The organism is Pedobacter sp. FW305-3-2-15-E-R2A2 (assembly GCF_038446955.1).
In the GTDB taxonomy this organism is placed as follows: domain Bacteria; phylum Bacteroidota; class Bacteroidia; order Sphingobacteriales; family Sphingobacteriaceae; genus Pedobacter.
This window is the reverse complement of sequence record NZ_CP151803.1, coordinates 5,708,704-5,939,389: the sequence shown is the minus strand read 5'-3', so window position 1 is coordinate 5,939,389 and position 230,686 is coordinate 5,708,704. Positions and strand designations below refer to the sequence as shown.

192 protein-coding genes and 2 tRNA genes (2 of these 194 running past the window's edge) are annotated in these 230,686 nt (G+C 41.6%); 84 read left to right on the top strand and 110 right to left on the bottom strand.

The window, feature by feature from the left end; translation table 11 throughout:
• From AAFF35_RS24005 to pyrR, 11 genes are all read right to left on the bottom strand, one after another.
• Positions 1 to 2,031, bottom strand: partial view of a methylmalonyl-CoA mutase family protein gene (locus AAFF35_RS24005; RefSeq protein WP_342329093.1) — the 5' portion only. 1,362 nt of this gene lie to the left of the window's left edge; the window shows 2,031 of its 3,393 coding nt (coding positions 1-2,031); the start codon lies at positions 2,029 to 2,031; its stop codon lies beyond the left edge, outside the window.
• Between the two features lie 148 nt (positions 2,032 to 2,179).
• The gene (gene pafA / locus AAFF35_RS24000; RefSeq protein WP_342329092.1) at positions 2,180 to 3,847 is read right to left on the bottom strand and encodes an alkaline phosphatase PafA; all 1,668 of its coding nucleotides are present in this window, start codon (positions 3,845 to 3,847) and stop codon (positions 2,180 to 2,182) included.
• 74 nt (positions 3,848 to 3,921) lie between these two features.
• Complete coding sequence (locus AAFF35_RS23995; protein WP_342329091.1) at positions 3,922 to 5,208, bottom strand: folylpolyglutamate synthase/dihydrofolate synthase family protein; 1,287 nt, start codon at positions 5,206 to 5,208, stop codon at positions 3,922 to 3,924.
• A gap of 22 nt (positions 5,209 to 5,230) precedes the next feature.
• A complete protein-coding gene (locus tag AAFF35_RS23990; RefSeq protein ID WP_074606850.1) occupies positions 5,231 to 6,046 on the bottom strand; it encodes an energy transducer TonB in 816 nt (271 codons plus the stop codon).
• Entirely contained in the window at positions 6,046 to 6,447 is a 402-nt protein-coding gene (locus tag AAFF35_RS23985) for a biopolymer transporter ExbD (protein ID WP_069378162.1), read from the bottom strand. Before AAFF35_RS23985 ends, AAFF35_RS23990 begins: the two co-directional genes overlap by 1 nt.
• Positions 6,447 to 7,157: a MotA/TolQ/ExbB proton channel family protein gene (locus AAFF35_RS23980; RefSeq protein ID WP_342329090.1), complete on the bottom strand. Its 711-nt coding sequence runs from the start codon at positions 7,155 to 7,157 to the stop codon at positions 6,447 to 6,449. Before AAFF35_RS23980 ends, AAFF35_RS23985 begins: the two co-directional genes overlap by 1 nt.
• A gap of 3 nt (positions 7,158 to 7,160) precedes the next feature.
• Positions 7,161 to 8,843: an SPOR domain-containing protein gene (locus AAFF35_RS23975; protein WP_342329089.1), complete on the bottom strand. Its 1,683-nt coding sequence runs from the start codon at positions 8,841 to 8,843 to the stop codon at positions 7,161 to 7,163.
• 54 nt (positions 8,844 to 8,897) lie between these two features.
• The gene (locus tag AAFF35_RS23970) at positions 8,898 to 10,601 is read right to left on the bottom strand and encodes a TonB-dependent receptor (protein ID WP_342329088.1); all 1,704 of its coding nucleotides are present in this window, start codon (positions 10,599 to 10,601) and stop codon (positions 8,898 to 8,900) included.
• Between the two features lie 10 nt (positions 10,602 to 10,611).
• The gene (locus AAFF35_RS23965) at positions 10,612 to 13,629 is read right to left on the bottom strand and encodes a tetratricopeptide repeat protein (protein ID WP_342329087.1); all 3,018 of its coding nucleotides are present in this window, start codon (positions 13,627 to 13,629) and stop codon (positions 10,612 to 10,614) included.
• A 132-nt stretch (positions 13,630 to 13,761) separates the two neighbouring features.
• Positions 13,762 to 14,694, bottom strand: coding sequence for an aspartate carbamoyltransferase catalytic subunit (locus AAFF35_RS23960; RefSeq protein WP_074606842.1), 933 nt, complete (start codon positions 14,692 to 14,694; stop codon positions 13,762 to 13,764).
• 1 nt (position 14,695) lies between these two features.
• Positions 14,696 to 15,244, bottom strand: coding sequence for a bifunctional pyr operon transcriptional regulator/uracil phosphoribosyltransferase PyrR (gene pyrR / locus AAFF35_RS23955; protein WP_069378157.1), 549 nt, complete (start codon positions 15,242 to 15,244; stop codon positions 14,696 to 14,698).
• A gap of 211 nt (positions 15,245 to 15,455) precedes the next feature.
• Here pyrR and AAFF35_RS23950 point away from each other — a divergent pair, with 211 nt between their 5' ends.
• Positions 15,456 to 15,863 carry a DCC1-like thiol-disulfide oxidoreductase family protein gene (locus AAFF35_RS23950; RefSeq protein WP_342329086.1) on the top strand — a complete coding sequence of 136 codons (408 nt, stop codon included), beginning with the start codon at positions 15,456 to 15,458 and terminating at the stop codon, positions 15,861 to 15,863.
• A 93-nt stretch (positions 15,864 to 15,956) separates the two neighbouring features.
• Here AAFF35_RS23950 and AAFF35_RS23945 read toward each other — a convergent pair whose 3' ends face one another.
• Positions 15,957 to 17,567, bottom strand: a complete 1,611-nt coding sequence (locus AAFF35_RS23945) for a beta-N-acetylhexosaminidase (RefSeq protein ID WP_342329085.1) — start codon at positions 17,565 to 17,567, stop codon at positions 15,957 to 15,959.
• A 90-nt stretch (positions 17,568 to 17,657) separates the two neighbouring features.
• Positions 17,658 to 19,592, bottom strand: coding sequence for a 30S ribosomal protein S1 (gene rpsA, locus AAFF35_RS23940; protein WP_073233816.1), 1,935 nt, complete (start codon positions 19,590 to 19,592; stop codon positions 17,658 to 17,660).
• A 319-nt stretch (positions 19,593 to 19,911) separates the two neighbouring features.
• Between rpsA and AAFF35_RS23935 the strand changes: the two genes are divergently transcribed.
• The gene (locus AAFF35_RS23935; RefSeq protein WP_342329084.1) at positions 19,912 to 21,228 is read left to right on the top strand and encodes a PepSY-associated TM helix domain-containing protein; all 1,317 of its coding nucleotides are present in this window, start codon (positions 19,912 to 19,914) and stop codon (positions 21,226 to 21,228) included.
• Here the strand turns inward: AAFF35_RS23935 and AAFF35_RS23930 are convergent.
• From AAFF35_RS23930 to AAFF35_RS23920, 3 genes are all read right to left on the bottom strand, one after another.
• A complete protein-coding gene (locus AAFF35_RS23930; RefSeq protein ID WP_342329083.1) occupies positions 21,209 to 22,183 on the bottom strand; it encodes a helix-turn-helix domain-containing protein in 975 nt (324 codons plus the stop codon). The two genes, AAFF35_RS23935 and AAFF35_RS23930, sit on opposite strands and share 20 nt — an antisense overlap.
• Positions 22,184 to 22,282: 99 nt before the next feature.
• Positions 22,283 to 23,431, bottom strand: coding sequence for a PepSY-associated TM helix domain-containing protein (locus tag AAFF35_RS23925; protein ID WP_342329082.1), 1,149 nt, complete (start codon positions 23,429 to 23,431; stop codon positions 22,283 to 22,285).
• 184 nt (positions 23,432 to 23,615) lie between these two features.
• Complete coding sequence (locus tag AAFF35_RS23920) at positions 23,616 to 24,077, bottom strand: Lrp/AsnC family transcriptional regulator (RefSeq protein WP_069378149.1); 462 nt, start codon at positions 24,075 to 24,077, stop codon at positions 23,616 to 23,618.
• A 304-nt stretch (positions 24,078 to 24,381) separates the two neighbouring features.
• Between AAFF35_RS23920 and serC the strand changes: the two genes are divergently transcribed.
• Both serC and AAFF35_RS23910 read left to right on the top strand, forming a co-directional pair.
• Positions 24,382 to 25,491 (top strand): 3-phosphoserine/phosphohydroxythreonine transaminase, encoded by a 1,110-nt coding sequence (gene serC, locus AAFF35_RS23915; RefSeq protein WP_342329081.1) that lies wholly within the window; start codon positions 24,382 to 24,384, stop codon positions 25,489 to 25,491.
• Positions 25,488 to 26,348: an RNA polymerase sigma factor RpoD/SigA gene (locus tag AAFF35_RS23910; RefSeq protein WP_074606821.1), complete on the top strand. Its 861-nt coding sequence runs from the start codon at positions 25,488 to 25,490 to the stop codon at positions 26,346 to 26,348. Before serC ends, AAFF35_RS23910 begins: the two co-directional genes overlap by 4 nt.
• A gap of 4 nt (positions 26,349 to 26,352) precedes the next feature.
• Here AAFF35_RS23910 and AAFF35_RS23905 read toward each other — a convergent pair whose 3' ends face one another.
• The 9 genes from AAFF35_RS23905 to cmk form a co-directional block, all read right to left on the bottom strand.
• Positions 26,353 to 27,183: a DUF1080 domain-containing protein gene (locus AAFF35_RS23905; protein ID WP_342329080.1), complete on the bottom strand. Its 831-nt coding sequence runs from the start codon at positions 27,181 to 27,183 to the stop codon at positions 26,353 to 26,355.
• A gap of 102 nt (positions 27,184 to 27,285) precedes the next feature.
• Entirely contained in the window at positions 27,286 to 27,492 is a 207-nt protein-coding gene (locus tag AAFF35_RS23900; protein ID WP_342329079.1) for a hypothetical protein, read from the bottom strand.
• Between the two features lie 76 nt (positions 27,493 to 27,568).
• Positions 27,569 to 28,894 carry a HAMP domain-containing sensor histidine kinase gene (locus AAFF35_RS23895; RefSeq protein WP_342329078.1) on the bottom strand — a complete coding sequence of 442 codons (1,326 nt, stop codon included), beginning with the start codon at positions 28,892 to 28,894 and terminating at the stop codon, positions 27,569 to 27,571.
• Positions 28,895 to 28,900: 6 nt separating this feature from the next.
• On the bottom strand, positions 28,901 to 29,584 hold the full coding sequence (locus AAFF35_RS23890; protein ID WP_342329077.1) for a response regulator transcription factor: 684 nt from the start codon (positions 29,582 to 29,584) through the stop codon (positions 28,901 to 28,903).
• Between the two features lie 108 nt (positions 29,585 to 29,692).
• The gene (locus AAFF35_RS23885; RefSeq protein ID WP_342329076.1) at positions 29,693 to 31,099 is read right to left on the bottom strand and encodes an efflux transporter outer membrane subunit; all 1,407 of its coding nucleotides are present in this window, start codon (positions 31,097 to 31,099) and stop codon (positions 29,693 to 29,695) included.
• Between the two features lie 22 nt (positions 31,100 to 31,121).
• The gene (locus AAFF35_RS23880) at positions 31,122 to 34,298 is read right to left on the bottom strand and encodes an efflux RND transporter permease subunit (protein ID WP_342329075.1); all 3,177 of its coding nucleotides are present in this window, start codon (positions 34,296 to 34,298) and stop codon (positions 31,122 to 31,124) included.
• Between the two features lie 9 nt (positions 34,299 to 34,307).
• Entirely contained in the window at positions 34,308 to 35,468 is a 1,161-nt protein-coding gene (locus AAFF35_RS23875) for an efflux RND transporter periplasmic adaptor subunit (RefSeq protein ID WP_342329074.1), read from the bottom strand.
• A gap of 29 nt (positions 35,469 to 35,497) precedes the next feature.
• Positions 35,498 to 36,085, bottom strand: a complete 588-nt coding sequence (locus AAFF35_RS23870) for a TetR/AcrR family transcriptional regulator (protein WP_342329073.1) — start codon at positions 36,083 to 36,085, stop codon at positions 35,498 to 35,500.
• Between the two features lie 275 nt (positions 36,086 to 36,360).
• Complete coding sequence (gene cmk / locus AAFF35_RS23865) at positions 36,361 to 37,041, bottom strand: (d)CMP kinase (protein WP_342329072.1); 681 nt, start codon at positions 37,039 to 37,041, stop codon at positions 36,361 to 36,363.
• A gap of 81 nt (positions 37,042 to 37,122) precedes the next feature.
• Here cmk and arfB point away from each other — a divergent pair, with 81 nt between their 5' ends.
• A complete protein-coding gene (gene arfB, locus AAFF35_RS23860) occupies positions 37,123 to 37,533 on the top strand; it encodes an alternative ribosome rescue aminoacyl-tRNA hydrolase ArfB (RefSeq protein ID WP_342329071.1) in 411 nt (136 codons plus the stop codon).
• Between the two features lie 12 nt (positions 37,534 to 37,545).
• Here the strand turns inward: arfB and AAFF35_RS23855 are convergent, their stop codons facing one another.
• The 3 genes from AAFF35_RS23855 to lon all read right to left on the bottom strand — a co-directional run bounded on the left by AAFF35_RS23855 (position 37,546) and on the right by lon (position 41,592).
• Entirely contained in the window at positions 37,546 to 38,508 is a 963-nt protein-coding gene (locus tag AAFF35_RS23855; protein WP_342329070.1) for a lipid A deacylase LpxR family protein, read from the bottom strand.
• A 63-nt stretch (positions 38,509 to 38,571) separates the two neighbouring features.
• Entirely contained in the window at positions 38,572 to 39,081 is a 510-nt protein-coding gene (locus AAFF35_RS23850) for a hypothetical protein (protein ID WP_342329069.1), read from the bottom strand.
• A 39-nt stretch (positions 39,082 to 39,120) separates the two neighbouring features.
• Positions 39,121 to 41,592, bottom strand: coding sequence for an endopeptidase La (gene lon / locus AAFF35_RS23845; RefSeq protein WP_342329068.1), 2,472 nt, complete (start codon positions 41,590 to 41,592; stop codon positions 39,121 to 39,123).
• 379 nt (positions 41,593 to 41,971) lie between these two features.
• On the opposite strand from lon, the gene AAFF35_RS23840 reads away from it, so the two are divergent.
• Positions 41,972 to 42,598 carry a tetratricopeptide repeat protein gene (locus AAFF35_RS23840; RefSeq protein WP_342329067.1) on the top strand — a complete coding sequence of 209 codons (627 nt, stop codon included), beginning with the start codon at positions 41,972 to 41,974 and terminating at the stop codon, positions 42,596 to 42,598.
• 61 nt (positions 42,599 to 42,659) lie between these two features.
• Here the strand turns inward: AAFF35_RS23840 and AAFF35_RS23835 are convergent, their stop codons facing one another.
• The 4 genes from AAFF35_RS23835 to gpmI form a co-directional block, all read right to left on the bottom strand.
• Positions 42,660 to 43,049: a response regulator gene (locus AAFF35_RS23835; RefSeq protein WP_342329066.1), complete on the bottom strand. Its 390-nt coding sequence runs from the start codon at positions 43,047 to 43,049 to the stop codon at positions 42,660 to 42,662.
• Between the two features lie 65 nt (positions 43,050 to 43,114).
• Positions 43,115 to 44,335, bottom strand: coding sequence for a PAS domain S-box protein (locus AAFF35_RS23830; protein WP_342329065.1), 1,221 nt, complete (start codon positions 44,333 to 44,335; stop codon positions 43,115 to 43,117).
• A gap of 311 nt (positions 44,336 to 44,646) precedes the next feature.
• The gene (locus AAFF35_RS23825) at positions 44,647 to 45,180 is read right to left on the bottom strand and encodes a hypothetical protein (protein WP_342329064.1); all 534 of its coding nucleotides are present in this window, start codon (positions 45,178 to 45,180) and stop codon (positions 44,647 to 44,649) included.
• Positions 45,180 to 46,700, bottom strand: coding sequence for a 2,3-bisphosphoglycerate-independent phosphoglycerate mutase (gene gpmI / locus AAFF35_RS23820; RefSeq protein WP_342329063.1), 1,521 nt, complete (start codon positions 46,698 to 46,700; stop codon positions 45,180 to 45,182). Before gpmI ends, AAFF35_RS23825 begins: the two co-directional genes overlap by 1 nt.
• A 151-nt stretch (positions 46,701 to 46,851) precedes the next feature.
• Between gpmI and AAFF35_RS23815 the strand changes: the two genes are divergently transcribed.
• Genes AAFF35_RS23815 through AAFF35_RS23800 form a run of 4 tightly spaced genes read left to right on the top strand, consistent with a single transcriptional unit; the run spans position 46,852 to position 49,666 of the window.
• A complete protein-coding gene (locus AAFF35_RS23815; RefSeq protein WP_124584747.1) occupies positions 46,852 to 47,244 on the top strand; it encodes a DUF4783 domain-containing protein in 393 nt (130 codons plus the stop codon).
• A 36-nt stretch (positions 47,245 to 47,280) separates the two neighbouring features.
• Positions 47,281 to 48,123, top strand: coding sequence for a carboxylating nicotinate-nucleotide diphosphorylase (nadC, locus tag AAFF35_RS23810; protein WP_342329062.1), 843 nt, complete (start codon positions 47,281 to 47,283; stop codon positions 48,121 to 48,123).
• 52 nt (positions 48,124 to 48,175) lie between these two features.
• A complete protein-coding gene (gene plsY / locus AAFF35_RS23805) occupies positions 48,176 to 48,823 on the top strand; it encodes a glycerol-3-phosphate 1-O-acyltransferase PlsY (protein WP_342329061.1) in 648 nt (215 codons plus the stop codon).
• A gap of 12 nt (positions 48,824 to 48,835) precedes the next feature.
• On the top strand, positions 48,836 to 49,666 hold the full coding sequence (locus AAFF35_RS23800; RefSeq protein ID WP_342329060.1) for a M48 family metallopeptidase: 831 nt from the start codon (positions 48,836 to 48,838) through the stop codon (positions 49,664 to 49,666).
• Positions 49,667 to 49,712: 46 nt separating this feature from the next.
• Here AAFF35_RS23800 and AAFF35_RS23795 read toward each other — a convergent pair whose 3' ends face one another.
• The 4 genes from AAFF35_RS23795 to AAFF35_RS23780 form a co-directional block, all read right to left on the bottom strand.
• Positions 49,713 to 50,966, bottom strand: coding sequence for an anthranilate synthase component I family protein (locus AAFF35_RS23795; protein ID WP_342329059.1), 1,254 nt, complete (start codon positions 50,964 to 50,966; stop codon positions 49,713 to 49,715).
• 95 nt (positions 50,967 to 51,061) lie between these two features.
• Complete coding sequence (locus AAFF35_RS23790; protein WP_074606778.1) at positions 51,062 to 52,339, bottom strand: adenylosuccinate synthase; 1,278 nt, start codon at positions 52,337 to 52,339, stop codon at positions 51,062 to 51,064.
• 40 nt (positions 52,340 to 52,379) lie between these two features.
• A complete protein-coding gene (locus AAFF35_RS23785) occupies positions 52,380 to 52,871 on the bottom strand; it encodes a transcriptional repressor (protein WP_073233751.1) in 492 nt (163 codons plus the stop codon).
• Positions 52,872 to 52,934: 63 nt separating this feature from the next.
• Positions 52,935 to 55,145: a bifunctional (p)ppGpp synthetase/guanosine-3',5'-bis(diphosphate) 3'-pyrophosphohydrolase gene (locus AAFF35_RS23780; RefSeq protein WP_342329058.1), complete on the bottom strand. Its 2,211-nt coding sequence runs from the start codon at positions 55,143 to 55,145 to the stop codon at positions 52,935 to 52,937.
• 347 nt (positions 55,146 to 55,492) lie between these two features.
• On the opposite strand from AAFF35_RS23780, the gene AAFF35_RS23775 reads away from it, so the two are divergent.
• The 4 genes from AAFF35_RS23775 (at position 55,493) to AAFF35_RS23760 (ending at position 58,792) form a co-directional block, all read left to right on the top strand.
• Positions 55,493 to 56,113, top strand: a complete 621-nt coding sequence (locus AAFF35_RS23775; protein ID WP_342329057.1) for a DUF4294 domain-containing protein — start codon at positions 55,493 to 55,495, stop codon at positions 56,111 to 56,113.
• Positions 56,114 to 56,116: 3 nt separating this feature from the next.
• Positions 56,117 to 56,614, top strand: a complete 498-nt coding sequence (locus AAFF35_RS23770; RefSeq protein ID WP_342329056.1) for a glutathione peroxidase — start codon at positions 56,117 to 56,119, stop codon at positions 56,612 to 56,614.
• 24 nt (positions 56,615 to 56,638) lie between these two features.
• The gene (gene bshB1 / locus AAFF35_RS23765) at positions 56,639 to 57,355 is read left to right on the top strand and encodes a bacillithiol biosynthesis deacetylase BshB1 (protein ID WP_342333375.1); all 717 of its coding nucleotides are present in this window, start codon (positions 56,639 to 56,641) and stop codon (positions 57,353 to 57,355) included.
• Positions 57,356 to 57,430: 75 nt separating this feature from the next.
• Entirely contained in the window at positions 57,431 to 58,792 is a 1,362-nt protein-coding gene (locus AAFF35_RS23760) for an acyl-CoA dehydrogenase family protein (protein WP_342329055.1), read from the top strand.
• Position 58,793: 1 nt separating this feature from the next.
• Here the strand turns inward: AAFF35_RS23760 and AAFF35_RS23755 are convergent, their stop codons facing one another.
• From AAFF35_RS23755 to AAFF35_RS23740, 4 genes are all read right to left on the bottom strand, one after another.
• Positions 58,794 to 59,198 carry a hypothetical protein gene (locus AAFF35_RS23755; protein ID WP_342329054.1) on the bottom strand — a complete coding sequence of 135 codons (405 nt, stop codon included), beginning with the start codon at positions 59,196 to 59,198 and terminating at the stop codon, positions 58,794 to 58,796.
• Positions 59,198 to 60,529: an L-lysine 6-transaminase gene (lat, locus tag AAFF35_RS23750; protein WP_342329053.1), complete on the bottom strand. Its 1,332-nt coding sequence runs from the start codon at positions 60,527 to 60,529 to the stop codon at positions 59,198 to 59,200. Before lat ends, AAFF35_RS23755 begins: the two co-directional genes overlap by 1 nt.
• Positions 60,530 to 60,956: 427 nt before the next feature.
• Positions 60,957 to 61,367 (bottom strand): hypothetical protein, encoded by a 411-nt coding sequence (locus tag AAFF35_RS23745; protein WP_342329052.1) that lies wholly within the window; start codon positions 61,365 to 61,367, stop codon positions 60,957 to 60,959.
• A gap of 102 nt (positions 61,368 to 61,469) precedes the next feature.
• Positions 61,470 to 61,640, bottom strand: coding sequence for a hypothetical protein (locus AAFF35_RS23740; RefSeq protein WP_342329051.1), 171 nt, complete (start codon positions 61,638 to 61,640; stop codon positions 61,470 to 61,472).
• A 462-nt stretch (positions 61,641 to 62,102) separates the two neighbouring features.
• Here AAFF35_RS23740 and AAFF35_RS23735 point away from each other — a divergent pair, with 462 nt between their 5' ends.
• The 3 genes from AAFF35_RS23735 (at position 62,103) to AAFF35_RS23725 (ending at position 65,653) form a co-directional block, all read left to right on the top strand.
• Positions 62,103 to 62,633: a hypothetical protein gene (locus AAFF35_RS23735; protein WP_342329050.1), complete on the top strand. Its 531-nt coding sequence runs from the start codon at positions 62,103 to 62,105 to the stop codon at positions 62,631 to 62,633.
• A gap of 1 nt (position 62,634) precedes the next feature.
• The gene (locus tag AAFF35_RS23730) at positions 62,635 to 64,671 is read left to right on the top strand and encodes a hypothetical protein (protein ID WP_342329049.1); all 2,037 of its coding nucleotides are present in this window, start codon (positions 62,635 to 62,637) and stop codon (positions 64,669 to 64,671) included.
• Between the two features lie 706 nt (positions 64,672 to 65,377).
• Positions 65,378 to 65,653, top strand: a complete 276-nt coding sequence (locus AAFF35_RS23725; RefSeq protein WP_342329048.1) for a hypothetical protein — start codon at positions 65,378 to 65,380, stop codon at positions 65,651 to 65,653.
• On the opposite strand, the gene AAFF35_RS23720 is transcribed toward AAFF35_RS23725, so the two are convergent.
• From AAFF35_RS23720 to AAFF35_RS23690, 7 genes are all read right to left on the bottom strand, one after another.
• Positions 65,648 to 66,397, bottom strand: coding sequence for a hypothetical protein (locus tag AAFF35_RS23720; protein WP_342329047.1), 750 nt, complete (start codon positions 66,395 to 66,397; stop codon positions 65,648 to 65,650). The two genes, AAFF35_RS23725 and AAFF35_RS23720, sit on opposite strands and share 6 nt — an antisense overlap.
• Before the next feature lie 98 nt (positions 66,398 to 66,495).
• Entirely contained in the window at positions 66,496 to 67,482 is a 987-nt protein-coding gene (locus AAFF35_RS23715; protein ID WP_342329046.1) for a hypothetical protein, read from the bottom strand.
• Between the two features lie 71 nt (positions 67,483 to 67,553).
• A complete protein-coding gene (locus AAFF35_RS23710; RefSeq protein WP_342329045.1) occupies positions 67,554 to 68,303 on the bottom strand; it encodes a Cthe_2314 family HEPN domain-containing protein in 750 nt (249 codons plus the stop codon).
• A gap of 19 nt (positions 68,304 to 68,322) precedes the next feature.
• The gene (locus AAFF35_RS23705) at positions 68,323 to 69,126 is read right to left on the bottom strand and encodes a hypothetical protein (RefSeq protein WP_342329044.1); all 804 of its coding nucleotides are present in this window, start codon (positions 69,124 to 69,126) and stop codon (positions 68,323 to 68,325) included.
• 185 nt (positions 69,127 to 69,311) lie between these two features.
• Positions 69,312 to 71,057: a hypothetical protein gene (locus AAFF35_RS23700; protein ID WP_342329043.1), complete on the bottom strand. Its 1,746-nt coding sequence runs from the start codon at positions 71,055 to 71,057 to the stop codon at positions 69,312 to 69,314.
• Positions 71,058 to 71,129: 72 nt separating this feature from the next.
• A complete protein-coding gene (locus tag AAFF35_RS23695; RefSeq protein ID WP_342329042.1) occupies positions 71,130 to 72,869 on the bottom strand; it encodes a DUF4209 domain-containing protein in 1,740 nt (579 codons plus the stop codon).
• A 682-nt stretch (positions 72,870 to 73,551) separates the two neighbouring features.
• Positions 73,552 to 74,193, bottom strand: coding sequence for a phosphatase PAP2 family protein (locus AAFF35_RS23690; protein WP_342329041.1), 642 nt, complete (start codon positions 74,191 to 74,193; stop codon positions 73,552 to 73,554).
• A 146-nt stretch (positions 74,194 to 74,339) separates the two neighbouring features.
• Between AAFF35_RS23690 and AAFF35_RS23685 the strand changes: the two genes are divergently transcribed.
• The 14 genes from AAFF35_RS23685 to AAFF35_RS23620 all read left to right on the top strand — a co-directional run bounded on the left by AAFF35_RS23685 (position 74,340) and on the right by AAFF35_RS23620 (position 96,654).
• Positions 74,340 to 76,019: a PNGase F N-terminal domain-containing protein gene (locus AAFF35_RS23685; RefSeq protein WP_342329040.1), complete on the top strand. Its 1,680-nt coding sequence runs from the start codon at positions 74,340 to 74,342 to the stop codon at positions 76,017 to 76,019.
• Positions 76,020 to 76,080: 61 nt separating this feature from the next.
• A complete protein-coding gene (locus tag AAFF35_RS23680) occupies positions 76,081 to 77,883 on the top strand; it encodes a serine hydrolase (RefSeq protein ID WP_342329039.1) in 1,803 nt (600 codons plus the stop codon).
• Positions 77,884 to 78,596: 713 nt separating this feature from the next.
• A complete protein-coding gene (locus AAFF35_RS23675) occupies positions 78,597 to 79,592 on the top strand; it encodes a c-type cytochrome (RefSeq protein WP_342329038.1) in 996 nt (331 codons plus the stop codon).
• Positions 79,593 to 79,628: 36 nt separating this feature from the next.
• A complete protein-coding gene (locus AAFF35_RS23670; protein WP_342329037.1) occupies positions 79,629 to 82,649 on the top strand; it encodes a TonB-dependent receptor in 3,021 nt (1,006 codons plus the stop codon).
• A gap of 18 nt (positions 82,650 to 82,667) precedes the next feature.
• The gene (locus tag AAFF35_RS23665; protein ID WP_342329036.1) at positions 82,668 to 84,185 is read left to right on the top strand and encodes a RagB/SusD family nutrient uptake outer membrane protein; all 1,518 of its coding nucleotides are present in this window, start codon (positions 82,668 to 82,670) and stop codon (positions 84,183 to 84,185) included.
• A gap of 59 nt (positions 84,186 to 84,244) precedes the next feature.
• Positions 84,245 to 85,648 carry an aryl-sulfate sulfotransferase gene (locus AAFF35_RS23660; protein ID WP_342329035.1) on the top strand — a complete coding sequence of 468 codons (1,404 nt, stop codon included), beginning with the start codon at positions 84,245 to 84,247 and terminating at the stop codon, positions 85,646 to 85,648.
• 191 nt (positions 85,649 to 85,839) lie between these two features.
• Positions 85,840 to 86,850 (top strand): NAD(P)/FAD-dependent oxidoreductase, encoded by a 1,011-nt coding sequence (locus AAFF35_RS23655; RefSeq protein WP_342329034.1) that lies wholly within the window; start codon positions 85,840 to 85,842, stop codon positions 86,848 to 86,850.
• Between the two features lie 405 nt (positions 86,851 to 87,255).
• Positions 87,256 to 88,227, top strand: a complete 972-nt coding sequence (locus AAFF35_RS23650) for a polyprenyl synthetase family protein (protein WP_342329033.1) — start codon at positions 87,256 to 87,258, stop codon at positions 88,225 to 88,227.
• 26 nt (positions 88,228 to 88,253) lie between these two features.
• Complete coding sequence (gene ispG, locus AAFF35_RS23645) at positions 88,254 to 90,197, top strand: (E)-4-hydroxy-3-methylbut-2-enyl-diphosphate synthase (RefSeq protein ID WP_342329032.1); 1,944 nt, start codon at positions 88,254 to 88,256, stop codon at positions 90,195 to 90,197.
• A gap of 56 nt (positions 90,198 to 90,253) precedes the next feature.
• Positions 90,254 to 92,200, top strand: a complete 1,947-nt coding sequence (dxs, locus tag AAFF35_RS23640) for a 1-deoxy-D-xylulose-5-phosphate synthase (protein ID WP_342329031.1) — start codon at positions 90,254 to 90,256, stop codon at positions 92,198 to 92,200.
• Positions 92,187 to 93,392: a 4-hydroxy-3-methylbut-2-enyl diphosphate reductase gene (locus AAFF35_RS23635; RefSeq protein ID WP_342329030.1), complete on the top strand. Its 1,206-nt coding sequence runs from the start codon at positions 92,187 to 92,189 to the stop codon at positions 93,390 to 93,392. The genes dxs and AAFF35_RS23635 overlap by 14 nt, the downstream gene beginning before the upstream one ends.
• Positions 93,393 to 93,406: 14 nt before the next feature.
• The gene (locus AAFF35_RS23630) at positions 93,407 to 94,594 is read left to right on the top strand and encodes a 1-deoxy-D-xylulose-5-phosphate reductoisomerase (protein WP_342329029.1); all 1,188 of its coding nucleotides are present in this window, start codon (positions 93,407 to 93,409) and stop codon (positions 94,592 to 94,594) included.
• A gap of 17 nt (positions 94,595 to 94,611) precedes the next feature.
• On the top strand, positions 94,612 to 95,604 hold the full coding sequence (locus tag AAFF35_RS23625; RefSeq protein WP_342329028.1) for a hypothetical protein: 993 nt from the start codon (positions 94,612 to 94,614) through the stop codon (positions 95,602 to 95,604).
• A gap of 27 nt (positions 95,605 to 95,631) precedes the next feature.
• The gene (locus tag AAFF35_RS23620; protein ID WP_342329027.1) at positions 95,632 to 96,654 is read left to right on the top strand and encodes a terpene synthase family protein; all 1,023 of its coding nucleotides are present in this window, start codon (positions 95,632 to 95,634) and stop codon (positions 96,652 to 96,654) included.
• Between the two features lie 63 nt (positions 96,655 to 96,717).
• On the opposite strand, the gene AAFF35_RS23615 is transcribed toward AAFF35_RS23620, so the two are convergent.
• A complete protein-coding gene (locus AAFF35_RS23615; protein ID WP_342329026.1) occupies positions 96,718 to 96,864 on the bottom strand; it encodes a hypothetical protein in 147 nt (48 codons plus the stop codon).
• A gap of 107 nt (positions 96,865 to 96,971) precedes the next feature.
• On the opposite strand from AAFF35_RS23615, the gene AAFF35_RS23610 reads away from it, so the two are divergent.
• A complete protein-coding gene (locus AAFF35_RS23610; protein WP_342329025.1) occupies positions 96,972 to 97,478 on the top strand; it encodes a PD-(D/E)XK nuclease family transposase in 507 nt (168 codons plus the stop codon).
• A 225-nt stretch (positions 97,479 to 97,703) separates the two neighbouring features.
• Positions 97,704 to 98,345: a DUF4272 domain-containing protein gene (locus tag AAFF35_RS23605; protein WP_342329024.1), complete on the top strand. Its 642-nt coding sequence runs from the start codon at positions 97,704 to 97,706 to the stop codon at positions 98,343 to 98,345.
• 122 nt (positions 98,346 to 98,467) lie between these two features.
• Here the strand turns inward: AAFF35_RS23605 and AAFF35_RS23600 are convergent, their stop codons facing one another.
• Complete coding sequence (locus AAFF35_RS23600) at positions 98,468 to 99,703, bottom strand: IS256 family transposase (RefSeq protein ID WP_342329023.1); 1,236 nt, start codon at positions 99,701 to 99,703, stop codon at positions 98,468 to 98,470.
• 384 nt (positions 99,704 to 100,087) lie between these two features.
• On the opposite strand from AAFF35_RS23600, the gene AAFF35_RS23595 reads away from it, so the two are divergent.
• The 11 genes from AAFF35_RS23595 (at position 100,088) to AAFF35_RS23545 (ending at position 115,353) form a co-directional block, all read left to right on the top strand.
• Positions 100,088 to 100,651, top strand: a complete 564-nt coding sequence (locus tag AAFF35_RS23595) for an RNA polymerase sigma-70 factor (protein WP_342329022.1) — start codon at positions 100,088 to 100,090, stop codon at positions 100,649 to 100,651.
• Positions 100,652 to 100,719: 68 nt separating this feature from the next.
• Positions 100,720 to 101,874 carry a FecR family protein gene (locus AAFF35_RS23590; RefSeq protein ID WP_342329021.1) on the top strand — a complete coding sequence of 385 codons (1,155 nt, stop codon included), beginning with the start codon at positions 100,720 to 100,722 and terminating at the stop codon, positions 101,872 to 101,874.
• Between the two features lie 202 nt (positions 101,875 to 102,076).
• Positions 102,077 to 105,571, top strand: coding sequence for a TonB-dependent receptor (locus AAFF35_RS23585; RefSeq protein WP_342329020.1), 3,495 nt, complete (start codon positions 102,077 to 102,079; stop codon positions 105,569 to 105,571).
• Between the two features lie 29 nt (positions 105,572 to 105,600).
• Entirely contained in the window at positions 105,601 to 107,361 is a 1,761-nt protein-coding gene (locus tag AAFF35_RS23580; protein ID WP_342329019.1) for a RagB/SusD family nutrient uptake outer membrane protein, read from the top strand.
• A gap of 108 nt (positions 107,362 to 107,469) precedes the next feature.
• A complete protein-coding gene (locus AAFF35_RS23575; RefSeq protein ID WP_342329018.1) occupies positions 107,470 to 108,384 on the top strand; it encodes an AraC family transcriptional regulator in 915 nt (304 codons plus the stop codon).
• An 89-nt stretch (positions 108,385 to 108,473) separates the two neighbouring features.
• Entirely contained in the window at positions 108,474 to 109,376 is a 903-nt protein-coding gene (locus tag AAFF35_RS23570) for an alpha/beta hydrolase (protein ID WP_342329017.1), read from the top strand.
• Between the two features lie 216 nt (positions 109,377 to 109,592).
• Positions 109,593 to 110,510, top strand: coding sequence for a dihydrodipicolinate synthase family protein (locus AAFF35_RS23565; protein ID WP_342329016.1), 918 nt, complete (start codon positions 109,593 to 109,595; stop codon positions 110,508 to 110,510).
• Between the two features lie 11 nt (positions 110,511 to 110,521).
• Entirely contained in the window at positions 110,522 to 112,060 is a 1,539-nt protein-coding gene (locus AAFF35_RS23560; RefSeq protein WP_342329015.1) for an aldehyde dehydrogenase (NADP(+)), read from the top strand.
• A complete protein-coding gene (locus AAFF35_RS23555; protein WP_342329014.1) occupies positions 112,060 to 113,061 on the top strand; it encodes a 4-hydroxyproline epimerase in 1,002 nt (333 codons plus the stop codon). Before AAFF35_RS23560 ends, AAFF35_RS23555 begins: the two co-directional genes overlap by 1 nt.
• 33 nt (positions 113,062 to 113,094) lie before the next feature.
• Positions 113,095 to 114,339: an FAD-dependent oxidoreductase gene (locus tag AAFF35_RS23550; RefSeq protein WP_342329013.1), complete on the top strand. Its 1,245-nt coding sequence runs from the start codon at positions 113,095 to 113,097 to the stop codon at positions 114,337 to 114,339.
• 108 nt (positions 114,340 to 114,447) lie between these two features.
• On the top strand, positions 114,448 to 115,353 hold the full coding sequence (locus tag AAFF35_RS23545; protein WP_342329012.1) for an AraC family transcriptional regulator: 906 nt from the start codon (positions 114,448 to 114,450) through the stop codon (positions 115,351 to 115,353).
• A 34-nt stretch (positions 115,354 to 115,387) separates the two neighbouring features.
• On the opposite strand, the gene AAFF35_RS23540 is transcribed toward AAFF35_RS23545, so the two are convergent.
• The 9 genes from AAFF35_RS23540 to AAFF35_RS23500 all read right to left on the bottom strand — a co-directional run bounded on the left by AAFF35_RS23540 (position 115,388) and on the right by AAFF35_RS23500 (position 126,112).
• The gene (locus AAFF35_RS23540) at positions 115,388 to 115,888 is read right to left on the bottom strand and encodes a GNAT family N-acetyltransferase (protein WP_342329011.1); all 501 of its coding nucleotides are present in this window, start codon (positions 115,886 to 115,888) and stop codon (positions 115,388 to 115,390) included.
• On the bottom strand, positions 115,888 to 117,264 hold the full coding sequence (locus AAFF35_RS23535) for an aspartate kinase (RefSeq protein WP_342329010.1): 1,377 nt from the start codon (positions 117,262 to 117,264) through the stop codon (positions 115,888 to 115,890). The genes AAFF35_RS23540 and AAFF35_RS23535 overlap by 1 nt, the downstream gene beginning before the upstream one ends.
• 17 nt (positions 117,265 to 117,281) lie before the next feature.
• The gene (locus AAFF35_RS23530) at positions 117,282 to 118,184 is read right to left on the bottom strand and encodes a prohibitin family protein (protein WP_342329009.1); all 903 of its coding nucleotides are present in this window, start codon (positions 118,182 to 118,184) and stop codon (positions 117,282 to 117,284) included.
• Between the two features lie 274 nt (positions 118,185 to 118,458).
• Positions 118,459 to 118,767: a hypothetical protein gene (locus AAFF35_RS23525; protein ID WP_342329008.1), complete on the bottom strand. Its 309-nt coding sequence runs from the start codon at positions 118,765 to 118,767 to the stop codon at positions 118,459 to 118,461.
• 14 nt (positions 118,768 to 118,781) lie between these two features.
• The gene (locus AAFF35_RS23520; RefSeq protein WP_342329007.1) at positions 118,782 to 118,967 is read right to left on the bottom strand and encodes a hypothetical protein; all 186 of its coding nucleotides are present in this window, start codon (positions 118,965 to 118,967) and stop codon (positions 118,782 to 118,784) included.
• Positions 118,968 to 119,011: 44 nt separating this feature from the next.
• A complete protein-coding gene (locus AAFF35_RS23515) occupies positions 119,012 to 120,247 on the bottom strand; it encodes a hypothetical protein (protein ID WP_342329006.1) in 1,236 nt (411 codons plus the stop codon).
• Positions 120,248 to 120,283: 36 nt separating this feature from the next.
• The gene (locus tag AAFF35_RS23510) at positions 120,284 to 123,127 is read right to left on the bottom strand and encodes a TonB-dependent receptor (protein WP_342329005.1); all 2,844 of its coding nucleotides are present in this window, start codon (positions 123,125 to 123,127) and stop codon (positions 120,284 to 120,286) included.
• Positions 123,128 to 123,344: 217 nt separating this feature from the next.
• The gene (locus AAFF35_RS23505) at positions 123,345 to 125,003 is read right to left on the bottom strand and encodes an RICIN domain-containing protein (RefSeq protein WP_342329004.1); all 1,659 of its coding nucleotides are present in this window, start codon (positions 125,001 to 125,003) and stop codon (positions 123,345 to 123,347) included.
• 317 nt (positions 125,004 to 125,320) lie between these two features.
• A complete protein-coding gene (locus tag AAFF35_RS23500; protein ID WP_342329003.1) occupies positions 125,321 to 126,112 on the bottom strand; it encodes a class I SAM-dependent methyltransferase in 792 nt (263 codons plus the stop codon).
• A 96-nt stretch (positions 126,113 to 126,208) separates the two neighbouring features.
• Between AAFF35_RS23500 and AAFF35_RS23495 the strand changes: the two genes are divergently transcribed.
• Positions 126,209 to 126,598: a VOC family protein gene (locus AAFF35_RS23495; RefSeq protein ID WP_342329002.1), complete on the top strand. Its 390-nt coding sequence runs from the start codon at positions 126,209 to 126,211 to the stop codon at positions 126,596 to 126,598.
• Here the strand turns inward: AAFF35_RS23495 and AAFF35_RS23490 are convergent.
• Entirely contained in the window at positions 126,591 to 127,463 is an 873-nt protein-coding gene (locus tag AAFF35_RS23490) for a pyridoxal-phosphate dependent enzyme (RefSeq protein ID WP_342329001.1), read from the bottom strand. The two genes, AAFF35_RS23495 and AAFF35_RS23490, sit on opposite strands and share 8 nt — an antisense overlap.
• A 352-nt stretch (positions 127,464 to 127,815) precedes the next feature.
• Here AAFF35_RS23490 and AAFF35_RS23485 point away from each other — a divergent pair, with 352 nt between their 5' ends.
• Together AAFF35_RS23485 and AAFF35_RS23480 are read left to right on the top strand one after the other, a co-directional pair.
• On the top strand, positions 127,816 to 128,847 hold the full coding sequence (locus AAFF35_RS23485; RefSeq protein ID WP_342329000.1) for an RluA family pseudouridine synthase: 1,032 nt from the start codon (positions 127,816 to 127,818) through the stop codon (positions 128,845 to 128,847).
• On the top strand, positions 128,848 to 129,693 hold the full coding sequence (locus AAFF35_RS23480; RefSeq protein ID WP_342328999.1) for an aminotransferase class IV: 846 nt from the start codon (positions 128,848 to 128,850) through the stop codon (positions 129,691 to 129,693).
• On the opposite strand, the gene fmt is transcribed toward AAFF35_RS23480, so the two are convergent.
• Positions 129,661 to 130,581 (bottom strand): methionyl-tRNA formyltransferase, encoded by a 921-nt coding sequence (gene fmt, locus AAFF35_RS23475; protein ID WP_342333374.1) that lies wholly within the window; start codon positions 130,579 to 130,581, stop codon positions 129,661 to 129,663. The genes AAFF35_RS23480 and fmt overlap by 33 nt on opposite strands.
• 60 nt (positions 130,582 to 130,641) lie before the next feature.
• On the opposite strand from fmt, the gene AAFF35_RS23470 reads away from it, so the two are divergent.
• Positions 130,642 to 131,703 (top strand): DNA topoisomerase IB, encoded by a 1,062-nt coding sequence (locus AAFF35_RS23470; protein WP_342328998.1) that lies wholly within the window; start codon positions 130,642 to 130,644, stop codon positions 131,701 to 131,703.
• Between the two features lie 28 nt (positions 131,704 to 131,731).
• On the opposite strand, the gene AAFF35_RS23465 is transcribed toward AAFF35_RS23470, so the two are convergent.
• Together AAFF35_RS23465 and AAFF35_RS23460 are read right to left on the bottom strand one after the other, a co-directional pair.
• Complete coding sequence (locus AAFF35_RS23465) at positions 131,732 to 131,944, bottom strand: hypothetical protein (RefSeq protein WP_342328997.1); 213 nt, start codon at positions 131,942 to 131,944, stop codon at positions 131,732 to 131,734.
• 12 nt (positions 131,945 to 131,956) lie between these two features.
• Entirely contained in the window at positions 131,957 to 133,228 is a 1,272-nt protein-coding gene (locus AAFF35_RS23460; RefSeq protein ID WP_342328996.1) for a DUF1343 domain-containing protein, read from the bottom strand.
• A gap of 81 nt (positions 133,229 to 133,309) precedes the next feature.
• Between AAFF35_RS23460 and AAFF35_RS23455 the strand changes: the two genes are divergently transcribed.
• From AAFF35_RS23455 to AAFF35_RS23445, 3 genes are read left to right on the top strand one after another with little or no spacing between them, the layout of a single operon-like run.
• Positions 133,310 to 134,530, top strand: coding sequence for an FtsX-like permease family protein (locus tag AAFF35_RS23455; RefSeq protein ID WP_342328995.1), 1,221 nt, complete (start codon positions 133,310 to 133,312; stop codon positions 134,528 to 134,530).
• Between the two features lie 24 nt (positions 134,531 to 134,554).
• Positions 134,555 to 136,285 (top strand): ABC transporter ATP-binding protein, encoded by a 1,731-nt coding sequence (locus tag AAFF35_RS23450; RefSeq protein WP_342328994.1) that lies wholly within the window; start codon positions 134,555 to 134,557, stop codon positions 136,283 to 136,285.
• Positions 136,275 to 138,032, top strand: coding sequence for an ABC transporter ATP-binding protein (locus AAFF35_RS23445; protein ID WP_342328993.1), 1,758 nt, complete (start codon positions 136,275 to 136,277; stop codon positions 138,030 to 138,032). Before AAFF35_RS23450 ends, AAFF35_RS23445 begins: the two co-directional genes overlap by 11 nt.
• On the opposite strand, the gene AAFF35_RS23440 is transcribed toward AAFF35_RS23445, so the two are convergent.
• Genes AAFF35_RS23440 through AAFF35_RS23430 form a run of 3 tightly spaced genes read right to left on the bottom strand, consistent with a single transcriptional unit; the run spans position 138,029 to position 139,784 of the window.
• Positions 138,029 to 138,475 carry a DUF2059 domain-containing protein gene (locus AAFF35_RS23440; RefSeq protein ID WP_342328992.1) on the bottom strand — a complete coding sequence of 149 codons (447 nt, stop codon included), beginning with the start codon at positions 138,473 to 138,475 and terminating at the stop codon, positions 138,029 to 138,031. The genes AAFF35_RS23445 and AAFF35_RS23440 overlap by 4 nt on opposite strands.
• A 1-nt stretch (position 138,476) precedes the next feature.
• The gene (locus tag AAFF35_RS23435) at positions 138,477 to 139,019 is read right to left on the bottom strand and encodes a YfiT family bacillithiol transferase (RefSeq protein WP_342328991.1); all 543 of its coding nucleotides are present in this window, start codon (positions 139,017 to 139,019) and stop codon (positions 138,477 to 138,479) included.
• Between the two features lie 6 nt (positions 139,020 to 139,025).
• Positions 139,026 to 139,784, bottom strand: coding sequence for a DUF2071 domain-containing protein (locus AAFF35_RS23430; RefSeq protein WP_342328990.1), 759 nt, complete (start codon positions 139,782 to 139,784; stop codon positions 139,026 to 139,028).
• Between the two features lie 102 nt (positions 139,785 to 139,886).
• On the opposite strand from AAFF35_RS23430, the gene AAFF35_RS23425 reads away from it, so the two are divergent.
• Positions 139,887 to 141,188 carry a DEAD/DEAH box helicase gene (locus AAFF35_RS23425; RefSeq protein ID WP_342328989.1) on the top strand — a complete coding sequence of 434 codons (1,302 nt, stop codon included), beginning with the start codon at positions 139,887 to 139,889 and terminating at the stop codon, positions 141,186 to 141,188.
• Between the two features lie 58 nt (positions 141,189 to 141,246).
• Here AAFF35_RS23425 and mazG read toward each other — a convergent pair whose 3' ends face one another.
• From mazG to mnmD, 5 genes are all read right to left on the bottom strand, one after another.
• Positions 141,247 to 142,053: a nucleoside triphosphate pyrophosphohydrolase gene (mazG, locus tag AAFF35_RS23420; protein ID WP_342328988.1), complete on the bottom strand. Its 807-nt coding sequence runs from the start codon at positions 142,051 to 142,053 to the stop codon at positions 141,247 to 141,249.
• 9 nt (positions 142,054 to 142,062) lie between these two features.
• Positions 142,063 to 142,275, bottom strand: a complete 213-nt coding sequence (locus AAFF35_RS23415; protein WP_342328987.1) for a hypothetical protein — start codon at positions 142,273 to 142,275, stop codon at positions 142,063 to 142,065.
• 88 nt (positions 142,276 to 142,363) lie between these two features.
• A complete protein-coding gene (locus AAFF35_RS23410; protein WP_342328986.1) occupies positions 142,364 to 143,479 on the bottom strand; it encodes an AI-2E family transporter in 1,116 nt (371 codons plus the stop codon).
• Positions 143,480 to 143,600: 121 nt separating this feature from the next.
• Positions 143,601 to 144,551 (bottom strand): aldo/keto reductase, encoded by a 951-nt coding sequence (locus AAFF35_RS23405; protein WP_342328985.1) that lies wholly within the window; start codon positions 144,549 to 144,551, stop codon positions 143,601 to 143,603.
• 161 nt (positions 144,552 to 144,712) lie between these two features.
• Positions 144,713 to 145,375, bottom strand: a complete 663-nt coding sequence (mnmD, locus tag AAFF35_RS23400) for a tRNA (5-methylaminomethyl-2-thiouridine)(34)-methyltransferase MnmD (protein WP_342328984.1) — start codon at positions 145,373 to 145,375, stop codon at positions 144,713 to 144,715.
• A gap of 101 nt (positions 145,376 to 145,476) precedes the next feature.
• Between mnmD and AAFF35_RS23395 the strand changes: the two genes are divergently transcribed.
• Entirely contained in the window at positions 145,477 to 145,812 is a 336-nt protein-coding gene (locus tag AAFF35_RS23395) for an MmcQ/YjbR family DNA-binding protein (protein ID WP_342328983.1), read from the top strand.
• A gap of 67 nt (positions 145,813 to 145,879) precedes the next feature.
• Here the strand turns inward: AAFF35_RS23395 and AAFF35_RS23390 are convergent, their stop codons facing one another.
• Together AAFF35_RS23390 and AAFF35_RS23385 are read right to left on the bottom strand one after the other, a co-directional pair.
• Entirely contained in the window at positions 145,880 to 147,913 is a 2,034-nt protein-coding gene (locus tag AAFF35_RS23390) for a M13 family metallopeptidase (protein WP_342328982.1), read from the bottom strand.
• 247 nt (positions 147,914 to 148,160) lie between these two features.
• Complete coding sequence (locus tag AAFF35_RS23385) at positions 148,161 to 149,057, bottom strand: DMT family transporter (protein WP_342328981.1); 897 nt, start codon at positions 149,055 to 149,057, stop codon at positions 148,161 to 148,163.
• A gap of 198 nt (positions 149,058 to 149,255) precedes the next feature.
• Here AAFF35_RS23385 and AAFF35_RS23380 point away from each other — a divergent pair, with 198 nt between their 5' ends.
• The 8 genes from AAFF35_RS23380 (at position 149,256) to AAFF35_RS23345 (ending at position 164,276) form a co-directional block, all read left to right on the top strand.
• Positions 149,256 to 149,798, top strand: a complete 543-nt coding sequence (locus AAFF35_RS23380) for an RNA polymerase sigma-70 factor (protein WP_342328980.1) — start codon at positions 149,256 to 149,258, stop codon at positions 149,796 to 149,798.
• 149 nt (positions 149,799 to 149,947) lie between these two features.
• Entirely contained in the window at positions 149,948 to 151,492 is a 1,545-nt protein-coding gene (locus AAFF35_RS23375) for a glycoside hydrolase (RefSeq protein ID WP_342328979.1), read from the top strand.
• 146 nt (positions 151,493 to 151,638) lie between these two features.
• Entirely contained in the window at positions 151,639 to 152,547 is a 909-nt protein-coding gene (locus AAFF35_RS23370; protein ID WP_342328978.1) for a FecR domain-containing protein, read from the top strand.
• A gap of 174 nt (positions 152,548 to 152,721) precedes the next feature.
• The gene (locus tag AAFF35_RS23365) at positions 152,722 to 156,144 is read left to right on the top strand and encodes a TonB-dependent receptor (RefSeq protein ID WP_342328977.1); all 3,423 of its coding nucleotides are present in this window, start codon (positions 152,722 to 152,724) and stop codon (positions 156,142 to 156,144) included.
• Between the two features lie 16 nt (positions 156,145 to 156,160).
• On the top strand, positions 156,161 to 157,960 hold the full coding sequence (locus tag AAFF35_RS23360; RefSeq protein WP_342328976.1) for a RagB/SusD family nutrient uptake outer membrane protein: 1,800 nt from the start codon (positions 156,161 to 156,163) through the stop codon (positions 157,958 to 157,960).
• Between the two features lie 90 nt (positions 157,961 to 158,050).
• Positions 158,051 to 160,459 carry a PQQ-binding-like beta-propeller repeat protein gene (locus AAFF35_RS23355; protein WP_342328975.1) on the top strand — a complete coding sequence of 803 codons (2,409 nt, stop codon included), beginning with the start codon at positions 158,051 to 158,053 and terminating at the stop codon, positions 160,457 to 160,459.
• 61 nt (positions 160,460 to 160,520) lie between these two features.
• Positions 160,521 to 162,020 carry an RNA-binding domain-containing protein gene (locus tag AAFF35_RS23350; protein ID WP_342328974.1) on the top strand — a complete coding sequence of 500 codons (1,500 nt, stop codon included), beginning with the start codon at positions 160,521 to 160,523 and terminating at the stop codon, positions 162,018 to 162,020.
• 102 nt (positions 162,021 to 162,122) lie between these two features.
• Positions 162,123 to 164,276, top strand: coding sequence for a DPP IV N-terminal domain-containing protein (locus AAFF35_RS23345; RefSeq protein WP_342328973.1), 2,154 nt, complete (start codon positions 162,123 to 162,125; stop codon positions 164,274 to 164,276).
• A 199-nt stretch (positions 164,277 to 164,475) separates the two neighbouring features.
• On the opposite strand, the gene AAFF35_RS23340 is transcribed toward AAFF35_RS23345, so the two are convergent.
• Positions 164,476 to 164,925, bottom strand: a complete 450-nt coding sequence (locus AAFF35_RS23340; RefSeq protein WP_342328972.1) for a putative immunity protein — start codon at positions 164,923 to 164,925, stop codon at positions 164,476 to 164,478.
• Positions 164,926 to 164,996: 71 nt separating this feature from the next.
• Positions 164,997 to 165,230 carry a hypothetical protein gene (locus AAFF35_RS23335; protein ID WP_342328971.1) on the bottom strand — a complete coding sequence of 78 codons (234 nt, stop codon included), beginning with the start codon at positions 165,228 to 165,230 and terminating at the stop codon, positions 164,997 to 164,999.
• Positions 165,231 to 165,337: 107 nt separating this feature from the next.
• On the opposite strand from AAFF35_RS23335, the gene AAFF35_RS23330 reads away from it, so the two are divergent.
• Positions 165,338 to 168,007, top strand: a complete 2,670-nt coding sequence (locus AAFF35_RS23330) for a valine--tRNA ligase (protein WP_342328970.1) — start codon at positions 165,338 to 165,340, stop codon at positions 168,005 to 168,007.
• Between the two features lie 111 nt (positions 168,008 to 168,118).
• On the opposite strand, the gene AAFF35_RS23325 is transcribed toward AAFF35_RS23330, so the two are convergent.
• Together AAFF35_RS23325 and AAFF35_RS23320 are read right to left on the bottom strand one after the other, a co-directional pair.
• Positions 168,119 to 168,340, bottom strand: a complete 222-nt coding sequence (locus AAFF35_RS23325; protein WP_342328969.1) for a hypothetical protein — start codon at positions 168,338 to 168,340, stop codon at positions 168,119 to 168,121.
• 76 nt (positions 168,341 to 168,416) lie between these two features.
• Positions 168,417 to 168,878, bottom strand: a complete 462-nt coding sequence (locus AAFF35_RS23320; protein WP_074606593.1) for a type I restriction enzyme HsdR N-terminal domain-containing protein — start codon at positions 168,876 to 168,878, stop codon at positions 168,417 to 168,419.
• Between the two features lie 56 nt (positions 168,879 to 168,934).
• Here AAFF35_RS23320 and holA point away from each other — a divergent pair, with 56 nt between their 5' ends.
• A complete protein-coding gene (gene holA / locus AAFF35_RS23315; RefSeq protein ID WP_342328968.1) occupies positions 168,935 to 169,960 on the top strand; it encodes a DNA polymerase III subunit delta in 1,026 nt (341 codons plus the stop codon).
• A gap of 114 nt (positions 169,961 to 170,074) precedes the next feature.
• On the opposite strand, the gene AAFF35_RS23310 is transcribed toward holA, so the two are convergent.
• The 3 genes from AAFF35_RS23310 to AAFF35_RS23300 all read right to left on the bottom strand — a co-directional run bounded on the left by AAFF35_RS23310 (position 170,075) and on the right by AAFF35_RS23300 (position 171,269).
• Entirely contained in the window at positions 170,075 to 170,404 is a 330-nt protein-coding gene (locus AAFF35_RS23310; protein ID WP_342328967.1) for a multidrug efflux SMR transporter, read from the bottom strand.
• A gap of 113 nt (positions 170,405 to 170,517) precedes the next feature.
• Positions 170,518 to 171,084 (bottom strand): Crp/Fnr family transcriptional regulator, encoded by a 567-nt coding sequence (locus AAFF35_RS23305; RefSeq protein ID WP_342328966.1) that lies wholly within the window; start codon positions 171,082 to 171,084, stop codon positions 170,518 to 170,520.
• 35 nt (positions 171,085 to 171,119) lie between these two features.
• Complete coding sequence (locus AAFF35_RS23300; RefSeq protein WP_342333373.1) at positions 171,120 to 171,269, bottom strand: helix-turn-helix domain-containing protein; 150 nt, start codon at positions 171,267 to 171,269, stop codon at positions 171,120 to 171,122.
• A 231-nt stretch (positions 171,270 to 171,500) separates the two neighbouring features.
• On the opposite strand from AAFF35_RS23300, the gene AAFF35_RS23295 reads away from it, so the two are divergent.
• Positions 171,501 to 172,412 carry a DUF6266 family protein gene (locus AAFF35_RS23295; protein ID WP_342328965.1) on the top strand — a complete coding sequence of 304 codons (912 nt, stop codon included), beginning with the start codon at positions 171,501 to 171,503 and terminating at the stop codon, positions 172,410 to 172,412.
• Here the strand turns inward: AAFF35_RS23295 and AAFF35_RS23290 are convergent.
• Positions 172,322 to 172,690, bottom strand: coding sequence for a hypothetical protein (locus AAFF35_RS23290; RefSeq protein ID WP_342328964.1), 369 nt, complete (start codon positions 172,688 to 172,690; stop codon positions 172,322 to 172,324). The genes AAFF35_RS23295 and AAFF35_RS23290 overlap by 91 nt on opposite strands.
• Positions 172,691 to 172,952: 262 nt before the next feature.
• Here AAFF35_RS23290 and AAFF35_RS23285 point away from each other — a divergent pair, with 262 nt between their 5' ends.
• Entirely contained in the window at positions 172,953 to 173,459 is a 507-nt protein-coding gene (locus AAFF35_RS23285) for a hypothetical protein (protein WP_342328963.1), read from the top strand.
• A gap of 71 nt (positions 173,460 to 173,530) precedes the next feature.
• On the top strand, positions 173,531 to 173,938 hold the full coding sequence (locus AAFF35_RS23280; RefSeq protein WP_074606568.1) for an EVE domain-containing protein: 408 nt from the start codon (positions 173,531 to 173,533) through the stop codon (positions 173,936 to 173,938).
• Here the strand turns inward: AAFF35_RS23280 and AAFF35_RS23275 are convergent.
• From AAFF35_RS23275 to AAFF35_RS23265, 3 genes are all read right to left on the bottom strand, one after another.
• Entirely contained in the window at positions 173,935 to 175,125 is a 1,191-nt protein-coding gene (locus AAFF35_RS23275) for a sodium:proton antiporter (RefSeq protein ID WP_342328962.1), read from the bottom strand. The genes AAFF35_RS23280 and AAFF35_RS23275 overlap by 4 nt on opposite strands.
• A 41-nt stretch (positions 175,126 to 175,166) precedes the next feature.
• Entirely contained in the window at positions 175,167 to 175,688 is a 522-nt protein-coding gene (locus AAFF35_RS23270; protein WP_124584550.1) for an acyl-CoA thioesterase, read from the bottom strand.
• A gap of 63 nt (positions 175,689 to 175,751) precedes the next feature.
• Positions 175,752 to 177,140 carry a phosphatase PAP2 family protein gene (locus AAFF35_RS23265; protein WP_342328961.1) on the bottom strand — a complete coding sequence of 463 codons (1,389 nt, stop codon included), beginning with the start codon at positions 177,138 to 177,140 and terminating at the stop codon, positions 175,752 to 175,754.
• Between the two features lie 139 nt (positions 177,141 to 177,279).
• On the opposite strand from AAFF35_RS23265, the gene AAFF35_RS23260 reads away from it, so the two are divergent.
• Positions 177,280 to 178,770, top strand: coding sequence for an alpha-amylase (locus AAFF35_RS23260; RefSeq protein WP_342328960.1), 1,491 nt, complete (start codon positions 177,280 to 177,282; stop codon positions 178,768 to 178,770).
• 2 nt (positions 178,771 to 178,772) lie between these two features.
• On the opposite strand, the gene AAFF35_RS23255 is transcribed toward AAFF35_RS23260, so the two are convergent.
• On the bottom strand, positions 178,773 to 180,044 hold the full coding sequence (locus tag AAFF35_RS23255; RefSeq protein WP_342328959.1) for a DUF5103 domain-containing protein: 1,272 nt from the start codon (positions 180,042 to 180,044) through the stop codon (positions 178,773 to 178,775).
• Positions 180,044 to 181,960 (bottom strand): ABC-F family ATP-binding cassette domain-containing protein, encoded by a 1,917-nt coding sequence (locus AAFF35_RS23250; protein ID WP_342328958.1) that lies wholly within the window; start codon positions 181,958 to 181,960, stop codon positions 180,044 to 180,046. Before AAFF35_RS23250 ends, AAFF35_RS23255 begins: the two co-directional genes overlap by 1 nt.
• Before the next feature lie 241 nt (positions 181,961 to 182,201).
• Between AAFF35_RS23250 and AAFF35_RS23245 the strand changes: the two genes are divergently transcribed.
• Positions 182,202 to 183,230, top strand: a complete 1,029-nt coding sequence (locus AAFF35_RS23245) for a quinone-dependent dihydroorotate dehydrogenase (protein ID WP_342328957.1) — start codon at positions 182,202 to 182,204, stop codon at positions 183,228 to 183,230.
• A gap of 101 nt (positions 183,231 to 183,331) precedes the next feature.
• On the opposite strand, the gene AAFF35_RS23240 is transcribed toward AAFF35_RS23245, so the two are convergent.
• The 3 genes from AAFF35_RS23240 to AAFF35_RS23230 form a co-directional block, all read right to left on the bottom strand.
• The gene (locus tag AAFF35_RS23240) at positions 183,332 to 183,508 is read right to left on the bottom strand and encodes a spore protein (RefSeq protein WP_069377966.1); all 177 of its coding nucleotides are present in this window, start codon (positions 183,506 to 183,508) and stop codon (positions 183,332 to 183,334) included.
• Positions 183,509 to 183,546: 38 nt separating this feature from the next.
• A tRNA-Cys gene (locus tag AAFF35_RS23235) sits at positions 183,547 to 183,617 on the bottom strand.
• A gap of 48 nt (positions 183,618 to 183,665) precedes the next feature.
• The gene (locus tag AAFF35_RS23230) at positions 183,666 to 184,415 is read right to left on the bottom strand and encodes an RNA methyltransferase (protein WP_342328956.1); all 750 of its coding nucleotides are present in this window, start codon (positions 184,413 to 184,415) and stop codon (positions 183,666 to 183,668) included.
• Between AAFF35_RS23230 and AAFF35_RS23225 the strand changes: the two genes are divergently transcribed.
• Positions 184,406 to 186,823 (top strand): BamA/TamA family outer membrane protein, encoded by a 2,418-nt coding sequence (locus tag AAFF35_RS23225; RefSeq protein ID WP_342328955.1) that lies wholly within the window; start codon positions 184,406 to 184,408, stop codon positions 186,821 to 186,823. The genes AAFF35_RS23230 and AAFF35_RS23225 overlap by 10 nt on opposite strands.
• Here the strand turns inward: AAFF35_RS23225 and AAFF35_RS23220 are convergent.
• Both AAFF35_RS23220 and AAFF35_RS23215 read right to left on the bottom strand, forming a co-directional pair.
• On the bottom strand, positions 186,820 to 187,350 hold the full coding sequence (locus tag AAFF35_RS23220; protein WP_124584534.1) for a hypothetical protein: 531 nt from the start codon (positions 187,348 to 187,350) through the stop codon (positions 186,820 to 186,822). The genes AAFF35_RS23225 and AAFF35_RS23220 overlap by 4 nt on opposite strands.
• 80 nt (positions 187,351 to 187,430) lie before the next feature.
• Positions 187,431 to 187,907 (bottom strand): TspO/MBR family protein, encoded by a 477-nt coding sequence (locus AAFF35_RS23215; protein ID WP_342328954.1) that lies wholly within the window; start codon positions 187,905 to 187,907, stop codon positions 187,431 to 187,433.
• Positions 187,908 to 188,055: 148 nt separating this feature from the next.
• Between AAFF35_RS23215 and AAFF35_RS23210 the strand changes: the two genes are divergently transcribed.
• From AAFF35_RS23210 to AAFF35_RS23200, 3 genes are read left to right on the top strand one after another with little or no spacing between them, the layout of a single operon-like run.
• Positions 188,056 to 188,736: an HAD hydrolase-like protein gene (locus AAFF35_RS23210; RefSeq protein ID WP_342328953.1), complete on the top strand. Its 681-nt coding sequence runs from the start codon at positions 188,056 to 188,058 to the stop codon at positions 188,734 to 188,736.
• Positions 188,737 to 188,743: 7 nt separating this feature from the next.
• Entirely contained in the window at positions 188,744 to 190,081 is a 1,338-nt protein-coding gene (locus AAFF35_RS23205) for a DUF5690 family protein (protein ID WP_342328952.1), read from the top strand.
• 21 nt (positions 190,082 to 190,102) lie between these two features.
• Positions 190,103 to 191,266, top strand: a complete 1,164-nt coding sequence (locus AAFF35_RS23200) for a TIGR03364 family FAD-dependent oxidoreductase (protein WP_342328951.1) — start codon at positions 190,103 to 190,105, stop codon at positions 191,264 to 191,266.
• Here AAFF35_RS23200 and AAFF35_RS23195 read toward each other — a convergent pair whose 3' ends face one another.
• Positions 191,267 to 191,689, bottom strand: coding sequence for an SRPBCC domain-containing protein (locus AAFF35_RS23195; RefSeq protein WP_342328950.1), 423 nt, complete (start codon positions 191,687 to 191,689; stop codon positions 191,267 to 191,269). It abuts the gene before it with no gap.
• A 404-nt stretch (positions 191,690 to 192,093) separates the two neighbouring features.
• On the opposite strand from AAFF35_RS23195, the gene AAFF35_RS23190 reads away from it, so the two are divergent.
• The 3 genes from AAFF35_RS23190 to AAFF35_RS23180 all read left to right on the top strand — a co-directional run bounded on the left by AAFF35_RS23190 (position 192,094) and on the right by AAFF35_RS23180 (position 195,279).
• Positions 192,094 to 193,344, top strand: coding sequence for a PepSY-associated TM helix domain-containing protein (locus AAFF35_RS23190; RefSeq protein WP_342328949.1), 1,251 nt, complete (start codon positions 192,094 to 192,096; stop codon positions 193,342 to 193,344).
• Positions 193,345 to 193,359: 15 nt separating this feature from the next.
• Positions 193,360 to 194,067, top strand: a complete 708-nt coding sequence (locus AAFF35_RS23185; RefSeq protein ID WP_342328948.1) for a DUF4198 domain-containing protein — start codon at positions 193,360 to 193,362, stop codon at positions 194,065 to 194,067.
• 138 nt (positions 194,068 to 194,205) lie between these two features.
• Positions 194,206 to 195,279, top strand: a complete 1,074-nt coding sequence (locus AAFF35_RS23180; protein ID WP_342328946.1) for an META domain-containing protein — start codon at positions 194,206 to 194,208, stop codon at positions 195,277 to 195,279.
• 76 nt (positions 195,280 to 195,355) lie between these two features.
• On the opposite strand, the gene AAFF35_RS23175 is transcribed toward AAFF35_RS23180, so the two are convergent.
• The 3 genes from AAFF35_RS23175 to AAFF35_RS23165 form a co-directional block, all read right to left on the bottom strand.
• Complete coding sequence (locus AAFF35_RS23175; RefSeq protein WP_342328945.1) at positions 195,356 to 196,309, bottom strand: nitrilase family protein; 954 nt, start codon at positions 196,307 to 196,309, stop codon at positions 195,356 to 195,358.
• 120 nt (positions 196,310 to 196,429) lie between these two features.
• The gene (locus tag AAFF35_RS23170) at positions 196,430 to 197,218 is read right to left on the bottom strand and encodes a helix-turn-helix transcriptional regulator (protein WP_342328944.1); all 789 of its coding nucleotides are present in this window, start codon (positions 197,216 to 197,218) and stop codon (positions 196,430 to 196,432) included.
• Positions 197,219 to 197,229: 11 nt separating this feature from the next.
• On the bottom strand, positions 197,230 to 198,210 hold the full coding sequence (locus AAFF35_RS23165; protein WP_342328943.1) for a helix-turn-helix domain-containing protein: 981 nt from the start codon (positions 198,208 to 198,210) through the stop codon (positions 197,230 to 197,232).
• Between the two features lie 128 nt (positions 198,211 to 198,338).
• Between AAFF35_RS23165 and AAFF35_RS23160 the strand changes: the two genes are divergently transcribed.
• Positions 198,339 to 198,758: a VOC family protein gene (locus AAFF35_RS23160; RefSeq protein ID WP_342328941.1), complete on the top strand. Its 420-nt coding sequence runs from the start codon at positions 198,339 to 198,341 to the stop codon at positions 198,756 to 198,758.
• A gap of 73 nt (positions 198,759 to 198,831) precedes the next feature.
• Here the strand turns inward: AAFF35_RS23160 and AAFF35_RS23155 are convergent, their stop codons facing one another.
• From AAFF35_RS23155 to AAFF35_RS23145, 3 genes are all read right to left on the bottom strand, one after another.
• Positions 198,832 to 200,460 carry a dihydroxyacetone kinase subunit DhaK gene (locus AAFF35_RS23155; RefSeq protein ID WP_342328940.1) on the bottom strand — a complete coding sequence of 543 codons (1,629 nt, stop codon included), beginning with the start codon at positions 200,458 to 200,460 and terminating at the stop codon, positions 198,832 to 198,834.
• 119 nt (positions 200,461 to 200,579) lie between these two features.
• Positions 200,580 to 202,955: an ABC transporter permease gene (locus tag AAFF35_RS23150; protein WP_342328939.1), complete on the bottom strand. Its 2,376-nt coding sequence runs from the start codon at positions 202,953 to 202,955 to the stop codon at positions 200,580 to 200,582.
• A gap of 157 nt (positions 202,956 to 203,112) precedes the next feature.
• Positions 203,113 to 205,584 (bottom strand): YfhO family protein, encoded by a 2,472-nt coding sequence (locus AAFF35_RS23145; RefSeq protein WP_342328938.1) that lies wholly within the window; start codon positions 205,582 to 205,584, stop codon positions 203,113 to 203,115.
• 149 nt (positions 205,585 to 205,733) lie between these two features.
• Between AAFF35_RS23145 and AAFF35_RS23140 the strand changes: the two genes are divergently transcribed.
• The 3 genes from AAFF35_RS23140 to AAFF35_RS23130 all read left to right on the top strand — a co-directional run bounded on the left by AAFF35_RS23140 (position 205,734) and on the right by AAFF35_RS23130 (position 207,763).
• Positions 205,734 to 206,297: a Crp/Fnr family transcriptional regulator gene (locus tag AAFF35_RS23140; protein WP_342328937.1), complete on the top strand. Its 564-nt coding sequence runs from the start codon at positions 205,734 to 205,736 to the stop codon at positions 206,295 to 206,297.
• A gap of 114 nt (positions 206,298 to 206,411) precedes the next feature.
• Complete coding sequence (locus tag AAFF35_RS23135; protein ID WP_342328936.1) at positions 206,412 to 206,849, top strand: SRPBCC domain-containing protein; 438 nt, start codon at positions 206,412 to 206,414, stop codon at positions 206,847 to 206,849.
• A 416-nt stretch (positions 206,850 to 207,265) separates the two neighbouring features.
• On the top strand, positions 207,266 to 207,763 hold the full coding sequence (locus AAFF35_RS23130; protein ID WP_342328935.1) for an anthrone oxygenase family protein: 498 nt from the start codon (positions 207,266 to 207,268) through the stop codon (positions 207,761 to 207,763).
• A gap of 41 nt (positions 207,764 to 207,804) precedes the next feature.
• On the opposite strand, the gene ccsA is transcribed toward AAFF35_RS23130, so the two are convergent.
• The 4 genes from ccsA to AAFF35_RS23110 form a co-directional block, all read right to left on the bottom strand.
• Entirely contained in the window at positions 207,805 to 211,152 is a 3,348-nt protein-coding gene (ccsA, locus tag AAFF35_RS23125; RefSeq protein WP_342328933.1) for a cytochrome c biogenesis protein CcsA, read from the bottom strand.
• Between the two features lie 174 nt (positions 211,153 to 211,326).
• Positions 211,327 to 211,974: a nucleotidyl transferase AbiEii/AbiGii toxin family protein gene (locus tag AAFF35_RS23120; protein WP_342328932.1), complete on the bottom strand. Its 648-nt coding sequence runs from the start codon at positions 211,972 to 211,974 to the stop codon at positions 211,327 to 211,329.
• A 7-nt stretch (positions 211,975 to 211,981) separates the two neighbouring features.
• Positions 211,982 to 212,479 carry a plasmid maintenance system antidote protein gene (locus tag AAFF35_RS23115; RefSeq protein WP_342328930.1) on the bottom strand — a complete coding sequence of 166 codons (498 nt, stop codon included), beginning with the start codon at positions 212,477 to 212,479 and terminating at the stop codon, positions 211,982 to 211,984.
• A 100-nt stretch (positions 212,480 to 212,579) separates the two neighbouring features.
• Positions 212,580 to 212,651, bottom strand: a tRNA-Arg gene (locus tag AAFF35_RS23110).
• 254 nt (positions 212,652 to 212,905) lie between these two features.
• Here AAFF35_RS23110 and mgtE point away from each other — a divergent pair.
• Entirely contained in the window at positions 212,906 to 214,279 is a 1,374-nt protein-coding gene (gene mgtE, locus AAFF35_RS23105; RefSeq protein ID WP_342328929.1) for a magnesium transporter, read from the top strand.
• Between the two features lie 65 nt (positions 214,280 to 214,344).
• Here the strand turns inward: mgtE and ychF are convergent, their stop codons facing one another.
• Entirely contained in the window at positions 214,345 to 215,439 is a 1,095-nt protein-coding gene (ychF, locus tag AAFF35_RS23100; protein ID WP_342328928.1) for a redox-regulated ATPase YchF, read from the bottom strand.
• A gap of 101 nt (positions 215,440 to 215,540) precedes the next feature.
• On the opposite strand from ychF, the gene AAFF35_RS23095 reads away from it, so the two are divergent.
• On the top strand, positions 215,541 to 216,011 hold the full coding sequence (locus AAFF35_RS23095) for a hypothetical protein (RefSeq protein WP_342328927.1): 471 nt from the start codon (positions 215,541 to 215,543) through the stop codon (positions 216,009 to 216,011).
• A gap of 75 nt (positions 216,012 to 216,086) precedes the next feature.
• Here AAFF35_RS23095 and AAFF35_RS23090 read toward each other — a convergent pair whose 3' ends face one another.
• Positions 216,087 to 218,504 carry an outer membrane beta-barrel family protein gene (locus AAFF35_RS23090; protein ID WP_342328926.1) on the bottom strand — a complete coding sequence of 806 codons (2,418 nt, stop codon included), beginning with the start codon at positions 218,502 to 218,504 and terminating at the stop codon, positions 216,087 to 216,089.
• A gap of 200 nt (positions 218,505 to 218,704) precedes the next feature.
• On the opposite strand from AAFF35_RS23090, the gene AAFF35_RS23085 reads away from it, so the two are divergent.
• Positions 218,705 to 219,718: a sensor histidine kinase gene (locus AAFF35_RS23085; RefSeq protein ID WP_342328924.1), complete on the top strand. Its 1,014-nt coding sequence runs from the start codon at positions 218,705 to 218,707 to the stop codon at positions 219,716 to 219,718.
• 48 nt (positions 219,719 to 219,766) lie between these two features.
• Entirely contained in the window at positions 219,767 to 220,501 is a 735-nt protein-coding gene (locus tag AAFF35_RS23080) for a LytTR family DNA-binding domain-containing protein (protein ID WP_342328923.1), read from the top strand.
• A gap of 6 nt (positions 220,502 to 220,507) precedes the next feature.
• Here the strand turns inward: AAFF35_RS23080 and AAFF35_RS23075 are convergent, their stop codons facing one another.
• Complete coding sequence (locus AAFF35_RS23075; protein ID WP_342328922.1) at positions 220,508 to 221,197, bottom strand: SRPBCC family protein; 690 nt, start codon at positions 221,195 to 221,197, stop codon at positions 220,508 to 220,510.
• Positions 221,194 to 221,439 carry a hypothetical protein gene (locus AAFF35_RS23070; protein WP_342328921.1) on the bottom strand — a complete coding sequence of 82 codons (246 nt, stop codon included), beginning with the start codon at positions 221,437 to 221,439 and terminating at the stop codon, positions 221,194 to 221,196. The genes AAFF35_RS23075 and AAFF35_RS23070 overlap by 4 nt, the downstream gene beginning before the upstream one ends.
• 173 nt (positions 221,440 to 221,612) lie before the next feature.
• On the opposite strand from AAFF35_RS23070, the gene AAFF35_RS23065 reads away from it, so the two are divergent.
• The gene (locus tag AAFF35_RS23065; protein ID WP_342328920.1) at positions 221,613 to 223,034 is read left to right on the top strand and encodes an alpha-L-fucosidase; all 1,422 of its coding nucleotides are present in this window, start codon (positions 221,613 to 221,615) and stop codon (positions 223,032 to 223,034) included.
• A gap of 60 nt (positions 223,035 to 223,094) precedes the next feature.
• Here the strand turns inward: AAFF35_RS23065 and AAFF35_RS23060 are convergent, their stop codons facing one another.
• The 5 genes in view from AAFF35_RS23060 to AAFF35_RS23040 are tightly spaced (at most 58 nt apart) and all read right to left on the bottom strand, a layout consistent with a single transcriptional unit that may run on beyond the window.
• Positions 223,095 to 226,229, bottom strand: coding sequence for a CusA/CzcA family heavy metal efflux RND transporter (locus AAFF35_RS23060; RefSeq protein WP_342328918.1), 3,135 nt, complete (start codon positions 226,227 to 226,229; stop codon positions 223,095 to 223,097).
• A gap of 27 nt (positions 226,230 to 226,256) precedes the next feature.
• Positions 226,257 to 227,351: an efflux RND transporter periplasmic adaptor subunit gene (locus tag AAFF35_RS23055; RefSeq protein WP_342328917.1), complete on the bottom strand. Its 1,095-nt coding sequence runs from the start codon at positions 227,349 to 227,351 to the stop codon at positions 226,257 to 226,259.
• A 5-nt stretch (positions 227,352 to 227,356) separates the two neighbouring features.
• Entirely contained in the window at positions 227,357 to 228,625 is a 1,269-nt protein-coding gene (locus tag AAFF35_RS23050; protein ID WP_342328916.1) for a TolC family protein, read from the bottom strand.
• A 58-nt stretch (positions 228,626 to 228,683) separates the two neighbouring features.
• Positions 228,684 to 230,042: an ATP-binding protein gene (locus tag AAFF35_RS23045; RefSeq protein WP_342328914.1), complete on the bottom strand. Its 1,359-nt coding sequence runs from the start codon at positions 230,040 to 230,042 to the stop codon at positions 228,684 to 228,686.
• A 20-nt stretch (positions 230,043 to 230,062) separates the two neighbouring features.
• On the bottom strand, positions 230,063 to 230,686 hold the 3' portion of the coding sequence (locus AAFF35_RS23040) for a response regulator transcription factor (protein WP_342328913.1). 60 nt of this gene lie beyond the right edge of the window; 624 of the gene's 684 nt are visible here — the last part of the coding sequence; its start codon lies beyond the right edge, outside the window — the gene reads right to left on this strand; it ends in the stop codon at positions 230,063 to 230,065.

Genomic DNA, 230,686 nt, shown 5'->3' with positions numbered 1-230,686 from the left:
CGCAGGGCCGTTGATGGTCATCGACACTGAAGTAGAAGGCGCACAGAGGTCAAAGCCAGAGTATAATTTCTTGGCGTCGTCTATGGTGGCAATGCTTACTCCTGAGTTTCCTATTTTACCGTAAATATCCGGTCTGATGTGTGGATCTTCACCATATAAGGTGACCGAGTCAAACGCGGTAGATAGACGATGTGCAGGCTGGCCTAAAGACACATAATGAAATCTTTTATTCGTCCTTTCCGGACCACCCTCACCAGCGAACATCCGGGTTGGATCTTCTCCATCACGTTTTAGCGGGAAAACTCCTGCAGCGTAAGGGAATTCTCCAGGAACATTCTCTGTCAATAACCAACGCAGGATATCCCCCCAGTCTTCATAACGGGGAAGGGATACTTTAGGGATTTGAAGTTTGGATAAGGACTCATAGAACAAAGGTTGTTTGATCTCTTTGTCCCTTACCTTATACACAAAAAACTCCTGTTTGTATTTGAGCTTTGTGTCCGGCCATTGGCGCAATAATCTCCTGCATTCTCCGTCCAGTTGTTCTTCCAGGTGCTGATAGATGTCCTGCAATGCGTTTCCGATATTTTCGGTTGCCGGAATGTCCTTAATCAACTTTTGTTCTTTTGACAGCTGGATCACGCCCTGAAGCTGATATAATTTCCTGGCAATGGTGCTTTGTTTTTCTACCCATTCGTTGTAGGTCTGACTCGCTTCGGCAATCTCTGCGAGATACCTTGTCCGGTCTGGCGGAATGATATAGATCTTTTCCGACTGCTCTGAAGTCAGCTCCATTTGCGCATTGAAATCCACCTTGGTTTTCTCTTTGATCTTGTCCATCAGGGCCGTAAAGAGGTTGTTCATGCCAGGGTCGTTGAACTGGGAAGCCATGGTTCCAAAGACAGGAATGGTATCGTCCTTGGCGTCAAAAAGATTGTGGTTGCGTTTGTATTGCTTGCGAACGTCACGTAGCGCATCCAAAGCACCACGTTTGTCAAATTTATTGATGGCTACCAGATCAGCAAAATCAAGCATGTCGATTTTTTCCAACTGTGTTGCCGCTCCAAATTCAGGAGTCATGACATATAGGGAAACATCACAATGTTCGGTGATTTCTGTGTCCGACTGGCCTATTCCGGAAGTTTCCACAATGATCAGGTCGTAACCAGCAGCTTTACAGATGTCAATGCTTTCCTGAACATTTTTAGACAGCGCCAGATTGGCTTGTCTGGTGGCCAGGGAACGCATATAGATCCTTGGGTTATTAATGGCATTCATGCGGATCCTATCGCCCAGTAAAGCACCTCCTGTTTTACGTTTGGAGGGGTCTACAGAGATGATGGCCATGGTTTTATCTTTTACTTCTATCAGGAAGCGTCTTACGAGTTCATCGACCAGGGAAGATTTACCCGAGCCGCCTGTGCCTGTGATTCCAAGTACCGGAGCCTGGCTTTTGAGGGTGAGTTTCTTGAGTTCATCTACAAATGCCTGTGCGCCTTCCGGATCATTTTCTGCCACCGTAATGGCGGAAGCAATGCTCTTTACATTCTTTTGAGGAATGGTTTTAAGCTCTCCGTTAAGCGTGGTTGTCGTGATGTAATCCGTTTGTTCCAGCATGTTATTGATCATGCCTTGTAAACCCATTTTACGTCCGTCATCAGGAGAATAGATTCTGGTGATGCCATATTCCTGTAATTCTGCGATTTCGGAAGGGAGGATCACTCCGCCACCGCCACCAAAGATTTTAATATGGGAAGCACCACGTTCCTGTAACAGGTCGTACATGTATTTAAAATATTCAATATGGCCACCCTGGTAAGAAGTCATGGCAATGCCTTGTACATCTTCCTGAATGGCACAATTTACCACCTCGTCTACAGAACGGTTATGCCCCAGGTGTATCACCTCAGCTCCTGAAGACTGAAGAATCCGACGCATGATATTGATCGTGGCATCGTGTCCGTCAAATAGGGCTGCAGCGGTAACAAAACGTATTTTATGTTTGGGCTTATAGATTTCAATTTTCTCCATAGGATGGTTTTATAATTGGTAGGTAAAGGTAACAAAAACTGAGCGTAGGGTGGTTAAAATAGCCAAATCAATACAATTGCATGATGCATAAAAAAAGCTCCCCTGAATCTTGTTCAGAGGAGCTTTTCTTTCTTTCTTTTGAATTGATTTACTGATGGGTAAGCTCCGTGATCGGCTCTCCGACACAGCCGCTTGGCATCTGTATGTGTAACATCGCCGCTAAAGTGGCTGCGATATCAGTCATATAATGTGTTTTATTGGTCTTTCCTGGTTTTACATTCCATCCCATGAATACACAAGGAATATGGGAATCGTAAGGATTCCATGAACCATGAGTAGTACCTGTTTTGCTGCTGCTATCGAAATAGTTGGGTTGAAGGATAAAATAGATATCTCCGCTTCTTTTGGCATTGTATCCATTGGTGATCCTTGTTTTGATCGGCTCAGGCAGCGTACTTGCACCAACTTTATTCAGGTCTACTGCATTTACAAAACCATTTTGAGTTTTTAGGAATTCAATGCTGAAAGCTTTAACCGCATCAAAATCAAGTTTTGCCTGCTCTATATTTTTATGATTAAAATAGATCTGGTTGTTCATGGATTTGATGATCGCTTGTTTGATGCCAAACTGAGCTTCCAGGCGGGTATTCAGCTCCTTTACCACCGGGCTGTCGTCAATTGTTCCACCAGGTAATTTGTTCTCCGCCATGAATCCCGGTACATGTGCTGCACCATGATCTGCGGATAAAAAGAACAGGTAATTTCCTTTACCTACTTTGCTGTCCAGGTAGTCGAAAAACTCCGCCAGGTCTTTGTCTAATCTAAGGTAAGTATCTTCTGCTTCAATAGAGTTCGGACCATACATATGACCTACGTAATCTGTAGAAGAGCAACTTACTGCAAGAAAATCGGTGATGTTATCCTTACCCAGGTCTTCAGAAAGGATGGCCAGTTTAGCCAGGTCTAAAGTCATGGTATTTCCGTAAGGCGTGCTTTTGATCATCTCAAAATTCTTTCCTGCATATAGTTTTAACGGATGCGGGAAAACAGGGCTTTGTTCGCCTCTTGCTTTTCCTTCATAAGGCTTGTCATCTGCTGTACTTTGAGTATAAGTTTCGATCGGGTAAAGTGTAGGCCAGTTTTTCTCATAAAACTTGTTTACCAGTTTGATTTTATTGTAATCTTCTACCCATGCAGGAAGTTTAGTCATGTAAAAAGTACTCGTGATCCAGTCGCCGGTTTGCCCATCGAACCAGTAAGCCGCATTGGCTGAATGTCCGGCAGGAAGGATAGATCCGCGATCTTTCAGGGAGATTCCGATTACTTTACCCTGGAAATTAGTCGCCAGACGAAGTTCATCCGTAATGGTGGTGGTCAACATGTTTTTTGGCGACATTACACCCGCCATTGTTGTACTTCCCACACTGGTTACCGAAGTATCTTCCGCGCAATATACATTACGGCCTAACTGAGGATCATACCAGTCGTTACCGATAATTCCATTGATAGCCGGAACAGAGCCGGTATAGATACTGGCATGTCCGCAAGCGGTATAAGTAGGGGTATAAGGAATAAAAGTATTTTCGGCAGAGAAGCCTTCATTGATGAGTCTTTTAAAGCCTCCTGAGCCATATCTGCTGTAATAACGGTAAAGGTAATCCCATCTCATTTGATCGATGACCATACCAACTACCAGTTTGGGTCTGTTGATGGAAGCAGGGAAGTCTTTTTTTGCAACGGCAGCTGTCTTTTTTTGTGCCATAGATACACTACAGGTAACAAGTAGTGCAGAAAATAACAGGTAAATTCTTTTCATTGAGTTGTGTGTATTAAGAATTTTTAAAGGTAGTTAATCCATGTAATTAATGAATTGACTCTAATGTAAAGATTTTATAGGACTTCTGCCACGACAAAGGTACTGCCACCTACAAAGACCATGTCATTGGAATCGGCATTGTCTTTTGCGGCATGAAAAGCGAATTGAACCGTTGGAAATACATCTCCAATCAGTCCGTGTTGCTTTGCTTGCTCTGCCAGTTCAGCAGCCGGGAGCGCCCTTTCCAGTTCAGGCTGACAAAAATAATAATGCGCATCCTTTGGAAGTAACTTTAATACGCCACTGATGTCTTTGTCTTTCACCATTCCGATAACGATGTGCAGCTGATCGTGAGGAGTATCGTTGATGTTCTGTACCACTTCCGTGATTCCCCCGATATTATGCCCGGTATCACAGATGATCAATGGGTTTTCTCCCAGCGTTTGCCATCTGCCTTGCAGGCCGGTTAGTCCTTTCACATCTTTTAAAGCAGTGTACAATGCTTCGTTATCGATCTGATAACCCTTTTCTTTTAGCATTTGTATGGACTGAATCACCGTCAGGATATTTTTCCTTTGATAAGATCCGTTTAGGTCCAGTTCCAGATGTTGATATAGAGGAGTGTTTCCGGAGAAGACGTCTGCATTCAGGTATTTCTCCTTTTTAACAAGATTCGTAATGTGCAGTTCCTGATCTGCAAAAGTAATCTGGCTATTGGTTTCCGCTGCTTTTTCAATAAATACTGCTTTGGTCTCTTCCTGTTGTTCTCCGATCACCACCGGAATTCCAGGTTTGATAATCCCTGCTTTTTCCTTCGCAATTTCGGGTAGGGTAGTACCCAGGATATTGGTATGATCCAGGCTGATATTGGTAAGCACCGAAAGCTCTGGTGTAATGATATTCGTAGAATCTAATCTTCCACCCAAACCAACTTCGATGATCGCAATGTCTACCTGCTCTTCCGCAAAATAGGAGAAGGCCATGGCAACAGTTACCTCAAAAAATGAAGGATTGATTTCTTCCATGATGTCTTGTTGCGCTGCGACAAAATCAGTGACGAAATCTTCTGTGATCATTTCTCCATTGATCCGGATGCGTTCTCTGAAATCTTTAAGATGGGGGGAAGTATACAGTCCGGTTTTATACCCTGCCTGCTGCAGGATGGCGGCAAGCATGTGTGAGGTGGAACCTTTACCATTGGTTCCACCGACATGTATGGTTTTGAATTTATGCTGAGGGTTTCCCAGTTTCTCGCACATGGCGATGGTGTTGTGCAGGTCTTTTTTGAAGGCTACGGCTCCAACACGGGTAAACATAGGTAGTTTACCGTACAGATAATCCAGAGTTTGTTTATAGTTCATTTTGGAGTTCCAAAAAGAGGTGTTATTTCACTTTAAAGTTGAATACGACCACTCCGATTTGAACATCAGGGGCAGATTCAGATTGGGTCAGACGTGCACCCATTACGGCTTCTTTACATTTTTGCCATAGCTCTCTGTCGTTCAGGGTAGTCCCTTTAACTCCCGGAGTCGCGTCTATTACAATACCACTTTTATTGATCTTTATCCTTACGGCGATTTTTCCGGTCTTTTGCCCATCATCCTGAGGAGTGACCAGGTTTGTAAACTTTCTCAGTGCAATTGGGGTTTCGCCAAATCCGGAGCCACCTTCGCCATAATTATTGGCCAATGGATCCCCATCTTTGTCGCCCTGATTTCCCGGGGTAGTCCCTGTTCCATCGCCGCCACCTGTCCCCTTATTGGCTTTGCCTTTATACAAAGCATTTTGATTGATGACAGGTTTTGCCGGCTTAGTCTCTGTAGTTGCCGTAGGCGCAGTGTTTTTATTGCTGCTTTTGGTGTTTACACTAACGGCTTCTTCTGTACTTTGGGTAACGATCTCTTTGGTACTGTTCTGATTGGTTGGTGTCTCTTTGGTTGGTTCTTTTGGAACCACCTTATCCGGTGGTTTATTGTTGGCATTCGGATCTGCAGAAGGTTCTTCTATACTGGTATAGTCTGTTCCCATTCCGGTGACCGATGTACCATAATTGACCACAATCCCTCCCATACCTGCCTCTACCGGAGGCTGGAATGTTCCTATCGCGATGAAGAAACTCAAGGCGATGAGGAAAATCATAATACCAGTAGAGATGGCTACTGCTTTAGGATAATTGTTTTCTTCCTTAGGGTACATCATTATTTCTTAGGTTCTACAGCGAGTACAACTTTCAGTTTTAATTTGTTGGCGATATCAAATACAAGCATGGTATTTTCGATGGAAACTCCTCTGGCTACGTAAAGTACGATGGTCAGATCCGGCGATGCTTTCTGATAAGTCTCAATTGCAGCCTGGATATTCTCCAGCGTTGTAGGTTGTTTGTCTACAAAATAATTCAGCTTTTCGTCTATAGATACTGTAACGGTTTTCTGAGCCGAAGATTGTTGTCCTGACTCTGATCTGGGTAACAACAGTTTCACGACTTGCGGATTAACTACAGCAGATGCCAATAGAAAAAACAGCAGGAGGAAGAACATGATGTCGTTCAATGCAGAAGTATGAACCTCTACAGTTCCCTTATTTCTTTTGCGTAGATTCATTATTTACCTGGCTCCTCTAATAGATCAATAAACTCAATAGCATCAGTTTCCATTCTTAGTATGATGCGCTCTACCATCATATTCAAGATATGATATAATACATAAGCGATAATACCGATGATCAGACCTGTAGCGGAAGTGATCATTTTAGTATATAAACCTCCGGATATTGTTCCAATCTCAATAGCACCTTTGATAGACACATCATGGAAAATGGTAATTACCCCAATAATGGTACCAACGAAACCAAGCATGGGTGCAATACCGGCAATAATACCCAGTACACCAATGTTTTTCTCCAGTTTGGATACTTCCAGTTTTCCATTGTTTTCAATTGCAGCTTCAATATCTTTAATCGGACGGCCAATACGTTTTAGCCCTTTTTCCAACATTCTGGCTAAAGGAGAGTTGTTGTTCTTGCATAAAGCAATCGCATTGTCCAACCGGCCGTCATGGATATATTGTTTAATCTGAAGCATCAGGTTAGATTCTGTTTTAGAAGCTTTTCTGATGGTCAGGTACCTTTCAACAAAAATGACTAATCCTAAAAAAGCAAGGAAAGCCAGGGGAAGCATTACCCATCCACCCTTTAACAGCAGGTCGATAAAGTGTAATTCCGGTGGTGCTGCAGCGAGGGCTTGTGTGGCGTTGTTGGCGGTATCAGCAAGTTGTTTCAGGCTATCAGTAGCACCCTGTATTAATGCGATCATAATTTATAATGGTTTATTTGTGTGTATGTATGTGTCTTTAATACCTAACTTCTTTTCCAATTTTGGTCTTTCCTGATGAGCGGTGTTGTAGTCTTTAAACGAGCCAATACTGAGCTTTATTATTTTCCTGCCATTGGTAGGAGGGATGGCTTTCGCGGTAATTCCCAAAGATTTCATATTGGCAATAAAGCGTTCGGCTTCCCTCTGGCTGGTTACCGAAGAACCTATCACCTCGTAGGTTGTTCCGGTTTCTACTGCAGGAGGGGTTGTTGCAATGGGTTTTTGGGTAATGGGTACGGTTGTTTCGGGTTTTGGAACCACTGGTTTTGCAGCAGCCGGTTTTGTGACGTTTGAACTGTCTTTTTTAGTGGTATCCTTTACTGGAAGTGCTTGCGCTGAATTTCTTTTCAGGCTGTCCGCTTTTGCCAGAGAATCTGCTGTTAATTTAGCATCCTGAACGCTTGGGCTCGTTTCTACAGGCAAGACCGTTGAGTTCTGCCCTCTTTTCAGAATGGGATCAAAAAGGTCAGGACGAATGAAGTAAGCAGCAGCAAGTCCGATCAGGATCAGCAACAGTGCAATCAGGATTTTTAAATAAACAGGTGTTTTAGCTTGGTCTGAATATTCTCCATCGGAATTGTAGAATGTTGTTTCTGTGAGCTGTTCTCTTTCTATTGGCTGTTCCTGTACCGGTGCTGGACGGGGCTCATAAACGGCCCTGTTAGCTTGCGCATAAGTATCGTTGATGCTTGTTGGAACAACGGTTTCAATTACAGGTTGATCTACTGGTTTTTTAGGAAGTTCAACTTCTGCGATTTCTTCATAGACAGGTTGTTCATCAGCGACAACTAAAGGTTGAATTTCTTCTTCGACCTCGTATACTTCTGCTACCGGAAGCTCTTCTGTCAGGGTTTCTTCTGCCGGGATTTCTGTTTTAGGCAGGTCTTCAGCCTCTGCTGCATCAACGGGTGTTTCTTCAGGATGCGTTGCAGGCGGGACAGGTTGTTCTTCTTCTTCCTGAGCTGGTATTTCTTCTATTGCAGGAACTTCGGTTGCAGCGGCCTCGTCCACACGCTCAGAAAGCTCTTGTTGTTCTGCAGGATTAAGGGAAGCGATTTCTTCTTCTCTAAGATCTGCATTGCTGTTTTCCAGTTCCAACTGTTCTTCGGTAACCTGATGTACAGCTGGATCCTCCGTAAGGGATTCTTCTTCTGGCTGAAGATCTGCGATCACGGGCGCTGCAGAATAAGGCAGGATTTCTTCTGGTTCTGCCACTACATCGGCGGCTTCTTTGACTGGCGGTAAACCGTAAAAATCAAAACCGAAGTTTTGATCATTTACAGGTTTAAAGCTTAAGGTGTCCGGAGTGCCATATAAAGTACCCAGGGGATAGAAACTGGCCTCTTCATGCTCCTCTAATTGTTTCTTTATTTCGTCCGAAAACTGATCCACATAATACGTGGCTGCATCCGGGGATATATTTCTTTTTTTACAGATATGGTCAATTAACAGTGTTTGCGCTCTTAATTCAGAACTGAAATCCAGTACATAGCTTGGCGGTAGAAACGAATGCGTCTCCGCATCATACCTTCCTGGTGATTTCTTTTTATAGATCGTTCCAAGTCCGGGGATCCCAACCTCTTTACGGGTTTTAATAAGCTCTGTAAGATACGCTAGCATGTCCATTCTGGTAAAATTAAATTTTAATTCTATATCAACCAATTAATAATTGAAAACCGCTTAGAAGGAGTAAGTTAGACCTCCGAAAATATTGGTTCCAATCGTTGGATAATACAGGTACCTGCTGTAAGAGGTATTCAACAGATTGTTTGCTCTTGCAAAAGCAGAGAATTTGTTGTTGATTTTATAGCTGGCACCCACACCAAGGTCTACAAAAGCTTTCACACTTTGTACGGTTTCGATAGAATGATCTGGAATCAGATAGGGACTAGCTGGTGCAGCAGTGTAAACTTTTGCTTTGCTGGCATCCTGAATGGCTACAGATGCATTTAATCCAATCTTATCCGTGATGTTAAATAATAAATCTGAGCTGATTCTCATTTGTGGTTTAAACCAGCTTTCAGTTTCCTGAGCAGGTTTATAGTCTTCAAAGTTCAGTTTTCCAGTCCATTTCAGGGAATTACTTACCTGTACCGAAATCTCACCTTCAAGACCGGTCATTGTTGTTGTTCCGAAATCATAGATCACATCAAAACGGGTAGGGTTTGCAAAGTTGTTTACGAAAAGTGGCATATCAGAAATTTTCTTGTGGTAAACTCTCGCTTTGTAACCAAAGCCCGGACCACCGGTTCCTTTAATACCTGCGCTGAATCCTAATTTCTCTACTGAATTTCTGATTTGAATATTCGAGTTCAGGAAGGGATTTTCATCGGTAAATTGTTTCAAAGAGTTGCGGTTCACATCACCTTTTACTTCAGCAAACAATTGCAGGTAGTCTGGGATTAAGGTCAGGTCTGCAGTAATTGCAGGGAAGATTCTGCTTTTTGAAAAAGCACCGAATTCCTGTACGAAATTAATACCTGCATTGATCTTCACCCCATTAGCCTGCAGCCTGATGTATGGGTTTAATTTTAATACATTATTTCCAACACTTACCAGGGCATCTTTGGTATTTCCAAATTCTGCAGAAGCGGCAAGACCTAAGTTAAAGCTGCTGATTCTTTTGTTCACATATCCGTTCAGAACAATAGAGTTTTCTTTTGCCGCATACTTATCATTCCATAAGTATCCGTTTAATTTTACAGCGTAGCTGAGTGCATCAGGATCGTCTGTATACTTATTTACGATTTCTCCTTCTGCCTCAATAAAGCTTAGTGTTTGTCTGTCCGGATTCAGGTTAAGTTCTGGTTTCGCCGGGTTAAAGCCATAAAAGAACAAACCGTTTCTCTGGTAATTCACGCGGCCACTCATGGTCACCTGATCACCAATGCTTCTTCCAAATACACTCAATTGCTGTTGATTCACTTCTTGTCCGGCAAGTTTTCCTTTTTGTCCGAAATGTTTAAAGAAGGCACCTGCCTGTAAGGCTTCATCTCTGCCCAGGTTGATGTAGGCTTCTCCTAAGATCGTGGTACGGATTCCAAAACCACCTTTCACATAATTGTTGATCAATTCTGTTTCTCTTTCCTTTGCAACTTGTTCTGCCTGTAATTTATTGATATCTGAATTCAATTCCAGCTTCCTGTCGGTCAGGCTATAATTGAATTTTGCTTTATAGGTTTTTACCGTATTCAGATCCGGGCTCCTTCTCAGTTTTACGGCTTCTGCCAAAACTGGTTTATAAGGCCTTACGACTTCAATCTCTTCTGTTACGGCTTTCTCTTCAGTTTTCTTTTCATTAGTCTTGGTATCCTGTGCCAATGTGCTCAGCGTTCCAGCAGTAATAAAAAATAGGGTGGTATATATTAATTTCGTCAATCTCATCGTGCTTGTCTTATTTAATTTTTTGTAATTTTTCCTTAGCAGTCTGGACGATATCGTCCTTGCCATCATAATTGTCTATAAGGCTAAGGAGCGTGCTTTTAGCTTGTAGATTGTCTTTTAATGCAACGTAGTTATCTGCTAACAGAATGAAAGATTTAGCCACCCAATAATCATAAGATGATAAGTTATTGATCAGGTCAAAACAGGTTTTTGTAGAAGTTTTATATTCTCTTTTTGCATATTGAATTGCAGCGATGTTATATTTTGCTTCTGCGGCCGCAAGCGTTTTTGTTTTCTCCACCACCATGTTAAATGACTTCACAGCAAGGGTTGTATCTGCTTTTGCTAAATAGGCCTTTCCTGCATACAGTTCGGAGCTGCTTTTTTCTTCCTGTGAAGATTTGTCAGACTCTTTGATCAATGCCACATATTTAATGACATCATCAGGCATGTTTAAAGCGCTGTAAGCTTTCAACAGGTTATTGATGGCATAAGTATAGTGCACTTTATAATCTGCCGTTGTTTCCAGTCTTTTCAGGTATACGATGGCTTCATTATATTTTTTCTGATCCAGGAATAACTTGGAGATAGAAACTAAGGAACGTTCGGTATAATCACTGGTCCAGTCATTTAAGATGAACTCATAATCAGGAATCGCCTCATCCGGTCTTCCTAATTTCACCAATGACTCTGCTCTGATGAACTTAGCTTCTTTGGTATGAATGGCTTTAGGGAATTTATCAAAATAAGCATTGATGGCTTCGAAAGCTCCTTTGGCATCGCCTTTCAGGTAACGGTTATTTGCAGCGGTAAAGATGATGTTATCTTGTTCAGCCAGAGAGAAATCTCCGATCGGTGTGGTCTTTGCATAGCTGATAAAGCCTTCTGAATCTCCTTTATCTACGTAAATGTTCTTGATGGATTCCAAAGCCTGTTTGGCCTCTTCAGTACTTCCGTAATCGGCAATTACTTTTTTGAAGGTCTCTGCAGCGGCATCATCCTGATCCTGGTTGTATTGAACCAATCCGATCGTCACCAAGGCACGCGGCACATAACTACTGCGTGGATATTGGCTGATCAGGGAAGTCAAATCTGTTTTTGATTTGTCCAGATCTCCTTTATTGAAATAGGTATAGGCAGTTTCAAATCCGGCGTCATCGGCATAGTTAGAGTTGGGGAACTGCTTTAACAAACTCTGCATCGTATTGATCTTTGCATCGTTTTGGTTTTCAAGTCCCTGGATCATCCCACGTTGGAAAAGGGCATAATCTTCTCCGGTAGATTTTGAAGCAATAATTTTGTTATAATTCTCTAAGGCATTGCCATAGCTTTTATTTACAAAATAGGAATCCGCTAACCTGATGGTCGCATCGGTTACCGTTTTCTGATCTTTATCATTTCCTTTCAGGAAGCGTTCAAAATAGGTTGCTGCTTTTCCATAACGCTCATCTTCGAAAGCTGCATAAGCCAAAGCATAATTGGCGAAATTGTAAACTTCGGTTTTATCTGCACCCGGCATGTCGAGGAACAGTTCGAAGTTTTTCACTGCCTCTCCGAATTTTCTCAGTTCATAACTGGCTTCGGCTTTCCAGTAAGTACTTAAAGCATGGATTTCTTTGTCTTCAGGGAATTTTTCTGAGCGTAAGAACATCGATAATGCATTAGGGAAGGCCCTTTCATTATAGAACTCAAGTCCTCTGAAATAGGTTACTTTCTGGTAAGCTTCTTTTGCTTCCGGCGATTTATCAGGAATAGGCTCCAGAATGTCTATTGCTGCCTGGTAGTTTTTACTCGTTAACAGAATTTCCCCCAATAAGGTTTTAGCTTCATTGGCTTTCCTTGATTTCGGGAATTGCTTTAAGAAGTTCTGGGTAGATTCTAAGGCCTGCTGATTGAAATCCAGCTCATAACTTAATCTTGCATAGTTGATCCATGCTTCTTCCTGTATGAATTTATCAAAGTCAAGTCTTGAAGACCTGAAGAAGGCACTGCGTGCTTTTTCTTTGTTTTTCAATTGAATGAAAGAGCGACCCAGCGTATACATCCCGCTTTGCAGGTATACATCATCCGTGTCTAGTTTTTCCAGAATCGCTACAGATTCCTGGTATCTTTTCAAATGAAATAAGGAATATCCATACTGATAGATAAACAGGTTGTTTTTTACCTCTGATTTGTCTTTTGCATAATATTCACTGAAATATTTCTCTGCATTGGTGAAATCAGATTTGGCAAAATAAGAGGCTGCGATTAAGCTCAGCATTTCTGCTTCATACTGTTGCTTCGATGTTTTTAAAATGGGAATAGCGTAGGAAATTACATCATCGTAACGCTCATCTAAGTAATACATCGAAGTGATGTAATAAGGATAACTTGCTTCGTATGTTGGCGAGCCTTTTAATTTTTCAAAATTCGCCAATGCTGTTTTATACTCCTTGTTCAGGTAATTGATGTACGCAAAATAGTAAGTTGCGCTTTCCTGATATTGGGATTTTTCTTTTTTTACGATCTCAAAAAGAGGCTCTGCTTTCTCAGTGTTTTTCAACATGAAATAAGCATAACCTTGTTTGAACTGATATTCTAAACGTTGTTTTCCGGAAAGGGTAGAAGGGTCTGTTTTTTCAAACCAATCCAATGCTTTCTGATAGTTTTCCTGAGCAAAATAGGATTTACCGACATGGAAATAGGCCAGTTTGGTATTTGCATTCAGGGGGTAATCTTTGATAAAGTTCTGGAACAGGCTTTCCGCATCATTATTTCCAAGCTCCAGTGCACAAACGGCAGCATAAAACTTTGCATTTTCTTTAAGAAGGGATAGTTCTGAGTTACTTTCCTGTTGCGCACCCGGCTTTTGTCTGGCTTGTTCTACCAACCTAAATTGTTGTGCTGCTGCGATGTACTTTTCATTGTCCAGTAACTCCAGACCGGTTCGGTAATTCTGATTTAAATTGACTAGTATGCTGGACTGCGCATAACTAGACGTAAAGCTACCTGCTAATAATAGCGGAATAAAAAGGTATTTTTTCTGCATCTGGTTTCAAATATGGTTGGTACTAATATAAAAATAGTATTATGTCTTATTAACATAAGAAATTAACAACTGTTGATAACACTGGTTTAACGAAAAGAAAACGAGATTGGTATAAAAAACTTTTTAGAGATGTTAATCTCTTTGAGAAGCCAATAGGTAAAGCACAGCCATCCTTACAGCTACTCCATTTTCTACCTGTTCAAGGATGATGGATTGTTTGCTGTCGGCAACATCACTGGTGATCTCCACACCACGGTTAATCGGGCCTGGGTGCATTACAATGATCTCCTTATCTAAATTGTCCAGGATTTGCTTGTTTAAGCCGTACATCATGGCGTATTCCCTCAGGGAAGGGAAATATTTGATATCTTGTCTTTCCAGCTGGATGCGCAGCATATTGGCCACATCACACCAGTTTAAAGCTTTAATCAGGTTGTGTTCTACCTTTACACCCAAACTTTCGATGTGTTTAGGAATCAAGGTTGTAGGGCCGCATACCATCACTTCTGCACCCAGTTTTTGCAGGCATAGAATGTTGGATATCGCTACCCTGGAGTGTAAAATATCACCTACAATCACCACTTTTTTACCAGCTACATCACCCAGTTTCTGGCGGATAGAGAAGGCATCTAAAAGGGCTTGTGTGGGGTGTTCATGTGCGCCGTCTCCAGCGTTTACGATCTGTGCATTAATGTGTTTGCTCAGGAACTGACCTGCTCCTGCATAGGGGTGTCTCATGACTACCATATCCACCTTCATGGCGAGGATATTGTTTACCGTGTCAATCAGGGTTTCTCCCTTACTCACTGAAGAGGAAGAAGCTGCAAAATTGATCGTATCTGCAGAAAGTCTCTTTTCTGCCAGCTCAAAAGAAAGCTTGGTACGGGTAGAATTTTCAAAGAAGATATTGGCAATCGTGATGTCTCTCAGGGAAGGCACTTTTTTAATCGGCCTGTTGATCACATCTTTAAAATTATCTGCAGTTTCTAAGATCAATTCGATATCATTTCGGTTAATATCTTTGATACCTAAAAGATGTCGGGTCGATAATTTGTCTGCTGCCATGTTATTTATTGCTTTCTGATATTAAGATTACTTTGTCTTCTCCTTCTGTTTCTTTCCAGCTCACCCTTACCTGTTGTGAGTTTAAGCTGTCTACCTGCTGGCCGATATAATCGGGCTCAATAGGCAGATGTCTTGAAAAACGCCTGTCAATCAAGACCATCAACTCTACTCTTTCCGGGCGTCCGTAAGCCAGTAATGCATCCATCGCGGCGCGTATCGTGCGTCCGGTCCAGAGTACATCATCAATCAGGATTACGTTCTTTCCTTCGATAATAAAATCTATGGTGTTGCTATTTGCAGAAACAATTCCGTCCTTCCTTCTGAAGTCGTCCCGGAAAAAGGTAATGTCTAAATTGCCTTTCTTGATGGTACTTTTCTTAAGGATTTGGGAGAGTTCGGTCTGTACTCTATCGGCAAAGTAGCTGCCTCTTGGCTGAATGCCAATTAAAACAGTATTTGAAAAATCGGTATGGTTCTCAATTAATTGATGACAAAGTCTCTTAATTGTGATCTGGAATTTTTGACCGTCTAGCAGGGTTCTCTTTTGCATTGACTAAAGGATTGGCCAAATATAGGAAAATGTTTCAATTCTGTAAAGTTGAATGTGGATTTATTCCGTCTGATTTCCGAATTACATTGATTTTAAAAGAGATAAAACTTTTAAGTGTCTTATTTATAAAACTATAGATGGAAGCTCTGGATTTAAAAAATTATATTTGTATAAATCCGATATCGGGGACTATTAAGAGGAAAACAATCAAATGAATGAAGATCGGGATCACGCGGTGATTTTTTTTGATGGGGTCTGCAATCTGTGTAATCATTCAGTGCAGTTCATCATTAAGAGAGACCATAAAGATTACTTCCGTTTTGCAGCTTTGCAAAGTGACATCGCAAGGCAAAGGTTGTCGGACTTTGATTTCAATGCGGAAGATTTGAAAACGATCATGCTTTTGGAAGATGGTAAGGTTTACCTTCGTTCTACTGCGGCACTTCGCATTGCGAGAAAGCTGAGTGGAGGCTGGTCTCTTTGGTATGGATTTATCATCATTCCCTCATTTATCAGGGATTTCATCTACAAACTTGTTGCGAATAACAGGTACCGGATATGGGGGAAGACAGAGAGTTGTATGGTTCCTTCTCCCGATCTCAAAGCGAAATTCCTGTAATTATTCAGGGATATAGGTGGAGAGCAGCGCAAAAGGCTATGGCCGAAAGAAGAAAAGTGTATTAAGAAAAACAGTAAAAGATATTGGGAGAACTTAATTCTCCCAATATCTTTTACTGTATTTTATTCCCATTTGGTCATACCTCCTGAGTTGCTGTTTTAATCTCTGCTGAAAACTGCTGTAATTGCGCTTGGCTTTAGGGCTCCATAATACTTCACTCAAAGCATCCAGTCTTGGAAATAACATGTACTCGGCTTTAGCGGGATTGCTGATGTATTCCGACCAAAGGTTGCCTTGTGCTCCCCAGATGTATTTGCCTTCGGCAGGACTCAGCGCTGCAGGTATAGGCTCATAATTATAGACGTTAGCCAGGGGCAGGAACTTCGCTGCAGTGAGGGAATCTTCCTTTAAGAACTGTGCATGATTGAAGTACATGAAATTCTCCGGAGTCATGATGACTTTATGTTTTTGTTTTGCCGCAGCAATACCTCCCTTTTCACCACGCCAGCTCATCACCACCGCGTTAGGAGCAAGGCCACCATCAAGGATCTCATCCCATCCGATAATGGTTTTTCCTTTGCTGTTCACAAACTTTTCTATCCTATGGATAAAATAGCTTTGCAGTCCGATTTCGTTTTTCAATCCTTTCTCTTTAATCAGTTGTTGGGAAAAGGCAGACTGTTTCCACCAGATCTTCGAACATTCATCTCCGCCAATATGGATATAGGAAGAGGGGAAGAGGTTCATCACTTCGGTTAGGACTTCTTCCAGGAAAGTAAAGGTTTGCTCAGAGGGAAGTAATACATTATTGAATTTATTGAAAATTCCCCAGGTTTCGGCGACTTTCTTAGGAAGCTTAGGTGTAGTGCTCAATTCCGGATAAGCGGCGAGGACCGCCATGCTATGTCCAGGCATTTCTATCTCAGGGATGATGGTAATGTATCGCTCTGTGGCATATCGGATCACTTCTTTTACTTCTTCCTGGGTATAGTAGCCGCCATAGCGGATGCCATCGTTCCCTGTTCCAGGATAAAGGCCGATGATGGAGCCATCTCTCCAGGCACCAACCTCAGTTAATCTTGGATGTTTTTTTATTTCTATGCGCCATCCATGATCATCCGTCAGGTGCCAGTGGAAATAATTGAGCTTGTGCATCGCCAGATAATCAATGTATTTTTTGACAAAGCTGACATCAAAAAAATGTCTGCTGACATCCAGGTGCATTCCCCGATACGCAAAACGTGGATAGTCCGTGATCGTTACTGCCTGAACCTGTAAAGGAAATGCTTTGGCACTTGGAGGCAATAGTTGGATCAGGGTTTGTATGCCATAAAATATACCTGCAGGGGAAGAAGAGCGAATGTTGACAGATTTACTGCTTACCGCCAAAGCGTACTGCTCCGGATTTGGATCAGCAACTTTTATGAGGGTTAGATTGATTACATTTTTTCTGTTCAAATCAGTTCCCGTGGTCAGGCTAAGGTCCAGGTTATAGTATTTTTTGATATAGTTAATGAAGAAATCTGCGGCCGGTTTCAGCTTGTTGTCGCTGATAAATAGCTGTGTGCTACGGTGATCGATAGAAAAGTTCTCTGATGTCTTTCCTATCGTCATTTCCACAGGTTGTGGGATAAGTGAAGGGAGTTGCGCGCGACTTACCTGGAACAACAGCAGGGTGCTGATGATACTGATGAAGATTCTCATAAAATGAACGGGGTATTGGTTTTAGGAAACAAAGTAACAAAAAAAAAGGCATCCCGGTTGGGGATGCCTTTAATATATAAGCTTTAAAGATTATTTAGCTTTGTTTTTGCTTTCTTCACCTTCCATCTGCTCTTTTAATTGAGCAAGTACACCTAGATCGCCAAGCGTTGATTTCTCAACTGAATCTTTAACTTTCTTAACTGCACTACTTGATGCTTTAGCTTCTTTTTTCTTAGTAGCTCTTTCTTCAGCAACAGCTTCAGCTTTAGCCTCTTCCCAGATACGGGCATGAGAAACAACGATACGTTTCGCATCTTTGTTAAACTCAATGATTTTGAAATCATTAGTTTCTTCAGCTTTGATAGTAGTTCCGTCTTCTTTAGCCATGTGTTTAGTTGGTACGAAACCTTCTACACCATATGGTAAAGCAATAACAGCACCTTTATCAGTTACTTTAACAACAGTTCCCTGGTGGATTGAATCTAACGTGAAGATAGTTTCAAAAGTATCCCAAGGGTTTTCTTCTAATTGTTTGTGACCTAAGCTTAATTTACGGCTTTCCACATCTAATTCAAGAACAACTACGTCTAATGTATCACCTACTTTAGTGAATTCGTTAGGGTGGTTAACTTTTTTAGACCAAGAAAGATCAGAGATATGGATTAATCCATCAATACCTTCTTCAATTTCTACGAATACACCGAAGTTAGTCATGTTTTTAACTACAGCAGTATGTTTGCTTCCGATAGGATATCTTTCAGCAACATTTTGCCAAGGATCTTGAGTTAATTGCTTAATACCTAAGCTCATTTTGCGTTCGTCTCTGTCTAAAGTTAATACTTCAGCTTCGATTTCATCGCTAACTTTCAAGAATTCTTGTGGGCTGCGTAAGTTTTGTGACCAAGACATTTCTGATACGTGGATTAAACCTTCAACACCAGGAATGATTTCTAAGAAAGCTCCGTAATCAGCAACAGTAACAATTTTACCTTTAACTTTAGATCCAACAGCTAAGTTAGTGTCTAAAGATTCCCAAGGGTGTGGAGTCAATTGTTTTAAACCTAATGCAATACGTTTTTTCTCGTCATCAAAGTCAAGAACTACAACGTTGATTTTCTCATCTAAGCTCAATACTTCTTTTGGATGCTCTATGCGGCCCCAAGAAATATCAGTGATGTGAAGTAAACCGTCAACTCCACCTAAATCGATGAATACACCGAAGTCAGTGATGTTTTTAACTGTTCCTTCTAATACCTGTCCTTTTTCAAGTTTAGATACGATTTCAACTTTTTGGCTTTCTAAATCGTCTTCGATTAAGATTTTATGAGAAACTACTACGTTTTTAAACTCATGGTTGATCTTAACAACTTTGAATTCCATTGTTTTACCCACGTATACATCGTAATCGCGGATAGGTTTGATGTCAATTTGTGAACCAGGTAAGAAAGCTTCAACACCCATGATGTCAACGATAAGACCACCTTTAGTACGGCTTTTAACAAATCCGTTGATGATTCTGTCATTGTCAAGAGCCTCATTGATAGACTCCCATGATCTTTGGGTTTTAGCTCTTTTACGAGATAAAATTAACTGACCATTCGCATCTTCCGGAGCTTCAACGAATACGTCAACTGTATCACCAATTTTCAAGTCAGGTGTATCACGGAACTCAGAAGTAGATACTAATCCGTCAGATTTAAATCCTACGTTTAATACTACATCTTTATTGTTGATAGACACAACAATACCGCTGATGATTTCACCTTGGTTGATTTGATTGAAAGTATCGGTATACATGTCTTCAAACTTTTTACGGTCTTCATCAGAATATTTTCCGAAAACTTTGTCATCTGCATCCCAGTCAAAATCTTGATCAGGGGTAGCTAATGATGATTTGATCTGTTCGATCGACACTGAATCAGCTTCTGACTCAATGGTTTCTTTCTCGGTCAGACGAGCGTCTGCACCTTGCAATTCGGCTTTTTTAGCCTCTAGTTCTTTTTCTGCTACTTGTTTTTTAGCCATTAAAATTTAATCTCCTTTTCCCGTGAGGGACGGCAAAGATAGAAATTAATTATTTTAAAGAAAAGAATTTTGTGATAAATGTTGTTGATTTAGAACAGATTGTAGAGAAAACAGGGGATTATCAGGATATCGGGAATAAAACCAGATTGAATTCCGGGTCAAATATCAGCATCAACATTTGATCTTATTGGGCAGATAGCCAAAGTACTTTTCTTGGTGAGGTTAGTAAGATTAAAATTGGGATAATCGTCCGAGTATTTAGACTAGTTCTTAATACTTGAAGAATTATGCTAAATTTGCAAAAAAACACAAGGCCTAAATGAAACAATCAACACCAAGATCTGCCTGGCAGGTCACACGTAAACTTTTTAATGACATTCATTTATGGCTGGGATTAGCCAGTGGAATTATTGTCATTGTAGTTTGTCTCAGCGGAACACTGTATGTATTTAATACAGAAGTTAAAGAAATGGCAAGTCCGGAGTTATATAAAGCAGGACGTATTGCAGGAGCAGTGGCTTTACCTATCGAAGAACTCATCGGAAAAGTAAAAGCCAATACTGGTGGAAAAGTTGTTTCTATAAGAATTCCTTTAGATCCTAACCGAACTTATCAGTTCATGGTTAAAATGAAAGAGGAGAAAAAAGAAGGAGAAGCAGCGAAGGCGCCGGTTAAAGAAAAAGGAGATAAAGTGAAAGCTGGAAAAGATAAACCTACAGAAGGAAAACGCCCTTCAGCTTTTGCTGTGAATCCATATACCGGAGAAGTAATTGGCAATATTTCAGAAACAAAAACTGCGGCGGCTTCTTTCATGAAGACAATGTTTAGCCTTCACAGGTGGTTGCTGTTAGACAAGATCGAAAAACCTATTTTCGGAGAACTGGAAAACAGAAAATTAGGAAGTTATATTTCTGGTGCGGCAACGATTCTTTTTACACTCGGGGTGATCACCGGAATGATCATCTGGTTCCCACAACGATTGAAATCATGGAAGCAGGGATTAAAGGTCAAATGGACTGGAAGCTGGAAAAGAACGAATCATGACCTGCACAATAGTCTGGGTTTTTATGCCTGTATCTTTTTATTTCTGATGGGCATCACAGGACCTCAATGGTCGTTTCCCTGGTATCGCGAGGCCTTGCGTAAAACATTAGGTACTTATCAGCCGGAAGGCTTTGAACCACCAAAAGACCCTGTTTCAGTGATTAAATCGGGAACAGCCGGGGCTCCTCTTAACATTGCCGATTATATTAAAAAGGCAGATGAAGTTTTACCTTATTCCGGAGATTACAGCATTAGTCTGCCTAAAGATTCTATCTCTGCAATTGCCATCACAAAAAATAAGGTCGGCTTTTTTGCACCTTCAGCTGGAGATAAATTGTTGTTGGATCAATACACTGCTGGTGTACTTAAAATAGAGGTATTTAAGGATAAGCCATTTAATGAGCGAATCTCTGGCTCAATTAAAGCATTACACCTGGGAGATGTGTATGGCATGTTTACAAAAATCATTTATTTCCTTGCCTGTCTGATTGCCACAAGTTTGCCCATTACCGGAACTTTGATCTGGTTGAACAAGATGAAGAAAAAGAATAAAAAAGTAAAACAGAAACCTGCTATGCAGCTTTCGGCTTAAACTTATCCCGATAATCTTTAGGCGTCATTCCGGAGTTTTTCTTAAAAAGCTGCCGGAATGTCTTTAAATCATTATAACCAGAATGAAGCATGATTTCTAAAATGCTGAAATTGGTTTGTTCCAACAGTCTTTTAGCAGCCTCTATTCTTGTTTTCTGTAAATATTCGATCAGCGTACTTCCGGTAGCTTGTTTAAAACGACGCACAATATTACGTCTGCTGGATGGAATCTGCTGTAAAATATCCTCAATAGTGACTGCTTCTTTATAGGCATTTTCAATGCAAAGCTGCGTTTTAACGACCAGATCATCCCCATGATCTTTAGCCGGATGAAAAGTTCCGAAATAGCTCTGCTGCTCCCTGTTCATGTCGATCGCAAAAATCTTTGCAATATGAACGGCCAGATTACGGTTACAGTAATTGTGAATGAGTGTTAGCATCAGATGAAAACTACTGGTTGCGCCTCCACTGGTATAGATTCCTTTATCAATGGTAACCACTTTATCAGGTTTAAAGTAAACATCCGGAAAACTGGACGAGAAAGCCTGACTGGCGTTGACATGAGTTGTGGCGCTTTTTCCATTTAAAAGGCCACTGGCTGCGAGTAAAAATGCTCCTGTACAAAAGCTGGCCAGTTCTGCTCCCTTTTTATATTGCTGTTGCATCCAGGGTAAAAATTCCAGGTTGTTGTGGATAGAAGAGTTAAGGTCCGTGCCATCAAATGCAGGAATTAAAACCAGGTCTTGTTGTCCGGATTCGTTTAAGGAAAGAGACGAATACTTTTCAAAAGAAGCACCTTCAAAAGCCAAGTTTCCGTTACGGATCAGATTGATCTTGAAGAAAGGGGCTTCTCCATTATTTTCATAATGACTATTCACTGTATCGAACACATCTAAGATTGCTGCGACACTAAGTAAACGGTATTTGTTGGTTAATAATAAGCCTACCTGTATCATACCATTATATGTTTATAGGATGCAAATTAAGAAAATTTGTCTCAAATACCCCTCTTTCCTTCGTTTTTAATTAACTGCAAGCCCTTGTTGACCTGCGCACTAGGCTTGTGCTTTTGCTTTTTGTTTCTTTTTTCTGCCCCACCAAATAATAAAGCCGGTGATGGGTAAACTTGCCGCAATCAGACTGGCAAAGAAAGCCATGATCTTGCCCGGTAGTCCGGCGATTGCTCCGATATGGATGTCATAATTCATCCGGGAAATCCGGTCGGCCAGACTTGTATCCGACAGCTTTCCAAAAATGTGATCTACAGGGATCTCCTTCAGTGTATATTGGTCATAGTAGAGGTAATCTGCCTTCCAATAGGTATCTGTATCGGGATTAATGGCTACTTCAATTGCCAATTTATCATTCTCCGGTACATGGACTTCTACTCCTCCGGTATAGCCGGGAAGTCCGGCCATTGTCCTTGCCCATAATAGATCTATTGCCGGCTGTTTGTGGATATTGGGTTTTATCGTTGTCGTATCCGAATAAGTTTCTTTAAAGGGCTTCATGCGGTCTCCACCGGAGGAAATCCAATATACTGAGCCGGCAAACCATTGAAAGCCCATGACCAATCCGGAGATCGCAATAAAAATAAGGATCCAGGTCATGTAAAAGCCGAGTACATTGTGTAAATCATAATTGATTCTTTTCCATTTGGCATTCAGCTTTATAGAAAACCGCTTCTTACTGGCAGCTCTGTTTTTAGGCCACCATAAGATTAAGCCGGAAATCAGGAGGAAGAGGAACATTAGAGTGGCACTGGCCAATACCGGCTGGCCCACATTTGGTGGAAGCCATAAGTAATAATGTCCCATAATGACGATTCTGAAAAAGTCGTCATCCATATTTTTTACTTTTAGAACTTCTCCGGTATAAGGGTTTAAAAATACAATCCAGTAATATTCAGGGTCTGCGGCATAGTAAACAACCTGGGCGGATTTGCCAGCCTGATAACCGATGCTGTGTGCATGTTTTCCCGGGACCTGTTTATCTGCAATCTGTTTTAGCCTGGAAGGGGTTAACAGTGCCGATGTTTGTACTTCCGTAAAGCGATAAGGTTGCGTAATGTTTTCTATCTCACGCTCAAACGCCAATATGCATCCTGTGATGCCTAAGAAACATACAAAAATTCCAGAAATCAATCCCAGCCATAGGTGTACCTGTCCGATCCAGTATTTGAACCTGTTTTTATTTTTATTCAAAGGGGTTGAATTTTCTTGTTTCTATTTGGATTAAATCTAATTAGCTGCAAAGAAAGCAACTCAAATCTGATCCACAAAATAAATTGGAATAATTCTACCGGTCTGAAACGGGATTTTTTCAACACCCCAAGAACAGGGGGGAGAAAGACTGGATTTTTTTTCGATTGGATTGAGGGCTCCGGATCTATATTTTATAAGTCGTATCTCTTTTCTCTTCTGATAAGACTAAAAAGCTCTGTACACTTCCTACATTGGGTAATTTAGACAACTGTCCACGTAGAAAATCATTATAACCTTTCATATCCGGAGATACGATCTTTAGGATGAAATCGAAATTTCCAGTGATGTAATAACACTCTCTGACATCCTCAAAAAGAACAACTTCTCTTTGGAAAGCACTCAAAGCCTCTTCAGAGTGATCGTTCATCTGAATGTGGGTATAAGAAATGATGCTATTGCTGCTCTTTTGTAAATCCACCAATGCTGTATATCCCTTGATATAGCCATTCTGCTCCAGCCATTTTACCCTTTCAAAAATTGGGGAAACGCTTTTTCTTAACCTTCTTGCCAACTCCTTATGAGTCATTCTGGCATCTTCCTGTAACAGGCGTAAAATTCCAAGATGTGTAGGATCTAATTTAGACATTGTGCAGCGAATGAATTTCTGACTTAGTGTATATTTTTTTAACGTTATTCCTGTCAAATATAGTATTATTTATTTTTTATGAAACATTTGGTACCTTCTGCATTAAGGATAGTGTACTTAATACCTTAACTCGCTAAAAAATAGGATAGTAAGGAAATTATATTTTGCTTGATGGATAGATAATAAATGCCTACCAAAAATTGTATGGTTTAAAGTAGTCGAAACAGAAAAATTTGCTGAATGTACTGGAAAAATTAGATATCTGTTTTGGCCTTCCGAACTTTGGAGCAATCAACTGTAACTAATGACAACAATTATCAAACACAATTTCGGAGCCGGGCCTTGTATCTTACCTGCTAAAGTTTTAGATCAGGCAGCAGATGCTGTCAGGAATTTCAATGGCATTGGCCTGAGTATTCTGGAAATTTCACACCGTACTCCGGAGTTCGAAGCGGTGATGAAAGAAACGGAAGATTTAGTGAAGGAACTGCTGGAAGTACCCGATGGTTACAGCATTCTCTTTTTGCAGGGGGGAGCAAGCACTCAGTTTTCGATGCTTGCCATGAACTTTCTTCATCAGGATAAAAAGGCTGCTTACCTGGATTGTGGATATTTCTCTCAAAAGGCAATTAAAGAGGCTTTGTTGTTTGGCGAGGTCGATATTGTAGCCTCTTCAAAAGATAAAGGATATAACTACATTCCTCTTGGATATGAAATCCCGGAAGATGCTGCCTATTTCCACTATACTTCTAACAATACAATTGAGGGAACTGAAATGTTCAGCTTTCCGCCAACGTCTGTTCCGGTCATTTGTGATATGTCATCTGATATTTTCAGCAGAAGGGTAAATGTGGCAGATTTTGACCTGATTTATGCAGGCGCACAAAAAAATATGGGTCCCGCAGGAATGACCTTGGTGGTGGTAAAAGATAGCCTGCTGGAGAAAATACAACGTCAGGTCCCATCCATGTCGGATTATCGCATTTACAGGGACAATGGTTCTCTTTTTAATACACCTCCGGTATTCTCCATCTATGTGGCGATGTTAAACCTAAGGTGGTTAAAAGAAAAAGGAGGTGTAGCACAGATTGAAACCGAGAATATCGCTAAAGCAATATTGCTATATCAGGAAATTGACCGCAACCCATTGTTCTATGGTCTTGCTGATCCGGACCATAGGTCAAGAATGAATGTAACCTTTAAAATGAAGAACCCTGCTCTGGAACAGGAATTCCTTGACTTCGCCGCTGCAAGAGGAGTGGTAGGTGTGAAAGGATACCGTTCAGTGGGTGGCTTCAGAGCATCCTTATATAATGCATTGCCAATTTCCAGTGTGGAGGTTCTGGTGAACTGCATGAACGATTTTGAAAAAGAAAATAAAGAGGTAGAACTAGCAAAAAGTGAATCTGTATGAGACAATTAAAGATCGCGCAATCCATTACCAACAGAGATACCGATTCCATTGATAAATACCTGACAGATATTGGAAGAATAGACCTCCTGAGCATTGATGAGGAGTTGAGTCTGGCTAAAAGGATAAAAAAAGGAGATACTGTGGCATTGGATAAATTGGTGAAAACCAATTTACGTTTCGTAGTTTCAGTCGCAAAAAAATATCAGAACAGAGGTTTGCAGTTGGCGGACCTCATCAGCGAAGGAAACCTCGGGCTCATTAAAGCAGCACACCGTTTTGACGATACCAAAGGTTTCAAGTTCATCTCATTTGCCGTTTGGTGGATCCGCCAAAGCATTATGCAGGCCCTTGCCGATCAGAAAAGAATGATCAGGCTTCCTGGAAATCAGGTGTTGGGAATCATTAAAATTAATAAAGCCGCGGACCTGTTAGAGCAAAAGCTCGAAAGGTTGCCTACTTATGAGGAGCTTTCTGTGGCCACTGAGCTTTCTCAGGAAAAAGTAGCAGATTATTTGTCCAGCGCGCCATTGTCTTACTCTCTGGATATGACCACCAATGAAGAAAGTGGCTTTACCCTGATGGATACCCTGGCTAACGACAATGTACCTAATACCGATGCCTTAATGATGACGGAATCATTGAGCGAAGACCTCAACCGGACATTGGGGGTATTACCGGAACGGGAAAAATGGATCATCACCCTCTTCTTTGGCCTGGATAACCATACTGCATTGACATTGGATGATATGGTGGAAGTATTCAATTTAAGCAAGGAAAGAATCCGACAATTAAAAGACAGGGCTTTGAAAACCCTAAGACAGAATTGCAGAACTCCTTACCTGGCAGAATATTTCTAATAAGTTATCTGCGCTTTGCTTTCTCTTTTAGTGCCGATAAATCTTTTAGCTCCACTTTGCGGAAGTCTATAGGCTGTCCTTCGCTTTGCAGGGCGATATATCCACTGCTGAGTAGCTTGCCATCTATTTTCATTTTTGGATCATAGCCATTTGCCACTCCTCCTCCAATCTGAGGTTTTGAATATTGTAATACCGTATCTCCATTAATGATATGGGTAATGAGAGAATCGCCAAGAACGATCAACTCTGCACGTACCCATTGATCGCCATCATAAGTCTTTGAATTAGAATTAAGACAATGAGCGGCAGCCAGCTTTCCCTGATAAACTACATTTGTTCCGGGTGAACACATATTTCCTGTTGGTCTCGGTTTCCCATCTCCTAAACCACCCAGAAACTGCATCTCCACAGATATCGGCCAGTCTTGTTCTTTAAGCATCGTCCGCGGGTCCTGGGAATGAAACATCACACCGCTATTTCGCAGGGTATAAGAGGGCGCCCCTTTTTGAAGTTCACCTACGAAACGGTATTCCACCACAAGGTGATAATAGGAGTAAGGGACCTTATAATATAAATGGCCGAACTGGTCGTTGAAATCGCCATACTGATCGTACCGTACTTTCACCATGCCATCTTCTACGCGAAAAGTATTGCCAAAATTTTCATCTATTCCATGGTGATGGATTTTTACAAACCAATCTTTAATGTCTTTTTTGTTGAAAAGAGAAATCCATTTGCCTTTATCAGATTGATATTGATCAGCTTGTTTTTTTGTGCTGCCGCAGCCGCAAAGCAGGATGTAGCAGAGAAGAAGCGCTACCGGGGTTGTTTTCATAATTTGGTTCGTTGGTGTGGTTGACCCCAAAATACAAAAAAAAGAGGATATCCATTGCTGGACATCCTCTTAGGCTATAGTTCTTAACGAGGTGTTTAGACCTTATTTATGTTTTGCTGGTGCTTTTGGAGCAGCTGCAGGCGTAGTTTTTACTGCTTCAGCTGGTTTAGCTGCTTCTGTTTTTTTCACTTCAGCTTTTTTGTTTGCTTTTACTTTATGAGCTACAGGTTTTGCAGTAGCAGCAGGAGTTTGTGCGAATGCGCCGAAAGTTGTTGCAACTAATGCTAACGCTAAAATTGTTCTTTTCATGTTTTTAATATTTAATGTGATTTGTTAGATCAAAGTTGCATATCAAACATGAAGATTTCATGAAGATGGAATTGTGCTAATCTTTTCCAGAAAAAATAATAATGACCTGTGTCCCACTCCCTTTTTTCGACTCAATTTCGATCTCAATTCCGTGGAAAGCAGCAATACTGCGGACAATAGAAAGCCCCAGCCCGTGACTGTCTTCCTTTTCCGATTGGAACTTTTCGAATCGCTGGAAAGCATGCTGAACCTCATTGAGGTCCATTCCCTGTCCGGTATCTGCAATGATGAGCTGATAATGGTGGTCAACAATAGCATCGTAAATGGAAACACTTCCGGAAGGAAGGTTGTACTTAATGGCATTATTCACCACATTCATCATTAAGGTATTGAATAAAGACCGGTTGCCTGTAAACACATGATCATGACTTAGGTTAATGTTAAATTTAAGGTCCATCATCATCAGCCGGTGTTCCAGCTCTTCATACACATCATGAACCACTTCTCTGATTGCAATGCTGTCTGGTTTTTGATATTGATTGTTTTCTACTTTTGAGATGAGCAGCAAGCTATTAATGATCGACTTGAGTCTGTTTAAGGTTTTTAAACAGGCAAAGACCTTGTTTTCTCCTTCGGGGCTTAATTTTTCATCATTCAGTAGATTTTCCAGACGGGTATTCAAAATAGAGATGGGGGTGAGCAGCTCATGGGAAACATTGGCAATGAATTCTTTCTCGGTGATGAACAGGTCGGCGATTTTATTCATCAGGATACTAATGCTCTGGTCTAAGATCTTAAAATCTTCAGTTGTCGTTTTTACAGGCTCATAATTGAAGCTGATCGGATCGTTCACCTTATTGAGTTTCTGATCAATGATCTGATAAAAAGGGGCGAGTAAAAATTTACTGAAAGCAAGATCTGTCAGTAAGGTCAGGATTACTGCTGCAAGGAGAATGAGAAAGGTAAATACGGAAATGGTGTGTTCTAACTGGCCTACGGTCGACATTGTTTCTCCCAGCTCCAGCAGATATCTTCTGCCTCCATATTTAAACTCGGCACTCAGGATCTGGTATTCTTCCTGGCTCCCCTCAATCTCTCTGGTCTCCTGACTGAAATAATGTTTCAGTTTTGAAGTATCGCTGTTCTTTACTTCTTTCAGAATGATGTATTCTTCTTTCAGAAGGTTGTAATCTGTAAAGGTCTTTTGCTGAGTTAACAAATCGTTGATCTTTACGCTGGAAAGGTTGGTGATGAGTTTGTTCTTTTTCTGAATCAGTCGCTGGTGGATGTGATTTACAGAAATTCTGTTGATGGAAACCAGGATTAATATGCCCATCATCGTGATGATTGCAACTTTGGTCAGTGTATTGTATAGGGCCAGTTTTAGTTGCAGCTTCATCATCGATCCTTATTTGCCGGAATTTATTCTGTAGCCAATACTCCTGACGGTTTCAAACCATTCGATAGGGGCATGTCCTGAGAGTTTTTTACGTAAGTTTTTAACATGAACATCTACAAAATTGGAGTCGGAATTGATTTCCAGGATATCACCCCAAACATGCTCAGTAAGGTTGATCCTTGAGATCACACGGTCTTTATTCAATACCAGGTAATTGAAAATCTCAAATTCTTTACCAGTCAGGCTTATTTTTTGACCGTCAAAACTCACCTTATGGTTTTTAATGTCCAGAATGAAGTTGTGGATGTTTACTTCATTCATTTCCAGTTTATGTTTTCGCCGGATGATGGCATGCATGCGTGCCAGCAGTTCTGTTAAAGAAAAAGGCTTGGGCAGGTAATCATCAGCGCCGGCTTCCAATCCTTTAATGCGGTCTTCTACATCGCCCCTGGCGGTAAGAATAATCACTGCATCTTCGCGATCTTTAAGTTGTTTGAGCTGATGGAGCAGTTCAAATCCATCTCCTCCGGGTAAGCCAAGATCCAGCAGGATAAAGTCGTAAGTATTGACAAATATTTTCTCTTCGGCTGAGGATTTCTTCCAGGCGTGTTCTATTGTATAGCCTTCTTTACCAAGGAACTCGGCAATCTCCAGTCCTAAGTTTCTTTCATCTTCAACGATCAGAATATTCATGCGTTCAATATTACGTAAAAAATTATTTAATCAGGAGCACCAAAAAACCTGATCCATTAAAAAAGGGGATTCCTGTTAAGAAATCCCCTTAATGTCATTTAGAAAAGACTATTTCCAGCCTCCGCCTAATGCTCTGTAAAGATTCACTACAGATTGTAATTTTTGTAGTTTGTCATTCACTCCACTCAATTGAGCGGCTAAAAGGCTTTGTTCTGAAGTCAATACATCAGTATAGTTTGTAGCAGAGCTATACCTCAGTAATTCCTGAGTATAATTTACTGATTTTTCTAATGCTGCAATTTGCTTTGCCCTCGCTTCTTCCTTTTCAACAGCAGTCTGATAGGTATACAATGCGTTGGATACTTCCTGTCCAGCCATCAGTAAGGTTTTTTGGAAAGTATTTAAAGCCTGTTCCTGTGCAGATTTAGCCGTAACGAGTCTTTGTTTATTTAAGCCTTTGTTAAAGATAGGCTGTGTTAAACCACCAACCAGGTTGTAAAAGATTGATTTGCTAAAGAAATCCTTGATGTCCAGACTTGACAATCCTCCTGCTGCCGTGATGGTGAGCGAAGGGTAGAAGTAAGTACGGGCAAGGTTCGTGTTTTCAAATGCCGCTCTGAAAGCAAATTCGGCACCCTGAACATCAGGTCTGTTTTCCAGCAATTGCGTAGGAATACCAATTTTAACATCAGGGCTCAGGCTTTGATCCGCCAGCTTGCTGCGGTTAATCGGACCCGGTGCTCTTGATAATAAAATGTTAAGTGCGTTTTCCGTTTCTCTGATCGTTCTTTTTAAATCAGGAATGGTTACTTCTGTTGCATACCGACTGGCTTCACTCTGAACCACTGCAGCGCCATTTACTACGGCACCTTCTTTCAGGGTTTTCATGGTTTCTACACCGGCAATCCTGCTTTTTAAAGTCTCCTGAGTAATTTCCAGCTGTCTGTCTAAAGCAAGCAGGTTATAATAATTGTTGGCAATGTCGGCGATCAATTGTGTCTGAATTGCCCTTTTGGCAGCATCCGTTCTGAAATAAGCGGCCAAAGCAGATCTTTTAGTACTGCTCAGCTTGCCCCAGATGTCCGCTTCCCAGCTGGTACTCAGCTGTGCTTTAAACGTATTGGTCAGGGTATTGATGTTAATTCCCGGAGGAAAGTTTAAACCTGCCTCAGATTGCTTTGACCTGGTTACATTGGCATCCAATGTTAGAGATGGAAGAAAAGCAGCCTTACTTTGTTGTAAGGTCGCCTGTGCCTGTACAATATTTTGTAAGGCATTTTTCAAATCCAGGTTCTGGTCAAGACCTTCCTGAATCAATCCTGATAGTAAAGGATCGGCAAAAAGGGTTTTCCATGGCGTATTCGCCATGGTAGTAGTATCTGTAGCTGTCTGCTCACGGAACAACCCGGCTGTTTTCAGCGAGGGGTTCTCGTAAGTCTTGGTCACCTTGCAGGATGCAAATACTGTAGCTGCAATTGCCAGGGTGAAAAGCTGTTTTTTATATGTCTGAATCATTGTCTTTCTCTGATATATGAACTTAAATCACTGGGAGCTTTTTCGCTAAAGCCGGATCGATTGGATTTGGATCATCGTCATCGTGCTTTTTCAAATGCGGAGGACCACTCACTTTTTCCTGTAAAGTCTGGAAGATAATGAACAATACAGGGATCACGAATACCCCTAGGATTGTTCCGATGAGCATCCCGCCCACGGCACCTGTACCAATAGATTTATTACCTACGGCACCTGCTCCGGTAGCGATCATCAATGGGGCCAATCCGAAGATGAAGGCGAAGGAAGTCATTAGAATCGGTCTCAAACGGGCAACGGCTCCTTCTACTGCAGATTGTACAATCGGTAAACCGTGACGTCTTCGCTCTAACGCAAATTCCACAATCAAAATCCCGTTCTTGGCCAATAGACCAATCAGCATGATGAGGGAGATCTGCAGGTAAATACTGTTGTTCAAACCAAATACGATCGAGAAAATATACGCACCTGCTAAACCGAATGGCACAGAAAGCAAGACGGCAAATGGCAGGATATAACTCTCATATTGCGCACTTAACAGGAAGTAAACGAATACCAGACACAAGATAAAGATAAATGCCGTCTGACTACCCGAAGCAAGCTCTTCCCTGGTCAGACCAGAAAAGTCATAGCCATAACCCGCAGGTAAAGACTCCGCTGCAACTTCCTGGATCGCTTTGATGGCATCTCCTGAACTGTAACCTGGATTTGGTGCTCCTGTGATCGCGATGGAACTGAAAAGGTTAAACCTGGTGATCGACTCCGGACCATACACCCTTGTTAAGTGGATAAACTCGGTAATCGGCGCCATTGCACCTTTACTATTCCTGACAAAGATCTTATTTAATCCCTCTGGATTTTTACGATAATTGGCATCTGCCTGGATCATCACACGGTATTGCTTTCCAAACTGGTTAAAGTTTGAAGCATATAATCCGCCGTAATAACCTTGTAAAGTATTCAATACAGAGTTTACGGTAATCCCTGCTTCTTTACATTTTTCCAGGTTAATGTCCAGCATGTATTGCGGGAAATTAGGATTGAAAGAAGTCTGGGCATATTGAATCTCCGGACGTTTTGATAACGCGGCAAGGAAGTCGGTATTTACTTTAAATAATTCCTGAATGCTATGCCCGCCTTTATCCTGAAGCTGGAACTCAAATCCTCCACTCTGTCCGAAACCCTGAATAGTAGGGGGAGCGATAAAGAAGATTTTCGCGTCTCTGATGCCTGCGGTTTTGCCAAAAAGCTCCCCGATCACCTGATCCACACTCCGGTCGCGTTCTGACCAGGTTTTTAATTTCAAAATTACCATACTATAGGCACTACCCTGACCAGCAGTAAAGTTCTGACCTACAATTCTTAAGGTGTTTTTAACCTCAGGAATAGAGTTGGCAAGACTATCTACATATTTGGTCACGACTTCAGATCTTTCCATCGATGCGGATGGAGGTAAGCTGATGTTGGCGAAAATAGTTCCCTGATCTTCCGAAGGAACGAAAGAGGAAGGCGTAGTTTTCATCATATAACCCAATGCAATTCCAAAAAACGCAATTGAGGCAATGATCATCCATTTCTTTACAGAAAAGAACTGAATGGAACGTTTGTATTTGCTGGTTACATTGTCAAATGCCACGTTAAAAGCGGTGTAGAAGCGTTGGATAAAGCTGCTGTGTTTGTGGTCATCTGCATGTGGCTTTAACAAAATCGCACATAAGGCCGGACTTAAAGTCAAGGCATTGATTGCAGATAAAATAATCGCAACAGCAAGGGTAAGTCCGAATTGCTTATAGAATACCCCGGTTGATCCGGTGATAAAAGTTACCGGAATAAATACCGCTGCCATCACCAGGGTAATGGAAATAATCGCACCAGAGATCTCTCCCATAGCATCCACCGTTGCTTTTCTGGCCGATTTATAGCCTTGGTCTAACTTGGCATGGACAGCCTCGACGACCACAATCGCATCATCCACTACGATACCAATCGCGAGGACGAGTGCAAACAGTGTCAGTAAGTTGATGGTAAACCCAAATAAATTCAGGAAGAAGAACGTACCTACAATCGCCACCGGAACTGAAATGGCCGGGATTAAAGTAGAACGGAAATCCTGAAGGAAGATAAATACTACGATAAATACCAAAATAAAGGCCTCTACAAGGGTATGAATTACCTTTTCAATAGAAGCATCTAAGTTCTCGTTCACATCCACCAGGTAAATGTGCTTGATTCCTTTAGGGAAATCTTTGGCCGCAGCATCAAGGATCTTTTTAGACTGATTGATAACATCCCTTGCATTTGATCCGGGAGTCTGACTCACCGCGAAGGCTACTGATGGCAAGCCGTTGGTTACAATGTTGGATGAATACGTCAATGAACCCAGCTCTACACGGGCAACATCTTTAAGTCTCAACAATTGCCCGTTTCCGGCAGATTTAACGATGATATTTTCAAACTCACTGGCTTTTGTCAGCCTTCCTTTAAACTTAATTACATATTGAAAAGATTCGTTTCCGTTCTCTCCGAATTTACCCGGTGCAGCTTCAATGTTCTGTTCCGCTAATGCGGCAGAAATATCAGCAGGGATCAGGCTGTATTGTGCCATCACATCTGGCTTCAACCAGATCCTCATGGAGTAATCTTTTGAACCAAAAACGTTGACGTTACCAACACCCGTTACCCTTTGAATTTGAGGTACAAGGTTGATTTTTATATAATTCTGAAGAAATGTCTGGTCGTAAGCTTTGTTGTCACTGTTTAAGGAAACAATCAAAAGATTGCTACTCTGACTTTTCGTTACCGTAACCCCGGCCTGTGTAACTTCCTGGGGCAGTAAACTTGTTGCTCTGGAAACTCTGTTCTGTACGTTTACTGCAGCTAAATCGGGATCAGTACCGACCTTGAAAAAGATATTGATACTGGCTGATCCTTCATTTGTAGCGGTAGAGGTCATGTAGGTCATGTTCTCTACCCCGTTGATCTGCTCTTCGAGTGGGATAATCACACTTTTTAGTACTACGTCTGCATTCGCTCCGGTATAGGAAGCAGAAACCTGAACCGTAGGAGGCGCAATATCAGGATATTGTGAAATGGGCAACGCAAGTAACCCTAAAAGTCCCAGTATGACGATGATCACGGAGATCACGGTCGACAGCACTGGGCGCTGTATAAATTGCTTAAACATATCTGTTTCTTATTTTAGGTCTGCGTAAACAGTTTCTGCGCTTGCCGCAGTTGCTTTGATTGGTGTGCCATCTTTAAGTGTAGCTACTCCTTCCAGGACAATCCTGTCGCCAGCTTTTAATCCATCCTGGATGACAAAGAAGTTACCGGCAGTGTTTTGTAATACAGTAATGGCCACACCTTTGGTTTTACCATCTTTGTCTACTACCACTGCAAAACGTTTGTCCTGTAATTCGTAAGTCGCACTCTGAGGGATAAGTAAACCTTCTTTGATTTCATTAGGAATCCTTACGGTTGCACTTGCCCCACTGCGGATGAGTCCTTTAGGGTTGGGGAAAGTCGCACGTACATTTGCAGATCCTGTTGCCGTATTGATTTGTCCGGTGATGGTCTGAATGCGTCCTTTCAGCTCATATAAAGTACCGTCAGAAAGTAACAAAGAAACCGGTGGTAACTTTGCCAGCTTCTGCGCCAGGTTGCTACCTTCGCCTTCTTTGGAGAAGTTTAACAATAGTTTTTCATTAAATGCGAAGTAAGCATATACATTCCCAATGCTGGATACGGTCGTTAAAGGCTCTGCATTATTACCGCTCACCAAACTTCCCAAACGGAAAGGAATTGCACCAACAACTCCGTTTACCGGACTCGTTACCGAAGTATAACCAAGATTTGTTCTGGCATTGGAAAGGGCCGCTTTAGCTTGTGCCAATGCAGCGACTTTTGCCTGATAGGTATATTGAGCAGATTCCAGCTCGTATTTGCTAACGATATCTTTCTCTACCAGCGGTTTTACTTTATTTACCGCCATATTCGCGGAACTTACTTCTGCCTCTGCACTTTTAATGCTTGCAGTAGCGGTGCGTACTTCCTGCTCATATTGAGGAGCGTTGATTTTAAAGAGCAGTTGTCCTTTCTTGACTACAGAACCTTCATCGACATAAATCTTCTCTACATACCCATCTACTCTAGGTCTGATTTCTATGTTTTCCTGTCCCTGAACGCTGGCTGGATAATCTGTATTCAATACCGCTACGCGGGGCTGAAGTTCTAATACTTTAAATTCTTTGACCTGATCGCCAGGTGCGCCGCCTTTTTGAGGGGCACCACCTCCGCAGGAACTAAGGATCAGTACTGCTGGAAGTAATAATAGTGATTGAATGGAATGTTTCATTGTTATGGATATTGGAGGGTTTGCTTTATTTATCGGAAAATGGTTTCAAAAATTAATTCTTTTCTTTCTTCCATTAGTTTTGCGTATTCGTCATCATTCATGCCAAAAAGAGCTTGATTCAAGGGAGCAGTAAGCAGGGGATGCGCCATCAGGGAAAAAAGGTTCATAATGAACTGCTTAGGTTCCATTTTCCGGACGTTTCCCTGGTCCATTTCCGCTTGTATTTCAGCTAGAAATAGCTTCACTTCTTTTGCCTTGGATCTCTTGGCATTAATCACGTTATCTCTGTTCATTTCTGTGATAATGAAGAGCTGACGATAAGGGTATTTCGTTGTTTCATTAATAAATACATGAATCAGATTCCTGATTTTTTCCCTGAAAGGCATGCTGGATTTGAATACCGCATCCAATGTACTGGAGAAGCCTTCCTGCGCCTCATCTAAAACCTGGTCGAAAAGAATGTCTCGGGAACGGAAATAGTAGTTCACCAGCGTACGATTTACTCCAGCTGCATCTGCAATTTCTTGTGTGGTGGCGTGTAATTTGCCCTCAGCAAAAAATAGATGTTTGGCTGTATCTTTAATTAATTGTTCTGTACCTGTATCTCGGGTAGACATAGACTTTTGAGTTTGACAAAATTGTTAAACAAAAGTATCAATCGTATTTTTTACTTAAAACATCGAAATGTAATGTTTGGCCGAGCAGTCCTTTTGTAACTGAATATTGACAAAAATACAACGATGAAGGGCTTGTGTAGAAAAAAAGAAATACCAGGAATGGTAGAATTTACCGAATACCTTAAAATGTAATGTATAGACAAGCTTCTCGACCTAAGCGTCTTATGTTGCGTATGGTTTGTGTAGAAAAGGAAACAGTTGTCGGGAAAAAATACTTATTCCGGAAAGTGGAGCTTCACTTGTTCAATTGCAAAATCAAGTTGTTCCTGCTCTGTAATTTCCGTATTGTCTAAGATGACTGCATCTTCTGCTCTGGTTAGCGGACTTTCTACACGGGTCGTATCTAAATAATCACGGTGTGCAATGTTTTCAAAAACATCTTCCATAGTGGTTGTGACATCTCCCTTGCTTTGCAATTCTTTAAAACGACGTTCTGCACGAACCTTTGGATCTGCGGTCATGAAGAATTTAATCTGTGCATCCGGGAATACAGTAGTGCCGATATCACGACCATCCATGACGATATTTTTCGATTTTCCCATGCGTTGTTGTTGTTTCACCATGTCTTTGCGGACAAACTTGTTTGCAGCAACTTCACTTACATTTTCAGAAACCGGCATTTGCCTGATTTCATCCGAAACTTCCTCTCCGTTTAAAGTGATGTGCGACTGGTAATCCCTGGAATGGAAATTCAGTTCAATATGCTGAAGCGCATCTTTGACCGCTTCGGTATCCGTCATGTCTACATGATTGCGAATGAAATAAAGCGTTACTGCGCGGTACATCGCACCGCTGTCTATATAAATGAAACCTAGTTTTTTTGCTAATGCTTTCGCCAATGTACTCTTTCCACAAGATGAATAGCCATCTATAGCTACTACAAGGTTTTTTCTCATATAGGGCAAAGGTAATATTTTATGGAATTGTTTTAAATCATTTTTTATTTGTCCCCGGTTTTCTTTATTACTTTTGCAGCTATGTTACCTGTTAAAGAAGATATCGTTAAAGTAGTGACCTTTAAAACATCACGTAGTGGTGGGAAAGGTGGTCAGAATGTAAACAAGGTTTCCAGTAAAGTGGAGCTGATCCTCCATATCGATTCTGCCGGGATTTTTACGGAAGAAGAGCGCGTACTTTTACATGAACGGCTTGCCCATCGTTTAGATCAGGAAGGAAAACTGCATATCGTGTCGCAGGAAGATAGAAGCCAGCTAATGAATAAAGAGCGTACGATCCTTAAATTGATTGCCCTGCTCAAATCAGCATTGCACGTTCAGAAAAAAAGAAAGCCTACGAAAACCCCTAAATCTGTGATTAGAAAAAGACTGGCAGATAAACAGTCTGTATCCGCAAAAAAGGAATTCCGTAAACGTCCCTCTATTGACTAAATCATGCCCCTATTAATTGAACCGGTAAAACATACTGATCGTACCATACTGGTGGGCTTTGGCGCTACTCTTTACTTCTTTAGTCTTAAACAGCATGCCAAAATCAAAGGTAAAACGCTGACTGCTGTAATTGAACCCTAGCTGTTGTGCAAAAACTACTGGTTTTACCCCAAAGGTTACCGGACTTTTATCATTAAATATACTCCCTTGTATTGTCGCATCGTAAGCCACAAAGTTAAGCTGCGGTTTGGCGTAGAAGAACAGTTCGCTATTCACCAATCCTTTCGTCTTTGAATTATTTCCGATCATCGAATTGGTGTAACTTGAATTAAAAAGCTGGTTAATTCGGCCGGTTCTGAATAAAATGCCGGCACCGGCACCGCTAAAGGTGGTTCCTACATTTGCATAGCCCTCAAAGGAGAAATCTGCGGCCTTGTTGTCAAAACGGTGTAGTAAGCGGGTGTATTTTGCGGAAAGATTAACTTGCATTTCTTCTTTAATCTGATAGTCCCAACCCTCAAGCTTATAGAAGCCAACAGTATTGTGCAGAAGTTCCTGTCCTTTTTCTGCCAGGGATGCCGGACCAGTTACACCAATTTGTACACCAGTTTTTAAGATACTTTCATTCTTATAAAACCAGTTTACGGCTCCTTCAGCGTACAGATATCCTGCAAAAGGGCGGTCTTGCTTTGCCGGGTCCGGTGCCGAACCTGAGTAAGGATTGTACATCTTTTGACCAACAGCAATTTCATAAGTTTTCTTTTCCAGCTTTTCGCTGAGCTTTTGCTGATCTAAAGCATGACGGAAATTAATAAACAAACCATTGGTGTAATATTTATCTGAGCCCTGAAGTAAATAGGAATCGTTATCGCTGCTAAAGCCAAACTCATTCTTAAAGGTTTGTGCATCAGCTGGATTTACAGCAAGCAGATAGGTCAGGGAGAAGGAGAGGAGTACTTTACTTAATGCTTTCATTATTATTTTTCTAAAAAAAAACTCCGGCAGATTTGCCGGAGTTGAATATCGTATTTTTTATTCTTAAAAAGTATAGCCAAGACTTAGACCACCGTAATAAGGTAGAAAGAAGTCTTTGCTGAACACAGGACTTAAACCTATACGGAAAGCGAAACCACTGTCTTCCGGTTGAACCCGGTAGAAGAAACTCATTGTTCCCACTACATTACTCTCATTTTTGTTGAAAAGCACCTCAGCATTGCCACTTGTAGAAATATACGTTGCACCAAGTCCTAATTCAAAGAATTTGTTTCCTTTTCCAAGGAGATAGTTTAAGGAAAGCGGAACAGTAGTCACTTTATCTCCATCAACGGAAAAGTAACCAATACCGGCTCTACCGCCTAAACCATCTCTCTTATTGAAAAAACGGGAGTCATAGTTCGCCGTAAAAGTTAAACCCTGACCACCAAGTTCAATAAAAATGTTTTGTGCCCTTGCAGTAACAGGTGCAGGTGTGGTGCTTTCCTGTGCGAAAAGGGACTGTACACTTAGCCCCACTAACAGCAGACTAAAAACTAATGTTAATTTTCTCATTTTTGTTTGTTTGGTGGCGCAATATTAAGAAAAAACAACTTAGTTTGCAATCGGCTTAATTTTTACACTAAGGTCTTGTGCATTTTTCACTTTTTCCTTTGTTAAGGCCAGTTCAATCACTTCTTTCATTTCAGAAACATAATGGAAGTTTAAATCTTTGATATAGCTTTCCTTGATCTCCAGAATATCCTTTCTATTGGATTTACATAAAATGATGTCTTTAATGTTGGCACGTTTTGCTGCCAGAATTTTCTCCTTAATTCCTCCCACAGGTAGTACTTTCCCCCTTAAAGTGATCTCACCCGTCATTGCCAGGTTCGATTTTACTTTACGCTGGGTAAAAGCGGAAGTTAATGCAGTCAGCATCGTGATCCCCGCAGATGGTCCATCTTTTGGCGTTGCTCCCGCAGGAACGTGCACATGGATATCCCAATTGTCAAACAAGGCATAGTCGATGTTAAACAAGTCTGCATGAGCGCGGAGGTAAGCCAATGCAATAACTGCCGACTCTTTCATCACTTCGCCCAGGTTACCTGTCAGCGTTAACTTTCCTTTACCAGGACTTAAGCTGGCTTCAATGAACAGAATATCACCACCTACCTGTGTCCAGGCAAGTCCTGTAACTACACCGGCAACTTCATTTCCTTCGTAAAGGTCTTTGTCGTAAATCGGTGCACCTAAAATGCGTTCCACATCCTCGATGGTCAGGTTCGGTTCATAGCCTTCTTCCATAGCAATTTTAGTGGCTACACCGCGGACTAAAGAGCCTATCTTTTTCTCTAAACCACGAACACCAGATTCTCTGGTATAGTCTTCAATCACTTTCTCAATTAAAGTGCTTTTCAGATTGATGTCTTTTGTTTTGATCCCATGTTGTTCCTTTTGCTTAGGCAACAGGTATTTCTTTGCGATCTCAATTTTTTCCTCTATCGTATAACCGTTCACTTCAATGATCTCCATACGGTCTAATAATGCCGGCTGGATGCTGCTTAGTGAATTTGCTGTCGCAATAAAAAGTACATTGGAAAGATCATAGTCTGCCTCCACATAATGGTCATTAAAAGCGCTGTTTTGTTCAGGGTCTAAAACTTCCAACAATGCAGAAGAGGGGTCACCTCTAAAATCAGAACCTACTTTGTCAATTTCATCCAGTACAAATACAGGGTTGGCTGCTCCGGCCTTTTTAATGGACTGAATAATACGGCCCGGCATTGCTCCAATATATGTTTTTCTATGGCCGCGAATTTCAGCTTCATCTCTGATACCTCCTAATGCCATCCGTACATATTTACGGTTCAGTGCTTTTGCGATAGATTTTCCCAATGAAGTTTTACCAACTCCCGGAGGGCCTACCAGACAAATGATAGGTGCCTTCATATCGCGTTTCAGCTTCAGCACAGCCAGGTATTCTATAATACGTTGTTTCACTTTCTCTAAGCCAAAATGATCCTTATCTAATACGCGTTGTGCACGTTTCAGGTCAAAATTATCCTTAGTAAAGTCATTCCATGGAAGGTCTAACAAGAGCTCCAGATAGTTGATCTGTACCGAATAATCAGGCGCAGCAGGGTTCATTCTTCCCAGTTTATCCAGTTCTTTATTGAAATGTTCTTTTACCGGATCGGACCATTTTTTCTTCTTGGCACGAATCTGTAAAGCTTCATATTCAAGATCAGATGAATTGCCACCCAGTTCTTCCTGAATGGTTTTTAATTGCTGATTCAGAAAATAATCCCTTTGTTGTTTGTCGAGATCAGTCCGAACTTTAGATTGAATCTGATTCTTTAACTCCAGCATTTGAAGTTCCAAGGTTAACAATTCCATCACCATCATTGCCCGTTCGCGCTGATTGGTCATTTCCAGCATCTTTTGCTTATCAGAAACATCAGCATTCATATTTGAAGAGATGAAATTGATCAGAAATGAAGTGCTTTCAATGTTCTTCAATGCGATTCCCGCTTCACTTGGAATATTTGGTGACAACTGAATGATCTGGGAAGACATCTCCTTAATCGAAGCTACCATCGCCTTAAATTCTTTGTCTGCCTTGTGTTTGCCTTCTTCAAACTTGCTGATGGTCACTTTAATATAAGGTTCAGACTGAACTTCTTCAATTAAGCGGAAACGCTGTTTTCCCTGAATGATCACGGTCGTGTTTCCATCAGGCATCTGCAGCATCTTGATGATGTGGGCCACGGTTCCTACACTGTTCAATTGCTCAAACGTGGGATCTTCGATGGAAACATCGCGCTGAGAAACAACGCCAATGATCTTATCACCTTTGTATGCCTCTTTTATAAGTTTTATGGATTTATCCCTGCCAACAGTAATCGGAATGACTACTCCCGGAAATAGTACGGTATTCCTTAATGGAAGAATCGCTAGTATCTCGGGAGTCTCTTCATTATTCATTTCATCTTCGTCTTGTTGAGACATCAAGGGAAAGAACTCTGTATCTTCATTTATGATGGGTAGTGCATTGCTAAAATCAAAATGATCTTGTTTACTCATTTAAGTAAGTCTTTCTAAAATAAAAACGACAATCTGACAGCATGTCGTTTACGAAATTATTAATTATATTGAACTATCCATATTTTCAACTCTTGTGCCAAAACAGTGATACCTTCTTTTCCCTGTTAAAAAGTCAGGGCTATTTCCTTCACCGCTTAAAAACAGGTCTGATTGTCTGCTGTTTCTTCGGATAAAAAAACAATAATTTCTCCCCTCATCATATTTTCATTTATTTAGCGTTTAAAAGGAATATTTGTAAATGGTATGATAGTTGCCTACAAATATCTTTATCCCAATAACCCTGATAAACACGTTTTGTAGATTTTATTAGGGTATTGAACTAAATCTAAATATATTTATTTTTTTTAAATAAAACTTAATGAACTATTTCAAGCAAACCATCTTATTGTTATTTGTCTTTTCTACTCAGATCAGTGTCGCACAGAATAGCGGTTACGATAAACTGGGCATGCAGGCCATGATGAAAGGCGATTATAAAGGTGCTGTAGGACAATTAGAAAAGGCAGATACAAAAAGCCCTAATAATGCAAACGTGTTGAAGATGTTAGGGTATTCTTATTTTCAGTGTGGGGATTTCGAAAATTCAATCGCGACTTATAGCCGTTTAATTGTTTTGAAACCCTCAGATTATTCTGCCTATTACTACAGGGGTAAGGCCAGACAGAATATCGCTAATGATCCTAAAGAATCCTTAAGTCAAATGAGGGATAATTTCTACCAATCTGCAATTAAGGATTTTACCAAAGCAATTGAATTAAATGGGGAAGAAGATACCCAATTGTTGCAGAACAGGGCACTGGCCTATAAGGATTATGGAATCTATAAATCTTATAAGATCAAGAAATCCACTGAAAAGGCTGCTGTAGTCGCTTTATTCAACAATTCAATTGCCGATTTTCAAAAGGTATTGGTTGTTCAGCCTTTGCGTAAAGACATCATTTCTTTAATCGATTATGTCAAAGCACAGATCTCGAGTTTAAAATAAAGAAATTCTGACATCAGAAAAAAGGGTTGCTTTTGTTTATACAAAAGCAACCCTTTTTTATTTATGCTTCTTCAAAGATTTCTACAAACTTCGAACGGCTTAATGGCTTGGTCAGAAAATCGGTAACCACAGGAATTCCCTGTGAACGTTCCAGTTCTGAAGGAGAAATGGAAGAAGATACGATGTAAATGGCGATCTTTTTGCTCATCAGCGGTGCCAGTTGCTGATATTTATCCAGAAAGCCCCAGCCGTCCAATACCGGCATATTGAGATCCAGAAATATAATGTCAGGTAATAGCCCAGGCTGATTTACGCTCAACTCTAAGTCTAATAAAGCTTTTTGCCCGTCTTCAAAGACGGTGAGGTCGGTACTTAGATTGGCAACCTGTAATGTTTTTCTGGTCAAAAAAACGAATATAGAGTCGTCATCTATCAGATAAAATTTTTTCATTGGAATATATTTATTGGTTCGTTAATCCTTGTGTTTTTTGTTTAATAATTCTTGTTTAGCCCTGTTTATTCCGGCGGGATTTGATTTTCCTCCGCCTGATGAACGATAGACTCAATGGTTTCATTTAATTGCATCGTGGATTCTTTAAGCATGTATAGTAAATCGATATGATCTCCGTGTGGATTTTGAAGCATCATCTCTGTCAGGCTCATGATATTTGTTAACGGGGCGCGTACCTTATGACTTTGAATCCAGGCAATGTTTTTGAAATCCTGATTTTGTTTCTCAATCATACGTACATAATTGACACGTTTAGATACATCTGTTGCCAACACTAACCTTGCGTCAACACCATCTAAACTGACAATATTGGTATCTATTTCTACCGGAAAAGACTTTCCATCCTTACTCATGTGCGTCAATATGCCGGAATAGGTGCGGGTTTTAATCGTACTAAAGATGTCCATCAGTTTGCTGATTTCTGAAGTCGGCCTGATGTTCGTGATGTTCATCGATAGAAATTCCTCCTTAGTATATCCGTACTTTTTAACCGCGGCATCATTTACCTTTAAGAAATTGCCCGTATTTAGTTCAAAAATGTACATAGGGACTGGGTTGGAATCAAAAACATTCCGGTAATACCGTTCGGAGGCGTCCAGTTTTTTTAACAACATCACTTCCTTTATTCTGGTCTTCTCAAATCCATTCAGGATACTGCTGATCATAAGGACGCTTACAAAACTGACGAAAATCAGGTTTACAGAATACGCAATCCACAAGGTAAGGTCATAGGTGTCTGAGAGTGGGGTGGGGAAGATATCAAATTTAATAACCAGGCCAATTCCAATACAGATCAAGGTATTAATGACCAATGGAATATAGGTTGCTTTTGGTGGAAAAATCATCGCCGTAAAAAAGGTGATGATCAATAAATAAAGCGCCCCGGGGCCATCAGAACCTACAAAAATCAGGTAAATTAAGGCAATAAGATAAAGGAGAATGACCACAATGACCATTCTATAATCCAGTTCAATTTTTCTATTTATTACAAAGCCCATAAGCAATATCACAACAATAACCATAAATACAGGGAGAAATATCTTCCCCGTCATGAATTCACGGATCAGAAAAAGAACCAGTCCAATCAGGCTTACAGGAAGACAATATGTAATTGTATTCCTGAATAAAACGACCCGCCAGGAGCTAATCCGGAAGAGTGTAAACTGATTTTCCACCGGAATAACATGTTCAATTGCTTTCCTATATTTTTTCCAGTATAATTTCACTCCTCCCATTTTTTTGAGATCTATTTCAATGACTTTAATATATACCGCTGATATGAATCCATTAAATGAGGAATATATTTCCCGATATCTGTTTAAACAGATATCGGGAAATTGTTAAACCAGTTCGTTGTAAATCATAAAAGACACGTTCTCAGGCTTGCCAGGCATTTGAACGCTAAGAAAAGCGATATCTATCTCTGATAATAGGCCTATTATCATGCCATACCTGCCTTTTATTCAGTTAGCTACTGAACTGGATAAAAGGAGGTTGCAATAAATAAGGTCTAGCTGGAAGCCGGAAGAATTCCGGCCTATTTAAATTTTCCGGTGATCCGGTAATTCTTGGTGGAAAGGAGCCTGATGTTCTGAGTTTTCTTTACCTCATATAAACTGTCAGGATAGTAGCTGAGCGTATCAGCTGAGGTATACAGTGTATTGGAATTTCGGATGAATATCTGAAGGCCATACAGCTGACCATTTCGTCGGATGATGACCACTTCCTTCACTGGCACCTTTTTATGGTCAGAAGTATATACTTCCTGCTCCCCGGATTTTTTTACCTGGAACAAACCTTTCCATGCAGCCCTGTTCATGTCTGCATCAGAAAAGACCGATAACTCTTTCTTCCAGTCCTGGATTTTGATCTCCTTACTTTCTGAAGAATCATTAACCATTACAGTCTTTTGAACAGTGGGATTTGAGCGGCCTAACCTGCCGCTCTCCTGTTCAATATACCCTTTAAGGTTAAAATAAGTATGGGCATTCTTTTGCCCGGCTACTGTGGGGTCCCCACAGCTATAGCACAGTAACAAAAGAAAGCCACATAATAAATGATTGTATCTCATTATACCAGGCAATTACCAGTCATAATAGCCGGTGTCGGAATGCCTAATATCTTTAAAATAGTAGGAGCAATATCGCCAAGTTTTCCGTCGGCTACAGTTTTATAGTCATTGTCTATCAAAATGCAGGGAACCAGGTTCGTGGTATGCGCAGTATTTACAGAGCCATCCGCATTCAGCATGTATTCTGAATTTCCGTGATCCGCAAGAATGATAAAAGAATATCCGTTTTCAATCCCTTTGTTGACCACAATTTCCGCGCAGCTATCCGCAGTCTCTACCGCTTTAACTACAGCTTCGAAAACACCGGTATGGCCTACCATATCGGGATTTGCAAAATTCAGACAAACGAAATCTGCCCAGCCGCTTTCCAGTTCTTTACTGATCGCTTCGGTGATTCCTGCAGCACTCATTTCCGGTTGCAGGTCGTACGTGGCCACCTTTGGTGAAGGGATCAGAATCCTTTTCTCATTTTCAAACACTGCTTCCCTTCCTCCAGAGAAGAAGAAAGTAACGTGTGGATATTTTTCGGTCTCCGCAATACGGATCTGATTTTTATGGTTTTTCTCTAAGACTTCACCCAGTGTTTCAGAAAGGTCATCCTTAGTGAAGATTACCTTTACATTTTCGAAGTTCTCATCATAAGTCGTCATTGTCACATAATACAATGGCAACTTGTGCATCTGGAAATCTGGATAATCATGCTGACTAAGTACAGCCGTAATCTCCCGGCCTCTGTCTGTTCTGTAATTGAAACAGATCACCACGTCATCCGGTTGGATCGTTGCTACCGGACTGCCATCCGCCTGAGTTAAAACAATTGGTTTGATAAACTCATCTGTAATGCCTTCACTATAGGACTGCTCAATCGCCATTGCTGCATTGCTTGTCGCCTGCCCAATACCTTTAGTTAAAAGATCATAAGCCAGTTTTACCCTTTCCCAACGTGAATCCCTGTCCATCGCGTAGTAACGGCCGATTAAACTGGCAATCTTTGCATTACTGCTTTCCAGATGATGATCAAGGTCTTTGATGAAATTTAATCCTGAATTCGGATCTGTATCTCTGCCATCAAGGAAAGCATGAACAAATACATCTTTTAAGCCCTGTTCAGTAGCCGCATCACATAAGGCTTTCAGGTGACTGATATGGGCATGTACCCCTCCATCAGAAACCAATCCAATGAAATGAACTGCCTTATTATTTTGTTTAGCGTAATTGAAAGCATCCAGCAACACTTCATTCTGATGAAGCGTCCTATCTGTAATCGCTTTATTAATCCTGCCTAATTCCTGGTAAACTACCCTTCCTGCACCTAAATTCATATGGCCAACTTCTGAATTGCCCATTTGTCCTGCAGGCAAACCCACTGCTTCACCGGAAGCCTCCAGTTTGGAGTTCGGGTAGTTTTTAATTAAAGAGTCAAAGAAAGGAGTATTGGCGGCATATGCAGCATCGGAACTGTCTTGTTTTCCATATCCCCAGCCATCAAGGATAAGTAGGACTAATTTTTTGTGATTCATCAGTGAATTGCTTTTTAATATCTAACAAATATAAACCTATTGTGTGTGTTTTTTGAGTCAAATTGTAATTCCTCTGTAGTATCTTTGTTTTTTTTAGGCACCATTAATGGCATAATTTATGTGCAGGTGATACATTAGCCATATAGAGAATATGAAGCCCTTACTTTTTTTGACGATCCTGTTTACCTCCCTTTCCTCTTCTATTGCTACGCAAAGCGATATTATCGATAACTTATCGACTTACTTTAAGAGCGGAAGTTCTAAAGATGTTGCGGGATATTTCTCTTCTTCTGTCGAATTAATCATAATTGATGAAGAGGATGTCTACTCTAAAGCACAGGCTGAACAAATTTTAAGGAATTTTTTCACCAAATACCCACCCGTAAAATCTTCGGTTATTCACCTCATTAATGCAAATCCTAATTTTAGGTTTGGCATCCTTTCTTTACACACCAAGAACGGAAAATTCAGGGTTTCTATAACGATGAAAAAGTCTAACAATGCTTTTTTTATTACAGAATTAAGAATAGAGCCGGATAAATAATAGTAAAAATGCTATTTTTGGGTTTAATTATAAGTTTTGGATAAGCAAATCATAGATCAATTTATAAAGAACGCTGTTGCCGAAGATTTAGGCGATGGAGATCATACTTCACTTTCAACCATTCCAGCCAATGCACAAGGCAAAGCAAAGTTGCTGATTAAAGAGGATGGGATCATTGCAGGTGTAGAGCTTGCGGTGGAAATTTTCAATTATATAGATGCGAAACTGGTAACAGAAGTGATGATCACTGATGGTTCGGAAGTTAAATATGGCGACATAGCACTGACGGTTTCCGGAAGCACACATTCCATTTTATTAGCAGAGCGTCTGGTTTTAAACTGTATGCAGCGGATGAGTGGGATTGCCACAAAAACAAACCGCATCGTTGGCCTGCTTACTGCTTACCCTACTAAATTATTAGATACACGTAAAACTACGCCGGGTCTGAGATACCTGGAGAAATGGGCCGTTCGTATTGGTGGTGGGGTAAACCACCGCATTGGTTTATATGATATGATCCTCATCAAAGATAACCACGTAGATTATGCCGGTGGGATCTCTAATGCGATTGAGGCAGCAAACCAATACCTGGCAGATAAAGGAAAAGAGCTGCAGATAGAAATCGAAGTGAGAAACCTTTCAGAGCTAAACGATGTTTTAACTACCAGAGGTGTCGACAGAATCATGCTCGATAACTTTAGCTTCGCTGATTTGAAAGCAGCTGTAGCCCTCATTGATGGCAGATTTGTGACAGAAGCTTCCGGTGGAATCACTGAAGAAAATGTAGTCGAATATGCAGCATGTGGAGTAGATTTTATATCTATGGGTGCTTTAACCCATTCTGTCAAAAGTTTAGACATGAGCTTAAAGGCATGCTAAAAACCATAATTCATCAGAATTTGATTCTGTTTTTTTACTATAATTGTAGTTAATGATTTCGGTCTATTCTATATCAGCAGTAATTTTAGCATATCTATTTGGGTCTATACCGACAGCGGTATGGCTAGGACAAGCATTTTATGGTGTCGACGTCAGGGAATACGGAAGTGGAAATGCAGGAGCAACGAACACTTTCAGGGTCCTTGGAAAACGTGCAGGCCTCGCCGTAATGATCATAGATATTGCCAAAGGTTACACTGCAACCAAACTTGCCTACTTTATAGGTCTATCCGTTACCGGTCCTCAGAACTCTTCTCAGTTTATTAATTACGAGCTTGCATTGGGAGTTACCGCTGTGATGGGGCATTTATTCCCTATATTCGCCGGATTTCGAGGCGGAAAGGGGGTCGCTACACTTTTTGGAATGATTTTGGCAGTTAACTTTCCTGCAGCGATGCTTTGCGTTCTTGTCTTTGTAGTCGTCCTATTGGCCACTAAATACGTTTCCCTTGGCTCTATATGTGCAGGTTTTACCTTCCCATTGAGCATAGTATTCCTATTTCATTCTTCGGTAAAATCGGAGGTTTTATACGGAATGTGCGTATGTATCCTTATCCTGGTAACTCACCAGAAAAATCTGGAGCGACTCCTCAAAGGCAAAGAATCTAAAGTTTATCTGTTTAAGAAGAAAAACAACTAAAACGAAAAATTCATGAAAGCTTTAAATTTAATGGTCATTGCTGCGGCAGCGATGTTTTCGATATCCTCCTGCTCCACAGTTCCTTTAACCGGGCGTAGCAGGCTGAGTTTAATCAGTGAAAGTGAAATGAGGGGTGCAGCCTCACTGGAATACAGCAAAATGCTGAGAGATCCGGGAACTAAAGTCCTTAATAATGCAGATGCCCAAAGGGTAAAGCGTGTAGGTCAGAAAATTCAGGCCGCAATCACAAAATACATGAATGCAAATGGTTATGCAAGTCAGATTCAGGGCTTCGCCTGGGAATTTAACCTGATCGATAGCAAAGAAGTAAATGCCTGGTGCATGCCGGGTGGTAAGGTAGCGGTTTATACCGGACTTTTGCCGGTGGCAAAAGACGATGCCGGATTGGCAACTGTAATGGGACACGAAATTGCCCATGCGATTGCACAGCACTCTTCAGAACGCGCTTCGCAAGCTGCCTTGGCACAAGCGGGCAGTGGGATCATAGGTGTAGCTACCGCCGGTAAATCAAGCGGTACTCAGGAGATGATTAGTCAGGCTTATGGATTAGGTGCGCAAGGTTTTGTATTGTTGCCCAATTCGAGAAAGCAAGAGCTGGAAGCAGATAATTTAGGACTTACCTTTATGGCCATTGCCGGATATGATCCTGCAACAGCAGTTACTTTTTGGCAACGCATGGCGAATGCCAGTAAAGGATCTCAAAAACCACCTGAATTTTTGAGTACACACCCTGCAGATGCAACACGTATAGCGCAGATTCAAAGACTTTTACCACAGGCACAAAGATATTATAACTCTACAACGGGGAAACCAATCAGGTAGTTTAAAATCAATTCAGAAGAAGGCCGTTAGCAAATAGCGGCCTTTTTTATTGGGCTAATGTCTGGATAATTGCGGAAGCTTTGACCATGCATTCTTCATATTCCCCCTCAGGACTTGAGGCATAGGTGATGGCACCTCCAACCTGGAAGGATAAATATTTTTCTGTTTCCTGGTACAGGATGCTGCGGATGATGACGTTAAAATCAAACTCGGCTTCCGGACTGATGTATCCAATGGAGCCTGAATAAGCCCCACGTTTACTCAATTCATGAGATTCAATCAATTCCATAGCCCTGATTTTAGGCGCACCGGTCATGGAGCCCATTGGGAAGGTGTTTTTGATGGCATCAATGAAATGTAATTCAGGCTTCAACTCACAGCTGATGGTTGAGATCATCTGATGGACTTGAGGGAAACTATAAATGCCGAATAACTCTTCCACTTTTACACTGCCCTTTATGGCACTCTTAGTCAGGTCATTTCTAACGAGGTCTACGATCATTACATTTTCTGCCTGTTCCTTTCCATTTTTGCTCAGCTCCTGTCTGACCTGTTCATCGGCAATGGCGTCCGGATGTCTTCTGGCTGTGCCCTTGACGGGCTGGGAGATGAGTTTGCCTTCGCGCTTGCATAGGAAACGCTCCGGGCTGGCAGAAAGGATATATTGATCCTGAAATTTAAAATATCCCGCAAATGGGGTGGGTGAAAGCGTATTGAGCTGGTTAAATATGGCTAAAGGATCTATTTCTGCATGTTCTGCAAAGAACTCCTGACAATAAGTAACTTCATAAATATCACCCCTGTTGATGTGCCGCTGTAACTCCGATATTTTTTTTAAGTAGGCTGCTTTATCGAGCTTGTGTTGAATGTTCAGTGCTTTTGCAGGCACTGGAATAACCAGTTCCGTTTGAATGATTTCTTTAAGTACGTCCCCGTCCCCAAGTATTACTGCGATCTGACCATCTTTTATGGTGATTAGGTATTGAGGAACAAAGAAGAAGAGGTCAGGAAAATGGAGGGCATCCGGATTTCTGGAGTACAATTGCTCTTCTTCATTTTTCAGATCATAACTGAATAATCCGAACATCCAGGTTTTATGCAAGTTATAGAAGGATCGCAGCGCGTCAAAAGCCTGTCCTATCGGTGCATTCAAAACTTGTGTCGCTCCGGCAGCAATTACAAAATCAAACTTTCCAAAGGGATCGCTGTAGCTGTTGGAATCCAGGCAACAGCAGATGTCAAAGGAGTTGGCCCATTGAAGTGCCTTGCTTTTAAATAACGATATATCCGGGTGACTCATTTGAGGACAAAGTTAAAAAAATAATGGGCTGAACCCTGGTTTTATAAACCAAAAAAAGGCGGCCATCGGCCACCTTCTATATTAGAAATAACATTCTAGTTCAATTCTAAAGTCTGAACCCTGTCTGGTCCAACTGAAAGATATTTTACAGGTACTGCTAACTCTTTCTCTAAGAAAGCGATATAGTCTGCAAGTTTCGCAGGAATTTCTGCTACTTTATTTACTTTAGTTACATCTGTTTTCCAACCTTCAATCGCTTTTAATACCGGAGTAGGTTTTACTGTAATGATGTCGTATGGCATATAGTCAATGGTTTCACCATTGTGCTCATAATGCGTACAGGCATAGATGGTATCAAAACCGTCCAGTACATCTGCTTTCATCATGATCAGCTCAGTAACGCCGTTTAACATGATCGCATATTTTAATGCAGGTAGATCAATCCATCCGCAACGACGGGCACGACCGGTAGTTGCACCGAACTCATGACCAACCTGACGAAGGTTTTCTCCAACTTCATTGTCCAGTTCAGTAGGGAAAGGTCCACCACCAACACGGGTACAATAAGCTTTAAAAATACCATATACATGGCCGATTCTGTTAGGAGCAATTCCTAAACCTGTACAAGCGCCAGCGGTAGTGGTGTTTGAAGAGGTCACAAATGGATAAGATCCGAAATCTACGTCCAATAGTGTTCCCTGTGCACCTTCTGCCAATACTGTCTTTCCTTCTTTAAGGAATCCATTTACATAATGCTCACTATCTACATGAGGAATGCTTTTCAGGAATTCGATCGCTTCAAAAAATGCAGCTTCTCTTTCTGTCAAATCATATTCAAAATTATAATGAGAAAGCATCTCTTTATGTTTCTCAACCAGTTTGTTGTAACGGTCTTTGAAATCAGGAAGGGTAGTATCACCAACTCTTAATCCGTTACGTCCGGTTTTGTCCATATAAGTCGGGCCAATACCTTTTAACGTAGAGCCGATTTTGTCCTTGCCCATTTTTTGTTCATTTGCCGCATCCAGTAACTGGTGTGTTGGCAGAATTAAATGTGCTTTACGGGCAATCACCAATTTCCCTTTTGCTACAGGATCATGGCCAGCTGCTTTAAGGTTGTCTAACTCTCTTTTTAGAATGATAGGGTCAATAACCACACCATTTCCAATTAAGTTCATTGTTTTTTCATTGAAAATACCTGATGGAATGGTATTTAAAACAAATTTTTTGCCATCAAACTCTAAAGTATGTCCGGCATTCGGACCGCCTTGAAAACGAGCTATCAAATCATATTGCGGACTTAGAACATCAACAATTTTTCCCTTGCCTTCATCGCCCCATTGCAGGCCCAGAAGCACGTCTACTTGCGTCATTATTTAAATTTAAGAATAGAAATATTATAAATTGGATATATTAACTTGCATGTTTAATGTCGGCATTCTGATTGTTCATTGCGTGTTTTGCAGAACAATCGAAACAGCTGCCATAAAGATTAAGAGAGTGATGTTTGATCTCAAACTTTAATAAATCACCAACCATACTCTGTATCTGGTGGATACGTGGATCGCAGAATTCTACTACTTTCCCGCAGTCAATACAAATGATATGGTCGTGCTGATGATAGCCATATGATTTCTCAAATTGGGCCATATTTTTACCAAACTGATGTTTAGTAACCAGATCACAGGAAACCAATAACTCTAAAGTGTTGTATACAGTAGCCCTGCTTACACGATACTTTTGGTTTTTCATGTGGATATAGAGGGTCTCTACATCGAAATGGTCATCTCTGGAATATATTTCTTCTAAGATGGCAAAACGTTCCGGTGTTTTTCTCAGACTTTTATTTTCGAGATAAGCTTCGAATATTTTTCTTACTAACTCGCTGTTGTGGTTTGTAGACATAGTTTTTAAACTCCTTTCAAAGGTACCAATTTTTATATAAATCTGTATGTTTTATTCGTTTTTTTAGGCATCAAAACGGGTAACGCCCGTTACGCCTTTTACTTCCAGCAGATTTTTAATCAGGTTGTCTAAGTGCTCTTTATCATTTACAAAGATCATAATTGATCCGTCAAAAATGCCATTATCTGTGTCTACAGTAATAGAACGCATATTTACCTTGAAATCTCCTGAGATTACTTTAGTGATGTTATTGATCAAACCTACATCATCAATTCCGATAATGTGCAATCCTGTTAAAAACGTGAGTTCTTGCTGACGGTTCCATTTTGCTTTCACTACCCGATAGCCATAATTCGCCATCAGCTGTGCAGCATTCGGACAATTTGTACGGTGGATCTTAATGCCCTCATTAACCGTTACAAATCCAAAAACATCATCTCCTGGAATGGGATTACAACAGGCAGCAAGGGTATAGTCGATCTTTTGAAGGTCTTCACCAATCAATAGAATATCAGATTCAGGACCTTTAACACGACTCAGCAATGCTTCAATCTTTTGATTGTCGCTCTTCTCTGAAGAGCCCCTGTTTTCGATCTCTTTTTCACTCGCCAGGTAATCCTTTAAATCTTTTAATTCAATCTTACCATTGGCGATGTTAATGAACAGTTCCTGTGTAGAAGGCAATTTAAAGAAGTAAGTCAGCTTATTCAGGTTATCCGTATTGTAAGTGATCTTTAAGGATTTAAGCTTACGCTCCAACGTTTCTTTGCCCTGCTCTGCAATTTTTCTTTTCTCTTCTTTTAAAGAAGACTTGATCTTCGATTTGGCTTTTGCAGTAACTACAGTGTTCAGCCAGTCTTCTTTAGGAGTCTGTTTACTGGAGGTAATAATTTCTACCTGATCTCCATTCTGTAGCTTATAAGATAAAGGAACCAGTTTATGGTTCACTTTTGCCCCAATACATTTTGCCCCGACATCGGTATGGATTTCAAAAGCAAAATCTAAAGCAGTAGCACCTAAAGGTAATTGTAACAAAGCCCCTTTAGGGGTAAAGATGAAAATTTCATCCGAGAAGAGGTTCATTTTAAAATCATCCAGGAAGTCTAAAGCATTAGCTTCCGGATTGTTCAACATTTCCCTCACTTTCATGATCCATTGGTCAAGACCATTGTCATTACTCGATTCTTTATATTTCCAGTGGGCAGCAAAACCTTTCTCCGCAATCTCGTTCATTCTTTGGGTACGGATCTGAACTTCAACCCATTGTCCTTTAGGACCCATCACCGTGGTATGCAGCGATTCATATCCATTTCCTTTCGGAGAGGAAACCCAGTCACGCAAGCGGTCAGGATTTGGACGATAAAGATCGGTTACAATAGAATAGGCCTTCCAGCAGTCTGCTTTTTCATTTTCAGGATTGCTATCCAGAATGATCCTAATGGCAAAAAGATCATAGACCTCGTCAAAAGGGATATTTTTACTCTTCATCTTATTCCAGATCGAGTGGATCGATTTCGGACGGCCATATATATCAGCCGTCAGCCCCTGTTCTGCCAGGATCTCATTGATAGGCTCGACAAATCTTTTGATGAATAAGGTTCGCTCTGCTTTTTTCTCGTTCAGCTGAGTGGCAATGTATTTATAGGTGTCTGGCTCCAGATACTTCATCGAGAGATCTTCCAGTTCAGATTTAATCGCATATAGACCCAGACGGTGGGCCAGGGGTGCGTATAGATAAATGGTTTCCGAAGCAATCTTTAACTGCTTTTGCCTCGGCATAAAGTCCATCGTCCGCATATTGTGTAGCCGGTCAGCAAGTTTAATCAGGATCACCCGTACATCGTCTGCTAAAGTCAGCAGCATCTTCCGGAAATTTTCCGCTTGCAAAGAACTGTTATAATCGAAAACACCGGATATCTTGGTCAGACCATCAATGATCTTTGCCGTTTTCTTTCCAAATTCCCGTTCAATATCCTCTAATGTGATGTCGGTATCTTCTACGACATCATGTAATAAAGCACATACAATCGAAGTGGTTCCCAGTCCGATTTCTTCCGCGGCAATCTGTGCAACAGCAATAGGGTGATAAATATAAGGCTCTCCCGATTTCCTTCGCATATTTTTATGACTTTCAAGTGCCATATCAAATGCTTTACGGATCTCTTTCTTATCTCCTCTTTGAAGTGTTGGCTTACAGGCACGCAAAAGCGCACGGTATCGCTTCAATATCTCTTGCTTCTCTGCTTCTAAATCAATCACTAATGTGTTCTTCATCAATATATATGGTGTTTTTTCTTAATCTGCTATTTTGTCGGTTGTTCTTCTTGAAACGGCGCATGAACAGACGAATTTACGCATTTATCAGTCCATTGCCGGATACTTTTGTTAATATAAGCTTTTTGTAAAGATCATGTTAGTATATGCAATAATTCCTCCAATTTTAAGTTTGTCATATTAGGCCAGCCTGGGGTTTGTTCTTACGAGAGACTAGTTTCAAATGATACCGGTTTCAATTGTATTATTTACGTCAGAATGATATCGATTTGTTGTTAAAAGATTATCTTAGACATGAAATAAAACTAATATGTTATTTTAGCCTTAAATGGAAGAGGTATAAATTTATGAAATTTTACAGGTTATTTTTTCTGTCAATTGTCATTATTACAGGTGCTTCTGCCAAAGCGCAGCAGCAGGGTTCTGTGAAAGTGAAATTTCCCGTTTTGGGAAAGAATGACACGATTCGGGTAGCCTCTACCAATGAAGATGGAGAAATGATTCCCTGGATTCCACTCAATGAAGTGGTCATTTATGGTTATAGAATCTTCAAAAGCCCTGAAGAACGTGCTGCCTTCAATCGCTTACGTTACAATGTGATGAAAGTGATGCCTTATGCGCTTTATGCAAAAAGAAGATATGAGCAGCTGGAAAAGGACCTGGCAGTAGCCGAAGATAAAAAGCTGCAAAAGAAGTTGGTTAAACAATGCGATAAAGAAATTAAGGATATGTTTAACCGGGAAATCAAAGAACTTACCATTTCCCAGGGACAGATTTTAACAAAACTGATCGACAGGGAGTTGGGAAGGACCACCTACGAAATCGTTAAGGAAACCAAAGGCGGAATCACCGCATTTTTATATCAATCTGTGGCTAGAGTTGTTGGTCACAATCTCAAAAGTAAATATAACCCATCGGAAGAGCGGGACATCGAATCCATTATTCTTTCTTCCGGGTTTTACCAATAAAATATGTCTGATAACTCAAAAAGTGTACACCAGTTTAAGGTAAAATTGATCAATGGAACAGAAAAGAAACTTTCTGACTATAAAAACAAAAACTTATTAATCGTAAACATTGCTTCTGGATGTGGCTTTGCGCCTCAGTTAAAGGAGTTGCAACAGTTGAGGGAAGAGCTTAAATCTGAGGACTTTGAAGTCCTCGCTTTTCCATCCAATGATTTCGGGCGACAAGAACCGCTTGAAGGAGAAGCGATCCATTCTTTCTGCGAACTGAACTATGGTGTTCAGTTTCCTATCTTTGAAAAAATTATGGTCAGGGGAGAACAGGCGCATCCCTTATTTAAATTTCTTGGTGATAAAAAACTCAACGGAAAACTGACCTCCACCCCAAGGTGGAACTTTCACAAATACCTGGTGAATAAAAAAGGAGAAGTAGTGGACTATTTCTTCCCTTTTACCAAACCCTTATCCACAAAAGTGAAGAAAAAAATACAACGTCTGGGCTAAGCCCAAAACATTTTAAAGCAAATGATGAAGTTAGATATATTAGTCCTTGCCGTTCATCCGGACGATGCAGAGTTAGGATGCTCCGGAACTATTGCCAAACATATCGCAATGGGAAGGAAAGTCGGAATTGTAGATTTTACCAGGGGAGAACTTGGAACCAGGGGGTCCGCAGAGATCAGAGATAGGGAAGCAGCAGATTCTGCAAAGATCTTAGGCCTTCATGCCCGTGAAAATCTGAGATTCAAAGACGGCTTTTTTGTAAACGATGAAGAACATAAACTGGCGGTGATTAGAATGATTCGTAAATACCAGCCGGAAATCATTTTGACAAATGCCCTGCACGATAGGCATCCAGATCACGGAAGGGCCGGAGATCTGGCAAACGACGCCTGCTTCCTATCCGGATTGTCTAAAATTTCTACGAATATAGATGGTCAGGAGCAGGAAGCCTGGAGACCGCGTCTGGTGCTTCAGTATATTCAGGACCGTTACATTGAACCTGATATTATTATAGACATTACGCCTTACATCCAGACCAAAATTGATTCCATTAAAGCATTTAAAACACAGTTCTTCAATCCTGATCATGAAGAAGCTGAAACTTATATTTCCTCCCCCGAATTTTTCGATAGTGTGATCGGCCGTGCCCGTGAATTTGGAAAATCAATAGGGACAACTTACGCAGAAGGTTTTACCTGTCGTAAACTTTTAGGCGTCAATGATCTTTTTAACCTGAGTTAGCACTCTTTAGACGGCGTTTATCTGACTAAGCCAACAAATTGGCTGTTTTTCTGTTTTTAAAGGAAACAGCAAAACATGGCCAATATCTTCTCTTCCCTAAAAAATGCATATACCCTTTTTAAAACCGTTGATTTTCAGAAACTGGAAGCGCTTTCTAAAAAGGTAGACCTGACTAAAATTGTAGACTCTGTATCCAACCTTGATGAAACCCAATTACAGGGGTTAATGAAGATGATTGGTGGACCACACAAGAAAAGAGAACTTCCGCCTATAGAAGGAGATTTTTACCACCTCGGTGATGAAGCGTTGAGTGATGAAGACCGCGCTTTACAATTGAAAGTGCGCGCATTTTTGGAAAAGGAAGTCAAGCCTTTGGTCAATAAGTACTGGCTCAAAGCGGAATTCCCTTTTGAGCTCATTCCCGGAATTGCCGAACTCAATATTTGTGGCCTTACCTACGAAGGTTATGGTTGTCCCAATAAATCAAACCTGATGGAAGGTATGCTGGCGATGGAAATGGCCAGGGTGGATACTTCCATGTCTACCTTTTTTGGGGTCCAGAGTGGGTTGGCCATGGGCTCTATTTACCTGCTTGGATCTGAAGCTCAAAAACAAGAATGGCTGCCCGATATGCAACAACTGAAACTCATTGGTGCATTTGGATTGACAGAGCCGGAAGTGGGCTCAGGTGTTGCTGGAGGATTGACGACTACGGCAAAACGGGTAGGAAGTAAATGGATACTCAACGGACAGAAAAAATGGATCGGTAATTCTACTTTTTCCGATGTGACGATCATTTGGGCAAGGGATCTGGACGATCAGGAGGTAAAGGGCTTTTTGGTAAGAAAAGGGACTAAAGGGTTTGCCGTAGAGAAGATGGAAGACAAAATGGCTTTACGCATTGTACAAAACGGATTGATCACTCTTACCAATTGTGAGGTGGAAGGCCAAGACCGTCTGCAAAACGCGAACTCTTTCAAAGATACTGCAAAAGTATTAAAGATGACCAGGGCTGGAGTGGCATGGCAGGCCGTGGGTTGTGCAAGAGGGGCCTATGAAAGTGCCCTGCATTATACGCGCACCAGAAAACAGTTCGGAAAACCGATTGCTTCCTTCCAGCTGATTCAAAACCATCTTGTGGAAATGCTGTCTAACCTGACGGCCATGCAGACGCTTTGTTTTCGGTTGTCTCAGCTCCAGGATCAAAATCTGTTAACCGACGAACATGCGTCATTGGCAAAGGTATTCTGTTCAATGAAAACCAGGGATGTAGTGAGCAGGGCGAGGGAAGTAATGGGTGGGAACGGGATCCTGTTGGAATATGATGTGGCTCGTTTTGTAGCGGATGCTGAAGCCATCTATTCTTATGAAGGAACGAAAGAAATCAATACACTGATCGTAGGCAGGGCCATCACCGGCTTTTCTGCCTTTGTATAATCTATTTAAAGGGATATCTGGTAATACTTGTATTGCCCATTGCGCTTTTTTCGTAAAGGGCAATACAAGCATTGTTAAATGAAGGATCAAAATTTTGTTTTCCCGGACCTAGCTGATTGGGGACAGGACTACCTTTGATGAAAAAATATACCTTGGTATTTCCACCTTTATGATGGGGCTTGAAATTACCATAAGTTTCCATTTCAGACCAGACCGTATCTTTAACCGTTACCGCAAATACATGCTGTATTGGTCCGGTATTGTTGTCGTTGCGATAATGGGCTACTTCTGTGAATTCCCCTTTCAGGTTCTCCATACCCGGTTGGGTAAAAGTGCCTTTCATCATCCAACCGACCAGTAATACCACCAGTATACCAAGAAAAATATTGACCTTCTTTTTACCCATTATAGTGCAGGTAAGATTTTCTCCATTGCGGTCAGGCCTTCATCAATGTGTTTTTTCTCGATACAAAGTGCCGGTCTGAAACGAATGGTCTGATTTCCACAGCCTAAGAACATGACGTTCTGTTCCATTCCTTTTTGAATAAAGGCATTACGCATGTCTTTATTTGGAAAGTCAAACGCACAAAGCAAACCTTTACCTCTTACATTGCTGATTTTATCATGCTTCTGTGCAAGTTGCTCCAGATTCTCTTTTAAATACTGACCTATGTTTGTTGCATTGTCACATAATTTATCGTCATGAAGGATCTGTAAGATCTGCGTAGAACGAACCATATCTACCAAGTTACCACCCCATGTAGAGTTGATTCTGGAAGGAACCCTGAATACATTGCCTTCTACCTGATCTACCTTATCGCCAACCAGAATTCCACATACCTGCATCTTTTTACCAAAAGCAACGATGTCAGGACGCGCTTTTTCGCTGTAATGCTGGTGACACCAGAATTTACCGGTAAGGCCCACACCAGTTTGAACCTCATCGTAAATTAAAAAGGCATCGTTCTCATCTGCAAGACTTTTTAACTGAATCAAAAACTCTTCACGTAAATGGTTATCACCACCTTCAGACTGAATCGGCTCCACAATGATGGCACAGATTTCATCTTTATTATCCGCAAAAGCTTGTTTGATCTGAGCAATAGAGGCTTCTTCAGTATCAATTGCCTTTTTTAAATTTTCATCCTGTAAAGGGAATTTAATGGTTGGTACGGAAACCCTTGGCCAGTCGAACTTTGCAAACCACTTCGTTTTATCAGGAAGGGTATTGGTTAAACTTAGGGTGTATCCTGTTCTGCCATGAAAAGCTTTTTCAAAATGCAGTACTTTAAATCCTTTTTCTTCTTTAATCCCTTTGGCAAAGTTCTTCTGAACTTTCCAGTCCATCGCTACCTTAATGGCATTTTCAACCGCCAATGCTCCGCCTGCAATAAAAAAAGCATGAGGAAGGTAAGAGGGGATTCCAACTTTAGAGAACGTATCTACAAACTGGGCATATTGTTGTGTATAAACATCAGAATTGGAAGGGTTCGACATGGCCGCCAATAAAAGACTCTTTTTAAAGGCTTCGTCATTGACCATTTTCGGATGGTTGTATCCCAATGGAACAGACGCAAAACAAGTAAAGAAATCCAGTAAGTTCCGCTTATACTTGGAGTCGTAAATATAAGCCCCCTGGCTTTTTTCCATATCATAGGTAAGGTCAAAACCATCGGCTAAAATGTGTTTGCTTAAAGTTTCATTTACCTGATCGGGAGCTACAGTTAGTTGATACATAAAATCTATATTTTGGTGTAACCAAATGTAACAAAAAGTGCCAAATTAACAAATGTGGGCACTATTTGGACTTGAAAAGTTAAAAAGTAGGTTTAAACTGTTTAGCCCCACTTTTATAAGAAGAAATGGTGTTATGGAATGGAAATGTGGAAAACTTTTCGTCTTTTGTTTCGAGAAGTGGGTTTAAACGTCACTGATGCTGATTTCAGGTTAAAAAAATGTTTAAAATTAATATTTTTTTAATTTGTTTTCGAAAAATAGGTTTAAATATCACTTTAATGACTGCGCCATTTTACAAATTTGATGCTGTGTAATTATCAGTTTTAACACTTTTTGAATCTTTTGAAATTTAATATGGGAACGCAAATTTACAAATATGGTTTTTGATAAAGTTATTCCCGAACTGTGATCAAAAGCATCGGAAGTTTCAGTTGCTATTCTTTCCCTTATTCTGAATTTTTCGAATATCCCCCTTTATGCCTTTTCTATGAAAAGTTGTTCTCCCCCCAAAAAGTAATATATTTTTTATTTTACTAATTCTTTCCTCTTTTGAAAGTCGATTTTTTGTTTTATTCTTTTCTTCCCGCACACCAATTATGGAGTGAAGATTGTAATTTATTGTGTTAATGAGGTCACTCATATTCTCCAATATTTCTGCTATTAACTTGATCGACTCAGTTTGCTCACGATAATTTTTGATAATCTCAGTCATCCTGGTAGAGTTGGGATTAACTTTATCCGAACAAATTAGTGCATTTTTTTTCTCAGACTTTAAAGGATCGTTAATTATTCCCGTTTTTGTTACTGAGTTTTTGATCGATTTTAGTTTTGAATCCATGACAATGAAGTTCAATTATTGAGTTATTAACTATACGAATTCTATATCCCAATCCAGATCTCGATATTTTCTATAAGAAGTGCTTTAGCATCATTCCAATCCTCAAACTTTTTGTTTAGATTTTTTGTCTTTTGCGAAGTTATCTAGATAAGCTTCAATTTTATCCTGTTCTTCAGTAGTTGTATCGTTTGAGTTTCTCTGCCCTAAGCCTTCAAATTTTCTGATTAAGGATTTTAAACCATAATAATCATACTTCTCTAGTCTCAACTTCATTTATTAATTCGGTACACTCATTGCGTATTTTAATGAAAGTGGGGAAGAACCACATTTACTGAAATGCACAGATCCAATAGCAGCCTATCGAAAAAGGGACTTGGAGGATTATGAGAATAAACTGTCATTGCTTAATAATGAGGTATGGCAGCTAACCAAGCGTGTGTTAGATCAAGAAGAGATCATTCGACTTTTGAAAGAAAAGGAACATTTCTTAAATCTTTCAAAATAATTTCATTTTAATTTTCTAAGGTTTCCTGTCGATATTGGCGGACGGCAAAACAAAGTTAATGATTGTTTTGCTAAAAATAATAGTAAAATAATCATTAACTTTGTTTTCCTGCTACTAAAACGCATGCTGAAATTCTTAAACTTTAATATTTTCAGAGTGTTGGTAACTTAGCTGCCGGAATTATGGTTTAATTTGGAAACATTCTATCTTTACTTAAACAACCTTAACTGATGAGTAAACTGACAGCCTTTGATTATTTTGTGAATCAAATTGTTAATTGGTATGTTGAGCAGGGCGGTGATTTGGAAAACAATGACCTTTCAAAGCTAAAGCTCACTAAACTATTGTTTTTTACCTGCGCTGCATCTACAGGTCCGGACAATCCTGCCCTTCTGGAAACTTTTGATAATTTTTATGCTTTGCCTTACGGTCACGTAGAAAGTGACATTCAGGATCAAATAGAAAACTCATTTTTTTTCAACATCACCAAAACCAGGTTATATTCAAAACCTGACACTGGTGTATATCAGGTACAGGATGTAACGCAGGCAGTACAGGATCAAATCAGAGGTGCGGTAGCCATATTGAAATTTGTAAACTCGCATTTGGTTAGATTACCCGCGTTTGAATTGGTAGATTTGAGCCACCGCTGGCAATCCTGGAAGAGTGTTTTTTCTCTGGCACAGCAGTACGGCAAATATTCTATGAAAATACCGAGGGAAATGATCATGAATGAGCCTAAAATCTTCTTGCTGAACTGACATGCAGCATCTGGACAAGGCGCTCTCTCAGTTGCAATCTGACTTCCATGCAGGTTGGGCTATACCCTTAACTGTCGCAATCGCGATAGATGACATCAACATTGATCAAAACAAGTTAGATGCTCAACTTGCAATTTTAAATATTTTGAATGCAGCGTCCAATAAGTTTTATAAGGAACTCAATTTCTCAGTAATCACAGGCGAATATCTCGAAGATTTAACCATTGCGGCATCTAAAATAGATTCGATTGATAATTTTATTGTCAATCTAATGGGATTTGATGTCCCGGGATTTCCAAATATGCTCGTTCTGTACCAGCAAGTTTTTAGCGAGGGATTTTTTCAACTGATAAGAAACAGCTTTCAGCAATACAAGTCCCTGCTCAAGCATGTCGAAAGACATATTACTCACCAACCGGGATCGAGTATGATCTTTCACGAGCTGAACGAAAACAGATCAAGTACAAGCCGAATGGTCAGTGTAGCCATAACCTTGGCTGAATTGTTCCAGATCAATGTGACTATTTCTGAGATTGATCACCGGTTGAGTTATGATAAAAACACCTTCAAAAGTCTACTTTTAAGCCGGCATCAACTTAAAAAACCTGTGTTCGCAGGACCTGATCTGGAAATTATCAAAGCTAAATGTGAATTTCTGCTATACAAACTATCGTTCAGGCTACACCAGTCAAAAAAGAAGTTTGATTATGTTATTGATTTCAACTATTCCACGGTGAAGCTGAAGGAAGTTTCTCACTTCTCAAAATATAATGAAATCATTAAAGGTCATTATGGAGAAAATGTGACAGTTCCAGCATTCAATTCTAGGTCGGCGGCAGCAAAAATTAAACACGGCTCTTCACCGGGGACATTGAACCTAGACGAATATCACGCCCTGACTAAAAGATACAAAGATGTGGAGCCCGACATTCCGGCTTTATCAGATCTAAAATCAAAGTACAGTTTGCGTTACGACCAATTGATGGCTCAGCCTTTGAGCAGTTTTGATAAGAGGGCCTATGATATTGCTTTCTGCTATATCGAAAACAACCTGTTTTCGCTTGAACTTAAACAAAAGAAAATTGACCTGAGCAACTGGGAGGCAAAACTAAAATCGTACACCAGTCGTGCAAATTCTCTGAACAACAGTAATTTTTTTCCCTACTATAAAATTCTCAGGGAATTTTTGGACCCTGAAATCGAACGTCAGTTCAAGCAAAACGATGAAAAGAGTTTGTTAATAGTTAAAGATTTGAAAGGAAAATACAAGGAAAATCTGGACCTTCTAATCCTGAATACAGAAATCTGTGAGGAAACAGAATACCTTGCTTTTCAAGCCGACTACCAAACTTCATTAACAGACATCACAGACAGTTTGGGAACAACCTACAAGTGCTTCGTTTCATCAGCTTTTGTGCTTCCTTTAGAATATACAGAGTACAAGGATGAAGTGGAAACCTTTAAATCAAAGCTGACCAAATACAATGCAATGTATGACGTCCAGGAGTTACTTCAAAACGATCACAGGGATATTCAGGTTGTTAAAGAAGAAATTGAAAAGACAGATAAACGGCACATAGAGATACTTTCTATTTTTGCAGCTTTAGTGATGTTCGTTTCCGGTGAAATACAGATTTTTTCGAAGCTGGTCGACATGCGTGAAGCGGTAACATTTACCCTGTTTTTCGCTTACGGTCTTGGTCTCTTTGTATTGATGATCTGGTTCATTACCCGGCCTAAGGGACTTAAACGTGCGTCGCTTTCATCAATGCACTATTTTATTGTTGCTGTTTTTTTAATTGGAATGATTTCTGGAATTGTTTACGTAAATAAAAGCGATCATCCAAAAACCGAATCAGAAATGAAGATAGATTCATTAAACAGTACGATTGAAATACTCCGAAAACAAGTGACGATCGATTCTCTGAACTCTCGAAAGACAAAGCCTGAGGATCCAAAAGCCCAATCGGTTAGTAAAGATTCAACAGAAGATAAGAATACCCGACCAAAAGCTAAACCGGGAAAATCTCAAACTTGAGTACTACCGGGATAGCATTTGAAACTGACTGGGGTACCTATTGACTCTAACTATTAAAAATCTGCAACCTTCCAAGTGCGACATTTTTGTCCTGTATGTATATCCAAGTATCGTATATTAGATTATTATCTTTCTCATTTTTAACTTAATATTTTTTAGTAAAAGCTCAACAATGATAAAGTCTCGGTATGCTAATCCGTTTGCAATCTTCATTACATCTTTTGGAACTTCAGGTGGGTATTTCATCGAACATGGCCGCTCATTCCGCAATTAAGCTGACCCCTGTTTCCGTTTCAAACTGGTTCTTCGCCACTTTTGGTGGTAGCTTCACAGACTCCTGTGATTATTTATATTATATATGCCTTAAAGTGAGTTTAGATTATCATTTTGAAAAAAGATTATAACTAAAGTCTGGCTTACCACCAAAAGTGGGGAAGAACCAGTTTTGCCGAAACTCCCAAATAAATAAGGTCTCTGTAAAAAAGGGGAGGCAATTGGCAATAATCACGCTAAATAGTAGGAAGAAGAACTCAAACGAAAATATCAGTAAATAGCAAGGTTGATGTTGATGATTAGTACGGAAATTTAGCTGTTTTTTTGTGAAAATCACCGGCAGTTGCGGTGTTTGCGTGTATTTATTGTTTGATAAAAATCGCAATGAGGGATACCTTTGTGTAGATCAAATTTTAAATTAATTGAATCAACTATGGAAACTATATTACTAAATGCAATCTCAGTCGATGAATTTATGGACAAGTTACGTGTAATGATTAAGGAAGAGTTGAAAATTGCCTTACAGCAAGATCAGCTCCTGACCAAGGAAGGAGCATTGAAAATGATAGGAGCGAGCAGTGTAGTATTTTTGAAGGCCATTAATGATGGTATTGTAAAGCCTCAGTTGGTTAAAGGACGCAAGAAAGCGATGTATCTTGAGTCAGAAGTTTTAAAGATCGATGTTCGAAGGCGTAGAATTAGCTCATAACTGGATCATATCGTCTTCTTTGACCGGGATAAAGATTGTTCTTTTCTGGCTAAGTAGTTCCAATGCGTTGTTGGCATAATTAAAATTTTCACACCACTTCTTGCAACGTTGCTTAATGTCATTGCTAATATATTTTTTAAGGGAATAATCATATTTTACCATAGCATAGTTTCCTTTATAGATGTCGATGTAATCTTCAAGCTTGTATTTAAAGAATTCTTCTTCGAGATTTTTGAGGTCTTCTTTAATGATTTCAACGGAAGGTTTGGGGTAATCTGAAATGTTGATGTCCTGAACGTCATCAGGTATCTCATAGGATTTTTTTTTCCTAGTGACTTTTTTGTTCAAAACGGCCGAGGCAATTCGTTTTTTTAAATTGTCCTCTTCTTCCTTTAACTGCATATACCTAGCCAGTTTGACGTTCCTTTCCTTAAGTTCTTTAGCTAGTTCAAGAATATCTGCTTTGTTGTAATAATGTGACCTACCTTGTTTGAAATAATTGGAAAAGCCGAATTGTTCCCGGATAAATTTACCGGTACCATAATGGGCATCCTTAAAATACTTGTACAGATCGTGTTCGGAGAGCCACTGGTCACTTGTTTTTTTTAGTTTCTGAAACTCCTTTGCAGCTTTATCAAGCGTAGGAGCAGATAATTGCTCAGATTTAGGCAAGTTTGAGGTTCCGGCGAGTTGCGCCATTGCAGCTTTTAATTGCTTTAACTCCTCAAGTATTTGTTTTTCCATGATATAAGTAACTAGAATTCAAATTTGGTAATATCGAAATTACGAAATATCTGTAATTGAACTATTCTCATCTTTAAAATGATATTTTAAAAGTTTAACTAGGCTTCTCCTGTCTTGAGAGGGCTTTCTAACTTTATCCTTTCGGTAACTTTAGTTGGCTGCATATCAAGGATTAAGCCTGCATACATCTCAACGTCAGTTTTTATATTATCTGGATGCACATCAAAACGCGGATCCGGTTCTCTTGTTTCATAAAGATAAATCTCAGTCATTGTATCTAAGAGCAAGAATAACCGGTTACAATTCTCCCAGGTTGCAAAGTGATTATCATTAAGTAAATGAGCAGCCAGATGTCTATTGAAATTCGAATGTGAATCACCACTTTGTGTCGGTTTAAACAAGTGATCATTTAATATTTTGTCACAGACCTTATTGAATACATTATGAAAAAGAACATTACTTGGACATGGTTGACGTATGTGAGAGCGTTTGAAGAATTTACGGTGGTCATCAAATTCTGGTTTATTGCCTGTGCCGGAATATCCCGCCCATCGCAGTAAAACTCCTTCAATTACTGGTGCTAATGTCAAATAGGCACTAATATAATTTTGCCTGTAAAAACAGATAAGGGCTGCATCAATGATTTGAACAAATGGCTTAAATGGTAGTAAAGTTTCGAATCTGCCCTTTTTTTGCCTTGCCCTAAAACCTGGATGCATAGATTTTTTACTTAACGATTCTATTATTTTCATCTCGGATTCGGGTAGGGCCTCGGATAAGCTACTTAAATATTCGACATCTGCCATCGTTGCCAGGCTATATAAAAGGAGGGCATAGTCAGCTAATTTTTTATTGAGGGCTAAAACTTGTTGAATCTCTTGATTTGAAGTAGCGGAAACATTTTGTTTGAGCATATCTTTATCACGCTGTTCTTCAGCATCGGCTAAATAAAGCGCATAAGTTTTGGCACTAATTGCGAACCATCTCTCATTTTTGATTTCAAGCTCGTTTTTGGCTTGCTCTAGAGGTGTTCCATTTTTTAGCTTTTCAATTAGTAACTGAGCGATTTCAGCGGTTGTTGGCATTTAATCAATATTTTGTGATGCTGTGAAGCAATTATTTTTGTTGTTCTTCAATTCTGTCTTTATGTACAATATTAAGTTCTTGAAGTGAACTTTTTTAGGCTATTGATTAAGGGTTGTGTCAAAAAAGTATATATTAACTTTACTATCTGATCAACGTTTTGTATATAAACTTTGATGATATTGGTGATTTTATCAACCATTTTTCGTTGAATATCTCCCATTGCAAAAGAATACTTGTACTGTTCTAAGTGATTCTTATGCTTAAAGTCGTATTTATAATAGATATCCAGTAATGTTAGGTCTTCAAATTGTATGGTGCCATTATGGGCCAGGTGGTTCCGATAAGGTTTTAGTTTGTCAAGTTGTCCTTTTACTTGATTCCATACAGCTGGAAAATATGGGTATTGTGAGGGCAGAATTTTTAATAATTGATTCTCCATGCTTAAACCTTTTTTTAGGTCTAAAAGAAGTACGTCATTTATAAGCAGTAAGAGCAGGTCCTTCACTTTTCCAATTCTTATAAAGAAATTCTCGTAGTGATATCTGATCAGTTTTGCTGAATCTGTTTCACGCTCTAATTTTGAAAAACCTGGATCATGTTCGGTTATTAATGTTCTTATCATTTCCATATCTTCCGCATTTTGAATTATTTCGGCGACCCGATTATGAACTCTCGATATATAATTGCCAAATGGTGTATTTGTAAACTCTTTGTATTTCTGATTATTTTTATAACCAGAGTATTTTACAAATACAGCATTAAGTGCTTCAATAAAAGGCGTATCCCCTGATTTCATCTCGTTAAATTCCTTGTTGACCATATCTGATTTAAAATTATTTCTAGGATAATTGCATTTGTGTGTTTCCTTTTATAGCCTCAACGATATCAGGTCTAAATTTTTTTAGTACGCCATCAAAAATGTCTTGAACAAAAGGGGCTACCCAATATTCTGAATCTCTTTCGGGCTTTTCACCCATGTCCAAACTATCTATATAGTCACTGGACATCATATAATTGTCAGAGAAAAAAAACAGATAACCTATATGCAGAATAAAAATTTCTCTTAGGTCCGCTCTAAATTTATTCAATAGATCAATTCGTTCTTCGATATAAACTTCGCTGTTGTTTAAAAGAAGTGTATGGTAATAAAGGTAATGAGTGTGTTCGTTACATCTTTGCCTAATAGATTCAAGTGAACTTTTCTTAAAATCGCCACCATTATATATAAGCTCAGTGATTTCTGCTACTTTTTTAGAGTTGATGATGTATTTGGACATCTTTTCAAATCCTGGTATAGTTTCTTTTCCTTCTATCCAATTATTAATCTTTTCGACAATATAATTGTCAAATCCAAAGTGGTCATCTAGGTATAATTTTGAGTAAAGATTGATGATTGCCGAGTCGTAGTATTTGCGAAGTAGGGTATAGGCATCATTTATCCTTCCTTTTTTTAATATGTCAAAAATGGATTCTAATGTACCTTGGATTGAGTTAAATACATATGTGTCAATGTTCAGTATGTTTTTTACCCCCTGAGTTACCCAGTGCATATTCAGGTCTGCCAAATGATCGTAGAATTTTGAATATGTCGCTAAATCGTTAAATAATGGATGTTCTTGGTAATCTTTTGCTTTGACTTGCATATTCAAATTTATTGAAGTTTAATTGATATGATCAAAATTAACAGGTAACTGCGCAGTCAAGCTGCGTAATTAGAAATATTTATATTATTTGTTGTTTATAAATAGGTTTATAATGGTTTTACTGGTGTATGTAATATCATATGACCCATTTCTAACCCATAGTTTCGGTTGATCAAGAATTCGATCTACAGATGATGCTGAAGTTTTCTTGTAAACAATAAAAAATTATCGGGTATTTCAAGCTTTATCTGTTCAGTTAGGTAGTAAACGATTTTTAGGACGCTCTGATGACTGGTCATAAACTTTTCAATCCTGATTCTGGTGGGTTTTGGTGTTTTCGGAAAGAAATTTATGAAATTTTGCAAGAAAGTGTTTGTGTCTAATAATACTTTTAAATCCTCGTTAACTAGAATAGGGATGCTATTGAAAGCATTTTCTATTAGCTTAAGTTTAGGTTTAATCTCTCTTATGGGGCTATCGAATAAAATAAAATCTGCCTCGTCAATGCCTTGTCTCATAAGCATATGTAAATTTTTGTTGAAATTGACAACGGAGGATAGAAAATCCTTTTCAAGATTGTCAAGCATCTTTTTTACATTGATGTTCTTTAGAATAGCAGTATAAACAAAAAAATCAGCCTGTGATTTTATAACATTATACTTGCCATCTTTTTCGATCACCAGTAAGAGATTCAAAAAATTGGCAAAATCACCAATGTGCTTGAATTGTGTATGCCCTTCTGTAATTATTTTTGATACTTTACTTATCGGTGCGTCTAGATCTAAGCAAATGTCCAGTAAATAATCGATGTCCAGTAATAAATGGTAGCATTGGTGTTTTGGGTTTTCGATTTTACCAGTATGGGAAAAACTATTTCTCAGATCAGCAAGTGTGAACTCATAGTAATCAAACGTGTAATGGGCGAATTCATAGTAATCTCGGATTGTGCTGACCTTTTCAGTTAACGACCCCTTATTGGGTTTCTTTGCGATCATGTTGAGTACCTCGGTAAAAATACCCTCCACCTGTGGCAAGGCAAGTGCAAATAGTGAATACCATTTTTTTTCAACCATTAGGAAGGACATTTCCTCAAAGATTTCTCCTCGTTCTCTTATTACCGGAAGATTGCCTAGCTTCTTTATTATTTCCTGAAAAAATGATAATGGATTTATCCTGCGTTCGAAACCTTCATTTATTGTGGCAGTATAATGCATTGGAATTTTCACTATGTTTTCTAGCCAATTCAGTTTGTTTAGTAATGGGTTGATTCTTCTGTAGTCAAGCTTGTCTAAGTTTAAATGATATTCATAGCCAATGCCAAACTTAAATTCCATATAGGGGAAGTCGCTGGCTTTATCCATTTGTTCTCTAAAGTGCTTGAATCTTTCATCTATTTCGAGAGGCAAACCAGGTGTCGCTTTTTCGTAAGCACGATGCAGTATACCGTTTAAGAGATAGCTGATTATTTCTTCTTTTTTAGCCAGGGTTCTTCTGTAGAAGGTCAAATACTTTCTTTCCTCATTATTTCTTGGTGTGGAAGGCTCTTGATTGTATTTAATGATGAAAGGCAAAGAATTGTAATGTACTAGTAATTCTTCAAGTAGCGCCAGATGTTTTTTTGCCTCTGATTCAAGCTTGTTTTTTATTGTTAGTAATTTTGAGCCTAGATTTAGGTAAATCCGGACAAAATATGTTATTGGTTTATCGGTTTTTCTAAGGAGCCCGGTCACATCCAGTACTTTCTGTGCATACACTTCTACGGACTCTTCTGTCTCTTGTAACTTCCTGAAATTAAAAATCTTTAAAGCTTTATAGGCTAATTGCCATTCAAGTAGTGTGAAGAACTCTTCGATCTTTATTTCTTCTCGCATGCGTTCAGAAATAAAGCTCATAGAAAGATGATCTTCCTTGTAATCTTTAAAATTGATCATAGTTTTTATTGAAAAGAGCTGGATAAATATTGTATTGCTAATTTGGATTCAAAAATCAGAGTTGCATATTTTTTAAGGTTGTTTATACTCTATCAAACGGATCATTCCCAATGTCAATATTGCATGAAATAGCCTTTGGGCTACATGGGTATCTAGCAAGTTAGGGTTTATCATGCCGTGCGAAATCCTATTTCTTAGATTCCATCCCCGGGGATCTGTAAATAGAATTTTGAAGTAGTAGATACTGCTTTCTCCGAAAACCTGTTCAATGATCTTGTCCTCTAATAGCTGGTGAAAAGTTTTTAACTGATAGGCTTTGTTTTTATCAACAAGGATATTACCTCCGTTCATTTCCAGTAAGTTCCGGATAGCCTCCTCGAATTGGGGAACAACCAAATGAGCAAAGATTTGGTAATCCTTTTCAAAGAAAGCCTCTATTCCCCGGCAGATTATAGCAAATCGGTCTTCTTCTATGATACAAGATTTTTTTAGAAAGGCCAAGGTGTTATCTACTGTGAGATATCCGGTTGTTGTCGCCATATCAAACAATATGTGTGTCAGTAGGCTGTGCATATGAAGTTGCATGCCGGTATGTTTTGCTAAATGGCCTTCAAAATCTTTCTCAATAGAGCCAACTTGTGCCACCTGTCTTCCTTTTTCGTCAACTATGGTATTTGTTACTAGATATTGAATTGGATGTTTAGAAGCAGTATTCCTGAGTTCTTTTTTTGTATTATCCAATTTTGGTATCAGTAGCTCAACAATTAATGATAATACTGTCTCAGCGTCCCCGACAAGTATTTTTTTCAAGAGTGCCTTTAGTTCAGTGGTGTCTATTGTTTGCTCTGAAACAATAGATTTCATTTCCTCATTAGATTTTTTTCCTAACTCACGAAGCTGGATCAACACTTTAGTTGCCTCGTCGTGGAGATGATATTTCCTATAAATGTGTAATAATTCGTCAAGTTGACCGATTGCTTGAATAGGTATTTCCGTGGAGGCTTTGTACTGATAGGCATAACCCAAATCAAGTATTACTCGTTTAACTTCTTCAGGCTTTTCTTTTTTTAAATAGTATTGAGCAAGTCTACTGGCTGCTGCTGCACTAGCCCAAGGGTCGATATGCTTGAGGTATTGAAGCCGGGATTCAAGTGTTTTTATTACCTGGTCTTCTTCGTCAGAATTGAGCCAATTCTTTTTTCCATTTAAAAGTAAGTCAAAGGTAAAGCCCCATTTATTTTGTTCTTCTGTTATCGGAATATGTTGTTCCAATCCTATAACTTGGGTTTTTATCCTACTGATTAGTGAAGTGTTGCTGTAGGCAGAGGCTACTTCAAGCGCTTTTCCTAGTTTTTTTATTGCGAATTTTTCAATCAAGTAAAGTTTTTTCTCAACTGTCTCGATTAATGCCGTAATATAATTTTCTGCGATAAGATGACTGACCTTTTTGCCCGTAGTTGTTTGTGTAAATTCATATAGAAGTCCTGAAAACCTTGTTTTAAGTACAGGATGTGTGAGTCTGTCCATTTTTTTATGCCAGAACTCAATTACTTTAATTGTAATTAATTCTGGATTAGGATAAGGTTGGTGTCCGGTATCGGTTTGTAAATATCTCGAGGGCTGATAATGCCCACCCCAAGTTGAAGTTTGGCTGCTATAATTATCTAAAAACTGAAACGCCAGCATATCAGCATATAGTTCTGTTTCAGTCTCCAGGTTTATAGTCTTTAGCTGTTCATGAAGCTTGTGTGCGATATCCGTTTCGTTGATTGCTTCATATGGTTGTTGTTCAAAGGCGTTAAATAGGTTCATTATTTATTGCATAAAAAAGATATCTCTAAAAATGTGACTTATTTACGATAAAGGCAATAAGTGTATTACGTTACTGATTAATCAAATATTATAGAACAAATTTAGACAGTTGCCAAATGGTTAGTTTTGTTTAACGCGTCAATTTTTTGGTATATCTGTAAAAATAATAATAGGTTTTTTACTACCTTGAATAGATATGTGTTGATTCGGTTATAGATAAACTTCGGGATAAAGATCTAGCAATATATCTTAAACATCTTCCTGCACCTGCAGTTCTGGAATATTAGGTTTTTTTCTTAATAGAGTCTTTTGCTAGATTCGTGAATATTTATTTAAACCCTAATAATTATAGAAGATACTAAAATTAATGAAGATGATGTATGATATTGTATCAAAATACTGAAAAATATTCATTTTCTGCCTGATTGAAATCATCTGAAAAAGGGAAAAATTTGGGGAAAAATTGTGGTGTTTTTGATCCTTTTTTAACATTTTCAATAGTATAAAACAGTGTTTAAGTGCTTTTGATAGTGTTTTGTCTGAAATTTCTTTAAAACGTTTAAAGTATGATTTTAGTGAAAAATAAATTTTAAGCTCACAAATGTTAGTAATTTTCGGGACACGATTCAGACAGATTTCTCCGAAATTCCGTTAGAAATACCAGGGTGATTTTGGAATTTCCTTAGATTTCCTGCGCTTTAACCTTGAAATAAAAATAGCTGTTGGCAGACAACAGCAGACTGCCCAGTAAACTTCCTCCAATTACATCCGTAAACCAATGGGCTCCCTGATATACTCTTGATATGGGAATGAGTAAAATCAGCAGTATACAAATAGTAATAACCATTGCTCTCAAAATGAAAGGTATGGTTTTTACATGGTACATCATGACGATTAAAAATCCAAAAAAGACCACATAGAAGTTCACATGGCCACTGGGGAAACTCTGTTGCACTGTCTTTTCAAGAACATGTACTAAAGGTGCGGCAGGTCTGGGGCGGTCTACCAAAATCTTGACAACGGTACTTGCCACACCTGCAAATAAAGCGCTGAGGGTAAAGACCGCTTCCCGCTTTAATTTAAAAAGGAAAAATAGCAGTGCGGTCAGTAATACCATAATGAGGGAATAAGGCATCACACCAATAAAGCTGATAAACTTCATAATAGGGTCAAGGATTGGACCCTGATAGCTTTGGATAGCAATTGAAAAATTCTTGTCCAGGGAAGATAAGGGCATATAGACGATAAAAACGGTTAGCAGGACAAAAGCGAGTAGCCCTGAAATCAACAGACTGATTAAAATAAGTTTTCTTTGTTTATTCATTTTATAGGTAATAGAATCAATTTGATTTCAAAATACATAGAGAACGTTAGATTTAACGATTTAATGCTAAAATAACAGATGATTTTGTAGAAAATATGGATTTACTTATCAATAAATCTTTAGCACAAATGCTAACTTTACCCTCCATGAAAATCTTACTAACCGGATGTGTGTTATTCTTTATGAGCACATCACTATTTGCACAAAAGAACACTGATGTTTCCCAGGCTGTAGTTACGTACAAGTTTCGTAGCAACGGAAAAGAGCTCGGGGGAGAACTGAAATTATTTACAAAAGGAGCACAGGCACGTATCGCCAGGCAAGGTGCACAAACTGAACAGCAGTTTTTGCAGTTTAAGGAAGCGGCGACCTATCAGGTATTAAACAGTAATGGTCTTTCTTATAGCCTTAAAAAATCATTTTCGGACTATGTGAAGGCAGAATTGCTTCCAGGTATAGATACCATCGCTGGCATTCCCTGTAAAAAGGCAAAACTTTTTATCCGTTCCAACACCATCGAGATATGGTATAACACAGATTTAAAGATCAAAGGAACACCTACCATCTCTATTGCTCCTGCGATGGGACTCGTGTTAAAAGTAATTCGTAATGGCAATTCTGAAACCATAGCTACTAACGTCGAATACCGGACGGTGACTCCAGAAGAGCTTAAATGGCCCTCAAAATGGGAAAACCTATTGGATGAACCTGCTTACCAACGACAAATCATCGAAAGCAGGTATCAAACCTTACAAATCTTCAATGATGAACAGATTAATTTTGGCCGTAAAATAGAAAACCCTGCAGGGGAACAGGCAAACCTTACTTATCACTTTTCAGGTGGTACCGTTATCCTTAAAAAGGTGAAACTTCCGGAGACCTCAGCAGGGCAGCATTTGTTTGCAGAACTGGTGCAACATTCCAACGGTGATGCTTATGATCGTACCGGATCTGTATTCATGATCCCGGTCGACAAAAAGATTTCTTTTTTACAGGCACTGCAAAATGGTGTACAGGTCCTTCCGGTATATAACGCAAAGAATGGAAAGAAATACCAGGGCGTAACTGCTACGGATCAATATCTTCCGCCTTTGGAACTGATGCGCTTTTTCACTTCTTTCGGTGTAGGGAAGTTTAATGAGCAAGCTAAAATAAAGGGGTATAACTGGGCGGATTCTGTGGTTTACAAACAAGACATTACTGCTTTGTTGCCTAGCCTGCAAGGCGAGGTATGGATCGGCGTGTTTATTGGTAATTATGACAAGGGTGGTCATAAAGCCAGTCTGTATTTTAAATACTATCCCGGAGATGGGGATGAGGATAAAAATGGTAAGAAAAACTGGATGATGCCCGTATTTAATACGACCAATCTGATGGAAATGTCAGGACAGGAATACGGAACTATGTTCGACAAAGATTCCCTTACCGTTTCAGTGGATGTACCGGCAGGACTTAAAAATCTGCGTCTAAGGTATCTGACTACCGGACATGGTGGTTGGGGTAATGGCGATGAGTTTGTTCCCAAGCAAAATGAAATCTTTGTAGATGGAAAAAGAGTGTATCATTTTATTCCTTGGAGAGAAGATTGTGCAACTTACCGTATGTTAAATCCTGCTTCCGGCAATTTTGGCAATGGTTTGTCTTCTTCTGATCTGAGCCGCTCTAACTGGTGTCCCGGAACCATCACACTTCCTGTAGAAATTCCTTTGCCGGATCTTAAGCCAGGTAAGCATACTTTTAAAGTGGCCATTCCATTAGGTAAACCGGAGGGAACAAGTTTCAGCGCCTGGAATGTATCCGGTGTGCTGATCGGAGAAAGGGAATAATTATTTAAATCCTGTAACTATCTTTCAAATCTTACGTCCCATCAAAAATTAAACATTAGATATGAAAAAAACATTTACTTACCTTTTTCTTTCTTTTCTCAGCTTAACGGTAATTGCTCAGCAAAAGAATGTTAAGCCGGATAGCCGGTTGGCAGATCTGGATGCCGTGCTAAATAAGGTGTTGAAAGATCAAAAAGTTGCTGGTTTTGCGGTTGCAGTGATAGAAGGAGATCAGGTGATTTATAGTAAAGGATTTGGTTACCGTGATGTAGAAAATAAAAAAACGGTTACACCCAATACACTTTTTGCTATTGGCTCAAGCTCGAAAGCCTTTACTTCAGCACTGCTTGGCCTGCTGGAAAAAGAAGGGAAACTATCATTGGATGGCAAAGCAACAACTTATCTGCCACAGCTGAGGTTTTTCAATGAGAACATGAACAATCATATCACGGTTCGTGATATGATGTGTCACCGTACCGGACTTTCCCGCTATGATTATTCCTGGTACCTCTTTAATACCCCTAACAGAGATAGCATCATCCAGCGGGTGAAGTATATGGAGCCTAATGCAGGATTAAGAGAGAAATGGCAGTACAACAATTTCATGTTCCTTGCGCAGGGAATGATTGCTGAGAAGTTAACAGGAAAAACCTGGGAACAGAATATAAAAGAAAAGTTTTTTATCCCTCTGGAGATGACCCGTTCCAATACCAGCATCTATGACATGCAGAAGGATGCTGATGCTTCTTTACCATATACGCTGGAAAAGGACAGCATCATAAAAAAGGTGGACTATTATGATATTTCCGGTATGGGACCAGCGGGATCAATCAATAGCAGTGTTAACGAAATGGCCAATTGGTTGAAGGTTTGGACGAGTGGAGGCTACTATCATAAAAAAGAAATCCTTCCTTCATCCTATATCGGACAGGCTGCATCTGCACAAATGGTGATGGAGGGGGCATTACCTGGAGAATTCAAAGATATTTATTCGGCCAGTTATGGCTTTGGATGGATGATCAGTTCTTACCGTGGCCATTACCTGGTAGAGCATGGTGGAAATATTGACGGCTTTTCTGCAAATGCAGCCTTTTTTCCAGCAGATAAGATTGGAATAGTTGTTTTAACCAACCAGAATGGCTCTGCTGTTCCTGCTTTGGTGCGAAACAGCATTGCCGATAGGGTTTTTAAGCTGGCTAATATAGATTGGAACGGCCGACAAAATAAAAAGAAAGAAGAGGCCATGAAAAAGAAGAAAGCCGAAAAGCCGGAAGTTGAAATGGTGCAGGTGTTAAATACCAGGCCTTCGCATTCCACCAAAAGCTATGTAGGCTTCTATGAAAATCCAATAGCAGGAACAATTGATGTGTCTCAAAGTGCGGACTCCCTGTTTGCAGTATTGGGAAAACAACGGATCTTCCTGAAACACTATCATTATGATGTTTTTGAGGCCAGAGATATTGACAAAAAAGGAGAAATCGATACGGCAAGCAGCAATTTCAGAATCAATTTTAGCTTCGGAACGGATGGAAAAATAACAGGTGTGAGTCTTCCTTTGGATGGAAGGTCTGTTGTATTTACTTTTCGCCCAAAAGAGGTCGCCTTAACTAAAGAAATGCTAGAAACGTATAAAGGTGATTACAATCTGGGTAAAACTGTGGTTAAAGTGTACCTCAAAGATAAGACCTTGTGTGTTTCTCTTCCCGGACAACCGGATTATGAAACGACCTCTATAGGAGGGGATTCCTTTAACATTAATGCTTTAACAGGATATAGTCTGAAATTTGAGCGAAATGGAGATCAGATAGAATCGCTGACTTTCAAACAGCCAAATGGGAATTTTAAAGCAGTCCGTAAGAAATAAATCATAAATTACCAGTTAAATAAGGCTTTCCGGATTTCGGGAAGCCTTATTTAATTATCCTGAACCCGATTGTTAATGTGAGCAATTCCGGAAGTATGATTTTTACAAATCCATATCATTGAATTTTAATCTGCATAAAATTTGTTGTCACCTTAAAAAAGCTTTGTATACGTTCATTATTGATTACACTTAATAATTACTATAACTTTCTGGCTTATTTGTTTTCGCCTCTTCCCTAAATCCGGGGTTCTTCAAGGGATGAGTACAACACAACTGAGATCCGTTGGTTTTTAAAACAGAACAAACGTTTGCATTGATGTTAATGTATTGGTAATCTGATTATTATAAGTTGAGAAGTTTTCTTGCAGTTTGCAATTGATTCTTCGTGATTTGTTAAGAGAGCTACTTCAGCTACGCTGATGTTTATGAACTGAAAAAGGACCGAAATGCCTGATTCATCTATCTTTAAACGTGGGGCTTACGCTTGTTTTTTAAATAAAATTAATTTTTTATTAAGGGGAGATAACTGCTTCAATAATCTTCTCTAATGCGAACGTTTGCGCAGTTTTTTTGCAGGCCTTATTGAGTAAGCGGCTGATTCTTAGTGATATCTTTACTTAAATGTTTTAGTTGAACCATGGTCATATACGTGAGATCTGGATTCCAACTGAAACAGACCTGACCTAACCGACCAAGACTAACCGAAGTACTACATGATATTTAATTTTAATAAGGCTGTTATTACGGCCTCTTTATTCATTACAGCATCTTTTGGTATTGTATTTTTTTCCTGTAATACTGATGAAAAGCAATTGTCAGATGTAGAACCACAGGTCATACAGGTAGACACCACTAAAATTCCGGATAATAAATTTGGGAAGGCCGTGAAATATGGCCGCAGTCTCATGCTCAATACGGCCTATTATATCGGCCCAAAGGGAACTAAAGGAAGATTTCTAGGCAACAAAATGAATTGCAGCAATTGTCATCAGGATGCCGGAACAAAATTATACTCTTTTAACCTGATGAAATCACATGAAGATTATCCTCAATATCGCGCAAGAGAAGGAAAGATCCTGACACTTGCGGAGCGGATAAACAACTGTGTGATGCGTCCGCATAATGGAAAACCACTTCCACTCGATGGCGAGGAGATGGTGGCCCTTTTATCTTATTTTAAATGGATCAATTCCTTTGTGCCTAAAGGAGAGCCCTTTCCAGGACAAAAGAATAAAAGCATCGAACTGCCGGCAACAGCTGCGAACCCGGAACAAGGCCAGGTCCTTTACGATATGCATTGTGTAAGGTGCCATGGGAAAGAAGGGGAAGGTCTGCTACAGAAAGACAAAAGTACGTATCAATATCCACCACTGTGGGGACCTGAAGGCTACCAGCCAGGATCGAGTATGCACCGTAATATCAAGCAGGCCCAATGGTTAAAAGCAAATATGCCTCATGATAAAGCAACCGCTGAAAAACCCTTCCTAACCGATAAAGAGGCCTTGAACATCGCTGCTTTTGTGAATTCAGACAAAATCCATAAAAGACCAAACCCTAAAAATTTTGACTACCCTCACGCTGAGGAAAAAGCGATAGATTATGCACACCAACCATTTGTAGATCCCTTTTCTGAAGAACAGCACCGATTGGGCCCATACCAGCCAATCATTGACTATCTGAACAGTAAAGGCTATACACCAACTTATTAATAACGACCAATATTAATACCACCTAAATCTTTAAATATGAAAACTAAAATTCTACTATTTTCACTCCTTATTTCTTTCATTTTATCGATTGAAAGTTATGCCCAGAATGGGTCTAACATAACAGGTAAAGTAGCCGATGCTAAGGGTATGCCTATTCCTGGTGTCAGCATAAAAGTAAAAGGAACACAAACGGGAACGGTAACTGATGATAAAGGGAGTTTCAGCTTTGCTGCGCTGGAGCCATCCAGTATCTTGCAATTTTCCTTTATAGGATATGATAGTCAGGAACTGAAGCTGGCTGGGAAAACCTTGCTCAACATCGTTTTAAATGAAACAGAAACCAGCCTGAATCAGGTCGTGGTGGTGGGTTACGGTACGGTTAAGAAGAGAGACTTGACCGGTTCTGTCAGCTCCATAGGTAAAGAAAGTCTGAATCTTGGCGGGGTAACTTCCAACGTTGCACAGGCGATTCAGGGCCGTGCTTCGGGGGTTCAGGTGAGTCAGGTGAGTGCTGCGCCGGGCGGATCAACGATTATCCGGATCAGGGGCGGCAACTCTATTAAATCGACCAATGAGCCTTTGTATGTTGTGGATGGTTTCATTTCTGATTACGGAAAAGACATTGCACCAAGTGATGTGGAAGACATTCAGATCCTGAAAGACGCTTCGGCGACCGCGATTTATGGTGCCCGCGGAGCAAACGGAGTGGTGATGATTACAACGAAAAGAGGTAAAGCAGGTCAGTCTGTGGTCGAGTTGGAAGGTTATTACGGAACACAACGCATCAAGACAAAACCAAAACTGATGAATGCAACAGATTTCAAAGCAATCGCCAATGCAAAAGCCCTGGAACAGGGAAACCCGCCAGAATATACCGCGGCAGATCTGAGCAGCAATGTTAATACCGACTGGTTTGATCTAGCGACACGTAATGCTGGTGTACAAAATTATAACCTGAACATCAGAGGCGGTAATGAAGATACTAAAATATCTATTTCAGGAAACTTTTTCTCACAGCTGGGGGCATTGAAAAAGACGGATTTCGACCGTCATTCCGGTCGTTTCAATATAGACCATAAGGTCAGTAAAAGCGTTACTGTTGGTGCCAATATTTATGGCGCACGTGCATTTGCTCAATATAAAACCTATGATGGTAATATTGTACCTTCAAATGTGTTATATGGCATCTTATTCAGCTCTCCTGCTATTCCTGCCTACAATGCAGACGGGACTTACGGACGTAGAAATGGTAGAGACAATCCTCTGGCATGGTTACTGGAGCCGACAAACGACCGTTATAACAATAAGCTCAATGGAAATGTCTTTGTAGACCTCAAAATTACAAACGACCTGACCTGGCATCTGAGCGGTGGAACAGAATTTTCTGCGACGAAGGAAGGAACTTATTTGCCAACAACTCTGGTTTCGGGTGGTAAGGTAGGTGGACAGGCTTCGATTAACGAATTCAATACCACCAGGAATCTGATGGAAACCTATCTGACTTATAAAAAGACTTTCGACGGAATCCATTCAATTACTGCATTGGCCGGTTTCTCTTATCAGCATGATAAATATGAAAAACATTTTACCCAGGTGCAGAAATTTACTTCTGATAAATTTTTGTATAACAAACTGGAGGCAGCTGCGGAAAGAATCGGTGCAACGAGTGTTAAAATACCAGATGCTTTTTATTCTTATTTTGGTCGTATTAACTACGCCCTGAAAGACAGGTATCTGGCTACTTTTACCTTACGTCAGGATGTTTCCTCCAAATTCGGACCGAATAAACGTCAGGGATATTTCCCTTCCGGGTCGATCGCCTGGAGGATCAGCGATGAAGATTTTATGAAAGATAATAAGATCTTTTCCAGCCTGAAAGTGAGGACAGGTTATGGTATCACTGGTAATGACAGGATAGATAGTTATGCTTATTTGTCTACTTTTGGTACGACGAAGGTGACGCTGGATGATGCAGGGAGCGCAGCAGGTGGGGTAGTCGCTACCCGTTTGGCCAATCCGGATTTACAATGGGAAGGCAATGCGCAATTTGATGCAGGACTGGATATGGGCTTTTTCAAAGACCGCCTAAATGTGACCCTTGACTTTTATAGAAAAACAACTCAGGATTTGTTGCTGGATTTGCCGATTGAACAGATTCATGGTTTTAGCAGTCAGTTGGTTAATGAAGGCAGGATGCAAAACCAGGGGCTGGAGCTTTCCATCAACAGCAGAAATGTTTCAAGTGATAACTTAACATGGAATAGCACTTTCAATATTGCTTATAACAAACAAAAAGCTTTGGACTTAAATGGCAGATCAAGTATCATTACCCAAACTGCAAATCCGGATGGTTCCGTCCCGGCAGCGGATTTTACTAAACTTGCAGTTGGCAGAGAGTTGAGTGAGCTCTTTGGCTACGAATATCTTGGTGTCATTAAGACTGGTGAAGTATATGCTGCACAGCCAGGATCAAAAGCAGGGGATCCAAAATATGCGGATCTGGATGGAGATGGATTAATCACCGCCGGAGACCGTAAAGTGTTGGGGCATGCCTTCCCTCGTTTTGTTTTGGGACTGAACAACGATTTTACCTATAAAAACTTTGATCTTGGTGTATTCTTTCAAGGGGCATTGGGTTCCAATCTGTTTAATATGAACAGACTGTTGTTAGAAACTTATACTGGTACGGATGCTTTGAATCGCTGGACTCTACAGAATGAGGATACGGACATTCCAAGAAATGGTTATTTTACCTCTAAATATGGAAACTACATCAACTCCCGCTTCGTAGAGAATTCTTCTTATCTGAAGCTTAAAAGCCTGACTTTTGGTTATAGTTTGCCAACAGCAAAAATCGGCTTCCTGAAAGGAGTCAGTAAAGTGAGATTCTATTTTACCGGACAGGATTTATTTACCATTACTAAATATACAGGTTCAGATCCTGAGGTGAACACAAATGAAAATGGGACGGGTGCGGGTAACTTAAGAGCAGGTTTAGACTTCAACGCTTATCCAGCATTCCGCTCTTACACGTTCGGCTTAAAAGTAACCTTCTAACCTATTAAATTGTTAATTATGAAACGTACAATATTTATATTTTCAGCTTGTTTAATAGGATTTGCCTCCTGTAAAAAGATAGCAGAACCAAAAGTTTATAGCTTTTTAACAGATGTCAATGCCTTTGAGTCAAAGGCAGATGCAATCGCCGCCGTAAATGGTGTTTATGCCCGTCTAAAACAACCAAGTGGGGTGAGTGATTCGTACCAGTATTACGCGGGTTTCCAAATGGCAATTACCGATTTCACAACGGACATCGGCCACTCTTTTCAGTCGGGAGACATCTCTTTGCTTTCTGAGGCACAATGGTCGCCAACCAATAAATACACCAATTTTGCTTATCAGCATCAGTATAAAATGATCTCCGATGCGAACATTGCTTTGTTTTATCTTCCAAAGATCAAAACACTTTCCACCGAAGAGCAAAACCAGTATTATTCTGAAATCCGTTTCTTACGGGCATTGGGATATATGGACTTAACGGACGCTTTCGGACCGGTAATTCTGGTTACGGAGAAAGATGTGGAAAAAGCGGATTATGTCACTAAGCTAGCTCCTTCAAGTGTAGAGGACATCAATAAGTTTATCATTGCTGATCTGGAATTTGCTGCGGCGAATTTACCGGTAAATTATAAGAGCAAAACCATTTATCCGACAAATGATGTAGGCCGTGCAACCAAAGGTGCTGCACTCTCTTTACTGGTAAAATTATATATGCGTGAGCACAAATGGCAGGATGCTTTAACGACGATCCAAAAGATAGAAGCTTTAAATCAATATGGCTTATTTCCTTCTTATAAAGGCTTATTTGCAGAAAGCAATAAATGGTGTGAAGAGTCGATCTTTAGTGCATTGGCAGATGCTTTAAATGATGGTACAGAGTTAATGAACCACTTTGGTCCTCTAAACAATACCGAAGTTTCTGATCGTTGGCAATATTATGCTGTAAGTTGGTCCTTCTGGAATTCTTACGCGCGGAACGATGAACGTCGCGAGATGTTTTACTATGATTATATTGGTTCTGATAAATTACATTATATGCAGGCACCTGCCGGACAAACAAAACCACCAACAGGTTTTTATTACCTGCCGGATGTAGCCAGTAAGAAATATGCAGATCCTTCCGGTTCTACAACTTATTATGATGGTCACGGGATTCCAATTCTTCGTTACGCAGACATCGTGATGTGTCATGCAGAAGCTTTAAATGAATTGAATGGACCTACACAGGCAAGTATTGACCTGATCAATAAAGTGAAAGGACGCGCTAAAGCAACCTTACTTGGCCCTCCATCTGGATATACCAAAGAAACATTGCGCAATGCTATTTTGCAGGAACGTGGATGGGAGTTTTTCTTTGAATGTAAACGCAGACAGGATTTAATCCGTACTGGTATGTATCAGCAAGTAGTGAATACTTACCTGACAGGTATTGGTAAACCTGCTAGCGTGAACATTACCAGAGATAAATATTTTTCTTATCCCCAGACTCAGACGGACTTAAATCCAAACTTGAGCAACGCAGGCAGACAGTAATATTGATATATTTGATCGGGACACCAGTACATGGCGTCCCGATTTTTTATTTATAGCATATGAGATGGATTAAAATCAGCTTCCCTTTTTTGTTTATAGGTTTGTTTACCGCCTGTACAGATCCCTGTACCCAGAAAATCGTAGAGGTTAAGCTGAGTAACCCTGGTAGAAATACGTTAAAGGTGAATGCAGATATCCAGCTCTCTGAGCCCTTAAAGGCAAGGATTGAGTATTGGATAAAAGGAAAGGAAAAACAGGTATTTACAACGCCGCTTTCTGAACAGAAAAAGATCCATCACCTGATGATGACGAACCTGGTGCCTAAGGAATCTTATCAATACCGGGTGATCACAGAGGATGGGACTTGTAAAGCGGAAAGCAAAGTGTATGATTTTGCTACGCAGAACTTTCCCGTTTGGATTCATGATCTTTTTAAAGTAACTGCGCCGGATCAAAAGGTGATCCCTGAGCCGTTTAAAAAAGGTTTTATGCTGATTTACCAGAGAGAATTACCTGGGGTTGTTTTCCTTATCAATGCTAAAGGAGAGATCAAATGGTATCATCAGGTGGTAGGAACCGGATTTAAAACGAGCCACTTTACTCAAAATAAAACCATTCTTTCAATTTTAGGGAACGAAGAATATCCTACCAGTTATGGAAATGAAATACTTGAAATTTCCTTAAACGGGGATACCTTACTGCACCTGAAAAAGGGGCAGAAAGATTTTAAACAAACCATTCACCACGAAGTTTTATTGAATAAAAAAGATCAGGTAGTTACGCTTTGTGTAGAGCAGAAAGTTTTCAACCTGAGCCGATATGGTGGAGGAAGACAGGATACGGTGAAAAGCGATGGCATTATGGTACTGGACAGGTATGGGAAAAAGGTCTGGAGTTGGTCGGTTTTTGATGAACTGGACCCGCTGAAAGATAAAAATGTAGTTAGGGACAGGAAAGATTGGATGCATGCCAATAGCCTGAATTATGATAAAGATGGAAACTACCTGATTTCTTTTTATAACAATGGGCAGGTCTGGAAGATCGATGCGAGATCTGGAAAAGTAATCTGGAAGTTTGGAAAGAACGGAGATTTCAAAATGCCTGAGGGAACAGCCTTTGATCAGGGGCATGCGGTGCATATAAACAGTGATGGCAATCTGATGTTGTTTGATAATGGAACGAGTAAGAAACTGTCCCGAACGCTGATCTTTAAACTCGATGAACAGAACAGAAAAGCAAAGCTGATCACAGAAACAAAACTGCCGGTAGAGATTTATAATGAGCGGATGGGAAGTGCTTACCTGATTGGTCAGAAAGCCATTTTGCAGACGACTTCTAAGCGGCATATCGTGGTGTTGACAAATTTTGCAGGTACTTTCTTATGGATGTTAAATACGAGTATTATGCCTTATCGGGTGGAGTTTCTTCCTGAAGAAAACCTGGCTCCTTTTTTGGAGAATTAAGCAAAATTGAATCAAATTGAGGATATAAAATCAATCCGTTTGAATCTGGTGTTTCGGGCTTTTTGGGTCGAATTATTCTACTTGTCCGTTGTGGTTTATTTGCATTTTCCGGTTAAACAAGATGAATGGAATGAATTGATTGTTCTGGAAATCAATGCGTTAATTTTGTTAATCTTAAAAATTAACGCCCTATGATTTCCACTGATTTAGCCATTATCGGGGCAGGCCCTGTTGGACTGTTTGCGGTTTTTGAAGCAGGTTTGCTCAAAATGCGCTGCCATTTAATTGATTATCTGCCAAAGGCTGGCGGGCAGTTGTCTGAATTGTACCCTAAGAAACCAATCTATGATATTCCGGGTTATCCAAATATTCTTGCTCAGGATCTGGTGGAGAACCTTTTAGAACAGGTAAAACCCTTCCATCCAACCTTTACTATGGGGGAGCGGGTTGAAATTCTGGAAAAACGGGGAGAGCGTGACTTTATCCTAACGACGAACATGGAGACAGTGATCTCAGCTAAGGTTATTGTCATCGCCGGAGGCTTAGGTTGTTTTGAGCCGCGTAAACCTGTATTATCCGGGATTGAACGATTTGAGAACGGGGCTGGTGTAAACTATATGATCCTCAATCCTCAACAGTATAACGGGCAAAAAATGATCATTGCCGGAGGAGGGGATTCAGCCTTAGACTGGACTATTTTTCTGTCTGATATCGTTGAAGAACTAACATTGGTTCATAGGAGCGAAAGCTTTCGCGGAGCTCCTGATTCGGTTAGTAAAGTAATGGAGCTTGCAGAAAGTGGGAAGATAAAACTTGCACTGAACAGTAACCTGCATTCCATCTCCGGATTCGATAAGCTCGAAAATGTGGAACTCATCCACAATGAGAGCAATGAGGTGATCAGTGTAGCTACAGACCATTTGATTCCTCTTTATGGTGTAAGCCCGAAATTAGGTCCGATTGAAGCCTGGAATCTAAATATCAATAAAAGTGCAATTGAGGTCAATACAGAAGATTATTCGACAAATATCCCAGGCATTTATGCAATTGGTGATATTAATACCTATAAGAATAAACTCAAACTGATTCTTTGTGGTTTCCATGAAGCAGCATTGATGAGTCATAGTGCTTATCAATACCTCAACCCCGGCTTAAAATATACGATGAAGTATACGACAGTCAATGGCGTTTCAGAATTCTAGCGGAAAATCTGATTTTTTTTACTTTATTCATTTTCTGTTTGATAAAATATTCATTTTGCAGAATTTGTTCTTTTTTGCTTTTTTTTATTATAAAATGTCTTTAACTGTCTTTTAAGCTGTTTTTTTCTCTGTTCATTAATTCTGAATATAATGAATGAGGTTTTTGAAAATTTTTAACCAAAGAGTAATGATTGATGGTATTTTCGGGTAATGCGTCTTTTTAATTGTTTAACTCATCTATCGGAAAATAGAGTGATAAGGAATAAAATGAATGAGTAGTGTTTGATATGTGGGTATATACATTTGTATGGCAACACCTACTGGTGGTAAACTAATTTAAAACCCTGTTTATGTAGTTCTTGTTGTTGGTAATTCGAATCCCTTTGTTTACTTAATCATAAACATATGCTCTCTTTTTCAGAAATATTTGAGTCTTATCAAGCTCAAACTGATTCCATCACTTTTCCTGCTCAGCCAGAAAATTTATACGAATCAATTGCGTACTTCATGTGTGCTTCAGGCAAGAAAATACGACCCGTTTTGTGCCTTATGAGTAATGAGCTTTTTAATGAAATTCATACGGACGCTTATCTTGTAGCCAACGCGGTCGAATTGTTTCATAACTTTTCGCTCATCCATGACGACATTATGGATCATTCCATTTTACGTAGGGGCCGTCCTACTTTGCACCTGAAATATGGAGAAAATACCGCCATCTTAGCGGGTGATATGTTATTGATTCATGCTTACATGCAGCTGAATAGAATAAATAGCGCTTATCGTGAACAGATTACTCATTTATTTTCGGAAATGGCCTGTCGGATCTGCGAAGGACAACAGATGGATATTGATTTTGAAGATCGGGAAATTGAAACGTTAAAATATGAAGATTATCTCAGGATGATCACCTTCAAGACATCGGTTTTGCTGGGAACTGCCGCACAGATCGGCGCCATTATTGGTTCGGCAAATACACAGCAGCAAAATGATATTTATGATTTCGGTGAAAATATCGGAATTGCTTTTCAGATCCAGGATGATTTTCTGGATGCCTTTGGCGATGTTTCCATCACTGGGAAACAAGTGGGGAGCGATATCCTGGAGAATAAAAAAACAGCAGTCCTGCTAAAGGCATTTGAGCTGGCGGATCCATTTCAGAAAAAGGAATTGAAAGCAGCAATGCAGTTAAGGGGGGAAGATCGGATTCATACTGTGATTGACCTGTATAAAAAGCTGAAAGTAAATGAATGGGCCAGTACTGCCATTTTACATTACACCGAAATTGCTTTCAAAAGCCTTGACCTGATCGATATACCGGTATACAAGAAAGAAAAGCTATCAGAATTAGCTAATTCTTTATTAGTCCGTCAATCTTAAAACTGAATTTTTTATCTGGAATTGATATGAAACCTGAAGTTTTAAGTTTAAACGCCAGGTCATCGGGCAGGCTGACCACCGTTGATGTAAAGGCTGGGCATTTGCTGTTGGGCAGTTCTTTTCCCATTAGGCTCCAAACCATGACCACCACGGATACGATGGACACCAGGGCTACCGTTGATCAGGTGATGAAATGTGTGGATGCAGGGGCCGACTTGGTCCGGATTACAGCGCCAGGTCTTCGTGATGCAGAAAATCTGTTAAATATTCAGCAAAACCTGCGTAAAAGCGGATGCTTTGTTCCTCTTGTTGCAGATATTCATTTTACACCTAACGCAGCGGAAGCCGCAGCCAGGATTGTGGAGAAAGTAAGGATCAATCCTGGTAATTATGCAGATAAGAAGAGATTTGAAACCATTGATTACAATGATGATGCTTATCAATATGAGCTGGACAGAATCCGGAACAGATTGGTTCCATTGATCAAAATCTGCAAAGAATATGGTACTGCAATCCGTATCGGTACGAATCATGGTTCTTTAAGTGACCGGATTATGAGCCGATATGGCGATTCTCCAATTGGAATGGTAGAGAGTGCAATGGAATTTCTCCGCATCGCTGAGGACCTCAATTTTTACAACATCGTATTGAGCATGAAATCCAGTAATCCACTGGTCATGATTGGTGCTTATCGTTTACTTGTTCAGAATATGCAGCAAGAACTCAAACATTGTTACCCATTGCATCTGGGTGTTACTGAAGCGGGAGATATGGAGCAGGGGAGGATTAAATCCGCAATTGGAATCGGAACTTTATTGGAAAGCGGGATCGGGGATACCATTAGGGTGTCACTTACGGAAGCTCCGGAATTTGAATTACCGGTTTGCCGCAGCATTGTGCGACGATATAGTGGGGGATCAGGTTTAAGCGATCATCCTCAGGAAAAACAACTGAACTCCTTTCGTCAGGATCGGGTTCAAACTTCTAAAATTTTAAACATTGGAGCAGATAGTCCGCCAATTGTAGTGGCTGATTTTTCCGGAATGGAGGAGGTTAGCAACACTGATTTTACAGCGATTGGATATGCCTACAATGCGCTTACCGATAAGTGGAATATTGGACATGCCGCTGCGGATTATATCTTTCTTGACCGCCCGTTGTCTTTTTCTCCACCGGGAATGATGGGTATGATTTTACCTTTCCAGGTATGGAGGACGCTCCCGGATAAAGAGACCTATTTTCCTCTTTTTGAATTGGAAGAGTATAAATCCAGCCGGTATACTTCCGGGAAGGCGAATATGATTCTGCTTAATTATTCTGAAGTCGGTTCTTTTGTTACTGAATTTGCGGATCAGGATTTGTCCAAAGTAATCTTAGTGATTGATACCGCCGGCGTGCTCCCGGCAAAGGATTGTTTAGCACGGCTTCATCTCCTGGAAATCAGTAAACTTCAAATTCCCTGTATTTTAAGGGCTCATCCGGACGATAATAGTATGGACGACTTAATTGTTAACTATGCTGCTTATGCCGGTGAACTGATTTTAAATGGATGGAAAGATGGAATCTGGTTAGTCCCGGTACCGGTCACTGCTGAATTCGAAGACTTGCCAATGGTTTTAAACAATATTGCCTTTGGTATCCTCCAGGTTACCCGTACAAGGATTTCGGGGACAGAGTATATTTCCTGTCCATCCTGTGGACGTACATTATTCGATCTGCAAACTACAACGGAGAAAGTAAGGATAGCGACCAGTCACCTTAAAGGGCTAAAAATAGCGATCATGGGTTGTATTGTAAATGGTCCTGGAGAAATGGCCGATGCAGATTTTGGATATGTAGGAAGTGGTCCTGGAAGGATTTCTCTCTATCGTGGAAAGGACATGGTCAGGAGAAATGTAGACACTGAACTGGCTGTCGGTATATTGATAGACCTCATTAAAGAGTACGGAGCATGGGAAGAACCCCCATAACAGAGATACCCCCCACATACAACTGTCGTTTCATCCCTGATTAATCTCATTTTACCATGAAAAACATTGAATTTCCTCTACTGGATCAGATCAATTTTCCTGCCGATTTGCGAAAAATAAATCGATCTGAACTCCCTCAATTATGCGCCGAATTAAGATCATTTATCATTGATACAGTCAGCCTGAACGGGGGACATTTTGGGGCAAGCCTGGGCGTTGTTGAATTGACTGCGGCCTTGCATTATGTAATGAATACCCCTTATGATCAGCTCGTTTGGGATGTAGGTCATCAGGCCTATGGTCACAAAATTCTAACCGGGAGGAAAAATCAGTTCCATACGAACCGAAAGTATAAAGGGCTCAGTGGCTTCCCCAGGAGAAATGAAAGTGATTATGATACCTTCGGAACAGGCCATTCTTCTACTTCTATTTCGGCCGCATTGGGAATGGCTTTGGCTGCAAAACACAAAGGACAACATGACAAGCAACACATCGCTGTGATTGGAGACGGGGCAATCACAGCAGGGCTGGCCTTTGAAGCTCTCAACCATGCGGGGGTTTCCAATACGAATCTGATTGTGATCCTCAACGACAATTGTATGTCTATCGATCAGAATGTAGGGGCCTTAAAAGAATATCTGACCCATTTGACCCTTTCAAAAACATACAATAAAATCCGGCGAAAATTGGGAAAGACCCTGGATAAAATCCCTGTAGTTGGAGAACTTTCCAAAGATATTTTGAACCATGCAAAGGCAGGGCTGAAAAGTGCGATGGCTGAACATGCCAACTTTTTTGAAGCGCTGAATATGCGGTATTTTGGGACGGTTGACGGGCATGATGTATTGAAGCTGGCAGAAATCCTGGAAGACCTGAAAGCTATTCCAGGTCCAAAACTTCTTCATGTTGTGACCACAAAAGGGAAAGGATTTTTGCCTGCTGAAGAAGAGAAAACACTCTGGCATTTTCCTGGTCTTTTTGATAAGGTAACGGGAGAAATACATAAAAAGGTAAGTACAGAACCTCAGCCACCTAAATACCAGGATGTTTTTGGCCATACCATTATTGAGCTGGCTGAACTGAATGAAAAAATAGTAGGAATAACCCCTGCAATGTTGTCTGGTTCTTCCCTCAAGTTTATGATGGAAAAAATGCCCGGCCGGACATTTGATGTGGGGATTTGTGAACAACATGCGGTAACGCTATCTGCGGGGTTTGCTTCGCAGGGCCTGAAAGCATTTTGCAACATTTATTCTTCCTTCATGCAAAGAGGGTATGACCAGATGATCCATGATGTCGTTCTGCAGCGGTTACCGGTTATCTTTTGTCTGGACCGGGGCGGATTGGTGGGCGAAGATGGGGCTACACATCATGGAATTTATGACATCGCTTATTCCCGCTGCTTGCCGGATGTGATCATCAGCTCCCCAATGGACGAGGCCGAGCTAAGAAACCTGATGTATACAGCTCAGCTGGACAAAATGGACCGGCCGTTTATCATTCGCTATCCGAGAGGACAGGGAATGATGCCAGATTGGAAAAGACCCTTTGAAGAAATTGAAATCGGAACCGGTAGAGTGATTCGGGAAGGAAGGGATATCGCCATTTTATCATTCGGACACCCTGGAAATTTTGCGAATGAAGCTTGCGATCAGCTGGAAAAAGAAGGAATCAGTGCCGGGCTCTTTGATATGAGGTTTGTAAAACCCTTAGACGAAAAGCTTTTACACCGTATTTTTCAGAATTATCATCAGCTGATTACGGTGGAAGATGCTTGCCAGGTTGGGGGATTAGGAACTGCAGTAGTAGAGTTTATGGCAGCGCATAAATATCATGCAGAAGTTCATATTCTGGGTGTACCCGACCGCATCATTGAACATGGAAAAGTAGATGAGCTGTATAAGGAATGCGAATACGACAGGGAGGGAATAGTTGCTGCAGCGAGAGCATGTCTTAGAGAAAAGGTATTGACCATAAAACTCATGCGACATGAAAGCTTTTAATATTCCGGAGATCTATAAAAGTGAATTCATTACCTCCATAAAAAAAGACCGGCAGGAGAATGACCGTATGAAAAGGAATCTTATGCCCTCTGTACTTGATTTTGGAAAAGTAAAGATCCACCTTGCCCGTCATTTTGGTTTTTGCTATGGAGTAGAGAATGCCATAGAAATTGCTTATGCGGCGATAAATGAAAATCCTGGCAAAAGAATCTTTTTACTAAGCGAAATTATACACAATTCACATGTCAACTTAGCCCTGGAGGAGAATGGAGTCCGGTTTATCATGGACACTTCCGGTAATCAGCTCATTCCATGGGAAGAAATAAAAGCAGACGATGTAATCATTATTCCTGCATTTGGAACTACACTTGAGATGGAGCGCATTTTAAACGATAAGGGGATAAAGCAAATCTATTATAAAAGTAAATGCCCTTTTGTAGAAAAAGTATGGACCAGGGTTTCTCAGATTGCCGATAATGATTATACGGTTATTGTGCATGGTCAGCCTGATCATGAGGAAACCAGGGCTACTTTCTCGCATAGTAAAAGTGTTGCCCCTTCGCTGATCATTAAGGATATGACGGAAGCTTTATTGCTCGCCGATTTTATGATGAACAGAAGGCCGGCAACTGATTTTTCTGAAGTATTCAGGGACCGGTATTCTGAAGGCTTTGATGCAAATCAGGATCTGAACCGGATAGGGGTCGTGAATCAAACGACCTTACTGGCGAGTGACACCCAGGAGATTGCTGATTTTTTATTGCAAACTGTGAAGGAAAAACATGGTTTAAAGGAGTCAAATACTTCGGAGCATTTTGCGAATATGAAGGATACACTTTGCTATGCCACCAATGATAATCAGAGTGCAGTCATCAACATGTTGTTGCTGGATGCAGATCTGGCCATCGTGGTGGGTGGTTACAACAGTTCCAATTCCTCTCATCTGGTAGAGTTATGTGAAGAAAGATTACCTACTTATTTCATCTCTTCCTGCGATAGTATGGTGTCTGATGAGGAGATCAGCCATTGGGATATTCATGCCAGGAAACTGAAAACAACTTTTTCTTATTTACCAGATAAAGAGCTTGTTGTGGTTCATTTGACCAGTGGTGCATCTTGTCCTGATATCCTTATTGAAAATGTAATCAGGAAGCTGCTCTCTTATTACGATTTGTCTATTGATCTATACTAAATCATCATCCCTATATGAATCATCACGCTGAATTAATAAGAGTTGCCGTTTTTGGATCTACTGGATCCATTGGCATCCAGACTTTAGAGGTCATCAGGCAATATCCCGAACGGTTTAAAATAACTGTTCTTACTGCTTATGAAAATGCGGACCTGCTGATCCGGCAGGCGAAAGAATTTGAACCTGATCTGATCGTGATCGGACGAGAGGAAAAATACCACGAGGTGAAAGATGCCTTGATCAACATGGAAACCATTGTTGCGGCGGGGATCGCTGCATTAGAACACGCGGCTGAAATGGGGGTTTACGACATTATGATTGCTGCGATTGTAGGTTATGCAGGCCTGAGACCAACCATGAAAGCCATTGAGAAAGGAAAGAAAATTGCCCTTGCCAATAAAGAAACCCTGGTGGTTGCAGGGGAACTGATTACAAGAATGGCGAAAATCAGCGGTGCAGAAATATTACCGGTGGATTCTGAACATTCGGCGATTTTCCAATGCCTGGAAGGTGAAAATTTAAACAGAATAGAAAAATTGATCCTCACTGCTTCCGGCGGGCCTTTCAGGGGGAAAAAGAAATACGATCTGGAACGGATTGGTCCTGCTGATGCTTTAAAGCATCCAAATTGGGATATGGGCGTAAAAGTGACCATCGATTCTGCTTCGCTGATGAACAAGGGATTGGAAATGATCGAAGCAAAATGGTTGTTTGGTGTGAAGCCGGACCAGATTGAAGCAGTGGTACACCCTCAGAGTATTATACATAGTATGGTACAGTTCGAAGACGGATGTATTAAAGCCCAAATGGGTATTCCGGATATGAGATTACCGATTCAATATGCGTTGTCTTACCCGGAACGGCTTGCCGGAAAATTACCACGGTTTGATTTTGATTGTTCCAGTCAGCTGAGCTTCGAAAGTATAGATACCGACACTTTTCCCAATTTTTTACTTGCAAAAGATGCACTCTACAAAGGGGGGAATATCCCTTGTATACTGAATGCAGCGAATGAGGTGGCAGTGGCTGCATTCCTTTTGCAGAATATTGGATTTCTTCAGATGAGTGATGTGATCGGGTACACCATGTCAGTAATGCCTTTTATGGAGAATATGAATCTTGATGACTATATAGAATGTGATCAGGAGGCCCGTCAGATAGCTGCTGGCCTCGTTAAAAAAAGAATTACTATCAGTACGTAACCTAAAAATCATGCCCTATGAACGCACACCTGCTTTCCCAATTTCATTACCCTTTTCCCATGCTAAAGAATCCATCTGCCGAAGCCTTGCAAGAGCTCACAGATCATCAATGGATTGATGGGGAGTACCTCTGGTTATATGAGGATGATCCTGATACCAGGTATAAGTATAAAAAAACGAAAACGGCACATATCGCCGCTCAATGGTTCCCTACTGCCAGTCCTGAACGGCTGAAGCCCATTTGCAGATTCATGCTATGGACACTTTATAATGATGATAAGTATGAAGAGGGGACCCCTGAAGAAATCAGGATGGTACATAAACAGTCGCTGGCAGTTCTTGAAGGAGTACTGTCTGTAGAAGATGCCCAAATCCCTCTGGCAGGATTGCTGGCTTCGCTGAGAACTGAATTACTGCAGTTTATATCCGAAGAATCTTTTCTTCATTTTACAACAGCACTCAGCAGGTACTTTAAAGGACTGGAGCGGGAACTTATTTATAAGCATAGAAAAACCTTTCCAAGTGTGGAAGAATGTATTGCCATCCGAGAAGATTCACTATGTCTTTTTCCCTTTCTGGAGCTTGCAGATGTGGAGACGAAATTGCCATTGCCGGCAGAAATTTATGGACATCCGGTAATTCAGCGGTTGAAAGCACTGGCCAGCAGAATGATGGTTTATTACAACGAGGTGCAATCTGTAATCAAGGATGAAGCAACCGATAGCATCTATTACAATGTGGTAAAAGCCATCCAGCATAATCGGAGCATTTCCTTAGAGGAAGCTTGTCTGGAGGATTTGCGGATACATAATGAAGCCCTGGAAGAATTTCTGTACCTGCAAAATTCGCTCCCTGATTTTGGAGAATGGCAGGATGCGGTAATCAACCGCATACATTATATCAGCATGACTTTAAGTGGCTGGAAAAATGTATCTGCTAAAATGGAACGATACAATTCGCTAAATGGCTTCCCTTCTGTAGAGCAGGTGAAATCAGTATTCAACAATTAATGATCACATTTTTTAATACTCAGATTCATGAAAGAAGAACTATTTATCCCTAAATGCTATTATCCGTGGGCAACTGTACATAGTCCGATTGCAACAGCTTTTGATCAGGAAGAAATTGCCTGGTACGACAATGATTATACTTTCATTTCTGAAGAGGGAATAAAAAGATGTAAAACACAGCAGCTTTCTCAGGTGGCTACTTATATGAACCCAACCTGTGTGAATATAGACCATATGCGCCCTTGTGCAAGGCTGATGATTTACATCACACTTTGTGATGATTACTTTGGGCTCACTCCTGTAAAGGAACTAAAGCCTATCGCGGACCGGATTTATGAGGTCATGCTTGGTGATGATCCCCAGCCAGATGAAATTGGTATACTCAGGCAAATGGCGCAGGCAAGAAAGGAATGGGAGGTGTTTATGCCTCGGTTCTGGATAGAGCGGGTCTCTATAAATTTTTATGAATTTATAGTTTATGGAATGCTGGAGGAAGCACCATTTAAACTGGCTGAAAAGAGAACTTATCCTTTGCTGGCTCATTATTTCAGCTTTCGTAAGTATTCTATCGGAATGGGGCCTTACGGCGACCTGATCGACCCATGTACCAATTTTGCATTACCGGTACATATCTATAATCATCCTTTGATTAAGCGTGCAAATGAACTGCTTGCACTGCTTATCGTAATTCAGAATGATTTTGCTTCTCTGAAAAAAGAGCTCGAGATAGAAGGTGAGTTTATGAATATTATATTTATTCTGAGGCATCACTATAAGTTATCTTATCAGGAGGCCTGTATTGAAGGGATGAGAATTCATGATGAATATGCGAGAGAACTGGATGAAATACATGTGTCTTTACCCGATTTTAGTCCATATCAGCAGGAAACATCCAACTATGTTTATCACATCAAACTGCAGGTCAGCGGATGTGCAAATTGGTACTATAATTCGGGGACACAGCGCTACGAAAGCAAAGCGTTTATTCTGCCGCAATACGGAAGGGAGGGGGATGATATCATTATCCCGCATAGTGATTTTGTAAAGTAAACTGACTAAACGCATCCTGATCTTATCAGTTGGGATCAGGATGTATTTTCTAATAAGATAAGGCTATCCTTCCAGTGTTTCTGCTGCTTTTATAACCAAATCAACAATTTCCTGTGGATGAGAAGCCATAGAAGTATGGCTTGATGATAAACTAATCGCTCCTGCTTTCATTCTTTCTGCAAAAAAATGTTGTGTTTCTTGTGGGATCATCCTGTCCAGCTCAGATACCTGATACCAGGTGGGTAGCTGTTTCCAGCCTACATAATCTGGTTTATCTTCAAAGATGTTTTTAAGTGTGTTTGTTTATTGTTGTTTTAATGAACAAAGATACCGGCAAAGTTTTCTACGATAAGTTTAGGTTTAAATTTCTGGAATTACCTAACTTCGACAAAGAGGTAAATGAGCTGTCGTCTGATTTAGATAAGTGGTTTTATATTCTTAAAAATATGAGCAGGATGGAAAAGATACCATTATACCTCAATCAGGGAATCTTTAAGAAATTATTTAAAATCGCAGAGGTGAGTAAACTAACAAAGGAGCAACGAACACTCTATGAGTCGAACTTAAAAGCGAAGTGGGATTATGAACATAGTCTTGCCTGGGCCAGTAAAGAGGCTGGAGAAAAGGCGAAAATCGAAGGTAGGAGGGAAGGAATAGAAGAAGGAATCAAGGAAGGAATAGAAAAGGGAATGGAAAAAGGAATACAGGAAGGTATTTATAAACAAAAATTGATTACAGCCCGGAAACAAAAACAGCAGGGGATGTCTCTTGAGCAGATCGCGGAATTCAACGAACTTTCAATCGAAGAAATTGAGGTGTTGTAATTCTATAGCCTGCTGAATACAAATGTCGGAGCTAAAAGCAAAATAACCCTGGTCTTAACCCGGATCATTTTGTTGATCATCGAAACCGGGTAATTAATAGGTGATCTTAACCAAGATGTTGTTTTGCCGGGATACCTTAGCATGGTTTTTGTGTAGCTGGAAGTCCCTCCGGATTCTTTATTGATCAATCTGGAAAATTACTTTAAATTTTAGCAGTTATCATTTATGACAGACGAACATAAACAGCAAATAAAATTAGAAAACGATCAGATTATTAACGAAAAAGGATTCCGTGTCAACAATTGGCTGCCAGTCTTAGATACACCAAAGTTAAGGACAGTTGAAGAAATAAAAGGACGTATGTCGGTCATGAATGCAATGATCAATATTGCTTTTGAAGCACCTACCTATATTATTGATGAATGGATCAAAGCTCAGAAATTAACGGCGTTTCTTTCAGATTCAGAAAAGGAGATTTTAGCAAAGGAAAATGAAGAATTAACAGAAGAAGAGATCAATTCACTCATGTGGTACCTGGAAGCTCTATGGGCCCTGATGTGGTTAACAAAAATGGTGGATAAGCTGGAGGCCGAAAAACATGTGGGAGATAATATGGCTTCCCTATTGCCAAATCTGGAAGATGGTGATACCAATGAAAAGCTTGATAAGATAAAAGATATCCGACCTGAAGTGGAGATTTACACGACGCTGGATTACTATTATCGCCTTCATTGGTATTGTGTTGACGAAAGGTTAAATGGCCGGGAACCAAAGCTAAACGAAGGACAAGTCTATGAAAGACGAAAAGCTTTAGAGTGGGCTTTCAACAGAGCAAATAATTGGGATGACGTAGAAATGGGAACCTAAAGGAGATAATCCATGCATTCTTTTAAATGTGATGAATCAATAAGGAGAACATATTGTCCCTCAATAAATGAGTGATTTGGGAGTGTAACATGAACTGTGTCAGTTTCAAAAATTAACGCCTCTCAGAATCCTTTATTCTCTTGAAGAATTCTGTCACCAAATTTAATATAAAGTTGTGAAAATGCCGGTCCCCAATTATGGATTGGCATCGTCCATTTCTTACTGATGTTTTTGATGACCAGGTACATGAGTTTCATCAGTGCCTGCTCAGAAGAAAAAGCCCCCTTGGTCTTGGTGATTTTGCGGATTTGGCGGTGTACGCCCTCAATCGGATTGGTGGTGTAAATAATCTTACGGATCCCTTGATCGTATTCAAAGAATGCAGAAAGGTTTACCCAGTTGTCCAGCCAGGACTTACAACTCAGGGGATATTTCGTCCCCCATTTCTCTTCGAACTCCAGCAATTTTTCATATCCCAGCTGTTCATTATTCGCCTGATAGATTGGCTTCATATCGGCCATTACTGCCTTTTTATCTTTCTCAGGAACATAGCGCATAGAACAGCGGATCTGGTGAACAATGCAAAGCTGTACCCTGGTCTTTGGAAAGACAGCCTCTACAGCTTCAGGGAAGCCCTTTAGTCCATCAATGCAGGCGATCAGGATATCTTCAACACCACGCGTTTTTAGATCAGTGAGTACCGAAAGCCAGAATTTGGCGCCTTCGTTTTCAGCCGTATAAAGCCCCAAAACATCTTTTTTGCCTTCAATATCCACACCCAGGATATTGTAGATCGCACGGGTTTCCACTACACCATTTACCCTGACCTTAAAGAACATGCAATCCAGGAAGACAAAGGGGTAAACTGCTTCTAAGGGTCTGTTGCGCCATTCCTGCACGGCTGGTAGTACGCTGTCAGTAATGCGTGAGATCTCAGCTGCAGAAATATCCATGGCGTACATTTCCTGGATATAATCACGCATAGCACGCGTACTCATCCCCATTGCATACATCGAGAGGATGTTGCCTTCCAGTTCTTCTGTAATGATCAGTTGGCGTTTGGGGACAACCTTAGGGTCAAAAGTGCCCAGGCGGTCCCGACCGGTTTCCAATTCAAACTCTCCCGAGCTCAAGCTGCGAACCGTCTTCTTACTTTTCCCGTTCTTACGGTTGGACTGACCGGCTGGCTTACTTTCTGAAATGTGGTGCTCCAGCTCTCCGGTCATCATAGATTCCAGAAAGTGTTTCATCATCGGGGCTAGTACCCCATCCGTGCCAGTCATTTTCTTGCCGGCATATAAGCCAGCTATAGCTTCCTTTTTGAAGCTTTCGAAATCAAAGTCTTCTTGTGTTGCCATAATTATGTCGATAGTTTAAAGTTACACTATTGACACAGTTTGTGAAACACCCTCAGTGATTTACGTAATGTTTTTCATATGTTATTAATATGCGTTTGATCTCAAGTACATTTTCAATGAGAAAAGTTTAAAGAAAAGATATCATGATATCTTGATGCTAATGCATCTGGTATTTATCAAAGAAGATCAGAATTAAGCCCATTTATCTTTCTTGCTTTTAATTTACGCATACGTTTGAAATGTATAATGCAAACGTATGCGCAACTTTTTACCCTATTCCTCAGTTCTTTTTACCTAATTATTTTGTTACAATTGTGAGGGAACAATACAGCAAGGCCAATCTCTATGGTCTTATTCTTTAGAATTTAAGAAAAGGAGTGCATCATGAATAGGTATCGCAGTTTTACTGATTCGGAATTAACTGGCTTATTGCAAGATGGAGACCATACGGCCTTTACAGAGATCTATAACCGATATTGGAAGAAGCTATTTCTCGTTGCAGCACATAAAGTAAAAGACCTGGAAGAGGCAGAAGAAATTGTACAGCATATTTTCGTTTCCCTCTGGAACCGGAGAGAAAGCTTAAAGATTACTTCCAGTTTATCGGCTTACTTGTCTGTATCTGTAAAATATAGGGTCATCAAGGCGCTGGACAAGCAATACCATCAACAAAAATATACCGATAGTCTGGGCATGAAGGGAATCGCCGATGATTCTACTCAGGAATGGTTGGATTTTCTGGAGCTCAAAGACCAGTTAGAGAAACTCGTTTGTGCCTTACCTGAAAAATGTCGCCTGGTATACCGGATGAGTAAGGAGCGGGGCTTGTCTCAAAAAAAGATTGCGGAGGAGTTGGAAATCTCTGAAAAAACCGTTGAAGCGCATTTAGGGAAGGCGATTAAATCTTTGCGTGCAGGGCTAAATCAATTTATGATGACCTTGCTGTAAAATATTTTTCAATGGAGTAAGGGATTCGTCTTTCACAAGAGACCTCTGTTATATAGCCCCTATAACGGATGGACAATTCTAAAGAAAATAAACGATATCAGGAACTGGCCGCTAAATGGCTGGACAAGACAATTACAGCCGAAGAAGAAGTCGAATTTGCCAATTGGTACAATAGAGACCAAGACTTGGAACTGGATATTCCGGAAACGTTTGTCAATAATGAAGATTGGCATAGGAGCAGGATGTTTAAAAAAATCCAGCAGGAGATTCATCCCGAAAGACCTTTTCTAATCCGTTACCGTTTTGCGATCGCAGCAATCCTGCTGATCAGTCTTTCCACTGGACTATTCTTCTACCATTATCCATCAAATCTTCAGAACGTTCCACAGAATTTCGCCAACGGTGATATTTTACCCGGAACAAATAAAGCTTTTCTCACACTTGCAGATGGTACTAAGCTCTCTCTGACCGATAGTAAATCCGGAAAACTTGCAGAGCAGGCTGGTGTGAAAATTACTAAAGGAAAAGATGCCCAATTGATTTATACGGTTTTGCCTTCCGCAGGAAGTAAGTTAGAATACAATACCATCAGTACCCCCAAGGCGGGTCAGTATCAGGTAAACCTGCCGGATGGAACACAAGTCTGGCTAAATGCCGCTTCCTCCCTCAGGTTTCCAACAAATTTCTCGGCCACCAGGGAACGTAAAGTTGAACTCATAGGAGAAGCTTATTTTGAAGTGGCCAAAGACCCGAAGAAAGCATTTAAAGTGAGTTCGTCCGGACAGGAAGTCAGTGTATTTGGAACCCATTTTAACATCAACAGTTATCCTGATGAACAAAATACTTATACGACCCTATTAGAGGGAAGTATAAGCGTAAATGGGACTATGCTCAAGCCTGAACAACAATCCATCCTCAACGGAAAAAATATTAAAGTCATTCCTGCAGATCTGGAAAGTGTGATGGCTTGGAAAATGGGATACTTTAGGTTTGATGATGAGTCTCTGGAAAGCATCATGAAGAAAGTATCAAGATGGTATGATGTGGAGGTCGAATTTCAGGCTGCTGATCTTAAAGAACTGGAATTTGGGGGAATCGTAAGCAGATCAGAAAAAGTATCTAAAGTGTTGAGGATGTTGGAACTCACCACCGCAGTAAGCTTTAAGCTGGAAGGGAACAAGATCATGATTAAACAAAAAAATAACAGAGCAGAAAGAAAATAGATTACTAACCAAACCTAACCAAGTATGAAACATCCAGGAAAAGACCCTTAAATCCGAATAGCTATCAGATTTCAGATAACGAGATCAGGAGCGCTGGAACGCCCCTGACCGAATGTTCTGTGATCACTGAAAACAATTGATTCAACCATTTTCTTAAATCCTTTTCTGATTGCCCGAAACCTTCGAAAGCTGTGGTAATCAGATGAAAAAGAACAACCAAATGTATAAAAATTATACTAAAAGTCTTGGTGTGCCTCCCGGCTATACCCTAAAATTTCTGATGAGTATAAAGCTGACCGTCATCTTTTTAATCGCAACCGCCTTACAGGTAAGTGCAACAGGCTTTGCACAAAAAGTGACTTACTCCAGAAAAAATGCTACCCTCAAACAAGTATTTAATGAAATCAATAAACAAACAGGGTACAACATCATATGGTCGGCAAAAAAAGTAAAAAATACCACCAGTGTAAATGCAAATTTTAACAATGCATCTTTAGAAACGGTATTGGATGTCTGTCTTAAAGACTTGCCTTTAGCGTACATAATTGAAGACAAAATTGTAGTCATCAAAGAGAAAGAAACGATTATTTCTGATAAGCTAAACCAGTTTCTGCGCTTCATGGAAGTAAGGGGAAAGGTAGTGGATGAAAATGGTAATCCTTTGCCGGGCGCTTCTATCAAAGTTAAAGGTGCAAATAAAGGAGCGGTTACCGATGTAAATGGCGCTTTTATCCTTTCTGATGTCGCGGAGAATGCAACTCTCGAAGTTTCCTTTGTTGGTTATATCAGTCAGGAAATCAAGGCTTCTTCTCAAAATGTGGTCATTAAGCTGATGCCAAAACCCAACGAGCTGGAAGATGTAGTTGTGGTGGCTTACGGTAGCCAAAAGAAAACACGCCTTACAGGTGCGGTGGCACAGGTGACCGGAAAAGACCTTGCCGATCGTCCGATCACCAGAGTTACTCAGGCTTTGCAGGGGCAGGTGGCCAATCTGAACATCAGTATCGGAGGTAGTGGCGGATCACCAAATGCGACACAAGGCATTAACATCCGTGGATATACAGGACTTGGAACAAGTGCAGGGCCGTTAATTGTAATTGATGGAGTTCAGGGAGGTGATATTAATAGCCTCAATCCGGATGATATAGAAAACATTTCTGTATTAAAAGATGCAGCATCAGCGGCGATTTATGGATCAAGTGCCCCTTACGGAGTGATCCTGATCAAAACAAAACAAGGTAGTCGTGGAAAGACACCGAGCATCACTTACAACAATAACATTTCGATGAACACCATCTTCAATTTGCCAACCATGGTGAATTCCCTGGATTTTGCAAACATCTATAATGAAGCCTTTGTAAACGCAGGCAGATCTCCATTTTACGATGCTGCAGCTCTTCAGCGGATTAAAGATTATCAGTCGGGCGCACTGACCACAGAGACGATAAAAGATCCCAATCCGGCAAACAATAGCTATTTATCATGGAATGCAGCCAATTCAAATAATGATTGGTTTAAAATTTATTATAAAGACCGCTCTTATAGTCAGCAACACAATGTGAGCATAAATGGAGGTTCGGAATCTTCCAGCTATTTTGTCGGTGCCGGATTTAACGACAGAAGCGGAATGTATAATTATGGGAACGACAAATACAAACGCTATAACCTGAGAACAAATCTAACTACGGATGTAACGAAATGGCTTACTTTTAGTTTCAGGGGAAGTTTTTCCAGAGAGTTGTTTGATACTCCCAACCTGTATGCCGCGCAAACAGGAGGAGGTGAAAGGGCCTATATGCACCAGATTGCCCGTAAATTTCCTACAGTACAGTTGTACAATCCTGATGGACGCATCTCTGCGGAAAGTAATATCCAGTTGCAGAGCGAGGGAGGAAGAGAAATTACAACTAAAGATAAAGGTCTGTTAACCGGAGAGCTGAATCTGAAACTGGCAAAAGGATGGACAGCAACGGCAAACTATACTTTTGACGGAACCTATTTCGATAGAAGTACACACCTGAAAACCTTGTATACCTTTTTGCCGGATGGTTCACAAGCAACGGTGGGAGGAACGACCCCTAACGGATATGCCAGGTATAACGAAAGGATTCAACATGAAGTAGTGAACATCTATTCGCAATATGAAAAACAGCTGGGCGACCATTATTTCAGTGTGATGGGTGGTTTTGTGAGTGATTACAATGCTTTTCAATCTTATGGTGCAAGCAATACAAATTTATACTCAGATAATATTCCTTCACTGTCTACTTCGTACGGAACGACTCCTTCTATCTCCGATGGTGTCAGGAAATTGGCTTCGGAAGGCTTTTTTGGAAGGTTCAATTACAATTATAAAGAAAAATACCTGTTAGAACTGAGTGCCCGTTATGATGGAACTTCCCGTTTTTTATCTGAGGTAAGATGGAAAGCTTATCCGGGAATTTCTGCAGGATGGAATGTCGATAAGGAATCCTTTTTTGAACCGGTGAAAAAATATGTGAACGGTTTGAAATTCCGTGGATCTTATGGTAAACTGGGAGATCAATTGTTTTTACAGGATAGCTATTACCCATTCTATCCGAGTCTGGGGACAAGCAGTCCTACCAGTACATCCTGGCTTTTTGGAGGATCAAGACAAGCTGCGGTAAGTCAGCCTGGCCTGGTAGACAACTCATTGACCTGGGTAAGCACTTCTACCTTAAACTTTGGAACTGATGCAGCCTTTTTAGACAACAGGTTGAACACGACGTTCGACTGGTACATCCGTAAAGCAAACGATGTCATGGGTCCAGCAGCTGCATTACCCGCAATTTTAGGTACATCAGCACCAGGGATTAATAACTCTGCCATTGAAACCAGAGGATGGGAACTATCTATCGGATGGAGAGACAAAATTGGCAATGTGAATTATGGACTTAAAGGAGTATTGAGCGACTATAAGGCTAAAGTAGTACGTTATCCAAACCCTACAGGTGATTTAGGAACCTGGTATCAGGGACAGCAAATGGGAGAGATCTGGGGATATCAAACGATCGGCTTTTTCAAAAGTGCTGAAGAAGTTGCTGCTGCACCTTCCCAATCCAGAATCAATGGCAATCCATGGACCGCAGGGGACATCAGGTATGCAGACCTGAATGGAGATGGTAAAATTGATGCCGGAACAAGTACACTCAGCAATCCCGGCGACCGTAAGGTAATCGGAAACAGTACACCACGCTATAGCTATGGTCTTACTGCCGATGCAAGCTGGAATGGTTTTGATGCAATGATTTTTATTCAGGGTGTAGGAAAACGTGATGCGGCAATAGGAGGTAACTATTTCTGGGGTATCGTAGGTGATGAATGGCAAAGCTCTTTGTTTACGACCCATCTGGACAGATGGACTCCGGAGAACCCGAATGGTTATTATCCTAAATATTACATGAGCGAACAAAACGGTAAAAATACACAGGTACAGAGCAAATATCTTCAAAGTGCGGCGTATATGAGGATTAAGAATGTTCAGTTGGGTTATACCATTAGTAAAGCGCTTCTCGACCGCATAAAAATCAGTAAGCTGAGGTTTTATATCAGCATAGAGAACCTGGCCACCTTTACAAAATTTACAAAGGCACTCGATCCTGAACTGACTTTAAACGAAGGAAAAGTATATCCGCTTCAGCGAAGCTATTCCGCAGGACTAAGTGTGACATTTTAATTCTACAGGCAATGATAAAAAATATGATTATGCGCAATAAACTATATCTGTTGATGCTTATAGGCCTGACCACTCTGGCCGCCTGTAAGAAAGACTTTCTGAATCAGACTCCGGAAACAAGCATTAGTGAAGCTGAATTCTGGAAAACACCCAATGACCTTCAGCTGTATGTCAATAATTTCTATTCTACTTTTCCTTCTACGATCAATGGTTTTGGTACAATAGGTCCATATGGATTGGATGCGGATCAGGGCAGTGACAACATGATCACGATGTCTGTGGACGGACCCTTAAACGGAACAAGAGTAGTGCCTGGATCAGGCGGAGGTTGGGCTGCCGGAGACTGGAGCATGCTGAGGAACATCAATTATTTTATGGTGAATTACAATAAGGTAAATGCAGCATGGGACAATCAAAAAAATTATGTTGGTGAAGCATTGTTCTTCAGGGCCTGGTTTTACTTTAGTAAACTGAGACAATTCGGAGACCTTCCATGGGTAAATAAACCGATGAACCCGGTATTGGATCAGTTAAAGGGGGCACGCTTATCCAGAGCGGTCATTGTAGATTCCATTATGAATGACCTTGACAAGGCGGTAAATTACCTGCCTTCTAAAGATAAAGCTCAACCTTCGAGGGTAAATAAACAAATCGCACAATTGCTTCAGGCAAGAATTGCACTTTTTGAGGGAACCTGGGAGAAATATCATGCGAATACTCCTTTTGGTGTAAGTGGTGCCGATGGTACTAAATTTCTGCAAAAGGCAGCAACGGTAAGTAAAGACCTGATCGATAATCCTGACGGAAACGGATTGGCAGCTACACCCGGAACGGATGGCTATTGGAAATTGTTCAATCAAAGTAATTACAATGGAAATCCGGAAATCATGCTCTGGCGACAATTTGACCTGAATGCAAATGGAGGTCATTACTGGCACCGCTATACAAATACAGGTGCGGGAAGAGGAATCACCAAAAATTTGATCGATTACTATTTATGTACAGATGGAAAACCAATTACCGGAAATCCATTGTATCAGGGAGATGCCAATTTGTTAAATGTGGTCAAAAATAGAGATCCAAGGATGCTGCAAACCCTATATGTGAATGACGGAAACCATATCGTTACGAACAACAGACCAAATGGAGCCGCTGCCGCAATTTTTGAAGTACCCACTTTTACCTCTCCAAATGAACAGAAACCGGCTACCGGTTATCAGGTGTATAAAGGACATAATCCGGATTATACACAACAACAGGACAGGGGAACCACTGGTTACATCATTTTCAGGTTTGCAGAGGCACTCTTAATTTATGCAGAAGCCAAAGCAGAATTGGGAACTTTTAATCAGGCAGATGCCGATTTATCTCTGAACAAACTAAGGAGCCGCGTTGGTATGCCTAACCTGATGGTGGGTGGAATCGTGAATGACCCTAAATGGGAGTTTCCAACGCTGAGCCCGGTGATTAATGAAGTACGTAGAGAAAGAAGGATAGAGCTGGCCTGTGAAGGATACCGCAGGGACGATGTGTATCGCTGGGCTGCCGCCGATGAATTATTGGTGGGCTGGAAACCAAAAGGAGCAATCCTGAGTCAATGGACAGGCTTAGTTCCGGCTGCGAGTCTTGCTACTTATCCGGTTGATGCAAATGGTTATATCGAATTGTTTAAAAACATTCCGGCGATGGCTGCTGGCTATCAGTTTAATGTACTAAGAGATTATCTGGCTCCGATTGCGATCGATCAAATGAGCCTTAATCCTGACATTAAACAGAATCCGGGATGGTAATTTAATAGATATTAACGCGCTCCAGTTAGGTTAATGAAGTTACAGGTACGTTTGGTCACGTACCTGTTTCTTTTTTAAGATCTTAGCGAAAATCATTATCTTGTAGATATGTATTTTACCAGTCTGCCAGATCATACCAAGCCGGGATTCGATGAAGCATTACATTTCAGCAGATTCAAGAAGCACAACATCATTTTTAATGCAGAGAGCAGCGCAAGTCATTGCGAAAATCACGTAGGCTGCCTTTCTTTTAAAACAGTGCTGAGTGGGGAAGAATGGTATGGCATTAATCGCCAGAAACTTGCGGTTAGACCGGGACAATTTCTAATTTTAAACGATGACCAGAACTATTCCTGCAGGAGTGATAATGGCGAAAAGTTAAGGATCCTGTCGGTATTTTTTAAAAAGGAATTCGCTTCTTCTGTATTTCGTGATGCCTTGCATACGGAGTCATTTTTGTTAGAGGAACCCCTCGATAACGGAACACAAACGCTTGAGTTTTTTCAGACGTTAAACCACATCACACCTGAATTGCAATTGCAGTTATCAGGACTGTTGACTGCGCTTGATGAACAGGGTTATGAAGAGAACATGATGGATGAATATCTCGTTTTCTTATTACATCAGCTCATCCGGACGCATAAGTCAGAGTTCAATCGTGTAGGGCAGGTTGCGGCCCTTAAATCAAGTACAAGAACCGAGATTTACAAAAGGCTATGTGTTGCTAAAGATATCCTGCATTCTACTTATATGGAGCATACTGATTTGGCACATATCAGTAGTTTAGCCTGCTTGTCGGTCCCTCAGTTGGTCAAACAGTTTAAAGCTGTTTTTTGCATTACTCCCCACCAATACCTGATCCGTGTCCGCCTGAAACATGCAGCTGATTTATTAAAGCTTACGGATAAACCTATCCATGAAATTACCTGGATGACCGGTTTTGAAAATGTCAGTGCTTTTTGTCGCGCTTTCAAATCGGGTTATGGGATACAGCCTGTGAGCTTCAGGAAAATGAAGGTATAGATTGAGCATTCTTGCATATTTCTCCTCTTGCTGAAAGTATAATTTTGAGCTTAGTTAATCAATTATATCATTCAGTAAACTTGAAAACATTGAAAAAAGCAATCTTCGTTTTAGTGGTGGCCTCATTTTTTAAGCTCTCCTACGGCCAGGAGAAGACCATTCCTTTGTACGAGGGGATGATTCCCAATTCAAAAATAGCTCCGGCAGAGTATGTGGAACATATCGATAGTTCTGGTCTGACCCGTAATTTAAGCAACCCAAGTATCACGCCTTATTTACCGGAAAAAGGAACAGCGACCGGAACTGCCGTAATTATTTGTCCGGGTGGTGGTTATCTGGTTTTGCCAACCATGGAGAACACTTTGGCTACGGTAAAGGCCTTTAATAAAATGGGAGTGACTGTTTTTGTTTTAAGATACCGGATGCCAAATGATAAGGTGATGATCGATAAAACCATTGGGCCATTACAGGATCTGCAAAGGGCGATACTCATCGTTCGTAAAAGGGCAACAGAATGGGGGATAAACCCGAATAAAATTGGTGTTGCGGGATTCTCTGCGGGGGGGCACCTCGCGACTACGCTGGGAACACATCAGGGTTGGACAGTGATAGATAACAAAGAAAATATTAGTCTGAGACCTGATTTTATGGTCCTGGTTTATCCGGTGATTCTTTTTGATCCAAAAATACCAAGTGGGGTGAGGGAACGATTAATCGGGATGACGCCGTCTAAAGAATTGTTAGATCGCTTTAGTAATGAAAAACATGTAAGCCCTGATACGCCACCGACATTCCTGGTTCATACAGCAGACGACGATACGGTACCGGTTAAAAACAGCCTTAATTTTTTTGATGCCTTATTGAAAGCCAAAGTTAAAGCAAGCATGCATATTTTTCAGGCTGGCGAACATGGGTTTGGACTAGACAACCCTGGTAACAAGGATAAATGGATAGACATGTGCCAGCATTGGATGGAGGAAAATGGGTTCTGACAGGAATCGCCGCTGGAATTTAACGAGTTTATCCGAAAAAAATAGAATATGATCAAAATCTATTCATGTTAATCATTTGTTCTGGTGTATTTACAGGGCATATTGGTTAATATCCGGGCATTTGCTGGCCTTCTAAACGCCTAAATTTGATGCTGATCAAGGGCTTTGAAAAATAACGAGTCCCTGTTTTTAATTAAAAAATAAACCAAACAACGTATGAGTATCAATTGGAATGGGGTATTTCCCGCTGTGACGACAAAATTTACAGATCAGGATGAGTTGGATTTTAACATGTTTAACATTAACCTGGAGGCGCAATTGGCCGCAGGTGCGGGTGGAATTATCCTGGGTGGTTCTTTAGGAGAAGCGAGTGTATTGAGTGATGAAGAAAAGTTTGAATTGCTGTCGCATACTTTAAAGGTAGTGAACGGCAGAGTTCCCGTATTGTTGAACATCGCAGAACCGACCACCAAAAAGGCTGTTGCAGCAGCAAAAAAAGCAGAACAACTCGGTGCAAATGGCTTGATGCTGCTTCCTCCAATGCGCTATTATGCCGACCCGGAAGAAACACTGGCCTTTTTTGAAGCGGTTGCCCTGAGCACGCCACTACCGATCATGATTTACAACAACCCGGTGGATTATAAGATCGAAGTTACGCTGGATATGTTCGAGGTTTTATCGAAACATGCGAATATTCAGGCTGTAAAAGAATCAACAAGAGATATTTCCAATGTGACCAGGATGATCAATCGTTTTGGCGACAGGTTTAAGATCTTAACTGGTGTAGATCCTTTAGCGATGGAAAGCCTGGTGATGGGGGCCCATGGATGGGTAGCCGGACTGGTGGATGCCTTCCCAAAAGAGACCGTTGCTATTTTCAGACTGATAAAACAGAACCGTATTCCTGAAGCATTGACGATTTACCGTTGGTTCCTTCCCGTGTTGGAGCTGGATATACACCCTAAGCTGGTTCAGTACATCAAGCTTGCCGAGACAGCCACAGGAATAGGAACGGAAACCGTAAGGGCACCACGTTTGGCGATAAAAGGCACAGAAAGAGAAAGGGTGCTGAAGGTCATTAATGACGCATTGGCCAATCGTCCGCAATTGCCGGAAGGTAGCTGGGGAATCTAAATATGGAAAATATGAATGGAACTTTTTATGCCTTAAATCCGGCTACGGGTAAAGTCCTGGAAGGAGAGTTTTTAAAATCCGGACTAAGGGAGGCCGATGAAGCGCTTCGCGCTGCTGAGCAGGCCTTTCAAAATTATAAAAACATTAATAAGGATGTCAAAGCGGCTTTTTTAAGGTGCATTGCAGATGAGATCGCTGCATTGGGCGATATCCTGATCAACAGGGCGGCTGAAGAAAGTGGTTTGCCGATAGGAAGATTACAGGGAGAGTTGGGCCGTACAACAGGGCAGTTAAGGTTATTCGCTCAGTTGGTGGAAGAGGGATCCTGGGTGGATGCCATCATAGACACCGCGATGCCGGAAAGACAACCACTTCCAAGACCGGATATCCGGCGTATGCTGGTTCCGCTGGGGCCAGTAGTAGTTTTTGGAGCAAGTAATTTTCCACTCGCATTTTCTGTTGCAGGAGGAGATACGGCTTCTGCGCTTGCTTCAGGTTGTCCGGTGATTGTAAAGGCACATCCTGCCCATTTGGGAACAAGCAAATTAGTAGCATCGGCAGTAATAAATGCTATCCGTAAATCCGGACTTCCTGAAGGACTCTTCTCTTTGCTCTATGACGATGGCTATGAAATAGGTGCCTATCTCGTAACGCATCCGAAAACTAAAGCGGTGACCTTTACCGGATCTCTTAAAGGAGGGATGGCACTGGTCAGACTGGCACAACAACGCAAACAACCTATCCCGGTATTTGCAGAAATGGGGAGCATCAATCCGGTGGTTTTATTGCCGGAGGCAATTGCAGAAAAAGCAACTGAGCTTGCCGCAAAATGTGCCGCATCGATTACCCTGGGAGCCGGGCAATTTTGCACCAATCCAGGTCTGTTAATCGCTGTGCAGTCTGAAGAACTGGACCAGTTTAAACAGGAGTTGAACCGCATCATCTCCACAACACCTTCCGCAACGATGCTGACTGAGGGAATCTTCGTCAACTATGAGCAACGGACTCAGCAAGCGTTGAATGCAGCTGAAGTCAGCTTATTGGCAGAATCAGGATTGAAGAACACGGACTTGCAAAATCAGTCTGTCGCTAAAATAGCTCAGGTTAGCGCTGCCGATTTTCTCAAATCGGATAGTCTTCAGGAAGAAATCTTTGGTCCTTATTCTTTACTGGTCATTGCGGAGGATATCCGGCAAATGGAAGAAGTACTGGATGCTTTGGAAGGACAGCTCACTGTAACGCTGTTCTCCGCTGAAAATGAGCTGAGCCAATACCCGGAACTGATCAGTAAGATACAAGATAAAACAGGCCGAATGATCAGGAATGGTATGCCTACAGGAGTAGAAGTCTGCAGCGCCATGCAACATGGCGGACCTTATCCGGCAACGAACGACAGCCGGTTTACCTCAGTAGGGACGACTGCAATTTATCGTTTTGTACGGCCCCTTGCCTGGCAGGATTGGGCACCGGAACTCTTGCCGGACGCATTAAAAGATGGTAATCCCCTGGGGATTTATAGATTGATCAACCAAAAACGAACCAACACATAATGTCAAGTAAAACCTTCTTTTGTGTAGATGCACATACCTGTGGAAATCCGGTAAGATTAGTAGCCGGGGGCGGCCCCCAGCTTAGAGGAGCCAATATGAGTGAAAAGAGACAACATTTTCTACGGGAATACGACTGGATCCGTACGGGTTTAATGTTCGAACCCAGGGGCCATGATATGATGTCGGGAAGTATTCTTTATCCGCCACATGATCCGGAAAATGATGTGGCTGTACTGTTCATCGAAACAAGTGGTTGTTTGCCGATGTGTGGCCATGGAACGATCGGGACGATTACCATTGCCATAGAAGAAGGCTTGATCAGCCCGCGTATTCCAGGGATCGTAAGAATGGAAGCTCCGGCAGGCTTGGTCTTGATTGAATATCAGCAGGAAGGAAAAAAAGTGACCGCCGTAAAACTGCGCAATGTTCCGGCTTACCTTGCTGCATCAGACCTTGAGGTAGAATGTCCGGACCTTGGAAAGCTTAGTTTTGATGTGGCTTACGGAGGTAATTTCTATGCAATTGTGGACCCGCAACGCAACTTTTCGGGAGTACAGGATTATACTGCGTCGCAATTGATCAGCTGGAGTCAGGTGATCCGAAAACGCATTAATGAACAACATACGTTTGTCCACCCGCTGGATGAAACGATCAACGGTTGCAGCCATATCCTTTGGGCCGGAGATCCTTTGGATCCAACATCAACCGCACGCAATGCTGTTTTTTATGGAGACAAGGCGATAGACCGTTCTCCTTGCGGAACGGGAACCTCTGCACGTATGGCCCAATGGCATGCAAAAGGCAAGTTGTTACCCGGACAGCCCTTTATTCACGAAAGTTTTATCGGGAGCAAATTTACCGGTAAGGTGGAGGAGGAGCTGAAGTTGGCAGACTTTGATGCGATTATTCCAAGTGTGGAAGGCTGGGCGAAAGTGTATGGATACAACACCATCAAGATCGATGATGATGATCCATATGCCCATGGATTTCAAGTGATTTAATAGTCTGTTGTTTCAAGAAAAGGAAAAAAATAAATGTCGCATGTTTTAATTATAGGAGCTGGGATTGTCGGATTGAGTTCTGCCTATTACCTCCAAAAGCAAGGTCACCAGGTCACGATTTTAGATAAAGGAGAAGTCACCGATAGCTGTTCTTTTGGAAACGCAGGGATGATTGTACCGAGTCATTTTGTACCCCTTGCTTCGCCGGGGATGGTTCAACAGGGAATCCGCTGGATGTTCAACAGTAAGAGTCCGTTTTATGTACGGCCGTCAGCAGACCTGAGCCTGATCAGTTGGGGACTGAAGTTCCTGAAATCTGCAAATTCCGGGCATGTATCCCGTTCGGCAGTGCCTTTAAGGGATTTATCCCTACTCAGTAAGCAGCTGTTTGAAACGCTCGCGAAGGAGCCAGGCTTTGATTTTGAATTGAAAAACAAAGGGATACTTGCTTTCTATAAAACGGAACAGGTGGCAGAAGAGGAAGCCCATCTTGCCGGAAAAGCAAAAGAGCTGGGACTGGATATGGGGGTGTTAAATGCTGCAGAATGTCAGCTGCTTCAGCCGGAGCTTCAACTGGATGTGCTTGGCGCAGTGCATTATCGCTGCGACGGACATTTGTATCCGCCAAAACTAATGGAGGCTTTGATTCAGTACCTGGAGCAAAATGGGGTCAATATTGTACGAGGTTCGGAAGTGAGCAGAATCGAACAAAACGGAACGAAAATAACAAAAGTATTTACCGGAGAGAAAGCCTGGGAAGCAGATCATTATGTGTTGGCTTCCGGCTCCTGGTCGCCGGCCATTGCAAAAATGATGGACATCCGTGTGCCACTGATGCCGGGAAAAGGTTATTCTTTTATGGAAAAAGAACCTGGACAACGGATGACAATTCCAGCTTTACTTTGTGAAGCAAGAGTAGCGATCACGCCGATGAACGGATCAATCAGGTATAGCGGAACAATGGAGCTGGATAAAATCAACAATCGTGTCAATATGCAAAGAGTAAAAGGGATTGTGGAGGCAGTACCGAAGTATTTCAGTAACCTGCATCCGCAGCTTCCTGCTGCTGAGCAAGTCTGGTTTGGTTTCAGACCTTCGTCACCTGATGGTTTGCCTTATATCGGGCATAGTGCCAGATTGAAAAATTTAGTTATCGCTACAGGACATGGAATGATGGGATTAAGCCTGGGCCCGGCAACAGGTGCCTTGGTTAGCCAACTCATTTCTGGTCAAAAAACAGAGATAGAAATCAGCGCTTTTTCTCCTTCGAGGTTTTAACGCTTGGCAAATATTAACTGGATATAACCGTATTTTAACATGATAATGGTTTTATGTCTTTACTGAATGTTAATATCCGTATATTAACATTCAGTAAACCGACCAGATATGAAAGTATTTCCATTTACATTGTTTGTACCAGACGATAAAAGTGTCATATCGGAACACATTTCCCAGCCTTACTTTTACCAGTACCTTCATCGTCATGATGAATGGCAGATTACCTGGGTTCAGAAAGGGGAGGGAACCTTAATTGCCGGAAATAACATGCATTCCTTTTCTTCAGGAGATGTTTTTCTAATAGGAGCCAACCTGCCTCATCTTTTCAAGTCGAATCCTGAGTACTTTGCTGGTGATGAAAATAAAAGCATTTCCGCCTGTTCCCTTTATTTTAATCCTTCGGGCATCCTGAAAGCCTTATTTGATTTACCAGAGATGAAACTGCTGAATTCCTTTTTTAAGAATAATAAGCATGGTTTTAAAATTCCGCAGAAATGGACTGAGGAGATTTCCACCCAGATCTTTGAAGTTCATCAAGCCTCGGGCACCCATGTCCTGTTTAATCTTGTTCAGCTGCTAAATACGCTTCAGGGAATAAATGAAGAGGTGGAAGTCCTTTGTTCCGAGGTTTATTCCTCAGATATTTCCGAAGACGAGGGGATCAGGTTGAGTAATATTATCAATTTTATTATGCGCAATTATAACCGGCAAATCACGCTGGAAGATATTGCAAATACCGCTTATATGACCCCACCGGCATTTTGCCGCTATTTTAAACAGCATACCGGACATACTTTTGTTTCCTTTTTGAATGAGGTGAGGGTAAATGATGCCTGCAAAAGTTTACTTGCAGGAACAAAGACAGACGGCATTTCCGGAGTCGCCTATAAGGCTGGATTTAATAGCATTACCAATTTTAACCGGGTATTTAAAAGCGTTACGGGACAATCACCCCGCGCTTATATTGATGCCTATCATGGCTTGAGCCGGGCCAATTTAACAGCACGGGTATAATAATAAACTTGCGCTATAAAGGAAGCGACAACAATTAGCCTTTAATTTTCTTTCCCAATATTTCTCCCGGCAGTCCATCCATTTCAGCAACCTGCTCAGATACAAAACCCAGATTGATCAGAATCTTTCTTGAGCCAGCATTCGAGGGATCAATGATTGCGGTAATCTTATGGAGAAAGGGAGTCGATTCCGCAAGCGCCATTAAATGCTCTGCGATTTCAGTTCCATAGCCTTTACCCCAATATTCCGGCAATACTAAATAACCAAGTTCCGCTTCATCAGCTTCGTTATCGTTCAGGTCCATTTTTCCTAAACCTATAAATTGATGGGTAGCCGAGTCGTATATTTTGAAACGTCCGAAATCAGGGTATTTCTCATTCTTTTTGAGGATGGTTTCAAAATCTGCTGTGGCTTCCTCCATGGAAAGCCCCCTTTCTGTAACCATAGCCATTACCTGCTCATTGGAAACGAGCAGGTAATAGTCTGAAAAATCAGTATATGCAGAGAATTTTTTGAGGTATATTCTGTTTGTCATTAGCCCATAGCTTTATTTAATGCAATGATCGCTCTTTTGAAGTGCTCCGTAGCAATTAAGAATTGGATGTTCACTTTTCTTAGCGCAAAGCCTGCACTTTTAATATTGATTCCATCTTCAGTAAGGGCATAGGCACTTTTTGCCAATAAGCCCGGCTGATCCATATTCGTGCCCAGCAAGCAAACCATTGCTACATTTTCTACGGTCACTTTCTCGAAATCCTCTTCCAATTTACTAATGAGTTTTTTATTGAAATCGCGTGCCCAGATGACGATAGAAATGCTATTTGCACTCGTTGATTTAAAGGTATAACTTACGTTATAGTCGAAAAAGGTCTGCATGATCTGGAGGTCACTTCCTACATTTCCTACCATCGAAGGGTCATATACATCGATCATCATCAGTTTATCCGTTCCTGTGATGACTTCCACACGTTTGTGTTCACATATAAACTCACGGGTAATCAATGTTCCCGGATGTGAAGGTTCAAAAGTGTTTTTAATCCTCAGGTGAATGCCACTTACTTCCAGCGGTTTTGAGGCCTTAGGATGGATGGCTTCCATACCTACATCCGCCAGTTGATCGGCGATGTCGTAATTGGTATAGCCTACAGGAATACAGTTTTCTATACCTACCAATGCCGGATCAGCAGTAGAGAGGTGGTATTCCTTATGGATAATCGCTTCCTGAGGCTTTAAGAATTCCGCAATCTTACTGAAAGTAACTTCAGAATAACCACGGTCAAACTCTCTCATGATTCCTTCCGTACCCTTCGCATAACCGGTTGTAATGCAAATGGTCTGTTCAAAATCAATGTTTTTGAAAGCATGTTTGATACGTTGGTCAATCGTAAAAGGACGGTGATCACCAAATCCACTCAGGTCAACCAGGCGGGTATTGATGCCCATGTTCTGCAGGATATTGGTGAAATTGAATGCCGAATGGCTTTCTCCGATCGAAGCAAGAATTTCACGGGCTGCCTGAAGGATGCCCTCTCGGCTCACATAACCTGAGGCTAGGATATTGGCCAGATTTTCCAGGTAGGTCTGCGCTTCTTTAACGTGGTTTTCAATAAAACGATCAGCAACGGCAAGGTCAAGACCTAAGTCTACATATCTTTTATTGATGGTTTTTAACTTAATGATCAGGTCCTTTAAAGGACGATGAAAATCCTGTTGTTTTGCAATACGGTGGTAAACACCCGGAGCCCCGGTTTTCTTGTTCTCCAACAGGAGATCCGTAACCCCTGAGAATGCAGAGACTACGAATATCCTGTTATATAATTGTTCACCGGTACGTTCAAATAATATGATATTTTTTATGACTTCCTGTAAGGCACTCATTGAAGTGCCGCCTATTTTTTCTACTGTTAACATGTAAGGTTTATAACGACTTAGTTTGAGCCTAAAATTACAGGATTTTTTCCGTTCCCCATAATGATGATCTTGGTATTTGGAGATAGGGCGATCTCTTTTTGTGCCTTTATAGATTCGTACTGGAGTTGTTTGTCACTAAGGCCGGTAGACAAGATATGCTGATAATCGGCGATACCCTGGGCTTCTACCCGTTTCCGTTCTGCTTCCTGTTTTTCTTTCTGTAATACAAATTGCATTTTCTGTGCGTCCTGTTCGGCATTGATCTTTGATTCAATCGTTTTACGGACAGATTCAGGTAAGGTGACATTTCTGATCAGCAACTGTTCCAGTTTGAGCCCTCTTTTGGCAAAACTATGGTTGATGGTAGAAAAGATCTTGTTCTGAAATTCCTGGCGTTTGGTAGAGTATAGGGCAACCGCTTCATACGAGACAGCATTGTCTCGTATGGCTGTTCTCGCGATCGGACGGACCACTTTATCCAGGTAATCCCCACCGATTTCTTTTAGAATCTTTGGTGCATCTTTGGGCTGAACACTGAATAAAACGGAAAGATCAATCGTGACTTCCAATCCATCGGAAGTTAAAATCCGGATGGCATCATCGCCCGCCTTGCTGCCTTCATCGTGAATGGCAGACATGGTATAGTTTTGTGTTTTAACGTCAAAAGTAGTGACCTCTACCAGGGGATTAATAATGTTCAGGCCACTGTAAAGCACATCATTATCTACTTTTCCGTATAAAGTTTTTACGCCTACCTGCCCTGCGTCTACCACTTTAAACATAGAAAGTGCGGCACCGAGCAAAGTGAGAACGATACCTGCAATACGAATGAGTTTGCTGAATTTTGCAATCTGTTGATCAGTTTTGGCAATAATGAAGCTGATGGTTGTGATCAGCAATCCTAAAATAATTAGAAACATCGTCTGAGGGTTAATTAAGGTTAAAATCCAGGTTTATATTTACTTTTTTGAGTGGTAATGGTAGCGCAGAATGATACGCCGGATGTTGGAGAAGTTTGTAGTTTTCCATCTTTTTGATTTTTATACGATGAAAGCGGCAAAGGGGATGCCTTAAACTGATTGGAACCAATAAATGCCCCTCATGGCATCTGAAATGTGTTTTTTCTTTTTTATGAAATAATGAAAATTAGCTGTACTCTTTCAAAATGGAGTGGTGTTTTTCATTTTGAACCGGTTATTCCCGCTTTATTTTCGGTCCATATTTTTTCATCACATCCAAAATCTCATTCCTGTTCTCCAGGTATATATTACTGAGAAAGATGAGGCCGATCTCTTTATTGAAAAGCACATTTGAAATTACTCCGGGGTCATCTCCATCATGACCAATAAAACCATCATTGTAAAGATTCCAGAGTACACCTTTGTTTCTGGTTTTCAGGCTAAAGTTGTTGGGTAAGTGAGCTGCTGAAAACCTTGGTTTAAACATCAGCTCAAAACTCTCTTTAGAAAGTAAAGTTGAATTTCCTTCCAGTCCGAGCATCATTTGACCACACTTTTTTAATACGGAATTCCTTTTTTATCAACGATAACGGTGGAAAAACCTGGGAATTCTGATTTGGAATAAATGCTGCTCCGTGCCAGGTCCGGAGAATCCTTATCATGCTGAGCGAAAGCAGGAGTGTTCAGTAAATTGAAAAGAAATAAGAAAAGAAATATGTTTCTGATTTTCAGGATAATATTCATTTGATAATGATAAATATCATCCTGAAAATAAATAATATTAGATTTTAACGGGTTTCAATTTCGGGAACGCTGATCCAGTGCCATTTCCTGTTGGTAAAACCTGGGTTTAGATCACCATCCATATTGAACCTCCTCAGGTCAATTAAGCGGGTCCCCCTCCAGGATAAGAAAATACGGCGGATGGCAATAAGCGTGCTCAGGTCCGACAAAGCAGTTTTGAGGTTAGAGTTACCACTTGCATCATATTTTTGGATCACGGCATTAACCAGATCTGTTGCATTTCCCGGAATCAAGCCGCGAATCACAAGCTCTGCCCTGATCAGCTGCATTTCTTCCTCATCCGTCACCATTAAAGGATCTCTTTCTTTGTAATAAGTTAATGACCAATGGCCTTTAGCAGCTTTTATCACCGGAATCCTGGTCTGTTCTGCCACTGTTTTTAGCTGTGCTACCAGGGTGGGGTCAACCGCAGCATCCCTTACATTGACATTTAATGCGGTAAAGAAGGCATTACTTGTTGTACCTATAGTATTCAGGAAAGAAAAATTCTCTGTTGGCTTAAAGGAAGAATTGATGTGTAATACCGCAAGCGGGAAGTTGCTGGTATGAATTCCAAGTTTAGCCAGCAGGGAGTGCAACAGCCTTTTCTCCTGGTCGTTGGCCAGGGGTAAGGCTTCTTCCCAATAGCGCTGTGCTTTTGCATAAGCATCGGCATGTTTGACCAGCTGATGGTCTGCATAAACGGCCTGATTTGTTTCACTAACGCTAAAATAATCAGCCATTAGCATCCAGGCATAACCCGCATGAAGTTTGGCATGATAAGTAGCGGATTGTTTAATCTTGATCTGATCTGCATCAGCAGGGCTCAGCTGCTCTGCAATTTTGATGGCATCTTCTGCACGGGCCCTGTAGTTTTGTACATTAGACCATACACCAAAAAGAGAGGTATTGTCCGGAGCAAGTTTATCTTCATCCAGTTCCTTGTAGAACGGTGAATTTGGGACTGCAGTAGGTACGATCTCATCCACAATAGCACCAGAGGCTACCAATAGGTCGGAAGCAGAGGAAGCACCTGCACGCCATACTCCGGCGATAACAGGTCCGTATACATAACTTCCTTTTTCAAGGCGTCCCAGCATTTGAATGTTGTTCAGTTGGGATTCATCAACGGTATTGTTGGGCAATTTTGAGTCGTTCACCCACTTGTCGCAGGACGAAAGACTGAAAGCTAGGGCAAACATTGCTGCGGTGCTCAAAAGGCTTTTTGTTTTCTTTAACATAAATTATTTATATCAACAGACTGAGGACAGTCTTTATTAAAATCCAATATTTAAACTAAATGCGTAAGTACGGGGCGCAGGAACGGTGGTCCAGTCGGACGACAGGTAACCAATTCCTCTGGTTCTTTTGCTTCCTCCCTGAGAATCGATCTGAGGTTCAGCACCACCATAATTACTGCTGAGCCAAAGGTTATTTCCAGTCACAGAAACTACGCAACGTTTCAGTATACCATTACTTTGTTTCTTTGCCCATGAACCCAGGTCGTAAGAAAGGGTTAAATTGCTCAACCTCAGGAAATCTGCTTTCTGAATATAATCACCTCTTGTTCCTTCGTATTTAGACAATTGCGTCGCAGTGGCGATATAATCCGGGGTACCTGGAGTTTGCGTGGCCAGTTGTTCTTTCAGACTTTCTTTAGCTTTAAAGTTTGTCCCCTGGCTAGCTACGTTACGGTGTGAAATGTTGTACACTTTAGCGCCTTTTGAATAGGTAAATAACGATTGCAGACGTAGGTTTTCAAATAACTGAAGACCAAATCCGAATGACCCGTTATAAGTAGGGAAGGGCTTACCCAATTCTTTTAAAGCACTTTCCTTAGCACCGCTATATTCCCCTTTTGCATTGAAGAGAGGACCTTCAGAAACATTAGAATAAAAAGCAAAAGCAGGCAATCCTTCACGGATCAGGTTCACCGTATTCAGGATGTCCCTGCCGCCGGAGTTGACCACTTCGTTAGATTGATGGTTGAAGATGGCAAAGATATCAAGGCTATGTTTTTTATTGCTGCTGGTAAATACACGGCCATTATAAGTTACTTCAATTCCTCTTCCCCTGATCTTTCCAATGTTCTCCGGATAATCGCCGCTTAAGCTGGAAGGCCAACCTAGAGAGGGTAATAGCGTGGTATACACGATGGCGTCACGGGTTTGTTGTTCATAATAGGTAAAGCCGAAGCGCTGGCCAAACAGACTGATGTCGGTTCCCATTTCCAATTCTCCCGTTCTTTCCGGTCTGATGTCAGGATTTCCTTTTCTCAAAGGTCTAACCAGGGTGCCAAAAGAAGAGCCTTCCACTAGGTAAGCCGTTTGGGCATCGTTAGGATAAGGCAGGCGACCGGATTCTCCATAAGCTGCCCTGAACTTCCATTCCTCCACTTTACCTTTAAGGAAAGGCATGTCGGCCACATTATAGGCAACACTAACGGTGGGGTACCAGATATTGGCCACATTGGCACCAATCATATTGGATACATCTCTTCTAAGTCCGGCGTTGATGAATAATTTGTTATCGTAATTCAGGAAAGCTTCTCCATATAAACCATGAGTACGTTTTTCATAATCCGTATCTGTTACGGTCAGGATCTCCGCTGCTGAAGCGATGTTGCTGATACCAGGTACCGCAAAGTTCTTTACACTGATTCCGTTCACCCGTTCTGTAGCGCTGGTCAGCTGGGAAAGCACGCTTAAATTTAATTGCCATTTCGGACTGAACACAAAGTTTTTGGATACTTTAAAGTCCCAGTTCATATTCTGATTGCGGCGGGTACTTACTTGTTTCGCTCCCGTGTTGTTGGTGCCTTGCAGGTAACCGTAAGGAAGGTAGTTTAAACCTTCAATGTGGTTTAAGTCCAATCCGACAAGCGTTTCCATCTTGATTTCAAATGGCAGGGTATAACCCAATCTTACACTTCCGGTAAAACGGTCATTGTCGTATTGTTTTTGAATGGCTCTCCAGGTTTCTTCCGAAATAAAAGGCCATGGGGTACGATCTCTCATTAAGTTCCAGATTGCATCATCACGTCCGGAAGCCGATTGAGGAATGCTGAGCTTTCCTTTCACATAACCCGCAGTAACAGACAGTTTAAAACGGTCTTTTACCAGGTCGTAGCCCGTACGGAAAGTCTGCCTGTTGTCCTGGTTCCCCGGAACGATACCTGCATTTTTATTGGTATTTGCAGAGAAGAAAATGCTGTTGCTCTGGTCTAACTGGGCAGTTAAATTGGCATACAATTGTTGCTCCGATCCTTTTCTGAAGAAATCATTCAAAGGATCATTGTTGACAAACTGATCGTACTTTTTAGCCAGTTCACTGAAACCGGCAGTATATTTTACATTTACGGCAATTCCTTTTTGTCCGCTTAATCCGCGTTTGGTCTGAATAATAACCACCCCATTTGCAGCTTCTGCACCATAAGAGGCAGCAGCTGCAGGGCCTTTGATGACATCGATAGAAGCGATATCGTTTAAAGGCAGGTCATTTAATGCACTCATGGCCTCCTGCGAAGAGTTGACATCGGCAGTATTGCTGTTGTTGTAGCGCACACCATCGATAAAGATCAGTGGATCACGTTCCATACTGAAAGTTGCCGCAGAGCGGATGTCAAAGCGGATGGGCATTCCTACTTTACCATTGGTATTGAAAACCTGTGCACCACTGATTCTTCCATTCACGATATCGGCAAGGGAAGAAGGGTTACTTGTTGCGGCAACGGCTGCGGCATCAATATGGTCTACGTTTGTACCTATTGCTTTTTTACTTCTTGAATTTGCTAAACTGGCAGTCACCATAACCTCATTTAAAGCAAGACCGGATTCTAGATAAATGACCAATTGCTGTCCATCTTTGCTCTGGTACTGCTTTTGGAAGGTTTGATAACCGACCATTTTAACGATCATGGTTTCTCCGGATTGAATCTGGATACTGAATTGTCCTTTTTCATCCGCCATCACTCCTTTTCCCGGACGTTCTTTGATGGCAATGCTTGCCCCGATAATGCGCTCGCCTGTATGCTTATCGTATATGGTTCCTTTGATCAGTTGCGCATGTGCAGCAGTGCAAAGGAACATGAAGAATCCTAAAATGGTAAAAAATCTATGCATATGTTTATTCTAATTGTTCGCGGAAACGATGCCGTCCTCAGTAGATTTAGACATCTATTTAGTTTAAGTCTAAATAATATTAATCGGCCGCAAAGGTAAGAATTCTTATAAAAAAGTCAAGAGTGATCTGAAATAGATGGATGTAAATGAAAAAACCACCTTGCAGCTATAAACAAGGTGGTTTTTTGAAGGAATAGCTTCCTTATTTTTTACAATGTTATTGGGGTTCTAATAACCATTGTTGATTTGGAGATCCGGATGCGCCATTAATGGAGTATAATGTGATTTTAGTGCCGGAAGTGCTGCTGCTGCCCGGATTGTCCAGTACATAATGGCTTGACATATTACTTTGAATCACATATTGATTGGCACCCGAGGAAACGAGGTTCCATTGCTGGTTAACCGCATTACTTATTGTGTACTGAATGACGTTTGCACCTATGGTTTGTGTTCCTCCTGAAATGTCAATGGCCTTGTTGCTATTTGCGTTGACGATCACATAAGCTGTTCCCTGTGCGGTAAATTTCCATTTCTGGCCATTTCCGGTACTGCTGGTTGCTTGTACAAGAAAAGCGCTATTGGCAGTACTGTTGTTTTCCAGTGCCAGATAAAGCCCGCTGGAAACGTTCTTTATTTTGTACCAGGTTGTTCCGGAGATGCCTGAAGTTACAGGAATGGTGATTGGGCTTGAGCTTTGGTTAAAGATGTCTGTGATCGTAATTCTTACCGAATAGGTTCCGGTTCCCAATGTGCTGGAAATGCTGGCAGATCTCTTTTGAGGCAGTACTTCGTTAATGGTGCTTACCACGCCGCCTGTAGGATTCAGCAATTCTACTTTTGAAGAGAACTGAGGGCTTTTAGCCGGATTGTTTGTCCAGTTTACAGTAACGGTGTTTCCGCTGCTTGTTGCGGTGGCAGACTGAACTTCTGCGATGGTCAGCAGGGGAGCGGCGCCTTGATTGGTTTGCTCGGGGAGTGTCAGTGTACGTCCGGTTCCAAAGTCGGCACTGGGTTGTACCGTACCGCCATGTTCCATGAAATAGGCATCTTCGGTAGCGTCATATCCGGAATTAAAGGCCCGGTCATAGATGCCGTTTCGACCCTGGTCACCATCATTGGCACTGAAACTTCTGCTGCTGTGTTTTTGCCAGGTATTGGCGGTATTCAGGTTCCAGCAATCTTTAAAGAATGCTTTTCGGATAAAGCGGCCATCATAGGCGGCATTGCTCCCTGTCCAGTTTTCCAGGAAGGCATCATTACCTGATCCGAGGAAAGTAGTCCGTTCCGGAACGGACAATGTGGAGGTATGAAACCAGTTTCCGGTAGTCATGTTCTGAATAAAGGTGCCGATGTACAGTTTCCCGTTCAGTTTCCAGGCCCGGAGGGCAATGTTGTACCAGGTATTGAGTGTCCACTGGTATGGATTGATGGTCTTATAGCCATCTCCCTCCCCACCAAACCTGCTGCTGATGGTTCCTGGTGCGGTGTAAGCGACTTCCGAAAAGATACCTCCCGCAGTATTGGGATCCCATAAAGAGGAGATCAGGATGTTCGGGGTTCCAAAAGAATTGTCTGGCGTTTGCTGCAGACCTGCATAACCACCTGAATAATTGTGCACAGAGAAATATTCCGCATTGGCCGATTGCGTAATTTTTATCTTGTGTAATTTAACAATCGCATCCGAAGGAAAATTAAAGTAGATGTGCTCGGAGGGGGCTGCATTTTCTGTGCCCGCCAGGGCAGCACTTGTAGCACTGAGTTCGGCACGTTGTTTCTCCGGATTTTCGGGAATCAGGGATTTGTGACAAGCGGAAAGTGCCGCGCAGAGCAAGAGCATGGCCATTACAGGCCAGGAAAAAAATCGGGTTGATTTCATGTCTTTGTTGGTTTAAGAGTTTAGGTTATACTGAAGTTCCCTAAAAAGCATGGTAATGTAATGCTCCTCCTTTACGCAAACGATTGTGTAGCTCAAAACAGCTGAATTTATCCACTCAGCAGTTAAATTCATTTTTTTTAAATACCATAAAATGAGTGGTTTATGGCTTTGTCTGGCGGTTGTCTGTTTGGTTTTTACTTCTGCGTTTTAAAAAAGTGGCCTGAGGATAGTTTCTGTGGTTTTTTGTCATCAATTGTCTGTAATGCAAACGTTTGTGTTGAACTTTGGAGCTTTGCCCGTTTTGCTGAGGAAATTTTTTAAACCCCGGCTGTTTTAGATAACACAATAAAAAGATAATCGCCCATGCGGTCGTCAAACCTGTCCCGAACAATATTGATCTTTTGTGATTTGATATCCCGTTCCAGCAATTCCAAGCCGGAAGAAATTTCATCGGCCTGGGCCAGATCTGAGAAAGAAGAGATTCCTTTTCTGATTTCCGGATCAAGGTACATTTCCGGTTTTCGCTTTCCTGAATAGAGGAACAGGTCTTCAAGTTCAGCGGCGACGAAGTATTTCTCCGTTCGGGTGATTTCAAAGCCTGCATCGGTCCCGTATTCCCAGATCTTTGAAAAAGAGGGCATTTGATTCATCGCGCTGCTCATCATCTTTGGAAAATAATGATGTAACCAGTAATTGCGCATCTGCTCGGAAGTGGAAGTAAATATAACGAGGTTTGAGCCTGCTTTGAGGACCCTGTATAACTCTTTTAAAGCTTTAGCCAGATCAAGCCAATGGTGGATGGTTAAAGTGGCTATGGCGCCGTCAAACATCGCATCAGGGAAGTCTATTTTTTCTGCATATCCTTTTTTCCAGATAACGGGACTAACATTTTCTTCTGCAATTTTCAGCATTTGATCAGAAGGATCTGTCCCAAACATCTGTAAACCGGTTGCTGCCAGTTCCAGGGTGTAGTTTCCCGTTCCACAGCCAACATCAAGGATTTTATCATTTTTTTTATTGCCGGTCAGTGCAGAGAGGCGTTCGGTGATCAATGGGTCTGCAGTTCTGGTGGTATTGTAGGTTTGTCCGGTTTGATGGTATAAATCCATAGGTTAAGCTCAGGTTCTTGAAGGCTAATTTAATAAACGTCGGATGTAATTTTCTTATTATATTTAAGGATATTTCATTTATTAAAATTTACGGATATGACTTTTAAAAATGCAGTAAGCTGGTTTGAAATACCGGCAGTTGACCTTAACAGGGCTCAAAAGTTTTATGAAGCGATCTTTGAAATTCAAATGATTCCTATGGATTCTCCCGGTTACGAAATGCGGATGTTTCCCCTTGAAAATATGATGGAAGATATCGGAGGGGCATTGGTGAAATGTGAAGGCTTTCATGTTCCTTCATCAGATAGGGGAACGTTGGTTTATCTGAATGCAAATCCTGATGTACAGCTGGTTTTAGATAGAATCGAAATGGCAGGCGGCAAAATTATCGCTCCTAAAACAGAAATTTCACCGGAGTACGGCTTTATGGGTGTTTTTCTGGATACGGAAGGAAACAGGGTGGCTTTGCATTCTGCACCTATTTAAATTTCTCCTTCATCCCAAGGATGCCGAGTAAGCCGCCGGTATGAAGGGCAACGATTTTATCTTCCTTTTTAAAGTAATTCTTTGCGGAAAGGTCTTCAATTGCATAGAGCATCTTTGCGGTGTATACCGGATCTATTAAAATGCCCTGGCTGCTTACAAAATTTTTAATGAAGTCGATGAGGACGGGTTGGGTCTTTGCATAACCTCCGAAATGGTAATCCGTATGGAGGAGGAGTTGATCGGTATTGCCCAGATATTTAAAAATTTCTTCTTCAATAAAGCTTCCTCCTTTCAGTGCGGGAACCACATGAAGAATTGTTTTTAATCCTTGTTGTTGTATTCCTTTCAATAATCCGGCCGCAGTAGTCCCTGTTCCGGCGGCGCAGAATAGATGGTCAATATCCCCCGGAAGTTCTGCAATGATCTCCGCACAACCTTGCACCGCTTCGGCACTTGCGCCTCCTTCATCGATAAAGAGGGCATTGGGATCATCACCGAAATGTTCTTGAAACAATTGAGTCTTGTCTTTGTAACTTGTCCTGTCGGTAAAGATCAGGTTCATTCCGAAAAGCCTGCAAAGCAGGAGCATTTCATTTTCTACTGTTTCTCCCCGTACAAAAGCGGATGACTTTAATCCTGCTTTGGAAGCAGCTGCAGCAGTGGCGACAAGATGGTTGGAATAAGCACCTCCAAAAGTAACCAGGTGGTGTTTCTGTGTGTTAAAAGCTTTCGATATCAGATATTTAAGCTTACGCCATTTATTTCCAGAGATATAAGGATCAATTAAATCATCCCTTTTCATCCAGAATTGTGGAAGAACAGAATGATTTAATTGTTGAAGCGGGCTATAAATATCTGTAAACATGTTTACAAATATAGAAGCCTTTTCCTAAGGTGGTAAATTAAGGCTTAAAATAGATTTTCCTTAGTAAATAAGGGAAAAAATTTAAGATGATTTTAACGTTTTGAGTAAAGTTTTTCATAATCCTGGAATTAAAATTTAACAATTCTGATTCGTCGAGACCTTTGCTACCCGCTGTATTATAAGCCTAAGCCCTGAAGAATTCACAAAAATTATAATTTGTTAATGGAATACGGGATTAACAAAAAGCAGACCAATTTATTTTTTTTCAATTATGTAATTGTTAAAGATTAGTTTTGCATAATGGAACGGCCCTATAACGGGGCATCCTCAATCATAAACAGAGATGCATTTCATGGAAAATAGCAACAGCGTGCAGGAATTAGAAGAGCAGGATTTATACGAACATTTTAATATTGTTGTTGATAAAGGACAGTCTTTGTTAAGAATAGACAAATTTTTAATGGGACGCATGGAGAATGCTTCCCGCAATCGTATTCAGAATGCTATTGATGCCGGAAATGTGTTGGTTAATCAAGGCACTGTTAAAGCGAGCTATAAGGTAAAACCTGCGGATGAGATCTCTATCGTCTTCCCGCATCCGCCAAGAGATACGGAAGTTTACCCTGAAAATATCCCTTTGGATATTGTATATGAAGATGACGATCTGTTGGTAGTCAATAAACCAGCGGGCATGGTCGTACATCCTGGATTTAACAATTATACGGGGACATTGGTGAACGCGCTGGCCTACCATTTTGAAAAATTACCACAATTACCGGGAAATGAAGGCAGGCCTGGCCTGGTTCACCGGATTGATAAAGATACTTCGGGTTTGTTACTGATCAGTAAGAACGAGATCACAATGACCAAACTGGCGAAACAGTTTTTTGACCATACCATTACCCGTAAATATATTGCCATGGCCTGGGGAGATGTGCTGGAAGACGGTACGGTTACGGGCTATATCGGAAGAAGTGCCAAGAACAGGATTGTGATGGATGTATATGACGACGAAGAAAAAGGTAAGTGGTCGGTAACACATTATTCGGTATTAGAGCGTTTAGGATATGTAACCCTAATCAGTTGTCAGCTGGAAACGGGCCGGACACACCAAATCAGAGCACATATGCAGCATATTGGACACCCTTTATTTAACGATGCCAATTACGGCGGAGATAAAATATTAAAAGGAACAACCTTCAACAAATACAAACAGTTCGTTCAAAACTGTTTTCAAATGTTGCCACGTCAGGCATTACATGCACAGACTTTAGGTTTTATCCACCCGACTACTAAAGAGTATATGGAATTTGAGGCACCTTTACCTGCTGATTTTGATTCGGTATTAAATAAATGGAGAAACTACATCGTTGAGCCGTCGTAAATGCAACAGGAATATATTTTACATAATGATGAGTTTGTAGCGGCAAACCATCCTGTGATCGGGGTGCAGAACCGTGCATTCAGATATGGTGATGGCTTGTTTGAATCCATGCGCATGGACAATGGGAAACTAAAGTTTGCAGAGCAGCACGCCGATCGCCTCAGGGCAGGAATGAAGGCTTTGAAAATGGATGGCAGTAACCTGATGGACGAATATTTTCTGAAGCAGAAAACTGCGGAGCTTAGCAAAAAGAATAAGTTGAAGGACCATATCCGTTTCCGTCTTTCTGTATACAGAGCGGGAGAAGGCCTATATACCCCTGAAAGCAATAAATCAGGGTATGTCCTGGAAGCAACTCCTCTTGCTCAGCCTACCTATGAAATGAATAAGAAAGGGCTGATCGTAGATGTTTACGATGAAATCACGAAACCCGTGAACAAGCTCTCCAACTACAAAACCACCAATTCTTTATTGTATGTGATGGCGGGTTTGTATAAAAAGCAGCACAATCTGGACGAGGCTTTTATTTTAAACCAGCATGGCTTTCTATGTGAAAGCATCAGTTCCAATGTCTTTGTAGTTTACGATAAGCAGATTTATACCCCTGCTTTATCCGAAGGTTGTGTTGCGGGGGTGATGCGGAGTGTGGTAATGAATATGGCCAAGAGCAATGACATCCCGCTTATTGAAGCGCAGATAAATCCTGAAGTGCTTAAAGAAGCAGAAGAGGTTTTTATCACGAATGCAACAGGCGGGATCAGATGGGTGATGGGCTATGGAAGGAAACGTTATTTTAACGAGATCTCCAAAGACCTAAGCGCCAGACTCAATGCGATAACCTCTTAGGAACTCCTCCGTCGACATGCGTTTTTTACCTTCGTACTGAAGGTCTGTCAGCTTAATGAAACCGTCTTTTGCAGCGAATTTAAGAAAGGTTTTTCCATCCGACAGGAACCCTCCAGGGGAGATGCCGGTTTCTTTTTCTTCCAGCTCTGCGCGGAATACTTTCAGTGTTTTGTCGTTGAGCCTGGTAAAGGCAGTGGGATAAGGACTCAAGCCGCGGATCATATTGTAAATCGTTCTCGCCGGTTGGTTCCAGTCAATCAGACAATTTTCTTTAAATATCTTGGGTGCATGTTTCAGTTCTTCATGCTGAGGCTGTGGCTGCTCTTCATAATTTCCTTCCTCAATTGCTTTTACAGTCTTCACCAATAGTTCCGCACCCACATTCATCAGCTGATCATGGAGCTCACCAGCGGTTTCTGTATCGCCGATAGGCACACTGGCAGAGAAGATCACATCGCCGGTATCTATTTCATGTTTCAGGAAAAAGGTGGTTACTCCGGATTCCTTTTCTCCGTTGATGATGGCATGGTTAATTGGGGCTGCTCCACGATATTGTGGCAATAGAGAGCCATGAAGGTTGATCGTTCCTTTTGCAGGCATATTCCAGACCACTTCCGGTAACATGCGGAAGGCAACGACTACCTGTAAATCAGCATTTAAGGCCTTTAATTCAGTAATAAACTCCGGATCTTTTAGCTTTAGGGGTTGCAATACTTTTATTCCTTTTGCTACAGCATATTGTTTTACGGCACTTTCCTGAAGCTTCTGACCTCTTCCGGCAGGCTTGTCGGCCGCCGTAACGACACCAACCACATCAAATCCAGCTTCCACCAAAGCGCTTAAAGAAGCTACTGCAAAATCGGGAGTACCCATAAAAACTAATCTCATCATCCGTTGTTTTAGATAACAAAATAACTAAAAATTTCACGCATATTTTATGCAAAGTATATGGTGGAGACACTCGAAGAACTCAAATCAAGCGGATTGGTTTATGTAACAGACAGCAAGCCTGGGATATACAGGAAGGGAAAGCCAGGAGATTTTCATTACGAAGATAAAGATGGAAATCCGGTGAAAGACGAAAACGAACTGAACAGGATAGCAGCACTGGTACTTCCTCCGGCATGGACAAAGGTCTGGATCTCTCCCAGGAAGAATGGTTATCTGCAGGCTACCGGAGTCGATCTCGCAGGAAGGAAACAATACCGTTATCATGCGGAATGGACTTCCAGACGCTCGGACAGCAAATATTTCCGACTGCTGGATTTTGGAAAAGCCTTACCCAAAGCAAGAGCGAGGATTGCAAAGGACCTGAGACGCAAAAAATTTGATGAGTTAAAGGTCCTCGCGATCTGTGTGCAGTTTATGCAGAAAACCTTAATCAGGATTGGCAATGAATCCTACAAACAGTTATACGGAAGTTATGGACTGAGTACGCTGCGGAATAAACATGTGAAGATCAATGGAGATCATTTGCTGCTTAGTTTTGTCGGCAAAAAGGGAGTTCAGCAGGACTTGAGTCTGAACGACAAAACCCTGGCTGCCTTGTTGAGGAAATGTAAGGAAATCCCCGGACAGGACTTGTTTCAATATTATACCGATGGAACAGAACGCAGGGCGATAGATTCGGGGATGATCAACAATTACATCAAAGAGATCACTGGAGGAGATTTTAGTGCTAAGGACTTTCGAACCTGGGGAGGAACATTGGAGGCCTTGCGACAACTGGCGGTCTGTGAAGCAACGGCCATAGAAGAGAAACCAAAGAAAAAGATGATTGTTGAAGTGCTGGATTGTGTAGCGGCAAGACTTGGGAATACCCGTGCGGTATGTAAAAGTTCTTATGTGTATCCGATGTTGCTGGATGCTTTTGAACAGGGGAAACTCACAAAGTACCTGAAGAAAATAGATCCTGGTCAGGCAGATACTTTAGCGGGAATAAAAAACGATGAAAAGGTACTGATGTCGTTTTTGCGCGCGGTACAGAAAAAAGCGGTACAGAAAAAATAGAGGCCCTGAAATTATTTCAGGGCCTTGATTATGCTTTTGGTGCGTTTTTTATCGGATGTACTGGTTGTTCTCCCTGTTCTCTTTCTTTAGCCGGATGCTTAAAATCGGCTTCTTCTTTCCGATAGTCCTTATCTTCCGGTTTCTTTACTGCCTTATCTCCGGCAGGAACCTTATCCTTCGGGATTTCTTCCAGGTAATTGCTACCGGGTTTTCCGCTTTTCTTTTTGGGCTCGCTGTTCATCGGGATCCTTTTTTAAGGATACAACAAATACTGCTGACGCATTGTTTTATACTTCGTTAATCCGGGCTCCCAGCTGGCCCTGATTTCTTTTTCTGATTTCCCGGCAATGATTTGTTGTTTCAGGCTATAATCTCCCGACAGCTTGTCGAAATTTCCCATCTGAGCGCTGAGTTTAAAGTTGAAGAAATCTGCTTTATTGGGATAAGCATTGTACAGTTCAATCAGCCAGTTTAAATTCAGTGCTTTATCTTTTCGGATCTTAGCCACATCATAAGTTCTCAGGTCCATGCCATAACATACTTTGTTTTGATGTAAAGGTGTTTCTGCCATTCCCTTGATGCTTTTAGGGGTAAAGCTGAAATTGTATTTTCCTTTTAATGCAGGAGCGCCTAAAATGGTAAATGGAAATTGGGTACCTCTTCCCTGGCTCAGATAAGTCCCCTCAAAAAGACATAAAGTAGGGTAAAGTAAAATAGATTGCTGGGTATTCAGGTTCGGTGATGGTTTCACCGGAAGGTCATATGGAAGGTCGTGGTTGTAATTTTCTACGGTAATGATCTTGATTTTACATTTTACTTTGTTCTTCAACCAGCCTTCGCCATTGAGCATCTGTGCGTATTCTCCAACGGTTAATCCATGAACAATCGGAATGGCTTGCAGGCCTATTCCGGAAACGAGTTTCGGATCAAGAATGGGCCCATCGATATAGAATCCGTTAGGATTGGGACGGTCAAGGATCAGTACTTCTTTATTTTCTGCCGCGCAAGCTTCCATCACATGTTGCAGGGTATTGATATAGGTGTAAAAACGAACACCCACATCCTGAATGTCAAAGATCATCAGGTCTACATCTGCGAGGTCTTCTTTGGTAGGTGTGGAGTGTTTTCCGTAAAGAGAAACCGCTTTTATGCCTGTTTTTGTATCTATGGCATCGTTCACATGAATTCCCGCACTGGCATTGCCACGGAAACCGTGTTCCGGACCAAAGATCTTTACAATATTTACCCCCAGTTTCAACAGGCTGTCTACTGAAGTTTCATTTCCGATAACAGAAGTTGGATTGACCACCATTCCAATGCGTTTGCCTTTCAGATAGGGAAGGTATCTTTCTGTCTGCTCAGCTCCGGTACGGATAGGGTTTTCCTGCAGTTCCACAGTCTTGGTACTGGCTACCGTAGAATGGGGTACTGTAGGTTTTATTTTAACCGGTGTACTGGAAGCGCAAGCCTGAAGACTAAAAGTAAGAAATGCAGCCTGGAAGATATAGGTAAGTGATTGTCTCATTGGGGAACCTTTTTTTATAATTATAACTTTAAATCAAAATCAATTGAGCATTTTTGCTAAGTTACCATTTATAGCAAAAGATTGAATACAGAATATTTCATAGCAAGGCGGATAGCCATTAAATCTGAGCGTACTTTTTCCAAGCTGATCGTTCGCATTGCGATAGCGGGCGTAATGCTCAGCTTAGCGGTAATGATTTTGTCGGTCGCTATTATTAATGGCTTTAAAACAGAGATTCAGGAAAAGGTGAGGGGCTATATCGGAGATGTGCGCATCTATAAGTTCGACCTGAATAATTCCTTTGAGCTTACACCCTTTGTTCCGGAGGCAGAGACCATTAACAACCTGAAAAAAAATAAGGATATAGTTTACTTTCAGCCTTATGCGACAAAGCCTGCAATTATTTCGGTGAACGACGAAGTAGAGGGCATTAATTTTAAAGGGATCGACAAGAGTTTCAACTGGAAGTATATTTCCGAACATTTGGTGAGCGGAAGGGTAATCAGTTTTACCGATAGCGCATCGGCGATGAAGGAAATTATGATCTCTCAATTTACTGCAAACCGGCTGAAATTGAAGACAGGAGACTCTTTTATCATGAATTTCGTGCAGAACCCACCCCGAAGCAGGAAGTTTAAAATCGTAGGTATATATAGTGTTGGTGTAGAGGAAATTGATAAAGGTTTTGTTTTAGGAGACCTGAATGTGATCCGCAGGTTAAACAACTGGGCGCCAAATGAGATCGGAGGAATAGAAATCCGGATTAAGGATTTTTCGAAACTCAAGCCTGTTTCACTGGACATCTATACCAACCTTGAAGTGAACCTTAAATCAGAATCAGTTTCTGAATTTTTCCCCGCGATTTTTACCTGGTTATCCTTACTGGATGTCAATACCAGGGTGTTGCTCATCTTAATGATGATTGTAGGGGTGATCAATATGATTACTGCCCTGCTGATCATGATTTTAGAACGTACCAATATGATTGGAATGCTGAAGGCATTCGGGATGACAGATTTTAGCGTGATGAAGATTTTTCTTTACAATGCGATTTATCTGGTAGGGATAGGATTGTTGCTGGGGAATATTTTAGGACTTGGTTTAGGCTTCCTGCAGCAATACACACACTTGTTTAAGCTGGATCAGGGATCTTATTATTTATCTTATGTCCCTATAGAAATTCATTTTTCAGAAGTATTAATACTTAATGTCTGTACGGTGGTCATCTGTTTTATGGTATTGATCCTGCCTTCTATGTTGGTTAGTAAAATCTCACCACTCAAAGCGATCAGATTTAAATAGCAGATTATAACAACCCATCAGGATATGAAAACAACCAAAGCAGAGAAGAAGTCGAGTGTTTTTAGTCTGCTAAAGCCTTATCGGGGAATGATCTTTTTGTTGATATTCCTGGCGCTGCTGAGCAATGGTGTGAATCTGCTGCTCCCTAAAATTATAGCGAACAGCATTGACGCGTATACGGCAGGAACCTTTGAGATCCGGGCAGTATTCATTGAATTCGGGATTGCCATTCTTTTTATTTTCCTGTTTACTTACCTTCAGAGTTTGGTACAGACTTATGCTTCAGAACGGGTGGCAAGAGACCTGAGAACCCGGCTTTCCGATCAGATTTCCCGTCAGAGTCATGCTTATATTGAAAAGGCCAATCCTTCAAAGTTACTGACTAACCTGACTACAGATGTTGATGCAATCAAATCTTTTGTCTCACAAGCCATTGTCTCCATCGCCTCTTCTATATTTCTTATTGTTGGTGCCAGTATCCTGTTGCTCAGCCTGAACTGGAAACTTGCTTTGGCAGTCATTGCGATTGTTCCCATCATCGGGACTTCTTTTTACCTCGTCCTCAGTAAAGTGAAGCCATTGTTTAAAAAGAGCAGGGAGGTGATCGACTGGCTCAATAAAGTCATCAGTGAAAGTATCCTTGGCGCGGCATTGATCAGGGTGATCAATTCGCAACAGCTGGAATATGATAAATTCCTGTCGGCGAATACTCAGGCCAGGAACCTGGGCCTGTCTATTCTTAAGTTATTTGCAGGGCTGATCCCACTGATCATCTTTGTGGCCAATATGGCCGGACTGACAATACTTGCCCTTGGTGGTCATTTTGTGATTCAGGGAACGATGAGTCTGGGCGAATTCGCCGCTTTTAACAGTTATCTGAGTTTGCTGATCTTTCCGATTCTGGTGATCGGTTTCATGAGCAACGTAATTGCCCAGGCCACGACTTCTTATCAGCGGATTGAAGGCGTATTGAATATTGCAGAAAGCCCTGCGGATGGCAGCATCAATGTCGCACTAAGAGGGGAACTGGAACTGAAAGATGTTTCGGTCTCTTACGGACAGAAACCTGCACTGAAAAACATTTCCTTTGCTTTAAAAGCAGGATCTAAAACGGCCATTATTGGCCCGACAGCAGCAGGGAAGTCACAATTGCTGTACATCCTCACCGGATTGATCGATCCGGAATCCGGTGAAGTATTGTTTGACGGACATGACATCAACAGTTATAACCAGGAAGCCTTTCACCAGCAGGTAGGCTTCGTTTTTCAGGATAGCATCATCTTTAACATGAGCATCCGGGAAAACATCGCATTTAGCGATACTGTGACCGATCAGTCGCTGGAAAAGGCAATTGAGACGGCTGAGCTGAACGATTTTGTGGCAGGGCTTCCCGATCAGCTGAATACGGTTGTTTCTGAACGTGGTTCGAACCTTTCCGGTGGCCAAAAGCAGCGAATTATGCTGGCAAGGGCTTTGGCCTTAAATCCTAAGGTTTTGCTTTTGGATGATTTTACTTCCCGCGTAGACCACAATACCGAAAAGAGGATCTTAGAAAATGTTCAGCGAAATTATCCGGGCATCACCTTACTTTCTGTAACTCAGAAAATTGTGTCTGTAGCACATTATGATAAAGTTATTGTATTGATGCAGGGCGAGATCGTTGCTCAGGGAACACATACAGAGCTGATGAAAAGCAGTCCTGAATATGTTCAGATTTATTCTTCACAACAGAGCACCAGCAATTATGAATTATAATCTTAATCAGGAAAGTACCACGCAGGAAAAGCGATCTACTTATCAGGCGCTGAAAAAGCTGATACAACTGATCAGTAATGAGCGGAGAAATTTATGGATTGCTTCAGGAACGATCCTTTTAAACTCTGGATTGTTGTTGTTGGGCCCCTTATTAATCGGGCATACGATCGATGCATATGTGCGTACCAAGCAGTATCCCGGTGTATTGAAGTTTTCAGGAATCTTGCTGGTCATGTATATGATCGCTTTCTGCACGGGATACCTGCAAACAAAACTGATGGGGGGAGTAGGGCAGCGAATGCTGTATACCTTGAGAAATGCCATCTTTAATAAGCTGCAGGAATTGCCGGTTGCTTTTTTTAATGAAAACAAAGCTGGTGATCTGATTTCCAGAGTAAATAGTGATACCGATAAAATTAACCAGTTTTTCTCTCAGTCGCTGATGCAGTTTATCGGAAGTATTGTAACGATGACGGGCGCTGGTATTTTTTTATTGCTGATCAATTTTGAGCTTGGGGCAGTTGCGCTGGTACCAGCAGTACTGATTCTGCTTTTTACTGCGGTGGTTTCCCCATGGGTAAAAAGAAGAAATGCAGCCAATTTAAAAAGTGTAGGGGGGATGAGTGCAGAGATTCAGGAAAGCCTGAATAACTTTAAAGTGATCATTGCTTTTAACAGAAGGGATTATTTTAGAAAACGATTTGATGAGGCCAACCAGAATAATTACCGTACCGCAATAGGCGCCGGACTGGCCAACAATATTTTAATGCCGGTGTATGGTTTGCTTTCCAGCATGGCGCAATTGATTGTATTACTGTTTGGAATCTACCTGATTTCTACCGGTAAATTTACGATCGGCTTATTGGTGAGTTACTTATCGTACGCGACTAACTTTTACAATCCATTAAGGCAACTTGCTGCATTATGGGCTAGCTTTCAGGTGGCCATGGCAAGTTGGGACAGGGTCTCACAGATTCTATCCATGGAAAATGATTTGCCTCAGCTGAAAGATACGGTTGAAACCTCCAACTCATTATTGGAATTCCGAAACGTACATTTCTCCTACGCTGAGGGACAGGAAATCCTGCACCATATCAATTTCAGTCTGGAAAAGGGAAAAACATACGCATTGATTGGTCCTACGGGAGGCGGAAAAACAACCACAGCTTCGCTGATTGCCAGGTTGTATGATGCGACGAAAGGAACGGTGTTGCTGAGCGGCAAAGACATTCGCTCCTATACGGATGAAGAGAGAAGTGATAAGATCGGGTTTATTTTGCAGGAACCTTTTCTGTTTAGCGGAACGGTGAAAGACAATATTTTATACGGTAATGCCAAGTATAAGGATTATTCGAATGCGCAATTGGAAGAGGTGATCAAAGCGGCAGATCTGGAAGCCTTACTTGCCATATTTGACGAAGGCCTGGAAACACCCGTTACCTCAGGATCTGATAACATCAGCCTCGGACAAAAGCAATTGATCGCCTTTATGAGGGCGGTATTGCGCAATCCGGAATTGTTAATCCTGGATGAAGCGACGGCAAACATCGATACGATCACAGAACAATTGCTGGGCATGATCTTAAAAAAGTTATCTAAGGATACCACCCTGGTGATCATCGCACACCGCTTAAATACCATAGAGAATGCGGATGAAATCTTTTTTGTGAATTCCGGGGAAGTGATCAGGGCAGGTACGCTTGATCATGCAATGGATATGCTGCTTAAAGGAAAAAGGAAGAGCTAATAGCCCTCCTCCTGTAGGTTTTTTTTGAATTGCTCTGCCAATCTTATGCCCCATTGCTGGCCTACCTGCATGGATTCCTGCATAATGAGTGGTGTTTTTTCTGAAAACCTCTTGCCTGCAGGACTCTGATAGAAAGCGATAACGGCTTTCAGGTCGGGCAGGCTAATGTGTTTCTGATAAATTGGAACTAACATTTCCAATAGTTCTTCCTGGGAAGCATCGAGAAAGGACTTTTCAAACTGTGTCCATACTTCAGCCGGAATCTGAGATTTTTGCTCTTTAAGCATCTTAAAAGTCTGTATAATAACGACTTTATAGCTTTCTGTAGCACCGGAAATGTTCATCATTTCCTGAAGAGCATTTTTGTAAACAGAATTGTCCTGGCCAAAGGAAAATGTTGCAGCGGCTAAGATTAAAGTAATTGTGATGATGATTCTTTTCATATTAAGTCCAGTTATTTCTCTTTTTTAACTCGGTAATGTGTGCCAGGTGATGCTCCCCATGCCAGGCATAGATACTTGTGTTTTCATTTAGCAAGACTTTATTCCCATGTGCCGGATGAATAAAACTGCGTTCCAGGTCGGAAGGAGAAAGGCTGCGGAGCAATTGTTCCCAGCGGGCATGTAATCCTTCAAGCAAAGCCAGGCTGGGAGCTATCTCCATCGTTTTGCTGTCTGCGAGTTCTGCCCATATTTCCTCATGGTAAGGTTTGATTATCGGATTGTCTTCCGTTAAGGCCAATTTAAAACGAATTAAGGCATTCATATGGCTATCTGCACAATGATGTACTACTTGCCTTATAGTCCAGCCATCCGGTCTGTATGGGCTGTCCAGCTGTTCGTCATTCAGGTGGATGACCTCCTTTTTAAGCTTTGCCGGGAAAGCCGCAATCGTTGAGATGTAATGCTCCATCAATTCCGGTGTAATGAATGCTGGCTTTTCATGTTTCCCTATCGGGAATTTAAGTTTTTCAAGTGTTATTGACATCGGGTTTTATCTTTTAATTTCTTGTCGGCCCCAGGCCAGTACTTTTACACCAGGGGAATAACGGATCAGGTCTGGCGCAAGGTCGGTAAAACGGAGACCGTTTATCTGATAGTTTATCGTATTTTTTTTTAATTCCATCTCCGCAATCTGCCATTCCAGGTGATGGATTTCATACCTGTATAGTTTTTGCCCCTGATTAAGGTAAAGGCAATATCTTTCTGAAAGCCATAGATCAAGCTTACTTTTTGACTGGAGAAAAACCTTTACTTCAAATTCGATGTCCAGGTTAAAGCCTTTTATCACATTGCTGGAAAGATAGGTGTTTTTACTGCGCTGCATCGTTGCTTTCTCATAAGGAAGACCCGATAGCTGTTTTGCAATCCATACCGACAAATGTTTTTGTCCTTCTATATTCAGGAAATAGACGCCCGGTTTGCCTTCCGTTACCACATATGTCCTCAGGTTAATTTCATGGAAATCCGAGATGAAAGCTACAGGAGGAAGTCCTGCCGGACTGATCTTTTCCATGGTAAAGGGAACCAGGGAGATCCAGGCCTCATTTTCAAAAAGGTCCAGTTCCAATCCTGCCGGAATCAGAGGCTTTAATAGCGCGGCGGGAACTTTCCAATGAAAGAACAATACCTCATTCCATTCCTGGTAATATTGCCATTTTCCTTCAGGAAGAGGCCAGGGCCGGTGACTGCTTTCCGCTAACAAGGCATTAAGATCGACGGAACGGTAACCGGAAAACCAATTTTTGATCATTTAAACAGCTTTTACATGCAATTAATAAGACAATTTGAAAAGCCTACAGACCTCAATTAAATATTACGTAAATTTGCAGAATTATATACTAATAAGGAAACTGTGTCATTAGAGAAATTAAAACTAAGCAAGCAACTGGTAACAGCGATGACTGATGCCGGATATATATCTGCAAAAGAGATTCAGGCAAAAACAATGTCAAGAATTCTTGGCGGACAGGATATCATAGCTGTTGCTCCTGAAGGGTCGGGAAAAACAACAAATTATGTGCTTGGGGTTCTAATGCGCTTTAAATATACAGCGGATGAAGCTCCGAAAGTTTTGATCCTTGTTCCCAGTAAGGAAAAGGTATTGGAAGTCATCGCAGAATTCGACAAACTGAACAGAAATAAAAACCTGCGCATCATGGGCCTTTATGGAACTGGTGGGACAGAACAGGATGTGCTGGATCTGGTAGACGGCGTAGATATCGTGGTGGCTTTGCCAACACGTGCACGCGCGATTTACCTGAAACTTGGTTTAAATACGAGTAAACTGCAAATGTTTATTGTGGATGATGCAGAAGTGATTGTAAAACAGGGAATGCAACTTCCGGTTGCTGAACTGGCAAGAAGTGCAGGGAAATGTCAACACCTGATTTTTACGACTGTTGTTCATGAAAAACTAAACAATATGATCGATCAGTTCCTGAACTTTCCAACAACATTGGAAGTGGAAGACCTGGGCGATAGCCAGGCCAATACCCATGAACTGCTTTTGTATCCTGTTCCTAATTTTAAAACAAAAATTAACCTGCTGAACCTCCTTTTGAGAGATGATGAGGTCTTTGATAAAGTAGTGGTATTCGTAAATACCCGTCTGACGGCTCAAAAATTGGGTAAAAGCTTACATTCCGCCAGACCTGGTGCCGTTTCCGTATTGAACCCTTTGTTCTTTGACGAGGAAGGCTTTGATCATATCGAAGATTTCAAGGAAACACCTGAAGCAAGGGTGCTGATCGTTGCAAATGAAGGTACTTCTGGTTTAGACCTGTCCGGAATTCCTTTCCTTTTCCATTTCGAAGTTCCGGAGCAAAAGGAAACTTTCCTGAGCAGAATCGTGAAAACTGATGAGGAAGAAGTGGTGGCCATTACTTTCTCTACAGATATGGAACTGGTAGAAGTGAAAAAGATCGAGCAATCTATCGGAAAGAAACTAACTGTAATGGAATTACCTGAAGATCTGGTGATCGATAAAGTAACAAAAGCTAAAGGTGGCATTGATAAAAGCAGGATCGTTAAGGAGAAGAATGTGGCACCTCAGGGTGGCGGAGCTTACCATGATAAGAAAGAAAGCAATAGCAAAGATTATAACTATGGCATTGGCCAGAAGGCCAAAATGACCATGAAGAAAAAACATGGTTAACAAAAAAATGCCTTCCCAACCGGAAGGCATTTTTTTTATGTGCTATTTTGAGAATATCCTATACTTTCTTTGCTTCATTCCAGTAAACGTCCATTTCGGCAAGGGTCATGTCCTGTAAAGCCTTCCCATTTTCCTTTGCCTTAGCTTCCAGATACTGGAAACGCTTGATGAACTTTTTATTGGTTTTTTCCAGCGCATTTTCCGGATTGATGTTGATGAAACGGGCGTAGTTGATCAGGGAAAAAAGAAGGTCTCCAAATTCTCCTTCCGCCTTTTCTACATCGATTGCCGTATGGTCAACGGTATTGAACTCGTTTTTAAATTCCTGAAGTTCTTCTTCCACCTTTTCCCAAACCTGAGTTTTATCATCCCAGTCAAAGCCAACACCTCTGGCTTTTTCCTGAATACGGCTGGCTTTCACCAAAGAAGGCAAACCAGCAGGTACGCCTGCTAAAACAGATTTATTTCCTTCTTTAAGTTTGATCTGTTCCCAGTTGCGTTTTACATCATTTTCATCCTGTACTTCCACATCTCCATAGATGTGCGGGTGACGGTTGATGAGTTTATCGCAAACCCCATTGAGTACATCGACAATGGTAAAGTCGTTGGTTTCTGAAGCGATTCTGGCATAAAACACAAGGTGCATCATCACATCCCCCAGCTCTTTCTTTACTTCTTCGAGGTCACCCTCAAGAATGGCGTCCGACAATTCATAGGTTTCTTCGATGGTTAAATGACGAAGGCTTTCCATGGTTTGTTTTTTATCCCATGGACAATCTGTGCGAAGGGTATCTAAAACGGTTAATAACCTGAGGAAGGCGGCAGAAGGATCGGCAGCAGTTAAAGGGGCGATGTGGTTGGGCATTTTGACGAATTATTTGATGACGTTAAAGGTAATCATCATTGTGGTTAAAAAAAGAACAATCAGACCGGATAAAAAGATGATGTCGGCTATTTTCTCCAACCGGTCGTTACTTCCCTGTTTCCTTCTCATCGAGAGAAAAGAAAGAAGACAGCTGGTCATAAACAGGATGATTGCCATTGCGGTCGTCTCATCGATCAACGTCACATCCTGCATCTTTGACACCTTGATGGAGGTCAGTACAATGAAACATAAACCCAGCAAATTTGCTGAGGTACTTAATATATGGGGCGACCTGTTTTCACGCATAACCTTATTCCTGTTCTTCTAATTTGATGTTCTTGGTAATCCGGTAAATCTTTCGTTTTTTATGTGGTTTATCCTCACCTCCAAGAAGGACTCCCCATGGTTTCAAAGAATCCACCTTGTCAAAAATGATCTTTAACATCGCGAGGTAGGGGATACAGAGAAACATTCCTGAGATTCCCCAGACCATTTCTCCTACCACAATGCCGATGAAAGCAAATAGCGCATTGATTTTAACCTTTGAACCGACCACCAATGGCATAAGGATATTTCCGTCAACCGCATGTACTGCTGCAAAAGCCACGATCACAAGCAATACTTTCGCCGCCCCTGCCGTAGCAAAGGTGATGAGCACACTGATGAGTAAAGCACTGAAAATACCGATGTAAGGGATGATGTTAAAAATCCCTGCAATTAAGCCCAACAATACGGCATATTTTACGCCCAATGCCCAAAGGACAAGCATCATCATGATGGTCACAATGAGCATCTGTAAAAACAGACCGGTAATGTATTTTTTTATAATGTATTGAATGCGTCTTACAATTTCACCTACCTTTTCTGTATGTTCCTCCTCAAATACGGAGGTCAGAAAGCTGAACAAGACCTTGCGGTAATTGAGCAGGAAAAAGGTGAAAAGCAAAAGGAAAAACAAGAACAAAAGGGATGAGGAGAGGGTCAGTAAAGTCGCACCCAGTACGGTAGCACTGGTAGATAGTGCTTTGGAAGCGCCGTCTTTCACATATTCAATTTGCTTCTGTGCATTTACGCCAAAAGTAGAAGAGATCCAATGTTGCAGTTCATGAAAAGAGGTTTCCCCCTGTTTCTTCAACAGTGGCCAATCCTGCCATAGATCGGTCAGCTGGTTCGCCAGAAAGTAAAGGATTCCGGAAATTACGGCAATCATAATCACCACCGACACGATGGAAGCCATACTCCTTTTGAAGCGCCATTTCTGTTCCAGAAAATTAGCCATAGGCAGCAACAGTACCGCAAGTAAAAAGGAAGTCAGCAATGGAGCAAGCAAAGTCTGACCTAAAATGGCCAGGTATCCAACACAGATGATGGAGAACAGCACCATCGCCAGTTTGGTGGTAAAAGGTTGTGTGGAGAGGTTCTTCATAGGGTTTTTCCAGGTTTTAAATTAAAGGTAATTTACACATAAAGACAAATGCCCTGCCAATTATTATTCGGCAGGGCATTAATATTTTAAATATATTCCTTTTTAAGCAAAGAAGAATGGCTTATTTCCAGTCACTTGCCTGATCTAATATGGCAATATCTTCTATGTTTAATTTTAAAGCAGCGGCTCTTTTCAGGTCTTCCAACTGACTTAAGCTAGTTACGCTGGCAATTGGAGCTGTTACCGAAGGACGGGCAATCAGCCAGGCCAGGGCCACACTTGCGGGAGAAGCATTGTATTGCTCCGAAACTTCATCTAAAGCTTTCAGTATTTTAAATCCTCTTGCATTTAAGTACTGGCTCATTCCGCCGCCCCGCTGACTTTTATTTAAGTCAGCCTCAGAACGGTACTTTCCGCTTAAAAAGCCACTGGCAAGTGCGTAATAGTTGATCACGCCTAGCTGGTATTCTGTGGCCACTTGCTCCAGTTCTTTTTCATATCCTTCCCGGGCGTATAAATTGTATTCTGGCTGGAAGGTCTGATATTTCGGAAGACTGAGCTTTTGCGCGGTCTCCAGGGATTCCTTTAAACGCTCCGCCGAATAATTGGAAGCACCGATCCAACGGATTTTGCCTGCTCTGATCAGCTGATCATAAGCTTCCAGTGTTTCCGCAACCGGAGTAGCAGGGTCATCATAATGCGACTGATAAAGGTCGATATAATCGGTTTTTAATCTTTTAAGGGAGGCATCTACAGCCGCGAGGATATTTTGCTTAGACAGGGATTTCCCATGTCCCATATCGGCACCTACTTTAGTGGCAATGATTACCTGGCTGCGGTTTTTTCTTTCCTGCATCCAGTTGCCGATAATGGTTTCTGATTCTCCTCCGGAGTTTCCGGGTTTCCACTTTGAATATACATCTGCGGTATCTATGAAGTTAAAGCCGGCTTCTGTGAAGCCATCTAATATTTCGAATGATTTAGCCTGATCTATTGTCCAGCCAAAAACATTACCACCAAAGGTGATCGGGTATACAAATAAGTCTGAATTTCCTAATTTTCTTTTTTCCATTGCGTAGCTATATTATGATGTGGAGAACGTACAGAGATCAACAACATCTGGGATGATTTTGTTCCACAATATCTAGCTTCTTACTGGAAAATATAAAGAAATGAAGGAATTAAACATTCCACTGACTTTTCTGCCGGCAGTTTTGAACTCCTATGCTAAAACTACAACTTGGTTCCTCTGAGCATTTCCCTTTTACCAGGTGCCCCAGGAAGTTTTTCAATGCTAAAGCCATTGGCTTTAAGCGCACGTTTTAATTTTCCTGTGATGGCATAAGTGACAAAGGTGCCGCCAGGTTTAAGAAAACTACAGGTATGTGCAATGATTTCATCAGACCACATTTCCGGTTGATGCTGCACAGAAAAGGCGTCAAAGTAAATCAGGTCAAATGCTGCGGCGCTTTGAAACTGATCGAGTGTGGTATGGGGAATGAACAACTGTTGCCCGGGTAAAAGTGCTACAGGAGCCTTTAATGCGGAAAGGTAATTTGTTTCCAGGCTGTTCCATATTTCTTCGGGAACGTATTGGTGGTATCCTGTGGATTGCAATTCTGCGGTTTCCAGAGGGAAAGCTTCTATTCCGGTATAGCGGAGCTGAAGGTTTTCTTCCACCGCATGCGCAAGCGTTAACAGAAAATTAAGACCGGTGCCAAAGCCGATTTCCAGAATGGAAATCTCTTTCCGGCTGGCGGCAACGTGTTTCAGGCCAGCATCAATAAATACATGCTTGCTTTCCTGCAACGCACCATGTTTAGAATGGTAATGTTCCCCAATAGTTTCGTTGTATAAGGTATTCGAGCCGTCGGCAGTAATGGTTATTTTATTCATTTTTACAGATGTGCCGCAAGATAATGTTTTTTAAATTGTAGGAAGGAGGGGGGCTTGCATTTATTCAAAAGGTGATTAGCTTTAGGAATTATTTGCAAATTATGGATATTGAAACATTCAGAGAATATTGTCTGACTTTAAACGGAACTACCGAAGGGATGAAATGGGGACACCTTTGCTTCATGATCGAAGAGAAGATGTTTGTGATCATCTCTTTAGAAGAGGGAAGCTTTTCTATTAAATGTGATCCGGAGGATTTCGATGCGCTGGTTGGCAGGGCAGGAATTCAACAGGCATCTCATATGGCCAAGAGGCAATGGGTAAGGGTGGATGGTTTAGAAGTGATGCCGGATGATGAGCTTAAAAGAAGGATTTCCGAATCAAGGGCACTGGTGCTTGCCAAGCTGAGCAAAAAGCTTCAGGAAAAATATAAATAAACATAAAGGCATCATGAAAATGATGCCTTTATATATAGAAGTCAAGATATCTATGTGCCAATGTGTTTTACCACATCCTGATTCTGTCTTCTGGTTTTTTGTATAATTTATCACCTGGCTGTACATCAAATGCTTTGTACCAGGCATCCATATTTACCGGAGCACCAATGGTTCTGTAAGGACCTGGCGAATGCGGATCAGTTTTGATTAACTGCGCTGCGGTTTCATCCAAAACATTTCCTCTCCATACCTGAGCCCAGGATAAGAAGAAACGCTGATCTGGGGTAAAACCATCGATTTTCTCCTCAGACTGACCTTGTTTGGTTAATTTGAATGCGGTATAAGCTGCATTTAATCCACCAAGATCACCGATATTTTCGCCCATGGTCAGTTTACCGATGACATGGATGGTATCCAATACCGTATAGGCATCAAACTGTTCACCCAATGCCTTGGTCTTGGCTTCAAATTTAACTTTATCTTCCGGTGTCCACCAGTTGCGCAGGTTTCCATCTTTATCATATTGGCTACCTGAATCGTCAAATCCGTGCGACATCTCATGTCCGATCACTGCACCAATACCACCATAATTTACAGCGTCATCAGCGTTAGGGTCAAAGAACGGGAACTGAAGAATTCCGGCAGGGAATACAATCTCATTCATCGTCGGACTGTAATAGGCATTTACCGTTGGTGGAGTCATGCCGAAACGGGTCCGGTCTACCGGCTTGCCCAGTTGATCTACCATTTCATTATAGGCCCATGCACCTGAATTGCGCAGGTTTTGTAAATAGGTCGTGCGGCCAATTGTTAGGCCATCATAGGTTTTCCATTTTTCAGGATAACCGATCTTTGGCACAAAAGCATTCAGTTTTTCCAATGCTTTTCCTTTGGTGACGTCGCTCATCCAGTCCAGACCTTTAATCCGGATTTCAAATGCTTTTCTAAGGTTGCTGATCAGTTCCGTCATGCGTACTTTGGCATCAGGCTTGAAGTATTTAGCCACGTAAAGCTGGCCTAAGAGTTCGCCTATCGTTCCGTCTGTAAGCTGAGACATCCTTTGCCATCTTGGTGTTTGTATTTTTTGTCCGCTTTGTGCCTGTGTAAAGGCAAAGTTTGCATTCACAAAAGGAGAACTTAAGTTAGGTGCGGCAGATTTTAAAATATTCCATTCCAGATAGGTTTTCCAGTCTGAAAGAGAGACCGTTTTCAGCATTCCATCCAGGCTCGTGAAGAACTTAGGAGAGGAAACTAAAATGGTATCTTGCCCTTTTACCTTAAATTTAGGAAGCATGGTACTCCAGTCTAATCCCGGAGTGGTTTTGCTGAACTCAGTAACGGTAAACTTATTATAGGTTTTATGCGGATCGCGCATTTCCACCCTTGCCATTTGTGCTGCTGCGAGTTGCTTTTCAATCGCCATTACAGCGGTTGCTTTTTTCTTTGCTTCCGCGGCGTTATTCCCAGTTAAGGTAAAGAGGGTAGTCATATAGGTTTGGTAGGCTTCCCTGATTTTTACACTCCTGCTGTCGTCCTTTAAATAATAGTCACGGTCGGGCAGGGTTGTTCCTCCTTGTCCAAGTTGCGCCAGGTATTTGTTTACATTTTTTCTGTCCTGTCCGACGTAAAAGCTAAACATAGGTGCAGCAAGACCTGAAGTACGCAGATAAGCGGCATGATCGAGAATACCCGGGATGTCTTTAATCAGTTGTATCTTCGCAAGATCTGCTTTGATAGGCGTATAGCCCAGTTTTTCAATGGTAATGCTATCCATTGCTGCGGTATAGAAATCGCCTACACGTCTTTTAACAGAACCTGCAGGAGCAGATTTGTCGGCGGCTGCATCTTCAACCAGCCCTTTAACGGCATTGATATTGAAATCACGAAGGGCATTAAAACTTCCCCAACGGGTTTCTTTTGCAGGAACGGGATTGTTCTTGATCCAGGTACCACTCGCATATTTATAGAAATCGTCTCCAGGTTTTACGGTAAGATCCATATTTGCAGGATCTATAAATTTTGCAGGAGATTGGGCTTGTGCAGAATAGCTCGCAGCAATAATCCCCAAAGCAGCAAAATAGCTTTTCAGTTTTATATTCATAAGTCAATAAGTTAATAGTATGAAGTGTATTAATCCCTCAATGGGATCAATGTAGGAAATACCATTTAACAAATAATGTTCTTAATGAAAATATTACTTATAGAACCAATAATAGATTTTGGTTAACCCGAGTTTTCTGATGATCACCCCCGTAAATAAAACTAATTTTATCGCTTTCATATCTTGGGTATTTATATCTATTTAACATATTTTAACATATATTATTGTGTTCGACGGAAAATATAGGTTATAATGTTTGCTTTTTTTGTCGCTGGCGCTGCCCGATATAAAGGCCCAAAATCACGAGAATAGTGCCGCAAATGGTGTACCAGGTGATGGCTTCGTCCATTAGCCACCAGGCGTAGAAGAAGCCAAACAGCGGACATAGAAAGAGCCATAAGGAAGCTTTTACCGTATCTAGTTTTAGCAGGTAAAACCAGCAGATGAGGCCAATCACAGAGACGGCCAGGCTGAGCCAGAGCACCGAATACCAGAAGGTCCGGTCGGCATGAAAGGATTGAAAATCAGCAAAAGAACAGGTCAGCGGCAAGAGGAATAATCCACCAAGGGTCACTTGCCATCCATTGATCAACAGGTTCGGTAAGGTCCATTTTATCCGGGCATAATAAACACTGGCAAAAGAGACGATCACCATGCTGAGCAGGAGCAGGCTGATGCCTAAAAAACTGGTGCTTTTATCATGCAGTAAAGGATAAGTGGCAAAGGCTATTCCGGACATTCCCAGGAAAATACTCAATATCTCGGCAGAAGTAGGCCTGCGTCGGATGAGCCAGGAAGAGAACAACACAATCAGCAACGGATTGGTAGATACCGCCAGACTCCCGATCCCAGCCGCAGTAAACTTCATGGCATAGACATATAAGCCCAGGTAAAGGGTCGTATTCAACAATCCAAAGATGGCAAGCTGTTTCCATTCAGTTGCGCTGGGAAGACGGTATATTTTGTTTCTGCTCCATCCATAGCAATACCCCAATAAGACCAGACCGGCGAGGAAGAAGCGGATGTTTGCCAGAATTAAAGGAGGAGCAGACTGTACCCCAAACTTGGTAGCTACAGATGCCGAAGCCCAAAGCATAGAAAATAATATCCCGGTTCCGATGGTTTTTAGGCTGCCTTTTGTCATTTGTTTTTAAACCTAACAATTTTGGGGATTTATCCGGCCATTTAAAATGAAATGATGATGCCGTCAGGTGGTGAAGAAGGACGAGAACTTAATGAAAACTTAACGGTGCCCATGCCGAAGGTATTTTTCTATTCCTTTACTTTTGCAATTAATTTATATATTGGTATCACCAAATAAACCACCTAAGACCAACCTTTATTGAAATCGCTGACAGACCCGGCATTGCTGGCCTTACTGAAACAAGACAATGATGAAGCATTTAATGAAATTTATGCGCGTTATTGGGATGTGGTATATGCCATTGCCTGTAAGAAGCTCAATAACCGGGAGGAGGCAAAAGACGTGGTTCACGACCTGTTTATGGTGATCTGGCTGAAGCGTCATACCCTCAAAATCACGACTACCTTTATCGGATATATTTACATCATCTTAAAAAATAAGCTTACTGATCTTAACCGTCGTCAAACGCTTCGCATCAAACATGATGATGAGCTGTTGAAAGTGAACAACGAAACTGATCATTCTCTGTTTGAGCAATTCGCCTCTAAGGATACGGCACAACACCTGCAACTGGAAATACAAAATATGCCGGTTGGGATGCGTAAAGTATTTCTAATGAGCAGAGAAGAGGAACTGTCTATCAATGAAATTGCCGGGCGACTTTCCATTTCTTCACAAACCGTGAAAAATCAAATCACCAATGCCTTAAAAAGGCTGAAGTCAAAATATCCCTTCCATTAAGTTTCTGTTAAGTCTGGCAAAATGCCCTTTTTGCAATAGTACTCTTCTCCTTCATGTCCGTTATGTATTTCGTAGCCCCGCAAAAAACTATCGGTTTATGCGTAAAAACCATTTAAAAAAATGGGAAAGCTTGAAATATATTTATGTAAATGAAAACCAGTTACTTAACGAAAATCCCCATGAAGTACAAAAACCTGAAAATTGCCCTTTTTGCGATGGCTACCCTTACCATTACAGAAAGCTGTAAGCAGAAATCTACGGAAGATCTGCTGTCGGATGCAACGCGTCTGAAAACAAAAGAAATGTCAGCAGCTGCTGTTGCCGGAAATGCTGATATTACCGTTAACTGGGATCAAACCTATCAGCGAATCGATGGCTTTGGTGCCTTCGGCGGCAGGATTGTTCCTTTTTTTGAATCGCAGAAAAGGGATAGTATTCTGTCCTATCTCTGGGGTGAGAATGGCTTACACCTGAACATGGTGCGTGGCAAAGTACTGCATACTTATGACTTTAACCAACAAACAGGTGTAGTGACGGTTAAGCCGGCAGGGGTAGACATTGATGTGGATGTAAACAGCAGTGCTTATCAGGCCCTTACAGCCGTTCAGAAAGAACATTTAGGGCAATTGTGGATCTTAAAGAAAATCAAAGAAAGGTATCAGGTACCGATTACCTTTGCCAGTACCTGGACGCCGCCATTGTCTATGAAAACCAATCCAAACAGTGAAAGCGGGAAATGGTTTAACGGCTTGAATTTCAATACGAGCTCGAGTGCTTTTGCACGTTACCTTGCTGGCTTTGCGAAGGCCTATCAAAATGAAGGGATTAACTTCTATGCGATCTCACCTTCTAATGAACCGGAGAACGTCTTTTCCGACTGGGATGCTTCTTATTGGAATTCTGCTCACCTTGGAGAATTCATCACCAATAATTTAAGACCGGCATTAAACCAGCAGGGCTTAAGCTCCACCAAAATATTATCTTCTGAAAATGCAGCATGGGGGACCGCAAACACTTTCCTCGGAGGAATGGATAAGAGCAATGTAGATATTCTTGCAGGACATGGTTATGTGGAAATCGGAGAGCTGATCACCGGAAAAAGAGGCTTAAATCAAAATCCGGTAACCTGGAATTACGCAACGGGAAATAAGCCGGTATGGATGACCGAAACTTCTGATGATGGCGGCACTTACGACAATAGCATCGCCGGCGGATTGAAGCTGGCAACAAGCATGCATAAGTTCATGGCAGAATGTAATGTCAATGCTTTTGTGTATTGGTTGGGAATGCTGGCCATCAGAAACAATGAATCGCTAATCTGCACGAACGGAGACGGTTCCCTTGATTTTCCAAAGACCTACGATGTGATGGGACAATTCTCCCGTTATGTACGTGCCGGATATTTCCGCTTCGGGGCAAGCGTTCAAAACAATTCAGAGCTGAAAGTCTCTGCTTATAAAGATCCGGCAACGGGCAAGTTCAGCCTTGTCGTGATCAATCCCGGAACTCAGCAATTGACGACTACTTTGCATTTACAAGGATTTTCTGCAGGCAGCCTGGTCGGTTATCAGACGACAGGAAATAATGCTGCACATTGGCAGCAAGGCAGTCCCATAAACGTGGCTGCTGATGGCAGTTTTACATTGAGCATTCCAGCTCAAAGTGTAACCACTTTTACGGGTCAGAAAAATTAACTGCTGCGGATTAACAGTACAGATCCTTTGAACTGAAATTTATGAATGAAAAATCTCCCGCAGAAAGTAAATCTCCGGGAGATTTTAAAAAAAAGATTATTTCCGCATAGTACCTCTTTGGTCCTCATTCGTTATGTACTTAGTATATGGACGAAAAAGATAAAAAAGACCTTTATAAAGAGTTCGGTATCGATAACCCTGATGAGTTTTTCGAAGGGGAAAACGACCGGGAAGCCATCCGCCAGGAAATTCTGGGTAGGATACAGGCTACAAAAGAAATTCATAACCAACAACGCAGCAAACCTGGCTTAAAGAGAAACCTTAGCATGGCGGCGGCTATCGGACTGATCCTGCTTTCTGCAGCCCTCATGTTGTATTATCAAAATTCAGGACCCCAAAGCAATTACATTACCGTAGTTGTTCCAAAAGGTGAGACCCGGGAAGTGGTTTTACCGGATGGATCTACGGTCTGGCTAAATGCAGCGAGTACCTTAAAATACCCGAAGAAGTTTGGAAAGAAACGGACGGTTTACCTGTTGGATGGAGAAGGTTTCTTTGACGTGATCCATGATGAACATGTGCCTTTCGTGGTGGATGCTTCGGGCATTAAGACGAATGTTCTGGGAACATCTTTCGTCGTGAAATCCTATAAAAAGCTATCTACCATGAGTGTGTCGGTGGTCACAGGAAAGGTCGCAGTAAGCGATGACCGGAAACAATTGAGCGTATTGGTAAAAGATCAGGAGGTGGTTTACCATAAGGACCACCGGAAACCGAACGTAGTAAAAGTGAAAGCTCAGGAAAAGACAGCCTGGAATAGTGGTAAAGTGATCTTAAATGCAGCCAATTTTGAAGACGTCATTCTGGCGGTGGAAAATGCCTTTCAGGTGAAAATAGATTACGACATAGAAAAGTTTAAAAACTGTAGCACTACAATCAACTTTGATACCAGAAAAAGTTTGACAGATGCAATGGAAACCCTAAAAGACATACAAGGAATAACTTATCAAATCAAAGAAAAGGAGGTGCTTATAGTAGGTAACGGATGTAATTAATTGATCATTAGTATAAAAAAATGATCAGTACCTGTTGGAGCAGATACTGATCTGAATGTACAGCATGCGGGCAACTCTTCGAAAAATTTTCCGGATGGCTGTGCTTTGTTTCAAACAATTTTTAAAACGAATAAAAATATGAAAAAAAACATTACTACACTAATTCTTAAGATAATGAAGGTAGGATTAATAGTGTTTGCGACGTTACTGACCTCTGCGGGGACCTTATTAGCAGAAACGGTCTTCAGCCAGAACCTTAAAGATGTTAAAATTAGTGTCAATCTTAAGGGCGAATCTCTGGAAAGGGCGATAGAAAAAATCAGCAAGACGAGCAAAATGGACTTTTCTTATAACAATAATGAGCTGAGAAAAGTGAAAGGGATTGTGCTCGACGTGAGCCATATGCCATTGAATGAGGTACTGATCCAGCTGTTAAAGGGGACGCCTTTTTCTTATAGAGAAGCGGATAAAAATATAGTGATCTTCCGGAAAAGGGATCAGGATGCCGTTCCGGTTTTATCCTGGATCAACGAAGCAATTTTAATAAAAGGGGTCGTTACCGATGAACAGGGAGCGCCGATTCCAGGCGTTTCTGTCCGCATTATGGGAACTCAAAAAAATGTATCAACAGATGTAAATGGAAACTATCAGATTGAAGCGGGTTCGCCTGCCGATGTGCTGGTCTTCTCTTATGTAGGACTAACAGAGCAGAAGGTCGTGATCGGAACAAGAAAGCTGATCAATGTAGTCCTGAAGGACGACGATAAATTTTTGAACGAAGTCGTGGTGGTAGGTTATGGGGTACAAAAGAAAACAAATCTGAGCGGTGCCGTAGATGGGGTGACCAGTAAAGAAATTGAAAACAGACCCTTTTCAAGTGTCGGAGCAGGTTTACAGGGATTGATTCCTAACCTGAACATTAGCGTGACCAGCGGACAGGTGAATAAAGCACCTTCCTTTAACATCCGTGGTTTTACTTCTGTAAATGGAGGAGGACCCTATATCCTGGTAGATAACGTGCCTTTTACTTCTGATGAGCTGATGGCTTTGAATCCTGCAGATATCGAGAGCGTAACGTCGTTGAAAGATGCAGCATCGGCTGCGATATATGGTGCAAGGGGGGCATTTGGAGTGGTATTAATCACGACAAAAAGCGCGAAAAGTGCAGACCTGAAAGTCGGTGTGAATACCTATTATGCCATAAGAAATCTGGGGAAAGTGCCGGCTGTGGTGACCGACCCGTTAGAGGTAATGGAATATAAACATGATGCGGCTTATCCTTTGTATAACCTCTATCCTGATAATGTAAGGGAATATGCGAGACAGCGTTCTCAGGATCCTTCCTTACCCTCAGTGATTATTTCGCCTTCAGATCCCAATGCCTGGATGTATTATGGCAATACGAACTGGATGGATGAAGTGTATAAACCAAGTGCACCGACCTACAGTGCAAATATGAACATCTCCAAGAAAGATGAGAAGCTGAGCTATTATATGTCGTCAGAATATTTCCGGAATGATGGAATGCTTCGCTATGGTAATGATACCTATGATCGTTATAACCTGCGCGCAAAAGCGGATTACAACCTTTCAAAGTGGCTGACGATTGGGAACAATACGTCTTTCATGTCGAGTACTTATGATGGTTCTTCGTATGGTGGAGAGGGATTTTTTCACAATGTGAACAGACAAAGTTCTTTGGATGTGCCGAAAAATCCCGACGGAAGCTGGACTTCTACTGGCGCAGCATTATTGGGCAGATTGCAAAGCGGTGGCCGTTCGGTAACGAGAAGCAATAACTTCCAGACTACTTTCACCGCAAAAGCGAGCCTGGTGAAAGATATATGGGACCTGAAAGCAGATGCGACGATCAGAAGGATCGATACCGCAGGGAAATCTTACGAAATTCCGGTGCCTTATAAAGCAGGTCCGAATGCAGCAATCAGCTATAGTGGTTCAAATCCGGGCTGGGCGCAAAATGACGACAGACATATCAGACACAACATCTATAACATCTATACTGATTTTCATAAAACATTCGATAGCAAACATTATGTACAGGTACTTGCGGGTTTCAACCAGGAATATAGAAACCGTAATGCCGCTTGGGTCAACCGTAAGGGCTTAATCAGCAGTACACTCCCTTCCGTTAACCTCGCTACAGGCGAATTAACGAGTAAGGAGTATATCGAGGATTGGGCAGTAAGGGGTTGGTTTTACCGTTTGAATTATATTTTCGACGATAAATATATCCTGGAACTGAATGGCCGTTACGATGGGACTTCCCGTTTCCCTACAAATGACCGCTGGGGTTTCTTCCCTTCAGCTTCCGTTGGATGGGTGTTGAGCAAAGAGAACTTCTTTAAGCCGGTAGCAGAAAAGTTAGGAATCGACCTGTTGAAATTCCGTGCTTCTTATGGTGCATTGGGGAACCAGGATGTAGGGGCATATTATTATATTCCTGCAATGGGCTCAGGACAGATCAATCAGATTCTGGATGGTAAAAGACCAACAGAGGTGAGACCTCCGGCAGCAGTGGCCGCAAGCCTGACCTGGGAAAGGGTCTCTACGGTTAACTTCGGTGGAGATGTAAGTCTCTTCAGAAACCGTTTAGACCTTAATTTTGATGCCTATACCCGTTATACAGAGGGAATGCTGACTAAAGGCAGAACACTTCCGGGACCATTTGGAACGGTAGAACCTAAAGTAAATTCAGCGGATTTGAAAACCAAAGGATGGGAGTTCAGAATCGGTTGGAAAGATGGTTTCCTATTGGACAATAGCCAGTTCTATTATAACATTGGCTTCAATATGGGGGATAGCAAGACTTTCATTACCAAGTTCGACAATCCGAATGGCCTGTTATCTGATTATTATGTTGGGCGACAAATCGGAGAGATCTGGGGATTAGAGACCGAAGGTTTCTTCCAGTCCAAAGAGGAACTGGCGAGTCATGCTGATCAAAGTGCAGTAGGTGCGGATGATACCGGATATAAATTTGATGTGGGAGATTTGAAATTCAAAGACCTCAACAATGACGGTAAAATTAACAAAGGTAAAAATACACTTGCCGATCACGGAGATCAGAAGATCATCGGAAATGATGAAGCACGATATCGTTATGGAATTGACCTGGGAGCAGGATGGAAAGGTTTTGACCTTCGCTTGTTCTTCCAGGGGGTAGGAAAAAGAGATTGGTATCCAAATGCCAGCAACCATTACTTCTGGGGCGTATATGCACAACCCTGGACAAATGTTCAGGTACACAACCTGGACCACTGGACTCCGGAAAACCCAAATGCTTATTTCCCAAGGGTGAAGGCTTACATTGCCGAAGATGCAACTGAGCTTGGAAATCCGCAGACAAGATACCTTCAGGATGCTTCTTACCTGCGTCTAAAGAACCTTACGGTAGGTTATACCCTTCCTAAATCTTTAACGAGCAAGATGAAGATGGATAAATTGAGAGTGTACTTCAGTGCTGAAAACGTATTTGATGTGTCGCACATCAAAGCGAGATTAGACCCTGAAGGACTGGATGGAAAAATCTATCCTTTCCAGAAAACATTCTCTTTTGGTTTGAACCTTAATTTTTAACGCAAGAAGCATCATCATGAAACTAAGAACAACATATATCCTTGCTTTAGGATTGATTACTATAGGGATGACTGCCTGCAAGAAAGACTTCCTGCAGAGAGATCCGCAAACAGAAATTACAGAAGGCTCATTCTTCCAGTCGCCGGCCGATTTGGAAACCTATAGCAATGGCTTTTACAGGTATCTTTCTCCAAGCTATTCGGACATCAATTCGGATAATATCGCGAACTATAATGCCGATGGGGAAGTAGACCTGCTGGTAAGAGGTGGCTTATCCTCGGCCAATGCCAGTGGTTGGGGCAAAGCAGATTGGGAAGCATTACGGAGGATTAATTTCATGCTGGATCACATCCCTCAGGTAAAGGGCGATCCTGCACTGATCAGACACTTCGTAGGTATTGCACGCTTCTTCCGCGCCAATTTCTATTTTGAAAAAATAAAGAAATACCACAATGTTCCCTGGTTCAGTAAAACGTTAACGGCGGATGATCCGGCCTTAATGAAGGGCCAGGACCCAAGGGCACTGGTGGCGGACTCGGTATTGAGCGATCTGAACTATGCAGCAGAAAATATCAAACCGGATGGCACCAATACCCGCGTTACAAAATGGGCGGCACTGACCTTATTGTCGCGCTTCGCCTTGCATGAAGGTACTTTCAGAAAATATCATGATGAAATTCAGTTGAGCGGCGATTATCAGCGCTTCCTGGATGCGGCAATTGTTGCCTCGGCAAAAATCATGAAAGATGGTGGATTCAGCATCACGAACACGGGAAAAGGAGGATTGGATTATCGGGACTTGTTCGCCAGTGCCAACCTTACCGCAAATAAAGAAGTGATCATGCTGGCAGATTACAGCAAAGAACTGGGACTGGGAAACAACAGCCATACCGTTCTTGATTATACCTGGTCGCTGAGCAGAAATCTTGCAGATACCTATCTGAAAACTGATGGTACGCCTTTCACGTCCAGCCCCGGATATGATACCAAAGTATACACGGAAGTTTTTGCAGACCGTGATCCGAGAATGATGGAAACCATTATCAATCCGGCATTCAGGGGCGCGAGCACATTGGATGAACCTTACCGGATCAAGCCTACATTAGGAGGCTACAACCAGATCAAGTTTTATCCACGTTCTGCAGACCTGCGACAAGGATGGGAACTGAATTATACCGATTTGCCGATCTTCAGGTATGCAGAAGTATTGTTGATCAATGCGGAAGCGAAAGCTGAATCCGGAACCATCGGTCAGGCCGATCTGGACCAAACGGTTAACCTGCTGCGTGCACGTGTAAAAATGCCTTCAATGAATGTAGGTGTTGCATTGGATCCTGTTTTATCGGCTACTTATCCAAATGCAAACGCTTCAAACCGGGCATTGTTACTGGAAATCCGCAGAGAGAGAAGGGTAGAGCTGGCTTGCGAAGGTCGTCGTTTTGATGATTTGATGCGCTGGAAATCAGGTAAGCTGTTTCAGGATAGTCAGCAGGGGATGTATGTTCCCGCATTGGGTGCAATGGATGTGACCGGCGACGGGCAACCGGACATCGCCATCCTGGCTTCTCCAAATGATGAATCTGCAATTGCAGGTTTGCCAGCAGCTGTCAGAGAAAAACTATCTAAGTATTACCTGAAGGATAAGGATGGAAAAGACCAGAATTTCTACCTGAGCAAGGGAACTTCTGGTTTCATCGCCTTTACCCGCGACAGAGATCAGCCAAGGATTTTTATGGAGCCTAAATATTATTACAGACCAATTCCAATTAGTGAAATGGTCGTAAACCCACAGCTGAAACAGGTGTTCGGCTGGTAATGAACGATGAAGAATTAATGCCTTAGTCCAGCAGCAGGTTGAAAGACCTGCTGCTTTTTTTATATTTTAAAACACACACAAATAGAAATAATGAGGTTAATTTTAATGGTCACAATGGCACTGCTGACTTCGGTTGCAGGGGCACAATACAAAGGCAAGGTCTTTGTAGATAAGAACGGAAATAAAATGGCCGATGGCCTGGAAAAAGGGATGGCAGGAGTGGCGGTTTCTGATGGACAGCATGTGGTCCGCACGGATCAGGATGGGAATTTTAACCTGCCTGGACATGCCAAAACAAGGTTTATATTCGTAACTCTCCCTTCGGGATATAAACTTGCGGATAAACATTATATCAAAACCGACGATAAGTTAAAAGTGTATAATTTCGGGTTGTTGCCAGATCCGACCAGTGCGGGCGCTTCCGTAAAAATGCTGCAAATCACCGATACAGAGACTGATAAATACAACGACTGGATTGGTAACTTAAAGAACTTCTCCAAAAAGCAGGACATCAGTTTCATTGTACATACAGGAGATATCTGTTACGAAAAAGGGCTTAATTTTCATGCCAGTCAGGTGACGGCGGAAACGTTAGGTAAACAGGTGTTCTATTGCATCGGAAACCACGATCTGGTAAAAGGTGCCTATGGGGAAGAATTATTTGAAAACCTGTTCGGCCCTGTATATTATTCCTTCGATGCAGGACCTGCACATTTTATCGTTACGCCAATGCGTTCGGGAGATGTTCAGCCTTCCTACACCGTAGATGAGGTGATCAGCTGGATGAAGAATGACCTTGCTGCAACGGATAAAAACAAACCGGTGATCATCTTCAATCATGACCTTCTGACGTATAATGATCAGTTTGTGCTCAAAGGAAGGAACGATTCCATTCCACTGAATGAGCGCAACCTGAAAGCATGGGTATATGGGCACTGGCATAATAACTTTGTCAGAAAGAGCGATAAAACAGGCATTCAGTACATCTCTTCGGCCTCGCCAGGCATGGGGGGAATAGACAACTCTGCCGGACAATTTCTATCCATTGAGATTGATAAGGATGGGGTAAAAGAGATCAAACCGCATTATACTTACCTGCATAAACATTTGGTGGTCAACAGTCCTTCGGGCAAGGATATGGTATGGGTAAAAGACGGCGCATTGCAGATCAATGCGAATATCTACGATAGTGAGACGATGCTGAAATCTGCAAAAAGTATCATCTATGATGAAAAAGGAAATAGACTCAGCACCACAGTTTTGACTGCAAATACGGATTGGAGCTGGTCCGGACAGGTTCCGGTAGCAAAGCTATCGAAAGGGAAATCCCTGACCATTCAGACGGAACTGAGCTTCAACGACGGACAAGAATATATCCAGAAACAGGAATTCAGTTTGCCACTGGGCAGTAATCCAACAACAACATCAACACCAGGCAAGGCGACTCATTTGTCGTTGAAATGGACGAATAACGTTAAAGGAAGCGTATGGAAAGCCAACCCTTTACTTGCAGAAGGAAAATTGTTTACAGCAACAATAGACGATGCGAATAACCTTTTGTGTGGCGTAACAGCATTGGACGCGAAAACAGGAAAAATCGCCTGGCATTTTAAAACCCGGAATTCTGTGAAACATGCAATTTCTTACGATTCAGGATTGATCTTATGTACGGATATGGAAGGCTTTACTTATGCGCTGAAAGCAAGTAATGGAACATTAATCTGGAAAAAGGACTTGGGAATGAAAAACCTTCCTGGTTATGTGTCTGGCGGAATTGCAGAAAAAGGAATCTATTATACAGGCTCCGGAGCTTATTTCCAGGCGCTGGAAGTGGCAACAGGAAAGACCTTATGGACAAACAAAGAATGGACCGGCGGAGAGGGAACCCCGGAAAAGATGACCATCGCAGGAGAGGTCATCATTACCGGAAGCAACTGGCAGAGCTTATTTGCACATGACCGTAAAACAGGAAAACTATTGTGGAAAAGAAGCGACGAAGGACTCCGCTTCAGAAGCAGTACAGGGATCTATAAAGATGGTAAACTGTACATCACGGGATTAAATACCTTATTTATTCTAGATCCTTTAACAGGCAAAAACCTGGATAAGATCGAAGCAGGTTACGAGTTTAAAGTGATGGCTACACCTCTGATTACGGATAAATATATCGTGATGCCTACGGCAAAAAACGGAGTAGTGGCCTACGACCTGACAACCTTAAAAGAAGTATGGAACAGACCTACGGGAAATGCCCTGGTTTATTCTGCTCCCTATACCGGACCGGAATCAGGAACAGTGGAAAGTACGGTTGTAAAACACGGAAATGAATTGTTGTTCGGTGCTTCTGATGGCCATCTTTATGTGGTTAATGAAGATTCAGGTGCGGTATTACAAAAGCTAAATCTCGGTGCCCCTGTCTTTGCAGATCCGGTATTGCAAGGTAAGGACCTCTTTGTAGTTGATTTTGCCGGAAATGTGTATGCTATGAAAATTAATTAACTTATTATTACGATTTCGCTACCACTGAATAGTCTGTAATGAATAGATTAGACATATGGGTATGCATCGAATCAGAAAAATACTGGAACAGAAGGAGGGACTCCGACTTGAGTTTAAATTGGCATCAACGGAGTTCCTTCCTGATAATTTATTTGAAAGTATTTGTGCAATGCTTAACCGGGAGGGGGGAGATGTATTTCTCGGGGTTAAGGATGATGGAACATTAAACGGGATCAGACCTGAATATGTTGATCGCATTATATCAGATCTTGTCAATTTGTCCAATAATCCCAGTAAACTAGATCCTCCCTTTATCTTGCATCCCAAAGTTTATGAGCTTGAAGGGAAGCTAATTCTTCATATTGCTGTTCCTCAAAGTTCTGAAGTTCATAAGTGTGGGAAATACATCTATGACAGGGGGCATCAGGGTGATTATAAGGTTACTCAACTCTCTCATATTGCGCTACTTTATAATCGGAAACGCAACTATTATTCAGAGGCAATCATTTATCCTGCATTGACCCTGTCAGATTTTAAGTCTGAATTATTTGCTACAGTCAGAAATCTGATCCGGAATAATAATACAAATCATCCATGGCTAGGTCTTGGTGACGAACAATTATTGAAAATTGCTGGTCTATATGGTAAAGATCCCATTTCGAATCTTGAAGGATACAATCTTGCCGCAGTTCTGTTGTTCGGTAAGGACGAAACCATTGTCAATGTTCTATCTCATTTTAAGATTGACGCAATGGTTCGTAAAAATGATTTATTTCGTTACGACGACAGGTCTTATATACAAACTAACTTAATTGAAGCCTACGATCAGCTGAATTCATTCGTTGAAAAACATTTGCCGGATAAATTCTATTTACAGGGGGATCAAAGGATCAGTTTAAGATCCCATATTTTCAGAGAGGTGATTGCCAATCTGATTGTTCATCGTGAATATATTGATGCCCATCCGAGTACTTTTATTATCTATAAGGATTATGTAGAGATTATTAACGCTAATAACCCACATGGTAACGGATTGCTGTTACCTGATCATTTCGTCCCTTTTCCTAAAAACCCCTTGATCGCTAAGTTTTTTATTCAACTAGGAAGGGTCGACGAATTAGGATCTGGGATATTAAATGTCTACCGATATCTAAAGGATTATAGTCCGGGTAGAGAACCTCAATTCATCGAAGATAAGTTGTTCAAAACCATTATTCCGATTGGTGAAATACTTTATGAAACAGATGATACCATAAAGGAGGTAACTGATGATGCTATAAATGATGCTATAAATGATGCTATAAATGGAGATGATGCTATAAATGATGCTATAAATATTCAGGTTCAAAATAGGCTAGTCGATGAAATCAGACTTATTTATGAAAAGAACGGCTTAACACTAAGAAATCTTATGACAGCTTTTGATATCAAGAGAGCAACAGGGCAAAGGGATATGAAAACACTTAAAGAAATGGGATATGTTTTGTTTATTGGTTCAAACAAGAGTGGGAAATATATGCTTACGAGGAAGGGAGAGACATTGTTTGACAAATTTCCATAGGAATCACGATGCCCAAATGATCACAATAGTGTTGCAATATTGTTGCAGCCTAACACTCGTCCGCTGTTAATTGTTACATTTGGCGCATCAATTACAAAAACAATGAAGAAATTTATTTTAGTATGTCAGTTGGTGTCGATTGCTTTTTATGGAATCGCCCAGAATAAAACACTGACCATGCAGGATGCAATGAGTAATGCCCGCACTACCCTTGCCCCTGAAAACCTGTCACAGATCCAGTTCATTTATGGAACTGAAGATTATGTATATGCAAAACGTCTGGCCAATGGCCCGGTATGGATCACTGGTAATTTCAAATCTAAAGAAGAGCAACCTTTCCTTACCCTCAGCCAGTTGAACCAGAAATTAAAAGCGGTACAAAAGGACACTTTAAAGGCAATGCCTTTTATTCAATTCAATCAGGGTGCCGACTGGATCCTGTTCCTGAATGGTGCTAAAGTAGCTTTTAACCCTGCAAAGAACACGTATAAAACGGTGGTTAGTGCAGACCTGGCGGAGAAAACAAATGCTGAAGAAAGTGAAGCCGGTTATGTGGCTTACCTGGACAACTTCAACCTGTTCGTATCCGACGGAAAAGAAGCAAAACAAGTAACTACTGATGGAACCAAAGACATCGTCTATGCTTCTTCTGTTCACAGAGATGAATTTGGAATCTCTAAAGGAACCTTCTGGAGTAACAATGGCAAACAGCTGGCTTTCTACAGAATGGATCAGCAAATGGTTTCGGACTACCCGATCATCGACTGGACCTCACGCCCTGCAAAGAATGTAAATATCAAATATCCAATGGCCGGAGATAAGAGTCATGAGGTAACCGTTGGTGTTTATAACGCAGAAACAAAGACTACAGTATACCTGAAAACCGGTCAGCCGGCAGAGCAATACCTGACTAATATTGCCTGGAGTCCGGACGATAAATTTATATACATTGCGGTCTTAAACCGTGGACAAAATCACATGAAGCTCAATCAATATGATGCAACAACAGGTGATTTTATCAAAACCATCTTCGAGGAAAAAGACGAAAAGTATGTGGAGCCATTGGTGCCGATGTTGTTCCTTAAAACTGATCCTTCGAAATTTATCTGGCAGAGTAACCGCGATGGATGGAATCATTTATACCTGTATGACCTTAAAGGGAAAGTCTTAAAACAACTGACCAAAGGCAACTGGGAAGTGATCGAAGTAAAGGGCTTTAACCCTAAAGGTGATCAGCTTTACTATGTATCTACCGAAGAATCTCCGATCACGAGAAATCTATATGTATTGGACCTCAAATCCGGAAAATCGAAAAGGATTACTCAGGGATCTGCCGTTCATAATGCACAGGTAAGCAGCTCTGGAAATACGGTGATCGACAGCTATAGTAACCAGGATCAGCCAAGGGTGATCCAGCTTGTGGAAACTGCTTCTGCTAAAACTAAAGTTTTACTTACAGCGGCCAATCCACTTGCCGCTTATGCTACAGAAAAGTCTTCGATCTTTACCATCAAAAGTAATACTGGCGATGATATTTATTGCAGTCTGTATAAACCGACCAACTTTGATAATACTAAAAAATATCCTGTCATTGTTTACTGGTATGGTGGTTCTCACGCGCAATTGATTACCAATAGCTGGAATGCCGGAGCCGGCGATTACTGGTTCAGGTATATGGCACAGCAGGGATATGTGGTGCTGACCATTGATACCCGCGGCAGTGATAACAGAGGTAAAGCTTTCGAACAGTCTATGTTCAGAAAAGTTGGTGATGTTCAAATGGAAGACATGATGAAAGCGGTCGATCATTTGAAAGGTTTACCTTATGTAGACAGCAGCAATATGGGCTTATTTGGCTGGAGCTTTGGTGGTTTTAACACCGTTGATTTTATGGTAAATCATCCTGGTGTCTTTAAAGCTGCGGTTGCAGGTGGAGCGGTGATCAATTGGAAATTCTATGAGGTGATGTATACTGAACGTTATATGGATACTCCTCAGGAAAACCCTGAAGGCTTTGCTGCTACAAACTTGTCCGACAAAGCAGGGAACCTGAAAGGGAATTTGCTATTGATTCATGGAATACAGGATCCGGTGGTATTGCAACAGAATACAGTTGATTTTGTAAAACATGCCGTTGATAAAAATGTTCAGGTAGATTATATGATTTATCCGGGACATGAGCATAATGTGACAGGTAAAGACCGTGCACATCTTTATCAAAAGGTAACGGATTATTTTATGCTTCATTTGAAGTAATCCGGCTTTGATGCAAAACTTTATGTTTAGGCTCGCATTAGAGTTTTGCATTAAAGTTTTACGTTAAAAAAAGCCTATGTACTTTTCGGTCTCAAAATCTTTTGAAGGAAAGATTTTACAGGTCCTCAAAGCACATAGGCTTTTTTTTTTATAAAATTAAGTTTCAAGAGCAGGATGATATTGCATGATGCTGACCTGTTTAGCTTTTATACCGGGCCGATAAAAGAAGCACCCTAACTTCCGGCGGCATGTGTTCATCTTGCCATTTTCTTTCTTTCTCAATTGATTTGTTTGCTGCCTTTATTGCTTTCAAGGCATATTCTGCGGCTCTTAACGAGTGGTCAGCCATATGGGCCGTGGCAACTGCATGTCCAACTGACCGTGCAATGGCAATTGAAACCGGATCGGAAGACTCATTGGCAACCGCAATAGCTTGTAAAGATGCATTTCTTGCTTCCCCAACTGAAGCCTGCTCATTCTCCCAGGCCTTTGCAACATCCAGCGCATCATTTAAACGCTCATCGATGCCCCTTGGAAGAAGAGTCAACACATGACAAACACAAGCATGAGCCCATTTTATCAATTGATTATGTTCTTCTCTGCTAAGCGAACCCCCACGGTGAATGGCAACAAATCGTTTATCTCTCATTTTTTTCTCATTAAAGCACTCAAGTTATTCAATATTGTCTCCTAAAACTAAATTAGTGTTTAATCCTCCCTTTAAACCCAATGTTCTTTTCGCTTTAGAGTAAACTTCCGCTGTATGCCCAGTTCCCACCTGTCTCTGTCCCAGGTATTTCCCTCTTCTCTGGTCCTAACTTGTCCTCCTAACTGCCCGCTGATTAAAAAAATCCTTCCAATGCCCTCTTCGCCTAAGCCCAGCTTGCCCGCCTTACCTAACCTCCTTGCTTGTCCGCTCAGCAAAAAATTGGGTACTACGAGCTGGCCTTCCAAATGTTTTGCCCTTCAGCAAAAGATTTGAGCCAGCGAATAGTATCCCTATTTTTTTTACTATTTTTGCACCTCAACTGATACTTTTCTTTTATACTTTTTCTTTTAAAATGAGCATTTCTACAAAATACGACCCGGCGGCGACTGAAGATAAATGGTATAGCTACTGGATGTCAAAGAACTTTTTCCATTCTGAGCCGGATGAGCGCGAGCCTTACACTATTGTAATCCCACCGCCCAATGTGACGGGTGTTTTACACATGGGACACATGTTGAACAATACGATTCAGGATGTCTTGGTCCGCAGGGCGAGGATGCAGGGAAAGAATGCATGTTGGGTACCTGGTACAGACCATGCTTCTATCGCTACAGAGGCGAAGGTTGTGGCGATGTTGAAGGAGCGGGGTATTGAGAAGAAGGACCTGAGCAGGGAAGAGTTTCTGAAATATGCCTGGGAGTGGAAGGAGAAGTACGGAGGCATTATTCTGGAGCAATTGAAAAAGCTGGGTGCTTCCTGTGATTGGGAGCGGACTCGTTTTACGATGGACGAAGGGATGTCTGAGGCGGTGATTGACTGTTTCATTCATTTGCATAAGCAAGGAAGAATTTACCGTGGTATAAGGATGGTGAACTGGGATCCTGCGGGTAAGACTGCCGTTTCCGACGAGGAGGTGATCCGTAAAGAGGTAAATCAGAAATTATACTATATCAAATATACCGTTGCGGGTACGAATGATCAGGAATTCCTGACCATTGCGACAACGCGTCCGGAGACGATCATGGCGGATGCTGCAATTTGTATCAATCCGAATGATGAGCGTTATACCCACCTGAAGGGGAAAAAAGTATTTGTTCCATTGATCAACAGGGAGATTCCTGTGATTGAGGATGAGTACGTGACGATGGACTTTGGAACTGGATGTTTGAAGGTTACTCCTGCGCATGATTTAAACGATTATGAACTTGGGGTTAAGCACAAACTTCCGGTAATTGACATCTTAAATGACGATGGTACTTTAAATGAGCTGGCGGTAATCCTTGTTGGTGAGGACCGTTTCATCGCGAGAAAGAAAATTGCGGTGTTATTGGATGAGGCCGGACATTTGGAAAAAGTCGAAGATTATAAATCTCAGATTGGTTTTTCGGAACGTACGGATGTGGCCATTGAGCCGAAATTGTCTTTACAATGGTTCTGTAAGATGGATGAGATGGCTAAGCCAGCGCTGGAAGATGTGTTAAACGGTGATATAAAGTTGATTCCGGAGAAATTTGGAAATACTTACCGTCATTGGATGGAGAATGTCCGGGATTGGAATATCAGCAGGCAGTTATGGTGGGGACACCAGATTCCGGTATGGTATGACGACCAGGGAAACTGGGTTGTTGCGAAGACTAAAGAAGCGGCTTTAGATGAATTTTTAAAGCTTAAAGATATTGATGGTGTATTTACTGCGACGGAAGCTACGGGCTTTAAGCATCAGCTGGCTCCGTTTGTGAAACAGGATCCTGATGTAATGGATACCTGGTTCTCTGCCTGGTTATGGCCGATCTCGGTTTTTGATGGCATCAGAAATCCGGACAATGCGGAGATCAACTATTACTATCCGACCAATGACCTGGTTACTGCTCCGGAGATTTTATTCTTCTGGGTAGCGAGGATGATCATGGCCGGACATGAGTTCCGTGGAAAGAAACCTTTCAACAATGTATACCTGACTGGTATTGTAAGAGATAAACAAGGACGTAAGATGTCTAAATCTCTGGGCAATTCACCTGATCCGATTGGCCTGATTGAAAAATATGGTGCTGATGGGGTAAGGGTAGGAATGTTGTTGTGTTCTCCTGCGGGGAATGACCTCATGTTTGATGAGAGCTATTGCGAGCAGGGCAGGAACTTTGCCAATAAGATCTGGAATGCTTTCCGTCTGGTTAAAGGATGGGAAGTGGATGAAAACCTGGCTAATCCTAATGCGCAGGCGATCTTATGGTTTGAGAACCGCTTTAATGAAGCATTGGCTGAGATTGAGGATAACTTCAAACAATATCGTTTATCTGAGGCATTGATGGCTTCTTACAAACTGGTGTGGGATGATTTCTGTGCCTGGTATCTGGAAATGGTGAAGCCTGCTTATCAGCATCCTATTGATGCGGAAACATTGAAAGTGACCATTGGTTTCTTTGAGAAGATTTTGACTTTATTACATCCATATATGCCTTTCCTTACGGAAGAATTATGGCATGATGAATTGTTTGGTGAAAAAGGGGAGATGGACTGCTGTATCGTTGCTGCTTATCCGGTTGTAGGAACGGCTGATGCAGCGTTGCTGAAAGAGGTTGAAGTTGTGAAAGGCCTTGTTGCAGAGATCAGAAACGTACGTAATACCAAACAGATCTCACCTAAAGAAGCTTTGCCTTTAAACATTAAGGTCAACTCGGGACTGGATTATGAGAAATGGATGAACATCATTTTCAAACTGGCGAATATCAATGAAGTAGAGTTTGTAAATGATAAGATTGCCGGAGCTGCCAGCTTTATGGTGGGGAACGATGAGTTCTTTATCCAGTTGAACGAAACGATCGATGTAGCAGCAGAAAAGGAACGCTTAAACGTAGAATTAGTTTACCTGCAAGGCTTCCTGAAGTCTGTTGATGCAAAGCTCAGCAATGAACGTTTTGTTCAGAATGCGAAGCCGGAGATCATTCAGAACGAACGGAATAAAAAAGCAGATGCAGAAGCTAAAATCAGCATTATTGTAGGACAGATCGAATCTCTGGGTTAATTGCTCAGGATTCTTTTATCATAAATAAGATCAAATGAAAAAGACAACTTTAGGGTTGTCTTTTTTTATGGGTGTTCTGCTTGTCTTTAAGTTTTCTTTCTGTTCTTCTTTTTATTCTTCGGAGTTTTCCTGTTCCTTTTCTACCATTTCTTTGATTTTTAGGAGCCTGTCGTAGAAACATTCATAGGGCCTGATGTTGCCATAGATTTTCAGTACAGTAAGATGTGTATCTACACATTGTGCCACATCATTGAGTTTTGTTCCCGGATAAAGCTCCAGGGTTTGGGGTAAGTTTATGCCGGAAAAATAATCTTCTAATTCAGGAACTGTCATTTGACAAAGGTAATACTAAAATGAAGCTCCTCCGGATAAATTTATTAAAAAGGAAGGGCTTTTTCCTGGAGGATGCTTAGAGCTGCAGGTATTCCGGTAACTCAGGGCTAAACTGGAATCGCTCTGCAATATGGTCAATCTGGGCATAACAATGTTTCAGCCCGTTGGTCACCACCAGCCATTTGGCTTTATAAACAGAATTGTAGCGGGATGCCTGATCAAATACCGCTTGTGTGATGTTTACCGATGGCGCTTTACATTCAATCACCATCAATCTTTCTCCGGAGGTATTAAAAATAACGATGTCACTTCGTTTTTGCAGCTGGTTCAGGTTCAATCCTCCCTCAATCTGGATCAGTGTTTTGGGGAATTTTTTTTCAAGAATAAGATACTGAATGAAATGTTGCCTCACCCATTCTTCAGGGGTCAGCACGAGGTGCTTTTTACGGATTTCATCAAAGATAAAATGCCTGTTGTCCTTTAGTGTAATTTTAAAAGGATACTCAGGAAGGTTCAATGCGGTAGGGGTAAATGCCATTTGTGCAAAAATAACCTTTAATATTTAGTTTTTAGCCGTTACATTTGGATAAATATATGAGTGCTGCCGACATAATCAAAGACATTAAAGCCAGAAAGTTTAAACCTGTTTACCTGTTACATGGTGAAGAGCCCTATTACATAGACCAGATTATTCATTATATGGAAGAGCATATTTTGAGTGATATGGAAAAAGGGTTCAATCAAACGGTGCTGTATGGTAAGGATACAGATATGGCTGCCGTCATGAATGCGGCTAAACGTTATCCCATGATGTCAGATTACCAACTGATTGTCGTGAAAGAAGCGCAGGACCTGAAATGGGCCAAAGAAACGGAAGGAAGCAGTAAAGAGGCAGAGTTTGTTCAGAGTTATTTTGAAAAACCGATGCCCAGCACCATTCTCGTGCTCGGGTATAAATATGCCAACTTTGATAAGCGGAAGAAGATTTATAAGTCGATCGATAAAAACGGGCTGGTATTTCAGTCGGAACTGGTGCGCGATTATAAGCTTGCCGCATGGATCGACGATTTCGTAAAAGAGAAAGGGTATAAGATTGCCCCCCAAGCTTCCGCCTTAATGGCCGAATACCTGGGCGCCGACCTTTCCAAGATCGCCAATGAGGTAGAAAAGCTAATGCTGAATATCGGTAAGGAAGTGACCATTGATACCGATCTGATTCAAAGAAATATAGGGATCAGTAAAGAATATAATGTTTTTGAATTGCAAAAAGCACTGGCGGTAAAAAACGTTTTGAAGTGCAATCAGATCATCAACTATTTTGCCGACAATCCTAAAGCCAATCCGATGGTGATGGTCATGGCCAATCTGAATGCGTATTTCTCCAAGATTCTCAAATACCATTATTTGCCGAATAAAGGAGATGCAGCAAAAGAACTGGGCGTGAACCCCTATTTTGTGAAAGATTTTGAAACGGCAGCACGCAGTTATAGCCTGCCTAAAACTTTCGATATCATTAGCCTTTTGAGGGAGTATGACTTGAAAAGTAAAGGGGTGGACAGTACCGGAAACATCACCGACGGAGAGCTGTTGAAGGAATTACTCTTTAAAATGATCCATTAAAGGACAGCAATTGTCCGTAAATTGTATAGGCTCTGCCCCTGACAACACCCTGGTCAGGAGCAAAGCCTATACAAATTCAGTGCCTTGCAAATTCAGTCTTATAATCCTAAGATATTAATGAGAAGAAACGGCTTTTAATCCAATGATCGAACAGATCAGTGTCGTAATGAAAACAATACGCCAGAAGGTAGCCGGCTCCTGGAATACAAAGATCCCAACCAGCACTGTTCCTACAGCGCCAATACCTGTCCATACTGCATAAGCAGTTCCAATAGGCAAGGTTTGTGTGGCTTTAATTAATAGCCCCATACTGATGACCAGACAAACCACGAAGCCTGTTCCCCACATGAGAGCGGCGTTTCCTGTTGTTTCTTTCATTTTTCCAAGACAGGAAGCAAAAGCGACTTCGAAAAGGCCTCCTAAAATTAATAATATCCAGCTCATAATATTGGTGTTCTTTGTGTTTATTGGTTTGCAATACAGCATTAATTGCTGCTAAATTCTCCGACAAAGTTCCGCAATTGGGCTGGAAAGCAAACTAAACAAATGATAAGAAATTATCGGATTTCGGCCCTGATCCTGCTTAAAGAAACGGGAGTAATTCCCAGATAAGAAGCGATATAGGTCAACTGAACCCTTTGCAACAGTTCCGGCTGATGGTCCATCAGGTTTTTGTAGCGTTGTGTGGCATTGAGCAATAACCTGGAAATGAGCCTTTCTTCTACCAGAATGATTTCTTTTTCCATCAGTTTTCGTCCCCAGTTGGCGATTTCAATATCGGTCTCATATAAAGCACCAAGGTGCCGATGTTCCAGACGATAGAGGACCGTATCTTCCAGCAGTTCGATGCTTTCATATCCCGGAGTCTGATTGATATAGCTATTGTAGGAAACCACAGCACTACCTTCTGTCCCAAACCAAAAGGTAACATCACTGTCGTCGGTCCGGTAATAGGCCCGGGCAATTCCAGATTTGATGACATAAAGGGTAGGGTCCATTTCATGCTGACGAAACAGGAGATGAGATTTAGGGTAATGAACCTCCTCAAAAAGGTCACACAGCTTTTGGGCTGAGGATTCAGAAATTGCAGCAATATCAGTAATGATCTTTTTGAGGGTTTCCATTCGTATAGGTCGATGTTTCAGCAAATATAAAGATCTTACTTTAACGCTGCTGAAGCTTTAAATTTTTCAGGGCTCAGGCCTGTTTTTTTTTTGAAAAATCCGGAGAAATAGCCAGGATCTTCGAAGTTGAGCTGATAGGCAGTCTCTTTAATGGTATAATTTCGGTGATTATGGTGGGTAACCAAATGAAATGGCAATTCTTATCCAGCTTCAGGAAGGGTTTTGCTTCGTATCTTGCGGCTGACAAGTTTCCCGGTATCAGGTTCTCTATTAGGTGTATACCAGGTCTATACTCGGTGGAGGCACGCTTGCGAACGTGTAAACAGCGGGTAGACAACGTGTAAATAGCCTGCTGCCTGTGATTAAACCCCGAAACAGGTATAGTCTTGGTAAGACATTAATTTAAATAAAGTATTATGGCAAGAATTACAAATGGGATATTGGGTGGTTTCAGTGGAAAAGTAGGCCCTGTGGTCGGTTATACCTTATATGGTATTGACCGGATGAGGAGTTTACCCGAGCGAACTGCTCCTCCCACAGCAAACGAATTGAAAAACAGGAGCCGGTTTAAGCTGGTGCAGGAAGTCTTAAACGCGATTAAAGGATTAGTTAGCGTTGGATTCAAAGATTATTGGACAAAGAGCGGAGGGATGCGTGCTGCCCTTTCCTATAACAGACAGTTTGCCCTTAAAACAGTCGGGGAAGGAGATTACATTGATCCGGCTTCGTTTAAGATCAGCGGAGGGAATCTTGCTGGTTTAACGGGAGCTTCGGTCGTACAGGAAAGTGAGGAGGTCTTGCGCTTTAACTGGGATCCTTCCCTTGTTGAAGGTGGTTCTTCTTATGATCAGGTGATGCTGTTGGCGATAGATATGGAGGGTAGGAAAGCCTGTTGTCAAAGTACAGGTAGTTTCAGGAGTACCGGAACAGAGGTGTTGATGCTTTCAGAAGATTTGATCGGAAGGGAAGTTGATATTTATGTTGGGGTCGTGGCTAGAGACAGGTGTAGCCAGTCGGACAGCCAGTATTTGGGAAGGATGAAATTGCAAGGCCCGGAGCCGATATTAAAAGAGGAGAGGGAAATAACTGAAGTGATTTCGGAATTGGCTGCAGAAGACTTTCAAAATCCCTGTCTTGACGAAGAGAGGAGACTAACAGAGAAGAATGATATCGTTAAGGACATCCGGCCATTTGTAGATCCTTTGTATGACAAGGTCATATCGAAAGGAAGATCCTCTTATTTTAGAACGATGATCGTATATGATTTCGGAGGTTTTGTGTTTTCTTTCGGGAATACCAGCCTCAGTCGCAATTCTTTCTTGACGTAGTCTTTATATACTTCTCCGCCGGGAATTTTACCTGTTCCTGTTTCTTTATAGCCAAGGCTAAGGATGTTTTTTTTGTAGGCGGCAAAGATCTTTTCATCTGTTGTTGAAAGTTCAATCATATTTGAGCTTTTATCCTTCAAATAATCAAATTTTGAAACTTTATTGAGGTAATCAGGACTGTCGTACTCAAATAAACGAAATTCCTCTGTTTCCGTTTTGTCGTAATAGCTGTATTTGTGTACTTCCTTAATTTCCTTTCTAAAACTGGTTAAGTCCATTTCATTAAATTTTCTCAGCTGATCAATACTGAATTGTTGAGAAAAAGCGAAGTTGGAAACACAAAATAGACTAACTATGAGTAATATTTGCCTGTAATTTTTCATAAATGAACTAAATTCTTGTATGATGGTATTGATGTTAAGGCGAATGTACAGTTTTAATTAATAATAGAAATCAATTTGAGTGGTAAATGATTTTTTGGTTCGGAGTAGTTAATTTAAAATGTAATGCGGTATCTTGCCTGTATAAAACGATATATAAATGAGTAATGAGGTTGTTTTTTCAGAAAAGCAAAAGTTTAATCAATGGTGGTTGTGGTTGATTTTGATCGGCTTAAACGGACTGTTTGTTTTTACGGCTTTTAAGGAGATAGTAGCGGGGGAGAAGTTTGGGAATCTGTCATCAACGGATGTTGTACTTTTAGTAGTCACAGGATTTGTTTTCTTGTTGAACATCCTGTTCTTCAACTTCCGACTGGAAACCCGAATTCAAAGGGACGGCATTTATGTGAGATTTTTTCCTTTTCACCGCTCCTTTAGACATTATTCCTGGGACAAGATCGACAAAACTTACCTCAGAAAATATAGCCCGGTTAGAGAATATGGAGGCTGGGGGATCAGGACCGGGCAAAAAGGGGAGGCTTTTAATATTTCAGGAAATCAAGGATTACAGCTGGAATTCAAGGACCATGGAACGTTGCTTATCGGAACGGATAAACCTGAAGAATTGACCGCAGCATTGAATAAAATAAGACAGCTTGCTTCCTAATCCATTCCCTTTTGTTAGTTTTGGTCTATTAAATAATAGTCGCAAAATTGCCCGTTTAAATAAAGAATACCATGAATCATTGGCTCGTAAAAAGTGAACCCTTTAAATACAGTTGGGAAAAGTTTAACCAGGATGGAAGGACCTTCTGGGATGGGGTAAGAAACTACCAGGCACGTAACAACCTGAAATTGATGAAAGAGGGCGACCTTGTTTTATTTTACCATAGCAATGAAGGAAAGAATGTGGTAGGGATTGCCAAAGTCGTAAAAGAGTTCTACCAGGACCCGACCACAGAAGATCCGAATTGGGTAGTGGTTGATTTGGCCCCTCTGGAAGCGTTAAAAACACCGGTTACTTTGGAGCAAATCAAGGCAGAAGAAAGCTTAAAAGACATTTCATTAGTCAGACAAGGCCGCTTATCTGTAATGCAGCTGAAAGCAGAAGAGTTTGATAAAATCCTGGAAATGGGTTCTGTTTAATCTACTGCTGCTGTTTTTGCAGTTTTCTTAGCAGATAACAATCCGATACTCATAATCAGGCTTGATCCCAAGACCACAAGGAACAGGAAAGCCGTACCTACCTCTGGAATCTTTAATTCCGGAGGCAGGTTAAAATACAATAAGATACTGATCAGACCCCTCGGGGCGATAAAAGCTTCTGTGCCACTGTTTTCTTTTCTGAAAACCTTGAGGTAAACAAAACGGATAATGAAGACAGTAGCCAGGATAATCAGTCCGTTTGCAATCACAATACCATCATTCAGCGCATAAATATTCATCGTAAATCCGAAGATCACAAAGAAAAAGGTGCGGATAATAAAGGCACTTTCTGCCGACAACTGATAGAGCTGCGTCAGATCATTCGATAAATTCTTATAGATAAAGATACTCCTGAAATAGGCATGTTTGATCGTATCGGCATTGTTCAGGAACAGGCCAAAGGAAAGGATCAATACCAGTGAAGACAGGTGATAAGATTGTCCGATCGCATATACCATGATCAGGATCGAAATGATCAGGAAGAACTTGATATGGTGTGAAATCCTCCCCATCAGGTACAACAGGGTAATGCAGGAAATCGCCGAAAGAATCAGGATCAGTGTAGTGCTGAGGGCCAATCCTGCAAATGAAGAAACTGAGATGTGCGGATTGGAGATCGCAAAGTTAAAGAGGATAATCCCGAGGATATCGGAAAAAGAAGATTCATAAATGATGAACTCCTTGCTTTTATTGCTTAAAGCAGCTGCGGAAGGAATGGCAATGGCAGAACTGATCACGCTGAAAGGGATGGCATTCGTGAAGCACACGTACAGCTCTTTTCCGGTGATCTGGTAGATGATAAAGGTAATGACCGATACTGTAGTGATCAGAATAAAGAAAGCCGACAGGAAGGCTCCTTTGATGAGCTTATTCTTCTCCCGCTCATATTTGAGCTCCAGTGAGCCCTCAAAAACGATCAGGATCAGTCCAACGGTACCCAATGTAGGCAGAATCGTTAGAAAATTAAACGTATGCAGCTGAAGGTTATCTACCAATACACGTAAGCCGATTCCTAAAAGCAGGAGCAGGAGTACGGAAGGTAATTTGGTTTTACTGGCAACAAGATCAAATAAGTAAGAAAAAATGACGAGTCCGCTTAAGATAATCAGTGTCGTGTATGTCGTCATATTTCCTTTTTATTTAATAACGGATTTCCGCGGTGATGGTTTTAATCTTCAAAGAACAAAGCTTTAAGTTCTTTAGCATCATTGGCTTTCATTTTTCCGCCAAGAATCAGGCGCAGCTGTCTTCTTCTTAAAGCTCCGGCAAATAACTCTATTTCTTCCGGGCTCTCGGGACTAAGCTCAGGAACAGGAATGGTCCTTCCGCTTTGGTCTACCGCAACAAAAGTATAATAGGCCTCATTAGATTTTACCCGGCTTCCTGAAGGAATATTTTCCGCCCATACATCCAGTCTCACCTCTACAGAAGTATTAAATGCGCGGGTTACCTTTGCTTCAATCGTGATCACATCCCCCAGTTTGATCGGTTGTTTAAACGATACATTGTCCACTGATGCGGTAACGACGATCCTGTTGCAATGTTTTTGAGCCGAAATAGCAGCAGCAATGTCCATCCAGTGAAGCAACCTGCCTCCCATTAAATTGTTCAGTGTATTGGTATCATTCGGCAATACCAACTCATTCATGATGGTGAAAGATTCTTTCGGGCTTTTTATTTTTGTGCTCATAGCTGCTGCAAAAGTAAGTAAAAATGAACATACATCATGAAAGGGGAAAGCGATTAAAGGAGCCTACCAGATAAATGCGGTAATCCCCAGGCCAAAGGTGAGGTGGTTAAACCTGGTTTTACTGTAGTCAGGAGGTAGGGGTTCGTAGATGTAATGGCCATCGTCATCGATATCCTGAAGTCCCTTCATGTCAAACTCATGTGCAGAATTAAAGTAAGTCGTATAAGCTTTGATGGCCGTGTTTCTGCCAATTCTTTTTTGAATGCCTACTCCGGCCGACCAGCTGAAGGCTGCCTTTGGCTTATACTTCAGGTAAGGTAATTCTGCTGTTCCGTATTCTTTTTGATATTCCTCTTTAATGTTTAAAATGACGTTTCCGTTGCTGCCTGAAGATAGGCCGGCATTTAGCTTCGCCGTCACAAACCAGTTGTTGGCCAAAGGCAAACTGAAATAAGGACCGATGTTTAAATACCTTACCCCCAGGGCCTGTGTGAACAAGCCATTACTGATTTCATCTAATTCGGGAACCAATTTTACTTTCTCTGAGTTTAAAGGGAAACTGGTAAAGGCAAACTCGCCGCCAATACCGAAGTTTTTGTTTAAAAACCAGGCGCCTTCCAATCCGTAATTGAAGCCGCCTTCGGTGTAAATGCTTTCCGGATCTATTGCTGCCATATCACTGCTGGTAGCCGTGGCATAACCAAGGTGCATTTCAAGGAAGCTTGGCTTCGCCTGAATTGGAACAGGGTTACGTTTTACAGGTTCATTCATACCTCTGTTTTTGAAAATCTGGTCGGTAACCAGGTAGCCCAGTTCTGTTGATATGATCCCGATACCCGCTCCGGCGAGTACATCTGTTACCCAATGTCTGTTGTTTAGTCCGCGGCCTAAAGCGGTTGCAGTAGCCATTGCATAACCGGCAACCCCATATAACGGATGTGCATATTGTCCGTATTCCTTGTCCAGAACTGTCGCATTCATGAAGGCCATCGCGGTATGTCCGGAAGGAAAGGAATTCTTTGAACTGGCATCAGGACGTTCCACCCTTGCCGTATGTTTTACCCCATTTACGACTGTCCCCATGATGCCCATGGAGAAAAGATAAGAGACAAAAGCCCTTTTAGGACTGTGCTTTCCTTTTACACCAGCCATATTCAGCGCCACTACGGCCGCTGCAGGGGCATACTGCATGTAATCGTCAAACTTATACCTGAAGTTAGGAATAAACCTGTTCCTAACTTCCCTGATCTCCTTGCGGTGTGGCCAGGTTAGCGCTGTTGCACCAAACATCAGTAAAGGGACGGTCGATTTTTTGACAAGTGTACTTTTCCAAAAGGTGTTTACAACAGGTTGCTGTAAAGTGCTGTCTGCATATTGTGCTTTTCCCGTAAAAGTAAAAAAGCTAAGGCATCCGCTGAGTAAGAACGGATAAAAATGGGGTCTGAACTGCATCTATAAATTGTGAAAAACTTTAACGGGTTAGTACACCCGAAAATTGCTATCCCTAGCAAATAAAATTAATATCCTTCAAAGATAAGGAATTCTTTAAAGGCTGATAAACAAAATATGAGCCTTGCTGTTATTGTTAAACATGGACAATCAAACGCTGATACAGTACTTTCATTGGTACTATAATGAGGAAGAGAAATTATGGATTAAAGCAAAAAAGGAGGCGGAAACACTTGCAGGGATAGGAATTACTGCCATTTGGTTTCCTCCGGCCTATAAGGCCAATTCCGGAGCAAGCTCTGTGGGCTATGATCCTTACGACCTCTACGATCTCGGCGAATTTGATCAAAAGAATGCCATAGAAACCCGATATGGATCGAAAGCTGCCTACCAGGAAGCGATTCAGGTTTTGCAGGAGAAAGGAATTGCGGTCATCGCCGATGTGGTCTTTAACCACAAAGCAGGAGGGGATGAACTGGAAAAGATGATGGTAAGAACGGTGAATCCCGAAAACAGGGAGGAATTCACTTCCGAAGCTTACGAGATTGAAGCATGGACAAAATTTAACTTTCCAGGAAGGAAAGGGCAATACTCAGAATTTACCTGGAATAAGGATTGCTTTAGCGGGATCGATTGGGCCGAAGACCGGAAAGAAATGGGAATCTATTCCATTCAGAATCAATACGGGGAAGGTTGGGAAGAGGTTCCTTCTACGGAACTCGGGAATTATGATTACCTGATGTACAACGATGTAGAATTTAGAAACCCTGAAGTCAGGGCAGACCTGAAATGTTGGGGAGAGTGGTATGTAAATACCTGCGGGATGAGGGGCTTTAGACTGGATGCAGTGAAACACATTTCTACCGACTTCCTGACCGACTGGCTGGACCATATGAAAAATGCCTTCCCCGAAGGCTTCTTTGTCGTAGCCGAAAACTGGAACATTGAAAGCCTGGAAGCACTTCAGCAATATCTGGAGGTAACTGAAGGAAGGATGCAATTGTTTGATTCCCTGCTTCACCGGAATTTTCATCATGCTGCGGAAGAAAGAGAAAACTACGATCTGACTAAAATATTTGACAATACCCTTGTTCAAACGCATCCATTGCTGACGGTTACTTTTGTGGACAACCACGATTCTCAGCCATTACAGGCATTGGAATCTTATGTGGAATTTTGGTTCCGCCCCCTTGCGTATGCTTTAATCCTGCTGAGGGAACAGGGAATTCCATGTGTTTTCTACCCGGATCTTTATGGGGCAACCTATACCGATGAGAATAAAGAGGGAGAGGAGCTGGAAGTCGTGCTTCCGGTATTGCCTGGCTTAGCGGAAATAACTAAAATCAGAAAGACCCTGGCGTATGGTTTACAACGGGAGTATCTCGACTTTCCCAATTGTATCGGCTGGACGAGAGCAGGAATCGGGGACAAGGAAGATTCAGGCTTAGCGGTACTGATGAGCAATGGAGCAGAGGGCTTTAAAGCCATGGAAATGGGGCTTCAGCATGCGGGTAGGGTTATGGTGGATGCAATCGGCGGCAGGGCGGAAGAAGTGAGCGTAAATGACAATGGATGGGCGGAATTTTTCTGCAATGCGGAAAGCCTCTCGGTATGGGTGTTTAAGCAGGAATAACTTTATCGTTTTGTGGTATTCACATTCGAAAAACCGATGAGTTCCTCCCAACGGGAACCTGGTCTGCGGTAATAAACGAACACCTGATAAGTGTTTTCTGTCTCAAAGAAAGAACCTTCAAAAACAGACTGGTCTGTCTTTCCGCTTTGTTTATCCAGCCATACATATTTATAATCGTATAAGCCTTGCTTTAACTTGATGTTCTTGTAAAAACGACGACGGCCAGGTTCATAACTCAGCTTGCTGGCCTCGTTTAGCACGTAATTGTTAAAACGGCCAACTACATAAGCCTCTCCTCCGCTATTTGGAGGCGTAGCATTTAAGCTAAACTGAACGTTCGCATAGTCGCTATCCGTATTTGGATCCCGACCTTCAGTGTTCCTGATAAAGAAATTGCCGTTCTCATCAAACCTGTTGGTGAATTTTGCAGCATTGCCGTTGATATCGGTAAATAAGGTGACGTTGATGGCAGTATCTTCCCTGACGATTTCGTTTACGTTCTCTGCCTTATAGCGAAAGCTACGGGTATCAAATTTCCGGAATTCGTTTCCTCCTGAAAAATCATTGCTGTTCAGGTCGTTATAAACGAGCGCACCAGGTCTGATAAAGGTGGGATTGGTATTTAAAATGGCGGTTTGAGGAATGCCATTCTGCATCACCACTGCTTTTAAATCAAGAGATGGATTCTGGATTGGTGTGGTATGGGAAATCGTAAAATCAATTTTCTGATTGCTTTGACGTTGGGAAACCTGCTGACTTGCCGTAATGTTAATTCCAACGGTAACCTGGTTGTTGACCACATAAAAGCGCTGGGAAAGCACGGCCTGCTGAGGATTGCCTTCCTCATATACTTTCAATAAGTAATTGCCGGAGATCTTTGGTTTAATCTGAGAGTTGGGCAGGACCAGGGAGTAATTGGTGTACTTCTGCAAAGTGCTGAAAGAATATTTGTACTCCGTAATCCGGTCTTCAGAAAGGCCTTCCAGATAATCCAGCGGCGACAGACGGGAAGGTTTCCAGTCTGAGGTACATTGCTCTATCGTATAGGAATAGATCCTCGCGCCTCCATTCAGATTGTCAAAAGAGAAATAAAGCTGTTCATTGGAATTCAGGGCAATGACCGGCAATGATTGCTCTTTCTTGGTGTTATAACATTGTACCGTCCGTATTTCGGGCAGGTACACTTTATTATCGTATACAAATTGCCGGTCCTGAGCCACAGCAATCTGTATACTTAATAACAGCAGGAAAAAGAATCCGCCTGATTTTATCATTATCCTTCCATTTCCATAATGTCTGATGCCAGCTCTTCCCATTTGTTCTGGGCATTATCCAGCTGGTGCTTGGCACTGATATAGTTTTTGTTGGCTTCTGCTAACTTAGCGGTATTTGAATATACGGCCTCATCTGCAATTTCTGCCTCGATGCTTTTTACATTCTGCTCAAAATCAGCAATCTCTGCTTCAATCTTTTTCAATTGCTCATTCAGCTTTTTTAATTGCTGCTGATTGCTCGGTGCTGGTTTTTCTGTAACTACTGCTTTTGGTTTAACCTCTTTATCAGGTCTTACCGGAACACTGGAAGGTGCAGCAGGTGCTCTTTTGCTGTTCCATTCTTCATATTCTGCATAGGTACCCGGATATTCTTTGATGTCTTTATCTTCGATGAACCAGATCTTATTGGCCACATTATCCAGGAAATACCTATCGTGGGATACCGCGATGAACGTTCCTTCATACTGTGTCAATGCCTGAATCAGAATGTTGACCGATTGGATGTCCAGGTGATTCGTAGGCTCATCCAGAATCAGGAAGTTCGAATCTGTAGTCAATGATTTTGCCAGTGCTACCCTTGATTTCTCTCCTCCGGACAGGACGCGGATCTTTTTGAAAACATCGTCGCCGGTGAAAAGGAAACAACCCAGGATGCCACGCAATTCCGTATCGGTATGCTTAGGCGCAAATGCCTGAAGCTCTTCTAAAATCGTGTTGTCCAGGTGTAAGGACTCCAGCTGATGCTGCGCAAAGAAGGTGGTGGTTACATTATGACCGGTTTCACATTTACCGTCAAAGGCTTCCGCACCTGCGATGATCCGCAACAGTGTCGATTTACCTTTACCATTGGCACCGATGAGCGCGATTTTATCTCCTTTTTCAATTAAACCTTCGGCGTTTTCAAGGATATCTACATTCGGATAGCTTTTATAAGCTTCCTCTACGCGGATCACGTGACGGCCGGATGGTTTAGAGAATTTGAACTGGAAGTTTACCGTTGGATTGTCGTCATCAACATCTTCCACACGCTCCATTTTATCCAGGGCTTTCATCCTTGATTGTGCCATTTTCGCTTTTGAAGCTTTGGCACGGAAACGTTCGATCAACCGTTCTTCCTGTTTGATCTTTGCCTGCTGGTTTTTGAATTCTCCCTTTTGGATCTCTCCGCGAAGGGATTTCTCTTCCAGATAGAAGGTGTAATTTCCTGCATAAGGTGTTAGTTTTCCTTTGCGGGATTCTACAATACGGTTGACCACTTTGTCTAAGAAATACCTATCGTGAGAAACAATCACAATCGCACCTTCAAAGCTCAATAAATAAGTTTCCAGCCATTTGATGGAGGGTAAATCCATGTGGTTGGTAGGCTCATCGAGTAAAAGGATATCCGGCGTTTGCAAAAGAATCTTTGCAAGCATCACCCTCATCCTCCATCCTCCGGAGAAAGTATTCAATGGCCTGTGCTGATCTGCGGTACTGAAACCAAGACCTGCAAGGATCTCATTCGCTCTGTATTCTATGCTGTATCCATCCAGGGCTTCAAACTCCTGTTGTTTATCGCTTAGTTTGTTTAAAACTTCTTCAGAATAATCTGTTTCAATCTTTTTTAAGAGTTCTTCAATTTCATCATGAAGTTGATTTTGGCGCTCAAAGGCCTCCATCGCTACGTGTAAAATGCTATGGTGGGAGTCGTAAGAAAGTAAATCCTGATTCAGGTAGCCTATTTTCAGGTCTTTCGACATGGAAATACTGCCTGAAGAGGGGCCATACTCTCCAACTATTATTTTTAGAAGTGTTGATTTACCGGTTCCGTTGGCTCCGATTAATCCAATTCTTTCGCCTGGTTTAATGTGCCAGTTTGCCTCGTCGTATAAAGCTCTGGAGCCTATCAGGAATGTTAAGTCGTTTATTGAAATCATTTGGCTGCAAAAATACAATTTTGTTTGCTTTTCACTGGTATATTATTCGCTATGCTTTTGTAATTTATTTTCCTTGTTTTATGGCGTTTAAATACCTGTTTTCTGCATGTTTATGCGTTTATCCGGGGAAGGGCCTGAGTTCCCCGCTTCAATGCGGGGGAATTTTATACGCAGTCTTGATGTTTTGTTAACATTACTGCGTATTTTTGCGTTTTGTCTAACCCCTTTCTATATTCGTTAAATGTATCGTCTAATTAAACCTCTTTTTTTTCAGTTTGATCCAGAAAAGGTCCACCATTTTGTGGTGAAACAACTGAATTGGTTCCACAATCATTTCCCATTCGGTAAAACAATTTTACGCAGCAGCTTTGATGTGAACATTAAAGGGCTGGAACGTGAAGTCTTTGGGATTAAATTCAGAAACCCGGTCGGACTTGCTGCGGGTTTTGATAAAAACGGAGAATATATAGAGGCTCTGAGCAATCTGGGCTTCGGATTTATAGAGGTAGGCACGGTTACGCCACTGCCTCAGCCAGGAAATGATCTGCCCCGCATGTTCCGTCTTCCGGAGGATGAAGCACTCATCAATAGAATGGGCTTCAATAACAAAGGAGTAGACACCCTGGCGGAGCGTTTAAGGCTCCTGAAGGATAAAGATAAAACCATTGTGATCGGTGGAAACATCGGAAAGAATAAAAATACACCCAATGAAGAAGCGGTAAATGACTACATCAAGTGTTTTGACCGTCTGTTCGATGTGGTGGATTACTTTGTGGTCAATGTGAGCTCGCCGAATACCCCCGGATTAAGGGAGTTGCAGGAAAAGGAACCGCTGATGCATTTGCTGAATACTTTGCAGCAAAGAAATCAGACGCATGAGGTTTGCAGGCCAATCCTGTTGAAGATTGCTCCTGACCTGACCAATGAGCAACTGGACGATATCGTAGAGATTGTAATGAAGACCGGTATCGCTGGTGTGATTGCAACGAATACGACAATTGACAGATCTGCATTACGTACAACGGATAAGGTGCTCAGTGAAGCCGGAGGACTAAGTGGTAAGCCGCTTACGGTCCGCTCTACAGAGGTGATCAGGTACCTGTCTGAGAAATCAAATAAAGCATTCCCGATTATCGGGGTAGGAGGGATTCACTCTGCGCAGGATGCGAAAGATAAACTGGATGCTGGTGCTTCCTTAGTGCAGCTGTATACCGGCTTCATTTATGAAGGACCGGGTGTAGTGAAAAAAATCTGTAAAGAACTCGTTTAAACGGGTTCTTTACTTTTAAAAATATACCTGGAAAAATAACCGGCATAAAAAAAGACCTTAGGATATCCTAAGGTCTTTTTCTTGTGTTTTAAAACAGAAACTTATGCTTTTGCAGTAAGTTTGTCAAGGACCGCATTGTTTTTAGCCAATTGGTCTTTAGTAGATTGTTTAGAACGGCTACCTAATTCGATGTTCGTAGCTAACTTTAAGTTTTTCACGTCTAATTTAGCGAAAGTCTTATTTCTTCTGTCTTTTCTTTTTAATCTCGTAACTGCCATGGTGTAAACCTTTAATTTTTTAATTTATTATAAATCTGAGGTCGAGAGCGGATTCGAACCGCTGTAGGAGGTTTTGCAGACCTCTGCCTAGCCACTCGGCCACTCGACCTGTTGAAATTCAGGATGCAAAAATAGTAATTATAACTTAGTATGCAATTTATTTTTGAAAATTTCTGCTAATATCTGCGCATAGTATTGCAGCACAAACAGCTACGTTTAAAGATTCTGCTCCTCCAATCCTTGGAATGGTGACCGGATTCGTGATGAGTTCGATGATTTCCGGGGAAATTCCCTGCCCTTCATTGCCCAAAATGACCAATCCTTCTGTTCCCCAATCCATATCGTACATACTTTTGCCATTAAATACTGCCCCGAAGACCGGAATCTTTGTGGCCGACAAAAGCGGAGCAAGGTCCTGATAAAAAATATTTACCCTGCTTAAAGAACCCATTGTTGCCTGTACCGTTTTTGGATTATAGACTTCTACGGTATGGTTGGAACAAATGATCTGTTTAAAGCCAAACCAATCCGCCGTACGGATAATGGTGCCCAGGTTTCCCGGATCCTGTATGTCGTCGAGTACCAGAGAAAAGGTATTTTGGAGTTGTTGAACATCCAGTACCGGATTTTTAGGAATATTGACCAGGGCAAGAATCCCCTGTGGAGTCTGTAACGTACTAATCTTATCCAGTTCAGCGTTGTTTACTTCAAATAACTTTATATTTGCCGGTAAAGCAGGGAGCAACGGCTGATATGGAGCCAGATAATAGATGCTATGAATCTGGTATGAAGATTGAATAAATTCTGCAATAGATTTTATACCTTCAATAATAAATATCCCATTTTCTTTACGGTACTTTTTTTGATGTAACGATTTAATAAAACTTATTTGAGATTTTGAAAGCATACTATATTTATAAAAAGAATGTTCAGTTTCGTGCAATATTACTACTTATTATTGTTTTTGCTGCAGGATGTTCCTCAACAAAATACATTGAAGACTATCAATCCGTCGTTAAAAAAGTAAAAATTGACAGCTTAAATAAGACTTTCGAAGAAGAAGCATACAACTATATTCAAAAAGACATCCGGCCTACTTCAACGATCGGCGTAAATGTTTTTCTGTATAATATATTCAACACCAAAAATGGCCGTTATAAGACAAGCAATATCAAAGCCATCGGAAGTCCGCCTCCGATTCTGGATAGTGCGCTGGTAGAGATCTCCCGCAACCAGATCGAAAAATACCTGGTTTCCAAAGGTTATTTCATGGCTAAAGTGAAATCAGATATTAAGGTGAAGAATCAGAAAGCAGAAGTGCTCTTTACCACGAAAACAGGCCCTGAGTTTTCCATTAGCGATATCAATTATGAGATTCCGGATTCTGTGATTAAAAGCCTGTATCTGTCGAAGAAGGACCTGTTTACACACATCAAAAAAGGAATGCGTTATGATGATGATTCCCTCGGCTATGAAAGAGATCAGATTTATCAATTGATGAAAGAGAATGGATATTATGATTTCGCAAAGCCTTATATCAAATATCTGGTCGACTCTAACAGCAATGCGAGCAAGGCAAAAGTAACCTTGCAGATCGATAATCCCCTGGATAAACCGCATCATGTGAAATACACAATTGGAGAAACGAATCTGCTGATTGCCCCGAATTCAGATGGATATCCGGATACGGTGGTCTTAAACAAGCGGATTTTTAATGGATTGAGGTATACGGATCTTTCCAAAAAATTCAGAAGAAATCCCGTAGTCAGGTATAACTTTTTGCGTCAGGGGGAACAATATGACATTCGGAATGAGACCACCACCTTCGACCGTTTATACGAATTGAATGTCTTCAAGAATGTAAAAATCGAGTATCAGAAAGCGAAAGATAGTTCCAATAAAGTGAATCCTTTTATTCAGTTGATTCCTCAGAAGATCATGAGCAACAGGGTAGAGGGGGAAGTGCCATTTAATGGCGGAACAGTAGGTTTCACCCTGAGTAATACGTACACCAATAACAATCTTTTCAGAGGAGCTGAAAAATTTGAATTTCAGGTAAAAGGAGGTTTACAGTCCAGAATCGGGCAAGGTGCCAGTCTCTTCGGTGATATTTATCAACGCGACTTTTCCGTTAGTGCGAGTTTATCTGTTCCCAGGCTGATGGCGCCATTCTTCTCTAAACTTGTGACCGGGAAGGGGGGAATGCCTCATACGATTTTTTCTACCAGTTACGTATATGCCTTACAGAAAGACCTTTTCGCCAGAAAGGTATATTTGGCCTCCCTGACTTATGAGTTTATTGAAACAAAGTCTAAGTTGCACTCGCTTACGCCTTTAAATTTTGAATATAGGTTTGGAGGACTGCTTTTTAATGCGCAGGATTCAACAGGAAATCCTAAGAATATTGGAGAGCTTTTAATCAATAATTATTATTCCCTAAAACTGTTGAGTAGAAAAGACATCACCCTGGGTATCAAATATACCTATTCCTTAAATGCAGATAAGTTGTTGAGTAATAATAGTTTTGTCTACTTCCGTGGAAATGTGGATCTGGCAGGAAATCTCTTGCAGGGGATTTCAAAACTTACCGGAAGTAAGAGTGATGCTAAGAATGGAAAACCTGCCGAAATTCTGGGACTTCCTTTTAACCAGTACATTCGTCCGGAGGTGGACATCCGATGGTATAAAGGTCTGGGTGGAGAACGTCAGTTGGTGACAAGGTTAAATGCCGGAATAGCTTATGCCTATGGAAACTCCACAGAAATCCCTTTTGAAAAATACTTCTTTGCGGGAGGCTCTTCAGGAGTAAGGGCCTGGCAGGCAAGAACACTCGGACCTGGTAATTATAACAGAGGAAACAGTCTCCCGGATAAGGATTTGCGCAAGGCATTTTATGGCATTGATCAGCTGGGAGAAATGCACCTGGAAGCCAATCTGGAATACCGGTATAAATTATTGGATAAGTTTTTTGGCGGAAAACTAAAAGGTGCGGTGTTTTTGGATTTTGGTAATGTGTGGAACATTTCGGACAGTACCACCAAATTTCAACCGGAAAGCCGCTTCCAACTTAAAAACCTGGGCAAACAGATTGCCATCGGTACGGGTATGGGCTTCCGCTATGATGTACAATACTTCGTGTTCCGTTTTGATGTCGGCCTTAAACTTAAAGATCCACAGTTTAGCGGATCAGACCAGTGGGTGATCAATAAGTTCTTTAGCGGAGCCAGTGCATTCAAGAAGGCGTATGAGCTCAAGAATGATCCGGACAAGTACCGCTTTATACAATATAATTTCGGGATAGGAATGCCTTTCTAGAACATCTTTTTCAGGCCGTCAAAGACCGTCTCAAAGAAGGTCGAGACATTGAGTCCGTTGCTATGGTTAAAGTAAAAGAAAACCAGCAACAGGATCACGGCAATGATGATGAACTTTCTGAAGGCAAAGGCCAGGAATACCAGAATAACAGGAAACAGGATCAGCCACATGCTATTGATGGTATAGGGATTTAGGGTTCCATCCTTTTTATAAACATACAAAAGCTTGCTGTGTGTGCCTTTATCATTCTGATGTTTCAGGTATACAAAAGCAGACCTTTCCAGTTGTAAAGGCAATACTGCAACGCCATCATTAAAGGTAATGGACTGCGTAAATCCACTCACCGTAAAGGTATAAACCCCATTAATTTTTTCTATCGGATGATCCAGGGAATCCGCTGCGATAATGGCCAGCTTGCTGTTTTTAAGCAAGCTTTCTTTAACAATAAAATTATTGATGTCTGCATTTTGTGCAAAAGCAGAAGCATAGGCCAGAAATAGAAAAAACAATAAGGATATACGTTTCATTAGGCTACAAGTCATTTATGATAAAAAAAATCTCCCAAATGTAGCAAAAGCGCTTAGGTTTTCAGGCCTTGCTCAATAAATTATCCATTCAGACTGAAAATGTTGTAAGTCAGCAGGGTTGCAAAACATACCCATAAAAAATAAGGGATAAAAAGCAGGCCTGCCGTCTTGTCTATTTTATAAAATACCCTGGCATTGATCACAATGGCGATCAGTAAAGCGAAGATTTCAAACAAAGCTGCGCCGATAGAATGGGCATAGAAAAACAGGAAAGACCACAAAATATTTAACACGATCTGGATAAAATACACCGCGATGGTTCTTGGAAAATGGGCTACCTGTTCCCTTTTTTGCCATACCAGGTAAGCGGAAAATCCCATCAGGATAAATAAAGAAGTCCATACCGGCGGGAAAAGCCAGTCGGGCGGATTAAAAGAAGGCTTAGCCAAAGTCGGATACCATGTTTTTACGGAGGTCAGGGTGAGTATGCTGCCCAGTGCGCCTGCAGCTAAAGGAATAGCCAGGTTAATAACAAAAGCAATTGGATTAAACTTCATTTGTATATTTCTGATAAGGTGAACAACGCAAAGCTAAGATTTTGATTCCATCCGGGCGATTTAAATAAACCTAACAATTCCTTAACTTAAACTTTGTTTAGTTTTAATAAACAAAGTTTAGTATTGCAGAACAAATAAATGTTCTAAGATGTCTATAAAATTAGTAGTGTTCGACATGGCCGGTACCACCGTAAAAGATAAAAATTACGTAGGTCTGGCTTTCAGGCAAGCGATGAAAGCGCATGGTTATGAAGTAAATATTGAAGTTATAAATCCAATGATGGGGTATGAGAAACCCATTGCTATAGAAATGATCCTTCAAAAGGAAGAAGCAGATCAAACCAAAATTACCCCTGCACTGATTGCGGATATTCATACTGATTTTGTGGCCTTCATGATTGATTTCTACCAGACCTCCGCAGATGTGGTTCCCCTTCCTAACGTAGAAAATACTTTTGTTCAATTGAAAAAAATGGGCATTAAAATAGGTTTGGATACTGGTTTTTCGAGAGATATCGCAGACATCATCATCTCCCGTCTGAAATGGGAAGATACCGTTGATTATATGGTCGCAAGTGACGAAGTGACCAATGGCAGGCCTTATCCGGATATGATCAAAAAGATCATGGCGGAGTTAAACATCACCGATCCAATGGAAGTGGCTAAGGTCGGAGATACGGAAGTGGATGTAAACGAAGGCTTAAATTCGGGTTGCAAATATACCATTGGCATTACCACAGGTGCATTTACCCATGAAGAATTGTTGCCATATCATCCCACACATATCATCGATGATATCGCTGAAGTGTTAGAAATCATTAGTCAATAATACCGGGATGAGCCTCTTACAGCAGTGCCGGAACAAGGTTGCCGGATGGCCGTATGGTCATATCTCTATATTGGCAGGCTTAGCAGCCTTTGGTTGTTATACGAGTATGTATGCTTTTCGTAAAGCATTTACGGCAGGCACCTTTGATGGACATGACTATCTGGGGATCGATTATAAAGTATGGCTGGTCATCGCCCAGGTATTGGGCTATACCTTCAGCAAGTTTTATGGCATTCGCTTTATCGCGGAATCTTCCGGAAAAAACAGAGGACGAAGTATCCTTAAGCTGATCGGAATCTCCTGGTTCGCCTTACTGGGTTTTGCACTTACACCAGCTCCCTGGAACATTGCTTTCCTGTTTATCAATGGGTTCCCCCTGGGAATGATCTGGGGACTGGTGTTTAGCTATCTGGAAGGAAGGCGCAATACGGAGTTCATGGGGGCCATCCTGTCCGTCAGCCTGATCTTTGCTTCGGGATTCATTAAAACGGTAGCAAGGACGATGATGGAGGTGCTACCCGTAAATGAGTATTGGATGCCTTTCTGTACAGGCCTGCTGTTTGTGATTCCATTATTGCTCTTTGTGGGCTTTCTGGAACTTATGCCCCCACCAACGAAAGAAGACCAGCTGTTGAGAACCAAAAGGGCACCAATGGATGCTGCACAGCGTAAAAAGTTTATCCTGAACTTCCTGCCGGGGATCATCCTCACGGTGATCATCTATGTGGTGCTGACCGTTATCCGCGACCTGAGGGATAATTTTGAAGTGGAGATCTGGCATGACCTTGGCGTAACGGATAACCATATCTATACCAAGATAGACGGTTTTATTGCGCTGGTGGTCTTGTTCTTAGTGAGCATGCTGATCCTGGTAAAGAACAACCTGAAGGCCTTTATTATCATTCATGGAATGATCATCGCCGGATGTGCCCTGACGGGAATCGGAACTTTACTCTTTGATGCACATTACATCAGTCCGGTAGTCTGGATGGTGATGGTGGGAATGGGCTTATATATGGCTTACATTCCTTACAATGCGATCTTCTTTGAGCGCATGATCGCTACTTTCCATTACAAAAGCAATATTGGTTTTGTAATGTATGTGGCAGATTCTATCGGATACCTCGGGAGTGTGAGTATTTTGTTGTTCAAAGATTTTGGGGATGCAGAAATCAGCTGGGGTCATTTTTTCCGGGAAAGTGCCGTAATTGCAGCAGTGGTAGGGGTAACCTGCAGCATGTTCTCCCTCCTGTATTTCCGCCAGAAAAGTTTAAAGAATAAGAAAAAAGAAAGTAATATTACCCTCTCCGGATTGAGCCTGGAGGTAAAAAGGGGAGCAGAATAGATCATCATTAAAATTTTAAAAATGAGTACAAAACATTATGACCTGATTGTTATTGGAGGTGGAATATTAGGCACCTTTCATGCTTACCATGCCTTAAAAAACGGAAAGAAGGTTTTGCAACTGGAAAAGGACAACTATCCGGTAGGCGCTACGGTAAGGAATTTTGGTCAGGTGATCCCTTCAGGGATGACCGGAGTCTGGTTTGATTATGGCGTCCGTGGTCTGGAGATCTATCAGGAGATCCAGCAGGAATTTGACATTTCTGTAAGAAAAAACGGAAGTGTATACATTGCCTCTGATTTGGAGGAACAAAACCTGCTTCATGAGCTGAAAGCACATTATGATACCTTAGGTTATACACAGCAATTGCTGGGAAAAGAACAAATTCTGACTAAATACCCTGCCATAAGAAGCAGTTACGCCAAAGAAGCTTTACTTTTTGATCAGGAGATCAGTGTAGACCCGACTGCGATGATTTATCGCCTGCAGGAGTTTATGCGCGGGAAATTTGAAGACTATACGCTGCTCTGCAATTCGCCGGTCGTAGATTGCATTGCCAATGGAAAAGGAGCAGAAGTTCGTTTAAGCAGAGGGGATATTTACAGCGCAGATAAAGCGATACTTTGCAATGGTTATGAATTTAAATTATTGTTTCCTGCTTTATTTGAAAAGAGCGGACAAGTGATCAGTAAGCTTCAGATGATGCGTACTGTTCCCATGCCGAAAGTGGAACTTGAAGGGAATATCCTGACCGGCTTGACCATCAGAAGGTATGAAAGTTTTGAGGAATATTGTCCTTCATTCAAGAATTTAAGCATTCCGGAACATTATCGGGAACTTAAAGAATGGGGAATTCACCTCCTGTTTAAAAAAGCGGAAGATGGCAGCTTTATCATCGGGGATTCTCATGAGTATGCCGATGTAAATCATTTCGATGAACTTGGTTTTAATGTAAAACAACACATCAACGAACTGATGCTCAAAGAAGGAGAACAGATTGTGAACTTCAACCTCCGTGATATGGCAACTACCTGGGCCGGATTTTATCCGCAGCACCCTACCGAACATGTCCTGGAATACGACATCGAAGATTGTATCCACATCCGGACCTGTATCGGTGGCAAAGGCATGACTGCCAGTGCCGGCTATACTGAAGCAAGTTTGAAAAAGATCCTGGGGATTTAATCAGTAGCGCTGCTGATAATTGATGCCCTTTCCGTCTTCACAATAGCGCTGAAGACTATAGAGGAAAAAGGCCCAGTTGTAATTGCAATGCCGGTAAAACTCGGTTACTTCCGCCCAGTCGGTCTGTTTCAGGGTCACATGGGTCTTTCCTCTCTTTTCTTCTAAATCAAAAGACACACTTGTTCCTATCCATTGGGGATCGGAATCTATACAGTACCACAACACCCGTTGGTTGGGAACAAGTGCTTTGATCTCAAAATGATCCGTTTCAGCACCAAAACTGAACTCATTGATAAAGCCGACTTCTGGTTTTACTTTCAATTCGCTGGTCCATACTGCGGCCAGCCCTTCCTGTGTAGTAAGCGCCTCATATACCTTTGCTATAGGAGCCTTTAATACATTGATATGTTCTATGTTCGCCATTTCTTTTTTTCTTAAAGGTAAGCGGAACAGGGCGAGCTGTAAAGGGTAAACCGGAATTGTTTAAGGGGCATTCAAGACAAAACATTTCATCAGTTATTTACAAAGGCAATATAAAAGTTGATGTTTATTTGTAACTATTCTAAATAAGCCTATATTTGCGAACACTAATCAATAAACTAATCATCACACGAGTGGTGCTAAATAAAAAAGCCGTACAGCGCTAACTGTACGGCGGATCACCTGATGGTGAAGAACTCTTAACCTTGAACAATTAAAAGTAATGCAATTTAGAAAAAATTTGTTGAGGGGCATGTCTTGTGCCCGGCTTTTTAAAAGTGATACCCGGGAAATCGTAACAATTCAGGTTAGACAATCGACCGATACACCTTTTAAGCCCTGGCCTCATGACGCCCAAAACCACGCCTCTTAAAAAGAAAAAACATCCACGCTCTTTGTTTTACCGGATCTCTGCCTGGCTTCACCTTTGGCTGGGACTGGTAACAGGAATCATCATGGTTATTGTTTGCATAACGGGTTGCCTTTATGTGTTCATAGATGAAATCAAGTCGGTTTTAAATCCGGAAACCAATATCTCCAGACAAGATAAACCTGTTTTAACGCCCTCACAGTTAGCTGATGTAGCAGCGAAAATTTATCCGGATAAGAAGGTCAGTTATGCCACTTACCAACAAGGTAAAGTGATTACCGTCGGACTGGGAGAAGGAAGACGGGGCAACATTACCCTAATGGTTAATCCTTATACAGGGGAACTCATTAAAAAAGAAATCAAGGAAAAAGGGGAGACCGACTTCTTTAGATTTGTGCTGAATGGACATCGGTTTTTATGGTTACCCTATAAGATCGGAAGACCTATCGTGAATTACAGTACCCTGATCTTTGTTATTACTTTAATTACAGGAATGGTCTTGTGGTGGCCAAAGAAATGGACCAAAAGCACGAGAGAACGGAGCTTCCAGATTAAATGGGGTGCTTCCTTTAAACGGGTAAACTATGATTTTCATAATGTGCTCGGATTTTACTCCCTGCTGGTGGTTCTCGCCATTTGCCTGACAGGAATGGTGTATGGGATTGAATGGTATAGTAAAGGTCTGTATTGGGTGACTTCGGCCGGGCAGAGCCTGCCCGACTATAAGGACCTGAAGTCTGATTCCCTGCAGGCCAATAAGTTCTATACTTCCCGTACGGCAATGGACCTGGCCTGGAAAAAGGTGATCACTAAAACCCCGGAAGCACAAGGGTTTTACTATGGTTATCCGGATACAACGGATGCAAAGTCGACGATTAACATTTATATCTATCCCACGGCCGGAAGGTATTATGACAACATGAGTTTTTCTTTTGACCGCCATACCTTAAAGGAGTTTCCTGCACATCCGGTTTATGATGTAAAGTTCTCAGAAGCCTCTTTTCCGGCGAAAATCCGAAAAATGAATTATGATATCCATGTAGGCTCAATATTGGGGCTGCCGGGTAAAATCCTTGCCTTTTTTGCGGCCTTGATTGGCGCTTCTTTACCCATTACCGGATTTATCATTTGGTGGGGTAAACGAAAAAAGAAACCGAAAAAGCCAGGTGTGGCAGCAGCTAAGCCTATCGCAAAAAAGAGTGCTGTACTCGAAGAAAGTATCACCTAATTACAAAATAAAAAAATGAACAAACTAAAAACACTCGCATTATCGCTGATCCTGATGTTCAGCGTAAATCAATTATTCGCACATGCCTTGTTTATTAAAACGGCGGCGAACGGTAAAAAAGGAACCGCTCAGGAAGTGAAAATTTTCTATGGTGAACCTGGAGAAAGCCAACCTGAGAAATTGGGCGACTGGTGGTCGGATACCAAAGAATTTAGCCTTTGGCTGATCAACCCTCAGGGAGAAAAAGAACAACTGAAAGTGACGCCAAAAGAAGATCATTTTGTAGCCAGCTTTACGCCGGCAGCAGATGGTGTGTATACCTTAAGCATCAGCCATACCGTAAAACAGCTGGCTGGTAAAAAACAATATCAATTTAATGCAGCTGCGTTGGTGAGTGTGGGTAAAGCAAACGTAGGTAATACTGCCCTGGCAAGTAAAGCGGATTTAGGAGTGTTTGTGGATGCATTGGCCAGTCTGAAGACAGGAAAAGCAATCGCTTTAAGCAGCCATTTTAAAGCGCAGCCTGCAGCGGATGTAGAAGTGTCGGTATTCGCTCCGAAAGGATGGACGAAACAGCTGAAAACTGGTGCTGATGGAAAAACTACTTTTACACCGGAATGGCCAGGTACCTATCTCCTGGAAGCGGGTCATCATGAAAAAGTAGCAGGACAGGCATTTGAAAGTATTGAACGCGTAGCGACCCTGAATATCGCGGTAAACTAACTGAACTTTGGCGCTGATGAAAACGGCAGTCACCGGTGGTGGCTGCCGTTTTTGTTTTCAATTTGGTGTGAGAATTGCAAGGATATTAGCGTCCGGTGAAATGGACAAAGGTTAAAACACAATATAAATACACACACAATGTTAAAAAGTATCATTACAAAAAGGGGAATTTTGTCCTTATTAATCGTTCTCGGAAGTATTTCCAGCACAATGGCTGCTGAAGTTATCAGACTGATGGTAAAGGAAGATAGGGCTTCCTGCACGGGAGTTGCTCCAATGAATTGTCTGCAGGTAAAATATAAGAATAGTAAAAACTGGGAGTTGTTTTATAGCGAAATCCAAGGTTTCAAACATCAGGAAGGTTACCGTTATACGCTTTCTGTAATTCGTACTAAAAGAAAGAATGTACCTGCCGATGCTTCTATTTATACCTACAAATTAAAAAAGGTGATCAAAAAGCAGAAAATAGCTGTTAATCCTGCTGGAAAAGATCCGCTTGTGGCAGTAGCAAATCAAAAATGGACTTTGGTGAATATGAATGGAAAAGCGGTAGAAGGGGGTAGAATTCACCTGAGCTTAGATCCTAAAGGAAATAAGTTTTCCGGTTCAGGAGGATGTAACGGCATCTTTGGTGGTTTCAGTTATGACCAGAAAAGTAAGCTGATTACGATGGGAAATGTAGCTTCGACATTAATGGCTTGTCCGGATGAAAAAGTGAACAAACTGGAGCATGAATTTACAGCAACATTAAACACTAAAACTTTCAGAGTAGCTAGTAACGGCAATACCATGATTTTCTATAAAGGCGGGGTAAAAGCTTTAGAATTCAGTAACGGAAAAGGGGAGACAAATAACGGTTCCAATGACATCTGGAAATTTATTGGAAGCAATAAATGGAGATTGATTCAAATGAATGGAGAGACGCAGACGGAATCACCGGTAACCATCAATTTCAACCTTGAGGATAAACGTTTCAATGGGAACTCTGGTTGCAACAATTACGTTGGTACTTACGAAGCTGGAAGCAAGACCATTGCTTTCGGTCCGGCAGCAAGTACCCGTCGTGCCTGCTTAGATCAAAAACTAAGTGCTTTAGAAAATAAGTTCCTGAGCATATTGGGGACTAAAGATTTCAGCTTCGATGTGGCTGATCAGACTTTAAACCTTTATCAGAACAATCACCTGGTATTGATGTTCGGACTGACCAAATAAGCAATTTTGTGATAAAATATACGTAAAAAGGGGCAGGATTTATTCTGCCCCTTTTTGTTTACGGATCAAAGCGGGATCAGGCTTTGGTCATCCAGGTCACTTGCTGGTTCGACTCATGTTCCTGCCCGATGATGTCCCGGTATAAGTCGGGCCTGCGGGCATTTTTATAACGGGATCCACCGGCTTTCTCCAGTTTATCCGGCGTAATTGAGGCGATTGCAATGTCGTTGCCCAGCTCACGGCATTCTGCAATTACATCACCGTAAGGATCAATAATCATGGCACAGCCGTTCTTAAGCTGATCATCGTCCATTCCTATCGGGTTGGAGAAGATGGCGTAAATTGCATTGTCGTAAGCCCTTGCAGGAAGCCATTTCATTAGCCATGCCCTGCCTTTCAGGCCATCAAATTCTGCACGGACTGAAGTGGGATCGTTTGCCCTGTTTTCCCATAATTCAGGTGCGACAAAACCTGCACCCGGACGGGTAGAAGGTGTACACATGGTGACATGAGGCATGAAAATGACCTGCGCACCCATTAAGGTCGTTGCCCTGACATTTTCAATAATGTTGTTGTCATAACAGATCAGTATACTACATTTCCATCCGAAAAGATCAAAGATGACATATTCATTTCCAGGCTTCAGGTGCGGGTTAATAAAGGGATGCAGTTTTCTGTATTTGGCGATGAGTCCATTCTGGTCCACCGCTACATAAGCCTTAAAAAGATCATCATTGCTGTCCTTTTCAAATAATCCTGCCAACACTACAATTTGATGTTCAGCAGCAATTTCTTTTAATTTCTGAATAGAGGGGCCATTGGGGATATATTCTGCCTGTTCCAGCATTTGTGCTTTGCTGAGGTTTCTGGCGAAGGTATATCCGGTAATGCTGCACTCATGAAAAGAGATGACATCCGCTCCGGAGGCTGCTGCACGGGCAGAGAGTTCATTGATGCGTTCCAGGTTATATGCTTTATCGCCGCTGCGGTTTTCAAATTGTGCGGTTGCAATTTTCAGTGTTTTCATCATTTTTATTTTTGTTTTATGCTACCTGTTGTGAGAGCAGCAAAAGATATGAAGACAAACGTATTGGAAAATAAGCAAGGAAAATTGTACAAAGCCGACAAAGGGGCAGAGCTTTGCAAAAGCTTATAAAAGCGGAGGGAGCTGGACGAGATTGACCGCCAGGCGGTTTGTTTTAAAAATATACTGACCAGGGCTCAGGCCTACACTTTTCCGGAACTCCCGGATGAGGTGCGCCTGGTCATAATAGCCACTTTCATAGCCGATTTCTGTCAGGCTTTTTTCCGGGGATTTCGTTCGGAACAGCTTTAAAAAGAACTGTAACCGGATGATATTGGAGAAATTTTTAGGAGAAATTCCGATGTTCTCTTTGAATTTTCTTTCCAGCTGCCTTTCACTGACCTGGAGTCTGTTATTCAGTTCATGGATTGGGGTTAAGCCGTGATGGGTATAAATCAGTTCCAGACTTTGGCGGATCACAGGATCTGCGTCCAGGCAGGTGCTTAATTTTTTGGTCAGAAAGTTTTCCAGGATTTCAATCCGCTTCGAATTATCGGCTGCATTCAGAACCTGATCTTCTAAAACGGAGGCTTCAGCGCCCCAGAAATCGGATAAAGTGCAGATTTCGTCGCTAAGCTCATTGGCGGGAATTCCCAGCAGCAGGTGGCTTCCATGAGGCTGAAAGACGACCACCAGCATTCCGATTTTACCCCCCGATTGCATGCGCCTGAATTTGCTCACCTGCCCGTAGATAAAGCTCCCGGGATGCTGAACAAAGGGATCTCCATAATGAAAAACCATTCCCGAATTGCCATCTGGAAAAAAATGATGCTCCATCAGCTCCCGATGATCACTTTCGATAATGAGAAAATGTTTGATCATATTGGAAAGATGAGGGGAGGGGAAGATCTGCATAGGAGCTGTTGTTAAGCCGTTACCGCTTGTTTGTTATACTTGTTCCTGTACTCTATCGGGGTTAATCCGGTAATCTTTTTAAATACATCCCGGAAGGCTTTTGTGTCTGTATATCCGACATCGAACATCACTTCGGTAATGTTCTTTCTGCTGCTTTCAAAGCTTCTTTTTGCCGCTTCAATTTTCACCCTCTGGATGTATTCCACTACGGTATTGTTGGTGGCTTTGCTGAATCTACGTTCAAAGCTTCTTCTGCCCAGAGCAGACATACCGGCCAGCTGGTCTACCGTAATTTTATCCTGATAATTACTTTCTATAAATTCCTGAACCTTTTTAATCTCGATGTCTTCATGGTCTTTCTGACCCTGGAACATCATAAATGCAGCCTGACTTTCCCTGTCAATATCAATGGCGAAAAACTTGGAAGCCAGAATTGCAGTATCGCGGTCGGTATATTTCTCTACCAGATAGAGCAGTAAATTCCAATAGGAATTGGCGCCGCCACTGGAGTAGATTCGTTGTTCTTCGGTAATGATGCTGCCATCAACGAGGGTGACATCAGGAAACATTTCCCGGAACTCCGTTGCATGAAGCCAATGGGTAGAGCACTGCTTCCCTTTCAGCAAACCTGTGGAAGCGAGCAGGAAAGCACCAATACACAGGGAAGCGACTTCAGCTCCTTTATGATAATGGTCAGTGATCCATGGCAGGAAGTCTTTGTTTAGTTCCAGAGCCGTTTTCATATGTCCACTCAAGGCAGGGATAAAGATCAGGTCCGTTTTTTTTACTTCCGCAATTAATTTATCCGCATGGACAGAAAATAGGCTGTTGTTCAATCTGGTTTCTTTTGATAAGCCCACCAGCTGTACCTGAAATAAGGCAGGTTTTCCCGAAGATTCCAGAAACTCATTCACCATTCTGAAGAGATAGCCGGGATCAGCAATAGATTCGATAACCGCTGTTTCAGGAACCAGGATTGAAATATGTTTCATCTTCGCATTCGATTTGATACCAAATATATTGTGTTTTATTGTCGTAAACAACCCCTTTAATTGTCGCTTTTACACAAGACTTTTTTTTAAGCTTCCTGTTATGTTTGAACCGGTAATTTATTTTAATCATGATGACATCTATCAACTCCTACCTCACTTTTGCCGGCAACTGCAGGGAGGCGATGACTTTCTACCAGTCCTGTCTCGGGGGAGAACTGAGCTTTCAAACCATTGGCGCATCACCGTTATCGGAAAAAATGCCGGAAAAGATGAAAGGGTATATTTTACATGCGACACTGACCAATGGACTGATCAGGATTATGGCTTCGGATATGGTCGGTAGCGAAGGACTGCTGAAGGGGAATGCCGTTTCCCTGATGCTCAATTGCAGTACGGAAGCCGAAGTTCGCAGCTGTTACGAACGTCTGGCAGCAGGGGGGACAGCAACCCATCCTTTGGAAAATAGTTTCTGGGGAGCTTTGTTTGGCGACCTGAAGGATAAATATGGAAACAACTGGTTGTTACATTTCGATAAAAACCAACAATAGCGGGCTTAAAGACCTTTTTTCCTTTTAACCAATAAGGCTTCATCATGATGAGGTAGAGGTTCAGGGTAAGGCACTACTTTCCTGAGGCCATCTTTTCAAAAATCCTGGCGATAACTTCGGCTCCGGGATCCGGGACATTTCTCAATACTTCTTCAGAAAGATAAGAGGAACGGCCGAATTTGGTATTGATGATGGTCTTGGTGTGTTCTGCTCCTTTACGTGCATGTTGGGCAACAAGGTTGATCGTTTCTCCGTTTGCAAGCGATTCAAAAGCAGGTTGTAAGGCGTCTATCATGGTCCGGTCGCCGGTTTGTGCCCCACCATAGTCTTTTACTTTTTGTAATCCTTCCAATAGTGATTTTCCCAGTTCAGGAGATTTGGTGTAAGCAGTTCCTGCAGCTGTAAATAAGATAGACAATAAGACTCCGCTGGAGCCACCGGCTTCTCGTGCCAGAATCCGGCCAATGCTGAGCAGTAATTTCCCGGTATCCTTCAAAGGAAGGCGGTCTATGACTGTTAGTAGTCTTCTTCCAGTCAGGGCAAAGGTCGATCCTGCATCGCCATCTCCAACTTTAGCATCCAGTCCGTTGATTTCCTTTTCGATGGATACGAGTAGTTGCGCCACATCGTTGATCAATTGATAGACCTGATCATTGGAGGATGCTTCGTAAGGAATGGTTTCCGGAAGTTTTGGGCTGATGATTTCGGCAGGTTTTTTAAAGGCTTGTACTTGCCATGCGATAGGCTCCGCCTCAGCAAGTAAGGCTTTTTCTATTTCCGGACTCAGTAATAAGACAGATACAGAGAAACCACTCATATTGATCGAAGACATCAGGGCTGCGGGGCCAATCATGTAATCTATTTTTGCGGCTAATTTTGTTTTGCGGAAGGAGTTGACCAGTAAGCTCATTTCAATAGGGCTTACACTTCCCATATTGTTAAAGATCATGGCATAACGGCCATTTTCATTGGAAAGATTTGCTTCGAGTTTTTCTATAGCCAGGGCCATCAGTTGATCTGCTTTGGCATAAGGGATCACTTCAATCCCTGGTTCGCCATGGATTCCCAATCCAAGTTCTACCTGCTCATCATTTAAGCGGGAGGTGGTTTCCTGTCCTAAGTGTTGGCATTCTGTTAATGAAAGGCCGATTGAGGCGGTCTGGTCAATCACCTGTTGTGCAATGGCGGCGATTTCTTCCAGTGATTTTCCTTCTTCAGCAAGCTGTCCGGCAATCTTATGCACGAACAGTGTTCCTGCCAGGCCTCTTTTTTTTACTTCTTTACCTAAGGCAATATCGTCATCTACAGTAACGGTTTTAACTTCATATCCCAGAGCGCGGGCCTGTTCTGCTGCCAGACCGAAATTCAGGCGGTCGCCGGTATAGTTTTTTATAATTAACAAACAGCCTTTCGGTCCGGTCGCTGCAAGGATCGCCGACAATACCGCATCTACTGTTGGGGAAGCAAAGATATCTCCGCATACGGCTGCGGTCAACATTCCTTTTCCTACAAAGCCTGCATGTGCAGGTTCGTGCCCTGAGCCACCACCAGAGATGATGGCCACTTTTGATTTATCCCAGTCTTTGCGGATGACTACCCTTACTTCAGGGAAGGAGTCAAGTCTGGCTAATTTAGGATTGGTTAATAATCCTTCTATCGCTTCGTTTACAATCTGATCAGTTTCATTAATGAAGAATTTCATGCTTTATTTTTTTCTCAAGATAGCAATTCAAGAGGTGATTCTGATGAAGACTAAAGCATTATCCCATTTTGTGAAAAACAAATGATTTTTATCGCCAGTATATTGTCACTGTATGGTGACTATTCATATTTTAAAGCATCTATCGCATTGGCTTTTGCAACTTTAAAGGTTTGTAAACTCACGGTTAATACCGAAATAAAAAGAGAGATCAGTCCTGCAATGAGGAAGGGCCAAATGGCGATGTCTATTTTGTAATCGTATTTACTGAGCCAGTTTTTTGCAAAGATATAGGCCAGGGGAAAAGCGATCATATTAGAGAAGATCACGAGCTTAATAAAGTCCTTATTCAGCAGGATCAGTATGTTTTTCAAATCTGCACCAAGTACTTTTCTGATGCTGATTTCCTTGTTTCGCTGTTCGGCCATATATAAAGCGAGACCTAACAACCCAAGGCAGGAGATCAGGATGGCAAAGCCACCGAAAATATTAGATAAGGCGCTGAGTAGTTTCTCGTTTCTGAGTTGTTCTTCCATCCCCTGACTAATGAATTTTAGTTCTGCCGGGTATGCCGGGTTCATGCGGTTGCTGATGGCCCTGATGAGCTGTGCAGATTTATTCAGGGGCTGCGAAGGATTCAGTCTCAACAACAATATCCGGCTTTTTGCAGGGTTAAAATAAAATAAGGTTGGCTTTGATTTCCGTCCAATTGCTTCGTTGGAATAATCTTTTACCACGCCAATGATGGTTAGGGGTGGGTTGTCTCCCCAGGTAATCTTTGTGCCAACCGGATTTTTAAGTCCCATTGTCTTTACGGCCTGTTCATTGACCATCACAGAGGTCGAGGTGTCTGCCACAAATTCAGGGCTGAAATCCCTGCCCGCAACGAGCGCGCTGCCTATGGTATTGGTAAATTCGTAACCTGTACTTCTGTAATCGATGACCGAATTGTCGTTCACCGCTTTTCCAGGCCAGCTGATTCCTCCGGTGATGCTTCCCCCCTCCGTAAAAGCAGAGGCGAATTCGGTTGCAGATACAATCGCGCCAGCTTTCTTTAATTCAGCTTTAAAAAGTTCCAGTTTCCCCGGTTTGGACCATTCTCCTTCGATATCCAGTTGTGCGAGGCTATCGCGTTCAAACCCCAGAGGTTTGTTTTTCATGAACTGAATCTGGGTATAAATTACGATTGCACAGATGATCATGCAGACCGAAAGGCTAAATTGTACGATCACAAGGACTTTTCGTATAGACATAGATGATCCACCCTTACCTTTAAAACCCTTCAAAACTTTTGTCGGACTGAAAGAGGATAAATAGAAAGCAGGATAGCTGCCAGCCAGCAGCCCGGTGATCGAAACCATGGCGACCAGTGTGGCCCAGAACAAATAAGAATAGTAATTGATCTGAATCTGTATGTCGAGCAGGTTGTTGAAATAAGGAAGAGAAATTTCTAAAAGTACAAAAGCGAGCAACATCGCTACAAAGGACAACAGCAGGGATTCCAAGATAAATTGTCCCATCAGGTTGAACCTTGAAGAGCCCATCGCTTTGCGGATACCTACTTCCCTGGCGCGTTTTTCAGAACGGGCAGTAGAGAGGTTCATGTAATTGATGCTGGCAATCAGCAAGACGCAAAAGGCAAGAAAAGCGAAGAGCTTAACCTGATCTATTCTTCCGCCGGTTACTTTTCCATTCTCAAATTCATCGTAAAGATGATGTTTGGAATAAGGAAAGAGAAAGGCTTCAAGGTCAGTATCTTTCTCTTTTGAGTAAATCAGCTTTCTTACTGCTGCATCTGCAGCGGCAAAAGTCTGTTTGTCCTTTAGTTTGATAATGGTTATGCAGGTGATGGTTCCCCAGCCATTTTCTTTTTCCGAAGGGTTTTCCTGTTCGAAAAGGGCCCAGGTTTGCAGAATGTCAAACTGAATACTTTGATTTTTTGGAAGGTCTTTTATGACTGCTGCAACTTTTAATGGTTTACGGTTATCCCACATCACGCTTTGTCCGATAGGGTTCTCATTTCCAAAAAGTCTTTTTGCAGTTGAGGAGGTCAGGAGTATGGAATTGGGATCTTTCAAAGCTGAATTGGCATCTCCATAAATGAACTGGTAATCAAATATTTTCAAAAAGGAAGGATCAACGGTAAGCCCTTTCAGTTTGAAATTGTTTTCCTTATGGCTAAAGAGCTTGTCTGGTGTTCCCATTGCAATCCTGGCGGCATTTTCAATGCCAGGGATGGTCTGTAAAGCAGTAGCAGCAAGTTTATTGGGTGTGGCTCTGGTGGTATTGAGTTTTCCGTTGATTTTTAGGTTAAGCCTGGTGAAATAAGTTCTGTCGACATCCGCAAACTGTTTGTCGTAACTCCATTCATAAGCCACATACAACAATAACATCAGGGCGCAGGCCAATCCAACGGCTAGGCCGCCTATATTAATTAAGGTAAATCCTTTACTTCTCCAAAGGTTTCTTAATGCAATTTTTAAGTTTATCCTGAACATGTGGTGTCTTTTTTTTCTGGGTTTTGCGAATTGTATGCCACCTTTGTTTTTTGGTCTAAGCACTTGATTTATGAGTACTTAAGGCAGTTTGCTGCAATTTACCTGTTCGGAAATGGACAGTAAGGGTGTACATAAACGCACATCCTTACTCAATTTTCTAAGCTATTGGTTTTTTCCTGATGATACTAAGTATGAGTGCTGCAATTAACGAGCCGACCAACAGGATGGAGGCAAGCAAGGAAATTCGCTCTCCCCAATAGTAAGATTTTGGTTCGAATTTAAAGACCAGTTCATGCTTTCCTGCAGGCAATACCGCTGCTCTTAAAATATAATTCGCTCTAAAGTAGGGGATTTCCTGCTGGTCCACATAAGCCTTCCAGCCTTTGCTATACCATATTTCAGCAAAGACCGCCATCGCCGCTTTGTTGGAGTGATAACGGTACACCAAATTGTCCGGATGGTAACTGATCAGCTTAATTTCGGATTGTGGATCAAAACCAGGTTTTTGCTGGTCGACCTGCGGTTGAAACTCCTGATGAATAAAAGCATCTTTTTTAGGGTCGAAGCTGCTGATCGCATTCATTTCCTCCTCTGCATTTTTGACGAAATTTACCTGAGGAACAAACCAGGCATTTCCACTGGCAGTGGGCCTTTGGATTGCCTTTTCTGAGATGCCTCTTGCCGTGTCTGGAACAATCAGGTATTTGGTGTTGAGCATATCGAGGATCGGCTCATTTATGGTTTTATTAAATTGCCGGTCCAGCATTTCCTGGTACCGCTGAAGCCTGGCAGAATGACGGCCGGCAATGGATTTATGAAAAATGGAAGGGGTCGCATCGCCAAGCGGATTGCCACGGGAAAGGTCAAATACCCGGTAATCTAAACTCTTATCTGTTTTGATCAGTTTGTCTACCGATCTCGGTTCAAAGTGGGAAGCCATCAGGTCTGCATCGATGAAACTACGGTCGTTCAGGTATCTTTTGTCAATTCCCCAGACATCGATCAGGATGACGAGGGTAAGGACCATAAATCCGATCTGCTGACTGATTTTCTTTTTTAAAATTAACCAGATTAATCCTGCCGCGATCAATATGAAAGCAAGGGACCTGAAAGCATCGGCTCTGGCTACTGAAATGCGGTCTTTGATCAGTGCATTACCTATTTCATCTGCAAAGGCCGGACTTCCCGTAACCTCATTGAGCTTTTGTAAGAGCTGTGGGTGAGCAGAAGAAGTAAAGCTGAAAAACAAGGTAGGGATGAGCAGAAACAATATTAAAAAGCCGGCCACGATATAGATAGATTTCAATAGGTTTTTTTGTGTCTTTTGCAGTTCTTCTTCCCCCTCAGTGGCTTTCTTTAAGGCCAGGAAACCCAGAATAGGGATCAGCAGGCAGGGAATGATCAGGGTAAACTCCACCGATCGGAACTTATTGTAGAGTGGAACGTAGTCGAAGAAAAGATCGGAAATCAGTGGAAAGTGCTTTCCAAAAGATAAAAACATAAACAGGAATGAAGCGGATAAAACCCACCATTTCATTTTATCGTTCAGCATAAACAGACCAAAAACACCTAGAAAGCAAACGATAGCCCCAATGTACCATGGTCCGGAAGTGGTAGATTTCTCTCCCCAATAGCTGGGTAATTGCTTGACAAAATCTTCTGCGCGATCTTGTGGTTGTCCGTTTTTTATCAGGGTGTTGACCACTTCAGATCCTTTAACTGGAATCTGCGTGGAGGTCGAACCCCCGTAAGCATCAGGAATCAGAAAAGTGATCATTTCACCTACACCCTGACTCCAGTAATAGGCATATTCTTTATCAAGGCCATCTTGTATGGGCTGATCGGCTTTGCTGAGGTTGGCTTTTCCACGAATAGATTCTTTTCCGTATTCGTAGGTGGTCCATAAGGTTCCGGCATTTACCCCAATGGCAATAATTGCTGCGGCTGCCAGATAAGAAATGGATTTGAAAAAGCTTTGTGTAGTTTTTGACTGAATGGCATGATAAAGTTCGAAGCCAACCAGGATCAATATGGCAATGAACAGATAGTAAGTCATCTGGATGTGGTTCGCCCTGATTTCTATGGCCAGGAAAAGGGCCGTCAGGGATGCACCAAGCAGGTGTTTCCCTCTTAATGTAAGGATGATTCCGGCAAGGATAGGCGCGAAAAATGCAATGGCGAATGCCTGGTTGGCGTGGCCTGCCTGAATCAAAATAAAGTTAAAAGAGGAGAAGGCAAAGGCAATCGCCGCCCCTGCGGCCAGCCAGGGCCTCAGACCTAAAACACAAAACAGGAGATAAGCACCTGCTAAATATAAAAAAACAGTGTCTACCGGATTTGGAAAAACGGTTTTGAAAAAGTTAACGACATAACTGCTGACATTAGAGGGGTATTGCACCCAGATCTGGAAAGCTGGCATTCCGCCAAACATGGAGTTTGTCCACAATGGTCCTTTACCCGTCTCGGCTTTTACCTCCATAATCTCTTTTGACATCGCTTGTGCTTCTATCACATCTCCCTGATAAAGGACCTTGTCTTGTAGTACAGGGCTGAGGTAGATCAAACTGATGGCGAGAAAAAGGAAAAGGATGAGCAGGTGAAGGTAGTTTCTTTGTAGCCAGTTTTTCATAATGGAGTCCAATTGATTTCTTGTTTATTGCCGCAATAATACAAAAATTAAAAGCTGTGTTTCTATAAGGATAATTGCTTGTCCTTTTTCGTGGGTATATTATTTGTATTTTAGTACTTCCGGATTTAACCCATTGGCAGAAGATAATTATGACAGAGCTTGAACAGTATGTAACCTCTTATTTCGGCATTTTGGAAGCAGAGGAATTAGCCGTGATCAGTTCTTTATTTAAGCCGGAAATATTAAAAAAAGGAGAATATTTTCTAATGACCGGGAAAGCTTCCGACAGGTTAAGTTTTATAGAAACCGGTATTTTAAGGATCTTTCTGGCAACAGAAAATAAAGAAGTCACCCAATGGATTTCTACGAAAGGATATTTTGTCACTGACCTCTCCGGATTCATCTTTGAAAAGCCTGCCCGATGGACAATTCAGGCATTGACAGATACTACGTTGTTTACCATTAAAAGAGAAGATTATAAAAGGATAGGGGTTCTAATGCCCAAATGGCATGAATTGGAAAAATTGTTCATTGCCAGGTGTTTTACCATTTTGGAGGACCGGATTTTTACCCACCTTTCTATGACTGCCGAAGAACGGTATGATCTGTTCTTTGAGCATCGTAAAAGTCTTTTCAATGAGGTTCCATTACAATATATTGCTTCTATGCTGGGAATGACGCCCGAAACACTGAGTCGAATCAGAAAAAAATAAATGTTCTTGATTTTTGTCAAGTAGAACTTACTGCTTCCTTCAGACCTTTGTCTTGTTCGCAGCTCAGGAAATTCAGCTCCTGTCTGCCGTCAGTTTAATAATCAAATCGTAAAGATGACAAAGGAAATTAAAACAGAAATCTTAATCAATGCAAGGCCGGAAAGTGTATGGGCCATATTAACTGCATTTGATCAATATCCGAATTGGAACCCTTTTATCAAGTCAATCAGCGGAGATCAGGCCGTTGGTACTCAGTTAGTGGTGAGAATTGAACCACCGGAAGCAACAGGGATGACTTTTAAACCAAAGGTTCTGGCATTCGAAGCCAATAAAGAATTCCGGTGGATTGGACATTTATTGTTCTCCGGGCTTTTCGATGGAGAGCATAAATTCGAGCTTATTGACCATGGAAATGGGACTACGACGTTCATTCAAAGTGAAAAATTCAAAGGCATTCTGGTTTCACTTTTCGCGAAACAACTGGATAACAATACCAGGCGGGGTTTTATGGAGATGAATGTGAAGTTGAAAGCCCTGGCAGAAAGGAGCTGATGGTTTTCACGATCCGGTCCTGAGCTCCTGTTAAAGTATGTTAAATCAATCCTGTAAATTCTGTTTTTTAGTTCTTCCCGAATATTTTTGGGAAACACACAAAACATGAACCTGATACCGGGTTCCATTTTAAATTAAAAACAGGAAATAAATGAAATGGACTTTTTTGATCATAGGACTAGTCGTTTTTGTATGGTGATTGGTCCTGGTTCCGTCTACGTAAGCACTGATTTTGTTGCTTTAACAGAACACCAGAAGAATAAACAAAAGGATAGTATTTACAGGGCGAGCGGCAGAATGTTCGCTTTCAAGTACGAAAAAGTGAAGGCTAAATAGCAGCCGGTCATCCGCCCTTGTCGGTTTTGTTCTATTTTATCTTCCGGAAGATGATTAACTTCAGCTAAAGATAAAATGAAATGGCTGATTTAATATTCCTCCTGACCGCAACATTAACGGCCCTCATAGCTGGGCTTTTCTATGCTTTTTCCTGCGCAGTAAATCCCGGCTTAGCCAAACTGTCTGATGAAAGGTATTTGGCTGCGATGCAGTCTATCAATAAGGAAATACAAAATCTATTATTCCTGAGCAGCTTTATGGGTACACTACTGTTCTTGCCAGTGAGTACCTGGCTACAGTTCAGGGTAGGAATAACAGATAGCTTTTGGTTATTACTGGCGGCAACATTCGTTTATACGATCGGTGTATTCGGGCTAACGATGTTTGGGAATGTGCCCTTAAATCAGGCCCTTGACCGGTTCAACTTATCATCGGCTGCTGCCAAAGAAATGGCCATACAAAGAGAAAGATTTGAAATTCCCTGGAAGAGATTCCACCGCATTCGTACGGTCGCTTCGGTTTTGACCGTGATGCTGGTGATCGCTGCGTTGGTCTATCGGACCGGAACCTCCGGGTAAAAGAAACGCCTATGCAGGTTTTGCATAGGCGCTTTTTTTATTTATTTGCTGACCTTTTTGGTATTCCTGGCCTGGTATCGTTTATAAGAAACTACCGCTAAAAGGAAGACGACACCCATGGTGATGTATACCCATGATGGGATGGGAACAGGATCACCCTGTGCATAAGAGTGTAAACCCGTCAGGTAATAATTTACGCCGAAATAAGTCATAATGATGGTCGAAAAGCTCAATAATGACAACAGGTTAAATAAATACTTGCTCTTTAGATTTGGAATCAGACGGACGTGCATGACAAAGGCATAAACGATCACCGATATGAAAGCCCATGTTTCTTTAGGGTCCCAGCTCCAGTAACGTCCCCAGCTTTCATTGGCCCATATTCCTCCTAAAAAGGTACCTATCGTCAATAGGAATAAGCCTACTGTTAAAGACATTTCATTTACGATGGTAAGCTCCGTTACCGAGGCTTTTACTTTGGCGCTGATCTTTTTGCTGTCGATGATGTAAAGCACCAGGACGACCATCCCCAACAGGGCGCTGAGGCCAAAGAAGCCATAGCTGGAAGTAATGATGGCGACGTGAATCATCAGCCAGTAAGATTTAAGCACCGGAACCAATGGGGTAATCTGTGGGTTCATCTGTGATCCTCCATGAGCAAATCCCATTAGAATTACCGCAATAAGACAACCTGCTGCGGGAATAAAAGCGTTGCTGTTTCTGTACATCAGTAAACCGGATAAGACGCCGATCCAGCTAATAAACAAGACGGCTTCATAACCGTTACTCCATGGCTCATGTCCGGAAATGTACCAACGTGCACCCAGGCCTACTGCCTGAAGTATGGCGGCAACACTGATCAGGATTAAGGTGAAAGTCACCAGCCTGTCCAGCATTTTAGAAGATTTAAATAGTTTGAAAAATGCCAGCGTCAGGATTACTGTTCCTAACAAAGCATAAGTGATCATGAGGTTCAGGAAGATGTTCCAGGAATTGTAACTCACTTCCCAGTTGATCTTTGACTGAGAAGGGACTACATCTTTCCCGAATTTAAGCTGGATGTCTTTGATGACATTTAACGCGATATTTGCGCCATCCCAGTTTCCGGATAGTGCTGCAGCCTTGATGCTTTTTACATAAGGGTCCAATGCACTGGATACGATCGATTTGTTGGAAGGATCGGAAGGAGGCATGGCAATCCAGGTATTATTGGTGTCGCCGGCAATCGGAAAGATGCGCAGGTACTGGCCATCAACCAATTGCTGCATGGCTTGTAGCTTATCATTAAGATCGATTACATCTTTATCATAGCTCCCCTGTTCAGCTGGTTTCTTTGCAAATGATTTCAGGTACTGTTCTTTTAACACAAATTCTAATGCGCCTTCCGGACTAATGGTCAATAAATTGATCATTGAGGTATAGCCCTCTTCATTGGCTTTCACTGCTTTTAGCAGTTCCGGACCGCCTTTCGAACCAACCTTTATAAAAGGAACATTCATCCATGTGAATGGCGAGCTGGAAACAGAAAGAAAGAACTGATTTGCGCTCAGGTTGTATAAATGGTCTTTGCGGTGTAGTTTTCTCAGGATTTCAAGGGCCATGGTATTGATGGGCTCAATTCGTCCGTCTATATTTTGTACCAGCAGGTATCCGAAGCTATCTGCATGGGCTTTGTCAATTTTAATGGACGCGGCGAACTCCTGCGCATTTGCATTTTTTGCACTTAAAAGCTTTTGTACATCTGCCATGTAATCCTGATCGTGGACATGTTTTGCAGGCTGGTCAGCATTGGCGGGGCCATGGTCATGACCGTCACCTTCAGTATGCACGTGGTCGTGTTCTGCCTGAGGCATCCCGGCAGCCGGCATAGGTGTTTTTCCATCGGTTCCATGCATGTCTATCTTCTGATCGGTCTGCTGACTGAAAGCAGCACCAAGGGGTAAGAACAACAGCAATAAGATCAGGGTCTTGGATTTGGAAATGGTCTTCAATTGCTCATTTAATTTAGAGAAATGTGTTCCCTTCCAGAATAAAGTCACAAACATACCAAGGAAAAGCAGGGTATAACCAATGTAAGTTACGTTGGTACCCCAGTAATCATGGTTCACAGAAAGTACGGTTCCTTTTTCGTCATCGTCGAAACTCGCCTGAAAGAAGCGGTATCCGGAATGGTCTAAAACATGGTTCATAAAGATTTTATAAGGGCGTTCGCCGGTTTCTTCCTGAATCATGACGTCGGAAGAGTAGGCCGCAGGACTGTTACTTCCCGGGTATTTTTCCATTTTAAAGTCGACCAGCTTAAGGGTAAAAGGAGATTTATATATTTTTGATCCGTAGGCTAAAGAGACTCTCAGTCCGCCGATTTCACTTTGATGCTGGAAATTGGTCATCCCTTTTCCTCCATAAAAAGAAACGGTGTCCTTTGCATTTGAAGTGGTGATCTCCAGTTTTACCAGGTCAGGATCATGTTCGTGATTTTTCTTATCTCCTTCAAAATAAGTGATGCGGCCTGGGATCGGGCCTTCGGGAACCACAAATGCCAAAGCACCAATGGTGTACAGACTTCTTAAATTGAACGCTTGTGGAGCGGTATTTCCTTCTACGGTTTTCTTTTCCTGGGTGGCCATCACCATGTAATTTCCCGGATATGGAGAAGTGATTTGCAAGGCGCCATTGGCATCCTCTATGTTAATGGTACCCGGAGTAGGCTTATTGTAGCTCACCAACATGTTCTGCATCAGCTGAACACTTCCTGAAGGAATGTATTTGTTCACTCTTTTGCCGTTTTCCAAGACCACCAGGTGTAGGGTAGGCCTGCCTGATGCTTCACGAACCAGGGAATCCTGAGCCCTTGCATAAAAGTCAATGACCTTCATCTTTACCCGTTCGCCATTGTAGTCGTATTCGGCTTTAAAAGTTTTTTTAAATGGTTTAAGATAGGTCGGAATATTGTTTGAGATCAGAATAGCCGGAACATCATCATAGGCCAATGCCTGATCGTCTTTTCCAATCTGTACTTTGAAAAAAGTAGCATCCGAAATGATTTCATTACTGGCTTCCCCTTCACGGATGTGCATAGATCCTTCAAAACTGATGTACCTGGTAATGTATCCGCCGATAAATATGACGATAAAGGCAAGGTGAAAGACCAATAGTGGCCACTTTTTACGTTGTGTAAGTTGATACCTTCCAATATTTCCGATGAAGTTAAGGACGAGGATCACCATTACGAGCTCAAACCACCAGCAATTATAAACCAATGCTTTGGCTACAGCCGTTCCATAATCGTTCTCCACAAAGGTGGCCATGGCCATGGAAAAAGCATATAACAAGAGCATGGCACCCATCGTACGGGTGGAGAAGAGTATTTTTCCTAAACTTTTAATCATTCTTATTTTTCTTATTCATTTTCAGCGCCTGGCGGAAAGGTAAAATTGCAAGGCGATGGATTTTTCCTAAACTTCGGCAAAGATGGTTTTGATAGGTCAGAAAAATAAGAGGATCTGAATTTATGGCAAAAATAAGACGAAACTACTGCTTTTTTCTTAGCAGAATTTGAGTCCTCAGTTTAGGTGACCAATTGCAAGCGCTATATCTTCCTTAATAAATATCCACTCCTTATTAAGTAAACAAATTGGGTCGAAATCTTCATCAGCAGCCTGAAAGTTTACAAAGTTTTTAAGAATGAGTTTTGGATCATGTGTCCATTCAAATCGTTGTCGATGTAAATCGGTCATAGTTTTAAAATCATACTGTGGCAAGAGCTCATGTAAATCCCAAAAATCTTTTTTCCGTCCACCACGTTGAATAACATCTACTTTCATCGCAATAATTTCTTCCACCGTAGCCAATCTTATTCCATCACATTCAGTTGCATCCTGAAAAAATGGATCCATAGAATAATAAACATCGAGCTTAATTGCCTGATCAGAGCTACTGCCAATCAAATATGATTTTCCCATTCCAGGATTGCCTCCAAAATCACCCGCGACGTATTCAAAACTGGCACGTAAATAATGATCAATTGCATCAAAATCAATTGATCTATAAGTTGCATCGGTAAACAGATCAATATCAACTGAAATTCTATGTCCCAGGTGCAGACTTAGTGCCGTACCCCCAACCAGTCTGAATTCGCGAAATTCACTAGCTTGCATTAATTTAAGTAATATATTTCTTAGTTCATCACTAACCGTGTTCCAGTAAAGCATATCGATATTATTTGTTTTGCCTGAATAAAGCTAATTTACTTGAAACAGACGTGCTTCCGATAACCTCTTTCACTTTCTCCGTGCCATAAAAATCGATAATAGCTTGTTTTTCACCGGAGTCTCCACGTTCAAATATCCTTGTGATGATTGGTTTGTATTGCTTCTCCCAATCAAGTTTATTCATATCTGTATCCCAAAAAAGAGCTTTACGAAAGAGATTCAAATCTGGATGACGATTAATCTGTTCTTTCAGTTGCTCTGCTTTAATCGTATAATAAGCCTGCAGAATGTACATCGTTCCTTCTTCCAGACCAAGGGCGCGGTCTATTTTTAAAGATACTTCGGGAGTAAGGTTACGCCTACCCTTTGTAATATCGTTAATCGTTTGAGTATACTCTGGCAATGAAAGTGCAAACGGGCGCTTCTTAAGTTTTCTTTTCTTAAGCTCACGGTCTAATATCAGGCCGGGATGGATACCTTTATATTTTTCCAATGACATTTCCATATACAAATATAAACAAATTTGTTTATAAACGATTTGCTTGTCGAAAAGCCGGAAATTATGGAAAATAAGAAAGCCTTAGATTTCTCTAAGGCTTTCTTTGTGCACTCGAAGGGATTCGAACCCCCATCATCAGAACCGGAATCTGACATTCTATCCATTGAACTACGAATGCTTGGTTTTTCAAGATTGCAAATCTAGGAAACTATTCCGGATAATAAAATGCTTATCATCATCCTTGTGATAAATCTCTTAAAAGAGATGAAAAATACCCGATTTTAGCAAGGGGAATTATATTCCCTTATTAAGGCAGTTTTTCAAAAATAAAAAAGCACTTTTGCAAAAATGAAACCATGGCAGGAAGATGGCTTCATAAGGGGTAAAGAACAATTGTAATGGTGATGAAAATCATGTAAAGAAAAGGCGTTTATGGAAGAAATGATTGTTGAAGAAATCGTAAAGCTCTTAGAGCAGGAAGACAATGCACAATTGAAGATATATTTGGATGACCTGAATATTTCAGATGTGGAGCATTTAATAGACGAACTTCCCCAACACGCAGTCACATTTATTGATACGTTGTCCATCAAAAGGGCCGTAAATGTTTTCAGAATCCTAGACTTTCCAACTCAGGAAAGAATCATTAAAAAACTTCCCGGAAATAAACTTGCAGAGCTGATTAACCTGCTGCCTCCCGATGACCGTACTTCCCTGTTCAGTGAGCTGAAAGGTGATGCCGTGAAAAAGCTGATCATTCTGCTACCTGCTAAGGACAGGGTCGAAGCACTTTCTTTGCTGGGCTATGAAGAAGACAGTGTGGGAAGGCTGATGACGCCGGATTATGTCGCAGTAAAGAAAGACTGGACGGTATCCCGCGTACTGGCACACATCAGGCGTTATGGGAAGAATTCAGAGACCATTGATGTGATCTATGTGATCGATAAAGATGGGGTGCTGCTGGACGACATCAGGATCAGGGAAATTCTCCTGGCAGATCCGGAAGCTAAAATCGGAGACCTGACAGATCAGCGTCTGATCGCCTTAAAAGCAAATGACCACCAGGAAGAAGCCATCAATATTTTCAGAATGAATAACCGGGTGGCATTACCCGTTGTAGATGATTATAATGTATTGCTTGGTATTGTAACTGTAGATGATATTCTATGGATTGCAAACGAAGAGTATACAGAAGATATGCACAAAATAGGGGGTACTCAGGCATTGGATGAACCCTATTTAGACATGCCGATTTTCGGTTTGTTTAAACGAAGAATAGGTTGGCTGGTGGTACTTTTCCTTGGAGAAATGTTAACTGCAACGGCCATGGGACATTTTGAAGCCGACATTGCGAAAGCAGTAATCCTGGCGATGTTTGTTCCGCTGATCATTTCCAGTGGAGGAAATAGCGGTTCGCAGGCTTCTACTTTGATCATCCAGGCGATGGCCTTGGGAGAGATCACGGTAGGCGATTGGTGGAGGGTCATGAGAAGGGAGCTCATTTCAGGGCTGATGCTCGGGATTGTACTGGGTGCTATCGGTTTCCTCAGGATCTTTGTCTGGACCTTCTTTACCACGATGTATGGACCACATTGGGCATTGATTGGCGTTACCGTAGGTGTCGCACTGGTTGGCGTAGTTTTATGGGGATCATTGGCAGGCTCTATGCTTCCGCTGATTTTAAAGAAACTTGGTGCTGACCCTGCAACCTCCTCTGCTCCTTTTGTAGCAACACTGGTTGACGTAACGGGTTTGATCATTTATTTCTCTGTTGCAGTGATGTTCCTGACGGGAGTGCTGCTCTAAAAAATAACTTAAAAAAGAAAGGCCGGATGATCACTCACCCGGCCTTTCTTTTTTAATACGTATGATTATACGTTGAAGCGGAAGTGCATGATGTCGCCATCTTCCACTACATATGTTTTACCTTCGACACCTAATTTACCGGCATCTTTACAGGCAGCCTCTGAACCCAGGGTTACAAAGTCAATATATTTAATTACTTCAGCGCGGATAAATCCTTTTTCAAAGTCAGTATGAATTACACCGGCAGCTTGTGGAGCGGTAAATCCTTTAGTGATCGTCCATGCCCTTACTTCCTGAACACCTGCAGTAAAATAAGTATATAGGTCTAATAAGCGGTAAGCAGCAACAATCAGCTTGTTTACACCAGACTCGGTAAGACCAAGATCAGCTAAAAATTCCTGACGTTCTTCGTAACTTTCCAGCTCAGCAATTTCTGATTCTATTTTCGCAGAGATCACCAATACTTCAGCGTTCTCGTTTTTTACGGCTTCTTTAACGCGGTCAACGTAAGCATTTCCATTGATGACAGAGTTTTCATCTACGTTACATACATACATTACCGGTTTTTGGGTTAATAGGCCCAGGTCCTGAATGAATTCAAAATCTTCCGCTGCAACAGCTGCAGAACGTGCCGATTTACCTTCTTCAAGGTGTGTTTTGATGATGCTTAAGATGTCGAAAGTTCTTTTGGCTTCCTTATCGGTCTTTGCCATTTTCTCTACTTTCTGAATACGTTTGGTAACGGTATCCAAATCTTTCAGCTGTAATTCAGTATCAATGATTTCTTTATCGCGAATAGGGTCAACGGAACCATCTACGTGGATCACGTTTCCGTCGTCAAAACAACGCAATACATGGATCACGGCATTTGTAGCCCTGATATTACCCAGAAACTGGTTTCCTAAACCTTCCCCTTTGGAAGCACCTTTTACCAAACCTGCAATATCCACAATCTCAATAGTATTGGGAACAATACGGTTTGGCTGTACCAGTTCGGCCAATTTAGTCAGCCTGTCATCGGGTACAGTAATTACGCCGATATTAGGTTCGATTGTACAGAAAGGAAAGTTAGCCGCTTGAGCTTTTGCGTTCGATAAACAGTTAAATAAGGTGGATTTTCCAACATTTGGTAAACCAACTATACCACATTGTAATGCCATGAATGATATTTTTATAGTTTTGGCGCAAAGCTACCAATTTTTTAAAAATAATCTTTATGTTTAGGGTATCTAAAAAGTATTTAAAGATTAACACGATCCTTATGGAAGATTTCGAAGAAAAAGAACCCCTTGAAGCAGAAAATGAAACCCTTATAGTTACCGAAGACATCCGCAGCTATATTTATGAGACGGCTAAATGGGCTAAATTCTTATCCATTATTGGATTTATTTTTTGCGTATTGATTATCATATTCGCATTTTTTATGCCTTCTGTAATTTCCGCGATGACCACCATGGGCGGTCAGTCGCCTTTAACTCAGGTGGCTCCGGCAGCCATTACTGTAACCTATTTATTCATTGCACTCATTTATTTTTACCCGAGTTTGATGTTGTTTAAATATGCTACTGCTGCGCAAAAAGCAGTCCTGTTTCTGGATCAGCTGAGCTTAGGTGTAGCGATGAGTAAAATGAAGTCGTTCTTTAAGTTTTGGGGAGTACTGACGATTGTAATCCTCAGCTTTTATATCGTTGGGATTTTATTCGCTGTTGTTGCGAGTATTGGGGTCAGCTAAGCAATTGCTAAAGCTTTCCGATAAACAAGGACAGCCGGCAATAGCCGGCTGTTCTTGTTTTAAAACAAAGGGTGTTTAATTCTTAACCCTGCTTTCCTCATCGGCAGTGCCGGTACTTCTTGTCCTCGCATTTTTAACTTTCATGTTGCCAAATTTGTAATTCAAAGTCAGGTTAATTTTGCGGCTTTCCCATTGGTTTTGCCAATAGGTGTCTACATTGTTATAGCGCAGATTAGCCCTGAATTTATTGGTGTCAAAAACATCATTGAGCTTTAAACTGACAGTTGCTTTTTTGTTCATAAATGTTTTTCTGGCCGAAACATTCATTCCATAATACTCCAGCGACCTAAATAGCCCGGATACGGAAGGGGAGCCGTAGTAGAAGGTATAGGTCAGCTGGAGGTCTTTAGGGAGGGTGAAAGTCTGTTCAGAGTTCAGCGACCAGCTGAATTTATGACTGTCATAGCTTCCGCCCTGTACAGCCGATTTTACGTCATCATAGGCAATAGAGAGTTCTGTATTGTTGTTCCACCACTTTGTCAGGTCAAAAGGACTTCCGGTAGCGAGGTATAGGTTTTGAGACTTGCCAAGGTTTTCATTTACACTGATGCTTTCTTTAGTCTGGTCATTTTGATAAATTACAGGAAAGATCACATCTGTACTTTTAGCATAACTCAACGTAAGGACCCTAAAACTTTTAATGTGGTAATTGAGTTCCATATTGTTGGAAAATGAAGGCAGTAGCAATGGATTACCTTTTAAGGCAGTGTAAGGATCGGAATAGAAAGCAAAGGGGTTCAGGTCGGTGTAGGATGGCCGGTTGATGCGACGCGCATAACTTCCCTGAATCTGATGGTTTTTATTGACCTTCCAGGAAGCGAAAAAGGTAGGGAAGAGCTGCCAGTATTTACGGTCTATCTTTTCTTCGGTACCGGAAGAAGCTCCTTTTCCAAGTGTTTGCTCTGCCCGCAATCCTGCTTTAAGTTCCAGCTGTTTAAAGGACTGGCTGAAGGACAGGTAAAGGGCATTGATGTTCTCCCGGTAAACAAATTGATTGGTACGTTTCGGGTCGTTTATCCATGCGGATGTTTTGAGGGAATCGAACCGTACGTCATTATTGGTCTTTACCCAACTGCTTTTATATCCCGCCTCTGCTTTAAGTGTTTTTGACAAGGGATGTACATAATCTATTTTAACCGCGTAAATGTTCACATCCCCAAATCCTTTGTTTCTCAGATTGATGATGTCCCCGGTCCTTGCTCCCGAAGCATCAAAATAACTGTTGAAATATTGTTCCGTTTTAGAGTTGTCATAGTTGACCTGGTCGAGGTCAAAACCCAGCTCCCTTCCGGCAGTGTCTATTTTAAAACGATAGTTCAGGTTAATGGCATAATTTCCTGCGGTATTGTCCTGTGGGTTTTTAGAATCCACGCTTCCCATTTGTTGGTTTGCCGCATTGTAATTCACTGAACGACTCTCACTATTAGTGGTATAGGGAGCGGCAGAACCTTTCCATAATACACCAACCGTATGCCTGTCGTTGATAAAATAATCAGCTCCTGCCGAATAATTGCTGCTTTTGGTAATCGGATGCCAGAAATTACGCTGGTTAAATTGTTCTTCTCCAATCTTACGGTTCATGGTCAGTTTGTTAAAGGAGTTGTAATAGCCATAACTGAACCGGGCATAGGTACTGATTTTTCCAATATTGTAGTTTAAATTGGTACCACCATATCCTTTTCCATATTCGCCATATCCTGCGCCGATATTTGCAGTCCCGTTAAAGCCTTGTAATTTGTTTCTTTTTAATTTGATGTTGATGATTCCGGCAGATCCGGCAGCATCAAAGGAGGAAGGAGGGTTAGAAATCAGTTCCACTTTACTCATCACATCGCCAGGTAAAGATTTCAGATAGGTACTCAGTTCCAGTCCGGACATATAGCTCATCTTACCATCTATCATGACATTTACCCCGCTTTTGCCCTTGAGGATAATGTTATCATCTTTGTCGAGTTTAATCCCGGGTGCTCTTTTTAGCACATCTAATGCATTGTCTCCTGCCGTATTCATTTGCGCTACATTCAGAACCGTACGATCTGCGAGTTGTTCAATTAAAGGTGTTTTAGCAATGATCCCTACTTCTTTTAGGGTCTTTACCGAGCCGTTTAATTTCAGGGCAGGTAATACCATTGCGATGTTGCCAAGGTCAAAGGTTTTACTCTGAGTTCTTTCATAACCTATTGCAATCACTTTAATGAGGTAAGTTCCGGGTTTGATGTTTTCAAATGAAAATATTCCTTTTTCATTGCTCATGCTAAGGCCTGCTCTTGTGGAATCCAGCAGTTGGATCAATGCAACAGAAGCAAATTCAATGGCTTTGCCGTCTGTTACGCTAAGAACGCTGCCGCTTAACTTGGAACTTTGGCTAAAAGCGCTGACTTTGATCAGTAATAAAAATAAGAAGGGAAGAAGAAATTTTAAATGGTTACGCATGGTTGTTTGATTGTTTCCTCAAATGGACTCAATATGCGCTGATTCTTAAATTAAATGATCCCAACCCCCTGAAATATGATGCAAACCGTTTAAATCTGATAAAGCAGTATTCGTCCGCCAAAAGGGAGGGCTGGCGTAATTAAAGATAGGGTTGGGATAAGAAAAATAAAATAAAGAGTGACTTTGATTAGTTTTATGGCATGAATAAAAAAAAGCAGGTGCTCATACATATCCTTTGCTGGACGCTGTTGTTGGGCTATTATTACATCGGCGATATCATCAATAACAATTGGCGTGATGAGGTATGGCATTTTGATGTGACCATAAATTTTCTACATATTGTAGAATTTTACATCTGCTACCTTTGGGTATATCCCTGTTATCTCCGTAAATCAAAAATTCCACAGCTGATAGCCGGGGTTGTGTTCACCATGGCGGTCTTTATTTCCATGCGTTATCTGTTGGAAGAAGTGCTAAACCGACATTTTTTTGGATTTGGCAATTACAGTCAAAATACCACCGTCTTATACTACATCCGGGATAACCTGTATTTTGGCACTTCCTATATTGTCATTGCGGCAGCGGTTTGGAGTACTCAAAATGCGTTCAAAAATGAGAAAATGAATCAGCAGCTTAGAGTTGAAGCTGAAAAAGCAGAATTGTCATTCCTTAAATCTCAGATCAACCCTCATTTTTTATACAATACCCTGAATTATATCTATTCCCTTGCCCTTCCTGTTTCGGATAAATTGGCCGCAGCGGTGATCAGGCTTTCTGACCTGATGCGCTATACGCTCACTGAAAGTCCCGATGGCAAGGTCAGCCTGCTCAAAGAAGTCGATTATCTGGAGAGTTATGTGGAGTTGTTTAGAATGCGTTTTGATCCGCTTTTCTACGTCAATTTTGAGGTGGAGGGCATTAATGATCAGCAGCGTATGGCACCATTGTTACTCATCCCATTTTTAGAAAATGCCTTTAAACATGGGGTATTGAACGATCCGGAACATCCCGTCCGCATAACGATCAAAGTAATCCGGCAGGAGCTGAAAGTGAGCGTTTTCAATAAGATTAACCAGAACCAGAAAGACCATTCCAGTGGGATCGGTTTGATCAATGTACAACGAAGATTGTATTTGATTTATCCCGGTAAACATGATCTGGAAGTCCAGAATGATGGGAAATCCTATCAGGTTAACCTGAGAATTGAACTATAGTTTATGCGCTATATTTAATGAATATTTTACCACTAAAAAAAATAACTGATGATTCGTTGTATTGCCGTTGATGATGAGGCTTATGCCTCTGAGATACTAGCCACACATATTCGTAAACTGCCATTTTTAGATTTGATCGCAACAACGACCAACGCATTTGAAGCTTTGACCATGGTGCAGGAAGGTAAAGTGGACCTGGTATTTCTGGATATACAAATGCCTGAACTGACGGGAATTCAATTTCTGAAGATCTGCGGACATAAATGTAAAGTTATCCTCACCACTGCTTATCCTGAATATGCATTGGAGGGATTTGAACACAATGTGATTGATTACCTCCTGAAACCCATTTCCTTTGAACGTTTCTATAAAGCGGTTCAAAAAGCAGAACTCTTATTTCATCCGCCTGCCCCGGCTATAGAAAGCGAAAATATGGCCTTACTTCAAACGCCGACTGCAGGAACCGATTACATGTTTATCAAAGGAGAAAGCAAGAATAAGTTTATCAAAGTCAGTTATGATGATATCCTTTATATCGAAGGACTGAAGAACTATATCTCCATTTTTACGGCAGAAGAGCGCATCATCACTTATTTAACTTTAAGAGAAATGGAGCTCTACCTGCCTAAAATCAGGTTCTACCGCGTTCATAAATCTTATATCGTCGCCATAGATAAAATCCGGATGATAGATGGCAATTCCATCTTTATTAAAGAGAATATCATCCCGGTAGGAGAAACCTATAGGGACGAATTTTTTAAGGTGATCCGCGAAACAAAATAGCTGTTTTTAGGTGTATACAGGCGTTCTGTTTTCAATGGTATGTTTGAAGCTTTTTATTTCTTTTTTTAATAACCCTTCCAGATAGGGATTCATGAGTTTAGCCAGCCCAATACCTACACCACCTGCGGGAGGACGATAAGATAGCGTTACTTTTAAAACGGTACTCTGCCCGTCTGATCCGGGGGTAAATTCTACTTTGCCTACATGATGGATCAAAGCCCCTGCAGCGGATTGCCAGCCGATAAAATGGCCGGGTTCATCCTTTACGATTTCTGCATCCCAGTCAATTGAGAATAAACTTCCCATTACATTGGATTTCCAATGGGATAGGTTTTCATCAATCACCTTGACATCCAACAGATGCCTGATGCTCCCCGGAAGGTTGTTCAGGTTTCGCCAATAGGTATAAACTTCTGAAGCAGGTTTTTCAATCTCAAATTCACCCCTGATATTTACGGCACGGGGTCTTTTGGCATCGATGCCCAGCTGTTCATACAGCAGACACCTCCCTGTTGCTGCACGGTAGGCCATGTAAGCACCATATAAAAACTTAGCCTTGGATGGTCTTCTTAATCCCCAGCTAATTAATGCGCCACTCAGAAACATAGAGACCATCCGCTCCGACCATCCTATGTTTTCATACTGGTGCTTCTCAATAGAGAACCTTCCAGACCGTAGTTTCAGGTGTGTGTTCATATCGTTAGTTTGTGTTTAATTGCCTTTCCGATTAGTGTGACGGCTTGATGGTCCAGTTTCCCCCAGAGCTGCTCCCAGCTGCCATCGGTTTCTTCTCTCAATTGAGTGATGGTATTGCCCGACAGGTCGCAGATAAAGTACGGAGCGCCATCGCTGGTTTCATCGGGTTTTACCGTAATCTGTGTATCTGTCCCATCTAAGGTGACGAGTATCTCAAATTCTTCAGGATATGAATTTTTCATCTTTGGCTGGTTTAGTTTGCAGATATAACAACAAACAAAGTCGCATTGTGTTTGTGTTTATATCAGCGGCAGGCCAAAATCATTTAATTTAATGACAAAAGAAATGAATTTCCGACGGCTAATATGTTGCAATTTTAAAACTCCAATGCTAACCACAAACGAACCTTTATTGTATGAAGAAGTTATCAATGCCTTTATTATTTTCCTTTTTGCTAACCACGGGCGGGTTTGCACAAAAGGCACCTGCGCCATTTGGTGCAATCCCAAATAAAAACCAGCTGGCCTGGCAAGACATGGAATATTACATGTTCATCCATTTCGGACCCAATACTTTTACCGATAAAGAATGGGGACATGGAGATGAAGACCCTAAAATCTTTAACCCTAAAAAACTGGATGCCCGTCAGTGGGCAAGGACGGCAAAAGCAGCAGGGATGAAAGCCATTATCATTACGGCGAAACACCATGATGGTTTTTGCCTTTTTCCAAGTAAATACAGCACGCATACCGTAAGGGAAAGTGCCTGGAAAGATGGAAAAGGAGATGTGCTGAAAGAGCTTTCTGCAGCTTGTAAAGAATATGGACTGAAGTTTGGAGTATACTTATCGCCATGGGACCGCAACCATCCTAAATACGGTACTTCTGAATACAATCAGATCTTTGCCAATACCCTCAAAGAAGTGCATACGCAATACGGACCAGTCTTTGAACAATGGTTTGATGGCGCTAAAGGTGCGAATGAGAAAGATCAGGCCTATGACTTTAAACTGTTTAACAGTGTGGTCCGTACCCATAATCCACAAGCGGTAATTTTTAGCGATATAGGTCCTGATGTCCGCTGGATGGGAAATGAAAGAGGTGTTGCCGGAGAAACCAATTGGGCAACTCTTAATACAGATGGCTTTGGTGTAGGAGCAGCGGCCCCGGCATCAGCAGTGTTAAATACCGGAAATGAAAATGGTAAATACTGGATCCCTGCGGAGGTAGATGTCTCGATCAGACCAGGATGGTTTTATAGTGCTTCAACAGATAATAAAGTGAAAACCCTGGAAGAGCTGATGTCTATTTATGAGAGTTCAGTGGGTCGCAACAGCAACCTGTTGCTGAACGTTCCGGTAGACCGTGATGGATTAATTCATCCAACCGATTCCACACGGTTAATGGAATTTAAGAAAGCCATTGATGCGAGTTTTAAAACGAACCTTGCCAAAGGGAAGAAAGTTCTGGCCAGTCATACAAGAACAGGGAAACAGTTCCTTGCGCAAAATCTGACAGATGGAAAGACCAGCACTTACTGGGCAACATCCGATCAGGTAAAAACAGCTGCTTTAACCATAGACCTCGGAAAAGCAACGGAATTGAACCGCATCGTTCTTCAGGAATATATTGCCCTGGGACAACGCATCAAATCCTTCTCCGTGGAATACCTGGATGGAAAAGCATTCAAACCTTTATTACAGCAAACTACGATAGGTCATAAAAGGATTCTTTCTTTCGCCACGATAAAGACGACTAAGATCAGAATCAATATACTGGAGGCAAATGCAGGTCCGGTGCTGTCGGAAATAGCGGTGTATAAGGCGCCGGACTTATAGACATCGAAATAAATACATAGATATATCAATGTGTTGATATATCTATGTATCAATAAATCTTTACGCCTCTGGAATCACCGATTGTAAATGATTTACCTTTTTCTGATAGGCCCAGTAAAAGACAATCGGATAAACAAAAAGGTTGAATAGAGTATTGGTAATCAATCCTCCGATCACTACAATAGCTAAAGGTTTTGAGGCTTCAGAACCTATTCCTGTAGATAAGGCTGCGGGCATCAGTCCAATGGCCGCCATCAGGGCAGTCATAATTACCGGACGCATTCTACTCGCTACCCCATCTTTTATCGCATCGGCAAAACTCCAGTCCGGCCGGTGTTTCAACTCGATAATATTGCTCTTAAACCTGGTGATCAGGATCACCCCGTTTTGTACGCAAATCCCAAATAAGGCAATGAAACCAATTCCGGCAGAGATGTTGAAATTAATTCCTGTAGCCAGGATCGCTAAAATTCCACCCACCATTGCAAAAGGCACATTGTTCAGCACGAGTAAGGAATCCTTGATGTTTCCAAACAATACAAAGAGGATGAAGAAAATGAGCAGTAAGCTAATGGGTACAGCCTGTGATAACCTGCTTGTTGCCCTTTGCTGATTTTCAAAATCTCCTGCCCATTCCATTTTATATTCCTTAGGTAATTTGATCTCTGCTTTTACCTTAGCCTGGGCCTCCGCAATTACACTGCCCATATCTCTTCCTCTGATGGAGAATTTAATGGCGCCATATCTCTGGTGTTTATCACGGTAGATCATGCTCGGTCCGGTAATCTTTCTGATGCTGGCAATTTCTCCCAATGGAACCTTCGCACCGGCGAGGGTTGGGATCCTCAGTTTGGCAATTGAACTTTCATCTTTTCTGAAATCTTCCGGATAGCGGATGATCAGGTCGAACTTCCTTTCCCCTTCATAAATCTGGGTAGCGGCCTTACCTCCAATGGCCATTTCAATTACCGCATTTGCATCGGCAGTACTCACTCCATATAAAGCCATTTTCTTTTGATCCAGATTGATCTGTAGTTCCGGTTGCCCCAGATTCCTTAGAATTCCTAAATCTTCGATACCCTCTACCGTTTTCAGAATCTTCTCTATCTTTTCTTCTTCTTTCTCTATGAATTTGAAGTCGTTACCAAAGAGCTTGACTACAATGGAGCCCTTAACTCCGGAAACTGCTTCTTCCACATTGTCGGAGATGGGTTGCGAGAAATTCAGGCTGATGCCTGGGAAAGTCTTCAATTTTTCCTGCATGCGCTCAATCAGCTGCTCTTTGGTTTCCTTTCGTTTCCATTCCTTTTTCGGATAAATGTCTACATGAAATTCCATATTGTAAAAGCCGGTTGCATCGGTTCCATCATTCGGTCTTCCGGTCTGCGACATCACCTGTTTTACTTCTTCAAAACTTAAAAAGATCTTTCTGATGTCGTTGGACAGTTTTTTTGTTTCATCCAGCGAGATGCTCAATGGACCGGTTGCCCGCACATAGATCGAGCCCTCATCCAGGGTAGGGAGGAACTCGGTTCCCAGGAACTTAAAGCTGAACAAGCCCAGTACCAAAACCACTATAGATACTCCGAATGCCAGTTTTCTGAATTTAAAACAAACATCAAAGAAGCGGATCACATGTTTGGTCAGGAATTCCAGAAAGATGTTGTGTTTCTCTTTCACATTTTTCCGCAGCAAGACACTGGCCATTGCCGGAACGAGGGTAAAGGTGAGGAGCAGGGCACCCAATAGCGCGAAGCTTAGCGTCCAGGCCAGGGGAGAGAACATTTTTCCTTCTACCTTTTCAAAGGTAAAGATGGGCAGCAGTCCGGTGATGATGATCAGCTTGGCGAAGAAGATTCCCTTTCCGTTTTCTAAACAGGCTTTTTTGATCAGTCCGAGTTTGCTTAACCTGTTGAATTTCTCCATGCCTGTCTTTTTGGCTTTATGGTCAAGAGCCACAAATATGCCCTCGACCATGACCACCGCCCCATCGATAATAATTCCAAAGTCAATCGCTCCCATGGAAAGGAGGTTGGCCGACATGCCCTTTAGTTTTAGGCAGATGAATGCAAAAAGCAGTGCCAGTGGAATAATGATGGATACAATTAATGTCGTACGCCAATCGGCCATAAACAGGAATACAATCAGGGTCACGAAAATAATCCCTTCCATCATATTGCCCATCACGGTGTGTGTGGCATAGTTGACCAGGTCCTCCCGGTCGTAAAAAGGATTGATCTTTACATCTGCGGGTAAAATGTTCTCATTTACGTCTTTGATCTTTTCCTTGAGTTTGCTGATCACCTCGCTTGGATTTTCTCCTTTGCGCATGACCACGATCCCTTCCACCACGTCGGGATCGTGATCGCGGCCTACCTGTCCTAACCTCGGTAGGGCCGACTCTGCGACATCTGCAATGGTTTTAACGTATACCGGAGTCCCGTTAAAGTTATCCACTACCACATTTCTGATTTCATCAATATTGTTCAGGATTCCGATTCCACGAACCACATAGGCCTGTCCGCTTTGCACGATCACATCCCCGCCAACATTGATATTGCTTTTGGAGACGGCTTCAAATAATTCCGTAGCACTTACGCCATATTGTATGGCTTTCTGTGGGTCTACGGTAATCTGGTAGGTCTTTACCTCACCGCCAAAGCTTACCACATCGGCAATGCCGGGCACCGACAACAGCTCCCGTTGGATCACCCAGTCCTGCAGGGTTTTTAACTCCCTCACCGATTTCTTGTCACTGCTCAATGTATACCTGAAGATCTCTCCTGTGGGCCCATAGGGTGGCTGTACCTCCGGCTTTAGGCCCTCAGGCAAATCTGCTTCAGCAATATGGTTGTTCACCTGGACCCTTGCAGCTGCATAGTCTACATCGTCCTCAAAAGTGATTTTTACGATAGATAACCCGAATAAGGAAGAAGAACGGATACTGGTTCTTTTCTCAGTTGGGTTCATGGCAATTTCCAAAGGCCTGCTCACAAACTTTTCTACCTCTTCGGCACTTCGGCCCGGCCATTGGGTGATAATGGTAATATTGGTATTCGTTACATCAGGGAAAGCCTCAATGGTGGTATGTTTAAAACTGAGGTAGCCCGCCAGAATTAAAATAAAAGTGGCAAAGAAGATGAAGTATTTATTTTTTAACGAAAAGCCGATGACGGTCTTAATGAATTTATTCATTACAGCTGTTTTTTGAAGATGAACAGGTTAATTTTTAAGGCTCTCGTATAAGAATACCTGTTTGGATGCCACAATGCGGTCGCCGGCTTTTAGCCCTTTACTGATATAGGCCTTTTCTACCGTTTTACGGCCAATTTCTACTTCCTGGATGCGCACTTTTTTTGCGGCATCTACCACCAGCACATAACTTTTGTTTTCATCGAAGATGATGCCTCTGGAATTCACTACAGGAAGGTCTATGCCGGATTTTGCAGAGATCAGGACGGTGGCCATCATTCCTGGTTTTAACAGGTAACCCGGGTTGGCAATGCTTACTCTTGCATTCATCACTTTACTCTCATTGTCGATCATATTGTACACTTTATCAATCTTTCCTTTGAAAACTTTTTCAGGGTAGGAGAGGATAGAGATGCTCACTTCATCACCTTCTTTTATTCTGGAAATGTCTGATTCGTAAATGTTGATCATGGCCCAGACCGAAGAAAGGTCTGCAACAGTAAAGAGGTTTTTGTTGTTGTCCGGACGCAATTGCATATTGGAGGTCACATTTTTTTCAATGATAAAACCTGTTAATGGGGATTTGATGGCATAATTGCCATTGTTGTTTCCGCCATTCAGTTTTAAGGTCGCCCTGGCGCGTTTATCTTCTGCTTGTTTGATCAACACATCGTTCTTTGCTTCTTCCAGTTCTCTGCCCGAAGAGAGGCCACTTTTATACAATTCCTGGATTTGTTTGACGTTTCTTTCTGCATTCCTGAGTTCTGCAGCAGCGCTGATTACCTCCTTGTCAAATCCGGCCATTTCGGTACTGCCCATTGTGGCGAGGACCTGTCCGGCGCTTACTTTATCGCCCAGTTTTACCGGTACATTCCGAACGGTACCACTTACCATGGGAAAGATCTCTGCTTTACGTTCTTCATCGGCAGTGATTTTTGCCGAGAAGCTCAGGTCTGTTCTGTTATTGGCCTGTTGTACCGTGTCGATCAGGAGCCTGTTGATTAATGAATCGGTAACGGCAAATTTCTCCACTACGGGAGCTTCCTTGGAACTGGTGCAGCTTTGGCCCAGAATAACCAGTCCGATCAGGGAAAATTTGCTGATATTTTTTATGAGGATTTGCATGTTACTTATTTAAATATGTTAGCACCGGTGACGTAATTGATTTCTTCTTTGGCATTCATCCGCTCGTATTTCAGTTGATTCAGCTGTAGCGTGCTTTCTTTATAAGAATCATAGAAATCGATAAATTCTACCAGGCTGATGTTCCTGCTTCGGAAGTTTTTGTTGACCTCCGTAATGAGTTTTGTAAAGTCCTGACCAAAATTCCGGTCCATGCCCTGGTAGAGGGCTTCGGTTCTGAGGGCTGATTTATAGCTGTTATAGACTTCATTTTCCAGGGTCGCTTCCTGTTGTTTCAGGCTTACATTTCCTGCGGTAATCGCAATCTTTGCCTTTTTGATTTCGCCCTGATTTCTGTTAAATAGAGGAAGCGGAACTTTGATGCCTAAGCCGGTATAATGATTTGGTGCGCTCCCTTGCAGGTCGTAAGTCAGGGAAACTTCCACATCGGGAACTGCCATTGCTTTTTGAAGGCTCAGGTTGTGCTCTGCCTGTGTGATACTGGTTTTTGCCAGCTGAAGATCCGCGCGGTTGGCTCTTGCCGTTTCCAGAAGCTGCAGGTAAGGTTGTTTTTGCAGGGAATAATCTTGTTCTTCCTCCGCAGGAGCGGTTAAAGACAAAGGCGTGTTGGCCTTGATATTGGTCATTAGCTTCAAGGTCGTCTCTGTGTCTTCAATTTCATTGAGCAGGGTCGTATATTCTCCTTTCAGATTATAGACGAGTGATTTTATCCTGATGATGTCCTTTAAGGCAACATTACCCATTTTGAGTTGTTGTTCGGAAGCCGCCAGCAGTTGTTCCAGTGATTTGATTTGTTGCTGGTAAACAATAGCGGATTGCTGCGCATAATAAGCTTTATAAAAATTGCTTCTCAACTGAAAACGCAGACTGCGCATGAGGTCGAAATAAGCATATTCGCTTAATTTGATTCCTGTATTGGCGAGCTGGATATTTTTATTGCGTTTTCCGGCCAGTTTAATGAGCTGGGAAATCTGTACGTTATATTGTCCGGAGGGTAAAGAATTCTGGAAGAATTTTTTGGTGACCGGATTGTACAGCTGATTTTCAAAGCTGATTTCAGGGTTGTCAAAAAGTTTGGCGGTAATGACATCCGCTTTTGCCTGCTCCGTCTGGTATTGCTGTGCGATCAGCTCATAGTTTCCTGCTATAAACATTTTCTCTGCTTCAGGCAGATTGAGTTTCAGGCTGTCCTGAGCGCTACCCGACATACCAAGTCCAAGTAAAAGAATGCTAGTCAGAATTAATTGTCTTTTCATCTCCGGCAAATCTATCCGGAGGGAATTAAACCCGAATTAAAGGGAAGTTAAAATGAGATTAAAATTTAGGGAAACTGATTTTAAAGCAGGTTCCATCTCCCTTTTTTGACGTTACACTGAGATTTCCTTTAAAAAGACTGATGATTTTATGGGCCATGTATAAGCCCATTCCGTTACCCTGGTGTCTGTTTTCAATTGCCGAGCTGTAAAAAGGCTTAAAGATATCTTCCTGTTTATCTTTAGGAATTCCAGGCCCATGATCGGTGATGGAAACATGAATAAACTCGGCTTGTATATCCAGGGAACAATGAACATCCTGATCATCGGAGAATTTAAAAGCATTAGAGATGATGTTGTTCAATGCAATGGCCAGTAGGGTAGGATTGGCTTGTATGAGGAGTTGAGCAGGATCCTCCGGCATATTCAGGATATCTATGATCAGCTTACCTTTTGGCTTCTGGTTCCATTCCTCAGCCAGGACCCAGAGTGTTTCATCTATTCTGATGTCTTGCAACTTCGGAGCGCCGAATTCAAGATCTGCCTGAGCAAGACTAACCAGTCCGGTAATGATATTGTCCATCTTTTCTGCATCTTCCATTACCGAAGCCAGTGCTTTTTGGTAGTCGGTGGCTTGTCGTTCCTGTGATAAGGTGATTTCTGCACCGATCATCATCCTGGTAACCGGAGTTCTCAGTTCATGTGAAGCATTGGCTACAAACGTCTTTTGCAGTACAAAAGCTTGTTCGAGATGCTCCATCAGGTTATTGAAATTCTGTGCAAGCAGGTTGATTTCATCTTTGTTCCTGCCTTCCTGAACCCTGAAATGCAGATTGTTGGATTTGATCTGTTTCACCTCTTCTATGAAAAGATCCAGCGGTTTTAATATCTTCTTCGCAATCCACCTTCCTGAAAGCAGCAGCCCGATAAAGATGACCACAAAAATCATGACCATGATCTTTTGCAATTTGTCTATCCGGGAATAAGTACTTTGGTCAATGGCAGAAGCAAGAATCACAAAATCCCCTTGGTTGTCTTTATAAAAGATCCCGACCACCTGTCTCTTTCCATCAAGAAACTGTATTTTCTTTTGTTTTCTGACTTTATTAATGGTCTCATTGCTCCAATATTGCTGGTCATCCCCAATAAATGTAGCGCTGTTTTTTGCATTGTAAATACGGATCACTTCTCCATTTAAGGTTTCCAGGTATTGATTTCTGACCGTATTGAGCGAGTCGGCGGAGATTTCATCTGCTTCCAGGTACAGCTTTGCAGTCACCATGGTCCGGTCCGTTAAGCGGTCAAAGAAATCGGCCTCCAGGAATTTGATGAAAGTAAAGTACACCGCACATAAGACACCAAGCAGGGTTAAGGTGCTGATGAGGGTGAAGTATAAGGAAAGGCGGTCTTTAAGTTTCATCAATTGAATAAGGCTGGTTGTTATTTGAGAATATAACCCATCCCAATTTTAGTATGGATCAGTTTTCTTGAAAAACCTTTTTCGATCTTGTTGCGAAGAAAGTTAACATATACGTCAATTACATTCGTACCGGTATCAAAGCTGATGTCCCAGGCATTCTCCGCAATGTATTGCCGGGAGAGTAAGCGGTTTGGGTTGCGGAGGAATAATTCCAGTAAGGTATGTTCCTTTGCCGTCAGCTCAATGAGGGTTCCGGCCCTTTTTACTTCCTTGCTATAGGTATTCAGACTGATGTCGTCAAAACTAAGCAGGTGATCGGCTTTGTCTTGTCCGGTTGCCACATGCTGTCTGCGCAATAAAGCCTCAATTCTGGCCAGCAGCTCTTTGAAATGGAAAGGTTTAACGAGGTAATCGTCTGCTCCGGAATTCAGACCGGTTACTTTGTCGTCAATAGAACCCAATGCCGTAAGCATCAGAATAGGCAGATCTTTGTTCCCGCTGCGGAGCGATTTGCAAACGGCAATCCCGTTCATACCAGGCATCATCACGTCCAGAATGACCAGGTTGAAATCTGTTTCTTTGAAAGTTTGAAGGGCCTCTTCTCCATTGGAAACAATGGTGACGAGGTATCCTTGTTCTTCCAG

Coding starts and splice junctions, on each gene's coding strand:
- pafA (WP_342329092.1), bottom strand. CDS start 3,847: ATGAAAAGAATTTACCTGTTATTTTCTGCACTACTTGTTACCTGTAGT.
- AAFF35_RS23995 (WP_342329091.1), bottom strand. CDS start 5,208: ATGAACTATAAACAAACTCTGGATTATCTGTACGGTAAACTACCTATG.
- AAFF35_RS23990 (WP_074606850.1), bottom strand. CDS start 6,046: ATGATGTACCCTAAGGAAGAAAACAATTATCCTAAAGCAGTAGCCATC.
- AAFF35_RS23985 (WP_069378162.1), bottom strand. CDS start 6,447: ATGAATCTACGCAAAAGAAATAAGGGAACTGTAGAGGTTCATACTTCT.
- AAFF35_RS23980 (WP_342329090.1), bottom strand. CDS start 7,157: ATGATCGCATTAATACAGGGTGCTACTGATAGCCTGAAACAACTTGCT.
- AAFF35_RS23975 (WP_342329089.1), bottom strand. CDS start 8,843: ATGGACATGCTAGCGTATCTTACAGAGCTTATTAAAACCCGTAAAGAG.
- AAFF35_RS23970 (WP_342329088.1), bottom strand. CDS start 10,601: ATGAGATTGACGAAATTAATATATACCACCCTATTTTTTATTACTGCT.
- AAFF35_RS23965 (WP_342329087.1), bottom strand. CDS start 13,629: ATGCAGAAAAAATACCTTTTTATTCCGCTATTATTAGCAGGTAGCTTT.
- AAFF35_RS23960 (WP_074606842.1), bottom strand. CDS start 14,694: ATGGCAGCAGACAAATTATCGACCCGACATCTTTTAGGTATCAAAGAT.
- pyrR (WP_069378157.1), bottom strand. CDS start 15,244: ATGCAAAAGAGAACCCTGCTAGACGGTCAAAAATTCCAGATCACAATT.
- AAFF35_RS23950 (WP_342329086.1), top strand. CDS start 15,456: ATGAATGAAGATCGGGATCACGCGGTGATTTTTTTTGATGGGGTCTGC.
- AAFF35_RS23945 (WP_342329085.1), bottom strand. CDS start 17,567: ATGAGAATCTTCATCAGTATCATCAGCACCCTGCTGTTGTTCCAGGTA.
- rpsA (WP_073233816.1), bottom strand. CDS start 19,592: ATGGCTAAAAAACAAGTAGCAGAAAAAGAACTAGAGGCTAAAAAAGCC.
- AAFF35_RS23935 (WP_342329084.1), top strand. CDS start 19,912: ATGAAACAATCAACACCAAGATCTGCCTGGCAGGTCACACGTAAACTT.
- AAFF35_RS23930 (WP_342329083.1), bottom strand. CDS start 22,183: ATGATACAGGTAGGCTTATTATTAACCAACAAATACCGTTTACTTAGT.
- AAFF35_RS23920 (WP_069378149.1), bottom strand. CDS start 24,077: ATGTCTAAATTAGATCCTACACATCTTGGAATTTTACGCCTGTTACAG.
- serC (WP_342329081.1), top strand. CDS start 24,382: ATGACAACAATTATCAAACACAATTTCGGAGCCGGGCCTTGTATCTTA.
- AAFF35_RS23910 (WP_074606821.1), top strand. CDS start 25,488: ATGAGACAATTAAAGATCGCGCAATCCATTACCAACAGAGATACCGAT.
- AAFF35_RS23905 (WP_342329080.1), bottom strand. CDS start 27,183: ATGAAAACAACCCCGGTAGCGCTTCTTCTCTGCTACATCCTGCTTTGC.
- AAFF35_RS23900 (WP_342329079.1), bottom strand. CDS start 27,492: ATGAAAAGAACAATTTTAGCGTTAGCATTAGTTGCAACAACTTTCGGC.
- AAFF35_RS23895 (WP_342329078.1), bottom strand. CDS start 28,894: ATGATGAAGCTGCAACTAAAACTGGCCCTATACAATACACTGACCAAA.
- AAFF35_RS23890 (WP_342329077.1), bottom strand. CDS start 29,584: ATGAATATTCTGATCGTTGAAGATGAAAGAAACTTAGGACTGGAGATT.
- AAFF35_RS23885 (WP_342329076.1), bottom strand. CDS start 31,099: ATGATTCAGACATATAAAAAACAGCTTTTCACCCTGGCAATTGCAGCT.
- AAFF35_RS23880 (WP_342329075.1), bottom strand. CDS start 34,298: ATGTTTAAGCAATTTATACAGCGCCCAGTGCTGTCGACCGTGATCTCC.
- AAFF35_RS23875 (WP_342329074.1), bottom strand. CDS start 35,468: ATGAAACATTCCATTCAATCACTATTATTACTTCCAGCAGTACTGATC.
- AAFF35_RS23870 (WP_342329073.1), bottom strand. CDS start 36,085: ATGTCTACCCGAGATACAGGTACAGAACAATTAATTAAAGATACAGCC.
- cmk (WP_342329072.1), bottom strand. CDS start 37,041: ATGAGAAAAAACCTTGTAGTAGCTATAGATGGCTATTCATCTTGTGGA.
- arfB (WP_342329071.1), top strand. CDS start 37,123: ATGTTACCTGTTAAAGAAGATATCGTTAAAGTAGTGACCTTTAAAACA.
- AAFF35_RS23855 (WP_342329070.1), bottom strand. CDS start 38,508: ATGAAAGCATTAAGTAAAGTACTCCTCTCCTTCTCCCTGACCTATCTG.
- AAFF35_RS23850 (WP_342329069.1), bottom strand. CDS start 39,081: ATGAGAAAATTAACATTAGTTTTTAGTCTGCTGTTAGTGGGGCTAAGT.
- lon (WP_342329068.1), bottom strand. CDS start 41,592: ATGAGTAAACAAGATCATTTTGATTTTAGCAATGCACTACCCATCATA.
- AAFF35_RS23840 (WP_342329067.1), top strand. CDS start 41,972: ATGAACTATTTCAAGCAAACCATCTTATTGTTATTTGTCTTTTCTACT.
- AAFF35_RS23835 (WP_342329066.1), bottom strand. CDS start 43,049: ATGAAAAAATTTTATCTGATAGATGACGACTCTATATTCGTTTTTTTG.
- AAFF35_RS23825 (WP_342329064.1), bottom strand. CDS start 45,180: ATGAGATACAATCATTTATTATGTGGCTTTCTTTTGTTACTGTGCTAT.
- gpmI (WP_342329063.1), bottom strand. CDS start 46,700: ATGAATCACAAAAAATTAGTCCTACTTATCCTTGATGGCTGGGGATAT.
- AAFF35_RS23815 (WP_124584747.1), top strand. CDS start 46,852: ATGAAGCCCTTACTTTTTTTGACGATCCTGTTTACCTCCCTTTCCTCT.
- plsY (WP_342329061.1), top strand. CDS start 48,176: ATGATTTCGGTCTATTCTATATCAGCAGTAATTTTAGCATATCTATTT.
- AAFF35_RS23800 (WP_342329060.1), top strand. CDS start 48,836: ATGAAAGCTTTAAATTTAATGGTCATTGCTGCGGCAGCGATGTTTTCG.
- AAFF35_RS23795 (WP_342329059.1), bottom strand. CDS start 50,966: ATGAGTCACCCGGATATATCGTTATTTAAAAGCAAGGCACTTCAATGG.
- AAFF35_RS23790 (WP_074606778.1), bottom strand. CDS start 52,339: ATGACGCAAGTAGACGTGCTTCTGGGCCTGCAATGGGGCGATGAAGGC.
- AAFF35_RS23785 (WP_073233751.1), bottom strand. CDS start 52,871: ATGTCTACAAACCACAACAGCGAGTTAGTAAGAAAAATATTCGAAGCT.
- AAFF35_RS23780 (WP_342329058.1), bottom strand. CDS start 55,145: ATGAAGAACACATTAGTGATTGATTTAGAAGCAGAGAAGCAAGAGATA.
- AAFF35_RS23775 (WP_342329057.1), top strand. CDS start 55,493: ATGAAATTTTACAGGTTATTTTTTCTGTCAATTGTCATTATTACAGGT.
- AAFF35_RS23770 (WP_342329056.1), top strand. CDS start 56,117: ATGTCTGATAACTCAAAAAGTGTACACCAGTTTAAGGTAAAATTGATC.
- bshB1 (WP_342333375.1), top strand. CDS start 56,639: ATGAAGTTAGATATATTAGTCCTTGCCGTTCATCCGGACGATGCAGAG.
- AAFF35_RS23760 (WP_342329055.1), top strand. CDS start 57,431: ATGGCCAATATCTTCTCTTCCCTAAAAAATGCATATACCCTTTTTAAA.
- AAFF35_RS23755 (WP_342329054.1), bottom strand. CDS start 59,198: ATGGGTAAAAAGAAGGTCAATATTTTTCTTGGTATACTGGTGGTATTA.
- lat (WP_342329053.1), bottom strand. CDS start 60,529: ATGTATCAACTAACTGTAGCTCCCGATCAGGTAAATGAAACTTTAAGC.
- AAFF35_RS23745 (WP_342329052.1), bottom strand. CDS start 61,367: ATGGATTCAAAACTAAAATCGATCAAAAACTCAGTAACAAAAACGGGA.
- AAFF35_RS23740 (WP_342329051.1), bottom strand. CDS start 61,640: ATGAAGTTGAGACTAGAGAAGTATGATTATTATGGTTTAAAATCCTTA.
- AAFF35_RS23735 (WP_342329050.1), top strand. CDS start 62,103: ATGAGTAAACTGACAGCCTTTGATTATTTTGTGAATCAAATTGTTAAT.
- AAFF35_RS23730 (WP_342329049.1), top strand. CDS start 62,635: ATGCAGCATCTGGACAAGGCGCTCTCTCAGTTGCAATCTGACTTCCAT.
- AAFF35_RS23725 (WP_342329048.1), top strand. CDS start 65,378: ATGGAAACTATATTACTAAATGCAATCTCAGTCGATGAATTTATGGAC.
- AAFF35_RS23720 (WP_342329047.1), bottom strand. CDS start 66,397: ATGGAAAAACAAATACTTGAGGAGTTAAAGCAATTAAAAGCTGCAATG.
- AAFF35_RS23715 (WP_342329046.1), bottom strand. CDS start 67,482: ATGCCAACAACCGCTGAAATCGCTCAGTTACTAATTGAAAAGCTAAAA.
- AAFF35_RS23710 (WP_342329045.1), bottom strand. CDS start 68,303: ATGGTCAACAAGGAATTTAACGAGATGAAATCAGGGGATACGCCTTTT.
- AAFF35_RS23705 (WP_342329044.1), bottom strand. CDS start 69,126: ATGCAAGTCAAAGCAAAAGATTACCAAGAACATCCATTATTTAACGAT.
- AAFF35_RS23700 (WP_342329043.1), bottom strand. CDS start 71,057: ATGATCAATTTTAAAGATTACAAGGAAGATCATCTTTCTATGAGCTTT.
- AAFF35_RS23695 (WP_342329042.1), bottom strand. CDS start 72,869: ATGAACCTATTTAACGCCTTTGAACAACAACCATATGAAGCAATCAAC.
- AAFF35_RS23690 (WP_342329041.1), bottom strand. CDS start 74,193: ATGAATAAACAAAGAAAACTTATTTTAATCAGTCTGTTGATTTCAGGG.
- AAFF35_RS23685 (WP_342329040.1), top strand. CDS start 74,340: ATGAAAATCTTACTAACCGGATGTGTGTTATTCTTTATGAGCACATCA.
- AAFF35_RS23680 (WP_342329039.1), top strand. CDS start 76,081: ATGAAAAAAACATTTACTTACCTTTTTCTTTCTTTTCTCAGCTTAACG.
- AAFF35_RS23675 (WP_342329038.1), top strand. CDS start 78,597: ATGATATTTAATTTTAATAAGGCTGTTATTACGGCCTCTTTATTCATT.
- AAFF35_RS23670 (WP_342329037.1), top strand. CDS start 79,629: ATGAAAACTAAAATTCTACTATTTTCACTCCTTATTTCTTTCATTTTA.
- AAFF35_RS23665 (WP_342329036.1), top strand. CDS start 82,668: ATGAAACGTACAATATTTATATTTTCAGCTTGTTTAATAGGATTTGCC.
- AAFF35_RS23660 (WP_342329035.1), top strand. CDS start 84,245: ATGAGATGGATTAAAATCAGCTTCCCTTTTTTGTTTATAGGTTTGTTT.
- AAFF35_RS23655 (WP_342329034.1), top strand. CDS start 85,840: ATGATTTCCACTGATTTAGCCATTATCGGGGCAGGCCCTGTTGGACTG.
- AAFF35_RS23650 (WP_342329033.1), top strand. CDS start 87,256: ATGCTCTCTTTTTCAGAAATATTTGAGTCTTATCAAGCTCAAACTGAT.
- ispG (WP_342329032.1), top strand. CDS start 88,254: ATGAAACCTGAAGTTTTAAGTTTAAACGCCAGGTCATCGGGCAGGCTG.
- dxs (WP_342329031.1), top strand. CDS start 90,254: ATGAAAAACATTGAATTTCCTCTACTGGATCAGATCAATTTTCCTGCC.
- AAFF35_RS23635 (WP_342329030.1), top strand. CDS start 92,187: ATGAAAGCTTTTAATATTCCGGAGATCTATAAAAGTGAATTCATTACC.
- AAFF35_RS23630 (WP_342329029.1), top strand. CDS start 93,407: ATGAATCATCACGCTGAATTAATAAGAGTTGCCGTTTTTGGATCTACT.
- AAFF35_RS23625 (WP_342329028.1), top strand. CDS start 94,612: ATGAACGCACACCTGCTTTCCCAATTTCATTACCCTTTTCCCATGCTA.
- AAFF35_RS23620 (WP_342329027.1), top strand. CDS start 95,632: ATGAAAGAAGAACTATTTATCCCTAAATGCTATTATCCGTGGGCAACT.
- AAFF35_RS23615 (WP_342329026.1), bottom strand. CDS start 96,864: ATGATCCCACAAGAAACACAACATTTTTTTGCAGAAAGAATGAAAGCA.
- AAFF35_RS23610 (WP_342329025.1), top strand. CDS start 96,972: ATGAACAAAGATACCGGCAAAGTTTTCTACGATAAGTTTAGGTTTAAA.
- AAFF35_RS23605 (WP_342329024.1), top strand. CDS start 97,704: ATGACAGACGAACATAAACAGCAAATAAAATTAGAAAACGATCAGATT.
- AAFF35_RS23600 (WP_342329023.1), bottom strand. CDS start 99,703: ATGGCAACACAAGAAGACTTTGATTTCGAAAGCTTCAAAAAGGAAGCT.
- AAFF35_RS23595 (WP_342329022.1), top strand. CDS start 100,088: ATGAATAGGTATCGCAGTTTTACTGATTCGGAATTAACTGGCTTATTG.
- AAFF35_RS23590 (WP_342329021.1), top strand. CDS start 100,720: ATGGACAATTCTAAAGAAAATAAACGATATCAGGAACTGGCCGCTAAA.
- AAFF35_RS23585 (WP_342329020.1), top strand. CDS start 102,077: ATGAAAAAGAACAACCAAATGTATAAAAATTATACTAAAAGTCTTGGT.
- AAFF35_RS23580 (WP_342329019.1), top strand. CDS start 105,601: ATGCGCAATAAACTATATCTGTTGATGCTTATAGGCCTGACCACTCTG.
- AAFF35_RS23575 (WP_342329018.1), top strand. CDS start 107,470: ATGTATTTTACCAGTCTGCCAGATCATACCAAGCCGGGATTCGATGAA.
- AAFF35_RS23565 (WP_342329016.1), top strand. CDS start 109,593: ATGAGTATCAATTGGAATGGGGTATTTCCCGCTGTGACGACAAAATTT.
- AAFF35_RS23560 (WP_342329015.1), top strand. CDS start 110,522: ATGAATGGAACTTTTTATGCCTTAAATCCGGCTACGGGTAAAGTCCTG.
- AAFF35_RS23555 (WP_342329014.1), top strand. CDS start 112,060: ATGTCAAGTAAAACCTTCTTTTGTGTAGATGCACATACCTGTGGAAAT.
- AAFF35_RS23550 (WP_342329013.1), top strand. CDS start 113,095: ATGTCGCATGTTTTAATTATAGGAGCTGGGATTGTCGGATTGAGTTCT.
- AAFF35_RS23545 (WP_342329012.1), top strand. CDS start 114,448: ATGAAAGTATTTCCATTTACATTGTTTGTACCAGACGATAAAAGTGTC.
- AAFF35_RS23540 (WP_342329011.1), bottom strand. CDS start 115,888: ATGACAAACAGAATATACCTCAAAAAATTCTCTGCATATACTGATTTT.
- AAFF35_RS23535 (WP_342329010.1), bottom strand. CDS start 117,264: ATGTTAACAGTAGAAAAAATAGGCGGCACTTCAATGAGTGCCTTACAG.
- AAFF35_RS23530 (WP_342329009.1), bottom strand. CDS start 118,184: ATGTTTCTAATTATTTTAGGATTGCTGATCACAACCATCAGCTTCATT.
- AAFF35_RS23525 (WP_342329008.1), bottom strand. CDS start 118,767: ATGATGCTCGGACTGGAAGGAAATTCAACTTTACTTTCTAAAGAGAGT.
- AAFF35_RS23520 (WP_342329007.1), bottom strand. CDS start 118,967: ATGAATATTATCCTGAAAATCAGAAACATATTTCTTTTCTTATTTCTT.
- AAFF35_RS23515 (WP_342329006.1), bottom strand. CDS start 120,247: ATGTTAAAGAAAACAAAAAGCCTTTTGAGCACCGCAGCAATGTTTGCC.
- AAFF35_RS23510 (WP_342329005.1), bottom strand. CDS start 123,127: ATGCATAGATTTTTTACCATTTTAGGATTCTTCATGTTCCTTTGCACT.
- AAFF35_RS23505 (WP_342329004.1), bottom strand. CDS start 125,003: ATGAAATCAACCCGATTTTTTTCCTGGCCTGTAATGGCCATGCTCTTG.
- AAFF35_RS23500 (WP_342329003.1), bottom strand. CDS start 126,112: ATGGATTTATACCATCAAACCGGACAAACCTACAATACCACCAGAACT.
- AAFF35_RS23495 (WP_342329002.1), top strand. CDS start 126,209: ATGACTTTTAAAAATGCAGTAAGCTGGTTTGAAATACCGGCAGTTGAC.
- AAFF35_RS23490 (WP_342329001.1), bottom strand. CDS start 127,463: ATGTTTACAGATATTTATAGCCCGCTTCAACAATTAAATCATTCTGTT.
- AAFF35_RS23485 (WP_342329000.1), top strand. CDS start 127,816: ATGGAAAATAGCAACAGCGTGCAGGAATTAGAAGAGCAGGATTTATAC.
- AAFF35_RS23480 (WP_342328999.1), top strand. CDS start 128,848: ATGCAACAGGAATATATTTTACATAATGATGAGTTTGTAGCGGCAAAC.
- fmt (WP_342333374.1), bottom strand. CDS start 130,581: ATGAGATTAGTTTTTATGGGTACTCCCGATTTTGCAGTAGCTTCTTTA.
- AAFF35_RS23470 (WP_342328998.1), top strand. CDS start 130,642: ATGGTGGAGACACTCGAAGAACTCAAATCAAGCGGATTGGTTTATGTA.
- AAFF35_RS23465 (WP_342328997.1), bottom strand. CDS start 131,944: ATGAACAGCGAGCCCAAAAAGAAAAGCGGAAAACCCGGTAGCAATTAC.
- AAFF35_RS23460 (WP_342328996.1), bottom strand. CDS start 133,228: ATGAGACAATCACTTACCTATATCTTCCAGGCTGCATTTCTTACTTTT.
- AAFF35_RS23450 (WP_342328994.1), top strand. CDS start 134,555: ATGAAAACAACCAAAGCAGAGAAGAAGTCGAGTGTTTTTAGTCTGCTA.
- AAFF35_RS23445 (WP_342328993.1), top strand. CDS start 136,275: ATGAATTATAATCTTAATCAGGAAAGTACCACGCAGGAAAAGCGATCT.
- AAFF35_RS23440 (WP_342328992.1), bottom strand. CDS start 138,475: ATGAAAAGAATCATCATCACAATTACTTTAATCTTAGCCGCTGCAACA.
- AAFF35_RS23435 (WP_342328991.1), bottom strand. CDS start 139,019: ATGTCAATAACACTTGAAAAACTTAAATTCCCGATAGGGAAACATGAA.
- AAFF35_RS23430 (WP_342328990.1), bottom strand. CDS start 139,784: ATGATCAAAAATTGGTTTTCCGGTTACCGTTCCGTCGATCTTAATGCC.
- mazG (WP_342328988.1), bottom strand. CDS start 142,053: ATGCCCAACCACATCGCCCCTTTAACTGCTGCCGATCCTTCTGCCGCC.
- AAFF35_RS23410 (WP_342328986.1), bottom strand. CDS start 143,479: ATGAAGAACCTCTCCACACAACCTTTTACCACCAAACTGGCGATGGTG.
- AAFF35_RS23405 (WP_342328985.1), bottom strand. CDS start 144,551: ATGGAAAAAAGAAAATTAGGAAATTCAGACTTATTTGTATACCCGATC.
- mnmD (WP_342328984.1), bottom strand. CDS start 145,375: ATGAATAAAATAACCATTACTGCCGACGGCTCGAATACCTTATACAAC.
- AAFF35_RS23395 (WP_342328983.1), top strand. CDS start 145,477: ATGGATATTGAAACATTCAGAGAATATTGTCTGACTTTAAACGGAACT.
- AAFF35_RS23390 (WP_342328982.1), bottom strand. CDS start 147,913: ATGAATATAAAACTGAAAAGCTATTTTGCTGCTTTGGGGATTATTGCT.
- AAFF35_RS23385 (WP_342328981.1), bottom strand. CDS start 149,057: ATGACAAAAGGCAGCCTAAAAACCATCGGAACCGGGATATTATTTTCT.
- AAFF35_RS23375 (WP_342328979.1), top strand. CDS start 149,948: ATGAAAACCAGTTACTTAACGAAAATCCCCATGAAGTACAAAAACCTG.
- AAFF35_RS23370 (WP_342328978.1), top strand. CDS start 151,639: ATGGACGAAAAAGATAAAAAAGACCTTTATAAAGAGTTCGGTATCGAT.
- AAFF35_RS23365 (WP_342328977.1), top strand. CDS start 152,722: ATGAAGGTAGGATTAATAGTGTTTGCGACGTTACTGACCTCTGCGGGG.
- AAFF35_RS23360 (WP_342328976.1), top strand. CDS start 156,161: ATGAAACTAAGAACAACATATATCCTTGCTTTAGGATTGATTACTATA.
- AAFF35_RS23355 (WP_342328975.1), top strand. CDS start 158,051: ATGAGGTTAATTTTAATGGTCACAATGGCACTGCTGACTTCGGTTGCA.
- AAFF35_RS23350 (WP_342328974.1), top strand. CDS start 160,521: ATGCATCGAATCAGAAAAATACTGGAACAGAAGGAGGGACTCCGACTT.
- AAFF35_RS23345 (WP_342328973.1), top strand. CDS start 162,123: ATGAAGAAATTTATTTTAGTATGTCAGTTGGTGTCGATTGCTTTTTAT.
- AAFF35_RS23340 (WP_342328972.1), bottom strand. CDS start 164,925: ATGAGAGATAAACGATTTGTTGCCATTCACCGTGGGGGTTCGCTTAGC.
- AAFF35_RS23330 (WP_342328970.1), top strand. CDS start 165,338: ATGAGCATTTCTACAAAATACGACCCGGCGGCGACTGAAGATAAATGG.
- AAFF35_RS23325 (WP_342328969.1), bottom strand. CDS start 168,340: ATGACAGTTCCTGAATTAGAAGATTATTTTTCCGGCATAAACTTACCC.
- AAFF35_RS23320 (WP_074606593.1), bottom strand. CDS start 168,878: ATGGCATTTACCCCTACCGCATTGAACCTTCCTGAGTATCCTTTTAAA.
- holA (WP_342328968.1), top strand. CDS start 168,935: ATGAGTGCTGCCGACATAATCAAAGACATTAAAGCCAGAAAGTTTAAA.
- AAFF35_RS23310 (WP_342328967.1), bottom strand. CDS start 170,404: ATGAGCTGGATATTATTAATTTTAGGAGGCCTTTTCGAAGTCGCTTTT.
- AAFF35_RS23305 (WP_342328966.1), bottom strand. CDS start 171,084: ATGGAAACCCTCAAAAAGATCATTACTGATATTGCTGCAATTTCTGAA.
- AAFF35_RS23295 (WP_342328965.1), top strand. CDS start 171,501: ATGGCAAGAATTACAAATGGGATATTGGGTGGTTTCAGTGGAAAAGTA.
- AAFF35_RS23290 (WP_342328964.1), bottom strand. CDS start 172,690: ATGGACTTAACCAGTTTTAGAAAGGAAATTAAGGAAGTACACAAATAC.
- AAFF35_RS23285 (WP_342328963.1), top strand. CDS start 172,953: ATGAGTAATGAGGTTGTTTTTTCAGAAAAGCAAAAGTTTAATCAATGG.
- AAFF35_RS23280 (WP_074606568.1), top strand. CDS start 173,531: ATGAATCATTGGCTCGTAAAAAGTGAACCCTTTAAATACAGTTGGGAA.
- AAFF35_RS23275 (WP_342328962.1), bottom strand. CDS start 175,125: ATGACGACATACACGACACTGATTATCTTAAGCGGACTCGTCATTTTT.
- AAFF35_RS23270 (WP_124584550.1), bottom strand. CDS start 175,688: ATGAGCACAAAAATAAAAAGCCCGAAAGAATCTTTCACCATCATGAAT.
- AAFF35_RS23265 (WP_342328961.1), bottom strand. CDS start 177,140: ATGCAGTTCAGACCCCATTTTTATCCGTTCTTACTCAGCGGATGCCTT.
- AAFF35_RS23260 (WP_342328960.1), top strand. CDS start 177,280: ATGGACAATCAAACGCTGATACAGTACTTTCATTGGTACTATAATGAG.
- AAFF35_RS23255 (WP_342328959.1), bottom strand. CDS start 180,044: ATGATAAAATCAGGCGGATTCTTTTTCCTGCTGTTATTAAGTATACAG.
- AAFF35_RS23250 (WP_342328958.1), bottom strand. CDS start 181,960: ATGATTTCAATAAACGACTTAACATTCCTGATAGGCTCCAGAGCTTTA.
- AAFF35_RS23245 (WP_342328957.1), top strand. CDS start 182,202: ATGTATCGTCTAATTAAACCTCTTTTTTTTCAGTTTGATCCAGAAAAG.
- AAFF35_RS23240 (WP_069377966.1), bottom strand. CDS start 183,508: ATGGCAGTTACGAGATTAAAAAGAAAAGACAGAAGAAATAAGACTTTC.
- AAFF35_RS23230 (WP_342328956.1), bottom strand. CDS start 184,415: ATGCTTTCAAAATCTCAAATAAGTTTTATTAAATCGTTACATCAAAAA.
- AAFF35_RS23220 (WP_124584534.1), bottom strand. CDS start 187,350: ATGAAACGTATATCCTTATTGTTTTTTCTATTTCTGGCCTATGCTTCT.
- AAFF35_RS23215 (WP_342328954.1), bottom strand. CDS start 187,907: ATGAAGTTTAATCCAATTGCTTTTGTTATTAACCTGGCTATTCCTTTA.
- AAFF35_RS23210 (WP_342328953.1), top strand. CDS start 188,056: ATGTCTATAAAATTAGTAGTGTTCGACATGGCCGGTACCACCGTAAAA.
- AAFF35_RS23205 (WP_342328952.1), top strand. CDS start 188,744: ATGAGCCTCTTACAGCAGTGCCGGAACAAGGTTGCCGGATGGCCGTAT.
- AAFF35_RS23200 (WP_342328951.1), top strand. CDS start 190,103: ATGAGTACAAAACATTATGACCTGATTGTTATTGGAGGTGGAATATTA.
- AAFF35_RS23195 (WP_342328950.1), bottom strand. CDS start 191,689: ATGGCGAACATAGAACATATCAATGTATTAAAGGCTCCTATAGCAAAG.
- AAFF35_RS23190 (WP_342328949.1), top strand. CDS start 192,094: ATGACGCCCAAAACCACGCCTCTTAAAAAGAAAAAACATCCACGCTCT.
- AAFF35_RS23185 (WP_342328948.1), top strand. CDS start 193,360: ATGAACAAACTAAAAACACTCGCATTATCGCTGATCCTGATGTTCAGC.
- AAFF35_RS23180 (WP_342328946.1), top strand. CDS start 194,206: ATGTTAAAAAGTATCATTACAAAAAGGGGAATTTTGTCCTTATTAATC.
- AAFF35_RS23175 (WP_342328945.1), bottom strand. CDS start 196,309: ATGATGAAAACACTGAAAATTGCAACCGCACAATTTGAAAACCGCAGC.
- AAFF35_RS23170 (WP_342328944.1), bottom strand. CDS start 197,218: ATGCAGATCTTCCCCTCCCCTCATCTTTCCAATATGATCAAACATTTT.
- AAFF35_RS23165 (WP_342328943.1), bottom strand. CDS start 198,210: ATGAAACATATTTCAATCCTGGTTCCTGAAACAGCGGTTATCGAATCT.
- AAFF35_RS23160 (WP_342328941.1), top strand. CDS start 198,339: ATGATGACATCTATCAACTCCTACCTCACTTTTGCCGGCAACTGCAGG.
- AAFF35_RS23155 (WP_342328940.1), bottom strand. CDS start 200,460: ATGAAATTCTTCATTAATGAAACTGATCAGATTGTAAACGAAGCGATA.
- AAFF35_RS23150 (WP_342328939.1), bottom strand. CDS start 202,955: ATGTTCAGGATAAACTTAAAAATTGCATTAAGAAACCTTTGGAGAAGT.
- AAFF35_RS23145 (WP_342328938.1), bottom strand. CDS start 205,584: ATGAAAAACTGGCTACAAAGAAACTACCTTCACCTGCTCATCCTTTTC.
- AAFF35_RS23140 (WP_342328937.1), top strand. CDS start 205,734: ATGACAGAGCTTGAACAGTATGTAACCTCTTATTTCGGCATTTTGGAA.
- AAFF35_RS23135 (WP_342328936.1), top strand. CDS start 206,412: ATGACAAAGGAAATTAAAACAGAAATCTTAATCAATGCAAGGCCGGAA.
- AAFF35_RS23130 (WP_342328935.1), top strand. CDS start 207,266: ATGGCTGATTTAATATTCCTCCTGACCGCAACATTAACGGCCCTCATA.
- ccsA (WP_342328933.1), bottom strand. CDS start 211,152: ATGATTAAAAGTTTAGGAAAAATACTCTTCTCCACCCGTACGATGGGT.
- AAFF35_RS23120 (WP_342328932.1), bottom strand. CDS start 211,974: ATGCTTTACTGGAACACGGTTAGTGATGAACTAAGAAATATATTACTT.
- AAFF35_RS23115 (WP_342328930.1), bottom strand. CDS start 212,479: ATGGAAATGTCATTGGAAAAATATAAAGGTATCCATCCCGGCCTGATA.
- mgtE (WP_342328929.1), top strand. CDS start 212,906: ATGGAAGAAATGATTGTTGAAGAAATCGTAAAGCTCTTAGAGCAGGAA.
- ychF (WP_342328928.1), bottom strand. CDS start 215,439: ATGGCATTACAATGTGGTATAGTTGGTTTACCAAATGTTGGAAAATCC.
- AAFF35_RS23095 (WP_342328927.1), top strand. CDS start 215,541: ATGGAAGATTTCGAAGAAAAAGAACCCCTTGAAGCAGAAAATGAAACC.
- AAFF35_RS23090 (WP_342328926.1), bottom strand. CDS start 218,504: ATGCGTAACCATTTAAAATTTCTTCTTCCCTTCTTATTTTTATTACTG.
- AAFF35_RS23085 (WP_342328924.1), top strand. CDS start 218,705: ATGAATAAAAAAAAGCAGGTGCTCATACATATCCTTTGCTGGACGCTG.
- AAFF35_RS23080 (WP_342328923.1), top strand. CDS start 219,767: ATGATTCGTTGTATTGCCGTTGATGATGAGGCTTATGCCTCTGAGATA.
- AAFF35_RS23075 (WP_342328922.1), bottom strand. CDS start 221,197: ATGAACACACACCTGAAACTACGGTCTGGAAGGTTCTCTATTGAGAAG.
- AAFF35_RS23070 (WP_342328921.1), bottom strand. CDS start 221,439: ATGAAAAATTCATATCCTGAAGAATTTGAGATACTCGTCACCTTAGAT.
- AAFF35_RS23065 (WP_342328920.1), top strand. CDS start 221,613: ATGAAGAAGTTATCAATGCCTTTATTATTTTCCTTTTTGCTAACCACG.
- AAFF35_RS23060 (WP_342328918.1), bottom strand. CDS start 226,229: ATGAATAAATTCATTAAGACCGTCATCGGCTTTTCGTTAAAAAATAAA.
- AAFF35_RS23055 (WP_342328917.1), bottom strand. CDS start 227,351: ATGCAAATCCTCATAAAAAATATCAGCAAATTTTCCCTGATCGGACTG.
- AAFF35_RS23050 (WP_342328916.1), bottom strand. CDS start 228,625: ATGAAAAGACAATTAATTCTGACTAGCATTCTTTTACTTGGACTTGGT.
- AAFF35_RS23045 (WP_342328914.1), bottom strand. CDS start 230,042: ATGAAACTTAAAGACCGCCTTTCCTTATACTTCACCCTCATCAGCACC.